The organism is Spirosoma fluminis (assembly GCF_054778895.1).
Map to the genome: position 1 here is coordinate 57,672 of NZ_BAAGZD010000045.1, position 205,543 is coordinate 263,214.

173 protein-coding genes, 2 tRNA genes and 2 pseudogenes (1 of these 177 running past the window's edge) are annotated in these 205,543 nt (G+C 50.4%); 87 read left to right on the forward strand and 90 right to left on the reverse strand.

Annotated elements, in window-relative coordinates; genetic code table 11:
* Window positions 1–819 carry the 3' portion of a methionine adenosyltransferase gene (gene metK, locus ACYVBJ_RS27400; protein WP_460985649.1) on the forward strand. Its footprint begins 459 nt before the window's first position, so 819 of the gene's 1,278 nt are visible here — the last part of the coding sequence; its start codon lies beyond the left edge, outside the window; the stop codon is at window positions 817–819.
* Window positions 820–888: 69 nt separating this feature from the next.
* Here the strand turns inward: metK and ACYVBJ_RS27405 are convergent, their stop codons facing one another.
* The 4 genes from ACYVBJ_RS27405 to ACYVBJ_RS27420 form a co-directional block, all read right to left on the reverse strand.
* Entirely contained in the window at window positions 889–1,263 is a 375-nt protein-coding gene (locus ACYVBJ_RS27405; protein WP_460976372.1) for an HPF/RaiA family ribosome-associated protein, read from the reverse strand.
* A gap of 208 nt (window positions 1,264–1,471) precedes the next feature.
* Window positions 1,472–2,827, reverse strand: a complete 1,356-nt coding sequence (locus tag ACYVBJ_RS27410; RefSeq protein WP_460985485.1) for a cytochrome P450 — start codon at window positions 2,825–2,827, stop codon at window positions 1,472–1,474.
* An 82-nt stretch (window positions 2,828–2,909) separates the two neighbouring features.
* A complete protein-coding gene (locus tag ACYVBJ_RS27415; RefSeq protein WP_460985486.1) occupies window positions 2,910–3,776 on the reverse strand; it encodes an SDR family oxidoreductase in 867 nt (288 codons plus the stop codon).
* An 84-nt stretch (window positions 3,777–3,860) separates the two neighbouring features.
* Complete coding sequence (locus tag ACYVBJ_RS27420) at window positions 3,861–4,715, reverse strand: SDR family oxidoreductase (RefSeq protein WP_460985487.1); 855 nt, start codon at window positions 4,713–4,715, stop codon at window positions 3,861–3,863.
* 133 nt (window positions 4,716–4,848) lie between these two features.
* On the opposite strand from ACYVBJ_RS27420, the gene ACYVBJ_RS27425 reads away from it, so the two are divergent.
* Both ACYVBJ_RS27425 and ACYVBJ_RS27430 read left to right on the forward strand, forming a co-directional pair.
* On the forward strand, window positions 4,849–6,576 hold the full coding sequence (locus ACYVBJ_RS27425) for a GMC oxidoreductase (RefSeq protein ID WP_460985488.1): 1,728 nt from the start codon (window positions 4,849–4,851) through the stop codon (window positions 6,574–6,576).
* Window position 6,577: 1 nt separating this feature from the next.
* On the forward strand, window positions 6,578–7,042 hold the full coding sequence (locus ACYVBJ_RS27430) for a GreA/GreB family elongation factor (RefSeq protein ID WP_460985489.1): 465 nt from the start codon (window positions 6,578–6,580) through the stop codon (window positions 7,040–7,042).
* 66 nt (window positions 7,043–7,108) lie between these two features.
* Here ACYVBJ_RS27430 and ACYVBJ_RS27435 read toward each other — a convergent pair whose 3' ends face one another.
* A complete protein-coding gene (locus ACYVBJ_RS27435) occupies window positions 7,109–8,740 on the reverse strand; it encodes an amidohydrolase (protein ID WP_460985490.1) in 1,632 nt (543 codons plus the stop codon).
* Window positions 8,741–8,847: 107 nt separating this feature from the next.
* Here ACYVBJ_RS27435 and ACYVBJ_RS27440 point away from each other — a divergent pair, with 107 nt between their 5' ends.
* The 3 genes from ACYVBJ_RS27440 (at window position 8,848) to ACYVBJ_RS27450 (ending at window position 11,281) form a co-directional block, all read left to right on the forward strand.
* Window positions 8,848–10,236 (forward strand): TolC family protein, encoded by a 1,389-nt coding sequence (locus ACYVBJ_RS27440; RefSeq protein ID WP_460985491.1) that lies wholly within the window; start codon window positions 8,848–8,850, stop codon window positions 10,234–10,236.
* An 88-nt stretch (window positions 10,237–10,324) separates the two neighbouring features.
* Window positions 10,325–10,534 carry a DUF2188 domain-containing protein gene (locus ACYVBJ_RS27445; RefSeq protein WP_460976364.1) on the forward strand — a complete coding sequence of 70 codons (210 nt, stop codon included), beginning with the start codon at window positions 10,325–10,327 and terminating at the stop codon, window positions 10,532–10,534.
* Window positions 10,535–10,591: 57 nt separating this feature from the next.
* Window positions 10,592–11,281 (forward strand): DUF421 domain-containing protein, encoded by a 690-nt coding sequence (locus ACYVBJ_RS27450; protein ID WP_460985492.1) that lies wholly within the window; start codon window positions 10,592–10,594, stop codon window positions 11,279–11,281.
* On the opposite strand, the gene ACYVBJ_RS27455 is transcribed toward ACYVBJ_RS27450, so the two are convergent.
* Together ACYVBJ_RS27455 and ACYVBJ_RS27460 are read right to left on the reverse strand one after the other, a co-directional pair.
* Entirely contained in the window at window positions 11,278–12,375 is a 1,098-nt protein-coding gene (locus tag ACYVBJ_RS27455) for a DNA topoisomerase IB (RefSeq protein ID WP_460985493.1), read from the reverse strand. The two genes, ACYVBJ_RS27450 and ACYVBJ_RS27455, sit on opposite strands and share 4 nt — an antisense overlap.
* Window positions 12,376–12,465: 90 nt before the next feature.
* The gene (locus ACYVBJ_RS27460) at window positions 12,466–13,041 is read right to left on the reverse strand and encodes a DUF6962 family protein (protein ID WP_460985494.1); all 576 of its coding nucleotides are present in this window, start codon (window positions 13,039–13,041) and stop codon (window positions 12,466–12,468) included.
* A gap of 159 nt (window positions 13,042–13,200) precedes the next feature.
* On the opposite strand from ACYVBJ_RS27460, the gene sucD reads away from it, so the two are divergent.
* The 8 genes from sucD to ACYVBJ_RS27500 all read left to right on the forward strand — a co-directional run bounded on the left by sucD (window position 13,201) and on the right by ACYVBJ_RS27500 (window position 22,484).
* Entirely contained in the window at window positions 13,201–14,076 is an 876-nt protein-coding gene (gene sucD, locus ACYVBJ_RS27465) for a succinate--CoA ligase subunit alpha (protein WP_460985495.1), read from the forward strand.
* Window positions 14,077–14,103: 27 nt separating this feature from the next.
* The gene (locus ACYVBJ_RS27470; RefSeq protein ID WP_460985496.1) at window positions 14,104–15,318 is read left to right on the forward strand and encodes a DUF4271 domain-containing protein; all 1,215 of its coding nucleotides are present in this window, start codon (window positions 14,104–14,106) and stop codon (window positions 15,316–15,318) included.
* A 99-nt stretch (window positions 15,319–15,417) separates the two neighbouring features.
* Window positions 15,418–16,203, forward strand: a complete 786-nt coding sequence (locus ACYVBJ_RS27475; protein ID WP_460985497.1) for a uroporphyrinogen-III synthase — start codon at window positions 15,418–15,420, stop codon at window positions 16,201–16,203.
* 182 nt (window positions 16,204–16,385) lie between these two features.
* The gene (locus ACYVBJ_RS27480; RefSeq protein WP_460985498.1) at window positions 16,386–17,360 is read left to right on the forward strand and encodes a PorP/SprF family type IX secretion system membrane protein; all 975 of its coding nucleotides are present in this window, start codon (window positions 16,386–16,388) and stop codon (window positions 17,358–17,360) included.
* 266 nt (window positions 17,361–17,626) lie between these two features.
* Window positions 17,627–18,760, forward strand: a complete 1,134-nt coding sequence (porK, locus tag ACYVBJ_RS27485; protein WP_460985499.1) for a T9SS ring complex lipoprotein PorK/GldK — start codon at window positions 17,627–17,629, stop codon at window positions 18,758–18,760.
* An 89-nt stretch (window positions 18,761–18,849) separates the two neighbouring features.
* Window positions 18,850–19,662: a type IX secretion system motor protein PorL/GldL gene (gene porL / locus ACYVBJ_RS27490; RefSeq protein WP_460985500.1), complete on the forward strand. Its 813-nt coding sequence runs from the start codon at window positions 18,850–18,852 to the stop codon at window positions 19,660–19,662.
* A gap of 112 nt (window positions 19,663–19,774) precedes the next feature.
* Window positions 19,775–21,367 carry a type IX secretion system motor protein PorM/GldM gene (gene porM / locus ACYVBJ_RS27495; protein ID WP_460985501.1) on the forward strand — a complete coding sequence of 531 codons (1,593 nt, stop codon included), beginning with the start codon at window positions 19,775–19,777 and terminating at the stop codon, window positions 21,365–21,367.
* A 61-nt stretch (window positions 21,368–21,428) separates the two neighbouring features.
* Window positions 21,429–22,484 carry a gliding motility protein GldN gene (locus tag ACYVBJ_RS27500; RefSeq protein WP_460985502.1) on the forward strand — a complete coding sequence of 352 codons (1,056 nt, stop codon included), beginning with the start codon at window positions 21,429–21,431 and terminating at the stop codon, window positions 22,482–22,484.
* A 75-nt stretch (window positions 22,485–22,559) separates the two neighbouring features.
* Here the strand turns inward: ACYVBJ_RS27500 and uvrC are convergent, their stop codons facing one another.
* From uvrC to porW, 4 genes are all read right to left on the reverse strand, one after another.
* Entirely contained in the window at window positions 22,560–24,368 is a 1,809-nt protein-coding gene (gene uvrC, locus ACYVBJ_RS27505; protein ID WP_460985503.1) for an excinuclease ABC subunit UvrC, read from the reverse strand.
* Between the two features lie 20 nt (window positions 24,369–24,388).
* On the reverse strand, window positions 24,389–25,534 hold the full coding sequence (locus ACYVBJ_RS27510) for a glycerate kinase (RefSeq protein WP_460985504.1): 1,146 nt from the start codon (window positions 25,532–25,534) through the stop codon (window positions 24,389–24,391).
* 50 nt (window positions 25,535–25,584) lie between these two features.
* Entirely contained in the window at window positions 25,585–27,942 is a 2,358-nt protein-coding gene (locus ACYVBJ_RS27515) for a penicillin-binding protein 1A (RefSeq protein WP_460985505.1), read from the reverse strand.
* Window positions 27,943–28,042: 100 nt separating this feature from the next.
* Window positions 28,043–30,295 carry a type IX secretion system periplasmic lipoprotein PorW/SprE gene (gene porW / locus ACYVBJ_RS27520; protein ID WP_460985506.1) on the reverse strand — a complete coding sequence of 751 codons (2,253 nt, stop codon included), beginning with the start codon at window positions 30,293–30,295 and terminating at the stop codon, window positions 28,043–28,045.
* 116 nt (window positions 30,296–30,411) lie between these two features.
* On the opposite strand from porW, the gene ACYVBJ_RS27525 reads away from it, so the two are divergent.
* The 6 genes from ACYVBJ_RS27525 (at window position 30,412) to atpH (ending at window position 33,829) form a co-directional block, all read left to right on the forward strand.
* Window positions 30,412–30,687, forward strand: coding sequence for an AtpZ/AtpI family protein (locus ACYVBJ_RS27525; protein WP_460985507.1), 276 nt, complete (start codon window positions 30,412–30,414; stop codon window positions 30,685–30,687).
* Between the two features lie 51 nt (window positions 30,688–30,738).
* Complete coding sequence (locus ACYVBJ_RS27530; protein ID WP_460985508.1) at window positions 30,739–31,101, forward strand: hypothetical protein; 363 nt, start codon at window positions 30,739–30,741, stop codon at window positions 31,099–31,101.
* An 18-nt stretch (window positions 31,102–31,119) separates the two neighbouring features.
* Window positions 31,120–32,214, forward strand: a complete 1,095-nt coding sequence (gene atpB / locus ACYVBJ_RS27535; RefSeq protein ID WP_460985509.1) for a F0F1 ATP synthase subunit A — start codon at window positions 31,120–31,122, stop codon at window positions 32,212–32,214.
* Window positions 32,215–32,339: 125 nt separating this feature from the next.
* Entirely contained in the window at window positions 32,340–32,588 is a 249-nt protein-coding gene (gene atpE / locus ACYVBJ_RS27540) for an ATP synthase F0 subunit C (protein WP_394355941.1), read from the forward strand.
* Between the two features lie 200 nt (window positions 32,589–32,788).
* On the forward strand, window positions 32,789–33,283 hold the full coding sequence (gene atpF, locus ACYVBJ_RS27545; RefSeq protein WP_460985510.1) for a F0F1 ATP synthase subunit B: 495 nt from the start codon (window positions 32,789–32,791) through the stop codon (window positions 33,281–33,283).
* Window positions 33,284–33,289: 6 nt separating this feature from the next.
* Window positions 33,290–33,829 carry an ATP synthase F1 subunit delta gene (gene atpH, locus ACYVBJ_RS27550; RefSeq protein ID WP_460985511.1) on the forward strand — a complete coding sequence of 180 codons (540 nt, stop codon included), beginning with the start codon at window positions 33,290–33,292 and terminating at the stop codon, window positions 33,827–33,829.
* Window positions 33,830–33,904: 75 nt separating this feature from the next.
* Here atpH and ACYVBJ_RS27555 read toward each other — a convergent pair whose 3' ends face one another.
* A complete protein-coding gene (locus ACYVBJ_RS27555; RefSeq protein ID WP_460985512.1) occupies window positions 33,905–34,825 on the reverse strand; it encodes a serine hydrolase in 921 nt (306 codons plus the stop codon).
* Window positions 34,825–35,283, reverse strand: a complete 459-nt coding sequence (locus tag ACYVBJ_RS27560) for a GNAT family N-acetyltransferase (RefSeq protein WP_460985513.1) — start codon at window positions 35,281–35,283, stop codon at window positions 34,825–34,827. The genes ACYVBJ_RS27555 and ACYVBJ_RS27560 overlap by 1 nt, the downstream gene beginning before the upstream one ends.
* A gap of 460 nt (window positions 35,284–35,743) precedes the next feature.
* On the opposite strand from ACYVBJ_RS27560, the gene ACYVBJ_RS27565 reads away from it, so the two are divergent.
* On the forward strand, window positions 35,744–38,218 hold the full coding sequence (locus tag ACYVBJ_RS27565; RefSeq protein ID WP_460985514.1) for a glutaminase family protein: 2,475 nt from the start codon (window positions 35,744–35,746) through the stop codon (window positions 38,216–38,218).
* 99 nt (window positions 38,219–38,317) lie between these two features.
* Here the strand turns inward: ACYVBJ_RS27565 and ACYVBJ_RS27570 are convergent, their stop codons facing one another.
* The 3 genes from ACYVBJ_RS27570 to ACYVBJ_RS27580 form a co-directional block, all read right to left on the reverse strand.
* Window positions 38,318–38,968 (reverse strand): oxidoreductase, encoded by a 651-nt coding sequence (locus ACYVBJ_RS27570; protein ID WP_460985515.1) that lies wholly within the window; start codon window positions 38,966–38,968, stop codon window positions 38,318–38,320.
* A gap of 292 nt (window positions 38,969–39,260) precedes the next feature.
* Entirely contained in the window at window positions 39,261–41,303 is a 2,043-nt protein-coding gene (locus ACYVBJ_RS27575; protein WP_460985516.1) for a beta strand repeat-containing protein, read from the reverse strand.
* A 230-nt stretch (window positions 41,304–41,533) separates the two neighbouring features.
* Complete coding sequence (locus ACYVBJ_RS27580) at window positions 41,534–45,334, reverse strand: T9SS type A sorting domain-containing protein (RefSeq protein WP_460985517.1); 3,801 nt, start codon at window positions 45,332–45,334, stop codon at window positions 41,534–41,536.
* 466 nt (window positions 45,335–45,800) lie between these two features.
* Between ACYVBJ_RS27580 and ACYVBJ_RS27585 the strand changes: the two genes are divergently transcribed.
* The 4 genes from ACYVBJ_RS27585 to ACYVBJ_RS27600 all read left to right on the forward strand — a co-directional run bounded on the left by ACYVBJ_RS27585 (window position 45,801) and on the right by ACYVBJ_RS27600 (window position 51,322).
* A complete protein-coding gene (locus ACYVBJ_RS27585; protein ID WP_460985518.1) occupies window positions 45,801–46,826 on the forward strand; it encodes an SMP-30/gluconolactonase/LRE family protein in 1,026 nt (341 codons plus the stop codon).
* Window positions 46,827–46,969: 143 nt separating this feature from the next.
* On the forward strand, window positions 46,970–48,940 hold the full coding sequence (locus tag ACYVBJ_RS27590; RefSeq protein WP_460985519.1) for a penicillin-binding transpeptidase domain-containing protein: 1,971 nt from the start codon (window positions 46,970–46,972) through the stop codon (window positions 48,938–48,940).
* A gap of 77 nt (window positions 48,941–49,017) precedes the next feature.
* Entirely contained in the window at window positions 49,018–50,298 is a 1,281-nt protein-coding gene (rodA, locus tag ACYVBJ_RS27595; RefSeq protein WP_460985520.1) for a rod shape-determining protein RodA, read from the forward strand.
* Window positions 50,299–50,608: 310 nt separating this feature from the next.
* A complete protein-coding gene (locus ACYVBJ_RS27600) occupies window positions 50,609–51,322 on the forward strand; it encodes an outer membrane beta-barrel protein (RefSeq protein WP_460985521.1) in 714 nt (237 codons plus the stop codon).
* 209 nt (window positions 51,323–51,531) lie between these two features.
* Here ACYVBJ_RS27600 and ACYVBJ_RS27605 read toward each other — a convergent pair whose 3' ends face one another.
* Window positions 51,532–51,942, reverse strand: coding sequence for a hypothetical protein (locus tag ACYVBJ_RS27605; RefSeq protein ID WP_460985522.1), 411 nt, complete (start codon window positions 51,940–51,942; stop codon window positions 51,532–51,534).
* Window positions 51,943–52,185: 243 nt separating this feature from the next.
* Here ACYVBJ_RS27605 and ACYVBJ_RS27610 point away from each other — a divergent pair, with 243 nt between their 5' ends.
* Both ACYVBJ_RS27610 and ACYVBJ_RS27615 read left to right on the forward strand, forming a co-directional pair.
* The gene (locus tag ACYVBJ_RS27610) at window positions 52,186–54,675 is read left to right on the forward strand and encodes an outer membrane beta-barrel protein (protein WP_460985523.1); all 2,490 of its coding nucleotides are present in this window, start codon (window positions 52,186–52,188) and stop codon (window positions 54,673–54,675) included.
* A 141-nt stretch (window positions 54,676–54,816) separates the two neighbouring features.
* Window positions 54,817–55,677, forward strand: coding sequence for a M23 family metallopeptidase (locus ACYVBJ_RS27615; RefSeq protein ID WP_460985524.1), 861 nt, complete (start codon window positions 54,817–54,819; stop codon window positions 55,675–55,677).
* Between the two features lie 197 nt (window positions 55,678–55,874).
* On the opposite strand, the gene ACYVBJ_RS27620 is transcribed toward ACYVBJ_RS27615, so the two are convergent.
* Both ACYVBJ_RS27620 and pth read right to left on the reverse strand, forming a co-directional pair.
* Window positions 55,875–56,315, reverse strand: coding sequence for a hypothetical protein (locus tag ACYVBJ_RS27620; RefSeq protein WP_460985525.1), 441 nt, complete (start codon window positions 56,313–56,315; stop codon window positions 55,875–55,877).
* 240 nt (window positions 56,316–56,555) lie between these two features.
* Window positions 56,556–57,116: an aminoacyl-tRNA hydrolase gene (gene pth / locus ACYVBJ_RS27625; protein ID WP_460985526.1), complete on the reverse strand. Its 561-nt coding sequence runs from the start codon at window positions 57,114–57,116 to the stop codon at window positions 56,556–56,558.
* A 110-nt stretch (window positions 57,117–57,226) separates the two neighbouring features.
* Here pth and pyrR point away from each other — a divergent pair, with 110 nt between their 5' ends.
* The 3 genes from pyrR to fdhD all read left to right on the forward strand — a co-directional run bounded on the left by pyrR (window position 57,227) and on the right by fdhD (window position 61,381).
* Window positions 57,227–57,766, forward strand: a complete 540-nt coding sequence (pyrR, locus tag ACYVBJ_RS27630) for a bifunctional pyr operon transcriptional regulator/uracil phosphoribosyltransferase PyrR (RefSeq protein ID WP_460985527.1) — start codon at window positions 57,227–57,229, stop codon at window positions 57,764–57,766.
* A gap of 122 nt (window positions 57,767–57,888) precedes the next feature.
* Window positions 57,889–60,465: a DUF5686 and carboxypeptidase-like regulatory domain-containing protein gene (locus tag ACYVBJ_RS27635; protein WP_460985528.1), complete on the forward strand. Its 2,577-nt coding sequence runs from the start codon at window positions 57,889–57,891 to the stop codon at window positions 60,463–60,465.
* Between the two features lie 70 nt (window positions 60,466–60,535).
* Window positions 60,536–61,381, forward strand: coding sequence for a formate dehydrogenase accessory sulfurtransferase FdhD (gene fdhD / locus ACYVBJ_RS27640; RefSeq protein WP_460985529.1), 846 nt, complete (start codon window positions 60,536–60,538; stop codon window positions 61,379–61,381).
* Here fdhD and ACYVBJ_RS27645 read toward each other — a convergent pair.
* The gene (locus tag ACYVBJ_RS27645; RefSeq protein ID WP_460985530.1) at window positions 61,378–62,256 is read right to left on the reverse strand and encodes a diacylglycerol/lipid kinase family protein; all 879 of its coding nucleotides are present in this window, start codon (window positions 62,254–62,256) and stop codon (window positions 61,378–61,380) included. The two genes, fdhD and ACYVBJ_RS27645, sit on opposite strands and share 4 nt — an antisense overlap.
* Window positions 62,257–62,304: 48 nt before the next feature.
* On the opposite strand from ACYVBJ_RS27645, the gene ACYVBJ_RS27650 reads away from it, so the two are divergent.
* Entirely contained in the window at window positions 62,305–63,378 is a 1,074-nt protein-coding gene (locus ACYVBJ_RS27650) for an App1 family protein (RefSeq protein ID WP_460985531.1), read from the forward strand.
* A 60-nt stretch (window positions 63,379–63,438) separates the two neighbouring features.
* Here the strand turns inward: ACYVBJ_RS27650 and ACYVBJ_RS27655 are convergent, their stop codons facing one another.
* Window positions 63,439–64,206, reverse strand: coding sequence for a class I SAM-dependent methyltransferase (locus tag ACYVBJ_RS27655; protein WP_460985532.1), 768 nt, complete (start codon window positions 64,204–64,206; stop codon window positions 63,439–63,441).
* Between the two features lie 203 nt (window positions 64,207–64,409).
* Between ACYVBJ_RS27655 and ACYVBJ_RS27660 the strand changes: the two genes are divergently transcribed.
* Both ACYVBJ_RS27660 and rlmB read left to right on the forward strand, forming a co-directional pair.
* Complete coding sequence (locus tag ACYVBJ_RS27660) at window positions 64,410–65,798, forward strand: GWxTD domain-containing protein (RefSeq protein WP_460985533.1); 1,389 nt, start codon at window positions 64,410–64,412, stop codon at window positions 65,796–65,798.
* Complete coding sequence (rlmB, locus tag ACYVBJ_RS27665; protein ID WP_460985534.1) at window positions 65,771–66,610, forward strand: 23S rRNA (guanosine(2251)-2'-O)-methyltransferase RlmB; 840 nt, start codon at window positions 65,771–65,773, stop codon at window positions 66,608–66,610. The genes ACYVBJ_RS27660 and rlmB overlap by 28 nt, the downstream gene beginning before the upstream one ends.
* A gap of 86 nt (window positions 66,611–66,696) precedes the next feature.
* On the opposite strand, the gene ACYVBJ_RS27670 is transcribed toward rlmB, so the two are convergent.
* From ACYVBJ_RS27670 to ACYVBJ_RS27705, 8 genes are all read right to left on the reverse strand, one after another.
* Window positions 66,697–67,251 (reverse strand): hypothetical protein, encoded by a 555-nt coding sequence (locus ACYVBJ_RS27670; RefSeq protein ID WP_460985535.1) that lies wholly within the window; start codon window positions 67,249–67,251, stop codon window positions 66,697–66,699.
* Window positions 67,248–67,868: a hypothetical protein gene (locus ACYVBJ_RS27675; protein ID WP_460985536.1), complete on the reverse strand. Its 621-nt coding sequence runs from the start codon at window positions 67,866–67,868 to the stop codon at window positions 67,248–67,250. The genes ACYVBJ_RS27670 and ACYVBJ_RS27675 overlap by 4 nt, the downstream gene beginning before the upstream one ends.
* Complete coding sequence (locus ACYVBJ_RS27680) at window positions 67,865–68,302, reverse strand: hypothetical protein (protein WP_460985537.1); 438 nt, start codon at window positions 68,300–68,302, stop codon at window positions 67,865–67,867. The genes ACYVBJ_RS27675 and ACYVBJ_RS27680 overlap by 4 nt, the downstream gene beginning before the upstream one ends.
* 133 nt (window positions 68,303–68,435) lie before the next feature.
* The gene (locus tag ACYVBJ_RS27685; protein WP_460985538.1) at window positions 68,436–69,071 is read right to left on the reverse strand and encodes a response regulator transcription factor; all 636 of its coding nucleotides are present in this window, start codon (window positions 69,069–69,071) and stop codon (window positions 68,436–68,438) included.
* Window positions 69,072–69,108: 37 nt separating this feature from the next.
* Window positions 69,109–71,067, reverse strand: a complete 1,959-nt coding sequence (locus ACYVBJ_RS27690) for a tetratricopeptide repeat-containing sensor histidine kinase (protein ID WP_460985539.1) — start codon at window positions 71,065–71,067, stop codon at window positions 69,109–69,111.
* Between the two features lie 372 nt (window positions 71,068–71,439).
* Entirely contained in the window at window positions 71,440–71,571 is a 132-nt protein-coding gene (locus ACYVBJ_RS27695; protein WP_460985540.1) for a DUF7660 family protein, read from the reverse strand.
* Window positions 71,572–71,712: 141 nt separating this feature from the next.
* Window positions 71,713–72,189 carry a hypothetical protein gene (locus ACYVBJ_RS27700; RefSeq protein WP_460985541.1) on the reverse strand — a complete coding sequence of 159 codons (477 nt, stop codon included), beginning with the start codon at window positions 72,187–72,189 and terminating at the stop codon, window positions 71,713–71,715.
* Window positions 72,190–72,396: 207 nt separating this feature from the next.
* Window positions 72,397–72,783: a c-type cytochrome gene (locus ACYVBJ_RS27705; RefSeq protein WP_460985542.1), complete on the reverse strand. Its 387-nt coding sequence runs from the start codon at window positions 72,781–72,783 to the stop codon at window positions 72,397–72,399.
* 330 nt (window positions 72,784–73,113) lie between these two features.
* Here ACYVBJ_RS27705 and ACYVBJ_RS27710 point away from each other — a divergent pair, with 330 nt between their 5' ends.
* Entirely contained in the window at window positions 73,114–73,860 is a 747-nt protein-coding gene (locus ACYVBJ_RS27710; protein ID WP_460985543.1) for a class I SAM-dependent methyltransferase, read from the forward strand.
* A gap of 136 nt (window positions 73,861–73,996) precedes the next feature.
* On the opposite strand, the gene ACYVBJ_RS27715 is transcribed toward ACYVBJ_RS27710, so the two are convergent.
* A complete protein-coding gene (locus tag ACYVBJ_RS27715; protein ID WP_460985544.1) occupies window positions 73,997–75,685 on the reverse strand; it encodes a VRR-NUC domain-containing protein in 1,689 nt (562 codons plus the stop codon).
* Between the two features lie 81 nt (window positions 75,686–75,766).
* On the opposite strand from ACYVBJ_RS27715, the gene ACYVBJ_RS27720 reads away from it, so the two are divergent.
* The 5 genes from ACYVBJ_RS27720 (at window position 75,767) to ACYVBJ_RS27740 (ending at window position 79,855) form a co-directional block, all read left to right on the forward strand.
* Window positions 75,767–76,774: a DUF2157 domain-containing protein gene (locus ACYVBJ_RS27720; RefSeq protein WP_460985545.1), complete on the forward strand. Its 1,008-nt coding sequence runs from the start codon at window positions 75,767–75,769 to the stop codon at window positions 76,772–76,774.
* Entirely contained in the window at window positions 76,761–77,936 is a 1,176-nt protein-coding gene (locus tag ACYVBJ_RS27725) for a hypothetical protein (RefSeq protein WP_460985546.1), read from the forward strand. The genes ACYVBJ_RS27720 and ACYVBJ_RS27725 overlap by 14 nt, the downstream gene beginning before the upstream one ends.
* 44 nt (window positions 77,937–77,980) lie before the next feature.
* Window positions 77,981–78,196 (forward strand): type II toxin-antitoxin system VapB family antitoxin, encoded by a 216-nt coding sequence (locus ACYVBJ_RS27730; protein WP_460985547.1) that lies wholly within the window; start codon window positions 77,981–77,983, stop codon window positions 78,194–78,196.
* A 16-nt stretch (window positions 78,197–78,212) separates the two neighbouring features.
* On the forward strand, window positions 78,213–78,584 hold the full coding sequence (gene vapC, locus ACYVBJ_RS27735) for a type II toxin-antitoxin system VapC family toxin (RefSeq protein ID WP_460985548.1): 372 nt from the start codon (window positions 78,213–78,215) through the stop codon (window positions 78,582–78,584).
* An 83-nt stretch (window positions 78,585–78,667) separates the two neighbouring features.
* On the forward strand, window positions 78,668–79,855 hold the full coding sequence (locus ACYVBJ_RS27740; RefSeq protein ID WP_460985549.1) for a phosphoglycerate kinase: 1,188 nt from the start codon (window positions 78,668–78,670) through the stop codon (window positions 79,853–79,855).
* 33 nt (window positions 79,856–79,888) lie between these two features.
* Here ACYVBJ_RS27740 and ACYVBJ_RS27745 read toward each other — a convergent pair whose 3' ends face one another.
* From ACYVBJ_RS27745 to ACYVBJ_RS27760, 4 genes are all read right to left on the reverse strand, one after another.
* Window positions 79,889–81,349, reverse strand: a complete 1,461-nt coding sequence (locus tag ACYVBJ_RS27745; protein ID WP_460985550.1) for a tetratricopeptide repeat protein — start codon at window positions 81,347–81,349, stop codon at window positions 79,889–79,891.
* Between the two features lie 91 nt (window positions 81,350–81,440).
* The gene (locus ACYVBJ_RS27750) at window positions 81,441–82,196 is read right to left on the reverse strand and encodes a zinc ribbon domain-containing protein (RefSeq protein ID WP_460979976.1); all 756 of its coding nucleotides are present in this window, start codon (window positions 82,194–82,196) and stop codon (window positions 81,441–81,443) included.
* 129 nt (window positions 82,197–82,325) lie between these two features.
* Window positions 82,326–83,423, reverse strand: a complete 1,098-nt coding sequence (locus ACYVBJ_RS27755; RefSeq protein ID WP_460985551.1) for a Nif3-like dinuclear metal center hexameric protein — start codon at window positions 83,421–83,423, stop codon at window positions 82,326–82,328.
* Window positions 83,424–83,475: 52 nt separating this feature from the next.
* Window positions 83,476–83,552, reverse strand: a tRNA-Asp gene (locus ACYVBJ_RS27760).
* Between the two features lie 245 nt (window positions 83,553–83,797).
* Between ACYVBJ_RS27760 and ACYVBJ_RS27765 the strand changes: the two genes are divergently transcribed.
* Complete coding sequence (locus tag ACYVBJ_RS27765; protein ID WP_460985552.1) at window positions 83,798–84,340, forward strand: PAS domain-containing protein; 543 nt, start codon at window positions 83,798–83,800, stop codon at window positions 84,338–84,340.
* A gap of 55 nt (window positions 84,341–84,395) precedes the next feature.
* Here the strand turns inward: ACYVBJ_RS27765 and ACYVBJ_RS27770 are convergent, their stop codons facing one another.
* On the reverse strand, window positions 84,396–84,596 hold the full coding sequence (locus ACYVBJ_RS27770; RefSeq protein WP_460985553.1) for a hypothetical protein: 201 nt from the start codon (window positions 84,594–84,596) through the stop codon (window positions 84,396–84,398).
* Between the two features lie 129 nt (window positions 84,597–84,725).
* Here ACYVBJ_RS27770 and ACYVBJ_RS27775 point away from each other — a divergent pair, with 129 nt between their 5' ends.
* A complete protein-coding gene (locus ACYVBJ_RS27775; RefSeq protein ID WP_460985554.1) occupies window positions 84,726–85,676 on the forward strand; it encodes an alpha/beta fold hydrolase in 951 nt (316 codons plus the stop codon).
* Window positions 85,677–85,692: 16 nt separating this feature from the next.
* Here the strand turns inward: ACYVBJ_RS27775 and ACYVBJ_RS27780 are convergent, their stop codons facing one another.
* The 4 genes from ACYVBJ_RS27780 to tsaD form a co-directional block, all read right to left on the reverse strand.
* Window positions 85,693–86,085 (reverse strand): VOC family protein, encoded by a 393-nt coding sequence (locus ACYVBJ_RS27780; RefSeq protein ID WP_460985555.1) that lies wholly within the window; start codon window positions 86,083–86,085, stop codon window positions 85,693–85,695.
* 80 nt (window positions 86,086–86,165) lie between these two features.
* A complete protein-coding gene (locus tag ACYVBJ_RS27785) occupies window positions 86,166–86,960 on the reverse strand; it encodes a hypothetical protein (RefSeq protein ID WP_460985556.1) in 795 nt (264 codons plus the stop codon).
* A gap of 74 nt (window positions 86,961–87,034) precedes the next feature.
* Complete coding sequence (locus ACYVBJ_RS27790) at window positions 87,035–87,943, reverse strand: MOSC domain-containing protein (RefSeq protein WP_460985557.1); 909 nt, start codon at window positions 87,941–87,943, stop codon at window positions 87,035–87,037.
* 39 nt (window positions 87,944–87,982) lie between these two features.
* Window positions 87,983–88,981 carry a tRNA (adenosine(37)-N6)-threonylcarbamoyltransferase complex transferase subunit TsaD gene (tsaD, locus tag ACYVBJ_RS27795; RefSeq protein ID WP_460985558.1) on the reverse strand — a complete coding sequence of 333 codons (999 nt, stop codon included), beginning with the start codon at window positions 88,979–88,981 and terminating at the stop codon, window positions 87,983–87,985.
* A gap of 132 nt (window positions 88,982–89,113) precedes the next feature.
* On the opposite strand from tsaD, the gene ACYVBJ_RS27800 reads away from it, so the two are divergent.
* The 5 genes from ACYVBJ_RS27800 (at window position 89,114) to ACYVBJ_RS27820 (ending at window position 97,883) form a co-directional block, all read left to right on the forward strand.
* A complete protein-coding gene (locus tag ACYVBJ_RS27800; protein WP_460985559.1) occupies window positions 89,114–93,769 on the forward strand; it encodes a translocation/assembly module TamB domain-containing protein in 4,656 nt (1,551 codons plus the stop codon).
* Window positions 93,770–93,942: 173 nt separating this feature from the next.
* Entirely contained in the window at window positions 93,943–94,119 is a 177-nt protein-coding gene (locus ACYVBJ_RS27805) for a hypothetical protein (RefSeq protein ID WP_460985560.1), read from the forward strand.
* Between the two features lie 84 nt (window positions 94,120–94,203).
* On the forward strand, window positions 94,204–95,250 hold the full coding sequence (locus tag ACYVBJ_RS27810; RefSeq protein ID WP_460985561.1) for a glycoside hydrolase family 43 protein: 1,047 nt from the start codon (window positions 94,204–94,206) through the stop codon (window positions 95,248–95,250).
* Window positions 95,251–95,334: 84 nt separating this feature from the next.
* Entirely contained in the window at window positions 95,335–96,528 is a 1,194-nt protein-coding gene (locus ACYVBJ_RS27815) for an aldose epimerase family protein (RefSeq protein ID WP_460985562.1), read from the forward strand.
* 182 nt (window positions 96,529–96,710) lie between these two features.
* Window positions 96,711–97,883, forward strand: a complete 1,173-nt coding sequence (locus tag ACYVBJ_RS27820) for a glycoside hydrolase 5 family protein (protein ID WP_460985563.1) — start codon at window positions 96,711–96,713, stop codon at window positions 97,881–97,883.
* Between the two features lie 56 nt (window positions 97,884–97,939).
* On the opposite strand, the gene ACYVBJ_RS27825 is transcribed toward ACYVBJ_RS27820, so the two are convergent.
* The 5 genes from ACYVBJ_RS27825 to ACYVBJ_RS27845 all read right to left on the reverse strand — a co-directional run bounded on the left by ACYVBJ_RS27825 (window position 97,940) and on the right by ACYVBJ_RS27845 (window position 104,085).
* Window positions 97,940–100,528, reverse strand: coding sequence for a penicillin-binding protein 1A (locus ACYVBJ_RS27825; RefSeq protein WP_460985564.1), 2,589 nt, complete (start codon window positions 100,526–100,528; stop codon window positions 97,940–97,942).
* A 291-nt stretch (window positions 100,529–100,819) separates the two neighbouring features.
* Window positions 100,820–101,344 carry a peptide-methionine (R)-S-oxide reductase MsrB gene (gene msrB / locus ACYVBJ_RS27830; RefSeq protein WP_460985565.1) on the reverse strand — a complete coding sequence of 175 codons (525 nt, stop codon included), beginning with the start codon at window positions 101,342–101,344 and terminating at the stop codon, window positions 100,820–100,822.
* Window positions 101,345–101,482: 138 nt separating this feature from the next.
* Window positions 101,483–102,295 carry an anti-sigma factor gene (locus ACYVBJ_RS27835; protein ID WP_460985566.1) on the reverse strand — a complete coding sequence of 271 codons (813 nt, stop codon included), beginning with the start codon at window positions 102,293–102,295 and terminating at the stop codon, window positions 101,483–101,485.
* Window positions 102,292–102,846, reverse strand: coding sequence for an RNA polymerase sigma factor (locus ACYVBJ_RS27840; protein ID WP_460979996.1), 555 nt, complete (start codon window positions 102,844–102,846; stop codon window positions 102,292–102,294). The genes ACYVBJ_RS27835 and ACYVBJ_RS27840 overlap by 4 nt, the downstream gene beginning before the upstream one ends.
* Before the next feature lie 237 nt (window positions 102,847–103,083).
* Window positions 103,084–104,085, reverse strand: coding sequence for a fasciclin domain-containing protein (locus ACYVBJ_RS27845; protein ID WP_460985567.1), 1,002 nt, complete (start codon window positions 104,083–104,085; stop codon window positions 103,084–103,086).
* Window positions 104,086–104,220: 135 nt separating this feature from the next.
* Here ACYVBJ_RS27845 and amaB point away from each other — a divergent pair, with 135 nt between their 5' ends.
* The 4 genes from amaB to ACYVBJ_RS27865 all read left to right on the forward strand — a co-directional run bounded on the left by amaB (window position 104,221) and on the right by ACYVBJ_RS27865 (window position 109,148).
* Window positions 104,221–105,756, forward strand: a complete 1,536-nt coding sequence (gene amaB / locus ACYVBJ_RS27850; RefSeq protein ID WP_460985568.1) for an L-piperidine-6-carboxylate dehydrogenase — start codon at window positions 104,221–104,223, stop codon at window positions 105,754–105,756.
* A 190-nt stretch (window positions 105,757–105,946) separates the two neighbouring features.
* Window positions 105,947–107,136 (forward strand): IS3 family transposase gene (locus ACYVBJ_RS27855; RefSeq protein ID WP_460985569.1). Its coding sequence is split into 2 segments (ribosomal slippage): window positions 105,947–106,256 and window positions 106,256–107,136, totalling 1,191 coding nucleotides; the frame shifts between segments, so codons are not numbered across the junction.
* A gap of 474 nt (window positions 107,137–107,610) precedes the next feature.
* Window positions 107,611–108,738 carry a hypothetical protein gene (locus tag ACYVBJ_RS27860; protein WP_460985570.1) on the forward strand — a complete coding sequence of 376 codons (1,128 nt, stop codon included), beginning with the start codon at window positions 107,611–107,613 and terminating at the stop codon, window positions 108,736–108,738.
* Window positions 108,738–109,148, forward strand: coding sequence for a hypothetical protein (locus ACYVBJ_RS27865; protein WP_460985571.1), 411 nt, complete (start codon window positions 108,738–108,740; stop codon window positions 109,146–109,148). Before ACYVBJ_RS27860 ends, ACYVBJ_RS27865 begins: the two co-directional genes overlap by 1 nt.
* Window positions 109,149–109,167: 19 nt before the next feature.
* On the opposite strand, the gene ACYVBJ_RS27870 is transcribed toward ACYVBJ_RS27865, so the two are convergent.
* Both ACYVBJ_RS27870 and ACYVBJ_RS27875 read right to left on the reverse strand, forming a co-directional pair.
* On the reverse strand, window positions 109,168–109,302 hold the full coding sequence (locus ACYVBJ_RS27870; RefSeq protein WP_460985572.1) for a hypothetical protein: 135 nt from the start codon (window positions 109,300–109,302) through the stop codon (window positions 109,168–109,170).
* Window positions 109,303–109,756: 454 nt separating this feature from the next.
* Window positions 109,757–110,734 carry a BT4734/BF3469 family protein gene (locus ACYVBJ_RS27875; protein WP_460985573.1) on the reverse strand — a complete coding sequence of 326 codons (978 nt, stop codon included), beginning with the start codon at window positions 110,732–110,734 and terminating at the stop codon, window positions 109,757–109,759.
* A gap of 194 nt (window positions 110,735–110,928) precedes the next feature.
* On the opposite strand from ACYVBJ_RS27875, the gene ACYVBJ_RS27880 reads away from it, so the two are divergent.
* The 11 genes from ACYVBJ_RS27880 to ACYVBJ_RS27930 all read left to right on the forward strand — a co-directional run bounded on the left by ACYVBJ_RS27880 (window position 110,929) and on the right by ACYVBJ_RS27930 (window position 117,912).
* A complete protein-coding gene (locus ACYVBJ_RS27880) occupies window positions 110,929–112,677 on the forward strand; it encodes a reverse transcriptase/maturase family protein (protein ID WP_460985574.1) in 1,749 nt (582 codons plus the stop codon).
* Between the two features lie 173 nt (window positions 112,678–112,850).
* Window positions 112,851–113,003, forward strand: a complete 153-nt coding sequence (locus tag ACYVBJ_RS27885) for a hypothetical protein (RefSeq protein WP_460985575.1) — start codon at window positions 112,851–112,853, stop codon at window positions 113,001–113,003.
* A 107-nt stretch (window positions 113,004–113,110) separates the two neighbouring features.
* Window positions 113,111–113,575: an IS110 family transposase gene (locus tag ACYVBJ_RS27890; RefSeq protein ID WP_460985576.1), complete on the forward strand. Its 465-nt coding sequence runs from the start codon at window positions 113,111–113,113 to the stop codon at window positions 113,573–113,575.
* Entirely contained in the window at window positions 113,523–114,239 is a 717-nt protein-coding gene (locus ACYVBJ_RS27895) for a transposase (RefSeq protein ID WP_460985577.1), read from the forward strand. The genes ACYVBJ_RS27890 and ACYVBJ_RS27895 overlap by 53 nt, the downstream gene beginning before the upstream one ends.
* 13 nt (window positions 114,240–114,252) lie before the next feature.
* Window positions 114,253–114,519: a hypothetical protein gene (locus ACYVBJ_RS27900; RefSeq protein ID WP_460985578.1), complete on the forward strand. Its 267-nt coding sequence runs from the start codon at window positions 114,253–114,255 to the stop codon at window positions 114,517–114,519.
* 208 nt (window positions 114,520–114,727) lie between these two features.
* Window positions 114,728–114,988: a hypothetical protein gene (locus ACYVBJ_RS27905; protein ID WP_460985579.1), complete on the forward strand. Its 261-nt coding sequence runs from the start codon at window positions 114,728–114,730 to the stop codon at window positions 114,986–114,988.
* A gap of 174 nt (window positions 114,989–115,162) precedes the next feature.
* Complete coding sequence (locus ACYVBJ_RS27910) at window positions 115,163–115,666, forward strand: hypothetical protein (protein ID WP_460985580.1); 504 nt, start codon at window positions 115,163–115,165, stop codon at window positions 115,664–115,666.
* A 271-nt stretch (window positions 115,667–115,937) separates the two neighbouring features.
* Window positions 115,938–116,204 (forward strand): hypothetical protein, encoded by a 267-nt coding sequence (locus ACYVBJ_RS27915; RefSeq protein WP_460985581.1) that lies wholly within the window; start codon window positions 115,938–115,940, stop codon window positions 116,202–116,204.
* A 191-nt stretch (window positions 116,205–116,395) separates the two neighbouring features.
* The gene (locus tag ACYVBJ_RS27920; protein WP_460985582.1) at window positions 116,396–116,698 is read left to right on the forward strand and encodes a DUF1330 domain-containing protein; all 303 of its coding nucleotides are present in this window, start codon (window positions 116,396–116,398) and stop codon (window positions 116,696–116,698) included.
* 156 nt (window positions 116,699–116,854) lie between these two features.
* On the forward strand, window positions 116,855–117,307 hold the full coding sequence (locus ACYVBJ_RS27925) for a hypothetical protein (RefSeq protein WP_460985583.1): 453 nt from the start codon (window positions 116,855–116,857) through the stop codon (window positions 117,305–117,307).
* Between the two features lie 38 nt (window positions 117,308–117,345).
* A complete protein-coding gene (locus ACYVBJ_RS27930) occupies window positions 117,346–117,912 on the forward strand; it encodes a pentapeptide repeat-containing protein (protein ID WP_460985584.1) in 567 nt (188 codons plus the stop codon).
* Between the two features lie 66 nt (window positions 117,913–117,978).
* Here the strand turns inward: ACYVBJ_RS27930 and ACYVBJ_RS27935 are convergent, their stop codons facing one another.
* The gene (locus tag ACYVBJ_RS27935) at window positions 117,979–119,319 is read right to left on the reverse strand and encodes a tetratricopeptide repeat protein (RefSeq protein WP_460985585.1); all 1,341 of its coding nucleotides are present in this window, start codon (window positions 119,317–119,319) and stop codon (window positions 117,979–117,981) included.
* 334 nt (window positions 119,320–119,653) lie between these two features.
* Here ACYVBJ_RS27935 and ACYVBJ_RS27940 point away from each other — a divergent pair, with 334 nt between their 5' ends.
* Window positions 119,654–120,091: an Hsp20/alpha crystallin family protein gene (locus ACYVBJ_RS27940; protein WP_460985586.1), complete on the forward strand. Its 438-nt coding sequence runs from the start codon at window positions 119,654–119,656 to the stop codon at window positions 120,089–120,091.
* A 69-nt stretch (window positions 120,092–120,160) separates the two neighbouring features.
* On the opposite strand, the gene ACYVBJ_RS27945 is transcribed toward ACYVBJ_RS27940, so the two are convergent.
* A complete protein-coding gene (locus tag ACYVBJ_RS27945; RefSeq protein WP_460985587.1) occupies window positions 120,161–120,823 on the reverse strand; it encodes a phosphoribosylanthranilate isomerase in 663 nt (220 codons plus the stop codon).
* Between the two features lie 63 nt (window positions 120,824–120,886).
* Here ACYVBJ_RS27945 and ACYVBJ_RS27950 point away from each other — a divergent pair, with 63 nt between their 5' ends.
* Window positions 120,887–122,137: an MFS transporter gene (locus ACYVBJ_RS27950; protein WP_460985588.1), complete on the forward strand. Its 1,251-nt coding sequence runs from the start codon at window positions 120,887–120,889 to the stop codon at window positions 122,135–122,137.
* 73 nt (window positions 122,138–122,210) lie between these two features.
* Here the strand turns inward: ACYVBJ_RS27950 and ACYVBJ_RS27955 are convergent, their stop codons facing one another.
* Window positions 122,211–122,420, reverse strand: coding sequence for a hypothetical protein (locus tag ACYVBJ_RS27955; RefSeq protein WP_460985589.1), 210 nt, complete (start codon window positions 122,418–122,420; stop codon window positions 122,211–122,213).
* A gap of 263 nt (window positions 122,421–122,683) precedes the next feature.
* Here ACYVBJ_RS27955 and ACYVBJ_RS27960 point away from each other — a divergent pair, with 263 nt between their 5' ends.
* Window positions 122,684–123,493, forward strand: coding sequence for an SMP-30/gluconolactonase/LRE family protein (locus ACYVBJ_RS27960; protein ID WP_460985650.1), 810 nt, complete (start codon window positions 122,684–122,686; stop codon window positions 123,491–123,493).
* A gap of 37 nt (window positions 123,494–123,530) precedes the next feature.
* Here the strand turns inward: ACYVBJ_RS27960 and ACYVBJ_RS27965 are convergent, their stop codons facing one another.
* From ACYVBJ_RS27965 to ACYVBJ_RS27990, 6 genes are all read right to left on the reverse strand, one after another.
* Window positions 123,531–124,130 (reverse strand): Uma2 family endonuclease, encoded by a 600-nt coding sequence (locus ACYVBJ_RS27965; RefSeq protein ID WP_460985590.1) that lies wholly within the window; start codon window positions 124,128–124,130, stop codon window positions 123,531–123,533.
* Between the two features lie 32 nt (window positions 124,131–124,162).
* Entirely contained in the window at window positions 124,163–125,506 is a 1,344-nt protein-coding gene (gene argH, locus ACYVBJ_RS27970) for an argininosuccinate lyase (protein WP_460985591.1), read from the reverse strand.
* A gap of 110 nt (window positions 125,507–125,616) precedes the next feature.
* A complete protein-coding gene (locus ACYVBJ_RS27975) occupies window positions 125,617–126,327 on the reverse strand; it encodes a carboxylesterase family protein (protein WP_460985592.1) in 711 nt (236 codons plus the stop codon).
* Between the two features lie 57 nt (window positions 126,328–126,384).
* Window positions 126,385–127,626 carry an MFS transporter gene (locus tag ACYVBJ_RS27980; protein ID WP_460985593.1) on the reverse strand — a complete coding sequence of 414 codons (1,242 nt, stop codon included), beginning with the start codon at window positions 127,624–127,626 and terminating at the stop codon, window positions 126,385–126,387.
* A gap of 9 nt (window positions 127,627–127,635) precedes the next feature.
* A complete protein-coding gene (locus ACYVBJ_RS27985) occupies window positions 127,636–128,241 on the reverse strand; it encodes a PD-(D/E)XK nuclease family protein (protein WP_460985594.1) in 606 nt (201 codons plus the stop codon).
* Between the two features lie 60 nt (window positions 128,242–128,301).
* Window positions 128,302–128,745 (reverse strand): DMT family transporter, encoded by a 444-nt coding sequence (locus ACYVBJ_RS27990; protein ID WP_460985595.1) that lies wholly within the window; start codon window positions 128,743–128,745, stop codon window positions 128,302–128,304.
* A 130-nt stretch (window positions 128,746–128,875) separates the two neighbouring features.
* Between ACYVBJ_RS27990 and ACYVBJ_RS27995 the strand changes: the two genes are divergently transcribed.
* Window positions 128,876–129,868: a GRP family sugar transporter gene (locus ACYVBJ_RS27995; protein WP_460985596.1), complete on the forward strand. Its 993-nt coding sequence runs from the start codon at window positions 128,876–128,878 to the stop codon at window positions 129,866–129,868.
* Between the two features lie 16 nt (window positions 129,869–129,884).
* On the opposite strand, the gene ACYVBJ_RS28000 is transcribed toward ACYVBJ_RS27995, so the two are convergent.
* The 7 genes from ACYVBJ_RS28000 to ACYVBJ_RS28030 all read right to left on the reverse strand — a co-directional run bounded on the left by ACYVBJ_RS28000 (window position 129,885) and on the right by ACYVBJ_RS28030 (window position 138,535).
* The gene (locus ACYVBJ_RS28000) at window positions 129,885–131,081 is read right to left on the reverse strand and encodes a hypothetical protein (RefSeq protein WP_460985597.1); all 1,197 of its coding nucleotides are present in this window, start codon (window positions 131,079–131,081) and stop codon (window positions 129,885–129,887) included.
* 32 nt (window positions 131,082–131,113) lie between these two features.
* A complete protein-coding gene (locus ACYVBJ_RS28005) occupies window positions 131,114–132,670 on the reverse strand; it encodes an ADP-ribosylglycohydrolase family protein (protein WP_460985598.1) in 1,557 nt (518 codons plus the stop codon).
* A gap of 67 nt (window positions 132,671–132,737) precedes the next feature.
* The gene (rbsK, locus tag ACYVBJ_RS28010) at window positions 132,738–133,649 is read right to left on the reverse strand and encodes a ribokinase (protein ID WP_460985599.1); all 912 of its coding nucleotides are present in this window, start codon (window positions 133,647–133,649) and stop codon (window positions 132,738–132,740) included.
* Between the two features lie 161 nt (window positions 133,650–133,810).
* Window positions 133,811–135,316, reverse strand: coding sequence for a tagaturonate reductase (locus ACYVBJ_RS28015; RefSeq protein WP_460985600.1), 1,506 nt, complete (start codon window positions 135,314–135,316; stop codon window positions 133,811–133,813).
* Window positions 135,317–135,389: 73 nt separating this feature from the next.
* A complete protein-coding gene (locus tag ACYVBJ_RS28020) occupies window positions 135,390–136,052 on the reverse strand; it encodes a bifunctional 4-hydroxy-2-oxoglutarate aldolase/2-dehydro-3-deoxy-phosphogluconate aldolase (protein WP_460985601.1) in 663 nt (220 codons plus the stop codon).
* Between the two features lie 87 nt (window positions 136,053–136,139).
* On the reverse strand, window positions 136,140–137,132 hold the full coding sequence (locus ACYVBJ_RS28025) for a PfkB family carbohydrate kinase (protein ID WP_460985602.1): 993 nt from the start codon (window positions 137,130–137,132) through the stop codon (window positions 136,140–136,142).
* Between the two features lie 50 nt (window positions 137,133–137,182).
* Window positions 137,183–138,535, reverse strand: coding sequence for an MFS transporter (locus ACYVBJ_RS28030; protein WP_460985603.1), 1,353 nt, complete (start codon window positions 138,533–138,535; stop codon window positions 137,183–137,185).
* A 106-nt stretch (window positions 138,536–138,641) separates the two neighbouring features.
* Between ACYVBJ_RS28030 and uxuA the strand changes: the two genes are divergently transcribed.
* From uxuA to ACYVBJ_RS28060, 6 genes are all read left to right on the forward strand, one after another.
* Window positions 138,642–139,847 (forward strand): mannonate dehydratase, encoded by a 1,206-nt coding sequence (gene uxuA / locus ACYVBJ_RS28035; protein ID WP_460985604.1) that lies wholly within the window; start codon window positions 138,642–138,644, stop codon window positions 139,845–139,847.
* A 99-nt stretch (window positions 139,848–139,946) separates the two neighbouring features.
* Complete coding sequence (gene uxaC / locus ACYVBJ_RS28040; RefSeq protein ID WP_460985605.1) at window positions 139,947–141,374, forward strand: glucuronate isomerase; 1,428 nt, start codon at window positions 139,947–139,949, stop codon at window positions 141,372–141,374.
* A gap of 9 nt (window positions 141,375–141,383) precedes the next feature.
* A complete protein-coding gene (locus ACYVBJ_RS28045) occupies window positions 141,384–142,235 on the forward strand; it encodes an alpha/beta fold hydrolase (RefSeq protein ID WP_460985606.1) in 852 nt (283 codons plus the stop codon).
* A 256-nt stretch (window positions 142,236–142,491) separates the two neighbouring features.
* On the forward strand, window positions 142,492–142,710 hold the full coding sequence (locus ACYVBJ_RS28050; RefSeq protein WP_460985607.1) for a globin family protein: 219 nt from the start codon (window positions 142,492–142,494) through the stop codon (window positions 142,708–142,710).
* Between the two features lie 165 nt (window positions 142,711–142,875).
* Window positions 142,876–143,184, forward strand: a complete 309-nt coding sequence (locus tag ACYVBJ_RS28055) for a hypothetical protein (protein ID WP_460985608.1) — start codon at window positions 142,876–142,878, stop codon at window positions 143,182–143,184.
* A gap of 426 nt (window positions 143,185–143,610) precedes the next feature.
* Complete coding sequence (locus ACYVBJ_RS28060) at window positions 143,611–143,820, forward strand: DUF3592 domain-containing protein (protein WP_460985609.1); 210 nt, start codon at window positions 143,611–143,613, stop codon at window positions 143,818–143,820.
* A gap of 186 nt (window positions 143,821–144,006) precedes the next feature.
* On the opposite strand, the gene ACYVBJ_RS28065 is transcribed toward ACYVBJ_RS28060, so the two are convergent.
* Window positions 144,007–145,284 carry a metal-dependent hydrolase family protein gene (locus ACYVBJ_RS28065; protein ID WP_460985610.1) on the reverse strand — a complete coding sequence of 426 codons (1,278 nt, stop codon included), beginning with the start codon at window positions 145,282–145,284 and terminating at the stop codon, window positions 144,007–144,009.
* 156 nt (window positions 145,285–145,440) lie between these two features.
* The gene (locus ACYVBJ_RS28070) at window positions 145,441–145,896 is read right to left on the reverse strand and encodes a DUF4920 domain-containing protein (protein ID WP_460985611.1); all 456 of its coding nucleotides are present in this window, start codon (window positions 145,894–145,896) and stop codon (window positions 145,441–145,443) included.
* Window positions 145,897–146,024: 128 nt separating this feature from the next.
* On the opposite strand from ACYVBJ_RS28070, the gene ACYVBJ_RS28075 reads away from it, so the two are divergent.
* Window positions 146,025–148,064: a M13 family metallopeptidase gene (locus ACYVBJ_RS28075; RefSeq protein WP_460985612.1), complete on the forward strand. Its 2,040-nt coding sequence runs from the start codon at window positions 146,025–146,027 to the stop codon at window positions 148,062–148,064.
* A gap of 41 nt (window positions 148,065–148,105) precedes the next feature.
* Here ACYVBJ_RS28075 and ACYVBJ_RS28080 read toward each other — a convergent pair whose 3' ends face one another.
* Complete coding sequence (locus ACYVBJ_RS28080; protein WP_460985651.1) at window positions 148,106–149,164, reverse strand: spore photoproduct lyase family protein; 1,059 nt, start codon at window positions 149,162–149,164, stop codon at window positions 148,106–148,108.
* Window positions 149,165–149,461: 297 nt separating this feature from the next.
* Between ACYVBJ_RS28080 and ACYVBJ_RS28085 the strand changes: the two genes are divergently transcribed.
* Complete coding sequence (locus ACYVBJ_RS28085; protein ID WP_460985613.1) at window positions 149,462–149,983, forward strand: DinB family protein; 522 nt, start codon at window positions 149,462–149,464, stop codon at window positions 149,981–149,983.
* Window positions 149,984–150,052: 69 nt separating this feature from the next.
* Here ACYVBJ_RS28085 and ACYVBJ_RS28090 read toward each other — a convergent pair whose 3' ends face one another.
* The 8 genes from ACYVBJ_RS28090 to ACYVBJ_RS28125 form a co-directional block, all read right to left on the reverse strand.
* Window positions 150,053–150,748, reverse strand: coding sequence for a hypothetical protein (locus ACYVBJ_RS28090; protein WP_460985614.1), 696 nt, complete (start codon window positions 150,746–150,748; stop codon window positions 150,053–150,055).
* A 139-nt stretch (window positions 150,749–150,887) separates the two neighbouring features.
* Window positions 150,888–151,964, reverse strand: a complete 1,077-nt coding sequence (locus ACYVBJ_RS28095) for an aminotransferase class V-fold PLP-dependent enzyme (protein WP_460985615.1) — start codon at window positions 151,962–151,964, stop codon at window positions 150,888–150,890.
* 93 nt (window positions 151,965–152,057) lie between these two features.
* Window positions 152,058–153,977: a phosphoglycerate dehydrogenase gene (serA, locus tag ACYVBJ_RS28100; protein WP_460985616.1), complete on the reverse strand. Its 1,920-nt coding sequence runs from the start codon at window positions 153,975–153,977 to the stop codon at window positions 152,058–152,060.
* 65 nt (window positions 153,978–154,042) lie between these two features.
* Window positions 154,043–155,071, reverse strand: a complete 1,029-nt coding sequence (locus ACYVBJ_RS28105) for a YheT family hydrolase (RefSeq protein WP_460985617.1) — start codon at window positions 155,069–155,071, stop codon at window positions 154,043–154,045.
* 185 nt (window positions 155,072–155,256) lie between these two features.
* Window positions 155,257–155,952 carry a DUF4097 family beta strand repeat-containing protein gene (locus ACYVBJ_RS28110; protein ID WP_460985618.1) on the reverse strand — a complete coding sequence of 232 codons (696 nt, stop codon included), beginning with the start codon at window positions 155,950–155,952 and terminating at the stop codon, window positions 155,257–155,259.
* Between the two features lie 24 nt (window positions 155,953–155,976).
* Window positions 155,977–156,759, reverse strand: coding sequence for a DUF4097 family beta strand repeat-containing protein (locus tag ACYVBJ_RS28115; protein ID WP_460985619.1), 783 nt, complete (start codon window positions 156,757–156,759; stop codon window positions 155,977–155,979).
* 151 nt (window positions 156,760–156,910) lie between these two features.
* Window positions 156,911–157,702: a HEAT repeat domain-containing protein gene (locus ACYVBJ_RS28120; protein WP_460985620.1), complete on the reverse strand. Its 792-nt coding sequence runs from the start codon at window positions 157,700–157,702 to the stop codon at window positions 156,911–156,913.
* Complete coding sequence (locus ACYVBJ_RS28125) at window positions 157,686–158,204, reverse strand: RNA polymerase sigma factor (protein ID WP_460985621.1); 519 nt, start codon at window positions 158,202–158,204, stop codon at window positions 157,686–157,688. Before ACYVBJ_RS28125 ends, ACYVBJ_RS28120 begins: the two co-directional genes overlap by 17 nt.
* 267 nt (window positions 158,205–158,471) lie before the next feature.
* Between ACYVBJ_RS28125 and ACYVBJ_RS28130 the strand changes: the two genes are divergently transcribed.
* Entirely contained in the window at window positions 158,472–158,876 is a 405-nt protein-coding gene (locus ACYVBJ_RS28130; protein WP_460985622.1) for an antitoxin YezG family protein, read from the forward strand.
* Between the two features lie 18 nt (window positions 158,877–158,894).
* Here ACYVBJ_RS28130 and ACYVBJ_RS28135 read toward each other — a convergent pair whose 3' ends face one another.
* From ACYVBJ_RS28135 to pdxH, 7 genes are all read right to left on the reverse strand, one after another.
* On the reverse strand, window positions 158,895–159,131 hold the full coding sequence (locus ACYVBJ_RS28135; protein ID WP_460985623.1) for a DUF3820 family protein: 237 nt from the start codon (window positions 159,129–159,131) through the stop codon (window positions 158,895–158,897).
* Window positions 159,132–159,190: 59 nt separating this feature from the next.
* Entirely contained in the window at window positions 159,191–160,216 is a 1,026-nt protein-coding gene (locus ACYVBJ_RS28140) for an endonuclease/exonuclease/phosphatase family protein (RefSeq protein WP_460985624.1), read from the reverse strand.
* A gap of 133 nt (window positions 160,217–160,349) precedes the next feature.
* A complete protein-coding gene (locus tag ACYVBJ_RS28145; RefSeq protein WP_460985625.1) occupies window positions 160,350–161,078 on the reverse strand; it encodes a 3-keto-disaccharide hydrolase in 729 nt (242 codons plus the stop codon).
* 136 nt (window positions 161,079–161,214) lie between these two features.
* Window positions 161,215–163,110 (reverse strand): acetate--CoA ligase, encoded by a 1,896-nt coding sequence (gene acs, locus ACYVBJ_RS28150; RefSeq protein WP_460985626.1) that lies wholly within the window; start codon window positions 163,108–163,110, stop codon window positions 161,215–161,217.
* 100 nt (window positions 163,111–163,210) lie between these two features.
* Complete coding sequence (locus ACYVBJ_RS28155) at window positions 163,211–163,432, reverse strand: DUF6814 family protein (protein ID WP_460985627.1); 222 nt, start codon at window positions 163,430–163,432, stop codon at window positions 163,211–163,213.
* Window positions 163,433–163,471: 39 nt separating this feature from the next.
* Window positions 163,472–165,028: an MFS transporter gene (locus ACYVBJ_RS28160; protein ID WP_460985628.1), complete on the reverse strand. Its 1,557-nt coding sequence runs from the start codon at window positions 165,026–165,028 to the stop codon at window positions 163,472–163,474.
* Between the two features lie 95 nt (window positions 165,029–165,123).
* A complete protein-coding gene (gene pdxH, locus ACYVBJ_RS28165; protein ID WP_460985629.1) occupies window positions 165,124–165,765 on the reverse strand; it encodes a pyridoxamine 5'-phosphate oxidase in 642 nt (213 codons plus the stop codon).
* Window positions 165,766–165,859: 94 nt separating this feature from the next.
* Here pdxH and ACYVBJ_RS28170 point away from each other — a divergent pair, with 94 nt between their 5' ends.
* Both ACYVBJ_RS28170 and ACYVBJ_RS28175 read left to right on the forward strand, forming a co-directional pair.
* Window positions 165,860–168,178 (forward strand): DUF349 domain-containing protein, encoded by a 2,319-nt coding sequence (locus ACYVBJ_RS28170; RefSeq protein ID WP_460985630.1) that lies wholly within the window; start codon window positions 165,860–165,862, stop codon window positions 168,176–168,178.
* Window positions 168,179–168,300: 122 nt separating this feature from the next.
* Window positions 168,301–168,384, forward strand: a tRNA-Thr gene (locus ACYVBJ_RS28175).
* Between the two features lie 615 nt (window positions 168,385–168,999).
* On the opposite strand, the gene ACYVBJ_RS28180 is transcribed toward ACYVBJ_RS28175, so the two are convergent.
* Together ACYVBJ_RS28180 and ACYVBJ_RS28185 are read right to left on the reverse strand one after the other, a co-directional pair.
* Window positions 169,000–169,692 carry a M48 family metallopeptidase gene (locus ACYVBJ_RS28180; protein ID WP_460985631.1) on the reverse strand — a complete coding sequence of 231 codons (693 nt, stop codon included), beginning with the start codon at window positions 169,690–169,692 and terminating at the stop codon, window positions 169,000–169,002.
* A gap of 873 nt (window positions 169,693–170,565) precedes the next feature.
* Window positions 170,566–177,744 (reverse strand): ExeM/NucH family extracellular endonuclease, encoded by a 7,179-nt coding sequence (locus ACYVBJ_RS28185; RefSeq protein WP_460985632.1) that lies wholly within the window; start codon window positions 177,742–177,744, stop codon window positions 170,566–170,568.
* Between the two features lie 1,119 nt (window positions 177,745–178,863).
* Between ACYVBJ_RS28185 and ACYVBJ_RS28190 the strand changes: the two genes are divergently transcribed.
* From ACYVBJ_RS28190 to ACYVBJ_RS28205, 4 genes are all read left to right on the forward strand, one after another.
* Window positions 178,864–180,714 (forward strand): alkaline phosphatase, encoded by a 1,851-nt coding sequence (locus ACYVBJ_RS28190; RefSeq protein WP_460985633.1) that lies wholly within the window; start codon window positions 178,864–178,866, stop codon window positions 180,712–180,714.
* 13 nt (window positions 180,715–180,727) lie between these two features.
* A complete protein-coding gene (locus tag ACYVBJ_RS28195) occupies window positions 180,728–182,116 on the forward strand; it encodes a purple acid phosphatase family protein (RefSeq protein WP_460985634.1) in 1,389 nt (462 codons plus the stop codon).
* A 313-nt stretch (window positions 182,117–182,429) separates the two neighbouring features.
* Window positions 182,430–183,371 carry a CHAD domain-containing protein gene (locus ACYVBJ_RS28200; protein ID WP_460985635.1) on the forward strand — a complete coding sequence of 314 codons (942 nt, stop codon included), beginning with the start codon at window positions 182,430–182,432 and terminating at the stop codon, window positions 183,369–183,371.
* Window positions 183,372–183,381: 10 nt separating this feature from the next.
* Window positions 183,382–183,861 carry a CYTH domain-containing protein gene (locus tag ACYVBJ_RS28205; protein WP_460985636.1) on the forward strand — a complete coding sequence of 160 codons (480 nt, stop codon included), beginning with the start codon at window positions 183,382–183,384 and terminating at the stop codon, window positions 183,859–183,861.
* Between the two features lie 92 nt (window positions 183,862–183,953).
* On the opposite strand, the gene ACYVBJ_RS28210 is transcribed toward ACYVBJ_RS28205, so the two are convergent.
* The 5 genes from ACYVBJ_RS28210 to ACYVBJ_RS28230 are packed head-to-tail and all read right to left on the reverse strand — an operon-like array spanning window position 183,954 to window position 192,120.
* Complete coding sequence (locus ACYVBJ_RS28210) at window positions 183,954–184,919, reverse strand: Na/Pi cotransporter family protein (RefSeq protein WP_460985637.1); 966 nt, start codon at window positions 184,917–184,919, stop codon at window positions 183,954–183,956.
* A gap of 35 nt (window positions 184,920–184,954) precedes the next feature.
* The gene (locus ACYVBJ_RS28215; RefSeq protein ID WP_460985638.1) at window positions 184,955–186,217 is read right to left on the reverse strand and encodes a YdcF family protein; all 1,263 of its coding nucleotides are present in this window, start codon (window positions 186,215–186,217) and stop codon (window positions 184,955–184,957) included.
* Window positions 186,218–186,272: 55 nt separating this feature from the next.
* Window positions 186,273–187,808: a RagB/SusD family nutrient uptake outer membrane protein gene (locus ACYVBJ_RS28220; protein WP_460985639.1), complete on the reverse strand. Its 1,536-nt coding sequence runs from the start codon at window positions 187,806–187,808 to the stop codon at window positions 186,273–186,275.
* 9 nt (window positions 187,809–187,817) lie between these two features.
* The gene (locus tag ACYVBJ_RS28225; protein ID WP_460985640.1) at window positions 187,818–191,192 is read right to left on the reverse strand and encodes a SusC/RagA family TonB-linked outer membrane protein; all 3,375 of its coding nucleotides are present in this window, start codon (window positions 191,190–191,192) and stop codon (window positions 187,818–187,820) included.
* A gap of 55 nt (window positions 191,193–191,247) precedes the next feature.
* Window positions 191,248–192,120, reverse strand: a complete 873-nt coding sequence (locus ACYVBJ_RS28230) for a hypothetical protein (RefSeq protein WP_460985641.1) — start codon at window positions 192,118–192,120, stop codon at window positions 191,248–191,250.
* A gap of 461 nt (window positions 192,121–192,581) precedes the next feature.
* Between ACYVBJ_RS28230 and ACYVBJ_RS28235 the strand changes: the two genes are divergently transcribed.
* From ACYVBJ_RS28235 to ACYVBJ_RS28250, 4 genes are all read left to right on the forward strand, one after another.
* Entirely contained in the window at window positions 192,582–194,141 is a 1,560-nt protein-coding gene (locus ACYVBJ_RS28235; RefSeq protein WP_460985642.1) for a tetratricopeptide repeat protein, read from the forward strand.
* A gap of 215 nt (window positions 194,142–194,356) precedes the next feature.
* Window positions 194,357–197,107, forward strand: coding sequence for a TonB-dependent receptor (locus ACYVBJ_RS28240; protein ID WP_460985643.1), 2,751 nt, complete (start codon window positions 194,357–194,359; stop codon window positions 197,105–197,107).
* Window positions 197,108–197,139: 32 nt separating this feature from the next.
* Window positions 197,140–198,399, forward strand: a complete 1,260-nt coding sequence (locus ACYVBJ_RS28245; protein WP_460985644.1) for a right-handed parallel beta-helix repeat-containing protein — start codon at window positions 197,140–197,142, stop codon at window positions 198,397–198,399.
* 62 nt (window positions 198,400–198,461) lie between these two features.
* Window positions 198,462–199,520 carry a phytase gene (locus ACYVBJ_RS28250; RefSeq protein ID WP_460985645.1) on the forward strand — a complete coding sequence of 353 codons (1,059 nt, stop codon included), beginning with the start codon at window positions 198,462–198,464 and terminating at the stop codon, window positions 199,518–199,520.
* Window positions 199,521–199,695: 175 nt separating this feature from the next.
* Here the strand turns inward: ACYVBJ_RS28250 and ACYVBJ_RS28255 are convergent, their stop codons facing one another.
* Complete coding sequence (locus ACYVBJ_RS28255; RefSeq protein ID WP_460985646.1) at window positions 199,696–201,009, reverse strand: esterase-like activity of phytase family protein; 1,314 nt, start codon at window positions 201,007–201,009, stop codon at window positions 199,696–199,698.
* Between the two features lie 276 nt (window positions 201,010–201,285).
* Between ACYVBJ_RS28255 and ACYVBJ_RS28260 the strand changes: the two genes are divergently transcribed.
* Window positions 201,286–201,660, forward strand: coding sequence for a DMT family transporter (locus tag ACYVBJ_RS28260; protein WP_460985647.1), 375 nt, complete (start codon window positions 201,286–201,288; stop codon window positions 201,658–201,660).
* Window positions 201,661–201,687: 27 nt separating this feature from the next.
* Here the strand turns inward: ACYVBJ_RS28260 and ACYVBJ_RS28265 are convergent, their stop codons facing one another.
* Window positions 201,688–201,948, reverse strand: a complete 261-nt coding sequence (locus ACYVBJ_RS28265; RefSeq protein ID WP_460985648.1) for a hypothetical protein — start codon at window positions 201,946–201,948, stop codon at window positions 201,688–201,690.
* 458 nt (window positions 201,949–202,406) lie between these two features.
* Here ACYVBJ_RS28265 and ACYVBJ_RS28270 point away from each other — a divergent pair.
* Window positions 202,407–202,643, forward strand: a pseudogene (locus ACYVBJ_RS28270) (IS982 family transposase); the annotation flags it as partial.
* A 20-nt stretch (window positions 202,644–202,663) separates the two neighbouring features.
* Here ACYVBJ_RS28270 and ACYVBJ_RS28275 read toward each other — a convergent pair.
* Window positions 202,664–203,668 carry an IS110 family RNA-guided transposase gene (locus ACYVBJ_RS28275; protein WP_460980090.1) on the reverse strand — a complete coding sequence of 335 codons (1,005 nt, stop codon included), beginning with the start codon at window positions 203,666–203,668 and terminating at the stop codon, window positions 202,664–202,666.
* A 275-nt stretch (window positions 203,669–203,943) separates the two neighbouring features.
* Here ACYVBJ_RS28275 and ACYVBJ_RS28280 point away from each other — a divergent pair.
* Window positions 203,944–204,561: pseudogene (locus ACYVBJ_RS28280) on the forward strand (IS982 family transposase); the annotation flags it as partial.
* Between the last annotated feature and the right edge of the window lie 982 nt (window positions 204,562–205,543).

Genomic DNA, 205,543 nt, shown 5'->3' on the forward strand with positions numbered 1-205,543 from the left:
CGCGAGATGTCGCATATCCGGAATCACGAGAACGATCTGATGCCTTATCTGCGGCCCGACGCGAAGTCGCAGGTAACGATCGAATACTCCGACGACCATCAGCCGATCCGGATTGATACGATTGTTGTATCGACCCAGCACGATGAGTTTGCCGATGATAAAACGATGCTCGACAAGATCAAATCGGACGTCATCAACATCGTTATTCCGCGGGTTAAAGCTGCGCAGAAAACGGAGTTGCACACCCTCTTTACCAACGACATTACGTATTACATCAACCCAACGGGTAAGTTTGTGATTGGCGGTCCGCACGGCGATACGGGCTTAACCGGGCGTAAAATCATCGTCGATACGTACGGCGGCAAAGGAGCGCACGGTGGTGGAGCTTTTTCAGGTAAAGATCCCTCGAAAGTGGACCGCTCGGCAGCCTATGCAACCCGTCATATTGCCAAAAACATGGTAGCCGCTGGCCTTTGCGATCAGGTACTTGTGCAGGTATCCTACGCTATTGGCGTCGCTCAGCCCTGCGGTCTTTACATCAATACGTATGGCACTGCTAAGGTTGACGTGAACGATGGCGAGATTGCCCGTATGATCGAGCAGATATTCGATATGCGCCCTTACGCTATCGAGCAGCGCCTGAAGCTCCGCAATCCGATCTACTCAGAAACGGCTGCGTATGGACACATGGGCCGCAAGAACGAGATTGTGAAGAAAACCTTTGGCTCCAATGGCCACTCGAAGGAAGTTGAGGTAGAGCTGTTTACCTGGGAGAAACTCGATTTTGTTGATAAAGTCAAAGAGGCCTTCGGATTATAGTTTGTAGAGTATCACAAACGAAGAAAGCCAGCCCGATCGGGCTGGCTTTCTTCGTTTGTGATACTCTGGTTATAACTCATCGGGTTCGAAAACCTCATCTTCTTTCATTCGGGACTTTGCTTCAACAATTTCCGAGCTGGAGAAGTCGTTGCGTTTCTGCTTACAGCGAACGAGTTTGTCTTTCAGTACATCGAGCAGACGGTCCGTTGCGCTCTCGAAGCTTTTGTCAGACTCTTTAACGAACAACTCCTTGCCAGGAATCATCAGCCGAATCTCAACGATTTTCTCTTTAATCCGGTTAGAATCAGCTCCTTCCAGCCTTAAGAATACTTCTCCGCCGATGATTCGGTCGTGGAAGGTGTCTAACTTGTTGAGCTTAGCCTGGATGAAATCTAACAGGCTCTGATCGGCCGTAAAGTGGACGGCATTAATTTTTAGTCTCATTGTGTCGCTTTTTAAGTGAATTGAAACAGAACATCAATGGACTACCTAAGTTTGGCTATCTGGACCATAAAGTCAAGAGGAGCTACGAAAGATGCAACTAGGTTTCACGTTTTTTTACGTAATGGCCGATTCAGGGTCTGTTAACGCGCCACTTACAACCTTCCGTGAAACAATGTTAAAGTAAATTCCTTCGTAAAGTGCAATTTGGCTAGTTTACGAACAACTGAATTGGTCGCTTAGGACGTAACGTAATTAAAGGTTGCGTTGCTATACGTTGATTTTTTATGGCTTGTATGTCGAACTCGCGGATGAACATAGCCAGCAGAATTTGCATTTCCATCAGCGCAAACTGATTGCCAATGCAAAGGCGTGGGCCACCGCCAAAGGGGAGGTAAGCGTACGAATGGCGGTCTTTGTCAGCACCAGCTGCAAAGCGGTCCGGATCGAAACGGTCGGGGTCTGGCCAGGTGGCCGGATCTCGGTGGAGTAGGTAAGGACATACCAGGGCCGTATCGCCTGCTGGTATTACGTACGGCCCAATGTGATCGTCGTTATGCGCCAGACGGCTCATAATCCAGGCGGGTGGGTAAAGTCGCAACGACTCCTGAATGACCTGCATAGTATACGTCAATGCCCGAAACCGCTCGGCCGGGGGAGCCGGGTCGTTGCCCAGGACACTGGTTACTTCTGCTTTCAGGCGGGCCAATATAGCTGGATTGTCAACGAGCAGCAGAAGGGTCCAGGCCATAGAAACAGCCGTGGTTTCGTGACCAGCGGCAAAGAGCGTTACGCATTCATCGCGCAGTTGCTGGTCCGACATGCGTTCGCCGGTCTCTTCGTCTTCGGCGTTCAGCAGCATATCCAAGAGATCGTCGTGCTGAGTAGGCTGGTTTTGCCGACGTTGACCAATTACGCCGTAAATAAACGAGTCGACTAAAGCCCCAGCTTTGCGAAAACGCTGATGGGCGGGCGTTGGCCAGCTCATCGGAACCCGAATTGGCGACAGCATCCGCTGGTTCGCGTAGTATTGTAATGTATCCAGTGCCGAGGATAAGCCGTCGAGTTTGCCGACCACGTCAGAGCCGAACAGTGTCTTGCAGACAATCCGCATCGTTACGTCCATAAAGGCCTGCGATACGTTGACGGGTTGCCGCCGGTCGTGCCGTTTTAACTCGGTAATCCAGTCGGCTGTCTCCTGCACCATTGTCTGCGCCAGGGCCGCTAACTTCTGCCGGTGAAAGGCGGGTTGCGCCAAACGCCGTTGCCGACGCCAGAAGTCGCCGTCGCTGGTCAGCAGACCGTTGCCCAGAAAGATTTTGAGTACGTTAAAGGCGGGTGAGCGGCCGTAGTTACGGTGATTCTCCTGCATTACGTGCTTGGCATCTTCCGGACGAAGCACTAAGTACTGATGCCGACCACCAATGCGAAGGTGCACCACGCGGTCGTACCGCTGCAGAATGCGCAAGATCGCTAACGGGTCACGCAAAAACGAAAGCGTATTCCCCAGAATAGGTAAGCCAGGATGAAGTGGAACCGGACGCGTGGCTGATGAAATCGTTTCCATAAAAAAGGTCGTTCTGACTAGCTCAGAACGACCTTAAAGTTAACGTACAAACCCGCCTGAAATGCGGAAAAATGACAACTTTTTATGAGTTGATAATTTCGCCACCATTTACGTGCATGACCTGCCCCGTTACGTACGATGCGTCTTCGGAAGCCAGAAACACGTAGGCAGGCGCTACTTCCGCCGGTTGGCCGGGCCGTTCCATCGGGGTATTCTTACCGAAACTGGCAATTTTCTCTTCGTCAAACGACGATACAATCAGGGGTGTCCAGATCGGACCCGGAGCGACGGCATTGACCCGAATGTTACGTTCAACCAGATGTTGCGAAAGCGATCGGGTAAAGGCCGTGATCGCGCCTTTAGTCGAGGAGTAGTCAAGCAAGGTTTCGCTGCCCCGGTACGACGTAATGGACGTTGTATTAATGATGCAGTCGTATTCAGCCATGTGCGGTAAAGCCGCTTTGGTGAGCCGGAACATGGCCAGAATATTCGTCTCGAACGTAGCCTGCATATCTTCGTCCTTTATGTCAGTCAACTCTTTCTGCGGAAACTGAACAGCCGCGTTGTTCACCAGGATATTGATCCGATTGAACGTACTAAGCACCTTGCCAACGGCCTCCCGAATAAACGACAATTTACGTAAATCACCCGGTATGAGCAGGCTACGACGCCCTTCTGCTTCAATGAGTTGCTTTGTCTTTTGCGCATCTTCTTCTTCACGAGGGTGGTATATAATAGCTACATCGGCCCCTTCACGGGCGAAATGCACCGCAACGGCCCGACCAATACCGCTGTCGCCACCGGTGATGAGCGCAATTTTTTCTTTGAGCTTGTCTGAGCCCTCATACCCATCGCGAATATAAATTGGTTGAGGGTTCATCTGTGCTTCAATTCCGGGTTGTGTCTCCTGCGTTTGCACCGGAATATCCATTTCCATCTGTTCGTCCATGACGTTGAATTTGTTAAGCCTTATGCCTTAGTAGTGCTAGGCGTGAGAACCCACTACTGAGAAATGAAGGTGTTAGATATGGTGTTAACCGTTTACGACGGTACCGCCGTTGGGGTGAATAATTTGTCCTGTTACGTAAGACGCATCCTGCGAGGCCAGATATACGTAAGCCGGTGCCACTTCGCTGGGCTGCCCAGGCCGTTTCATGGGCACATCTTTACCAAACATGGCCACTTCCGCTGCCGACACTGATGCCGGGTTGAGGGGTGTCCAGATTGGACCCGGAGCTACGCCATTTACCCGGATTTTCTTCTGCGCCAGATTACCGGCTAGGGCACGCGTAAACGCCATAATTGCCCCTTTTGTCGATGAATATTCGGGGAGATCAGCGCGGCCCTGATAGGCTGTCACCGACGTAGTGTTGATAATAGAGTCACCTTCATGCAGGTGTTTAAGCGCTGCCTTTGTCACTCGAAAGATGGAATAGATGTTTGTCTGGAAAGTGCTGACCAAGTCCTCATCCTGCATTTCTTCAAACTTCTTGTGCTGAAGCTGAAGAGCCGCATTGTTCACTAATATGTTGAGTTTACCAAATCGTTTCACCGTTTCTTCGACGACTCGCTCACAAAAGTCCAGTTGCTTCAGGTCGCCGGGGAGCAGCAATACCTGTCGACCTTCGGCTTCAACCAGTTCTTTGGTTTTTTGTGCATCTACCTCTTCGCGATCGGTATACACGATGGCGACATCGGCCCCCTCGCGGGCAAAGTGAACGGCCACGGCCTGGCCGATACCACTGTCGCCACCCGTAATGAGCGCGACTTTGTCTTTGAGTTTATTCGTTCCCCGATACGTATATCGAATTACCTTAGGCTGAGGAGTTAATTCAGCCTGTATCCCCGGCTGCACATCCTGGTGCTGGGGTGGAATCTGGGTTTCCATAACGTTGCTTTTGGTTGTACTTTTTAAGTAATAAGCCAAAAGCCGTGGCTGATGTTTCGAGAAACCTACTGAAATAGTAGTTTTTGCGTAACGGCAATTAATAGCTAATATAGTGGTTTAAAATACCTTGTTTATGAACATCAACGGAGATGCTAAAGCTACTCGAATCGTAACGACGAACCGCTACGACGCTATTGTCATTGGCTCGGGTATTAGCGGAGGCTGGGCAGCGAAAGAACTCTGTGAAAAAGGCTTACGGACGCTCGTTTTAGAGCGGGGACGTGACGTTCGCCACATTGTTGATTACCCGACTGCTACGCTAAACCCCTGGGATTTTCCCCACCGAAACCGAATGCCGGATGCATTCGATCAGGACAATCCGATTGCTACGAAGTGTTATGCGCTCGATGAAGCGACCCAGCAGTTTTTTGTCAAAGACGCCGAACATCCTTACGTGCAGGAGAAGCCTTTCGACTGGATTCGTGGGTATCAGGTAGGGGGAAAGTCGTTGATTTGGGCGCGCCAGACCCAGCGCTGGAGCCGCTTCGATTTTGAAGCAAACGCCCGCGATGGAGCGGCTGTCGATTGGCCGATCCGTTACGCAGATATTGCCCCCTGGTACAGTCACGTTGAAAAATTTGTGGGCATAAGTGGTAATAAAGATGGACTCGAAACTCTGCCCGATGGTGAGTTCTTAAAACCCTGGGAGCTGAATTGTGTAGAGAAGCATATTCAAAAACGGGTTGCTGAAAGCTACAAAGACCGGCACGTAATCATTGGGCGTTGCGCTCACCTGACCGAGCCCAAGCAGATTCATTACGATCAGGGGCGGGCGCAGTGTCAGGCGCGGCATCTGTGTTATAGAGGATGCCCTTACGGCGGTTATTTCAGCAGTAATTCGTCGACTATACCCTGGGCGGCAAAGACTGGCAAACTCACACTACGTCCTGATTCGGTTGTACACTCCATTATCTACGACGAGGCAAAAGGCAAAGCTACGGGCGTTCGCGTGATCGATACGCACACGAAGCAGATGACGGAGTACTACGCACGTATCATTTTTGTAAATGCAGCCTGCCTGAACACAAATCTGATCCTGCTCAACTCTACGTCAAGGCGCTTTCCGAAAGGCTTAGGCAACGATAGTGGCGTATTGGGTCATTACGTAGCGTTCCACAATTACCGGGGCAATATTGTTGCCGACTACGAGGGCTTTGAAGACGGGTATTACTACGGTCGTCGGCCAACTACCGCCTTCATGCCTAATTTCCGAAATGTTGATAAGCAGGAAACGGATTTCCAGCGTGGCTATATGGTGGCGTTCAGTGCGTCAAGGGGAGCTTGGCAACGCGGTGCCGGGCAGGAGGGGTTTGGAGCCGAGTTCAAAGATAAGCTGAGTGATCCCGGAGCCTGGCATGTGTTTATGATGATGCAGGCTGAAACGGTACCGCGTTATGAAAACCACGTTCGATTGAGCACCGATCAGAAAGATCCCTGGGGGATTCCGCAACTGGTAACGGCCATCGATTATACGGATAACGACGTAAAAGTGATGAAGGACTTCTTACAGCAAGGTGCCGAAATGCTGGAAAAGTCGGGTTGTAAAAACATCAATCCATACGACGATCACCGCAATCCAGGCCTGGATATTCACGAGATGGGTGGCGTTCGAATGGGTCGAGATCCGAAGACGTCATTACTAAACGCGCATAACCAACTCCACTCGGTGAAAAACGTATTTGTCACGGATGGAGCGGCTATGACATCGACCGGCAGTCAGAACCCATCCATTACGTTTATGGCCTTAACGGCCCGGGCGGCTAATTACGCGGTAGGAGAAATGAAAAAAGGACATTTGTAGCGTGACGGATACCGAACATAAAGTTAAGGCAAGCCTGTTCGCCTTATGCGAAAGCTACGTTGAGCAACGTATCAACACGGCCAAAGAAGCCATGGAAGCGGCTCAGGAATCGGCTAATACAGAAGAAAAAAGTAGTGCTGGCGACAAATACGAAACCGGTCGGGCGATGGCACAGCTCGAACGGGACCGGCACGCCCAATTATTGGCTGAAGCCATGAAGTTAGGGCAGGAACTCGGCCGAATAAACGTTGATAAAGTCTATGAGAGCGTTCAGCCAGGGAGTCTGGTCATCACAAACCGGGGCCAATTCTTCATTAGCATCAGCGCAGGTAAGCTTACACTGAACAACGTACTGTATTTCGCTATTTCGCCTGCTTCTCCTATTGGAACCGCTCTAACCGGCAAAAAAGCAGGCGATACCGTAACGTTTAACAATCTCTCTTACCAGATTGCGAAGGTGCTGTAACGTTTGCACTTGAGAAAAAAGGCTGACGCTAAGCTCTTCGACTAGTAATGAATAGCTCATACAAGCTTAAAATACCCGCTCTCCACCAATCCACGTCTGTTTCACCTGTGTCTGGCGTAACTGTGCGTTAGGAGTCGTCATAATATCCCGATCGAGTACGACAAAGTCCGCTTGTCTGCCCGGCGAAATGCTACCCCGAAGCTGATCTTCAAAATTGGCATAGGCTGCCCAGCGGGTCATCGCTAATAAAGCCGATTTACGGTCAACAGCGTTTTCCATCTGGTAGCCACCTGCCGGGAAGTTCTTCGCGTCCTGACGCGCCACAGCGGCATGGAAACCGAATAAAGGGTTCTCCGCTTCAACGGGGAAGTCGCTGCCGAACGTAATCAGCCCATTCTGTTTCATGAGGTCGTTGAACGCGTAAGCTCCTTTAACCCGAATTGATCCCAGTCGGTCAGTAGCCCAGTACATATCCGACGTAGCGTGCGTAGGCTGTACGGAGGGAATAATCGAATAGCGGCCAAACTTGTAAACGTCTTCCGGCGAAACGACCTGAGCGTGTTCAATCCGCCACCGGCGATCATTCTGTTTTTTCAGCAGGTTGCCGTACAGCGTCAACATCAGGTGGTTGGCTGAGTCGCCAATGCAGTGCGTATTAGCCTGAAAACCTGATGCGTACAGGAGTTTCGTTACGCGCTCTAGTTCGGCTGGGCTTAACAGCAGGAATCCACCGGTTTCGGGCCGGTCGCTATACGGCTTCCGCAAACAGGCTCCCCGCGAACCTAAGGCACCATCGGCATACAGCTTGAACGAGCGAACCGTTAGTCGGTCCGTCTGAAAAGGACCTCGTTTCAAAAAGTAATTCAGGTTCGGCTCACCCAGGCTAACCATGGCGTAATCGCGAATTTTGAGCTTACCTACCTTTTGCAGACTGTCGATCAGGTTGATCTCGTCGGGACTGATGCCTGCGTCGGAAACCGTAGTTAATCCCAGCTTAACGCAGGTGGCCTGGGCGGCCAGCAGCATACGGGCTTTGTCGGCGTTATCAGGTCGGGGCAGCACTCGCTGAATAAGTTGCATGGCGTTATCTACCAATACGCCTGTGGGTTCACCGTTCGCGAGCACAATTTCGCCACCAGACAGTTTCGAACCCGCCGTAATTTGAGCCAGACGTAGTGCTTTTGAGTTAACTAAGAGGGCATGACCATCGACTCGGATTAAGGCAACGGGTACGTTTGGAAAAGCCGCATCGAGCTTTTCTTTGGTTGGAAAAGTCTTCTCCGGCCAGTCGTTCTGATCCCATCCGCGACCGGTGAGCCAGAGCTCCTGCGGATTTTTCTGATAAAATGCTTTTAACCGTTCAATTACCTCATCATACGATTCCGCACCAACCAGATTGGCTTGAGACAAAACCTGCCCCAGTCCCAGGAAATGCGCGTGAGGATCGTAGAAGCCGGGATAAACAGGCTGCCCGTTGAGGTCTGCAGTGCTGTCGGCGTCGTATTGTTGCGCGAGTTCTTTGGCAGAACCAACAGCTAAGAATTTACCGTCTTTTACAACGAACGCTTCCGCCGTCGAAAAGCTTGAGTCGGCGGTGTAGATATGGGCGTTGGTGACAAGTAGATCGGCTTTTTTCTTGAATGAACAGCTCGATAATAGAGCAACAAACGCCAGTGCTGGCAATGGCAAACGATTCATAGTTGATGATTGGGCCAAGCGCAAATTACGCGAAAATTAATAAGCTCTTCGGCTAATCGTAGATTCTTGTAATTTTGGCTTTTAATCTTGTTGTTAATATTAAGTCAATGAAGCTCTACGGCTGGATTTTACTTGTTTCCTTACCCTCTACGGTTTTTGCTCAACAACCCCAAAATGCCATCCAACGTGCTCAGCAGCGAACCTTCACGGTTGCTACCATCCCACAGCCGGGAGAACTGCTCACTTTTCAACAAGCGATTGCCCAGGCGGTTGAAAAGAACTACCAGGTTCAGATTTATCGGCAGCAGGAACAGATTGCCCGCAATAATTACACAAAGGGCAACGCCGGATACCTGCCTTCCCTGACTGGTAACCTTAGCTCAACCGGTGGACTTCAGAATTTTCGGCAGACGTATCTGGATGGACTCCGGCCTCCGCAGGAAGCGCGTGGCGTTTTCAACCGGACCAGTAACCTAGGTTTCAATATAAACTATACCGTATTCAATGGCTATGCCCGAAGTGCGCTGTACACACAGCTAAGGCAGTTACTACAAATCAGTAGCGTTACTACCCGAGCGAATGTAGAAGCAACCATTGCCAGCGTTGCCACCAGTTATTATGATGTCGTTCGGCAGCTTCAGCGGTTAATTGCCTTTAGCCAGGCCCTTGATATTTCACGTGAACGACTCGAACTGGCTCGCGCCAATTACGAAGTAGGTACTCGCTCCAAAGTTGATTTCCTGAGTGCTCAGGTAGATTATAATACCGACAGTGCCGCTTTGCTATCGCAGGAGCAAGCCTTACGAAATGCAAAAATTTTGTTGAATACGCAGTTGATACGTGACCCACAAGCAGAATTCTCCGTTCGGGATACCATCGTTGCCCGAACAGACCTTCAGTTAGCCACTTTACAGGAATCATTGACGACAAACAACCCTTTGTTAACTACGGCGGTTCTTAACCGAACATTGGCGGACATTAACCTGCGTCTGGCAAATGCTCAGCAACTGCCTGTATTGACCGCACAAACCGGCTATAACTATCAGTTGGTTGATAATCAGGGCGGGTTTGGTATACGTACGGGCCGTACTGGCGCGTTGACCTATAACCTGCAAGCTACGATTCCCATATTCAACGGATTCAACCTGAAGCGTCAAATTCAGAACGCCCGTGTTAATACGTTGATTGCTCAGAGTCAGGAGAGTGACCAGCGGTTGCAGCTTCAATCGGCATTAGCTCAGACGTACCAGACCTATCGCAATAGCCTGTCGCTGCTAAACCTGGAGGTCCAGAATAATCAGTTGGCTAATCAGAACGTCGATATTGCCTACGACCGCTACCGAATCGGTAATTCAACATTTGTCGAGTTCAGAGACGTACAGCGTAATGCGATAAATGCGCAGACTCGTTTGATTGAAGCCGAGTTTAATGCCAAAGCCGCCGAAATCGAACTGTTGCGGTTAAGCAGTACCATCACCCAGGAACTGGCGCAGTAGAGTTAAGGCCCGTTCGTTGAACAGTCTGTCCGTTAAGCGGTTATCCTGCTAAGTTTACAAGGCAGGTACTGACCATCAACGATCGATTATGCCCTATACGAACAAAGAGTACCCGGATTCGTTGAAAAACTTTATGGCACCGGTTCGCAACAAAGCCATTGCCATCGCGAACGCACTGCTGGCTGAGGGTAGCGACGATCAGAAAGCGCTGGCTATTGCTACGGCGAAAGCCGAAGAGTGGGCGCTGAAACGAAGCATTAAAGTGCGAAAGGACAACGCACCTGAGAATAAGAAGTAAGGGGGAAGCCTGGCAATCCAGGCTTCTTTTTTATTGATTCACTTCACTACGTAAACGATGAAACAGCCGATTGAGCCCTTCGATTGGGAGCGCGTGCTAACGAATGAGCTTCCCTGGACCTATTTAGGTGAGGTGGCGTTTCGTACGCTGGTGATGTTCCTGGTCATATTGATGGCCTTAAAGATTTCGGGCAAACGCCAGATCAAGCAATTATCTGTGTTCGAACTGGTTCTTGTCATTGGATTAGGTTCAGCCGCTGGCGATCCAATGTTTTATGAAGACGTACCGCTGCTTTCTGTCATGGTCGTGTTTATAGTAATGATGGTTTGCTACAAACTCATTACCAAGCTTTCTGACTCCAATCGAGTCGTCCGGGAATTTTTAGAGGGTAAACCCGTATACGTAGTGGAGAACGGTTGTATTCTGATTAATAACTTTGAGCGGGAGGACCTGACGCAGGAAGAACTTTTTATTGAACTTCGGTTAGCGGGAATAAAACAATTAGGCGAAGTACAGACCGCTATTCTTGAGCCAACCGGCGAAGTAAGCGTATTTCCGTACCCCAAAAATGATGTAAAAGCCGGTTTGCCGATCATGCCGAAGGCTTTGCGAAAGGCCAGTGAACTAATTGCCGAGACCGGGATATACGCCTGTATAACCTGCGGTAATATTCAAACGTTTGCCGTAAGCAGCCAGCCTGTTTGCCCTAACTGCCAACATAATCAGTGGATCAAGGCTACGCATTAAGCGACTGCTTTTTTAGCCGCAGGGCTTTTTACTACCGTTTTGACCTGATCCTTCAGAAATTTTAAGAGCAGTTTTTCAACACCGTCGAGGCCGTGGGGACTCGTTTGCCGAAAGCGATTTTTATGTTCAATATACGGGTTTAGATCGCGGCACTCGTAGGCTTCCAGAATTTGCGGGTGAACGTAATGTTTGCGGCAAACCGTGCGTGTATTGCCCAGTTGATGCGAGACTTCATCCAGTACCGTATTCACGTTTTTCTTCAGTTCTTTTTCAGTTTCGCAAGGTTCCAGTTCTACCAGAAGCCGAAGCGCGTTTACGGTTCCGGCCCACGTGCGGAAATCTTTGGCCGAAAAGTCGCTCCCCATTGTTTCGTGCAAATAGTCGTTGACCATGCCGGAGTCGATCGAGTGTCGGTCGCCGTTTTCGTCGAAATATTGAAACAGCTCTTTACCGGGTATGTCGCGACACGCTTTGACCAGACGGGACAAGCGCCGGTCGTGCAACGTAATGTCGTGATAAATGCCTTTTTTGCCTTTAAAGCTGAATCGAACCTCGCTACCTTCCAGCTTTACGTGCCGATCTTTCAGCGTGGTTAAGCCGTAAGAACCGTACTCTTTCTCATAAGCTGCATTACCTACGCGAATCAGCGTTTGCTCCATTACGCTCAACGCAACGGCAATAACTTTCTCGCGGGTGAGGTCGCGTTGTTTTAAGTCTTTATCCAAACGGGCCCGTAAGAGCGGCAGCGCTTCCCCAAAAGCCACCATCCGAAAAAACTTAGTTTCACTACGTATCGCGTTCCAGTTGGCGTGGTAGCGGTATTGCTTCCGGTTTTTGGTATCAATACCGGTTGCCTGCAGGTGTCCATTGGCCTTGGGGCTAATCCAGACGTTCTCCCAGGCTGGTGGCAACGCCATACTGCGAATACGAGCTAATGCTTCTTCGTCATCGACTTCATCGCCACCGGAGGTGAGGTAAACAAACCGGTCGCCGTTGCGCTGACGGGTAATGCCAGGCATTGTATCGCTCACGTAAAGAAGTTTGGCCGCTTTGGCCGTTTTTTTCGGGTCCTGAGCCAGTTCTAAAAGATCCAACGCTATTAAGTTTATAATTGCAGTACGGGTATAGTGATCGTTCAGGCCACTAACACCTGTCAAACTATAAACTACCGCTAAAGTTATCGCTTAGCGTTCGGCTGCCTTTCCGAAAAACCACAGCGCCAGCGCATTAGCGTAATGAAAGAAATCGGTGGGATGAATAATACCATCGAACGCATCCGCTTTTGTAGCCAGGCCCATCATCATAGCAGCCAGTACCACCCACAAGCCACGTTTGTTACGTTGCAGCAGCGAGAAAACGGCCAGCAGCATTAAGGCCAGGATGCCCAGCGACGGCACAATCGGCGTAAACACGCGTACGTCGGGTAGAAGCAAGCCGATGAACAGGAAGAGACCAAATAAGACCGCAGCGACGAAGGTGAGCAGGGTAAGCGTACGGCGATTAAGGAGGGCATAGACGGCCGTTACCACGCAAACGACACCCAAGGTATCCGACAACACAATCATCGAGCTATGCAGCTGCTTCAGCCCATCATTGCCAGCGTACAGGACCACGCCAATCAGGGCCGCCAGCGAGGTTGTTAAGAGAAAGAAACCCCAGAGTAACCGGTTGAACAGGGAAATGCGGCCGAAGAAGTGCCAAAACACGCCAAAGCCCGCTCCGGCTAAGATTGAACCCGAGAGAATGTGCGAAAAAATCATCACGTAATTTACGAAGTTTCGGCTACTTTTGCCCAACTTTTATGAGATGAAAAGAGGAAGGAAAAAGGTAAAGACCAAATTAATAGTAGTCAGTCTTTACTGTTTATTCTGTCAGGCTAGCTTCTCCTTAACTGCATCGCCAACGATTTACAAACCGTCATGAGTGTTTTAGTTAACAAAGACTCCAGAGTTATCGTCCAGGGCTTTACCGGCTCGGAAGGCAGTTTTCACGCCCAGCAAATGATTGAATATGGGACTAACGTAGTTGGGGGCGTAACGCCGGGTAAAGGCGGGCAAACTCACCTCAACCGGCCCGTGTTCAATACCGTTCAGCAGGCGGTAAACGAGGCTGGGGCCGACGTATCGATCATTTTTGTGCCGCCTGCTTTCGCGGCTGATGCCATTATGGAAGCGGCCGATGCGGGTATAAAGGTCATCATCTGCATTACCGAAGGCATTCCGACCGAAGATATGGTAGCCGTGAAAAACTACCTGACCGATAAAGAAGTGCGGTTAATCGGACCAAACTGCCCGGGCGTTATGACGGCCGAAGAATGTAAGGTTGGCATCATGCCGGGCTTTATTTTCAAAAAAGGTACGGTCGGTATCGTTTCTAAATCCGGTACGTTAACCTATGAAGCGGTTGATCAGCTGACCAAAGCCGGGCTGGGCCAATCTACGGCTATTGGCATCGGGGGCGACCCAATTATTGGGACTACAACCAAGCAAGCGGTTGAACTGCTCATGAACGACCCCGAAACCGAAGCGATCGTAATGATTGGTGAAATCGGTGGTGGTATGGAAGCCGAAGCCGCACGCTGGATCAAAGCCGACGGCAATCGCAAGCCCGTTGTTGGATTCATCGCTGGTCAGACAGCTCCCAAAGGTCGTCGGATGGGCCATGCTGGTGCTATTGTCGGTGGAGCTGACGACACGGCCGCGGCAAAAATGGCCATCATGCGGGAGTGCGGCATTCACGTCGTTGAATCACCTGCCTTAATTGGCGACACCATGCTGAAAGCACTGGGCAAATAAAGAAGCGAATCGGAACGCCGAATCGGAATGGAAGAGCGAATGAGCGAACGAGTTAAGGTGAAGAGGAGACGTATACTGGCTATCTGTATTATAACGCTCTTTCACTCGTTCGCCCTTTCGCTCTTTACATTTGGTCAGCCCCGTACGAGCGGCATTGGCCCAAACGGAAGATTTTATCCGATCCATAATTTCCGGGAAGATTTTCAGGTATACGACGAACGCACGAAAGCGTACGTACCGTATATCCTGGAACAACATGCCGACGAAACGGCACTTAGCGTTTACGTTGACCTGGAGAGTAACCGTCACTATAATTTGCTGATTTCTACGCAGCAGGACGGCTACCTCTTCATAAATGCTGCCCTGAAACGTAAACTGCGGGCCAATCAATGGCAGGTGCTCAGTATTGACAGCCTATACCGGGTCTACCGGCAGCCCGAAGTATTTCTGACGCTCTATGGAGCCCCTGGGCTGGCGGATAAGCAGTTGTTTATCGGCTACCCGAAATCGGCCACCCAGAAACCGGTTATTCTACGCGACGACAACCTGAGTGTACGTCCCCGCCCACAAGCCGTTTACGAAAACTTTCTGAATATCGGGCTGTTATTCCTGCTGGCCGCGCATGCTTTTTTGTACACAGCTTATCCACGAGCTTTTCAACGATTCTACAGCCTTCGGGATCTTCTGTCACTACGTGCTCAGGAAGAGTCATTTTTGATCAACCGGCCTTTAAGCATCACGAACATCTGGTTCATGTTGAATTTAAGCTTTGTAGTTGCTTACCTGATCATTTTCGTTCAAAGCCGAAATCTTGAGGTTTTCGAATCCCGGACCTTATTGCTGCGGGAGCAGCAATTTGGGTGGTTGATCGGCGAATTCCTGGTACTGACGGGGTTAGCCTTTTTAAGCTTAATGGGGAAATACCTTGCGCTGGAAGTACTGGGCGGGCTTTATAAGTTGCAGAGTATCATCAACGTCCATTATTTCAAGATCCTGCAGTCATCGTTGTTATTCTTTTCGGGCTCAACGGTTGTACTAGCCGTTATTTCGTACAATACAGCGGCAACGTCCTGGCCGGAGGGCGCGTTGTTTTTGCCCATGATCGCTTTTTACATTGCGCGTTTAGCCTTACTTTACTTTGTCATACGCACGATGGAGCCTATCAAAAATCTTTATTTATTTTCGTACCTTTGTATCGTTGAATTGATTCCACTCATCATTGGTTTGCGCTTCGCACTATGATGAATGAGTTTTCAGTAAAAGTGAGCGATGAACAGTTGGCAGTTGCGTCGCTGAGGCACTAAAAACTGATAACTGACTGTCGAAACGAGTAGAGATTCAATGAACGAGACCAGCATGCAATCCACCGAAGACCGGCTCACGAAAGTTAACCGGCTGTTAGTAACCCAATCCCGCCCCGCCGACGAAAAATCTCCTTACTTTGATTTAGTTAGCAAGTACAACCTCCATATTGATTTTCGGCCGTTTATTCAGATTCAGGGCGAATCGTTTAAAGATTTTCGGCGTCAGAAAATCAATATTCTGGCGCACACCGCCATTATCTTCACCAGTCGGAACGCGATTGATCATTTCTTCCGGATTTGTCAGGAAGGCCGGATCGAAGTACCTGCCGATATGAAATACTTCTGTATTTCGGAGCAGACAGCTAACTACCTTCAGAAGTACATCGTGATTCGGAAACGGAAGATTTTCAACGGTACAAAAACCGCTACGGAGCTGTTTGATCTGATCAAAAAGCATAAGAACGAGAAATTCCTGTTTCCGTGTTCCAATATCCGCCGGAACGATATTCCGGAGTTTATGGATACCAGCAGCCTGCATTTTACGGAAGCCGTGATGTACGATACCGTACCAACGGATCTGTCGGATCTGGATATTCATAGCTACGACATTATTGCCTTTTTCAGTCCCTCGGGCGTAAGCTCTCTGCTGAGCAATTTCCCGGACTATAAGCAAAATGGAACCCGGATGGCTGCCTTTGGTCCTACAACGGCCAAAGCGATTACCGATGCCGGTTTGCTGCTTGATATTGAAGCTCCTTTGCCTAATGCTCCCTCCATGACCGGAGCGCTGGACTTATACATCAAAAAGGTCAACAATCAGTAAAAGGTGGTGTTATACAAACGTCGAATGCCGGAGATTGAGATCACTAGCTCATTTCCGGCATTCAGCCTTTATTTCGGTTCAATAATTTGCCTCGAAAGGCGTTTAGTTGTAAAGGTAATTCGTGTATACTGAACGTTGCTGTAAAGGAAGACTTTAGCTGTTCAACATTTCACTTTGGTTGTATGATTCGCACATTTTACGTTCTTGCTTTGTTGATACTACTTGGGGTTAGTCAGACTGCCAGGGCACAACAAGATCCGCAGTTCAGCATGTATATGTACAATCCGCTTTACTACAATCCGGCAGCCGCAGGCTCGGAGGGCGTATCGCGACTGCAGATTACGCAACGAACGCAGTACCTGGGCTACCAGACAGTCGGCAACAATGATCCGGGTGGTGCTCAGAGTTCCCAATTGTTGTCGTTTAATATGCCGTTGGCTAAGATCAGGGGAGGAATCGGTATTTACGCACTGAACGATAAATTCGGACCTACCATCAATCAGGCCGTGCAAATCGCGTATGCATATCGGATGACACTGAAAAGTGGTACGTTGGCATTGGGCATACAGGCTGGGTTGTTCAACCGGGGCATTGACTTTGGCCAGCTGCGCCCCGGAGAGCCGGGCGATCCGCTGATTCCAACCGGCCGGATCAGTCAGTTCAAGCCCGATTTGTCGGCTGGGGTGTATTACAACACGACCGATTACTGGGTTGGCTTAAGTATGACTCACCTTAATCGCGCTACGTACAATTTCATTACCGACCGATCAATTGAACCTTCCAACAGCAAGGCGTATCTGACAGCTGGCTATCGATTAGGAATAGGATACGACATCGACGTACAGCCTTCGATACTGATTCAATACAGCACCGTTGAAGGTCTCAAAGGATCAGCCGCTACGTTAAATCTGGTCGCTACGTACGACAACCGTATATGGGGCGGGGTAGGGTATCGGCTGAAAGATGCAGTGATGGCAACCGCGGGTATCAACCTGATGCGTAACAACGCATTACGTGTCGGCTATTCGCTGGATATCACGGCTGGGGGAGCACAGGTAAAAAGTCCGACTTCGCACGAGATTTTGCTGGCATACGCCTTTCCCGCACCCGATGCCCGCAAGAAGCCAATTGTACGTACTCCGCGGTTTCGGTATTAATAGAATAGAAAGTTGTACGGTTTCACGATGCTATAGGGCTTAGCCAACATTTTGGCAACATTCTTGTTAGGCAGTTTGCATTCAACGTTTTATTTTTGTTGAATTGGCTATTGTGGCAACCTAATCCGTTACATGAAGTAGAATAGTTTGAGGTGAAGCGTGAACAGAAAATAAATCTGAACCCTACAGCCTTACATACAATAACCAAACAGATTTTCGTTTTTAGTCTGGTCTCGCACAAGAAGAAGGTAAAATAGCCTACAAAGATGAAGTATAACTGGTTTACAATCAATGCAACCCGGATGGTGATGGTCGCAGCAGTGTTCCTGCTAATGCAAGGTTGCGGATTCGTTAAGTCAAAATTTGGTGGTAAGGGTGGAAGAGGGGGCGATGTAGGCGTCACGAACGGGGAAATCACAGCAACCGGTCGCAAAGGCTACAAGCAAACTACACCCTACGGCATGGTGCTGGTTCCATCCGGTTCGTTTATTATGGGTCAGGCTGACGAAGACGTAGCTGCGACGCAAATCAACATGAACCGTCAGGTAACCATCAGCTCATTCTACATGGATGATGCTGAGATCTCGAACCACGAGTACCGCCAATACGTCAATGCACTGCTGGCTGACTCCGTATCGACCCTGGGTGAAGAGGAAATCATGTCGAAGTTTTATCCCGACACGACGGTGTGGAAAAACGACTTCACCTACCACAACGGGGACCCAATGTTAGAATACTACTTTGCCCATCCAGCGTTTGATACGTATCCGGTTGTAGGCGTAAGCTGGAAAGCTGCGCAGCACTTCAGCCAATGGCGTACAAATATGTATAACGATTACCGCACGAAGGAAGGGCAATTTAATTCGCCACGGTTCCGGCTTCCATCAGAAGCGGAGTGGGAGTGGGCGGCCCGCGGTGGTAAGCAGGGAGCCAAGTACCCCTGGGGTAACCCATACGTAGCGAATGGTAAAGGCTGTTATCTGGCAAACTTTAAACCACAGCGGGGTAATTTTGATGCAGATGGATATCCCTATACGGCTCCGGCGACTGCATACAGCCCCAATGATTATGGCCTTTATAACATGGCTGGTAACGTAGCCGAGTGGTGCCGTGATGCTTACGCCGATAACTCCAACGCCATTGTTTGGGATATGAACCCTGATAACCAGAATGCTGATGAGCCTCGGAAAGTTGTGCGGGGCGGTTCCTGGAAAGACATTGCGTACTATTTGGAAACGGGTACACGCTATTACGAATACGAAGACCAGAAACGCTCGTTCATCGGTTTTCGATGCGTAATGGATAACCTCGAAGGACGTACGGCGTCGGCGCGGGGTGGTCGAGTAGGGGGGAGCAGTAAGCCCAAAAGCAGCAAAAAAGCGTCAAAAGATAAAGTTTAGCACACAATAGAATATTGAGTACATAACGTTAATCGTTACAGTAAAGAAACCCGCACACAGTCAGTTCTAATAAACAATAATCGCTCGTCATGGCAGCAGCAAAGTCAGTAAATTTCTTCTGGGATCGTTTAGTACCAACCATTTATAGTGCCGGTGCCGCCGTTGTTGTCTTAGGGGCAATGGCTAAAATTCAACATATTACCTCACTTAGCTGGCTACTAACTGTGGGTCTGATTATTGAAGCCGTAATTTTTGCACTTTACGCAATGCAAAGCTTCCTTTTCCCCGCTACGTCGGGTGATGGCTACGCCTGGGAGCGGGTTTATCCGGAGCTAGCCGACGATTTCAGAGGGGAAGCGCGTAAGCCGGTTGCACAGCCTAACGGCCTTACCGCCAACATGGATCAGATGTTGGCACAGGCAAAAGTAACGCCTGACGTATTCGAGAAATTAGGAACGGGTTTCCGCAGCCTGAACGACACCGTTTCGAAACTGACGGATCTTACTGATGCAACGGTGGCTACGAATGACTACGCACGCAACGTGAAAACAGCGTCGCAGTCATTGTCAGAAATGAATAAGTCATACAATACAGCTATTACAGCGGTTAGCTCGATGGCCGATGCTACGAATGACACGAAAGAACTTCGTGATCAGACGCAGAAAGTAACGAAAAATATGGGTGCCCTGAATGCGGTTTACGAACTGGAGCTACAGGACACTAACAAGCATCTGAAAGCGATGAACGCTTTTTACGGTAGCTTGACTTCTGCTATGGAAAATATGACGGATGCGAGCCGTGATACGCAGCAGTTCAAAAATGAACTGGCTAAACTAACAGGCAATCTGGCGTCGCTCAACAACGTATACGGCAGCATGCTGACCGCAATGCGCGGCAATTAAAAAAGTTATAAGGTTAGGTGGTTACAGAGTTTCAAAAACTTGATAACTCTGTAACTGTATAACTGTACGACTTTGTAACTCTCCAACTTTTTTTCATTACTACCATACATAAATGGCAGGCGCAAAAGAGACACCCCGTCAGAAGATGATCGGGATGATGTATCTGGTTTTGACCGCGTTGCTGGCTTTACAAGTCACCTCGGCGATTCTGGAGAAATTTGTATTATTAAATAATAGCCTTGAGCAGTCTACTATGTCGGCTAGCCGGGTCAACCAGTCTACCGTTGATAACATTCGGGCTACCGTTGAAAAATCAGGTAACCGTGCGGCTGATCTCGCGATTGTGAAGCAGGCCGATGACGTTCGTAAAATGACGGGTGATGTGATCGGACAGATCGACGCGTTGAAGGAACGGATCATCAGCGAAGCGGGCGGAGGAACCGACGAGGCTGGAAATATTAAGAATCTGAGTGAGGAAGAGAAAGTTGCTCAAATCATGGTTGGCGGTAACCATAATGGTGAAGCGTACAAACTGAAAAAGCAGCTTGATGATTACTTAGAGAGCTTAGGTAAGTATAGTACTGCTAAATATACTTCGTTGGCGCTGAATGGTAAAGACGATCCTATTTCGAGCCGTTCGCCGGAGCAGCGTCTTAAAGATTTTGGTGAATTGAACTTTGCGCAAACACCGGTTCCTGCCGCTTTAGCTGTATTGACCCAGCGTCAGACAGACGTACGTCGGATTGAGGGTGAAGTCTTGAATGTACTGGCTAGCAAAGTAGGCGCACAGGATGTTAAATTCGATAAGATTCTGGCGATGTTGAGCATGGAATCTAAAGTGGTTGTTGCGGGTACGAAGTTTAAAGGTCAGATGTTTTTGGCTGCATCTTCGTCAGGTATCCAGCCGCGTATGAGCTTGAATGGCGGTCCGGTACGTATGCAGGACGGACAAGGTATTGTTGAGTTTACAGCTCAGGGTGGAGCATATGACAAGAATGGTTTAGCACGTCGAGTTTTATCGGGAGCTATCTCGTACCAGACGGCCGCCGGTACGAAAACAGTGCCTTTACAGGCTGAATACTTTGTCGCGAAGCCTTCGTATCAGATTGAAACCGGTACGATGCCCCCGCTGTATTTGGGTTGTGCTAACAAACTGAGCATTCAAAGTCCACAGTTAGGGGCTTTGTGGAGTCCAAACTTTTCGGCTGATGGAGCGCAGGTTATTCCGTCTGGCGAGAAGGGTAAGATTACAGTAGTTCCAAGCTCAGCTCAGGTGAGTCTGAATATTAGCAATAGTGGTAGTTTGTTAGGAACCGAGCGTTTCCGAGTAAACAAGGTGCCTCGTCCTACGTTAGAATACTTAATTGGGGGACAACGAATTACTGACCCTAGAGGTTTGCCAGTATCATCGGCACGTAGCGTTCGAGTATCTGCTGTAGCGGATGAAAGTTTCCGTAACTATTCTCCTGATGATGCTAATTTCCGGGTGACTGGCGTTACAGTTTCATTAGGACGTGGAACGCGTCGTGTCGGAAGCCCCATAAGCCTTGGACCCAACGGTGGTTCAATCGGCTCCTTAGCCTCCGAAGCTCAGCCTGGCGACCGATTGGTGATTGAAGTTGATGGTGTACAGCGTCGGAACTTCCAAGGTAATATCAGTGATGTTCCCATGGGTAAGCCCATTACTTCGGTTAACTTGTATTAAGTGCACGAATTAAGAACTTACGTCGTTACTAAGTTGCAGTAAGCACAAACTAGGTCAGCAAATGAAACAAGTAAGAACGATGGCAGTAGCTGCTACTCTGTTAGCAGTAGCCAGTAGTGGAGCGATAGCACAGGAGAAAGCGAGCACTGGCACCAATGATCTGTCAGTTCGTGCTATCAATGAGAACGACATCATGATGAAGAAAACCCTTTGGCGTCGGATCGACCTAAGGGAGAAACAGAATCAGTCGATGTTCTCAAAAAACAACGAAATCTCTAAGTATTTGATCGAAGCCGCTAAAGCGGGTTTGATTGATGCTTACGCGAATGATTCGGTAGCGACAAAACTAAATCCGCAAAAATTCCAGGAACGGTTGCTAGTGCCCAACTCTGCTCCTCAACTGTCTGCCGAAGAAATTGCGGCTGGTTTTGGAAATGAAGCCGCAGGAAGCACCTCATCAGATGGTTGGGGGAATCCAACCAAGCCAGATCCTAAAAAGCCTGCTGCAAAGAAGCCGGCTGATGATGGCTGGGGAGCGCCTAAAGCGGCTGCTACACAACCCGCTGATGATGGCTGGGGAGCACCTGCTAAAAAGAAAACAACGGCTAAAAACGCTAAGGGCAAAAAAGGCGCGAAAGCTCCTGTTATCGAACAGCCTAAAGTAGATACTACGGCTCAGGTTGCTTCGACTGTTCCGGCCGGAGATGAATACTTTGCGAAGGAATTCAACGTAATGGAGATCAAGGAAGACTGGATCTTCGACCGGAAACGTTCGCGGTTGTATTACGATATTCAAACGGTAACGATTTATCTACCATCGGACAAGAACGCAGCAGGTCTGGAAGTACCGCTCGCCACGTTCAAGTACAAGGACTTAGACAAACTGTTCCGGAGCGATCCGAAAAAGTTTATCTGGTATAACCCACAGAACCAGGCTCAGCACAAAAATCTGGCTGATGCGTTTGATCTACGGTTGTTTTACGGTCGCATCACGAAAGTGGCAAATCCAAACGATACCGATTTGATTGGTATGTACGGCGATCGCGAAGGCTTGCTGAAGTCGTATCAAACGGAATACGAACTGATGGAAACCGAACACAGCCTGTGGGAGTATTAAGCCATCTATTTATAACAGAAAAGGAGCCTGATGGCTCCTTTTCTGTTTCTAGAGAAAACTAATGTCACGTTACACTTATTGCTCAATTGTTTCAAAGTAAATTTTGAGCTTATTAGCTCGATCTTTACCCACGACTTCGGCTACCTCATCAAATGACGCTTCTCTGATTTTTTTGACGCCTTTGAAGTGTTTCAACAGTTTTGCGGCCGTTTTCTTTCCTATGCCTTCTACGTTTTCCAACTCGCTGATCAGGCTATTACGGCTCCGTTTGTCGCGATGGTACGTAATGGCAAAGCGGTGAGCTTCGTCCCGAATACGCTGAATCAATTTCAGCGATTCCGACTTCTTATCGATGTATAAGGGTAAGTTATCTTCAGGAAAGTAAATTTCTTCGAGTCGTTTGGCGATACCGATAATGGGCACTTTTCCGTATAGGTCCAATGCCTTTAGAGCATCACAGGCAGCGCTAAGTTGTCCTTTGCCACCATCAATCACAATCAGGTCCGGTAGGCCTGTTTCTTCTTCCAGCACGCGCGTATAACGGCGCGTAACGACTTCGTGCATACTGGCGAAATCGTTGGGGCCGATAACCGTCTTTATAGAGAAGTGCCGATATTCTTTATTGGCCGGCTTACCACCTATAAAGCAGACCATTGCCGAAACTGGATTTGTGCCCTGAATATTTGAGTTATCGAAACACTCGATTCGGTTTGGAACTGTTTTAAGCTGCAGATCCTGCTTCAGCCGAAGCAGAACCCGATCTTTCTTGCTGGCGTTAGCGGTCGCTTCGGCAGTGGCACGCTCCTGGCGTTCACGTCGAAAATACAGTACGTTCTTGAGCGACATGTCCAGCAGCTTTTTCTTATCGCCAATTTGCGGAACGGTCACCTCGGCGTTCAGGTCAACATCGAGCGTTATGTTCGAGATGATTTCCTTCGCCTGACTACCGTACTGTTCGCGGAATTCGATGATCATCATCGCGAGCAGGTCGGGGTCAGTTTCATCTAATTTCTTTTTAACCTCAACGGTATGCGTTTGAACAATCGTGCCATTGACAACCTTCATGAAGTTGATGTAGGCGCAGGATTCATCGGAAGCAATCGTGAACACATCTGCATCGGCGATTTTCGGATTTACTACAGTCGACTTGCTTTGAAAACGCTGTAGTACATCCAGTTTCTCTTTGTGTTGCTGGGCCTGTTCGAACGCCAGATCGCCAGCCGCCTGGACCATCCGGTTCTTAAAATACTCTTGCGCTGGTTTTAAATTGCCCTTCAGGATGTGATGAACCTGCTCAATATCTTTATCGTAATCCGCTTCGGCCTGTTTGCCTTCGCAGGGGCCTTTGCAATTACCGATATGGTATTCCAGACACACCTTATACTTACCAGCTTCGATATTTTCCGGGGCAAGATTATAGTTACAGGTGCGGATAGTAAACAGCTGGCTGAACATATCGAGCACCGTATACATTGGCTTTAGATTCGCAAATGGGCCGTAGAAGGTACCCAATTTGCGATCAATTCGCCGGGTTGTGATTACACGGGGAAAATGCTCATTGGTGACACAAACGAATGGATACGTTTTGTCATCCCGCAGAAGAATATTGAACTTGGGCTGGTAGCGCTTGATCAGCTGATTTTCCAGCAACAGCGCATCGAACTCCGTGTTAACAATCGTAAACTCAATCTTACGGATCTGACTGACCAGACGTAACGTTTTACGATCGTGTTGTTTCGAGTTGGTAAAATAGCTGCTAACGCGATTCTTTAAATCTTTCGCCTTTCCTACGTAAATTACTTCACCCGACGCATCAAAATAGCGATATACCCCCGGTTCATGAGGGACTTTAGCTAACTCCTTTCTGTAATCAAATTCGGGCATAGTGTCGACGGTTGATCACCTCATTTCTTGTCGGCGCTGAGGTATGAAAGAAACAAGCGACATACGTTAAAGGTTGCCTGCCGTACGTCACTGTAAGCAGTAAGTACCGCTTCGTTAAGCCGTTCAGGGCGATTCAGCACAGAAAATGCAGCGGTAAGCCCCAGCGAGTCGATCTCTTCTGGCGTCAGTTCAAGCGTACCGCATAAAGCCACTACTGGGACGCCCGCTGCAGCTGAACGATCCGTAACGCCTTTCAACAGCTTACCCTGTAACGTCTGCTGATCGAGCTTACCTTCGCCCGTTAAGATAAGATCAGCATGGGCTGCCCTTTGGTCGAAGCAAACCGCTTCTAATACTACGTCGACGCCAGGTCGAAGGGCTGCGTTCAGGAAAAATAAAGCGCCAGCGCCTAATCCGCCCGCGGCACCCGATCCCGGAATCGTTGCTACGTCGACCCCGAACTGCTCATTGATTACATGGGCAAATTGCTGAAGCCCTGAATCCAGTTCTTCAACCATCTCCGGCGTTGCCCCTTTTTGAGGACCATATACATAAGCGGCTCCACTAGGGCCGAATAAAGGAGCCGTTACGTCGCAGGCTACTGATGCAGAGAAAGGCTGTTGGGCAGGGGAGGCCGGAGGAAGAATCTGACGAATTTTTGATAACGACGCTCCGTTCGGAGGTAATTCAAACCCGTTTTCAGCTAAAAACCTCCATCCGAGGGCGGCCGCCATACCAATACCGGCGTCGGTTGTAGCACTGCCGCCAATGCCCAGCACTATATGTTCAACACCAATCGCCAAGGCATGGCGAATGAGCTGGCCCGTTCCATACGTACTGGTCAGCAGCGGATTTCGTTCGGTTGCTTCAAGAAGTTGCAGGCCAGAGGCTAAGGCCATTTCAATAAAAGCCGTTTTGCCATCAGCCGATATGCCAAAACCTGCTTCGATTGATCGGCCAATCGGATCGTTGACCATGACCGTATGCCAGCTTCCGTCAGTAGCCTTCGTCAGAATTTCGGCGGTTCCTTCACCGCCGTCGGCTAAGGGAACCAGAGCGACTTCGGCGCTTGCATCGGCGAGCCGAACGCCTTCTTCCATTGCCTGAGCTACCGCCTGAGCCGTGAGCGAACCACGAAATTTATCGGGAGCAAGCAGGATGCGCATAGCTGGCGTGTTGATGTCGAGCTAATGAGTGAATCGGCAGGCATACGTATCTATTGCAGTATTTCCTCTTCATCTTCCGCAACAACCTTAGGCGGAATGTACCGTTGTGAGGAATCGATGTGGTAACCACCGCAATCGATCTTGAAATTATTGGGCTTCCGGAATGGCTCCGGCCGGTATTGGGTTAGCGTCGGGTCTTTATATACTTTTTGCATATACATAGCCCAGGCTGGCATGGCTAAACGGCCACCTTGCCCTAACTCGATGGTACGGAAGTGAATCGGCCGGTCGTCGCCACCTACCCATAAGCCTGATACCAGATGCTGAGTCATGCCCATGAACCAGGCATCCGAATAATTAGAGGTTGTTCCGGTCTTAGCCGCGATTTCATTCCCACCTTCCATGAGTTTGTATTGCGTCCGCAAACGCTGTGCCGTACCATTCGGTTCTTCTACGGCTCCCCGCATCAGGTGCAGCATTTCGTAGGCTCGGTTTGCACTAATCACCTGATTCGCATCCGGCGTAAAGACCTTCAGTACGTTACCATTCTTATCGGTAATACGTAGAATCATCATGGGACGTACCCGGATGCCGCCATTGGCAAACGCGCAGTAAGCCGCCACCATCTCGTACACGGAAACATCGCCGGTACCCAGGCATAGCGTTGGATTTTCCGGGAGATCTTTGCTTTCGATACCCATCTCGTGGGCGTATTTAATGACGGCTGCCGCCCGCGTTTTTTTGATAAGCTGCGCACTGACGGTATTGATCGACTGCCCCAATGCTTCACGTAACGATAAACTACGACCGCTATAGCGGCCTGTCGAGTTCTTGGGCATCCAGGGCGGTCCTCCGTTGTTGTCTTCGCCATGCGCAAATACAGTGGGGCGATCGACCAGATGACTACAGGGTGTTACAAATCCCTGATCCATGGCAGTTAGGTACACAAACGGCTTGAAGGTTGATCCTGGCTGGCGTCGGCTCTGGCGGACGTGGTCGAACTTCATGTGCTTGAAACTAACGCCACCTACCCAGGCTTTCACATGCCCATACCGAGGGTCCATTGACATGAATCCTGTGTTGAGCAGGCGTTTATAATACTTGATCGAGTCCAGCGGACTCATGGTTGTATCTTTCTCATTGCGTCGACCGCCATACACGAAAACTTTCATTTTGGTAGGCTTCCGCATTTCCTGCCAGATCGTCTTTACGTCGTCGCCGTAAGCCGCCTTCAGCTGTTTGTAGCGAGTGGTTCGACGCGCCACTGTTTCGATAAAGCCGGGAATTTCGACGTATTTTTTCGAGCGTGAGTCTTTTTGTACCCAGGGATTCCGACCGCGCCAGTGTTCATAAAACTTTTTCTGCTGATCGCGCATATTAGTCATCACGGCCTCTTCGGCGTAGGCCTGCATACGCGAATCAATAGTTGTATAAATCTTTAATCCACTCGTGTACAGGTCTAACTCAGCTCCTGGGTTCTCTTCGTTATAAGCTTTAATCCAGCGTTTGATGTCGCCACTGATAACCGACCGGAAATAAGCAGCCATTCCCGTGTTCTGGTTCTCGACGCTGAAGTCAAGCTTCAGCGGCTTAAGCTTGTAGGTGTAATACTGTTCGTCGGTCAGGAATTTGTATTTCCGCATCTGGCTCAGGACTACGTTCCGACGCTCCCGGGTGCGGTTTTCGAATAGGCGGGGGTTATACAAGGTGGGGTTTTTAAGCAAACCCACCAGCATAGCTGCTTCTTCGACATTCAGATTCCACGGCTCTTTCCCAAAATACGTCTTTGCCGCCGTTTTAATGCCATACGTATTGTTACCGAAAGAAACCGTGTTGAGGTACATCATCATGACCTCTTGTTTGGTGTAATTCCGTTCCAGGCGGACGGCCAGAATCCACTCTTTGGTCTTGGCGATGATGAGACCGATAATGGGTATGTTTCCCAAAACGCCACGCAGTTCTTCCTGCCGGGTATCGAACAGGTTTTTGGCGGTCTGTTGAGTCAGCGTACTGCCACCACCCGAACTCGATGCGTCGCGGAACGTAACAAAGCCGCTTACCGCCCGGAAAAGCGAGCGTGGATCAATACCAGAGTGCTTGGCGAAGCGGGCATCTTCGGTGGCTAACAGGGCCGAAATAACATTCGGCGATACCTGCGAGATTTCAATCGGAGTACGGTTTTCGACGTAGTATTTCCCCAGGAGCTGATTGTCGGCGGTGTACACTTCCGATGCTTCTTCACTCTTCGGATTTTCGAGTGCTTTCAAACTAGGCATCCCACCGAAAAGCCACAGGAAATTGTAACTGACAGCCAGAATATACAGTATCAATAAAATAACACCTAACAGGGAGTACCGCCAGAGCCTTCGAATAGTAGTCCGGTAGGTACCGGGAGCGAGTTGAAGCATTCTATAGATTTACGTTTTTCCGTCGCAAGTTTTACAGGTCCGATACGGATAGTCAGTTTGCGCTCGTTCGAACGGCAAACTATGCATTAAAACAATATACTTATTTTCTTTTTGCCGTTTGCTGATCGGCTAAGGCCTGCATTTCTTTTACGCGGGGCAGCAATTGACTGGCTGGATAATCGCGCACAAATTCGTTCAGGGCCTGTCGATAGGGGTCTGCTCCCTGTACTTTACCCACTAAAATAACCCGTAGAAGCGCTAGTTTGTCTTCCAGTTGCGTACCAGCCAGCGTACTCAGCGCCGTTTCAGCTCTGGCTAGTGCTTCCGTCGTATTGTTGGCTTTGTACAGTTCATAAATCTCGGCATAAAGTTTCTGAGCCTGCGCTTCGCTATTGCTGCTTTGGGTGGCGGTACGGCCTGTTAACCGGGCGTACGATGTATTGGGGTATTCAGCCAGTAGTTTCTCCTTCCAGTTCGACGTTTTACCCAACTGTTCGTTCGAGAGGTGCAGGAGGTAATAGACTTCAGGTTTCTGGAGCGTAGCCGGGTACCGGGTCAGGAGCTGCTCAAACGTCGGAATCGCATCGGCTGGTTGATTTAGCTGAAACTTGTACAGCTTGCCTAACTTGTACAGCGCATTTTCGATACGTTGGTTAGCTCGTGCCTGCTCTTCTTTGGAGAACGGAATTTTGGCCAGCAGCGCGTCTTTCTGCGTCTTTCGATTGTCAGCTGGCCCATTGGTTCCAGGAACAGCGTTTACGGGTCCCTGTGGCAGTAATGGAGCGTTTGGATTAATGCTATTCGCTGCGGATCCACCATTAAGCGGACTGTTTACGTTTGCTACAGCATCGGACGCTTCTTTGTTGCTACGTCGCCAATTATCCTCCAGCGGCCGATTCCCCCAGCGAACCGTAAACTCCTGACGTCCCTGGCTTAGGGCCGTTGGGTTGTATAACACCCAGCGTTCATTGGGCGCCAGGTTCGAGTTTGTGGCCCCAGCCATGGCGTTGAAATTACCATTGGATGCCCGTTCAACAATCTGTTGAGCCAGAGCTGCCTGAGCTTTGTCTTCTTTTTCACGCTGTTCAATAACTTTGTCGAGGGCTTTATCGAGCGCAGCCGGATTCATCTGGGCCAGTGTGAGCAAACTGTCGTCGGTACGGATGGTCGTTTTGTAGTTGACAAACTCATCCAGCGTTTTTTTTCGGGTCAGCAGCGACGCGTATTCGGGTGATTGCTGAGGCAGTAAGGCCAGCGCGCTGTCGTAATAGACTTTTGCCTTGGCGTAATCGGTTTTCTTCTCGAAATACAGCCGACCAATTTCCAGATACGTATACGGAACCTGGGTTGTATTTGAACCAGCCGCCCGAATCGACTGACTATAGTATTCGATGGCTTTGTCAGTACGTCCGCTGCGGGCTTCGAGCAGACCCATCGTGAAATATACCTTATCTTTTAAGTCAACATTCTTCCGGTCGTTCAGCAGGTTTTCGAACGTCTCCGCCGACTGAGCGATCCGTTTCTGGTCGCCGGTGAGGCCGTTGCTCTGAATCGCAAACAGGTTAGCGTAGAACGTCTGATCGTACGTAGGATTCGATTTCAATACTTGCCGATACTGGTCTACTGCTTTTGTCGGCTGACCGATCAGGTCGTAAAGCTGACCGGCAATAAGATGCAGGCGGGCTGTAGTTTCGCCTTTTTTCAGCAACGGAAAGGTCGCTTCCAGGATACCAACGGCCACTACGTACTCACCTTTCCGCTCGTGCAGATACGCTTTCGTCAGGTAATAATCGCGGGTATTCGCTTTGTTGAGCGGCTGGGTACGTAGGTACTCCGCTACGTTCAGGGCATTGGTGTAGTCGCTCGCTTCCACATACGCACGCATCAGACCCACCAGGGCTGTATGTTTATCATGGTCATCCGTGCCTTTTGTGTTTACGTACTTAAACACTTCGATGGCATTGGGCAGATCCTGCTTCAGCAAACGGGCTTTACCAATCAGGTTGTACGCGTTGTCGAGCCATTTGCTGTTCTGGTGTCGTTCGGGAATAAGCGATGCTTTTTTTATGGCATCGTCCAGTTGAGGTTTAACCGGTTGAGCAAGCAGGGAATCTACCGGCAACAGTATAGGCAGTAATTGGTTATAATTTTCCTGTCTCGTTGTAAACAGAACCTGCTCGGCCCCTTCAACCTGGTCACGGGCAATGATGTAGGCGTTGAAGTGGGCGGTAAGATTATGATACCCTTTGCTGATGGGCCTGGTGCTGTATTGCGAACACGAAACCAGCCCGCTGGTCAGTGCAGCAAAGACCGCTAGGAAACAAAACGGGCAGTAACGGAAATAACGGGACATTCTAATTGCACACGTGTTCACTCGTATTAAAACGTTCCGGGCCGAGGCAGTTATATAGAACGTTAGGCCAAATTAACGAATTTTGCCTTGTATATTTTACTGACTCTCCTAATTCTATGGAAAACAACCCCGATTCTTCACCTAGTAACCGTCCGGAAAAACCGACCGGAGACAGGCCGCTGAAACAGGTAACCGAAAAAACAACGTCGTTTGCTCAATACAGCGGTATCGCGTTTCAGATGCTGGGTACGATTGGATTAGGCGTGTACGTCGGCCTGAAATTAGACGAATGGCAGCAGAACCGTCGGCCAATCTGGACGATTATCCTGTCACTCACTGCCATTGGCGCGTCGTTGTATCTCTTCATTCGCCAGCTTACCCGAAAAGGCTGATTGTAAAAGGACTCAGTACAAAAATCGAACCAGGCGTTCCGCCTTGCTTTTATGCTTCGAATGATTCTGTTTACGATCGCTCTGGCGATTGTATTTTTTATAGCCGAACGGTATACGGTAACGCCCTGGTTACATCCCCAATGGAAAGTGCTTTTATTGTTTTTTGCCACGATCTCGTTTCTGACGCATCGGTTGATCGGAACTGGTTTACAGGGCAATCGCGAACGTTTTGTGCCCCTGGCGCTGGCAGCGACCATTGCCCGGCTCGTACTGGGTCTGGTCTTTGTCGGCTTCTTTTTATTTCAGGGCATTGACCAGCGCCGGACCTTCGTTTTGGATTTTCTTGTTCTGTATATATTCTACACGGGCTTTGAGATGTGGGGGCTTACTCGTAAATTGCGCCAAAATTCGTAAAACGATCAGTAACGTCAGATGATGCGTTCGATTATTAATAAATTTATTTTGGCTTTAGCGCTCGTAATGGGCTCATTGTCATTAGGATTGGCCCAGGAGCATGGGCATGAGGGCGAAGCGCCCGAGAAGAAAGAAGGCTTTAATGTGGGGGAGATGATCATGCACCACATTAAGGATGAACACGGCTGGGAGCTAGCCCACGGTGTTACGATTCCTCTTTCTGTAATTTTGTATTCGCAGGATCGCGGCCTTGAAGTCTTTTCGTCGTCGCGGCTGGCTCATGAGCAGGTTTACAACGGCTACAAGCAGGAACACGGCAAAATCCACCGGGTAGATGAAGCTGGTAAGGAGGATCATGAAGCCAAGTTCTACAACTTCTCGATCACAAAGAATGTGGCGTCGTTGCTATTGAGCGCCATCATTCTGCTTTCAATATTTCCAGCGGTTAGCCGTAGCTACGCAAAAAACAAAGGGAAAGCTCCCAAAGGGCTACAGTCATTCCTTGAGCCGATTATTCTGTTTGTGCGTGACGAGATTGCCAAGCCGAGCATCGGTCCTAAATACGGCCGATACCTGCCGTATCTGCTTACCTTGTTTTTCTTTATCCTGGTCAACAACCTGCTGGGACTACTGCCTGGAGCCGCTAACCTGACGGGTAACATTGCCGTTACGCTGGTACTGGCCGTTATTACGTTCCTTATCGTTACGTTCAGCGGCAACAAGCACTATTGGATGCACATCATCAAGCCAACGGGTGTTCCCTGGTTCGTGTTACCGATTATGATTCCCGTTGAGATCGTAGGTGTGTTCATGAAACCGATCTCGCTGATGGTCCGGTTGTTCGCCAATATCACAGCCGGTCACATTATCATTCTGAGCTTACTGGGGCTGATCTTTATGGCTAATGCATTAGGTGGTACAACCACAAGTATCGCCATCAGTCCAGTTGTGTTGTTCTTTACGTTGTTCTTAAACCTGATCGAATTGCTGGTAGCTTTCCTTCAGGCGTTCATCTTCACCTTGCTGACGGCCATGTACATTGGCAGTGCAGTTGAAGACCACCATGAGGCTGATCATGGAATCGGCTACGAAACAACCTCTGAACTGGGGTAATTAAGTAGATCAGCCGATCAGTTTAGAGATACCGGGTGTTTGACTGGTATCTGTTGAAAACTGGTCCTTTACGTTGCAATCTTTTGTTGTTTCACTAATAAATCTGTTTGAATCTCATGTTCGCAATGTTGTTTGCTCTGCTGTTGGAGGCTACTGGTAGTGTATCGGTAATGGGTGCTGCTGTTGGCGCTGGTTTAGCAGCTATCGGTGCTGGTTTAGGTATTGGTCGGATTGGTGGCAGTGCTATGGAAGGTATTGCTCGTCAGCCAGAAGCGGCTGGTCGTATCCAAACCGCCATGCTGATCATCGCGGCTCTGATCGAGGCCGTGGCTCTGTTCGCAGCTGTTATTTGTCTGCTGGTTGCAACGGCCTAATTTAGCTGGCCAGCAGTAACTGATTTTGAGTAGGCTGGTTCATTAGGAACTGGCATCCCTGCTCCGCTAATTTCCAGAAAACGTTCGCTTGTTTGGGGTTGCCGACAAGCGAACGTTTCCTAACAAAAGATTGACGCGGTTTATGACAGTTTCATGAACCTCACTTAGAAAAATCCGAAATCACAAATCATACATTTACAATGGATCTGCTTACTCCCGATCTTGGTTTATTGTTCTGGCAGGCAATCGTATTCCTCGGTCTGTTTCTGATTCTCCGCACCTTCGCCTGGAAACCCATTACCGAAAGCTTAAATGAGCGTGAGAACAACATTCAGAGCGCCCTTGACCTTGCTGAAAAGACCCGCGCTGAAATGACGGCTCTGAAAGCTGATAACGAAAAACTGCTGGCCCAGGCTCGCAGTGAGCGCGAAGCGATTCTGCGCGGAGCTAAAGAAACCGCCGATAAGATGGTGGCTGATTCCCGCGAAAAAGCGGCCGCTGAAGGCCAGCGTATGCTGGAGCAGGCGCGTGAATCCATGCAAAACGAACGTCAGGCCCTGGTTATGCAGATGAAGAAAGAAGTTGTTACTCTTTCGCTCGATATTGCTGAGAAAGTTCTGCGTAAAGAACTGGCCGATAAGGCTGCTCAGGAGAAACTGGTAACGGATCTGGTCGCTAACTCACGTTTAAACTAACCCGCTATGGCCGTTGCTACAGTTGCAGCCCGATACGCTAAATCGCTTTTGGATTTGGCCCAGGAGCAGGGCATCACGGAGACGATGTACAAAGACATGCTGTTCTTCAAAAACACAGTGGCGCAGAGTCGGCCGCTGATGTTGATGCTGAAGAACCCCATCGTTCGGGCCGAAAAGAAAAGCGCGGTGATTAAGGCTGTCTTCTCTAACCGGGTCAATCCGGTGACGATGGCATTCTTCCAAATCATCGCCAAGAAAAATCGTGAGGGCATCATGGATGCTATTGCTGATGAATTCATCAATCAATATGATCGCTTGAAAGGCGTTGAACGGGCAACTGTGATTACGACCGTTCCGTTGAGTGATGCGTTGCGCGAAAAATTCAGGGCGATTGTTATGCAGACGACCGGGGGAAAACTGGTTGAACTGGAAGAAAAAATTGATCAAAAACTGATTGGAGGCTACGTACTTCGGGTCGGTGATCGGCAGATTGATGGGTCTATCCGCAATCAGTTGAACGAGCTTCGCCTGCAGTTTCTTAACTAAGCATACTCGTTATAAAGCAAAAGCGCACGGACTGCAAAGTTGGTGCGCTTTTACTTTGCGGGAGGCTTGAAGTGCTTACCACCACTTCTCATAACCGGCCGCTGGTTTCCAGGTTGATCTTGGCTCAAAATGCTGCCACAGAATAGCCGCTACGTTACGTAATAAAGCAAAGCCTTCGTTCGAGCGCTCCCAACTTTCGTCCTGTTGATTTTTTGTCATTACGCAGTACACATATTCGCCGTGTGGCGCGTGAACGAGTACCACTTCCGAACGAGCCTGATTTACGGCTCCATTTTTGCAGGCTGTTTTTATAGCAGGCGGTATTTGTGCTAACCCATCATTATCCCAGTATTGCCGTCCTAGATTACGGTACATTTCCTCACTGGCGTCAGGACTTACAGCACGGCCCTGGCGAATATAGGTTAACAGTTCAGCCATTTCACGGGGAGTTGTCTGGCCCCATCCGTATTGCTTGCGATTCGTTTCACGACCCGGCGTGCGGGAGTTAACGCGGGTCTGGTGAAACCCATTCGCGTCAAGCCATTGGTTTATCGTAATTCCCCCGCCTGCCAGCGCCTGACACCATAAGCTGCCGGTGTTATCGCTCACAGTTTCCATGAGCATAACTACCTCGCTAAGCGGAATTTTGGCCCCGTCCTTCAACGATCCGACAATGCCGTCGTCGTAATGCAGCGAATCCTTATAAACTAGTTCCTGGCCGTACTTCAGAGCCCCCTGATGAATTTTGTCGAACAGGCCACACTGAATTGGAATCTTGATCGTACTTGCCGTTGGAAAGAGCGTATCAGCGTTAATAGCCACAGTACGTCCGGTCTTGAGATTATGCACATAAATGCCGACGTCGCCCCTGAAGCCGGTTATTGCAGCTCGTAATTTGCGGTCCAGAGTTGCATCGGTTCGGCGAGAAACGGTCGACTGGCCGAGTGCCAAGGCAAAGTTTGCTAAAACGAAAAGGCAGAGAAACGTAAAACGCATCAGTATTGAATGGGCTTGACTAGTTTAAAATGAGTTTGATTGAACAACGCCTGTTCATAAAAGCGAACGGTATCCTGACGCTTCTGATTGGTGGTAACCTCAAGGTTAACAAAGCCTTCCTGATGGGCCAGCGCGTCGAGAGCAGTCAGAAGTTGACGCCCTATTTTCTGGTTGCGGTATTCTTCTTTGACAAAGCATTCCTGAATTTCGCCTACTTTGCCACAGTGATGCAAAAGATATTGAACGTGGCAACTCACAAAAGCAATCACTTCTCCAGCTTGCTCCGCCACCAGATAATGAACTGATGGGTTTGTTAGGTTGTGGCGAAAAATCGCTCGGAACCTGGTCAGATCCAGCGTCATTTCTTCCAATTCGCACAGAAACGTGTAAATGACGGATGCATCCTGCCAGCGTGCAGCCCGGATTATAAGCGTGTTAAGAGTAGATTGGGTAGACACGTTAGATGATAAGCTTACATTTGAGGTGATTACGAAGTAGCTAAGATCGACATTAGTTTGGTTCTACTCTCTTTCCGTATGGCTAAACTATTTCCAATCACTCGTAAAGCGTCAGACGTCATTCGTAAAGCGTCAGACGTCATTCGTAAAGCGTCAGACGTCATTGTTGATTTAATATTTTTAAAGCAGAATACGGTTAATTGCATTTACAAGCGACAACTGTTATTAATTTATCTTTAGCATGAGCCCTTGAGCTATAAGTCAGTTAGCCATAGGCCTATCACACAGCAGGTAATATATAGTGTTTTTGTCAGTGCAACTCACCCTATTCTGCACACACAAAATAAATCCGTAGCTTGTCGTATAAAAATACTTCTAAAATATGTTCTATAGATGCAATTGGTATATATGTTGTATTACCTTTACTAATACGTATCTAACCGTAATTTTTGTTCTTAGCATGAACGCACTCTCCGGATTTGCGCAATCACGTAATGCGAACAAATCCACTCTTAACCCGCCAGCAATACCGTTGCTGACAATTGACCCCTACACAAGTATTTGGTCATTTGGAGAACAGCTCAACGGCGGACCCACCCGGCACTGGACGGGGCAGCCCCAGCAGCTTAACGGTCTGATTCGCGTCGATGGGAAAACCTTCCGATTTATGGGTAATCCCTCTTTCGCAGGCGAAACCATCGTACCTTCTGCCCAAAAACAGGCTTATCAAGCTCGCTACGTAACAGATACACCTGCTTCAGGCGATTGGGCAAGCGCCGAATTTGACGATAGCCATTGGGCCGTTGGGCAAGGGTCGTTTGGTAGTCGGGATATAGACCATACGAAGTGGACAACCTCAGACATATATATCCGTCGGACGATCGTACTTGACAAAGTACCCGACGGGCCGCTCCTGGTTAATGCGATCCAGAACGACAATTACGAGTTGTTTATCAATGGTCAGCGCATTACGAAAGCGAGCGGAGTCACATCCGAATACCGCTTAATGCCCACGAATCGTAAGGCATCGGAGGTGTTACGTCCTGGTAAAAACGTAATCGCCTTTCATAGTCAGAACTTTGCCGGACCGGGTTTTGTCGATATAGAGCTGCTGGAAGAGCGCCTGCTGAACTACAAAGCCGCTACGCAAACGAGTCGGCGCATGACGGCTACCCAATCCGAGTTTGTTTTCACGGCCGCCGGTGTTGAGCTAACCGTTACGTTCATGGCTCCGCTGCTGATGAATAATCTGGATGTCCTATCGCGGCCCGTGCAGTACGTAACGTATCGTGTTCGGTCGACAGATGGTAAGACGCATGATGTGCAACTGTATACTGATGCTTCTGCCGAGCTGGCTGTAAATACGCCTAACCAGCTTGTGACCTGGAAACGAGGTCGGGTAGGCCAGCCTAAAGGATCTAAACTGGATTATATGCGGGTTGGTACCGTCGAGCAGAAAGTGTTAGGTCAGAAGGGGGACGATGTCCGCATTGACTGGGGCCACTTTTACGTTGCCTCCGCTGTTGAACCGGGTACCAGTCGCCGAATCGGGACATTGGCTAGCTCGTTGAACCAGTTTGAGCGGGAAGGTCGCGTTACCGATATGCATGAGCGAATGCCCCGTCTGGTAAACGACAGTACTCCGGTATTAGCAACGAGTATGGCGCTCGGGCCTGTAGACGCGAAAGGGACTGAGCGGTACCTGTTACTGGGTTACGATGATGTTAAGTCCGTTGAGTATTTTGGACAGCCGCTGAACGCCTGGTGGCGTCGGTATAACAACGCAACGATTGAGCAGGCTCTGTTGGATGCGGCAGCTGACTATAGTCAATTAAAAACGCAATGCAATACATTCGACGAGCAACTGTATTCCGATGCGCTTCGGGCAGGTGGGCCGACCTACGCCAATTTATGCGTACTGGCGTATCGGCAGGCCATCGCGGCTCATAAACTAGTGGCAGGACCACAGGGCGAAGCGTTCTTTTTCTCGAAAGAAAATTTCTCGAATGGTTCTATTGGTACCGTCGACGTTACGTATCCATCGGCCCCCTTGTTTTTGCTTTACAACCCCCTGCTGCTGAAGGGCATGATGGAGCCGATTTTTCAGTATTCTGAAAGTGGACGATGGACTAAGCCCTTTGCTGCCCACGATGTCGGTACGTATCCACTGGCCAACGGGCAAACCTATGGCGAGGATATGCCCGTAGAAGAGTGTGGAAATATGCTCATCCTGACGGCGGCCATTGCGGCCGTAGAAGGAAACCCGAACTACGCCCGAAAGCATTGGCAAACTTTAACGACATGGACTGATTACCTGATCCAGAATGGATTTGATCCAACGAATCAGCTCTGTACGGATGACTTTGCAGGGCACATTGCCCGAAATGCGAACCTGTCCGTTAAAGCCATCATGGGAATTGCTAGTTACGGGTATCTGGCGGGGCGAATGGGCGATAACGCTCGCGAGCAGGAGTACACTGATCTGGCTCGCGATCTGGCTCGTAAGTGGATGAAACTGGCTAGCGACGGAACGGGCGATCATTATTTCCTGACATTCGAGAACCCAGGCACCTGGAGCCAGAAGTATAACCTGGTTTGGGATAAACTACTCGGTTTAGACATTTTCCCGAAAGAGGTTGCGCAGAAAGAAATAGCGTATTACCTCACCAAACAGCAATCATTTGGATTGCCCCTTGACAGTCGGAAAACGTATACGAAGTCCGACTGGATCATCTGGACGGCCACACTGGCTGATGGGCAGGAAGAATTCGAGGCCTTAATCGCACCCGTACTGAAGTTTGCCAACGAAAGCCCCGACCGCGTGCCCCTCAACGATTGGCACGAGACGACGGATGGTACAAAAGTTGGTTTTCAGGCTCGGTCAGTGGTCGGCGGCTATTTTATAAAAATGCTTCAGAAAAAAATGCATAAATAACGTAGAAAGCGTCCAATAGAAAGGGCGTGTACGTAATGTACATGCCCTTTCTATTAGGGGTACTGGTCAAGTGCATTTGACGCTGTGACACGAACTCAATTAATAATCCTGTAGTCTGTCGGATTCAACTATATGTTTACCGATCAGATTCTGCTGAGCGGTTTGTAGCATCGCATTAGCTACTTTGTCGGCATCGATCCCCTTATATTCGGCAGGAATTAATGGATTTAATATCCGCATAGCCCCTTCGGCCAACCGTTCGCCCAAGCGCGGTTCCTTACGGTTTCCGAGCAGGAGAGAAGGCCTGAAAATGAGTAGAGTAGGATAATTTAAAGCCGCAAGATCTCTCTCGACTTGCCCTTTTACTTGGTTGTAGAAGAAAGCCGATTTTGGGTCGGCGCCCATAGCCGTTACAATCGAAAATTGTGAAGCACCATTAGCCAGCCCCAGCCGAGCAATATCCAGCGGATATTGATAATCTACTTTCTGAAAAGCCTGTTTCGAACCTGCTTTCCGCATGGTGGTTCCCAGACAGCAAAAAATGTCATCGGCTTGCGTTAACAATCCATTTGGTTGATCAAAATCGAACTGAACTTCCTGTAGGCGCGGGTGTTGCCAATTCAACGACTTGCGAACCAGAACTTTAACTTTTTCATAAATAGGCGAATCGACCAGTCGATGGGTCAGCAGATTGCCAATTAACCCCGTTGCACCAAGTACCAAGGCTGTCTTATAGGTAGGAGTATTCATGCCAAAAAGCGTATTTGCGCTAATTTAGTCGCTTACCCCACAAACCAAGCTGCTCAACTGCGAAATCTATTCTACGCCTTTTTAGTCTGCTTTCTTTACTTAGGATGCTGAAACAACATTACATATACGAACAGAGGCAGTTAGCGTATGAAGTAATGAAACAATGTATATTTATAAATCAGGCGTAATTCAGTTGATACTATACTGTTTATAAACACAGAAGCCGAATGAATTCATTGGTAATGAACCCATTCGGACTTCCGTACTCCCGACTTTCCAATCAGTAACTTACTTAGTTGGCATTTTGTATCACCACTTGGGTGTTGTTGTTACCCACTTGAGTGTACGAGAACACCAGGTTAGACGACGAGTTGCCGTTCTGAATCAGCGTCAGACGGTTGTTGTAGCCGTTCTGGGAGGCAATGTCGTTACCACCACCTTGACCCTTAACGACGTTGTTGTTACCGTTCTGGGTGATGTCAGCAAAGTTGTTGTTGCCTTGTTGGAGGAACCGCGTTACGTTGCCTGTGCCGTTCTGAGTCAACGTAATGAAGTTGTCGTTGGACGAGGCTATATCCGTTGCCCGGCCTTGTTGGAGGAAGGCGATGTTGTTCGACCCATTAATTTGATTGATGATAGCCTGGTTACCGAAGGCACTCACCCCGTCAGCATTAGAACCAGTGAACTGTAGGATAGTCGCTGCGTTACCGCTACCCGTTGAGCTTTGGTTGATTTCTGCCCGAGCCCGGATCGAACCCGATGACTGGATGATTAAGCCAAATGAACCGGAACCGGCTGATTGATTGATAGTACCGGTATTAAAGCGGCCTTGCTGAGCAACAACTGCATTATGGCCTACTCCTCCTGACTGAGTGATGCTACCGGTGTTATCGTTGGATAACTGACCGATTGTGAAGGCTTGTCCGCCGATGTCAGTGAGGGCAATGATGTTACCAGCCGCATCGGCAACCTCGGTTTGACCCTGGCTGATGCGTGCATTGAGAGCGTTACCAACAGTCTGATTGATGGTAGCCGTATTCCGGTTAGTCTGCAATATCTGCCCTGTATTGGTGCTGGTATAACCCTGATCGATACGAGCATTGCTATTGGTAACAGTAGTGGCCTGAGTAATAGTAGCTGTGTTAGATCGGCCATTGCTCTCTCCATTCAGGCCAACATCTACCGAATTTTGTAGGATGAAGGCGAAGTTGTTAGGCCCACCCTGAGAAATAGTAGCGCGATCTCCGCTTGAGTAAGAACCAGCGCCAACACCTTGATTGATAAAGGCTTGTGAAGCCTGGCTAGTCGAGATTTGGGTAATGCTAGCTTGTCCTAGATCGCTAGCTCCGTTATAGCCCTGCTGAATAAAAGCCAGACTACTCTTCCCTGCCTGGCTAACGCTGGCAGCACTTCCATTGTCCGACCCTGTAATTCCATAAGCCTGAGTGATGGTAGCCTGGTTCTCAATGTTGGATTGAGTAATGGTGGCCGAACTACCTATTGCTTCGCCCGATGCTACACCTTGAAAAATATTAGCCGTGTTAGCAACTGCCGACTGGTTGATGCTGGCTATAGCCCCGTCTGCGCGTCCAACTGATCCATCTACTGTAGCTCCCTGTAGTATGGTAGCGTCTACATTACTGGCTAGTTGGGTTATAGTGGCGATGCTATTGACTGATTCGCCGACGGTCGAACCCAGACTGATATCGCCAGCGGTAGTAGGTCCCTGGGTGATGTTAGCGAAGACGTTTGTAACGGCAGTGCCTACTATATTCTGGCCTGAGTAACCCTGAAAGATGTAACCCCGGTTATTAACTGAGCCATTGCTTTGGCTGAGCGAGGCTTCATTGCCCGTGCCATTCTGATAAATCTCAGAGCCGTTTCGACGGCTATTGTTATCCTGAGTTAACAAAGCGATATTGGCGTTACCTGCTTGTAGGATACCGGCAAAGTTGCCATCAGCGGCCGACGAGCCGATGGTGGCCGATCCTGATACGCCACCACCACTCAAGCCTAGTGAACCACCGGTCTGGCTGATGTTAGCCAGGTTGTCAGGACCGCCAATCTGGCTGATACCCGCCCGGTTGCCTTGAGAACCTCTGTTTTGAGTAATGTTTGCTTCGTTTGGACCGGCGTTGGTTGGCACACCCTGAAAGGTGATAGCATAGTTACCATAGTTAGTATCACCTTGCTGTTGCTGCCGAATGACACCAGTTTGGTTCTCGCCATTCCGGACCTGCTCAGCATATTGCTGCACGCCGTTCTGAAAAATCTGGGCGTAGGATGCGGCTGCAAAGGCCATCAACGCTACGCTGGTTAGGATTACTTTTTTCATGAAAGTAAATTAATTGACAGAGTAAACAAGAAAAGTAAAACGCTACTTGATTCTAACTTAACTGAGCAAAGTAAGATTTGAAATGTGAGTAAGGCATACTGCCGACCTACTAAGCAGTTGTTAGGTCGACAGTATGTCTGCAAGGTTACTCACAGTTAAGGAGTTAAGCAACTTAAAATAGTTATTAGTTAACAAGTAACTTTATAATTTATTTAGTGGCCTAATATAAGCTATTGCTTGATGAGCTTGTGTTGCAGAGTGTGCTGTGCAGTCTGGGCTTGCAGCAGGTACAGACCCGCTGGCTGCTGACTCAGGTCCCACTCCACCACCTGCTCACCCTCGGCCTGCTGCCACTGCTGACTCCGCACCGGGCGACCCTGGCTGTCCCGCAGATCAAGCTGTAAGCGTTGGCCGGCGGCTCCCTTCACCACTGCTTTCAGATGCCCATCAACTAAGGGGTTACCCAGCAGGGTCAGGCCTAATCCTGCTTCGGCTAGGGTTTCCACAGCCAGTTCTCGAGCCCGGCAGCTGGCATCCACCGTCAGCCGGTAAGGACCATAGATGGTGATGGTACCCGATCGCTCAGTCACCTTCAGATAGAAGTTACCCTGGGTGTTGCTCTGGGCGTTGATCAAGGTCAGGCTGGAGGTGGCTGTGCCCCGGAAAAGCTGGGGGGTTTCCATGAGCTTGGGAGTAGTCAGGCTGTTCTTGTACCACTCATACTTGACTGGATCACCGCTTACAGCCACACTAATGACGGCGGTTCCACCCCGGCAGACGGTGGGGTTGTTACCTCCGGTAACGGTGGTGGAGGCAGTGCCTGAGCAGCCGTTGAGAGTAGCGGTAACAGAGTAGATGCCGGGGGTAGTGACCGTAGCGATCGGGCCATTGCCCTGCTGGTTAGCCCCAGTGCTGAAGCTGTAGCTAGTGCCTCCGGTAGCCGTGAGAGTCACAGGAGTATTGGTGAACGAGAGCGGACCACTGTTCATGAGAGTAGGAGAAACTACTTGCTTAATCTCCACGCTCTGCTCGGTGAAACCCGAACAGCCGTTGGTGGTCACCATGTAGCGGACCGTGTGAGTACCCACGCTCAAACTGGCCGGCGTAAAGCTGGTCGCCGTCTGACCATCAACGGTGAAGACCCCGCCCTCGGTGGGTGTGCCTGCTAGGGTGACGGCCTGGGCATCCTTGCAGTAAGCACTGACCAGGCCGGTGATGGTGGGAGTAGGCAGGGCCTTGATCTCGACCGTCTGCTCAGTAAATCCTGAGCAGCCGTTTGTGGTCACCGTGTAGCGGACCGTGTGAGTACCCACGCTCAAACTGGCCGGCGTAAGGCTGGTCGCTGTCTGACCATCGATGGTGAACACACCGACTTCCGAAGGGGTACCCGTTAAGGTGACTGCCTGAGCATCCTTACAATAGGCATTGGCTAGGCCAGCGGTGATAGTCGGAGTAGGTAGTGCCTTGATCTCGACCGTCTGCCGGGCGGTGGCCGAACAACCGTTAGTCGTCACCCGGTAACGGACTGTGTGGTTACCCACACTTAAACTGACAGGGCTAAACAGCGTAGCTGTCTCTCCGTCAATAGTGAACACCCCGCCTTCGGTGGGCGTGCCCGTTAGGGTTACCGCCTGAGCATCCTTGCAGTAAGCACTGGCCAGCCCCGTAATCTCTGGGGTGGGCAGTGCTTTGATCTCGACTGTCTGCTCGGCAAAGCCCGTACAGCCACTGTTGTTGGTGACGGTGTAGCGCACGGTGTGATTGCCCACGCTTAAGCTGGCGGGGTCAAGCTGAGTGGCCGTCTGGCCGTCGATGGTGAACGTTCCCCCGGTCGGTGCCCCTGTCAGGCTAACGGGTTGGGCATCCTGACAGTAGGCAGCGGCCAGCCTCCTGATCTCAGGCGTAGGCAGTGCCTTGACCTCGACCGTCTGCCGGGCGGTGGCCGAACAACCGTTAGTCGTCACCCGGTAACGGACTGTGTGGTTACCCACACTTAAACTGACAGGGCTAAACAGCGTAGCTGGCTCACCATCAATAGTGAACACCCCGCCTTCGGTGGGCGTGCCCGTTAGGGTGACTGCCTGAGCATCCTTACAGTAAGCACTGGCCAGCCCCGTAATCTCTGGGGTGGGCAGTGCTTTGATCTCGACTGTCTGCTCGGCAAAGCCCGTACAGCCACTGTTGTTGGTGACGGTGTAGCGCACGGTGTGATTGCCCACGCTTAAGCTGGCGGGGTCAAGCTGGGTGGCTGTCTGACCATCGATGGTGAACGTTCCTCCGGTCGGTGCCCCTGTCAGGCTAACGGGTTGGGCATCCTGACAGTAGGCAGCGGCCAGCCTCCTAATTTCGGGAGTAGGCAGGGCCTTGATCTCGACCGTCTGCTCAGTGAAGCCTATGCAGCCGTTGGTGGTCACCGTGTAGCGGACCGTGTGAGTACCCACGCTTAAGCTGGTGGGGCTAAACAGTGTAGCCGTCTCCTCATCGACGGTGAACACACCACCTTCTGAAGGGCTACCCATCAGGGTAACGGCCTGAGCGTCCTTACAATAGCTACTGGCCAGCCCCGTGATCTCTGGGGTGGGCAGTGCCTTGATCTCGACTGTCTGCTCGGCAAAATCTATACAGCCACTGTTGTTGGTGACAGTGTAGCGCACCGTGTGGTTACCCACGCTTAAGCTGGCGGGGTCAAGCTGAGTGGCGTTGTTACCATCGACGGTGAACGTTCCCCCAGTCGGTACTCCTATCAGGCTAACGGGTTGGGCATCCTGACAGTAGGCGCTGGCCAGGTTGGTGATGGTGGGGGTGGGCAGGGCGTTAACCGTGACTCCTACGGTGCCTGAAGCTGAACCAGCAGTCGTCGCAACAGTTAACGTGAACGTCTGCAACCCCGAGCCGCTGGCGGTCAAATTTTGATTAAAATTAGTGCCTGACGAACTGCTGATGGTTTGACTCGTGCCTGCTGCGTTAGTAAGTGTATAATTATACGTACCAGTTGTATTGCCAACGGTGGCAGTAAAGGTAATAGACTGACCCGCACAGATAGGGTTGGGACTAGCCGAAAGACCGCTTAGAGTAGGGGCAACTACTAAAGGAAGAAACTTTTGGACGCGATTATTTTGCGTATCGGCTACATAAACGTTACCTGCTGCATCTACATATACTCCATTCGGGTTATTTAGTTGATTAGCTCCAGAACCACTTTGAGTGCCAGTGCTACCGCCCCCCGCTACGGTGGTTCCCGAAGTGGCCGAAGTCGAGTTGGGACCGAAGTTCTGAATGCGGTTATTATTTGCATCGGCAACGTAAAGATTACCTGTTGCATCTATATATACTCCTCTAGGATTATTTAGTCGATTGGCTGCAGCTCCACTCTGATTGGTACTACTCCCGGCTACAGTAGTGCCGGAAGTGCCCGAAGTCGAGTTAGCAGAAAATTTCTGGATGCGGTTGTTATTTGCATCAGCAACATAAACGTTCCCTCCGTACCCATATAACCCACTTGGATAAGATAATTGATTGGCTGCACTGCCGCTGCTGCCTGTAATCCCTGCTATGGTTGTGGCCGAAGTGCCAACAGTCGAGTTGGGTGGGAATTTTTGTATACGATGGTTGTTATAATCAGCTACATAAATATTGCCTGCTGCATCTACATATACTCCTCTTGGGCCATTTAGCCGATTGGCTGCGTTACCGTTCTGATTAGTATTGCTTCCCGCAACAGTAGTACCAGAAGTGGCACCTGATGCCCATTTCTGAATTCGATTGTTAGCGTAATCGGCTACATATATGTTACCCGATCCATCTACATACACACCTGTAGGAGCTGCAAGCCGTTCAGCTTCAAAGCCATAATTGGAGTTTCCAGCTACAATAGTGCCAGTAGTGGCTGCCGTAGAATTTGAAGGGAACTTCCGAATGCGGTTATTGTACTGATCAACCACAAAAATGTTACCTGATGCATCCACAGATACGCCTGTCGGTTGATTAAGCTGATTAGCTGCCACCGTTACTCCGTTGGGTGCTTGAGCCATTATATTTACTGATAGTGTCATGCACAGCAACCATGCAAGAAGGAGCTGCCAGTGTTTGTGGATAGTCCGTAGGCGACTAAGTAAGCGTAAGAACGAACCAAGTTTATCAGTTAGATTGGACTCTGATAGAAATCGGTCATCGCCAGGAACAAGCTGGCGACGTAGCGAAGAAAGAGGTGCGGAGTAAACGTTTGAATGCATTAAATTGAAGTTTAATTATGAAACTAAATAATAAAATAGGTAACAAAATAATAGGTAATTACTGAAATTTACTGTTTTTGAAAATTTGACTAACCATTTACTAAACAAGTCTTTATCTTATTGAGGAACAAGTGCAAGGTAAGTACAATGTAACAAGCGTCCTATATGTAATTCAAGGTATTTTTATAAATTTTTGCTGATAAATTATATTGATTTCGACTGTAACTCTATCTTTAAATCAACTCATACTTTCGTTTTTACACCCATGCTTCGTTTTCTTCTCATAGCAGGTTGGCTGCTCAATGTCTCCGGTTCTATTCAGGCTCAGTCCACGCCGTACCCAACTATCGGTCAGGTTATACGGCTTGATCCACGACTTGATCAGCTTATTCCTGAAGATGCCAAAATTGAGGTGCTGGCCAGCGGGTTCGTCTGGTCCGAAGGGCCAGTATGGGTTAAGAATGGTCGATACCTTTTGTTTTCGGACGTACCGCAGAACACCATTTATAAATGGACCGAAAAAGAAGGCGTTACTCCTTTTTTGAAGCCCTCGGGCTACACGGGTCTAGGAGCGTATGGGGGCGAACCAGGTTCCAATGGCCTGACCCTCGACCAGCAAGGGCGGCTCATTGCCTGCGAACACGGTGACCGGCGGGTATCAGCTATGCCTTTAGACGGTAGTGGCGGCAAGCGCACCCTGGCGGATCGTTATAATGGCAAGCGTTTTAACAGCCCGAATGACGTAGTGGCTCATTCTGATGGCAGTTTTTTCTTCACCGATCCGCCCTACGGGATGCAGAAAGGCGAAAACGATACCAACCGAGAGGTGGAAGCCTACGGCGTGTACCGGATTGCGCCCGAACGGGAGGGCAGACCCGGACAGGTGTCGCTTGCCGTAAGTGATCTGACCCGCCCGAACGGCGTAGCACTTTCGCCCGACGAACGCACCCTTTACGTAGCGCAGTCCGACCCGAAGCGGCCCGTTGTGATGGCGTATCCGCTACAAACAGATGGCTCATTAGGTACAGGCCGGGTGGTGTTTGGATCGGATGGCTTGAAGAAGCAGGGCCTCGAAGGTGGCTTCGACGGCATGAAAGTAGATCGGTCCGGCAACTTGTGGGTGACGGGGCCAGGTGGGGTGCTGGTCTTATCGGCAGCAGGTGAGTTTCTGGGACATATCAAAACCGGCGTCGCCACGGCGAACTGCGCCTGGGGTGATGACGGATCTACGCTTTATATCACCGCTGATATGTACCTATGCCGGATCAAAACAAACGCAAAAGGTTGGTGAAAGCCAACGAATAATACGTATTGTACAATGCAGAATTTCTCCGGCATTAGCTGATTTATTATTCATTCGGCATTGTTCATTATCCAGCACTAATGCTCTAACTTTGTAGAGAATACGTAGCTTGTTTATAAGAGTCAGGTCGCATGTTGGAGAATCGGAAGTATGTTATTATCGGTGTTTTTTGCTTGGTTGGGTTAGCCTATCTGGCCCGACTGTTCTACCTGCAGGTGCTGGATGATACGTACTCATTAGGGGCTTCCAAGAACTCGATCAAGCGGGTCGTTGAGATACCGTACCGAGGCCAGATCTACGACCGGAACAACAAATTAATCGTTTACAATACGCCTGTTTACGATTTATACGTAACGCCCAAACAGGTGCGAATTCCGGATACAACCGCGTTTTGCAATATGATGCAGATCACTCGCACCGAGTTCGACAGCATCATGGGGCTGGCTAAAAACTATTCTCCTCTTAAACCATCGTTGTTTCTGCGGCAGCTTTCTAAGGAAGAATTCGCCAGAATTCAGGATGCCCTAGTCGATTACCGTGGGTTTGAGCCGGTGATCAGCTCCATGCGTACGTATCCGGCGCATACGATGTCAAATGCGCTGGGATACGTCAGCGAAATCAGCAAAAAACAGCTCGAAGAACAGGAGATTTCCTACTACCGGCAGGGCGATTACATCGGTCACAATGGCCTGGAAGAGCAGTACGAAGAGCAGTTGCGTGGTAGGCGGGGAGTCAAGTTCATGATGCAGAACGTGCGGGGGGTTAACAAAGGCTCCTGGAAAAACGGGGCTTATGATACGGCGGCTGTAGCCGGACAGAACCTGATTACGGGCATCGACGTAGAGGTGCAGCGGTATGCCGATAGCCTGATGATGAATAAGGTTGGTGCCGTAGTCGCTGTGGAACCGGCAACGGGCGAAATTCTGGTGTCGGTGTCGGCACCCACGTATGACCCAAACCAGCTATCGAGCCGCTTCTTCTCCAAGAACTACCGGGACCTGGTCAAGAATCCCTACAAGCCGCTCATCAACCGGCCGATTATGGCGAGTTACCGCCCCGGTTCAACGTTTAAACTGATTCAGGCGCTGATTGCCCAGCAGCAGGGATCGCTGTTTCCAAATACGGTATACGGTCACGGCGGGTCGCCTATGCGCTGCCACTGCCACGGAGGCAACAACCTGCGGGGAGCGGTGCAATACTCCTGCAATCCTTATTTCTACAACGTATTTCGCAAATTCATTTACCATAACGGAATTTCCAATACGTTCCGGGCGTCGGCTGTAGGCTTACAGCAGTGGCACGATATGGTTGAGAAGTTTGGCATTGGCCAGAAACTCGGTGTTGATCTGCCGAGTGAATTGAAAGGGAACCTGCCCACGGTGAATTATTACGACAAAGTATACAAAGGCGAACTGCGGTGGAAGTTTTCCAACGTCTATTCATTAAGCATCGGCGAAGGTGAATTACTGATCAGTCCGCTCAAACTGGTAAATCTGGCGGCTACCATCGCCAACCGGGGCTGGTACATACCGCCCCATTACATTAGAGGCTTTGGTAAGCCCGGAGCTGGCCTTCCGGCCGAATACCGCGAACGCCATGATACCGGTATTGATTACAAATATTACCTGCCCATTATCGACGGGATGCGGGGAGCGGTGGCGCATGGTACTGTAACGGCTCTGGCGAATATTCCGGGAATTGATCTATGCGGCAAAACCGGTACGTCGCAGAACGCCAAATTTGGTCATAAGTTTGACCACTCGATCTTTATTGGCTTCGCGCCGATGAATAACCCTAAAATTGCCGTGGCTGTATTTGTCGAAAATGCGGGCTGGGGCGGGGTAGCTGCGGCATCGGTAGCTGCTCTGGTGGCCGAACGCTATCTGAAACGAAAAACAGAGGCAAAGAAACTGGAAGAAAAAGTGCTGGCGTCAAACTACATGCCACCGCTCAGTCAGCTAGCAAAACCTAAACCGGCCCCGGCACCCAAGAAAGATTCGACCCGCAAACCCGTTGCGCCGAAGCCGGAAGCCGCCAAACCGCTGATGACAGCAACGAAACCCAGGTCTGTTTCAACACCGTCGGGCGTAAGCGGAAACTAGGGCAGTCAAGTTTGCTGATTTCGTATACACGAATTATTCCGGGAAAATCAGCAGTTCAATAACATCAACACAAGTCAGTGTCTCACAATAACGATCCTTTCTCGCAAAACATCGACTGGCTAACGCTGGTGCTGTACCTGGGCTGCGTAACCATGGGCTGGCTCAACGTCTATGCCGCCGTGTACAGTCCCGAAGATCATACCAGCCTGTTTGATTTTTCTTCCAATGCTGGTAAGCAAATGATGTGGATTGGTACAACGGTAATTCTAATCATCTGCATTCTGGTTATAAACCATAAGTTTTTCGACTCGTTTGCCTATGTCTTCTACGCGTTTATGATCCTGATGCTTTTGTTGGTGCTGGTCGCCGGAAGCAATATAAACGGGTCGCGGTCGTGGTTCAAGTTTGGGTCGTTTTCTATCCAACCGGCCGAGTTCGCCAAAGTAGCAACCGCGCTGGCGCTGGCCAAGTACCTGGACAACCCCGGTATCAACCTGTCCAAGCAAAAAGACCTGATGTACATCGGGGGAATCATTGTGCTGCCCTGTATTCTGATTCTGGCTTCTAACGAAACCGGTTCTACGCTCGTGTTCGCTTCCTTCGTGATCATGCTTTACCGCGAGGGCTTGCCCAGCTGGATTCCCGGCCTGGGAATAACGATGGCGGCTTTGTTCGTGCTGGCCCTGGTATTTGCCAAGCTCTACATTTTCGCCGGTATCGTTGTCTTGCTGCTGATCATTATTTTGCTGATGCCACGCTATAACCGCACTCGCAGCACCATCATAGCTATGGGTTTAGTTGGCCTAGGCATGATGGTTTTCGTAACCGGTGTTGACTTTTTTGTGAACAATGTACTCCAGAAACACCAGCGTAACCGGATCAAAGTTCTGGTAGACCCAACCATTGATCCGCTCGGGGTAGGCTGGAACGTAACGCAGGCGAAAATTGCCATCGGGTCCGGTCGACTGGAGGGCAAAGGTTTTCTGGAAGGTACACAGACCAAGTTTGATTTCGTACCGGAACAAAGCACAGATTTTATCTTTTGTACAATTGGGGAGGAGCACGGCTTTATTGGCAGTGCCCTGGTCATTGCCTTGTTTATCGGATTGTTATCCCGTATTGTGCTCCTGGCCGAAAAGCAACGTAGCAAGTTTGCGCGTGTGTACGGCTATTGCGTGGCTGGTATCATCTTTTTCCACGTAATGGTGAACATTGGGATGACTATTGGCCTGATGCCCGTTATTGGTATCCCGCTGCCGTTTTTCAGTTACGGCGGTTCGTCGCTATGGTCGTTCTCCATCCTGTTGTTTATCTTCCTGAAGCTGGACTCTCGTCGTACGGCCCTCATGCGTAGATAACTTCAGAAACAAACCCCGACTTTCCGTAGAGGTCTCTGCCTAGGCTTGAATATGATTATTAACAAGGTTGAGCGTCAGCAAAAGGGTGAAATTCAAAGGTTTGTCAATAGGTTTTATGAATAAAAATACAGCATTAGCCCTCACTCCTGAGGGCTTTTTTTGTGGCCGCAAAAAATCTTCACAAATTTTTTAGCTCTCGTGCAACCTCCGCGACTTATTCATTCATCTACTGGTCAAACAGCACAACAAAGACTGATTCGAACGTAAAGACAACGTCAATTTCACGAAATATTAAAATTCGACTACTGCCATGAACGCCTTCAAACACATCATCGCCACAGCCCTTTTCGCCACGTCAACCGCTTCGTTTGCTCAAATCACCGTTGTAACGGTCACTACCGACTCGACATCAACCACTACGCACAAGCGCTGGAGAGCCGCCGAACGCGTAACCAGCGATTTCAGCATTTACATTGGCGTTAATAACTTTAGTGGATCGCTTCCCGCGGGTTATGAGCTTCGGCCGATAGGCTCACGGTTCATCGCGCTGGGATGGCAGAAACGAATTCCGCTTATCGCAAAAGGCCCAACGAAGCTTCGTTTGGTAGCCGGTCCCGAAATCGCCTGGAACAATTTCATGTTTGAGGGAAACAACACCCTCGTGGAACGTAACGACCAGCTCATTGTTGAGCCTGTTACGACCGAACTGCACAAATCTAAACTGGTAACAACCCAGCTTAACTTACCGGTGATGCTAAGCCTGCGCTTCAAGTCAGGATTAACGTTTGCCGCCGGTGGATACGTCGGTACACGCCTGGATAGCTATACAAAAGTGAAGCCCGTTGGGGGATCATCGGTACGGACACACGGTTCATTTAACCTGAATCCGGTTCGTTGGGGAGTAACAAGCGAAATTGGCTTTCGCAACGAGTTGAAGCTGTTTGGCCGCTATGAGCCAAATAGTCCCTTCAAAGCCGGACAAGGTCCAGACGCCAGCGTCTGGGTGGTGGGCTTAAAATTATAAAGTGTCTGGCTAGGAAGCTCTGCAACCGGCTGATTCGCTGAATGCGTGATTGAATGGCTAATCGTATTCTGCAATCAGTCGGTGCCCTGGAACCTGGATTCGGTTAAAGTAAGACGGCCTTTAAAATGCTCAGCTTGACCGTAAACCGGAAAATTAAGGAGCCGCCACTCAAATACACCACTGGTCGAAAAAGCGACGAGGTCTTTCGATCAAACCGTAGCCGTCGTATACGCCGGAAGCCAGTAAACCCCGGAAACAAAACCGCTTAAACCGACAGTGCTGCTAACCTGAACCGAGTCGCACTGCCCTTTGGGCGACATAATGACCGACTGAGTTAAAGTAAAAGTAGGTAGATCAATCAGTTTTGCATTGCCAGATCGGTACCAACTAATAGACGTATTAGGCAATCGAACGGTTTGTTGAAACAGGCCTTTATTCTCCTGATTGGCGTTAGGCCTGTTCGAGACTTGGCACATGGAAACCGTTAAGAGGAAAAGTATACCACTGGGCAGATAGCCATTGTGTTTCGTGAACGCGACGAAGTTTCGGTACGAAATATAAAAAAGACCGGTTACTAAAGCGATGTTGAGCAAGGCCCAGCCTATATGGAGAAACGCCATACTTTTGCGGTTGTCATGATGAAGACAAAGTAGTTAAAAAAGTTGCAGCGCTATGCAACGTCCGGCTCCGTTCGCCTGTCTTTTGTCGGAAACTGCCCCTCCAATACACCCATCAACTCTTTAAATCCGCTTATCCTGCCGTTCAGACCGCTTGTGTAAGAACAGGTACTTTGTGATACATACTACCTACCTTTGCCATGTACTTGATGACAGATACAAGCGACTTTGTAAAAAGTAATCCATATGAAAACGACCTTCTCCTTACTGGTAATCACGCTGACAATGCTGACAACAGCGTTTGGGCAGGCTTTAACGCGGGGGACTGTAAACGGTCAGGTAGGAACAACTGCCGGAAAACCCCTTGAATTTACAACCATGATGCTCCTGAAAGCCAAAGACTCTACGTTGGTAAAGGGAGCAATTAGTGACCCCGATGGTAAGTATGCGTTCGAGAATGTAGGTGCTGGCCAGTATCTGGTGGCCGCCCAGCAGATCGGGTACCGCAAAACGTATAGCGCTCCGTTCGCTGTCGATGAAACCCATCCAGCCGTTGAGTTACCCGCGCTGGCGATGACTGATGAAACGAAAAATCTGACTGAAGTTAAAGTTGTGGCTCAGAAGCCCTTCATCGAACAGCAGGTCGACCGCACGGTCGTAAACGTTGAAAACAGCATCGTAGCGAGTGGCAACACCGCCCTCGAAGTACTGGAAAAAGCGCCCGGCGTAACCATTGACCGCCAGAACGATCAGATTCAGCTAAAAGGGAAGGCAGGCGTAATCGTTTACATCGATGGTAAACAGACGTACCTGTCTCAGCAGGAAGTATCGAATCTGTTGAAAAATACGCCTAGTGATAACATTGCCTCTATTGAGATCATCACGAATCCGGGTTCCAAATACGATGCGGCTGGTAATTCCGGAATCATCAATATCAAGATGAAAAAGAACAAAAACTTCGGCACCAACGGTATGTTTATCGTCGGCACGGGCTACGGCTGGGCCAACAACATAAACGGAGCCCGCGAAGATCTGCCTAAGTTTAATACGTCACTGAACCTGAACCACCGCGATGGCAAGGTTAACCTGTTCGGAAACTATAGCTACACGAACCGGCAGAGCTTCAACTCGAACGAAATCAACCGCGAGATTCCCTACAACGGCCGCGTAACGTATTTCGACCAGCTGTCAGCCCGCCCGAGTCAGTTCGTCGGCCATTCGTACAAAGCCGGTTTAGATTATTTCCTGAGCAAAAAGAGCACAATTGGCGTATTGGTTAATGGATTCTCCAACGACTGGCAGTCGAGTGGAATCAACAACACGATGATCCGTAACGAAAACCGTCAGCTCACCAGCATGCCGTCGACCAAAACGGATGCGCAACGGTTTCTGTCGAACGTAACGGGCAACGTCAACTATAAATATGAATTCGATGGAAAAGGTCGTGAACTGACCGTCGATGCCGACTATGTCCACTACGGCGGGACCAACAACAACAACCTGAGCACGGTTTATTATGGCCCTGTCACCAGTGAAATAATTCGCCCCAATCAGGATGTACGAAACAACATGCCATCGATAATCAACATTATGGCGTTCAAAACGGATTACGTACACCCGATGAAAAATGGCAGTAAGCTGGAAGCTGGTCTGAAAAGCAGCTTCGTGAAGGCCGATAACAACACCATTTACGATACGTTGCAGCAGGAAACCCGCCAGTGGTTGTTCGACGCGAGCCGGTCGAATCAGTTCAAATACGATGAGAATATCAACGCGGCTTATCTGAACTACGCGGGCAAGCTGGGGCGTAAGCTGAAAGTACAGGCGGGTTTACGGGCCGAATATACTCACTCGATCGGAACCTCTGTTACGTTGAATCAGCAGGTCGATCGGAACTATCTGAATCTGTTTCCAACGCTGTTCTTGTCGCGGCAGCTCGACACCAACAATGTCCTGAATTTCTCGTACAGCCGCCGTATCGACCGGCCCGATTACCAGAATCTGAACCCGTTTGTGTTCTACCTCGACCCGTATACGTACCAGAAGGGGAACCCGTTCCTGCGGCCCCAGTACACAAATTCGGTCGAACTGACGCACGTCTATAAAGGAGCATTCACAACGACGCTGGGTTTTAGCCGCACGAGCGATTTCATTAACCAGGAAACGCCCCGCCAGATCCCTGCCGAAAACATTACGTATGTTACGCCCGAAAACCTGGGAAACCTGGACAACGTAAACCTGAATGTCAGCTTTCCCGTAACCATTGCAAAGTGGTGGAGAATGCAGAATAACTTCAGTGTATACTACACGCACTACAAGACATTTTATTCGGGAACACCGTATGAAGTAAAGCTGGCGGCCTACAACCTGTACACGTCGCAGAACTTTACGCTGAGCAAATCGGTGACTGCCGAAGTATCGGGTTGGTATAACTCGGCCTCACAATACGGGTTCTACCGGGCGCAGCCAATGGGTGCTTTCAGCCTCGGCTTACAGAAGAAAGTGATGGACGGCAAAGGAAGTCTGAAACTGAACGTGAGTGATCCATTCTGGCTCAACCAGTTCAGAGGACGGGCCGTGGTTCAGGACATCAACTTCCGGGTCGCGTCGCGCTGGGAAAGCCGCCGGGCCATGCTCACCTTCAGCTATCGGTTTGGCAATCAGAACGTAAAGAGTGCCCGCCAACGGAATTCAGCTACTTCAGCCGAGCAGGAACGGGTGAAAGCCGGAAATTAAAGATTAGTTTAGGTTAAGAAAACGTGAAAGCCAGTCCCATTTTGAGGGCTGGCTTTTTTGTGAGCTGATTTTCGGCAAACCGGATAAGGACTATTGCAGTTAAGTCTTAACGGTTTAACTAACATCTAGCCTCAACTTACCATGAAAACCTTATTCTTATCGGTTATTCTGTGCTTTGCTACGTCCTTGACTACATTTGCGCAGTCGGCAAAGACCGATGGTACTACGTCGTCGAAATCTGTGAGTGCTGCGCAGGGCGAAATAGCCCGCTGGGCCGGAAACTGCCTGCGGTGCAGCTTCGAGAAACGCGCCTGGGCGGCAGTTAACGGCACCTGCTATTATCCCGTCGATATGGATATGAAAGCGGGAACGTATACAATCTCGCGCCGGACGACGGGTGGTAAGCTCGAAAGCGCAAAGCTAACTGTCACAGAGAAGCCCTGTAAACAAGAGGATATTAAAAATTTCCCTAAGAAAGAGTACGTAAACGTATCGGCGCAGAATCAGGCCAGGGCTGCTAAGGAAGCCGCTGTCGTGAATCCAATTATTACGTATAAAGCGGATGTGCGGCCTGCTGTGTTTGATTTGCCCGTTGGAAAACCCGCCGATCCATTACCCAAAGGTGAGGGGAACTTTGGAGCCTGCCGCACCTTCGATGGGCAACCCCGCGATCGGCATACGGGGCAGGACTATCCGGTAACGGCCGGAAAATCGGTTCTCAGTGCGGGCAATGGGCGGGTGGTGCTGGCTGCGAATCTGTTTTATAGTGGTAATGCCGTTTTTATAGACCACGGTAACGGCCTGATCACCGAATACTTTCACCTCAAAAGTTATACAGTAAAGCCGAATCAAACGGTCAAAAAAGGAGAGAAAATCGGTGTTGTCGGAGAAACGGGGCGGGTGACCGGCCCCCACTTACACTTCGGCGTCCGCTGGCACGGAGCCTGTATAAATCCCGGTTATTTGCTGGTCGATCCGTCGGAGCTTCCCGACGTTAAATGACGGCCAGGCAATTCAGTTTGGCGGTTCGCTGACTTACGTTATTACGTATGAAATAGGTCTAAAAAAGATAAGGTTCCCCGATCTGAGCGGAGAACCTTATACTGACTATTCCTAAACCCTTAACCTTTTCTACATGAAAAACTAACTTTTACCCTTTTCTGTTCCAAATACCTGACTAAATCAGTATTTATTTTAAACTACTGGTTGTCAAGCGATTCGTTGTTTGACCGATCAATATCCCAGAGGAAGTTAATCATGCGGGCCGTGTGATTGGCCTGCGTCATCCAACGGTTGGCTTCGGCTGATTTCTGCTTTGCCAGTACGTTATTTACCTGGACAGTCGCTTCGTTGAATTTGGCCCGGTCGGTGGCGCTGAGTTGCAGCAAATTCGCCGGGTTCTGGTTGTACAACGAAACAACACTCATAAAGTTTTGCCAGTTGGTGTTGTGTTTCGACTTGATAACGTATTGCTCAACGTAAGCAGCGAACTGCTTTTCTGAACCGTTAACAAGCATAGCACTTGCCGGCTTGTTGGCTGCCGGGCTATCATCAGTGTTGGTGGTGGTAGCCGCGGTTGCTCCGAATGTCACTAATCCTAATCCAAGAATCAACGACGCAAAGATAACACGCGATTTCATTGTTTTGTTCTATTTTGTTTGCAATTATTGAACGCACAAATGTACTGCGAAGTTTGCAGAGTGCAAGTGCGTCTATTAAGTGAAACAAAATATTATTCTGAATAAAATCCGGTTAAATTGATAATTAAGTTTAAAATTAGATATAAAAATGAAGTATACAGAATATTATTTGTACTAATTGACTTCTAATATCTGTAATTGTTTGTTGTGATAGATTGTAAAATTCTTTAAAAAATTATATCATTGGTTGTAATTATTCATAGCCGTTTGTATGCCCATAGTGCAAAAACTAAGGGCAGCGTCACCAGCGCGGTCCAGATAGTCCGGTAATTGAATCAATTCATCCTCTGGAAACTGCCCCAAAACGAAATCAACCTGTCTTCCTTTGGAAAAATTATTGCCGATTCCGACCCGGAGTCGGGCATATTCCTGCGTGTTTAGCACTTCGTCGATGTTGCGTAATCCGTTGTGACCACCCGGTGAGCCTTTGGGTTTTAGGCGAAGCTTCCCGAAGGGTAAATCTTTATCGTCGGTAATCACGAGCAAATTCTCGACCGGAATGTTTTCCTGCTTCATATAATACAGAACCGCCCGGCCGCTCAGGTTCATATAGGTCGTTGGTTTCACCAGAAAAATCTGCTTGCCTTTGTGCTGCCATTTTGCCGTGTAGGCTAAGCGAGTCATGATGAAGTCGAATCCGTATTGTGCGGCCAGCCGATCGAGTACCATAAAGCCAGCATTGTGTCGGGTAAGTGCGTACTCGGGGCCGATATTGCCGAGACCAACCAGTAAAAATTTCACAGTTCGTTAATTTTCGTTTTTATACGTAACGGCAAAGTTCAGTGAAAGTATTCAGCCAAAAAAGTAAGCCCGCAGCGCAAAACTGAAAACCGAAAACGTACTTTTACCTTATGAATCAACAACGCCTGATTTTAGCCAGCCCGCTGCTTGAAATCGTTATCAGTCGGCTGGCCCAGCAACTTATTGAAGAGCATCAGAATTTCTCGGATACCGTTATCCTGGGCATGCAGCCCCGGGGCATCTATTTTGCCGAGCGGGTGGGGCGAGAATTGAACCGTGCGCTGGGGTATGCTGTCCCTCTGGGGTATCTGGATGCTACCTTTTACCGTGATGATTTCAAACGGCGGAATACCCCCCTACGGCCGAATACAACCCACGTACCGTTCATCATTGAAGATAAGCGGGTGATTCTGGTCGATGATGTGCTGGCTACGGGACGTATGGTTCGGGCCGCGCTCGATGCCATGACCGCTTTTGGTCGCCCCCGCAAGGTTGAACTCCTGGTGTTAATTGATCGCCGGTATAACCGCGATCTGCCAATCAAGCCTGATTACACAGGTAAACGCGTGAATACCCTGCAATCGCAGCGGGTGCTGGTGGAGTGGACGGAACAAGGGGCCGATGCCGATCGGATCTGGCTTGTTGAGTAGAAAGCACTATACAGTTGAGTTTCAATTTATTGCAATTCAGGATTAAATCCGCACAAGTCAGCCGATATAGATGGTTACAAATCACGCAGGATTACGTAATTTCGCCAACCATCTGATTTGGCATGAAGACATTTTTACATCGAGTAGCGTTCGGGTTATTATGGGTAGTTTTAGCAACTACTAGTACCACAGTTCGGGCGCAAACTGTTTATACGGTAACCGGAATGGTGACGGACGCCCAAACTGGCGAACCTGTGCCGTTTGCCAGTGTTGCGCTCACCGGTCGTCGAGTAGGAACGTTAACCGACGAAAAAGGCCGTTATTCTCTGACGACAAAAAATTTGTCGGACTCGCTGGCGGTTAGTTCGCTGGGCTACGCAACGTTACGCCGATCCATCGACCGCGAACGGATTTCGCAGGCAATCGACTTTAAGCTGGTTGCCACCGGGAATTCTCTACAGGAAGTGGTAGTTCGAGCGGGCGAAAATCCAGCGTTTAAGGTGTTACGTCAGGTGCGCAAAAACCGGCTGCTCAACGACCGCAACCGGTTGTCGGCCTACGAGTGCGACAGCTACGTAAAAACAGAGATCGCTTTAAGTCACGTATCGGATAAAGTTCGTCGGAACCCGCTGATCAAACGGATCAACGAAGCCATGAGCCGATACGATTCGCTGGTCGACGATCAGGGACATCGGCTGGTGCCCATGCTGGCGTCTGAATCGGTGTCCCGGTACTACTTCCGCGATAATCCACAGCGCCGACGGGAAGAGGTTAAGAAGACACGGATTAAAGGCGTGGCCGTAGACGATGCTGGCCTGAGTTCTCAATTGCTGGGTGGCACAAGCCTGGTCAGTCAGAATTTTTACGATAATTACATCCCTATTCTGGGGAAAGATTTTGCGTCGCCAATCGGCGACAACTGGAAAAACTGGTACGAATTTTTTCTGGCCGATACCACGCAGATTGGCGATCGAATCTGTTACGAGATTCAGTTTGAGCCGAAGCGACCTGAAGACCTGGCGTTCACAGGTAAGGCCTGGATTGATACGACTTCGTTTGCCCTGTGCCAGATTGAGGCCAACATTGGTAGTGGAGCTAACCTCAACTACGTCCGGCGGCTGGTGATTGAACAGGAGCTGGAGCCGACACTCGATACCGCTTCGGGTTCGGGAGCGACTACCGGTTGGCTGCCAACGAGTCTACGCCTAACTGCCGACTTAACGGGTGTAGGAAAGCAGTCGCTGGGCATGCGCGCCAAGGTGACGTTGCATAACAGTAACGTAATAGTCAATCGGCCCAAACCAGTCGGCTTCTACGACCAGCCCATTGAGCAACACGATACGGTTGCCACCGCAAACGACGCGTATTGGCAGACTGTGCAGCAAACATTGGCCGGAACAGACTCCCTCAGCAAAGAAGATAAAAAGGCACGTACGTTAATTGACTCCCTACGGAAGGTGCCTGTGGTGCGGGCGGCTGAGGCCATTGGTCAGATCGCCGTTACGGGTTTCTACAAAGTCGGTGGTTTTGACATTGGCCCTTACCCATACCTGTTTGCCTATAATACCGTAGAAGGGTTACGGACGCGCATCGGTTTCCGCACGAACGAGCAACTGAGCCGAACCTGGGTGCTACGTGGCTATGTAGCGTACGGTACGATGGACCAGCAGTTTAAATACGGTGCTGAGATCGATTATATCGTCTCGCGTCGGCGCTGGACCATGATTGGGGTACGGATGGCGAACGATCTGGAGCGGCTGGGCCTCACGCCCGAGCTGATCGGAGGAAACCGGATGTTTTACGCCCTAAGCCGTTTCGGTAAGTACCGTGGTGCCTATCGTAACCTGCAGAAAGAAGCGTTCTTCCGGACCGAGCCGATAAAAGGAGTGCTGATAACCGCTACGTTGGGAAGCCGCAGTTTCGATCCGCTGTTTCCGTTTCACTACCGGGTTCATCCGGAGATGGAGGATCAGTCGCCTTTAAAATCCAAGATACTGGATGCCTACTGGTCGGTTGAAGCCCGGCTGTCGCGCAAAGAAAAATACATCATAGATGGTAACGAGCGCATTACGCTCGGCACCAAGCGAGCCCCTGTACTAACGATCCGGTACACGCACGGCTCCCGTTCGATTGGTAGTGATTATAACTACGATCGGATTACGGCACGAGCCCAGCAAACCTTCCGGCTTGGTCCACTCGGGCGGATGTCATACCTGTTGTCGGCCGGATTTACCCCATCGACGTTACCGGCTCCGCTGCTGTTTCCGCACATCGGTAACCCAACGCCCTTGCTGACCACCAATACGTTCAACCGGATGCAGTTTTACGAGTTTGTCAGTGATCGGTTTGTCGCGGTTCACATTCAGCACAAATTCGAAGGGTTGCTCTTCAACCGGCTCCCCGGTATTCGTAAGCTGAACTGGCGGCTGGTCGCCAATGCAGACGTACTCTGGGGAAGTATGTCGCGCGAGAACAAAGCCGTCGAAACGTTCAAGCCGCTGCCCGATGGGTTTAAGCCGATTCATTTTGGCTCGCTCAACGGCGCTACACCTTACGTTGAACTTGGTTACGGTATCGACAATATTTTTAAAATCTTCCGCATCCAGGGCATTCACCGCTTAACGTATCTGGATACGGGCCGTAACGGCATACCGGTCGATCGGTTCGTTGTCAAGGCGGCAGCTTCCATTAGTTTTTAATCAGAACCGTAATCTTTTTGGCGTTCACAATGGTTGATAAGTGATCCAGCTTATCAACCATTGTGTTCGTATGGCCCTTGTTGCTCCTGTCGTTGTTCAGAAAGTAATCGGCGAAAACCTGACCGAAACGCCCGACCTGCTGGCCGTTGAAGAACCGCTGGAAATTCGGCTGGGCTACGGACCCGTCGGCGACCGCCAGCAACGCTCGGTGTCCGTTACGATGCGCACGCCGGGTCACGACGAGGAACTGGCTATGGGCTTTTTGTTCGCCGAAGGCATCATTCAGTCGCCGTCCAACATCGTCTCCTGTCGGCATTGCGTGCAGGAATCGGCCAAAGAGGGCAATGTCATTCGGGTGGAACTTCAGCCTGACGTAATGGTCGATTGGAGTCGGCTGGAACGTAACGGTGTTACGTCGGCGAGTTGTGGACTATGCGGCAAAACTACCATTGAAGCCGCTATGGCGCACGCAGAAGGACCCATACACTCTGAGTTTACGCTTGAACCAGCCGTGCTGCACCGGCTGCCCGAGCGCGTTCGGGAAACCCAGCGTGCCTTTTCCTATACCGGCGGTATTCACGCGGCTGCTTTATTCGACGCAGGCGGCAATTTACTGCTCGTTCGGGAAGACATCGGTCGGCACAACGCGCTGGACAAGCTGATAGGAGCAGCTTTCTGGCAAAACTGGTTACCGCTCCACAATGCAGGTATCTTGCTGAGTGGCCGGATTGGCGTCGAACTGGTGCAGAAAAGCTGGCGGGCTGGTATTCCGTTCCTGGCTGCGGTTGGAGCGCCGTCGAGTCTGGCCGTACAGATGGCACTCGAAGCCCAGATTACCCTGGCTGGTTTCGTGCGGAATGAGCGGTTTAATCTGTATTCGAAACCCGAGCGCGTGCGGCTTGGGCAACTGGCTTAAGGCGTTACGTTCTGGGGTACCATGATCGTTAATGCTCTGGACTGAATTCGGGCCTCAAGTTTTGTAATGCGGCCCCGGTATTCGCCATCGACCTGAAAGTAAGCCTTCCGGTGGGTTTCGATCGTAACCGATGTTGCGGGCAAAATTTCAATCTTTTTTGGATCGAACGGCTTGTAGCGCCAGAACAATTTCAGAATTTCCCAGAACACTAACCGCCGAAAAATAACGACCTCGAACTGACCGTCCGACAGGTCACCATCCGGATTTATAATGGCTCCGGTACCGTACATACGCGCATTCGCCAGGACAATCATCAGGGCAGCCCGCTGCACGCACGTATCACCGATTTGTATCTCCACACGGAGTAAACGCCGTTTTTGCAATACATTGATCACACTGCGCAGGTAACCGAACTTGCCCCTGAAATTATTTTGCGCGTAATACTTCACCAGGTGGGCGTTAAGGCCAATGTCGCTCAGATGGAGGCAGATGTCGCCGTCGTTCACCTGAATTACATCAACGGGTTTGGGCGTGCCGTTGACCAGGACGTCCAAACTCTCCGTTACGTCGGCCGGAATACTCAATTCGCGGGCCATGCCATTCGCTGAACCAGCGGGCAGTACGCCCAGAATAAGGTCAGTGCCCAGGAGTTGAGTTGCTACGTCTTTAATGGTTCCGTCGCCACCTACCGCCACCACACAGTCTGGCCGATGACGATCGATGCGTTCCCGAATGAGCGCATCGTCCGTTTTGCCGTTGAGATAAAATAGATGGGCAGTATGCGGCTGGTTCGCGAAATACGTTTGGATACTTTCTTCCCAAACGGACTTGTCCCGGCCACCAGACACAGGATTGATAGCAAATAAAAAGATCAACTTACCAGCGATTTATGTGTTATTAAGAGCACGAACCGAGCATTGGCTATGGATACGCTGCAACCTACATCAACCGCTACACAAAACCTAAGCCTGAAAGCCAGACTGAGTCGTCAGCTCCGGCATTGGCTGCGCCTGACCGATGAACCTACCGTAAAGCTGTATCGAGGCTACGGGAATGATGCGCGGCTGACGGTGCAGGGGACGGTGTTCAGGCGGTCGGCGCTGCCCCGCAAAAACTACCGCGATAGCGCAATCATTAATCTGCTGGGCGTTCTGCGGCTTTTTCTGGTCGCTCCTCATCCGCATGCTACCGTCCGGGTCGACGTAGCGGGGTACGTAGCCGATACGCAGGCCGATGCCGATGGCTACTTTCGCGTGGAGGTGCCGGTCACGAATCCACTGGAGCCCGGCTGGCATTCGGTAACGGCATCGTTGATCAGCCAGACACTGGCCACGGAAACCGTACTGGCGCGGGGGGAGGGGCAAGTTCTGGTGCCCGACCCGACTCAGTTCATCTGTATCTCCGATATTGACGATACGTTCCTGGTGTCGCACTCGGCCACCATTGCGAAACGATTGTCCGTTCTGTTAACGCAGAATGCGCACAGCCGCCAACCGTTCGAAGGCGTGGTGGACCACTATCAACTGCTCGCCCAGGCCGACAGCGGCCCTATAATGATGAACCCGTTCTTCTACGTATCGAGCAGTGAATGGAATCTCTACGATTATATACTGGACTTTTCGCTGAAGAATAAGCTGCCGGATGGAGTGTTCATGCTCAGTCAGCTGAAACGACTGGGACAGGTTTTAAAAACGGGTCAGAATAAACACATGACCAAGTTTTCGCGCATTGTGCGTATTGTCGAAGCGTTTCCGGATCAGCGGGTTATTTTACTCGGCGACGATACGCAGGAAGATCCGACCATCTATGCGTCGGTCGTGGAGCATTTCCCGAAGCAGATTCACTGCGTGTACATCCGTCAGGTGCACCGGCAAAACCAACCCAAAACGCGCGAGATTCTCCAGCGCATAGAAGCTGCGGGTGTACACTGTTGCTATTTTGCCCATAGCGAAGAAGCTAAAGATCACTCCGTAGCCATTGGCTTAGTTCCTTCCTAACGAACCGTGGCCTGAAGCGAGCTTCAGGCCACGGTGAATAATCGAATCGCAACCAGATGCCTATTTGGTAGCAATGTAAAAAAAGTCCAGACTGCCAGCCGGGTTGTTGCTGACGAGGTAATCCGTGTAATTGATCTGGGCCGCGAGCCCATCGGCCTGAAGCAGGCGGTTCCGGTTCAGCCGATTCATCAGGTCATACGGTACTTGCAGCAGTCGACGGGGCAGACGGTACTGCAGATTGAAAATGTCAAAGCGGGTCAGCTTGCGAACTGACTCTTTGTTCTGCTCATAATACGTCATCACCTTGTCGTTGCCGTGAATACCCCGCGTCTCGATAGTCGAGAAATACTTGGTAATCAGCGATTTCAGGCCATCGGCATAATATTCGCGAACGTGCCAGGGATTACGAGTAAGCGAGAACTGCTTATTTACGGTCGTCAGCAGCAACTTACCACCGGGCTTCAGAACGCGGTGGGCTTCCTGAATGAATAAATCGTCGTTCTCGATGTGTTCAATCACCTGGAACGTAACAATGTAATCGAACGTATTGTCAGCCAGACCCGCCAGAGGGGGGATGTTGGCGGCTATGAACGTCGATTTGGGATACTCAGCCTGTAAAGCGGCAATCAGTTCCTGGTTTTTATCGATGCCCGTGTATTGGTCAGCGGCTTTGGTCAGCAGCTCTAAACCACGGCCCCAGCCGCAGCCTATTTCGAGTACGTTGCCGTTGACGAGGGTAGCCGCTTCGACGTAGGGAAACAAAAGCCGTTGATGAACGGGATTGTCGGACGCGATTTCGGCTGAGGTGATTTCAGTGGTTTTGTACATACGCTTGCAATTCGTACCGTAAAATTACTCTTTTGCGGAGGCAAAGAAAAATGAACCGCCCGGATAACTCGAACGTTGTTGTTTTTTCGTTATAAACGAACAGTGATTCATTGCGGGTAAAACAAGCCACCGAGCTTACCAGTAATGTATCGAAACTTGTTCAGAATAGGTTATCGTAAAAACGCCTGAGATTGCCGTTGTTTATGCGTATACTGACTGCTTTACTAATTATTGTTTTCCTATCGGCCTGTTCGTCCAGTAAAAAAGCGCAGCAGGCCCGCATCAATGCGGCTTATGATGCCCGCACGGAAGCGCAGCGTAACCAGGTTCAGAAACCCGAAACCCGCAACGATACGCGGTCAGCTGCGTCTGCCAAAGCGTCGGAGGGACCAGTAGCGACGTCGACGGTAACCACCTCGTCGAAGGCAGCCAGCGAATGGACTGTTACGTCCATCAAAGGAAAATTTCTGGCAACTGATACCAGTAATGTTCGCGTGTACATGAATCTGACGGCCCGCACGCCCACCGGCGACCCGCTGCTCGATCCGGCTCAGTTCAGCGAACACTTTCAGATTGCCTACGTCATGTATCCCGACTACAACAACCGAGAGCGGCTTGGGTACGGAACTGTGCCCTTATCTGCGCAGAACGTACGGCGCGATGGCGATCAGTTGACCCTTACCTTCGACGTAAAGCGTCCTAAAGATGCAGTGAATGCGGTTCTCCTGACCGAGATTACCGAAATCAGTACTGGCACAAAGGCACGTAACGATTTGTCACTGCGGTTCAGAGCGCCGAAGTTGAGCGATCGGTTTACCCTGTTTGACAAGACCGGCCAGCAGCCACAGCTCCGTAATTACGTAAACGCGGGCGATACGGTGATGATCCGCGATGTGAACGGCACCAGCAAGCCGTTGTACGGGTTTCACTATAAGCACGATTTCGACGCGGCTTCGTCGCCGATGAACACCTCGTCCCGGCCAACGCCCAAGTCGCTGAGCGTCGATACTACGCTAACCATCAGCACTAACAAACCCTTTGTGCTGCCTAAGGAAGGTCTGTACTATTTTATGGAAGATACCGCCGATGCTGCTGGTATCGGGCTGGTGGTCGCGGATAAGCGGTTCCCAAAGCTGACGCGCCCCGAAAAGCTGATCAGGCCGGTGCTGTACATGAGCACAAGCAGCGAGATCAATGAACTGAATCAGGCGCAGGATACGAAAAAGGCGTTTGACCGCTACTGGCTCAGCCTGATGTCAGGTAATGAAGAAGTCGCCCGTAAGACATTGAAGGCGTATTTCGACCGCGTGGAAGAAGCAAACCGGCTGTTTACGTCGTATAAAGAAGGCTGGAAAACCGATAAGGGTATGATTTACATCGTGCTCGGCCCGCCCGACCGGGTGCAGCGCAACCGCGAACGGGAAGTGTGGGTGTATAACCGCCGGGCGAATGTCTCAGAGATTAATTTTACGTTTACCAAAAAACCAAATCAATTTGTCGAGGATCACTACGAACTGGTACGCTACATTGAGTATCAGCCAATTTGGTACCCGATAGTCGAAGCATGGAGAACCGGCGCAATTCGCGAGTAAATCGCCCCAGTCATCAACGCAATCAGTCCAGATCGGGTGGCGCACGCCCGCAATTTCGGCCCCAGCCCGACGAAATGGTGTTTGGCATTCAGTCCGTTATCGAGACCCTGCGGTCCGATCAGCAGATTGACAAGCTGTACATGGAGAAAGGGTTAAGTAACCCCGACATTCAGAATCTTGCTTTTCAGAACCGGGTAACCATTCAGCGCGTACCGGTCGAGAAACTAGACCGGCTGACCCGCAAGAACCACCAGGGCGTTGTTTGTCTGGTATCGGCCATTCAGTACGTGAAGCTGTCGAATGTGGTAGCTGATGTGTTTGAACGGGGCGAAACACCGTTTTTTCTGTTGCTGGACCGGATTACGGACGTCCGAAATTTTGGGGCCATTGCCCGTACGGCCGAATGTACCGGTGTGCAATGCATTGTGATCCCGGGTCGGGGGGCGGCTGCCATTAACTCCGATGCCATGAAAACATCGTCGGGGGCGCTGAACCACATATCCGTTTGCCGGGAGCCGGATCTGACAGAAACCATAAAATACTTGCAGGACTCGGGCATTACGGTCGTTGCCTGTACCGAAAAATCCAACCGTGACCTCTACGAGCGCACGACCGACTTATCGGGACCGATTGCCGTTGTGATGGGATCGGAAGAGGACGGAATCTCGCCGGAGTTGTTACGTATGGCGGACAATCACGTTAAGATTCCGCTACTGGGTGCGGTGGGCTCACTCAACGTATCGGTGGCTACCGGCGTTGTACTTTATGAAGTCGTCCGCCAGCGGGCGCTGCGTACTCCGCAAGAATCGTAACGTACAGATACAGAACCATAAAAAACCCACGCTACGTTCAGCGTGGGTTTTTTATGGGCTTTAGGGGCCGTATATGTTAGAAACGGTTAATGCAGGAGTAAGCCGTAAGCGAATGTAAAAGCGTAAATACCGCTGCCGCGTTCAAAGCTCGTGGTTACACTCGAACCAATATCGAGGTAACCGCCTGTCGGGAGTGAAATCATCATGCCAACCATCGGCTCGAACCGAAAGGCCGTTACGGTGATGGCACTGATGCCGACATCGACCCCGACGTTCAGGTCGGTATGTATTCCTTTCAGCCAATACCGCCGGACGCCTACGGTGGCGGGTATACTTAACCCGGTGCTGGTTTGGTACGTTTTTCGGAACTGCTCGGCGTAACGGCCTTTAATCAGAAGCACTTCCAGGCCCGTTTTGGCCGTAAATGCCCACGTATTGCGCCACGGGCGCTGATACCGTATGTCCAGACCACCACTTAGTCCGACCCCATTATAAAGACCAATGCCTAAGCCGGGCGTAATGCCAGCGAGCAGTAACGGCTGATTGGCCTGCGCGAGACAATAATCCGAAAAAAGCGTGCTCAGGCTGAGCAGTAACCCGGCGAACAGGTTACAAAGCCGACGATTATACAATTGGGTCATGGTCGTACTTCGTTGTTTTTTAAGGATAAACCCAACGCTGCGCCAACGGTAAACACTCCGCTGCCCCTGGCAAAACTGGTGAAATACCCGGCGTTCAGATCCAGTTTACCTCCGTTTGGTAATGGAAGCAGGTACCCCGCACCCGGCTCGACGTGCAACGAAGACACCATATTGGCGTTGGCGGCAATGTCCACCCCGACGTTCAGATCTACGTGAACCCGGTCGTTCAGGTAGATCCGTGGCCCAAAACACACCGGTATGTTGAGGCCCATGGCTATGGATTCGTACGAATAAAAGTTGTAATACAACGTATTGAAGCCAAAGCCTGAAATGGGACTATAGCCATAACCCAAGTACGAGTTCGGAACCAGAAACGCGCTGCTGACCCGGTACACCTCCAGACCCACTTTAGCGGTCAGGGCTACGTTGGTCGTAAGTGGGTAGTGAAACCGGCCGCTTACCCCGGCTCCGTACTTGATACCATTGTAGCGACCGACACCCGCCAGCAGATTAGCGCCCAGGTAGACTAGCTTATCGTTGGGCTGACCAACGGCTGGGGTTAGCTGGCCCAGTACCAGCAGGCCAGTCAGTACCCAAACGAGTTGATACGTTCTCATCGGCTCGCCGTAAATGCCATTCGGGCTTCCTGCGTCTGCACGTCAAATTTGAGCGTGTTGCCGCTGATGGTGGCGAGGGTTTCGCCATCGTATACCAGTTCATACCGTGACCCGTTTTTCTCTACGTCAATCTCTTCAAAGTCAATAGCGTCAAGGGCCTTGCTATCAAAGGTCAACTGTAGCGTCATCTGGGCTTTGTTAGGGTCCGTCGATTCGGTTAGTTTAACCGTACCGTAATACGTCTTTTTGCCATTCTGGACGACGGGGAGGGTAGGAATATTCAACTCGTCGTCCTGGGTCTGGTACCGGAAGGAACTTAGCGTATACGTACCAATAACTGCCCCCGCCGTGCCCTGGGGTTTAACATTGTCGGCATCTTTCTTACAGGCTGTGCTAGCGAGCGTTACAACGAGAAGGAGAAAAAGCGTTTTCATGGATCAGCGTTGGTTTGCAGGCGATTACCGTCAATCGCTGAGGCAAAACTACCGGCCTGTGTTCCGCTCATCAATACGTCATTTGTATGATTTTTGGCGGCCGTTGGCGATATGATCTCGCTGTAGTATCTATCTACCGGCGGCCTAAATACTTATTCACCGCTTCGATTTTGGAATGCACCTGTAACTTTTCGTAGATATTGAAAATGTGCTTACGTACCGTGGTCGGGCTAACGAAGAGTTCTTCGGCTACTTCCTTATGGCTGAATCCCTTGGCCAGCCGATCCAGAATTTCCCGTTCGCGGGGCGTTAAAGCCGTCAGTTCATCCGGCTGCGACGAGCGTACGTGAAACGAACTGGCGATCTTACGGGCGATGGTACTGCTCATAGGCGATCCCCCTTCGTGAAGTTCGGTAATGGCCTCCAGCAGCTTATGGGGAGGGCTCCGCTTAAGAATATAGGCGTTAGCGCCTGCTTTCAGGGCATCGAAAACGGTTTCGTCTTCGTCGTACATGGTACACATCATGAACTGCGTCTGAGGACACAGGGACTTGAGCTGGCGAACGCATTCGATCCCGTTCATACCGGGTAAGTTGATGTCCATCAGTACTACGTTGACGCAGTGGCTGGGCAGCCCGGCCAGCGCAGCTTCGGCCGTTTCGAAGGTGGCCTGACAGGAAAAGCCCTCCGCTCCGTCAATCAGAATGGCCAGTGACTGCCGGATCGCTTCCTGATCCTCAACGATGGCAACGGTTATGGGGAGTTTCATCAGGCAATATTCAGCGAATTTTCTGGGTTACGCCATACTACATTTGCGGTATTTTACGCACGGGTACCGACGGGTACGGGTACACAATTTTGACGCAGGTACCATCTGGCGTTGAGCTGATCTGACAACGTCCGCCCGACTCGGCCATCCGATTCTGCATGTTAGTAAGACCGTTGCGATTGCCAGACTGTTCACTGGGTTCGAAACCGCGACCGTTGTCGCATACCTGAATGGTCAACTGCTCCGCGTCGGGCTGGATACGTAGCATCACCTGCGTAGCCTGCGCGTGCTTCACTACGTTATTCAAAGCTTCTTTAACCGTCAGAAACACATTCCGGCGGTCAGCGCCCCGCACATTGATCTCGTAAGGAGATTCGGCCACTTCAGTCCGCAGATTAAGCGAGGTATTTTCGATAAACTCACTGGCGTAGGCCCGGGTATAGGCAATCAGCCCATTCAGACTATCGTTCCGGGTATTGAGTGACCAGATAATCTCGTTCATACTGCTCACCATTTCCGCCGAGATCGCCGAAATTTTCTCTACCTCCGGCGAGGTTGCTAAACCCATCCGGGTTTTCACCACTTCGCTGAGCAGGCCAATGGCTGTCAGCGATGCTCCCAGATCATCGTGCATTTCTTTCGAGATCCGCAAGCGCTCCTTTTGCTGCCCATGTAGCTCCGACTGAAGGACGGCAAGTTCGCGTTCGCGTTCAGCCGCTAACAGCGAATTGGCGGCTGATCGTTGCCGTTGCTGATAGTAGAGGTAACCTAGTCCGGCTCCCAGGGCTACCAGTCCGGTTGTTAGTACTGCCACCAGGAGCCACAGATTCTGCCGTTTCCGACCGGCTTCGAGCTGGTCGATCCGACGTTGTTTTTCGAGCAGCTTTTGTCGGGACTCCGTTCGCTTAAGTTGGAGTTCGTAATCCTGCAACAAGGCCTTTGTTTCCTGATTATCCAGCGAATCGTCCACGCCAATATACTTATCGAGCCACTGTGCCGCGGCTCGGTAGTCGCGCAGCGCGTTCGTCGCTACGGCGTATTCCCGGTAGATGTTACGTAGTTCGGTCAACCCCGCCTGGCTCGTTACCGCCAGCTTATACGATTGATCCAACAGGGCTTTAGCCTCCCGAAACCGTTTCATGCGGCTGTTGGTCTGCGCCAGCGCCATAAGCATGTGGAGCTCGTGGCGCGGGTTGCCTACCTGTCGGCTTAGTTGCAGGGCGTGACGCTGGTAATACAGCGCCGAATCATAACAGGCTTCGGCGCTGTAGTCGTAGCCAATATTGTTGTATAGGTTAATGACAAAATCAAGGTCGTTTTTGGCGTCAATCCAGTGTTCGGCCTTCTGGTAGTACCGCCGGGATTCGCTGGCTTTGTTTTGCTTGCTGAGCACATTAGCAATGCTAAAGTAGTCGATGGCAATAGACCGCCGGTCGGCCGGATCGGTGAGGTTAAAGGCCAGCGACCGTTGGTAATAGACCAGCGACTGAGGAAACAATCGCTGCTGCTCGTAGATATATCCCAGATTTTGATTGATGACGGCTACGTTTTTCAGCTTGCCAATCTGCTTCATGTAATAGGCCGCTTGCTGGTAGTAGGGAACGGCCTGTTTCAGCTGGCCCGCGTGCAGACTCGTGTTAGCCAGGGCAAAGTAGCTGATGCTCAGGTTACGCCGGGAGGTGTCTTTCCTGGCAAGCTGGAGAGCCTTTTGAGCGATGGTGTGCGCTTCGGTATGCCGACCGAGGTTATTGAGCAGATAGGCCAGGAGCCGAACGCTGTCGAAATAGCCTTTTGTATAGCCGATTTTTTCGGCAAGTTGGTGGGCTTTTTGATACGTTGCCAGCGCGGTCTGGCTCTGCCGGGTTTCGATCGCTTCGGCCTTTCGCAGTAGTTCGTTTACGTAACTAGTGTCGGTTGGATTAGGGGGCGACTGGCCGTAACTGAACAGGCCGTCCAGCAGCAACAGCAAAACCAGGCAGGAACGTTGAACAACCATAGCGAGACAAGCAGAGTGGCGTAATAACCATGTTATCAGTACGCTTTAATCCACCATAAATTTTGTGGTCGACGAAGAGAACGTTGGATGCAGCCCCATAATTGCGTCATTACATTTGGTACAAACCAGCCCCAATTCCGTTCCAGACTTCAAATCCGTGTTTTCGTGCGTCGTCACAAAAGAAGGAAGCTGAAGTCTTGTTTTCAAACGTTCCGTTTTCAATACGCAATCGAAGTAGACCCACTCTCTACAGTGGTCAGACCATGCTTTTCCTCGAAAGGTTTCCGGAATGCCCTTAGCTTTTAGATAGTTCTCCAATGGTTGTAAATGCTCACACATAATGCTTGTCAGTTTACATCATTATCTACGGGTTTATTCATAGGTTTTTGCACCTTGTAGCAGATCCGCAAAAACCTGCCACGATGCGGTGTCAGCGTTGGCATTTTGCTTTGTATTATTGTAGTAGCCCTGTATGTCGTCAGCGCAACGGGTTAAAGCCTCCAAAAATCCTCAAGCGTTTTATTTTCCTAATCCTGCTTATTGTCCAGTAAGTCCTGATGAAACTTCTCGAGAAAGTTTATGAAAGATGGCCTGTCTGTCACTTCATAGCCCAATGAATGTTTGCTCGTAAGCTTGTTGTTCCATTCACTCATTCACAATTTTTTTGTCGTCCCGAAAAATCAGTTCGTCCATTGATGGTGGGTCGAAGTCGTCAGCCATTATAAAAAACTTCGCTGTCACCGTGTTGTCAATACCATAGTCTTTGTCAATGTTAAACGTTTGTCCTGGTTGCGCTTTATTGAGCTTATCAGCAATGACGTTTCTCAATTTCTTCAAATCTTGTATTGTCCCCGCAATATAACTTTCAGTGATTGTAGGCTTGTCCCACGTCATGACTTTTAAGTAACTATACGGTCCATAATGGTCGTGCTCTGATAATGTATCGTTGTTGGGATTGTCGGTGTACTTGTCAAGAAGAGAAATAAAGTTTTGAAGTCCCTGCTTGCTTCCGTAAAATTTCCACTGGATCACATCCATTCTGTCGTCTTGGTCATAATAAAAGCCAAGTTCTCGCCACTCGTCAATCATTAGCTGGTCAAGGTCAATCGGTTTGTCTCTCATAAATTTTCTACTAAAAATTTGAAAGCAGTTTTGTCAGGCATGACACACAACTACTAAACATACGTGATTACCTGTATTCACGTGGAGCTACCGTAGTCTGATTCCGGCTTTCAGTTGGTTGTCCGGTAATTTGTTACAAGCAAAAACGCTCCAGCCGCGAAGGGTTGGAGCGTTTTTGCTTGTAAACTATCGAGCCAGAAGAGCAGATTACGATTTTTTAGATTTCGCTTTGCTGGTGCTCGCTTTTTTCGCCGGGGTTTTGTCCAGCGAGTTAATCCAGACCGCCAGTTTCATAGCGTCTTCTTTCGGCACCTGCTTCATTGGTGCCATTGGCGGATAACCCGGCCAGTGGCTAGGCACCGGATTATAAATCAGGTTAACGATCTCTTCGTTCGAATACTTCTTCTTAGCTACATCTGCATAGGCCGGGCCAACTAAGCGCTGGTTAGGGCGGTGGCAGGCAATGCATGTGTATTTGCTCATTAAAGCATTCATGTCCGCCGGAATGTCGGCCGTTGGAGCCTGTGCGTTAGCGTTGAAAGAAGCCAGGACTAACGATGCCGCAGCGATTAAAAAGCCAAACGGTTTTTTCATGTGAATTAGGTAAGCAATTGTTTAGTAAAACTGAACCACAGGTTGTAGTGAACCTTACAAAAATAGACGTTTCGGGCGATAAGCCAATTTCGACTTTGCTTTTTCTTATTCTAGACTTTCGTCCCCGTCAATTGAAGTGACTACCGCCTGCATTTACACGATAGCCTGTGATTATCACTATAACAATCATTCGACAATTCTTTCCCTAAATAGTTTAATACGCAGGAATAATTTTGTCAGGCTAGTACGCACTCAAACAGCTTATTAGTTCTGAATCGTCCAGCAAAGGCCCTTTTACTGATTTTTTGACTTTCCTGTAATTGCAGACCGATGACACCAATTGACCGTTTTTCCGGACACGCTGATCTGTACGCGCAGTACCGTATTGACTACCCCACGGAGTTATATGAATTTATCCTGGCCAATGTTTCTGAGCGGCAACGGGCCTGGGACTGCGCAACGGGTAACGGACAGGTTGCCCGGTCGCTGACCGATTACTTTCCGGTTGTCGAGGCTACCGACATCAGCGAGACCCAACTGGCCCGCGCTACGCCACATGACCATATACATTATCAGATCAGTCCCGCGGAACAAACGCCCTTTGCGGATCATACGTTTGACCTGATTACCGTTGCACAGGCCCTCCACTGGTTCGATGTCCGGGCGTTCCATCGGGAAGTGCGTCGGGTGGCTAAGCCGGGAGCGGTCATTGCCGAATGGGGGTACGGACTGGCGCAGATCGGAACTGACCTTGATCCGGTCCTGCTCGATTTTTACCGCAACCGGGTGGGGCCGTATTGGGACCCCCAGCGCAAATACATCGACGATGGCTATAAGACACTGCCCTTTCCGTTCGCCGACGTACGCTGGGGTGAGTTTACGGTACAGCGTACCTGGCCGCTTGATCGGTTTCTGAATTACCTGCGAACGTGGTCGGCCGTACGGCAATACGTCCATGAAAACGAAGATGATCCGGTAAAGGCCCTGCACGAGCAATTGGCTGTCAGCTGGTCCAATGACGAGCGGATTGTGCGGTTCCCGGTGTTCCTGCGTGTGGGCAAAGTCATTGCCGGGTAAGTCACCAGTGGGATACCTGGCATTTTTCCGGGTAACAATTAGCTTATTTTTTTTCGCAGTAGAAGGTCGTAGAGCCTGGCCTCAGCAATAACTAAATAGGAATCGACTAATTTGAGCAATCCCTAATTGACTTCGGTTACAACTCCCAAATTACCCGAACGACCTTGCCGTGCACGCCGATCGTCTGGAAAAATTCCAGCCAGTGTAACTGTTGCGGGCCCAGGTGGTCGGTTGGGGACTTGACTTCGACGAACTCGTAGTACCCTTGCTCGTTCCAGACCAGGAGGTCAGGAAAACCACGGGTGTGTTCGCGGACGTTACGTGCCATCTCCAGCAGAATCAGGCGCAACTGCTCCGTATCCAGCAGCTCAATCATCCGTTGCACCAGCGTCAATAGCTCGTCCGACCAGTCGACCAGAACGTTGGTGATTCCGTATTTAGCGTTGAACATCCGGCCGGTATGGCGTCGCCAGTCGTCTTTTGTTTCGAGTTCGGTCAGACGTTTCTTCAGCAACTCTTCCCGCTTATGATAAAAATCAGGTAAGTAAAAGTCAGACGGAGCACGCTGCAGGGGGTGGTGGATTGCCGATACGTTCGCGTCATAGATAATATCCCAGAATACCAGTCCGAACAGCCCCCGCCAGGGGTAGTTTTCGGTAAATGCCGCGTCGTAGCCCTGCTCCAGGTAGTGATTCATGACCCCGGCTTCAACATGGTGGCGGTAGGCTGCCGGAATGTTAAGGCTTTCGGCATCCGACAAAAAACGAGTCGTGGCTTTTCGTGATCGCTTTTTAGCCCCGGCACTCAGAATCTTCTCCCGAAAGTCGTTGGCGAAGTACCGTTCCTCAGCGTTCAACGGGTTTACGGCAATCTCGTCGCAGAGGGCGAGAGCTTCGTCTACCGACCCATTTTTGTACAACAGCCGAACGCGCCGTTCACGGGCGGGCACCCGGTCCGACAGTTCATAAACGGCAAGAGCCTGTTCAGGTAATTTCTGTCGTTCCAGATAAGCTCCGACCTTACAAACCAGCCGCTGGTATCCCGGAATCGCAATTTCGGTCAGTTCGGGCCGGGTTTCGTTCCAGTTGAGAAACCAGTTATAAATGTCTTCGGCGGGTGTTTCAGCTTCTTTAAGTTCATAAAACTCCTCGTTCGTGAGCGAAATCAGCAGCTTGTCTTCGACTTCTTTACGGGACCGGAACCGAGCGGTCAGTTTGCTTTCATCGTAGCGCTCAAAGTTGACCATCCCCAGATCACGTACCACAAACTCGGTCATGCTGCTGCCCCGGTTGCCGAAGAACAGATACTTGATCATCATGCCTTCAGCCTCAAAGTTCATCTTGACGACCGTCTCGCGCGTGGTCAGACTCGTCACCACTTCGGCAAAATTCAACTCCTGCAACGCGTACCGAACGACGCCTTCTTTCTTTTCTTTGTTCAATGGGCGAACCTCTTCGGGCTCCAGGGGTAACAATTCCAAAAGCTCGGGCTTCGTAAAGATGCCCAGCGCTTCTTCGCCTATAACTTCATGATGGGCCGAGAGTCGTTCGATAAATCCGGCCAGCAATAACTCACCAACCGCGGCCGGAAGGTCATTAATTTCGTTATACTGTAGCTTATTGATGCGAAAGAAGAAGCCCTTCCGGTTGCTGAACCGCACGTATAGGCACTGAGCGTCGAGGCTGAGCGCTTCAAACTGCCGGATGAACGTCCATTCGGCGTCGTTCAACAGGCTGCCATACAAGCGTTTGACAAAATCGAGCACGTAGCGAAAGTTGTCGAGGTAGTAGCGCGGGGTAAGTAAAGCCTTTTGACGTCCAATCATGGGTAAGGCGGAATAAAACCGCAATATTGTACAACTTTTTGTTGATTTCTCTGCATAAATAGAACACCAAAATTGCCGTTTATGTCCCCAACCGACATCCTGAACGAGTTAAGCAAGCAAGGTATTTTACCGGCCGACCAACAGAGTCGAATTGCTCAGGTGGAGCAGCAGAGGCTGTTTTCGTTACACTGGGAGCTGCGTTCAATGCTGTACATCGGCATCCTGCTGCTGAGTGCCGGGCTGGGGCTGCTGGTTTACGATAACTTCGATCAGATCGGCCACGGCGCGCTGCTGATGGCAATGGCCGTGGGCTGCGGAGCCTGCTTCGTCTTCGCCTGGCGAAACCGACCAGCCTGGACGCCTGAGCAGACAAGGAGCCGGTCGACCTTCGGCGATTATGCCCTGATTATGGCCTGCCTGCTGTTCCTGACGCTGGAAGGATACGCGCAGTATGCATATAATGTATTCGGGACGCGGTACGGGCTGGTAACTCTCCTGCCTGCATTGCTTTTTCTGCCGTTAGCGTATCGATTTGATCACCGGGGCATACTCGGTATGGCATTGACGGCGCTGATTTCCTGGGTTGGCGTAACGGTTCGGCCGCTGGAGTTGTATTTTAAAACGAATTTCTTTGATCAGCGAACGGTTCTTTCGGCCATTCTGCTCGCTTTCGTGCTGATCGGAGTGGGACTTGGTTTAGAGCAGCGACGTATTAAAGCCCACTTCACGTTTACCTATATCTCCATTGCTGGAAACCTCCTGTTAGTGGCCTTATTGGGTGGTCTGTTCAACTTTGAAGAGTCAGTACTGTGGTTTGCCATAGGGCTGGGGGGAGCTTGTTTTGCCCTCGATCGGTACGCCCGGCGCGAACGGAAAGCGAACCGGTCCAGCGAAGGATCGTTTCTATTCCTGCTGATGAGCGCAATCTATGGCTACATCGGCGTTACGTACGTATTTTTTCATTACCTGCGCGCAGCCCAGTGGGATGACGGTGCTTACTACTGGTATTTTATCTTGACGGGCATTGGCCTGGTCGTTTACTTAATGAGACAATTGCCCAAAGGTAACGTAGCGAATGAAAGCCTATAACGAACAGTGGATTCACAACCGGGCGGTATTGGCCCAGGCGGAACGGTGGTACCGGCAGCAACTGCTGACCGATGAACAAATTTCGGTTGTCCGAAAGACGTATCCGGTTGAGTTTCGCCGGACCAACGGCTTCATCGAGATTGGCCTCTTCCTGTTTACGACAGTAGCAATTCTGGGTACGTATCTGCTGATGACAACCATTGTATCGAGTGGGCTCGACGACCGGTATACGTATGGATTATTCAATCTCCTATTTGGATTGGCATTGGTTGTTGGTAGCCATCTGATCATCAATCGGGGATCACTCTACCGCAACGGCGTTGATAATGCGTTTGTAGTTACGCTCACCGGCTTTTTAGCCATGGGGTTCAATCAGTTTCTGCCTGCTACGTCACCTTTTTGGGCCTATTGTCTGTTCACCCTGCCGTTGCTGCTCCTGGTGCTGTGGTACTATGGCGATACGTTGATTGCATTTCTGACTTTAGCTACGTTCTACACGTTTATTTTTGACGGCCTGCTGAACTTTAGTTGGGGAAAAGATGCGCTGCCATTCGTGATGATGGGTGTGTCGGGAATCTTGTATGCTATCACCCGACAATCTGTCAATAGGCTCGTAGTGTCACCCTATTACGCCGATCCAGTAAACCTCATTCAATGGATTACCCTGATCGTGTTAGCTGCTGGTGGAAACTATTACGTAGTTCGGGAAATGAACGGGGTATTATTGAGTTCTGGCTTGCCCGATACACCTGAGATCACCCTGCCCTGGCTGTTCTGGCTGCTGACGTTTCTAATCCCGACGATTTACCTCTGGCAGGGCTTTACGAAGAAGAACCGGATGCTGATCATTCTGGGTGGTGTTGGAATCATGGCGGCCGTAGCGACAGTGCACGAATATAGAGGCTGGCTCTCGCTTAATGTGTTTGTGGCCGTTTCCGGACTGGTTTTAATTGGTATAGCCGTAGCTGGTATCCGGTATTTCCATGAACCGCGGAACGGTTTTACCGACGCTGCCGATGAGGAATCGCCGGACAATTTTTTTGTCAACGCCGAAACAATAGGCGCAATTCAGGCAACTGCCGGAGCCCAGCATACACCAAAAGATAATCTACGGTTTGGCGGAGGCAACTTCGGCGGGGGCGGCAGCGAAGGAAATTATTAATGTGTATAGAATTAACTAAATTTATGTATACAGATGCGTGAACCATGCGAACTAATATCGATATAAATGACCAGTTACTTCAAAAAGCCTTGAAAATCAGCCATTTAAAAACAAAGAAGGCTGTAGTGGAACTTACCCTCAAACAATACATAAATCGGCAAGCTCGTCACAATTTAGTGTCTTTGTTTGGAAAGGTTGATTGGGATGGTGATCTGGAACAGATAAGAACCGATTCAATTCCAAACGAATGGGATCAATGATCGTTGGTCTGTATGAGTGGATGGTTTCCGTGCCGTTAAAAACGCATATACTAAGCTGGTCGTAGAATATACCTTTGCCGATCAACCTATTTGGTTGACACCAACTATTTTGCAGGAAGTATTGCAGGGCATAAAAGATGACTGTCGGTACAACCAGATAAAAGAAGGACTGCTGACCCATACCATGCTTTCAATAGACCCAGTTGAAGCGGCCATTGGCGCTGCTGAGCTGTATCGTTTCCTCCGTAAAAAAGGCGTGACGATCCGTAAACCGAACAACTGTCTGATTGCACATTACGCTATTCTTCATAACATACCCATCCTGCATAACGACGCTGACTTTAATCAGATCGCTCGTTTTACAGCACTGCGCCCGGTTACACCGTAAGTAGTAAAGGCAAACTTGACCAACCGCGTCTGCCGAAAAACTGCTAAGTTTGGCCTCGCAAACCAACGACCATACGCAGTCGCATGAAAACCGTAGATTCCTACAACTTCGCTGGTAAAAAGGCCCTCGTACGGGTGGACTTCAACGTACCACTCGACAAGCAGTACAATATCACCGACGATACTCGCATTAAAGCCACCATCCCGACCGTCATGAAAATTGTCAACGACGGTGGCTCGGCTATTCTTATGTCGCACCTGGGTCGGCCAAAGGGCGGACCCGAAGAGAAATATTCGCTCAAGCATATCATCCCGGCCCTGAAGGAAGCGTTCGGTCGGGACGTGAAATTCGCTGATGACTGCATCGGTCAGTCGGCTACCGACTTAGCCGCGGGTCTGCAGCCCGGCGAAATCCTGTTGCTCGAAAACCTGCGTTTTTATAAGGAGGAAGAGAAAGGAGACGTAGCGTTTGCCGAAAAGCTATCGAAACTTGGCGATGTATGGGTAAACGACGCCTTCGGTACGGCTCACCGTGCACACGCCAGTACGGCCGTTATGGGTCAGTTTTTTACGGATCGCGTAGCGGGTTACGTCATGCAGGCCGAATTAGACAACGCCAAAAAAGTGCTTGATGAGGCCGAACGGCCATTCACCGCCATTATGGGCGGAGCTAAAATCTCCGATAAAATTCTGATCATCGAGAAACTGCTCGATAACGTGGATAACCTGATCATTGGGGGCGGGATGACATATACGTTCACCAAGGCGCAGGGTGGTCAGATTGGTAAGTCGCTGCTCGAAGCCGATAAGCAGGATTTAGCGCTGGAGCTGCTGAAGAAAGCCGAAGAAAAAGGCGTAAAAATCTACATGCCCGTTGACAATGTCTGCGCGGACGATTTTTCGAACGACGCCAATCGCCAGACCGTGAACAAAGGTGAAATTCCTGACGGTTGGGAAGGACTGGATATTGGCCCAGAAACGATCAAGCTGTTTACGGACGTAGTGTTACGGTCAAAAACGATTCTGTGGAACGGTCCGATGGGCGTGTTCGAGTTCCCCAATTTTGCGACTGGCACGAACGCGATTGCGGAAGCCGTTGTAAAAGCTACTGAGGAAAACGGTGCTTTCTCGCTTATCGGCGGTGGCGATTCGGCTTCGGCCGTCAATCAGGCAGGCTACGGCGACCGGGTTAGTTACGTATCAACCGGTGGCGGTGCTCTGCTGGAATATATGGAAGGTAAAGTCCTTCCCGGAGTAGCCGCTCTTGACTAACTGATTTGACTGGTTATAGAGTGTTTGTCTGCTCTACAACTGGCTCATTGCAGCTTTGGCTTTATTGTCCACGCTGTTTTTATACTCGTGGTGCTTAAAGCTGAGTGCTTTTTGAAAGAACGACCGTGCTTCTGTGCGGTCGTTCTTTTGTTTGTAAATGTAGCCAAGTTGCAAAGCTGCCGTAGCGCCAAATGACAATTGCTCCGCTTCACTAATGACTAACGCACGATTCAGGTAAGGAATGGCCGCATCAGCCTCGTTCCGGCGCTGGTAGATCCGGCCCAGGCGGTAGTTGTATTCCGCTTTTTCAGTTGTAAGCGAAAATCTAGTTTCGGGGTAGGGTCGGAGGTAAGCGAGTGCGCTGTCGGTGAACCCCCCATCCGATGCGAGTCGGGCTCGCATCAATACCTTCTGATTAGGCGATACACCCCGCTTCAAATACGCTTCAGCAAACTTCTGTGCCGTCTTGTCTGACTCTACAGTCGTTCGACCGAGGGAAACGACTTTTTCCAGATAAGAACGGAATTGCCCCTCTGGCTCATTGGCTAACCAGTGACACAGGAATACTTTGTAGTACGAATCTTTTATGAAATTCTGTCCTTTGTAAGCGGCCAGGAATTTCTGAAAATGAACTGTAGCAGTGGTATACTGGCCTTTCTGAAGGTAAATATCACCCAGAATATTCTCGATAATCGGTAACGATTGGTAAGCAGGGCTGATTGGGCGGGTCATTAGGTACATAAGTGCCTGTTGGCTGTGGCCACTTTTCTGCTCTATAGTTGCTCCGAAAAAATGAAGCAACAAGTTGTCCGGATTATCCGCTACCAAGCGCTCAAGCGATCGTCCATCAGCGTCAGTAAAACTAAGCACATAAGCACGAACCATCAGGTCGATCAGTCGTGCTTCCAGACCGAAGATCGAATCCTGCTGGGCGCGCTGTAACTCCTGCTGGCCTTGCCGAACGCTGCCGCGCATACCAAGCAGATTTGCCACCCAAGTATAATTCTCGGGTACCGAGCCAATCATAATGTGCAGGGTGCCGAGCGATTTATAAGTGGGTAGAAAGTCCGGGAATCGCTTCTGGTTTTCTACCAGGAGTTTATACGCCCGAATCACGTCCCAACTGGCACTGATTTCCTTCCCGAACTTTAGCTTCGCAAAGGCCCAGTGCAGCCGGACCTCCGCCATTAGAACCCGTTGCCAGGGCGAGTTTGCATCTAATTTCCTGATTGCGTCGAGCCGTTCGTCTTCCCGGTCGCTTAGCCTGGTAAAGGCCCGGTCATCATCCGACGTAACGAGCGTTAGCATATCGGCGTAATCATCCAGAAAAATACGAACGCCGTTCGTAGGTTCGGTTGTCAGTGCCTGACGGGCGGGCTGTACCTTAAGTTTCTGGAGGTCGGCATAAACGCGTTGCAACCCCGGTGTCCAGGTGAAATCCTGCGCCAGCGCCAGCTGAGTGGTGAACAGAACTAAGATTAAGCAACGTATCATGATCTCCGGGCAATTTTGGGCACTGATAAACGCATAAAAGGTCGCCTATTCGACGACCTTTTATAAAATGTGTTTGTTTGAAAGCGCTGGATTACCGGCCCCGGCCAACTGGAGCAGGTTCGGGGACGCCTTCAACATCGGCGAAGATTCGGCCACAGTGTTCGCAGACAATGATTTTCTTTTTGTCTTTAATGTCGGCCTGACGCTGAGGAGGGACTACGTTGAAGCAGCCACCACAAGCACCCCGTTTTACCATTACGACGGCTAAACCGTTGAGTGCATTGCTCCGGATCTTATTGTACGAGTTTAGCAGACGAGATTCGATGGTCGTTGCCTGTTCATCACGCTGGTCAATGATCGCTTTTTCCTCTTCCTGGCTCTCCGCCGTGATCTGGTCGAGTTCCTGTTTCTTTGCCTTAAGATCTTCCTTACGCTCGTTCAGGGCGTTCTGCGTTGTTTTGATCTCTTCTTCTTTACCACGTACCCGGAATTGGGCTTCGTTGATACGTTTATCCGCCAGTTCGATTTCGAGCGATTGCAGTTCAATCTCTTTCGATATAGCGTCGAATTCGCGGTTGTTACGAACGTTCATTTGCTGATCCTTATATTTGGTAATCAGCTTTTCGGCGTCCTTCTTCGCCACGCGATTGCGTTCGATTTCTTCCTCAAGCGTCTTGATTTCGGCTTGAAACTTACCAATCCGCGTTTCGAAGCCGGCGATGTCGTCTTCCAGGTCGCGCACCTCTTCAGGCAGACCACCGCGAATTTTGATGAGTTCGTCTAATTGAGAATCAAGAGATTGCAGTTTCAGAAGAGCGTCTAATTTTTGCGCAATCGTTAGTTCCATTCGGAAGTTAGTTAATGTATAATAATGTATGGAGACCGCCTGTGCGGTTGAATGTATCTGAACAGATAAACAAGTTGATCGGCTTAAAAGCTCCTCAGAAATTGTATATTATTCACTATACATTGACTATTAAAAATACCGAACCGGATTAGTGTTCGTTTCAGACAAAATTACCGCAAAAGTAGTGAATTTTTTCGCCAAATACTGACTAATCAACTCTTTCGTAAAGACTTCACTCTCATAATGGCCAATATCGCAGATGCCGATACGTCCGTCTGCGTCGAAAAACTCGTGGTACTTATAATCGGCCGTCACGAACACGTCGGCTCCGGCCCGAATGGCGTCGGGCAGCAGAAAACTACCAACTCCCCCACAAACGGCCACGCGCTGGACGGGTCGATTGGGCAGGGGGGTATAGCGAATCAGGTTCAGATTCATGGCTTGTTTGAGGTACGATAACCAGGTCTGGCCGTCCAGAGGCTCCGGTAGTTCGCCTACGGCTCCCGAACCAACTTCTTGGTTCTGATTAGTTAAAGTAGTCAGATAATAGGCTACTTCTTCGTAGGGATGCGCTCGTCTGAGGGCGTTGAGTAACTGATCCTGCTGGTGAGTGGGGATGATCACTTCAAGGCGGTTCTCGGGTTCTTCGTGGTACTCGCCTACCTCGCCCAGCGTAGGATTGGCACCCTCTCCAGCCTGATACGTACCTGTACCGCCCACGCGGAAGCTGCAATCTTTGTAGTTACCGATCTGCCCCGCTCCGGCCGCGTACAAAGCGTCAAGTACCTGTTGGGTATGGCTACCCGGCACGAACGTAACGAGCTTACTGAGTACCTGCGATTTAGGTGCCAGGATCCGAACGTTCTGGAGCCCGATTTTCGCGGCAATGGTAAAATTTACTCCACCCGCTACGTTGTCAAGGTTGGTATGGGCGGTATACAGCGCTACGTCGTTTTTGATCGCTTTGATCACCGCCCGTTCTACGTAATTTTTCCCGTTGAACTTCTTCAATCCTTTAAAGACAATAGGATGGTGAGCGACAACCACGTTACAGCCTTTGGTAATAGCTTCGTCAATTACGGCTTCGGTGGCATCGAGCGTAACCAGAACACCCGTAATATCGGTTGAAGGGTCGCCGACCAGTAAGCCAGCGTTATCGTAGGATTCCTGATACGTTAAGGGAGCCAACGCTTCGAGATACGTGGTCAGTTCGCGGATTTGGGGCATATCCGGGGCAGGTTTAATGCAAAAAGCCCCGCTAAATGCGAGGCTTTTTTGTTGGCGGTCCGGACGGGGCTCGAACCCGCGACCCCCTGCGTGACAGGCAGGTATTCTAACCAACTGAACTACCGAACCATTTTTGATCTTCGGTCAACCGTTCTTGTTTTCCTTGATCGTGGCACAAAAGTAGGCGCTTTTGGTGTTACACACAAGAGACCTGCTAAAAAAAGTTTGTAATCTTCCTTTAACGGCAAAGCTTTTCTTTGGAAATCAACTGGTTCGAGGAGCAAATTTTTTCGTCTCTGAGTCTATTTGCTGATACTACGCGGTTAGGTTTTGTGAATCATGAGCAGTACCTTTCCTCTTTAACGCCCTAAATTATGGTTACGTCGGAGTCATACGTTGAACTGGTGAACCGGGTCTATAGCCGGTCCCAACAGGATGGCTGCCGACCATACCCTGTTGCCTGTTATGAAATATTTATGCTTCGGCAGGCGCAGGAACGGGCGCAGCGGAAAGAAGCGAATCTGTTCCGCCAGCTTGGCGATATTTTCGACTGGAACCTGTCGCGCCGACAACGGAACCACTACGTTAAAAAATTAAATACCGGCTTTACGCTTGTTCTGACCGACTTGTCCAAAACGATTCTGTGGACCAGCCGCAGCTTCATGACCATGACGGGGTATTCGCACGTTGAAGCGGTTGGACAGACGCCTGCTATACTGCAAGGTCCTGCCACTGACCTGTCGACCGTGAGGCTGGTTCGGGAATCGCTCAGCCGAGCTGATTCGGTCAAGGCAGATCTGCTCAACTACCGCAAGAGTGGAGAACCTTATATCTGCCGGGTGCAAATCGACCCACTTTATAATAACCAGGGCGAACTGACGCATTTTCTCGCGGTCGAAAACGAAGTCTTACTGTAAACATAGCCTCCGATCAGTAGCCAGTGTAATACGGTTACTGATCGGAAGTTTGTCTTTATTCCTGCTTTCCTTCGTCAGTACTCAACTCATTCGCTTCGTCGGGCGTCATCTTCTCGGCATCGTTGGCCTGGAGGGCCTGTAACGTCTCTTCGCGCGTAGCAGATGAACTAATGCCTGTATCGCCGGGAGCATCCGGATTAGGGCGATCGAGATCAATTTCGCTGATTTGAGCGGGGGCTTCGGCTTTTTCTTTCATAACATATTGCGATTTTGTTCTTCTCAACCAAACGGGGCGACTGGCTAAATGTTTGCCACTTACACAGCTTTCCAGATTTTCAAAACCTTTGGCCGCAGATTTGCAGTTATATTAATACATGACACTGCTATGAAACGGTTTTTACATGTCCTTCGCTGGGCATTTTTTTCGCTGCTTGTGCTGGCTACGGGAACGCTACTCGTAGCCTGGTTCGTTGATTCCCGGCAAACGGATGAGGAACTGGCCGAAGAATTCAAAAATCAGGCGATTCGTCCGGCGGTTCACTACTATCAGGTTAAGGATCGTGATGGAGCCATGCGCACCATTCGATTTATGGAAACTCCGGCCCGTGGGGATACTCTGTCTGCCGGAGACGAAAAACCGGTCGTGTTATTTGTTCACGGTGCTCCCAGCTCATTATCTTTCTTTAATGAGTTTTTTAAGGATACGATGCTGCTAAATCGGGCTCGGTTGGTAGCCGTCGATCGTCCTGGTTATGGGTATTCAGATTTTGGGCGGGTGGAAACATCCGTAGTCCGGCAGGCTGAACTGCTTCAGCCGCTGATCAACCGCTATCGGAACGCACCGTATCTAATGGTTGTCGGCTCGTCGTATGGCGGGTCTGTCTCGGCCCGGCTGGCTATGAACAATCCAGGCCGGGTTAATCACGTCGTGTTTGTCTCATCGGCCCTGGGGCCAGGTTTAGAGCGGACGTATCCAATCAGCCATTGGGTCGATACGCCTTTGTTACGTTGGGGAATACCAACCTTATTACGTCTGGCTAACGATGAGAAGCTGGCGCACCGACAAGCTTTAGAGGCTATCTTACCCGACTGGCCAAAAATCCGTGCCAGCATCACTATGCTTCATGGCCAGCGTGACGAGCTGGTGTATCCAACTAATGTTTCGTTTGCGCAGAAACATCTGGTCAATGCCCGTGTAAAGCAATTCCTGCTCCCCGAGAATCGGCACGATATTGTGTTTAATAAGCGGGAGTACATGACGGAGATCATCCTCGACATATTGAACCGGCGAGACGTACAGGAAAATGGCCAAACCAAAGCAATGGCCGTGAAGTAATAAAGTTTAGCTCCTGTTAGGCGACTAACTCAATTCGATTCTCCTCCGGGTCAAGAATTACGCTTTCGTAATAGCCATCACCCGTCCGGCGGGGTTCACCAACGATCGAATAGCCATCCGCTCGCAACCGCTCGGTCAAGGCGTCAACAGCGGCTTCACTGCCCACCGAAACGGCAAAATGAATCAGGCCCGTGAACTGGGCAAGGGCATCGTTCTGTGAGTCGGGGATAGCGTCCATTTGCATCAGTTCCAGCCGGGCGCCTTTTTGAGGGAACGTCAGGAAATACGAGGAAAAACTTTTGCTGACATTGACGTATTTATCGATAGCGGTTGCGCCAAAGTACGTTTCGTAAAATATACGCATCTGTTCCAGATCACGTACCCAAATCGCAATATGTTCAATATACATAGCACAAAAATCGGTACTCGGAGCCCATTATTGCTACGGCTGTATTAACAGAAACTACCAGGGTATGCGCCGATTGCCGCTTACAGCACTAAGGCGGGCATCCAGAATACGCTGTCGCCCAGCCAGCGATAGCGCTCATGCTTGATAAAATAAGCCGGATACCGTTGAATGCCGTACAGGGTCAGGCTCATCAGTCCCAGCATAATGGCCGATCGCTGCGCGAAACGATCTTCGGTAAAGAAACAAAGCGCAAACCCCGTTGCAACGATGACAAACGTCAATCCGCGCAGCACAACATCGGCTCGTTCCTGCCCCCAGGCTACGGCCAGTGATGGCTCTGTCCGCGTAGGAGCTTCCTGTTGTTCCATAACCGCAAACAGAAGCAGGTTCTGGAAGGCGATTCCGGTAAACATTAGAAATTCGGCAATCTCAATGCCCTGTATCGAAGGCCGCTGTACCCAAACGCTACCCCATACCCCCGCTGAATACAACGTAGCGACCAGCGGCTCTTTCAGCAGCAGGGCCGGATGGCGGGCCGGGAGCCTGAACACGGCTCCCACATAAGCCGTACAGACTCCGCCCAGCAGTATACCAAATTTGGCCACGCTGCCCGGCAGGAAAAACGCCAGGATCACAGCCAGTACACCGGCAACGGCCACAACTTGCCAGAGTAATGCTGCATGCTGGCGGTGAAATGTGTGCCGGGCGGTACGTACTAAACCCTTCCGAACATCCAGCAGACGATCGACCGTATAAATGATAAAGACAACCAGGGCCAGTACGATAGGCGTAGCCCAGTGAATGGGTTCAACGTCCGACAAGCGCGCGGCCATCCGGTTCGACAGTACGGCACCCATCACGACGGGGAAACTCAAATAATATGCGGTACGTAGCGGTGTAAGCAAAATAGATCGTGAGCAAAATTGTAGCCAGATAACCGTATACAGCCTTATTGGTTTTGGGCATCAGCCAGAATCGCGTCAAGCGGTGCAGGAGCCGTTAGCCAGGGTTGCTGGCGACTGATAACCTCGATCGGCTGACCGACCCGTAAAACACCACGCGCATTAGTGGCAGGTAATACGTTCTGACCAAACAGGATCTTGTGTTTCCATTGGCGATACGTAGCCAGGGTCTTCAGTGGCTCACTACCTTTCTTACCAGTGGCGGGGTCGATGGTGGTCAGCACACAACGGGCGCAGGGTTTTACGCCGTAGAAATTCATATCCTCCACGCGAAACTGATCCCAGGCGTCTTCGTCATAGGGTGAGGTACCACTGACAATAATATTGGGCCGGAACCGGGTCATGCTCATCCGCGGACTATCGACGGGTAAGCGCTGATTCAGGTAATCCAGCGAAGCCTGGCCGATAAGCAGGAAGGGGTAGCCATCGGCAAAGCTAACGACGTCATGTTGGCGGGCGTAAGCTAAATCAACTTCCCGGCGGGTCGTAGAGGGCATAAACACCAGCCGGCAGTCAATACCGAGCGTTTTTGTAAACCAGCGATCGACCGCCGAACTGACGCTCACCGCTGGCACGCCCTTACTGTCCCAGATCGTTACCCGCAATACGTCGTCGTTGTCGGTAGTCGGCCCGGTAAGTGGAAGTTCCAGCACATCATCTGGCGTATCCCGGTGCCATACCCGTAACGTATCACCCTCAATCGCTACGTCGATCAGGGCCATGTGGTGATTGGTACGTTGGGTAATAAACGTCCATGAGTCATCACCTTCGGCGCTGGGCTGTACCAGCATAAACCGCCGGTCATATTGCAGCCCCTTTTCTTCCACTACGGCTTCGGTAACCGAAATGCCGCCAAGTGATTTGATGGGGTAGATGCGTAGCTCGGAAATTGTCATTGTTGTTCAGGGAAATGGTGAGCGATCGGGGCAACAGGGTTAAAACGCCATTCTGGGCAAAGGACTGACCCGCTGATCGGTAAAGTCGGCCTGCTCGTATTTGAACTGAGCGGCCATGGCAATCATCGCTGCGTTGTCGGTACAATACTCAAACCGGGGGATATACACATTCCAGCTAAGGGCTTCGCCAAGCTGGGTTAGGGCAGTACGCAGGCCACTGTTGGCCGAGACACCCCCCGCAACGGCGATCTCCCGAATGCCTGACTCGCGAGCCGCCCGTTTGAGCTTCGTTAAGAGTATCTGAACCAGCGTATGCTGAATACTGGCGCATATATCGGGCAGATTCTGGGCGATAAAATCCGGGTTTGTCTTTGTGTTGTCGCGCAGGAAATACATAATCGCCGTTTTGATGCCACTGAACGAGAAGTTCAGTTCCGGCATTTCACCCATCGGAAACCGAAACGCCAGCGGATTGCCTTCTCTGGCGTACTTGTCGATAAGCGGGCCACCGGGATACGGTAGCCCCAGCAGTTTAGCCGATTTATCGAATGCTTCGCCTACGGCATCGTCCTGCGTTTGGCCAATCACGGTCATATCGAGCGGACCATCAACGCGCACGATCTGCGTATGACCTCCGCTAACGGTCAGGCACAGAAACGGAAAGGCAGGTTTCCGATTGTCGATGAAGTGAGCCAACACGTGCGCCTGCATGTGATTGACTTCAATGAGCGGAATGCCGAGCCCCAGGGCCAGCGCTTTGGCAAACGACGTACCGACCAGCAATGACCCAAGCAAACCGGGGCCGCGCGTAAACGCAATGGCTGATAATTCATTTTTGGCTAAATTTGCGTCCGTCAACGCACGCTCCACGACGGGTAAAATATGCTGTTGATGCGCCCGTGAGGCCAATTCCGGCACAACGCCCCCGTATTTTTCGTGAATTAATTGGGTCGCAATCACGTTCGATACGATATGACCGTTGGCTAAAACAGCGGCCGACGTCTCATCGCAGGAAGACTCAATAGCTAATATATTCACCGTACAAAACTAATGGATAATGATTCTTGTAAAATGTATAATGGAAGTTGCTCTTAAACCGTTCCCTCTTTTAGAACTCTAACGTGCACTAGTTTTCCGTTATTCATTGTACATTAGGCATTTCCGCCCCGGATGCGTCAGTTTTTTGCAATATTCCTTAAAACGCTGCTCTACCTGTGTCTCACGGTAGTCGGTCTGACGCTGGGCATTCTGCTGAGTCTGCAACTTCCGGAAGTGCAGACGCGCCTGGCTCAGGAAGGCGCTAAATGGCTCTCCGATAAGCTTTTATTCCCCGTTACGCTCAAAGGCGTTTCCATCAAATGGTTTGATTCGCTGACCCTCGAAGGCATAACCATTAAAGATCGTCAGGGTCGCCCCATGATTACGGTAGGGCGCCTGGATGCGGATTATAACCTGCGCAACCTGATCGATTCGTCGGCGCATAACATCCATCTCGACGAGGTTGTGCTGTACAAGCCCAATGTTCAGATGGTTAAAAATCCCGCGAATGGCGATACCAATCTGGACGACTTCATTGCCCGTATCGAAGAGCTGACCGCCGATCCAACCAAACCCAGCATCCCTAATCAGAACGTTCCGTTTACGGTGACCCGCGTTACGTTGGCCGATGGCTCCTATACGCTCTACGATCCGCGTGAGCCCCTGATGAAGGATCGGAAGCGGTTCGACTACGATCACTTTACGTTGCAGCACCTGAACGCCGATGTAAGTAATCTGCTCATTCTGGGCGATACCATTGCCCTGAACATCAAAGGGCTGACAGGTGTCGACAGGGATTCGCGCATTAAGATTCGGCAGCTCGATACGCGGTTTCTGTACTGCAATACCAAGATGGAGCTGGCGAATCTATACGCGCACATTGGCAACTCCATCATTCGAAACGAACTGACGTTCTATTACGACAAGCCGTCGGCATTCGGCGACTTTAACAGCCGGGTGCGGATGGTCGCTCGTTTCCGCGACAGCGAAGTTCGCTCAAAAGATTTGGGGTATTTTTCGGAATACCTGCGCGGTTTAAACGAAACCTGGTTGCTCACGGGTCTCTTTGCCGGTACGGTGAACGATTTCAAGTTAAGCAACACGGATCTGCACTTTGGGGCAAACGGGCGCAGTCAGTTGAAAGGCGACATTGCCTGGAAAGGGTTGCCCGATATGGACAAAACGACGGTCGACTTTGCCTTTACGCCCTCCGTGGTGAACATGGCCGATATTCGTCAGTACTATCCCGATACGTCGTTTAACCAAACCATTCAGAAACTTGGAACCGTCGCGTTCGATGCCACCTTTGCCGGCGCTTTCGACAACTTCAAGACCAAAGGAACGTTCCGGACGGGCATCGGGAACGTAACGGGTGATCTGGCCTTGAAATTAGCTGATAACTCCGACCAAACCACCTACACCGCTACGTTGCAGGCCGAAAACCTTGACCTGGGTCAGTTAATTGATCAGGCAGATCAGTTCGGTAAAGTAGACGGGCAGGGACGTATCACCGGGCAGGGGACGAATGTAGAACGGGCCAATATCGATCTGGACGGACAGTTTGGGCGCTTTGGCTGGCAGGGCTACGACTACCGGAATATTACAGCCCGTGGAAACTTACAGAAAGCTTTTTTTCACGGGCAGGTCGACATTCGGGACCCAAACCTGGCGTTTGCCCTCGATGGCGAATTTGACCTGACCGGCCCCCGCGACCGCTACGATCTGCGGGGTACTGTACAGCACGCCGATTTCCGGGCGCTGGGCTACCTGCCTGACTCGCTGGTGGTCAAAACGAAGCTGAATGTCAGGCTGGAGGGTAGCAAACTCGACGATATTGTTGGCAACGCGGCTTTTAACAACGCTACCCTTACGCTAAATCGCCGTAGCCTGGATATTGACCAGCTCACGGTTGTGTCGTCGGTAGAACAACGGGATTCGGGAGGTAGCCAGCGCTATTTCGACCTCGAATCTGATTTCCTGACTACTCGGCTCCAGGGTAATTTTCAGCCCCAGCGCACGATTGATGACCTGACGCAGCTCGCCCGCGAATACCAGCTTTATTTTGCCAGTGATGCCGCCGGTATGCGTGCGTACTACGATCGGAAACGCCAACTGGCAAATCGGTCCGCAAAGCAATATGCGGGGACTGGTCAGCGCTATAGCATCGACTATCAACTGATCAGTAAGCATATCAGCCCGCTCCTGAATTTCCTGAGTCCCAGCGTTTATATCGCCCCGGCTTCCCGAATAGAAGGTCGGTTCACGGTCGATAATACGTCTTTTCTGACGGCTAATGCCAAAACCGATTCGTTACGTATCGGCACCCTGGGGTTTGGCCCGAGTGATCTGGATGTGACTACATCTAAGTTCACGTATGGTGAAGAGGTGCTGGCTTCGGCGATTGTTACGTCGCAACGGCAGGCATTCAGCGCCCAGTTTCCAACCCGGAATTTGCAGGCCGAAGCGTCGTGGGACGTCGATCACATCGATTTTACCGGAAGCATCGACCAGGCTGGCAGCCCGAATCACGCGAATCTGACGGGCGAACTCCGCTTCAAAGGCGACGCAATCGATTTAACCTTCCGCGAATCGAAACTGCGGGTACTTGACGGTGACTGGATCCTGAATCCGCAGAGTCTGATCCGGAAAGTCGGCGATGATTACACAATCCGAAATTTATCAGTACGGAATCAGGATCAGTTGATTCGTGCGTCGGGCAAGCTGTCGCCCGATTCATTGGAAAGGCTGTCGATTGGAGCCAATAACTTTCTGCTCGCTTCGCTGAATCCCGTTCTGAATACAACGCTTGGCGGTACATTAAATGGCACGCTCGCCGTCCGGAATGTCTACCAAACGCCAATTGTAGAGAGCACCCTCTCGCTCAGTGCGTTGTCGTACCAGAACGCGCTCATTGGGGACGTGCGGGGCCAGGTAGAATGGGACCAATTGGCTCAACAGCTCAATGCTAAGGCCAGTATCAATCGGCAGGGGGTCGATGTATTAAGGCTACTGGGCAATTACGTACCCACGAAGCCGAAAAGTCCCCTGACGCTGGCTGCCGATCTCAACGGCGCCGACCTGAAGATTCTGGAGCCTTTTACAACCGGTTTATTTTCCAATCTGGGCGGGGTTACCAGTGGTACAGTGGCCATCACCGGGACACCCTCTGCGCCCGTTCTGAAAGGCGAAGTGGCGGTAAAAGGCGGCCGGGGTCGATTCGATTACCTGAAAGCTGACTTTACATTCGATGATAACATCTATTTCGGCGAAAACGAAATTATCACCCGTCGGTTGACCCTGCGCGATCCGGAAGGCAATACCGCCTTGTTACGTGGGGGCGTGTATCACAATGGATTCCGCGATCTGACGTTTGGCTTCGACGCCGACTTTAAGAACTTCCGAATCCTCAATACGACCGTAAAAGACAACGATCTGTTCTATGGTCAGGCGTTTGTGACGGGCAAAGCCGAACTGACCGGCCCAATCGATAACCTGATTATTCGGGCGAACGTAGCCAGCAATAAAGGAACACGCATCTATATTCCGCTCGACGGGGCCACGACGGTAGCCTCCGATGATCAGATTCGATTCGTAAACCGGACTGATGTGGCCACGGGTAAACCGACCAGTCAGACTGGTAATCAGGCCAACGATCATACGCTGGGTGAAATTGATCTGTCGCGTATTCAGATGGATTTCAACTTTAACATCACCCCCGATGCTTACTGCGAGATTCAGCTTGACCGCCAGACTGGGGATATTATCAAAGCCTACGGGCAGGGGCGTCTGGCCATGAAAGTCGATACTAAAGGCGACTTTACCATGACGGGTAACTACGAAATCGACAAGGGCGATTACACCTTTACGTTCCAGAATATTATTAACAAACGCTTCCAGATTCGTCCTAACAGCCGAATCACCTGGACCGGCGATCCGTATGGAGCCCTGCTGGACGTAACGGCGGCTTATACGCAGTACACTTCATTGGCTCCTTTGCTTTCGCTGAATGGCTCCACCACAAACACGCGGGCCGATCAGTCGCGCCGGTACCCGGTTGATCTGCTGATCAAGCTGAATGGCGATCTGGCGTCACCCGCAATCAGCTACGATCTGGACGTAAAAGAGTACCCGGCTTCGTCGGATTTCCGGCAGGCGGTAACCGCGTTTGAGTCGCGTATCCAAAGTAATGAGCAGGAGCTGACCCGGCAGGTAAGCAGCGTACTGCTGTTCAACCAACTGCTTTCCGAAGGAACGAGCTTCTTCGATCAGAATCAGGTTAACTCGGGCGTGTTCAACAGCGTAAGTGAGTTGCTGTCGAATCAGATCAGCCGGGTCGCTTCTAATCTGGACGAAAAACTAGACGTTGGCGTTTCGTTCGGTGGGTTTACCAGCGGCACGCAAAACGAAAATCTGCTTAATAACTTGCAGCTCCGTTTCTCTTATCGACTGCTGAACGACCGGCTCCGGATCAGCCGCGACGGCGGGTTCACGTACGGACAAAGTCAGTACAACGCGGCTAGTTTGCTGGGAGAGTGGACACTCGAATACTTCATTACGTCCGACGGTCGGTTCCGGGCCAAGGTGTATAACCGGAACCAGCAAAGTATCCTGAGCCAGTACAGCGTCAACAGTACCATTGCAACCGGTGGAGGACTCAGCTTCCTCTACACACGTTCGTTCAACCGGCTTTTTGGCGGCAAACGAATTACCCCTGGCTTAACGCCAGTCAAATCGGCGGATGAGCCCGCGCCCAACACCAGCTCTACGTTCACAACAAGCAGCCGATAGTGGGTTGCAATTGAGTATTCGCCGGTTCCGGTAGGTGTTCCGGAGAGGTGCATGTGGGTGTTTAACGGATTCGTGAGGGCCGTTGCCTAGCAAACAAGGGGTGTGCCTATACGTTCTAGTAACGAGTGGGTTCACAGAACGTAAGCGCTTACCAATCAGGCGCTATCAGTGCTATGGCCTTCCTTCTTAATGTCACAACGTTTTGTTTAACGCTATCCGGGCTTTTCTTTGCCCACGCATTCCTGCAATCAGAAACCCTGATCCGGCATAGGATGCGAATAAAAGCAGGCTTCCTGTTGTTGCTTGTGGCCGTAACAGCCGCGCTGCTGAATCGGCTGATGGGCCGGTAGCCAGTAAGCAAGGGTAAAATCGGCAGGTTCAGTCTTTACGTTTTAATCGCTGTTGATCCGTTGCCGTTCTCAATCCCGTTCAGTATGCCGTATCGAATGATCCGTTTTTTGTTTTTCTTCTGGCTCATTGCAAGCCAATCTTTATGGGCACAACGCACATTTACAAACCCCATCAAGCAATCAGGACCTGATCCGTGGGTGTTGCAGAAAGATGGCTGGTACTATTACATGAACACGACGGGGAGCAACCTGACGCTCTGGCGAACCCGGAACATGGCCGATCTGGCTACCGCCGAGCAAAAGGTTATCTACACGCCACCGTCCGGCAAGCCCTATTCAAGAGAGTTGTGGGCACCCGAAATCCATTCGTTCAGCGGAAAATGGTACGTGTATTTTTCTGCCGACTCGCTTAATAATCTGTCGCATCGCGTGTGGGTGATCGAAAACGAATCGCCGGACCCCATGCAGGGGGAGTGGACCGTAAAAGGAAAAGTCGCGGACAAAGCCGATCGCTGGGAAATTGATATGTCAGTGATGGAGTATAACGGGCAGTTGTACGCGGCCTGGTCGGGGTGGGAGGGGACGACGAACGGGCGGCAGGATATTTATCTGGCCCGGTTGAAGAATCCCTGGACCCTGGACGGCGATCGCGTACGAATCTCGAAGCCTGACCTGCCCTGGGAGATGCACGGCGACGTACCGCAGGCCTGGCAACGTAACGGCGAAGTTCCTAAAATCTACGTGAATGAAGGCCCCCAATTCCTGCAGCATAACGGTAAACTGTTTATTGTCTATTCCGCCAATGCCTGCTGGCTGGACTACTGCCTGGGTTTGCTTACGTACAATGGACAGGGCGATTTACTTGATCCTCAAAGCTGGACAAAGAGCCCGCAGCCGGTGTTTGTGCAGGCACCGGAAAACAACGTATGGGCCCCTGGTCATGGCGGTTTTTTTCGCTCTGCCGACGGTCGAGAGGACTGGATGATTTATCACGCTAACCCGTCCGCTACGGATGGATGCGGCAACAAACGGGCACCCCACATTCAGCCGTTTACATGGAATGCTGATGGATCACCCAATTTCGGTAAGCCAATGCCTAAATCGCCGATGCCCGTTCCCGGCGAAGAATAACAGAAGCGACTGCTACGTAGTTAATCAGTCGCTGATCAGAAGGTCAGCATTACTTTTGCCAGTCTATTAACCACCATCATACTAATGCAAAAAATTGTTGTTTTTTCGGTCGTACTAGCTACTCTGATTAGTCTCAATGGCTGCAAGCAAGCCAATAAAACCGAACAAAAGGCCGCTGACTCCATAGCCGTAGCAACCGGTGATACGACGGCCATGTTAACCGCGAAATTACCTGATCCGACCGCCTTTGAAGGGACGGTTAAAGGCAGGAAGACCGGGCTGTACATCCTGAAAAACAAGACTATTCAGGTGGCTGTCACAAACTACGGCGCTCGCCTTGTTGGCCTGCTGGTCCCCGACAAAACTGGTAAAGTAACCGACGTTGTGCCTGGATTCACCTCACTCAAAGCCTATGAACAGGCGAATGAGCCATTTTACGGACCCATCGTTGGTCGATTCGGAAATCGGATTGCGCAGGGAAAGTTTATGCTCGATGGCAGGTCATTTCAACTTGAACTGAATAACAATGGCAATACGCTCCACAGCGGCCCAACGGGTTTTCATACGCAGGTCTGGGACGCTAACCAGACGAACGACCAGACGCTTGAATTAACGTATGTGGCCAAAGATGGCGAAGGTGGATTCCCCGGTACCGTGACAACAAAAGTGACGTATACGCTAACCGATGACAACGGCTTAAAAATTGATTATACCGCAACGACGGATAAAGCCACGCCCTACAATCCGACCAGTCATGGTTTCTTCAACCTCAATGGTGAAGCGAGTGGTACCATTAACGACCATGTGTTGATGATAAATGCTGATCGGTATTCGGTTGTCGACAAAGGGCTGATTCCGCAGGGAGAGCCGGCCTCCGTTGCGGGCACGCCATTCGATTTCCGGAAGTCCACAGCGATTGGCGCACGGGTCGATGAGAAGAACGAACAGTTAACCTTTGGTGGTGGCTACGACCACAACTGGGTCCTGAATAAGAGCGGAAATGGACTGGCGAAGGTGGCCGAAATAACGGGCGACAAGTCGGGTATCAAGATGGAAATTCTGACCACCGAACCAGCTTTGCAGTTTTACGGCGGTAATTTTTTCAAAGGAAATGACATGGGAAAATACGGCAAAGCCACTAATTTCCGCGAAGCTTTCGCTCTGGAAGCCCAGCACTATCCTGATGCGCCTAACCACCCAACCTATCCCAACACAATCCTGAAACCGGGGCAAACGTATCGTCAGACTACAGAATACCGTTTTTCGGTCGTCAAGTAAGACCTCAGCCACCAACCTGAACGGATTAAACCGTTTTTGGCATTTTGACGCCAGTAGGAATGACAAAAAAGAAGTCAAAATCGCCTTTACATATAGCTAGAAATGTCGCTGGCTGAATTTCATTGACGTCCGGTTGCGCTACGGCACATCAGGCATTTTAATTGTATCTTACAAGGTTAACTATGGTTTCTAAACCCCAACTCAGTATACCCCGATTGTGCGTAGCGCTATGCGTACTCGTCATTACGTTCATTGTTCCAAATGCCTACGCTCAGAGTGGACGTTGGTCAGCCGATAAAGCCAATGCCTGGTACGCCAAAGAGCCATTCCTGATTGGGGCAAATTACGCGCCTGCATACGCCATCAATGAACTGGAAATGTTCCAGGCCGATACGTTCGACCCGGAGGCCATCGATAAGGAACTGGCGTTGGCCGAAAGCATTGGCATGAACACCATGCGCGTGTTTCTGCACGATCTGCTCTGGCAGGATGCCACCGGTTTCACCAAACGACTCGACCAGTTTCTGGCAATCTGTGCAAAACACAGGATTCGGCCAATGCTCGTTCTGTTCGACTCCTGCTGGGACCCTCTGCCGAAGCTGGGCAAACAGCACGAGCCCGTTCCGGGAATTCATAATTCCGGCTGGCTGCAAAGCCCCGGTGCTGATGCCCTGTCGGACGTATCGCAGTACCCACGGCTGGAGGCCTACGTAAAGGGTGTGGTGAGTGCGTTTAAAAACGATCGACGGATTCTGGCCTGGGATGTCTGGAACGAACCCGACAACGCGAATGACAATAGCTATGGACAGAACCATACGATTAAAACGGAATTGCCCAAGGAGCGGAAAATTGCCATTATAACGAATCTGTTGCCACAGGTTTTCCAGTGGGTAAGGGCAGCCGGGGCCAGTCAGCCGCTGACGTGTGGCGTCTGGATCTATCGGGGACCAGAAGACTGGGGCAACCCGGCTAAGTGGACACCGATGGAAAAGGCACAGTTTGAGAACTCCGACATTATTACGTTTCATCAGTACTCGAAGCCGGCTGATTTGGAAGCGGTTATTCCAGTATTGCAGCAGATGGGACGTCCTGTAATCTGCACGGAATACATGGCCAGGGGCGTCAACAGCAAGTTTCAGACGCACTTGCCCATCGCGAAAAAAGCAAAAGTAGGTATGATCAACTGGGGCTTTGTAGCGGGGAAAACGCAGACCTTTCTGCCCTGGGATAGTTGGCAGAAGCCGTATATCAACGGCCGTGAGCCATCCGTCTGGTTCCACGAAGTGTTTAAGCAGAATCTGACGCCCGTTGATCCGGCTGAAGTCGCGGCCGTTAAACAGGCCGCTGGCAAATAGACAAAAAATAACTCCCTCGTCTAATAAACGAGGGAGTTATTTTTTGTACCCGTTTCTTACTGGGTATTTGTTGTATCGGGGGGCGTTGTAGGGTCCGGAGCCGGTGCCGTGGGGACGAAGGTTGAATCACCTACTTCCGTGGTTACCTCCGTTGAATCTGACTCGCTGCTACTTTCTTCGTCGCCTGAATAACCACAGTTCAGATACTCCTTGCTGATCGGAATGGTCGGTTTCGGAAATGGTCCCTGCAGGTTCTTGAATTTAGCGTCGGCATATACTTTTTCCAGGAACGTACCGACAATCGGCAGGGCTGTTTTAGCCCCTTCGCCGAGGTCCGTTGAGCGGAAGTGAATACTTCGATCGTCGCCACCGACCCAGGCCCCAACCACCAGGTTGTTCGACACGCCCACAAACCAGCCGTCGGAGTTATTCGAAGTTGTTCCTGTTTTGCCCCCCATTTCATGCCGGTTCTTGAACAGGTTGAACGACCATAAATTTTGTGAGGTACCACCGGATTCCTGCAAGCCGCCCTGCAGCATGTACCGCATTAGAAACGCGGTTTCTGCGCTGATAGCCCGCTTGCGCTGCGTTGTAAACGTTTCGATTACGTTGCCGTCGCGGTCTTCGATACGTTGTACAATGAGCGGTTCAATCGCTTCCCCGTCGTTAACAAAGGTGCAGTACGACGCCACCAGTTCATAAAGCGATACGTCTGATGACCCTAAGCCAATGGATGGAACTGCATCCAGGCGACTTTTGATGCCCAGCCGGTGGGCGTATTCGACTACACGTTCCGGCGTAACACGGTCGGTCAATTGGGCGGTAATGGAGTTAACCGACCGCGCCAGCGCCCGGCGCAGGGTCATGTTTGAGTAGGAGTAGTATCCGGTTGAATTACGGGGCTCCCAAACTTTATCTTCGCCGTTCTCGCGGTATTCTTTGCGGAATGGCCGATCCTGAATCCGATCGCAGGGGCTGAGGTTCACTAACGTATCGTCGATGGCCGCGGTGTATACGAAGGGTTTGAACGTTGATCCCGGCTGGCGCTTGCCCTGTTTAACGTGATCGTATTTAAAGTAGTCGTAGTTGAGACCGCCGACCCAGGCCCTGATGTAGCCGGTATGGGGATCCATGGCCACCATACCCGATTGCAGAAAGTGTTTGTAATAAGCGATCGAGTCGTAGGGCGTCATGCGTGTAGAGTCGTAGCCGCGTTTATTCGACCAGCTAAACACCCGCATCTTGTACTTGACATTTTTCATGTAGTACATGATCGAATCCGGGTACAGCGGTAAGAACCGGCGACTCAGGGTTTTATAGCGTTCGGTACGACGGGCGACCGAATCAATGAAACCAGGGAGTTCGTTGCCATCCTCGTCGGTCCAGGGGTTGCGCCCGCGCCAGTGATTATCAAACGTCCGCTGGAGTTGCTTCATTTTCTCGCTGGTAGCCTGCTCAGCGTAGGTTTGCATCCGGGAGTCAATGGTCGTTACAATCCGCAAACCATCTGTATAGAGGTCATAGCCGTTTTCTTCACCCCATTTTTTAACGTAGTCCTGTACTACGTTCTTCAGGTAACTGGCCGGACCTGAATAGGGGTTTTCGGGCGTGTATTCGGTAACTAACGGTAAGGCACTGAGCGAATCGGCCTGGGTCGCCGTCAAAAATTTATACTTGGCCATCTGACTCAGCACCACATTCCGCCGTTCTTTCGAGCGCTTGGGGTTTTTCAACGGATTGTAGTTCGTTGTTGCCTTTTGCAGGCCTACAAGCACAGCGCCCTCCTGAATGTTCAGGCTATCGGGTAGTTTATTGAAGAACGTCCGGGCCGCAGTTTTTAAGCCGAACGCATTACTGCCGAAGTCAACGGTATTGAAGTAATACGTAATGATTTCTTCCTTCGAGAAGTTGCGCTCCAGCTTAATAGCCATGAGCCACTCCTTCGATTTGTAAATGATTTTCCGAACAAACGGGATCCGGTTCAACAGGCCGGAATTATTCTTGCGACGAGTTTTGAACAGGTTTTTGGCGAGCTGCTGCGTGATGGTTGAGCCGCCCCCTTCGCTGCCGAGGTTAATGACCGCCCGGCCGATGGCGCGCGGATCAACCCCATTGTGTTCGTAGAAACGGGCATCTTCCGTAGCAACCAAGGCATTGATAAGCTGCTTTGGGATGTTCTCGTACTTTATGGGTGTTCGGTTTTCCGCGTAGAACTTGCCGATCATTATCCCGTCCTGTGAATAAATTTCTGAAGACTGATTGAGTTTCGGATTGCGGAGTTCCTCAACGCTGGGCATTTCGCCCGTCAGGTACAAAAAGTTGTAATTCAGAATAAAGACATAAGCGCCCAGGGCTAAGGCACTGTACAGCAGTCCCTTGGTTCCATTTTTCAGGTACGGGTAATACCAGGAGTCAGGGTCTATATACTGATGAACAAACGATCGAAGACGGTTGCGATACTGGTGGTACGTCTGTGCCCAGGAACTGACGCGTTCCTCACCGGCGATTCGAGCGGTTTGCCGATAGATTTGTCGGCCAACTCCGCGCCGAACGCTGCCGAGTTGCGTTCGGCGTTGTCGGATTCGTTGCCGAAACGCTCCAAAAGCGTGCCGGACAGCGCGGAATCGCTCCCTGTATTGACTCATGCGTTTTTAGTCGAAGAAGATCTTAGTCGTTACGTCTGGTACTGCTCAGCGGGGTTACCTGTCAGCGAAGACAACGCTAACCCCGTGGCATCAGCCTGGTAGACCTGGCCCCCTGGCTGACTGACCGGGCGAATATGCGCCGGGCGTCAAATATAACGTATTTTCGGCCGATCTGATATACAAAAGCCGGACAGTGTATACTGTCCGGCTTTTAAATTATACCGATTAGGTCAATAGAGAATAAGCAAAAACTGCTTACGATCAGGGGGCACCGCGAACGTATACGCGTTGTTATTTTTTCTCGAAGGACATTGCTACGCCATTCATGCAGTAGCGCAGTCCCGTTGGTTTTGGGCCGTCATCAAATACGTGACCAAGGTGGCCTCCGCAAACACTACAAACCACTTCGGTACGCACCATACCGTACGATTTGTCGGTTGTTTCCCGAACAGCACTCTTCGCGATCGGCGCGTAGAAACTTGGCCAGCCGGTGCCCGAGTTAAATTTAGTATCCGAGGAGAAAAGCGGGTTACGACAGCCAGCGCAGTAAAACACGCCATGTTCATGAATATCGTTCAGTGGACTGGTAAACGCCCGTTCGGTGCCATGTTCGCGAAGTACAGCGTATTGATCGGCGGTCAAAATCTTCTTCCACTCGGCATTGGTTTTAACCACGCGCCGACCCTGCGAGGGGGTATCGTCGGTGATCCGTTCCGATGGAGCAACGGCGTGATCTGGCACTGAAGGCCACGCACCAAGCAAAGCAATCCCAGAAATCAGCCAGACAGGCAATAGCAAAAACAGGGTATGTTTCATAGTTCGGTATCAGAAAATTCAATGAATGTTAATGACGTCTGTCCGGCAATTCATATTTGCCAGCGTATGCAGAAGACTTGACCAGCTTTATTTAGTGATCAGCCGACGTAATGAAAACAAGGAAAATTGAGCTTACGTTCAGGCGTCTACCGAAGCCATTGCGAGCAGGGTCGAGAGTGTAGGGGTGGGGCTTCCACCGCGTTTTTCGATGGTTACCGCAAACGCATCCGCGTGGTCGATCGGCCGGTTCAATCGCTGGATCAAGGCATTCGCAGCGCTGGCTTCGAACACGCCTGCATCTACCGGTTTGCCACCCACCAGCGACCAGAGCTGGTACTGCTGATTGGCGGGCAGCGGGGGCAGCGATTTAACCTCAACGGCTACCTCGTGCGTACGGGCGTTCCAGAAAACCAGCATGTTTCCCTGCGGAGCTTTTTCATTGCCGCGCAACTCCAGGGTTCGGGTGCCGGGCTGACTCAACAGCGCCAGGGACTGGTCTGTCTGGGTTTGACGGTCACGCAACTGACGAAGCTCCGATTGCATGGAACCGTTGGCCGTTCGAAGCGTGGCCAGCGTTTCCTGGCTGGTGCGTAGTCGGGAGAGCAGGAAAAACGAGAAGATCAATAATAATAACCCCACTGAAGCGGCCACCATCCAGGTGGTGCGAAACGTTGAGGATGAAGGACGGCTAACTGGCATGGGCCGAACAACAGTCTGCTCAGGCTCGTGAAAATCAAGTTGCTTCATCAGCTTTTCTTTCACGGATGCGGGTGGCTCAACGCTATACAGCTGGGTATATGATTCGAGCGCTACTGCTAACTGATCGAGTTCGTGCCGTATGTCAGGATAGATAGACGACAGGCACTCGACCTCCCGCCGTTCCTGGTCGCTCACCGCTCCCATAACGTAGGACTCTAAGATACCAGACGCTATATATTCTGTTACGTTCATGATTTAAATAATTGCTTTAACTCCTGCAACGCGGCCCGAATCCGGGTTTTTACGGTTCCCAGCGGCAGATTCAGCTCTTCGGCGGCCTCTTCGTGGGTGTATCCTCCGAAATAAACCAGATCAATTAGCTGTTTCCGTTCGGGCCTCAACTGCCCAACCACTTCCTGAATGCCAATATGGTCAGGGTTAGGTTGCTCAGTGTGATGCTGGCGGTCAACTATATGTACGTTATCTTCGTCGGTTCGGATTGCGCCGGAGGGTTGCGTTTTGCGGGCGCGTAAAGCATCGATAGCCGTGTTCCGGGCTACATTGAGCATCCAGGTAAACAAACGGCCTTTTGAGGAGTCATAAGCATCCAGATTCTTCCAGATTTTAACAAAAATATCCTGTAGCAGATCCTGAGCCTGTTCTTCATCGCGGACGATGCGCAGAACAACCCCGTAGAGGGCAGGCGAATATTGGTCGTAGAGCCACTGAAAAGCCTGCTGATCGCGCCGATGAAGCTTTTCGATCAAAACACTTTCCGAAACTAAAGAAGACTGGCGTTTCACGCAAACAGCGGTGTTAAGTGAGCCAAATATACTAGAAATTCAAAGAAGTAAAAGCCGACCCCAATGTCTGCCCAGTTTGGATAGAAAATGAAGATCCGATACTACACATAACTTCGTAAAATTCATAAACTAGTTCGGAGTGACCGTAATGTGCGACTAACGCGCAATCGGTCACTCCGGTCAGAATAAAGGGCTGTATATGCGAAAGAAACAGCGTCGAAGCGTCAGTTTAGTTGGTTAACGAAAAGCGGACGTACCACCTTTGGGCATCAGCACACTGCTTATGCCGTGTACTACGCCGTTCATCTGTTTCTGGTCGGTATCTTCAACGGTGGCGGTGTTGCCCTGTTCATCCGTTAACGTAACGCGGTCGTTAGAGCCGATCTGGGCCGTTAAAGTTGCGCCCGCGAGTGTTTTTAACTGCGCTTTGCCGTTGCCGGCTTTAATCTGCTGAGTCAATTCCGCTGCGCTCACCGACCCACTTACGACGTGATACGACAGCAACTGTTTCAGCGCATCGCGGTTGCGGCCTTCCAGCAGACTTCCCTGCACAGTAGTCGGCAGCTTTTTGAACGCGCTGTTCGACGGCGCAAATAGTGTATAGGGTCCGCTTCCCTTTAACGTCTGATCCATCTCCGCCGACTGTAGGGCGTTTTGCAGCGTTACGTAATTCGGCGACGACGCAATGAAGTCGCCGATGCTGGTGTTCCGTACGGTGCTGCCCGCTTTAACGGCGGGTTCTTCGGTCATGCGGGCACCCGTAACGGCCGCAGCAGTACCCGTTTTAGGGGCTCCGCTGTTTATGTCGCTCCGGGTGGTAGTGCCCGAGGTGCTGACGCTCGTACCCGATCCGCTACCGCCCGGCGTTGCTGTGGCGTTCGGGTTGCTGCCCGCTCCTGTTGGGGCATTGGTGACGTTGTTGCTGTTATAATTCGTTGTATTACTGTTATTAACGGCCGTACCGTTGCTGGTTGCGCTTTCGCGGTACTGACCATCGGATGGAGACGTACTGGAAGCACTTGTACCCCGTGCGTTCTGCTTCATCCGGTTCTGTTCGCGCTTCATCGCTCGTTTCTGACTCCGGGATGCCTTTGCGCCGGACGCAGAATCCGGAGCTACGGCACCAATTGGGTAACTCGATGGCGTTGCCGTGCCGGGTGGCGTTGTCTGCGCCCAGCTGACTGTCGTAAACAAGCCAACCTGTAGCGCTAGTGGGACAATAATTTGCTTGATTTTCATAACGTTGTCTTGTTTATGGCCTACTGAATTGTTCTCGTTTAACCGCATTTTATCTAAAAAGTTTAGTATAAGAAGCGCAGAGTTTCGACTGAGCCGGTAGATTTGTTGCTTCTCAACAAACCCTATTTTGGTGATATGCAGTCCATTCTTCCGTTACCCACGCAACCTGTAAAACCTGGTACCAGCACCGGTCAGCAATTCTGGCCGCTTGAATCGGCCGGTGATAAAAAAACAATTGACTCTTACTCACCCGCCGATGGGCAGCTTATTGCCCGTGTTCACGTATCGACGCGGGCCGATTATGACCGCGTTGTGGAAACGGCACAAGCCGCGTTTGCCGAATGGCGGCAGGTTCCGGCTCCGCGACGGGGTGAAATTGTGCGGCAGATGGGCGATCAGTTCCGACGCTACAAACGCGAACTAGGCACACTCGTGAGCTACGAAATGGGCAAGTCGCTGCAGGAGGGCCTGGGCGAAGTGCAGGAAATTATCGACATCTGCGATTTTGCCGTAGGGCAGTCGCGTCAGTTATATGGCTTGTCGATGCACTCCGAACGTCCCGCCCACCGTATGCTCGAGCAGTGGCACCCGCTGGGAATCGTCGGCATCATTTCGGCCTTTAACTTTCCCGTAGCGGTCTGGTCCTGGAACGCCATGCTTGCCTGGGTGTGTGGGGATGTCTGCATCTGGAAGCCGTCGGAAAAAACGCCACTGACCGCCCTGGCCTGCCAGCAGATTATCGGCGACGTACTACGTAATAATGACATTCCCGAAGGAGTATCGTGCCTCGTTACGGGCGGGCGCGACGCGGGCGAATGGCTCGCTCGTGACCCACGTATCGCGCTGGTATCGGCGACCGGCAGTACGCGGATGGGGAAGGCGGTTGCCGAAACGGTGGCTGGCCGAATGGGAAAGAGTCTGCTGGAATTAGGCGGCAACAACGCCATTATCGTTTCGGAACATGCCGACCTGGAGCTGGCTATTCCGGCGATTGTATTCGGGGCGGTGGGTACAGCCGGGCAGCGCTGCACCACAACCCGCCGACTGATTGTGCAGGAACGTATTTATGACGACGTAAAGAATCGACTTACGAAAGCCTACGCCCAGCTACGTATTGGCAATCCGCTGGATGAATCCTTCCACGTTGGTCCGCTGATCGATCAGGCTGCCGTCAGGAACTACCAGCAGGCCGTTGACGAGATCAGGCAGGCGGGTGGTCGGTTTGTGGTTGAGCCGGGCGTGCTGGATGGGCTGGGGTTTGAGTCGGGCTGTTACGTAAAGCCCTGCATTGCCGAAGCCGAGAACCAATGGCCGGTAGTGCAACGGGAGACGTTCGCGCCAATTCTGTATTTGTTGAAGTATACTACGTTGGAGGACGCCATTGCGCAGCAGAATGCCGTACCCCAGGGTTTATCGTCCGCTATTTTTACCCTCAACCTGCGGGAGGCTGAGCGTTTCCTGTCGATGACCGGTTCGGACTGCGGCATTGCCAACGTCAATATCGGTACGTCGGGGGCTGAAATAGGCGGTGCATTTGGGGGCGAAAAAGAAACGGGTGGTGGCCGCGAATCGGGTTCCGATGCCTGGAAAGCCTACATGCGCCGACAAACCAACACCATTAACTACGGCAACACGATGCCCCTGGCGCAGGGCATTACGTTTGAGCTATGAGCATACATAAGCAGCAAAAGATAGAAAGCAGACGCCCGGTACAACATATCGGGGCGTCTTGCTGAAAGAGTAATGTAGGCTAATTCAGTCACTATTTTCTCATACCACTACCGCTTTGTAGTGCTCCCCTAAACTTGGACAGTAGTGATAAGTGTAAAACCAATAACTTAGACCTACAAAATGTCCAACCATGGCCAAAATAACTCGGCGTGCTCACGACGCCCAATTCAAGACCAAACGGGGCCGCCCGGCGGTGGTCTTGGAAACATTAAAGGGGCACAGAACACTGGCTCAACTCAGCAGCGAATTTGGCATTCATCCCACCCAAATTACCCAGTGGAAACAACAAGCCTTAGAGGGATTACCCACTCTGTTCAATGGGCCGGCAAATCCGTCAATTCCCGACCACGAACGGGAGCAGATCGAAGCCCCTTTGTTTCAACAAATCGGGCAACTCAAAGTCGAGAACGATTACCTCAAAAAAAAATTACGAACCAGTTAGTCGGTGATCGAAGACAATTGATCGATCCTACTCATGATCGGTTAAGTATTAGCCAACAGTGTGACTTACTGGACATCGCTCGCGCCAGCTACTACTATCAGCCCTTGGGTGAGTCAATAGCGAACCTGGCGTTAATGGCACGGATCGACAAACTCTTCACTGACCGGCCAGAGCTGGGCGTTCGCCGAATGCAGCAAGAACTAACCACAGCAGAATTTCCCGTAAATCTCAAACGTGTACGGCGGTTGATGCGGCTTATGAGCCTGGAAGCGATCTATCCTAAACCAAATTTATCAAAGCCTGCTGAAGGGCATCAAATTTACCCTTATCTATTAAAGGATGTGGCTATTGAAGGGGCTAACCATGTTTGGTCAACGGATATAACATACATTCCCATGGCCAACGGCTTCTTGTATTTATGTGTAGTCATTGACTGGTATACCCGATTTGTGCTGAGTTGGCGTTTATCGAATACTTTATTAGTTGATTTTTGCCTTGATGCTTTACAGGACGCGCTGAAGCAATGGGGTAAGCCTCAGATTTTTAATACTGATCAAGGTAGCCAATTTACCAGTCCACTTTTTTTAGCCCCCTTGCAAGCGGCTGGAATACAAATCAGTATGGATGGCAAAGGACGAGCTATCGACAATATTTTTATCGAGCGACTGTGGCGAACAGTCAAATACGAACATATCTATTTACATGCTTACCCAGACGGTTTAGCTTTGGAACGCGGTTTAGCGAAGTACTTCCATTTTTACAATTATGGTCGTAAACACCAGTCTCTGGCTTACCAAACCCCAGCCCAATGGTATATTGAGGGTGGAAAGGGGAAGAAAAATACAATTTCTCAGACGGCTGGTATCATCTTAAATTGACCCGCTAACTGTCCAACAGTTGGGGAGCACCATCCTTAGTCAGTTTGGAATGAATTCATTTGCAGGAAGCAATCTAAACAAATTTCTTTACGAGTCAGTAAGCCATAATTCTTAATTAAAAGGCAGCTTACGAGACCGTACTGAATCAAAAGTAGTTGGTAATCAAGAAAATATAGTTCCGCGATTTTGCGTACATTAATATGTTGGGCGGGATGCTGTTCTGGCTACGCGCTCCCCTTCCTGTTCTGGCACGGCTTGCAGTAGCGGTACGGGTCGGCCTGGTGCTGGCGCTAGTTGTAGACACGGTAGGGACAAGCCCGTAGGGTGCTGGGCACGGTCGGCACGAGTGGGTGGTGGGAGGAGGGGTTATAAACTTTTCCTAGAAAACTAATGATATATAATAACAAGTGGTTCGCATTAAACACAACTGCAAAGTAGGTAAATTTATATATTGCGCGGACCTTGTCAGTGAATATGGAACAAAGTAAAGACTTTTTGTCACCTAAATTAGAGGGCGAGCGATTCGAGGATCATGCTCTTCCTCTAAATATACTTGAGGACTTCTCTGCGTTGGAGGAATTAATCGTTGAGGTGGCTAAAAAGATATATCTAGAAGAAAACCCCGGCAGGAAGCGCGTGCCTAAAGGATTCACAGACAATGTGAGCCTAAAGCTAACAGGCATTGATCCAGGTAGTGCCATACCTAAGTTTGCGATGGTGACCTTTATTGCATCCGCATTACTAATCGATGCCAATCCCGAGTCTATGACTTACTTTGAAAAGGCAAGGGACAGAGTCGTCGAAGTAGTTAGCGATGCTAATAAGGGCACCTTTAATCCTAATTTATTGGATGTAAAGCACCTGAGTCTATTTAACAGGATTGGCAAAAACTTGTTAGATGGAGAATCTATGGACTTGTCTCCTAATCACGATAAATCTGCAATCCTAAATAAATCTGTCAGAAAACGCATACTGTTGTCTAGGAATGAAAAGTATGAATATTCTGATACTATTTCGGTCAATGCCTCTGTTACTGCTTTAGACAAAAAGCATAATACTTTTACGTTAGATATTGAAGGAAACGCCGTTACGTGTAACCTGGAAAATGCGCTTGATTTTTATGAAACAATAGCGTTAGGTATTCAAGAATATGAAAGTAATACCTTGCTTTCTATCAAGGCAACAGGTATATTTAATGAGCAGGATAAGTTAATTAGAATTGAAGGAATTGAGTCAATGGATATACTAGATCCATACGACGTGAACGTAAGACTTAGCCAGTTGTCGAAGATAGAAGACAACTGGTATGAGGGCTTTGGCAAGGCTCCAGGTTCCGCTTTTTTAAGACAGTTTGGAGAGTATTTTTCTTCGTATTACAACACAAAACTCCCACTGCCGGCAATATTTCCTACTCTTGAAGGCAACATTCAATTAGAATGGAGCCTTTCTAAGGCTTCAATAATGCTTGAAGTAAGCAAGGAAGAGTTCTCTTCTGAGCTTATTATTTCAAAGCCTGATGATACTATTGAAGAGTTGACTTTCGCCCTGAATAGTCAAGTTGGCTGGGTAATTCTAAATGACAATATTAATGCCGTAATTTAATGCAAGACAACACTTTACTACACAGACAAGTCCACCCGAATTTTGTACAAAACAAAACAGTTTCTACACAAGCCTTTTTACAGCAAGAAGATGTTTCGTCCCTGTCCTTTACTCCAAAAAGGGACGACAATAATTTGCTGTCTGTGTACAATGGAGATAAGTTTACCCCGGAGCAGTCTTACAGCCATTATACACAAAAATTTATATCATACGGCGTTCTTTCTATTAGTAAATCTGAATGCGAATCTATTGAGCCGCTGACCGCGAATGAGGACAACGATCCTTTTGATGGGCACTCTCACATTGATTTTTCAAAGGTTGAAAGTAAAGGAAAAATAAAAGTCAAAGCGCAAAACCTTAGAGATATTGCAATAAAGCGGGGATGGGCTTATTTAGGAAATAATACGTAGCGTCCCAGCCTAATTCGCTTTACAACACCCCACCAACCACCTTATCCAGCACCGCCCGTTGCTTGTTCTCATCCATCGGCGGCATAGCCTGAATCTGCTTCATCATCTGCCGTTCTTGCTTGGTTGGCGGCTTTTGTACTCGTTTACGTTTCATATTGATTGTTTACCCACGTTGGGCACGGGGTAGCCATAGAGTTGCTTGAGATAAGTGAGTCATTCAGGCACGGTCAGCAGTTGCCTTGGTCGTGCTCTTTGCGAAGGCACCCAACATGCGAAGTGTGTCAAGGCTCGCTGTCGCTCACCAGCACACTTCGGGGCGTTGGGTGGACACAACAGTGAAAACAACGTAGTGGTCAGGTTCCGGTTGACAGGCCGCACGGCTCGACAGGTTGGCTTTAGATCTCCATTTCGGGCTCTCCAGCGACAGAGGGAACGCCCCGGATGGGTAGGCTTCGGCTCGTTAGGCGGTTTCGGTTGACACAAGAAACGTAGCCTTCGACACGAGAAACGTAGTAAAAAGGAAACTTTACAGCCGCTCAGACCGTAACAAGGAGTTTCGTGCTCGGCATAAATCGGCTCTGTACGTTGTCCAATGTCTAGTTTTTCACTTAGTTATCTGGTTTTTTGAAACCTTGTAATCTAGCCAAATATATAATTGTAGCAAATTTGACTACTGATTGACGTCGATGACGGTAGCAATACTCTAACAAGCTTCTGCTCTTATATTCATCATGTAATTCCCCGTCTAGCTCACATAATGATAAATAATACTTAGAACCTATATCTAGCGTAAAAGTATCTGCTATAGCTAATGCAACTCGATACCAATTTTCATAACTAGTTGTAATAGAGAGATTTTTTAACCTTAAGTACCTAATTATAGAACTGATAGTATGCCTATCACGTGGATTATTTCTATTTAGAGTATCATGATAAGCGCGTTTTTCGCTGATTTTGTATTCTATATTGGCTGAATTTAATCGACTCACAGTTGAGCTAAGAATATTCTGACAGGGGTAAACATTATAGTCAAATGCTTCACAAGTTTCTTTGATCAAAATATTGTTATCATGGGAATAGAAACATAATCTACAAATGTCGCTGCCACTTTTATCTATAGAAATTTGATAAAAATTTTGAAAATAGGCAGCTAAAGAATCAAAACACATCTTGTGTTCTTTAAAGGTGGAGCATACAGGTAATAAAATTTTCAAACCTTTCCCAGAAGGTGATTCCCATAATGCATAAATATGTTTGTCTCTTGATATGTTAGATTTGGCAATTTCCAGTTCAGCTGTGTTAAGGCTGTCTATATCTAGTACCATCATACTAGAGTAATTTAGTAACTCTGCATTTTTACGCTTATCACCAAATGTGCCACTAAAAGTTATAGCGGGTAGAAGTGATTTTAGTCTTTTGTAAGATTGCAAGTCATTATCGGCTAAGGCTTTTCTGCAAGATTTTATCATGTCACCATAATTGCCGTTTTTTATTCTTTCTAGTGCTTCTCCGACTGTAATTTGCTTACTTTCAGAGCCATACATGGATTCATATTGAGAAATGATGGTTTCTGATAAATTTTTCATCTGATGCTATTGGATTTAAAGTAGCAGATGGTAGTTTTGAATGTGGAGTAGTGAAGGGGGCTTTATGCACCAAGTATAGGCGGGTTTAATCATTTGGTTTTGTAGGGCCACCGTCCGTTAATCTCTACAGCTGAAAAATGTCAGAATTTTCGTATCCAACAATTTAGTTCCACTACTCCACATTTTATCTTAATATGTTGCTAGAAGACTACTTTAATAGGGAAAACATAATTCATCTTCTTTGTAAATATAGGGTTAAAGCAGCCAAAAATAGCCATAAAGCTCATCTACTAAGAGAAATAAGTTCCTCTCAATATGCGAAAGATAAAGTAGAAAGGGGTATAATTAATAATCAGGAGATTATATCACTATTACCTCCTAGGCGCCAATGGATAAGACCTGACAAAAATTCAAGAAACAAGAATGATTCACAAAATATAGTAATAAAATCAATAAAGAAAAAAATATCAAAAACACAAAAAATTCACCTAAACGATCCTAATAAGATTAAACCAGTATGGTTTACAAGCTTAATAGAGTTTGTGGATGAAATTTTACAGTGCATTAATAATCCTACTATATTTTCGATTAATGAGCCAACCATAAGGCCAATAAAAAAAGACGAAAAGAAAAGGATTTCTGAATGTAGAGCTCTATCATTATATAGTTTAAGAGATAGAATTATAATTAGTTTAACAGCAAAATATTTAACAGATTTATTTGATCCTTTTTTCCTAGACTGTTCATATGCTTTCAGATCAACTAAAGAGAGAACTGTTTCGCATCATGATGCTATAACAAAAATATTAGAGTATAGAAATGAAAGCGCAGTTCACTTATGGGCGTCGGAATGTGATATAATGAAATTTTTTGATTGTGTAAATCATGAAGTAGTGTTGGAGAGTTTAGATTTTTTAGTGAAAGAAAATAATATTAAGTTAGACAATAGAGTTTTAACGCTTTTCAAAAGTTATCTTAATTCTTATTCTTTCAACGAAAACGTATATAAAAAGAATAACACTAGATATTTTATTGATTTTGGACTTCAAGGGTGTTGTTTCCCGTGGCCAGTAGAAGACTTAAAAATTGATTTTTATGAGAATATAGATATATACAGCCAGAGAATAGGGGTGCCACAAGGGGGAGCAATATCTTGTTTTATTGCTAATCTAGTGATGGATAGTGTAGACCAATTAGTCATTAATGAAAATAGCGATAGCAAGTTATTGTACGTACGTTTCTGCGATGATATGATTATATTACATCCAGAAAAAGAAAAGTGTGAGAAAGCATTAGATAGATATGAAAAAGCCGTTTTTAACCAAAAACTTTTAGTTCATCCAGCTAAGCCTATTACCAATTACTCAAAAGAATTTTGGGATAAGAAGATCAAGTCAAAAAAGCCTTACAAGTGGGGAAATAGTCGTAATACTGATAACATACCTTGGATATCTTTTGTTGGTTATCAAATTCGATATGACAATAAAGTAAGAATTCGTAAACATTCTTTAGATAAAGAAATAAATAAGCAAAGGAAAGAAATTAATGAGATTTTAAAAGTCTTAGAACAGAAGATAAACAATTACTATCCCGAGAATGAAAGCGTTGATGTTAATAGTATATCTCGTAAATCTATTCATCAGCAAGTACATGCTGCGCGGAGTAGATTAATTAGTATGTCTGTAGGTAGAGTTAAGTTGCATAATAAGGATCAAAAATTCGGATTATGTTGGACAAATGGTTTCAAATCATTGAATGATAATTCTATTGTCAAAAGTCAGTTAAAGAAGCTAGATAGGAGTAGAAGTAAACACCTGTTCTTATTAAAGAAAAGATTGAGTAAACTAACACAGAAACCGTCAAATGTTAAAAGTAAAAATTCTTTAAGATATTATGGGGCCCCTTTTAGTTATCATTACTTTCTTTATCGGCTTAACAAATAAATTTTGATTTATACAGGCGGACTATGGCTCTATCAAATTAATTGACATGAATGCAGTAAATTATTAATTCGCTTCGCGTGGGGTAGCTCTCCGTCGACAGGGAGCCCGTCCCGCAGGCGAGTTGGCAGCCCAACCTCCGCTGACTGCGCCCACGCAGACACGCACAAGAACGCATGAGGCCAGCAAACCGCCCCTGGCCCTATATTCACAAAGCTATCAGTAGCCCCTTCGGGGGAAGATCGTCCCTTTTTCTGGTGCTAAACAACCCGGCCAACCTCCCGATCCGGCTATCGGCCATCTACTTCCCCCAGAAGTGGATGCCCTGAACACGTCACTGGTGGAACGGCCCTGCCGTTACCCCGTACATCCTACTTATGTCTCGAGAGGATAGCCCGCTGATAGCCTTTTGTAAACCTGCTAACCCGTTTCGACTATGAACCAGCAGACCCAAGACTATCGCAAAATGCCTATCGTCCACCAGCAGGTAGCGGGCGTGGACATCGGCTCCCAGTTTCACGTAGTCGCCATCGGAGACGATCCAACACAGCACGTTCAGCAGTTTGGCGTATCGACCAAAGAACTCTTCCGATTAGCCGACTGGCTGCGGGGACACGAAGTCAGGCACGTAGCCATGGAAGCCACCGGGGGCTATGAACGACCACTGGTGAACGTCTTGCAGGAGGCCGGTTTCGACGTTCTGGTGACGGCCGGGGCCAACACCAAGAACTACCGCCGGTTCAACGGGGCCGCCCGCGCGGTCCGACACCTCGGATGCCATCCACATCCGTACCCTCCACAGTTTGGGTCTGTTGCCGCCCATCTTTCTGCCCGACGAGTTTTCGACATTGATTCGTCCCTTAGTACGGTTGCGGAGAAGTCTGGTCGAAGATGCTGCTGATTACATTCGGCGTATTCAGAAGGCTCTACGGGCGGGTAATGTGCGCCTGGATGCAGTTCTGACCGACACCAATTCGGTCTCCGGTCTGCGGATCATTGCCGCCATCTGTCAGGGCCAGGAGGACCCGGTTGAATTGACGGCTTTGGTGGATGGTCACTGCAAGAAGAAGCCCACCGAAATCATTGAACTGCTACGGGGTAACTGGAACGGGGCCATGCGTTTTGAAGTCCGCAGCAACTATCGGCTCTATCTGAATCTACAGACCGAAATCGCCGAATTGGACAAAGAACTCGATCAGCATTTTACTGACCATACGACGGGATTGGAGCAGCCTCAAGCCGTGGCCGACCCGACAGTAGGCCGTCAGAAACTGCGTCAGTCGCGCAACACGCCCCGGTTGTCCATCGAGCAGTATGCTCATAAACTGCTGGGCGTTGATTTAAGCAACATACCGGGCTTTGGGCGGGATGCGCTGCTGACGTTCATGGCTGAAGTGGGCGAGTCGATCAGCAAGTTCCACTCGGCCAACGCCTTTGCCAAGTGGTTAGGCTTTACGCCCAATAATAAAGCGTCTGGTGGCAAGGTACTGTCCCGCAAGACGTTGAAGAACAAATCAACGTTGCCTAACACGTTCGCTTCGGCGATCCGATCGGATGGTGGCTAATTCGTTAGGTAACATGAAAAAACCGAATCCGATGACAGCGTTTTTTCAGCGGATTGCATACCGGGCTGGCCGAATTAAGGCCATCACGGCCACGGCGCGGAAGTTGGCGGTCGTGGTTTACAAAATGCTCACGACGGGTGAGGCCTATGAGCCAACCAAATTGATGCGGGATGCGGCTCAGGTGAAGCAGCAACAGATTCGGCAGATGAAGAAAAAGCTGGTTAAGTTTGGCATCACAGGCACAGATTTGGGTCTTTTTACTAACTTAGGGGTAGCTTGATAATGAGCAAGTTAGGAGGCATGCGTACATCCAAACGGGTGTGTAAAGGTTGGTAGTTGTTGCAGTTTAGGGACGTAGCGCCCTCATCCATCAGCCCCTGTGGGTGTTGTACGAGATGCTCCCTACCTCCCCTTGCTTTTGTCCTATTTTTTGGGTTGCTTGCCACAGCTGCTAAGCGAGCTTCCCGCTGTGGCAAGCAACCCAAAAAATGCACGGTCAACCGCTTCAGCCCATCCCCCGGACTGGATGGATGAAAACGGCCACCAAGCTGTCGGTCGAGCCGGTCGACCATCGATACAACATGGCAAGGGTGTACACTCCCTGTCGGTCGCGTCAGCCCTTGCCGATGTTAGGTGCTCACCTAAGCAGTGCGTTTTCGGCGGCTCTGGTCGACAGATCACATTTGATTGTCAAACAGTTTTTTATGGTTGCATCAGTCTGGCTCCGGTCGACAGGCCAAACCCGGTGACAGGACAGCATGAAAAGCCCTCTTGACAGTTCAATCCACAACACCCTACATCTAACAAGCCAGCCGATCAATAAAACCGCTTGACTGGAAGTGGATTAGTGGCGTAGTTAGACGTCGCATTCAGCACCACGTGGGTGTTGTGCGTCGCGGTGAATCCAACCTAAAAACAAAAAAATGATCAACAGACAATTTTTGAAGAGACTACGATCGATTTCGGTCATCCTTGGGTTGCTTGTTGCCCTAAAAGCGTACAGTCAAGTTCCACCCGTAAACAAGTATGATACGTCGTCTTATCCCGAAGAACGAAAGGCAATTGAATTAGTAAGCCGAAAAAATGACAGTACCAGGTTTAAGAACGATGACTACATTGCTGTCGGGCCAGAGGGACGTATATCATATGGCTTTGAAGAGTGGAAAAAGGGATTTGTTGAGGAAGGAGCCACATTTAAATCGGCTAAACCGGTACCGGGTGCCACGATACTTCGCATTTATAATGGAGATGCGGCCGTAAAAACCTTTGTCCTAGATGTTGTTTTTGCTACAACCAAAGGCGACTTCCCCCTACAAGTTGTTCGAACCGAGACGTATATTAAACAAAATGGCACCTGGTACTTTGTCGCCGGGCAAGGCACAAGGGTTCTGTCCAAAGCTGAGTACGATGAGCGAATGAAACGATAAAGCTCAGCCATCTAATCAGTTTGTTGTCGGCTCCACATAGGGTACTGTCGGTTGACAGGCAACGCGTCCCAAAAGACAATTTTTAGTCAAACCAAATGAGTGTGTAAAGGTTCAGGTACGTTTGTATTGTTATCTTTTGCGCTCACCATCAACCCCTTGGAGGGCGTCGGGTGGAATGAACGGTGAAAACAATGTAGTAGTCGGGCTGTGCGCGACAGGCATACATTGAGTGCGAAGAACCTAACTACAGTTTCTTACCCTAAACATCAGAATGTTTTCAAATAAAGACTACTCTGCAATGACACGTGACGAATTAGTGTCAGAAGAGAAAAAAATGAAATCAAAACCAGCTACAATTACAACGGCTTTATTCATAGGTTTTTTGGTCGGCTGTGCTGTCTGGTCGGCAACACACAAAGGTGGGTTTTTCCTTACTGCTTGTTTGTTAGGTTTTGCTTTGTTTATAAGCTCCCGGTATACAAAAAAGCTGAAGAGTATCCAGGCAGAAATCAGCCGCAGAGATACTGTCGATAGTTAGCTGCACAGTAATACGTTACGGTGGTTACATAATCCTCAAAAGTGTTACGTCCGGATAGCCAGGTAAGGTGGTGGGTGAAGTTAGGCGATCATGTCAAGTTCGACTAACAATTGTATCGTACTGGCCTGGTCGTGGCCGATTGTAGTTCCAAGATTCCGTTGATAAGCTAACCAATAAAAACAGCCTGTTATATGATTTATTTAACCCAGTTGATTTACGTTAAAGAAGGCCAGGAAGAAGTGTTCCATCAGTTTGAGGATGTGGCCATTCCGTTGATTGAGAAATACAATGGGCAGTTGTTACTACGTATCCGGCCAACGGATGAGTCGTTCGTAGAAAACCAGATTGATAAGCCCTACGAAGTTCACTTTGTGAAATTTGACTCTGAGGACGACCTGGCGGCTTTCAATCAGGATGAAAGCCGTAAACAGTTTTTGCACCTCAAAGAGCAATCGGTTCAAACCGCACTTCTGGTTAAGGGGGTAAAACTATGAGCCGAGTCTTAACCGGCCGAGGCTTATAGAAGGAATGACCCGTGACTGATTATAGCCAAAAAGGTCGTTCATCACTGGTGTTGTAAAGGCGATCGACCAAAAAAAGCCTTACTTTGCTTCGCTTTTGAAAGCGTTACACTACACAAATTGATCTATATGAAAGTTAAGCATCTACTTGGTTTAGCCGTGGCCGTTTCTCTGTTGGCGGGGTGTAATTCGAAACCGGCGAACGTCCCGCTCAATGGAACCTGGGAATTGGTTTCGGCGACAACGACCGAAAAGGATTCGACGTTCTCTACGTTCGATCCGAGCCACAAGATGATTAAGATTATCAACGATACTCACTTCGCTTTTCTCAATCACAGCCTGGACCGCTCGAAAGATTCTTCGGCTACTGCCTTTACAGCCGGTGGCGGAAAATACACCTTAGCGGACAGTACATACACCGAGAACCTTGAGTACTTCACTGATAAAAACTGGGAGAACAATACGTTCAAGTTCACCGTAAACGTGGTCGGTGATACGTTGGTACAGAAAGGCGTTGAAAAAGTTGAGAAGCTGGGCGTCGACCGGATTATTATTGAGAAGTATAAGCGGGTCAGCGAGTAACTCGGTAAATGGGTTCGGTTGACATCGCAACAGCGTACATGGAGTATTATAAGCACGTATTTGAACCGTCTGGTGAGCTGCCCGACAACTGGACGAATCATGAGTTTGAGCAGTGCACATTCCGAAAACTGGACCTGTCGCAGACTACACTTGCCCGTTCGAACTTTATTGGCTGCTCGTTCGAAGATTGTAACTTAACGAATGTCAGCCTGAAGGAGGCTAAGCTGTACGATGTCAACTTTTCGGGCTGTAAGCTGATGCACGTCGATTTCGGGCATTGCAATCCGTTCGGCTTTCATACCAATTTCCGGGACTGCCGATTAGATTATACCGTGTTCATCAGTCGCAGACTTAAGAAAGCCCGCTTTGTAAACTGCTCGCTGAAGGAAGCGTATTTCCTGAAATGTGAGTTAACCGGATCGGTTTTCGATACCTGTGACCTTGAGTTGACCCGGTTTGAAAACAACGACCTGAGCCAGGTAGATTTTTCGAGTTCGTTCAATCTAAAGCTGGATCCTGACCTCAATAAAGTGAAGAAAGCCAAGTTTTCATTGTACAACCTGCCGGGTCTGCTCAGTAAATATGAACTGGTCATCAAAGGGTAAACGGTACGTACTAAGACAAAAATGGCTGACGCCCGGCGTCAGCCATTTTTGTCTCCAGTCCGCCTGTCAGTTACAATAGTCGCTGATCACTTTGTAGGAGGGGTTATAGCCCAGTTCACCCGCTTTCGACAGATCAAGGCAGCCACCGTTTTCGTCGCCGAGACTGTGTTTGATAATCCCCCGTACGTAGTAGGCTTCCGCGTAACGAGGGTTTAGCTTGATAGCACTGTTGCAATCCATGATAGCCCCCTTCTGGTCGCCCTGCGCTGATTTAATCATGCCGCGTGTGAAATAGGCTTCGGCATAGGTCGGGCTCAGCTCAATCGACTTGTTCAGGTCGGCGATGGCGGTTTTGGGGTCGCCCTGCTTGTTTTTGCTGATCGCCCGGCTGAAATACGCTTCGGCCCGTTCGGTGCCCAGTTCGTTGATTTTGTTACGTTCCTGTACGACGTTACGTAGGTTGTCGAGGATGGCGTGAGTGATGCGGCCGTTATAAACCACTTTCGACTCTGCATTTACGTTGTTTATTTCGATAGCCTGGTTGAAATCCTGAACGGCCCCTTTCTGATCGCCGAGCTTGCTGCGGCAGAAACCCCGACCGTAATAGGCTCTGAAATTGTCGCCCTTGAGCGCAATCGCCCGATCATAATCGGGCAACGAACCTTTGTAATCGTCTAACTTACTTTTGGCATAGCCCCGGTAAAAATACGATTCGCCGTCTTCCGGACTTAACTCAATTGCTTTATTCAGGTCGGTGATGGCTCCGGTGAAATCGTTCAGTTCAACTTTCGACAAACCCCGGCCAGCATACGCCTGCGCGCGTTTGGGACTCATTTCAATGACCTTCGAGAAGTCAGCGAGGCTGCCGGAGAAATCTTCCAGTTTTTGTTTGGTGACACCCCGGACGTAGTACGTCTGCACATTGACGGGTTCGAGTTCGATGGCTTTGTTAAAATCGGCGAGCGCACCCCGGTACTGATCGATGCGGCTGCGGCTAACACCGCGGTTGTAGTAAGCCTGGGGATCGTCGGGGTTGAGTTCAATGGAACGGCTAAAATCGAGCAATGCACCGCGATGATCTTCCTGTTTGCTTTTGCTGACGCCCCGGCTCAGGTACGCCAAGGCATCTTTCGCATTCAGTTCAATGGCCCGGTCATAATCCAGCACCGCGCCCCGGTGATCTTTCAGATTGGCTTTGGCCAGGCCCCGATTGTAGTAACTGGCTGAGTTTTCAGGGTTCATGGTAATGGCCATGCTGAAGGCCTGCAGGGCACCCGTATAATCGCCGGTTTTACTTCTGCTAAGGCCATTGTCGAAAAAATCAGCGGCTGTTTGCTGTGCCTCTGCTGTAACTGATATCAGGGCCAATAAGCCTACTGCAAGCAACGGTGTTAAACGTTGTTTCATAAACGTAAATACAAAGTACGTGGTGAGTAATCAATTAACTGGTGAAATTAACCATTTGACCAGAATAGCCCAAACTGGCCTGTGTTAAATTTCGTCTGAGTATCAACACATTTAGCCGAACGATTTACCAGACAAAGCCCTGGCAAATGACAGTTATGCTTTTATTAGCCTACTAGTTTTTGGGGAAATACGACATTTTGTCATTATAAAGACGGCCATCTGTTCAAAATCAAGACATTTTGTCGTGATACGAGATTGCAAGTCGATTGGTACAGAGTTTGTCTATAAGAGCGTGTAACACTTGATTGATAATTAACTAACACATACTAAGACAATGGCAACGCTAGTTCGGTATAACAACGCTCCGTCCTTTTTCAACCCATTCTTTGGTTCTCATGCTTACGGCCGTCCGGTTGTGACCCGTTTCCAAAACACGAACCTGAATGTTCCTGCCGTAAATGTTAAAGAAACCGAGACCGCTTTCCAACTGGAATTAGCCGCTCCCGGTTTGAAGAAAGAAGACGTGAAAGTCAACGTAGAACACAACAAGTTGACGATCGCCTACAAACACGAAGAAAAAGCCGACGAGACGACGGAGAAATACACCCGTCATGAGTTCAGCTATAACGCGTTCGAACGCAGCTTCCGCCTGCCCAAGAACGTAAACGCCGATCAGATCACTGCCGCTTATGTCGACGGTATCCTGACGGTTGAACTACCAAAAATTGAAGTGAAAGAAGAGAAACTGGTGAAAGAAATCACCGTTGCTTAATCAGTCGCAGCGGATTACCCACCATCTGATAAATGAAACCCGTGCCATTGATGTGGCACGGGTTTTTTGTTAATACAGGGCGTTCACGAAGGCCGCCAGCTTTTGCTCATCTAGCTGGCCATTCGTGCGGACTCCGCTGCATATATCCAGACCGTAGGGCCCCACGCTATCAATGGCTTGGCGTACATTCTGCAAGCTGAGACCACCGGCCAGGAAAACCGGTATGGGTGACTGGTCAACAATTTGCCGGCTAATCAGCCAGTTATGCACCCGGCCGGTGCCGCCTAGCTCTTTTACGGCCAGAGTTGGGTTGCCTGAGTCGAGCAGTAGGGTATCGGCTCCATTCTGCACGGCCTGGAGTGCTTCGTCGACGTTACGTTCGTCGATAACATGAATAACCTGTACCAGCTTTACCGCCGGAAGGGCATCTCGAAGCTGGCTATACGTCTGCGCAGGAATCGCGTCGACCAACTGAATGGTGTTGGCACCCACGCGCTGCTGATGGGCGATGATGTCCGCAACAGTGGTTTCACTGGTCAGCATAAACGTAGCAACGGGCGGGGGCGTTGCCCGAACGACCTGCGCGGCCAGGTCATCGGCAATAACACCGGGGCCGCTGGGCATCCGACCCACTAACCCGAGGGCATCGGCCCCGTAACGAATTGCTAATTTCGCTTCGTCAGTGCTGCTGATGCAGCAAATTTTTAGTCGTGTCCTGAACTGAGTTTGCATTGTTTTGTTGAATATACAAGGAAAGGTCGGCAAAGTTAACTTTCCGTCTGAAACGCTGCGCTCATGGTTCAGGAACACCCCGTTGACACATTCGCTTCTCTACGCATCCCTGATTTCCGCTATTTTGTAATGAACAGTTTCCTGATCACGGCCACGCTGCTGATTCAGGAAGTCGTGCTTGGCTACGAGCTGTATAAGCTTACGCACGACCCGTTGGCATTGGGTCTGGTCGGCCTGGCCGAAGCTCTGCCCTTTATTGCGCTGTCCTTATTTGGTGGGCACCTGGCCGATCGGCGTGACAAGAAACGGATTTTGCAGTGGAGCCTGGGCGTTATTACGTTAAGTTCGGTAATTCTTTATTACGCGTTCCAGCCGACTGTTCTGAAAGGGCTGTCGGAAACGGCTCGGTTAGTGGTTATTTACGGCGTGCTGATGCTGATTGGTACGGCTAAGGGCTTCTATTCTCCGGCCAGTTCGTCGCTCAAGCCGTTTCTTGTTCCTCGGGAACTGTACGCGAATTCCGCTACGTGGAGCAGCTCGTTCTGGCAGGCGGGTGCCATTGTTGGGCCCGGTATGGCAGGTTTTCTGTACAGCGGTCTGGGCTTCGACAATACGTTACTAGTGGTTATTGGTCTGCTGGTCGTCTGCTTCATCCTCATTACGCTGGTTAGTCGAAAGCCCGTAACGGTGAGTGATGCGCCCGTGCTTGGCTTCCGGGAGAGCCTGAAAGAAGGGTTTCAGTTTGTGTTCAAAACTCAGATTGTGCTCTACGCCATTTCGCTCGATCTGTTCTCAGTCCTGTTCGGAGGGGTTGTGGCCATTTTACCCGTTTACGCCGAAGATATTTTGCGGGTAGGAGCCGAAGGGCTAGGGTTTCTACGGGCGGCTCCGTCCGTAGGGGCGGTGCTGACAATGGCCTACATGACCCGGTATCCACCGATTCACAACGCCTGGCGGAATATGCTCCTGGCCGTAGCGGGCTTCGGACTCGCGACCATTGTCTTTTCCCTGTCCACGAACTTTTCCCTGTCACTGCTTATGCTGGCGTTAACCGGAGCTTTTGACAGCGTAAGTGTAATCATCCGGCAGACAATTCTGCAAATCTTTCCGCCCGATCACATGCGCGGGCGTGTCGCGGCCGTAAATGGCATCTTTGTCAGTTCATCCAACGAAATCGGGGCGTTTGAATCGGGGCTGGCGGCCCGGCTGCTGGGTACGGTTCCATCGGTGCTGCTCGGCGGGGTGGTTACAATGGTGGTGGTGGCGTATATATACACCAGATCGAAGGCGTTACTAGCTGTTAAGCTTAGCTGAGTACCCACAAAAATGTGCGCCCGAATAGTGGCCATCTGGCGGATATTCGGGCGCACATCGTCCGTTCAGGCGATTATGCCTGAACGGAAGCACTGTTCATTTCGTTTACAAATTCATTTACATCAATCTGCTCATTCAGCAGGACGCGGGCGTTGAAAACTTCCCAAAACAACTCGTCTGAAAGCTCATAATCTCTTTGCAGGCGGATCATGTCACGGATACTCTCTTTGAGGGGCGCAGTCGTTATGGCCGACCGTGCGGTCATTGGTTGATACGTTTCCATCAGTGTAAAGGGATTTGTTTAGCGTGCGTGGTGTTAAACTGCCTCATTCTTAGAATGTTCATCAAAAAAATTGCCTGATTTAATCATTGGTTAGAATAATACTATCGTTTCTACCATTTTTGGGACCGAATGCCAGATTCGGGTTGCTTAGGTACAACCGAAAAAATTTCAAAAATTTTTTTGTATACAAACTGTTGACAAAACACATGAAAAAAATACTCTATATTATCAGTGGATTTGTGGTTGCTGCCGGGCTCGTTTCCATGACCCTGATTCGAACAACCAAGCCGATGAAACTGGTAAAAGTCTGGGAAACAGACTCTACCTTACGGATTCCTGAGTCAGTACTGTATGATGGAAAAAACACCATCTACGTAGCGAACATCGATGGAAAGCCCGACGGCCTCGATGGCAGTGGGTTTATCTCGAAGGTGTCGCTCGATGGGAAGATCGAAAACCTACGCTGGACATCGGGCCTGAATGCACCCAAAGGTATGGGCCTGCACAAGAATCGGCTGTACGTAACGGATGTGTACCGGCTCGTGGCGATCAACACGCAGACGGGACAGGCTGAAAAGACCTGGGATGCTCCCGATCAGAAAAACGCTTTCCTCAATGACGTAACAGTCGCTGACGATGGTACCGTATACGTATCGGATAGCCGCTTTGATAAGATCTACCGGTTGAAGGATGATAAATGGGAAGTCTGGATGGAAGGTGAGCAACTCGATAAGCCGAATGGGGTGCTGGCGGTTGGCAAAAATCGATTGATGATTGGCTGCACAAAGAAAGGCGAACTGCGGGCTGTGGATACCGGCACAAAGACGATGACAACCATTGCCGATGGTATGGCAGCTACAGACGGCATTGTACGGGAGGGCAAAGGCAACTACTTTGTTTCGGACTGGAACGGCCAGCTTTTCCACGTAAAGGGCAACGGCACCAAAGAAAAGCTTCTCGACACCCGCGATCAGAAGATCAACTCCGCCGACATCGATTACATCAGCAAGAAGAAGCTGTTAATCGTACCTACCTTCTACAAAAACACCTTAGTCGCGTACCGGGTAGAATAAACGCAAAGCGGGTCGGCCAGTAGCCGACCCGATTCGTTTAATAAACAATCTCTTCGTCGTCGAGGAGCTGTCTGATGTTGATCGCGTAGTCATCCAGGATTGTTACGTCGTTGCCCCAGTCCGTGACGATCCAGTCCTTGTCGGGCTGGATGATGACTACCTTCTGAGTTTTGGAAAGTACCCACAGTACCCGTTCAACACCAAAGTTGAACAGCTCCTGCGTTTTCTCGGAGATGTACGCTACGTCGCTGCCAATTTCGGCAAGATCAATCTTGATATCTACTTCGATAACGATTTTGGGAGCTACGTCGAAATACTTTCCTTTTGGCTTCGCAACGTCCGCTTTATTGAAAATGGCAATATCGGCGGAGAGGTTGTCACCCGGACCAATATGAAGCCCCGACTCGTTGGTAGCAAGTTGATATAACTTGCGGTTGACTTTACTCCAAAGCGTTCCTGCCAATATCATGACAAGAATACTTTGTAAGTCGCTGCTTCCCATTACAGACTCTGGTTTAAGGACACTGGCTACCACATCCTGATAGCCTTTGTAATAAAGAGGACGACCGTTGAGTGTTTCGTAAATAAGTAACTCAGGAATGGCTGGTGTCTGAACCGCTTCGTTTGTCGTTGCCATACACGTTCTTACTTTTTCAGGAAGTTACGCAATTAACGGGTCAAACCTACTAAGCGTTCAATAGCTTCCTGCGCCCGGTCAGCGCCGAATCCTTTAACGGCCTGCTGCATCTGTTGCGTGATCAGGTCGTTGCCTAAGTTGCCGATGCTGCCTTCGTGCGTATGCTGCAACGTACGGGGAGGGCTATAGGTGTGTTCCGCGATTTCTTTGCCAACCGTTCGGTAAGCCTCGCGGAACGGAACGCCCTGCAATACCAATTCATTAACCCGCTCCACGCTGAACAGCAAGTCGTACTTTGGATCATCCAGCAGACTGGGTTTTACCTGGATGTGTTCGAGCATGAAGTCGGTAATGCTGAGGCAATCCAGAATCTCGTCGAAGGCCGGCATCAAGACTTCTTTCAAAATCTGCATGTCCCGATGGTAACCCGATGGTAAATTGCTTAGCACCAGCGTCACTTCCATCGGGAGGGCTTTCAGCCGATTCGTTTTCGCCCGGAGCAACTCCGCTACGTCGGGGTTTTTCTTGTGCGGCATGATGCTGGAGCCGGTCGTCAGCGCATCGGGCAAGGTCAGGAAACCGAAGTTCTGGCTGTTATACAGGCAGATATCCATAGCCATTCGCGAAAGGGTTGCTGCAATGGCCGCCAACGCTGTCAACGCCGTCTGTTCGGTTTTGCCCCGGCTCATCTGCGCATATACTACGTTGACGTGCATGCCTTCGAAACCCAGCAGTTCTGTTGTGAGCGAGCGGTTGAGCGGAAAGGACGACCCATACCCAGCGCCTGAACCGAGCGGATTCCGGTTGGCCAGCCGATACGCCGTTTGCAGGGTCAGCATATCATCGGCCAGAGCTTCGGCATACGCGCCAAACCACAGCCCAAACGACGAAGGCATCGCAATCTGTAAGTGCGTATAACCGGGTAACAGATCGTCTTTGTGCTGTTCGGAGCGCTCTATCAGGCGAGTGAAGACCCGCTGAACCGCTTCGGCAACCTGCCACAGCCGGTCGCGCGTAAACAGTTTCAGATCAACCAGAACCTGGTCGTTCCGCGACCGGCCCGAGTGAATTTTCTTACCGACATCACCGAGTGCTCGCGTCAGCATCAGCTCCACTTGCGAGTGGACATCCTCAACGCCATCTTCAATCGCGAACTGACCCGCCCGTATTTGCGTATAAATCTGCTTCAATTCGGCTTGCAGGGCCGTAAGCTCATCGCTGGTGAGCAACCCAATGGTTTCGAGCATCTGCGCGTGCGCAAGGTTGCCCTGTACGTCGAACGGAGCAAGGTAAAGGTCCATCTCCCGGTCGCGGCCGACGGTGAATCGTTCGATTTGTTCGGCTGTTGTAACGCCTTCTTTTTGCCAGAGTTTCAAAGTGAAAGAGCGAAAGAGTGAATGTGTGAAAGAGCGAAGGGTATCAAACCAGGACGCCTTTCACGCGCTTTTACTGCAAAGATCGTAAAATTAGGGGTTGTGTACTCAACCTAACGGGAACGGCGTATTACCGGTTGTCGCTTTTGTTGAAGCATCCAGTTATAAATGGCCTTGTTCTCGTATACATACTGAATGCCGTGTCCTTCGCCGTTCAGACGGGTGAACGTTACGTTGCCATTGCACTTTTCTAATCGGCTAACTAATCGCTCGGTTTCCGAGACCGGAATCTGATCGTCGGCTGTCCCGTGGAAGGTCCAGACGGGAACGTGACTGATTCGGCAAATCTGGGTTGAGTCGTTACACCCTCCGCATAAGGGTACTACAGCCGCAAACGTATCTGGATAGTCCATGGCTACCTGCCAGGCTCCGAAGCCGCCCATGCTGATGCCGGTTACGTAAATTCTGCTGGTATCAATCCGGTACTTCGCGGTGAGGTCTTTATAAAGGTTCTCAAACCAGTTATCCGTTGACCAGTACGTGTTGTCAGGGCACTGAGGAGAAGCGATGATGAACGGGTAATCAGTGCCCTTATCAACCAGCTGAGGCAGGCCGTACACTTTTAACTTATTGAGGTCCTTGCCTTTCTGTGAGCCGCCGTGCAGATAAATGACAAGCGGATACGTAGCGGTTTGTTTCGTATACTCTTTCGGTAGGTACAGTAAGTAGTCATACGTGCTTTTCACCTTAACAGCCGATTGGGCCTGAACGAGTTGGCTCAGGAATAAGAACAGGATTAGGCAGGGGATCTGATGCTTTATCATTGAGTGGTGACTTGCTCGTTCAGTAGCGTAATACCAGGTGAAAACAGATAAGAGAAATTATTGATCAAGAAGCACGTGTTCTTTCGAGCTCTCAAGTTTCTGCCCTAACCACCAAAAGCCGCCAGTGGCGACCAGGCCGATTCCGGCGAGCGTCAACCAGTGCGCAGTGAACCCAAATCGCTCTACCATAACTGAGCCCAGCGCGGGCGCTGATGTTTGGGCGAAGGCCCCGGCCATGGCGTATAGGCCCAGGTACTGCCCACGCGTAGCCGGACTTGAACGCTCAACGGTGAAAGACTGCATGAAGGGCATGGCCAGCATTTCGCTGATCGTGACCAGCAGAATATAGGCCAGGGCCATACTGACTGCACTGCTTAAGCTAAGTGTAAAATACGAGAAGGCAGTTAGTAAGGCACCCCACGTAATGAGCCTGAGTCTGGAGCGTTTCCGTTGCTCAAGATTATGCACGAGCGCCATCTCGACAATAACAATGATGATTCCGTTCAAGGCTAACAGCGAACCAATCACCTGCTCATTCAGGTGCATCACCTCCTTGAAGTACAAAGGCACTATAGTGAACAGTTGAAAAAACACCAGCAAATGCAGGCCCACGCAAATTACAAAAAAGATAAAGTCTGTATCGCGGTAGGGTGATCTGCGGACATCAACGTTATGGAGAGTGTTTTGCTCTAACGTATTGGTGGTTTGCTTATCGGGAGCGGGCAGAAATGTGGCTAAGACTATACCGGCGGCAATGCAGGTTAAGCCATCAGCCCAGAACAGCAGCTTGTAATTGATACCCGCCAATACACCGCCAAGCCCGCCACCTACTGCCCAGCCCAGGTTGATGGCTAACCGGTTGAGTGAAAAAGCGCGGGTTCGGGTCTCAGCCGTAGAATAATACGCAATCGCGGTCTGGTTGGCAGGTCGAAACGAATCGCCCAGGAGCGTGAAAATGAACACGCTGGCACACAGCGCATAGAAATGCGTAACGAACTGAAGGCCTAGCAGGAAGAAACCACCAAAGAGCAGGCTGAATAACTGGGTGTGGTAGAATCCGAACCGGTCGGTCAGGCGTCCGCCGATGAACGTACCGATAAACGCCCCCGCCCCGAAAACGGCCATAACAATCCCTGCTTCACCCACGCTGTAGTGAAGATGCTGGGTCAGATACAGCGTCAGATACGGCAGTACCATCGTGCCGCAGCGGTTAATCAGCATCACCCCGGCCAGTAGCCAGACCGATGGCGATAAGCCCTGATAAGCGTTTTGATACAGGCGAATGGTACGTTGCAGCATGGCCGCAAGTTACGACTTACGTCGGGCATCCAGGTCCTCGTCTTTGCCTGCGAAAATCTTTTTATCGGTAATCAACGCCCGATGTTCGTCCAGGAACGCTTTGAATAACCTGATCTCTTCCAGCTGTTTATCAATGGGATGCGTCAGGGAGTAGCTTTCTACATACACGTCCTGAAAATCGGTAATGACGTACTCCATCAGCTTGATTCCCTTGCGTTTAAGGGCGTGGAGATACAAATTCTGATGATTGAACAGGTAACGGTCTTTCTGGTAGGTAGCGGTTGTTTTCAGGTCGACGGCTTTAAACTTGCCAATCAGGTCGACGTAGCCGTAGAAGAGAACGTCATCGATCTGCCACTGGCAATACACCTGCGTATCGACAATAGGGCGGGGGAGAAGTTTACGAACCTTTTTGATGATCTCGGGGTCGAAGCGGTCCTCGTCGGTGCCTTTCACAATCGCTTCTTCAAACGAAATGCCGCGCTCCTGCGCCTGCGTGGTGGGCGTTGGGACGCGGTTAATGGAGTCGATGAGTTCCTGCGCAGACAGATTCCCACCACGAACGTAACGGGAGAACACATTCAGCAGGGATGGATAAAAGCGGTAGTTAATCACAGTGGCTAGACATCAGTTTTACGTGGTTGGGCAACTACGTAAAAACTCGAAATCGGGCGCTTAGTTTCTAACCACAAGCAGTACGCCCGCCATAATTAAGGCTACCCCGAGCAAACGCCAGCCGTTGGCCGGGTGCAACGTAAATCCTAACAGCCCGTAATGATCGAGGATAACAGCGGCTACCAGCTGCCCGGCCACGCTCAGGCTGACCAGATTGGCGGTGCCGATTTTAGGTACGCTGATGATTACCGTTGTTACGTAGATCGCGCCGATGACGCCCCCGGTCCATTTCCACCAGCTCACCTGCTTAACGGTCTCAAAAGCCGGAAGCGAAGCACCAGTAGCTACTAAGACAATAAACAAGGAGAGGAAACCCGAACCAAAGGAAATGGCGGCTGCCAGCACGGGATTGGCCATCACCTGGCGCAGATTAGCGTTCACTCCCGCCTGAATTGTAACGGCCAGCCCCGTCACGAATGCCAGGAGAATGTAGATGTAATTCATACCCGCAAAGGTAAAGAACAACCGGCTGAAGGGCTGTTTAACTCCCTGATTTTATGCTCATTCCTCAATTGCATTATATGGAGTTGTTTTTGTAGATTGCTACACTATTCCTTAACTAGCCTACGTTAACATGTTCATTATTACGCAGTATCCGCTAGCCGTGGTCGTGTGCTTTCTGACCATGCTTTGTTGGGGTTCCTGGGCCAATACGCAGAAATTAGCCACGCAATCGGTTCCCACTACCATCTTTTACCGCGACTATACCTACGGTATTCTGCTTCTGAGTCTTTTCCTAGCCTTTACACTGGGGAGCCTTGGCTCGGCCGGTCGGTCATTTCTGGTCGATTTCCAGCAGGCCGAAACGCAGAACCTGTTGTTCGCGCTGACTGGCGGCTTTGTGTTCAATATTGCCAACATTCTGATTGTTGTAGGTATCGAGCTGGCAGGTTTGTCGGTTGCCATGCCGGTTGGGATTGGGCTGGCTTTGATTCTGGGTGTTGTGGTCAACTACATCCTGTCGCCGGTGGGCAGCATCGGTCTCTTATCTACCGGTGTGTTTTCTATTTTTCTGGCCGTTGTGTTTAGTGCGTTAGCGTATCGTTCAAAAGGCGCTGCGGACCAGTCGGTGAATACGCGGGGGATTGCCGTGTCGCTGGTGGGTGGGTTGCTGATGAGTTTTTTCTTCTATTTTGTGGCCCGCGCCATGGCCACCGACTTCGCCAATCCGGCGGCAGGGTTGTTGACCCCCTACACGGCTCTGGTGCTGTTCGCGGTGGGCGTCGTGATCAGTACGCCCTTATTCCTGCCGATTCTGCGCCGGTTTACCAGCAAGCCCGCCGATGGGGAAATTAGCTACGAAGACGTCAGCCGACGTAACCACATCATTGGCATGTTGGGGGGTATTGTCTGGTGTCTGGGCATGGCGTCGAGCCTGCTGGCCTCGGGTGAGGCTGGCTATGCCATTAGCTACGGGTTAGGGCAGGGCGCAACCATCATCGCCGTTCTGTGGGGCGTATTTATCTGGTACGAGTTCGAAGGGGCTCCGGCTTCCTCCAGTCGCTATCTGGCGCTGATGGGCATTTGTTACGTACTTGGTCTGGCGCTGATTATCGCGGCAAAATAAGTGCTGGTAGGTTTACTCACCGGCTGATCAAGGCCAGAAACATCTCTGCAGCATGCCAGCTGTGGGGGAAGGCCAGCTTCTGCTTTACCAGGCTTTTATCCAATACCGTGAGGCCGGGGTAATGCGCGTCGCTGGCCTTTTGCTCCCAGCTAAGTGGGTAATCCAAGTTGCCAACCATCCCCTGTTTATCACCCAAAAAGTGATCTTCGGCCCACGCCAGGTACGGATAATTCGCGCTGGAGTTTTCGTCGAGTCTTGGCCCTGGAACATGGCTGTCTGTATACGCCCACCAGCACAGCGATGAATAACTGTCGTACTGCTTTGGAATGACGTAAGGGTCAGGAAGTTTAAGTGCGTTTAAGCCGTACTTGAGCCACTTCGTCTGAAACACCGGATGCTCGGTGTAATTGGTTTTACCAACGATATAATTGTCCTTACGAAACCGCTTTACCGAATCCAGTACCACCGCGACAGCCGGATGACTTTTGTCGGACACCTGCGAAATCAGGAACAGGACCTGCCCTAAGTTGTCAGCCTCCGCCATGCCCCGATTGTTACGGTCAAAAGGCTCTCGTATGGCCATGATCCAGTCGCGAATCAAGGGCAGATTATCGGTTTCGCGCATAACCATAGCCATTAAGGCCGCATCCCGATACCAGGGTTTGAGATAAACCAGAAAGTTGGGTACCGGGCGGCCGTTGATCACGTTGATAAGGATTTCGTGGTGCAATACACGGAGTACCGGGCCAAATGGTTTGCCGGCGAATTGGGGCAGGTTGACCCGGCTGCGCGTTCCCGGAATCAGCTTAGGCCGCTTACTGGGCTGTAAGAGCCATACGCCGGTTTCATCTTCGCGGATCTGCACAACCTGTGGTCGTCCGTCGAGACTGTCGACTAACGTGAGTTGAACTAAATATTCGGAAGGAACGATCAGTTCCTGCTTTACGTCCCACTGCTCTTCGATATTTCCCGTCAGGGCATTCAACAGCCGACCGTTACGGTAAATAAGCTTGAGCCGATCGCCCATGCCGAACAAAAAGAATCTCAGGTCGGGTAGGTCCCGGTGGCGGGTGTGCTCCTGGCGCAGCCGCGTTACGTTCTCCCGGTACGTTTGCAAAGCACGGGCCGGGTCCGGATGAATGATGGGCGGGACTGGCTTTTGCGCGTACCCAAGCGAAGAAATGGCCAGTAAGAAAACAACCCGGATAAACATACGCGAACCAGTTACTTTTATTACGCTGAAACTCACAACTTAGCCTTCGTCGGTTGGTCGCTGTAGACCAGTAGGTCCCCCAAGCGAACCACGTGGTCCGGGTCTGGATTGAGGAGCTTGATATGTACTGTATGTTTTCCCTTCGGCAGCTTATATTTCCAGAACAGATCATAACGACGCTGGGTGAAGTTTGCCGGTAATTTAGCCGTTTCAATCTTTTGACCGTCCAGGTAGAACTCAGCGTTGAACGCAAACGGATTTTCATAACCCACCGACGACTTGCTCTTCGGCTTTGCTTCACCTTTGAGCACAAAACCGATGCCTTCGAAGTCAAAGGTGTATTCGGTTTCCAGGTCTTTGTGGATGCTTTTGACGAGCGTAGGGTAATGCCCCGGAAACGCCTGTTCCAGTCGGGCAACTTTGGGCGTCTGTACCGCAATGGTCACCTGATCGCCGTGTACGTTACCGCCGTTCCGTTCAACAACTTGCAGGGCGTGCTTCATGCCCATCGCATAGACGTCGTTCAGCGACATGGTCGTGTATTTGAAATCAAGATCTTCGGCTTCTTTCAGCCCTTGCTTCCAGTAAGCAGGAATCTTGTCGTAGCCGAGCATAGTACCCAGAATGCCACCCGCCGAAGCCGGATTGCAATCGGAATCCTGACCTGCGCGGGTGCTAATCTCCATCGTTTTGGTGAAGTCGCCACCGCCGTAGAGCAGACCCAGCACGATATAGGCCGAATTGATTTTAGCGTCGATGTTAAATGCGTGAAAAACACCATCCGGGCAGCCTACTTCATCCGACCATTTCCGCTGAATCTCGAACCAGTTGCGTTTCCAGTCGGTTGGGTACTGTTCGTGCCACTTGATTACGTCGGCAATGCACTGATAGAACGTGCTCTGCTGCGGGATGGTCTTGAGAGCCTCTTTAACGATGTACTTGATATCGTTGGAAACAAAAGCCAGCGAATACATCGCACCTACGTACGCACCACCGTACCAGCCGTCGCCGTAATTCATGAGGTGCCCGATAGGATCGCCGATCTGCACGGCCGTATTAGGCATACCGGGGGCCATCAAGCCCGAAAAGTCGGCCTCAATCTGAAAATCGATGTCATCGGCGTGGGGGTTGTTTAGCCAGTGACCGGCGTCGGCCGGTTTCATGCCGTTCAGGATGTTATACCGTCCGACCTGGTTAGCGTGCCAGAGCATATAGCCCGCCGTCGCGTAGGCTTTGGCGTGTTCTTCGACCGGAGCATCCAACCCTTTATCGTCAAAAACCTGCACGAAGGTAAGATCCATGTATACGTCGTCGTACAGGCCAGAGTTTTCGGTCATGGTCTTCTTGATGTAGCCGTCGTACCAGGGAATCGGCTGGTAGTCGTTAATCATGGTGCCATTGAAGCGGAACTCGGTGGGCCCGCCAAAGGTGCAGCCGATAACCTGCCCCGCCCAGCCCCCTTTGATTTTGTTCTGTAACGTAGCTTTAGACACCTTGACGAGTTGGGGCGCGGGTTTAATGAACGGCTTGGGGGGCGTAGCAGCCGTAAGGCAGGCAATCGTAAAGACGAATAGGAACGGCTTTTTCATGCGTATAAATTAAGGGTAAGGATCGGGAAGAACACAGCAATGAATTCAGCGAGACCATAACGGCAGGCTAAACAACCTGCTCAAGATCAGTACGTTTGGGCATACTGGCCTGGGCTCCCATTCGGGTTACTGACATTGACGCGGCCTGACAGGCGAAGGCAACCGCTTCGGCGAGTGGTTGTCCTTCTGACAAGGCGACAGCCAGGGCTCCGTTGAAGCAGTCGCCGGCAGCTGTCGTGTCAACCGCCGTTACGGTTGGACTTGATACTAACTGGGCACCCGCGCTGGTGTGCAGATAAGCGCCTTTAGCGCCAAGAGTAATCACGACGTTTGGTACTCCCATCCGGTGAAGTCGCTGAGCCGCCTGTTCGGCCGTGATCAGGTCCGTAACCCGAATGCCGGTTAATAGCTCGGCTTCGCTCTCGTTTGGCGTAATCAGAAATAAGTTCGGAAACACATCCGCTGATAACGTAATGGCGGGTGCTGGATTTAAGATGATTCGTAACCCACGAGCGGCCGCTTGTTTGATTGCCTGCTCAACCGTTACGAGTGGAATTTCGAGTTGGAGCAAGAGCAGCGTCTCTGGCTCCGCCTGCTGGATAGCCTGTTCTGTTTCAGTAGGTTGTAGGTTAGCATTGGCACCCGGTGCGACGGTGATGCAGTTTTCGCCCCTGGCGTCGACGTTAATCAACGCAACTCCCGAAGGGTTATCAGAATCCGTTACGACGTAGCTGGTATCAATACCTTCCCGCTCAAATCCTCTAAGCGCTTCCTGACCGAACAGGTCATTACCTACTTTGGCAACAAACGTTACGTGTCCGCCTAAGCGCGCGGCTGCAACCGCCTGATTTGCACCTTTGCCACCTGGATTCATCAGGAACGTACCCCCAATAACGGTTTCGCCGGGGGCTGGCAGCTTATCCGATTTGACCACCATGTCGGTGTTGGAACTGCCAATAACCAAAATCTGGCCAGTCATAGAGGTAAGGGTTAGGTTTAAAGGCAAATTTATCGGGTAATACGTCTGGTGCAAGCGCAGTACGGGCGAACCCGCAAACCAATTCGCCCGGAGAAGACAAACAAAAGCTCTCACAAACGGGTGTCTGTGAGAGCTTAACTGGATTCGATTGTATATACCGCCTAGGCTAGTGACTTCTCAAGAACGCTGGCGGCACCTTCGGTTAACAAAGCCGTTAAGTCAGTCGCAACCGCATCGGCAAAACCGGGGAGCGCCGTCAGGTCGGTTAACCAGAGTGCCTGATCGGCCAGTACGTCGTTCACAAACGCCTGAACGGAAGCTGGCTCTTCGGGTTTCACAGTTTGCCACTTTTCGAAGAAGTAACCGGCCCGCTCGTCGCGAATGGGGTACGTAATGATGCCGCCGTTTGCGGGCACTTCGCCGAGGTATTGGCCTTCTTCCTGCCGAACGCTTTTCATGAACAGCAGGTAAGCCGCGAAACCAAGGGCCATTCGTTTCGGAACCGCGTTGGACTGCTCTACGTAGCGTTGGATGGTCGCTACGTTCCGGGCCTGCATTTTGGCCGTCTGCTGAAGCGAAATGTTCAGCAGCAGGTGGTCGAGATGCGGATTCCGGAACCGGTCGAGAACATCCTGGGCAAACTGAGTTACGGCGGCTTTATCCATACCCGGCGTACCGTAGTGAGGCACCGTCGGCACGATCTCATCCAGCATCAGCGACTCGACAAACCGGCTCATGGCTGGATGCTGCATCTCATCGGCCACCGTTTCCAGGCCCAGCAAATAGCCAAGCGGCATGGTGAGCGTATGCGTACCGTTCAGAACCCGAAGCTTACGTTCGCGGTAAAAATTAATGTCTTCGTCGATGATGATCTGGGGGGTCGAGGCATCAGCGAACGACAACGTTTGCCGGACGCGATCGTCACCTTCGATCGCCCAGAGGTGATACGGCTCCGTAAAGGTCAGTAAGCTATCTTCGTAGCCCAGTTCGCGCTGTAGCGCTTCCTGCGCTTCTGCGGTCGGGCGCGTAACAATACGGTCTACGAGTGAATTGCAGAACCGGACGTGAAACTTAAGCCATTTGGTGAACAGCTTGCCCAGTTCATTGAACTGAGCGAGATTCTCCACCGCTTCGCGAAGTTTCAGCCCGTTATCCGTCACCAGTTCCGTGGGAATGACCACCAGCCCCTTCGCCTTTGAGCCACCGACGCTGCGAAAGCGCTCGTACAGAAAGGCCGTCAGCTTGGCCGGAAACGACTGGGGAGGCCGCTGAAAAATGCTTTCTTCAACGTAGTTCAAACCGACTTCGGTCGTATTGGAAATAATGATTTGCAGACTTGGATTACGGGCCAGTCGGAGCACATCGTCCCACTGCGTCTGGGCGGCCAGCACCCGGCTAATGGCCGAAACCACCGTAGTCTCTGCTACGTCCTGGCCCTGCTGAACTCCCCGAACGGCTACCGTATATAAATTATCCTGGTCGGTAAATTCATCCGTTCGGGTATCTGTCGACTTGACGACCACGATTGAGCCGTTGAACCGGCCCTCGGCATTCGCTTTTTGGACTAAATAATCGGGCAGGCCCCGCAAGAGAACACCCGTACCGAATTGCAAAATTCGCTCGGGGAAGGTAGGGGCAGGATGTATCGAACGGCTTAGTTGAGGCATAATCAATCAGAGAGCGGGCTGCGGTGGGCAGTTCTTACAGGTTAATCTAAAACTAAATGTTAGCGGGGATTGGTCACAATTCAGCAATAATACGAACTACATCGCGAACGGTAGCCTCTATCTTATCAAATGCGCGTTCGGCCAGAACATTTTTAGGGAAAAGCTGCGAACCCATCCCCACGGCCACTACGCCCGCTCCGAACCACTTCGCCAGACTTTCCTGAGTTGGCTCAACGCCCCCCGTTACCATCGCGCTCGCAAATGGCAATGGGCCGCTTAAACTTTTTACAAAATTGGGTCCTACTACGTCGCCCGGAAATATCTTCACAACTTCGACGCCCCATTCGTGGGCGGTGGTGATTTCGGTTAACGTAGCGCAGCCCGGCATGTAGGCAACTTTCCGGCGGTTGCAGACGCGGGCAACTTCTTCACTGAAGGTCGGTCCAACGATGAAATCGGCGCCCAACTGAAGGTAAAGAGCGGCCGTAGGTGCGTCCAGAATCGTGCCCGCACCCAGGGCCATATCCGGAAACTCGCGGGCACACAGACGGCTAAGCTCGGCAAAGCGTTCGTGCGCAAAATCACCCCGGTTCGTAAATTCAAAAGCGCGAACACCTCCCCGGTAACACGCAGCGACGACCTCGGCGCAGATGTCTGTGTCGGGGTGATAGAAAACAGGTACCAGCGGCACCTGCCGGATGGTCTGATAAACCGTTAATCGGGCTGTTTTAGCCATTTGATTCGTAGTATAAAGCTGTTACGTATCATTCATTATCAATTAGTCATCCGCTAATGATAATGAATGACACGTAATGACTATAGATTATCGTCTTAATTTACCGGAGCTGTCGCCACTCGCCAGCGTTTCTACTTCGGCTACTGTCGCCAGATTGACGTCTCCGGGGATGGTGTGCTTCAGCGCCGAGGCTGCCGTTCCAAACTCAACAGCACGCTGCGGATCGTTGAACATCAGCAACCCGTAGATCAGACCAGCGATGTAGGCGTCTCCCGTGCCGATCCGGTCGACAATGGGCTGTATATCATACGCTCTGGACTTGTGCACCGTTGTGCCGTCGAATAACTTGGCTGACAGCTGGTTATGCGAAGCGCTGATTGAGTTGCGTTTCGTATCGGTAACGTAACTGACTTTGGGAAAACGTTCCATCAGGGCCCGTCCGGACTCCTGGAACGTACTGCCTACAACGCCATAAATCTCGGAGAACAACGCTTTGCTGCCCAGCACTAACGTACAGCCTTCGGTAAGGGCAGGCATGATCTCCTGGGGTGTTCGGCCATACTGCCACAAGTTACTGCGGTAAACAATGTCGCCCGATACGGGAACGCCCAGCCGATTTGCCGTTTGGATACCCGCCAGCAAACAGTCGGCCGCTCCCTGCGACAACGCAGGTGTAATACCCGTCCAGTGAAACCAGTCGGCTCCCTGTAGTACCGTGTCCCAGTCGATCTCGTCGGCCTGAATGCGCGCGAACGCGGAGTCGACACGGTCATACACAATCTGGCTGGCGCGGCTACCGGCCCCCGTTTCCAGGAAGTAAAGGCCTAAGCGACCGTCTCCGTAGCGGATGTACTGAGTATCGACATTGTATCGGCGCAGGTATCCGGCCGCGGCCTGACCGAGTGCATGGTCTGGAAAGCGGGTGACGTGCGCGGCCTGAATGCCAAACTGGGCGAGCGAAACCGCTACGTTCGCTTCGGTACCGCCGAAGTGCATGGCCAGCGTATCGGTCTGAGCGAACCGCTCAACACCCGGCGGACTTAGGCGCAGCATGACTTCGCCGAAGGTAATTAGTTTCATACGTAACAGGGGTAATCTCCAACTGGTCTGAGCGGTAAACTCCGACTCAACTAGTTATTATCGACAGCAAACTCATTGATCAGCTCCTCGGGTTTGACCGGTTCCAGTTTCGGTAGTACCAAATGAATGATGGCCAGGGCAATCAGATAAGCGCAGCTGGCAATGATAAACATAGGCAGATAGCCAAACGCCGTGATGATGCGGCCCGCCAACAGCGCGAGTAAGATGCCACCAACTGCGCCAAACATACCACCAATCCCGGTTACCGACGCCACTACATTCTTTGGGAACAAGTCGGACGCAAAGGTATACATATTTGCCGACCAACCCTGATGGGCTGCGGTGGCTAACGAGATTAACGCGATAGCGACCGTCAGGCTGCTGGTTTGGGCGGCAAAGAAGATGGGAACAACACACAGGGCGCAGATGAGCATGGTTGTTTTACGAGCCCGGTTTGCCGACCAGCCCCGATTCATAAACTGGGTGCTGAGCCAGCCAAAAAAAACGCTGCCTGCGTCGGATACGACATAAATGATCAGGAAAGGAACGCCGAAGCTTTTCAGATCGAGTTTCTCGTCGAGGGCGTCGTTAGAATTGAAAAAGTCGGGTAGCCACGACATGTAAAACCACCAGATCGGATCGGCCATGAACTTGCCCACCGCAAAAGCCCAGGTTTGTTTATAGCCCAGCAGGCGACCCCAGGACACGTTCAACGGCGTTACTTTCTCTTCGTCGCTGCGAATGTAAGCTAGTTCATCGGCCGAGACTTTCTTGTTACGTTCGGGTTTGCTGTAGGTGAACCACCAGACCGCCAGCAGAAAAAAGCCTAATATGCCGGTGATAAAAAACGAGCTCCGCCAGCCGTATTGCAGAATGAGGTAAGGAACGGAAATGGCAGTCAGGATGATACCCACGTTGGTGCCCGCGTTGAACAGGCCATTGGCGAACGAACGCTCCCGCCTTGGAAACCACTCCGCCACGGTTTTGATGGATGACGGGAAGTTGGCCGACTCGCCCAGGCCCAGCAGCGCCCGCGCCCACCGGAGCCCGGCCATGCTCTGCACGAACGTAGTGAGCACCGCGGCAATACTCCAGACCAGAATGCCCAGCGAAAATCCGCGTCGGGTGCCGATCCGGTCGATCAGCCAGCCCGCCAGCAGGAAGCCAATGGCATAGGCAAATTTAAAGGCAGCATCGACATCGCTGTACAGGATCTTGAACCGATCGGTTGCTTCTTTTGTCAGAACCGCGTCGGGCGCTACGTCGAGCATTTCTTTGCGGAATACCTCATCGGTCATGGTAAACGATAACACCTGCCGATCTACGTAGTTGATGGTTGTTGCCAGAAAAAGCAGCGCCACAATGCGCCAGCGAAAGCGGCCGGAGGTAGAAGAGGTTTGCAAAACAAATCAGGTCTTTTGGGGAGAAAAGCAGCTCCAACGGCTTTTTTACCTAACATAGCCGCCCTAAACTCCCTCAACCTGCGGCTGGCTGCTGTTGACTACTGATATGCTTGAACAAACCTGGCGGTGGTTCGGACCCAACGACCCCGTATCCCTGAACGACATCCGGCAAGCCGGTGCTACTGGTATTGTGACCGCCTTGCATCACCTCAAAAATGGTGTGGTATGGACCCTGGATGAGGTTCTTCAGCGCAAGGCGCAGATCGAAAGCACCGGGCTAACCTGGTCCGTGGTGGAAAGTATTCCGGTCCACGAAGGCATTAAAACGCATACCGGCGACTACAAACAGTATATCGAGAATTATAAGGAGTCCATCGTCAATCTGGCGCAGGCGGGTATTGATACGGTCTGTTATAATTTTATGCCGGTTCTCGACTGGACACGTACTGATTTGGATTACCCAATGCCCGACGGATCGACCGGGCTCCGGTTTGATGCTACCGAATTTGCCGCTTTTGAGCTGTATATTCTGCAACGTCCGGGCGCAAATTACCTCTATACCGACATCCAGAAGCGTCAGGCGCGGGCGTATCTGGATACTATGACCGAAGCGCAGGTGAAACGCCTGACCCGTACGATCATAGCCGGGCTGCCCGGTTCGGAAGAAAGTTACACCATTGAGCAATTTCGCGAAGCACTCGATACGTATAAGGACGTCAGTGACTATGATCTGCGGCAGCATCTGTACAGTTTTCTGCGGGAGATTACGCCCGTAGCGGAGTCCGTGGGTGTCCGGCTCGCCATCCATCCCGACGATCCGCCGTATCCGATTCTGGGATTGCCCCGCGTGGTCAGTACCGAAGCGGATGCGCGTGCGCTACTGGCGGCTGCCGATTCACCCGCCAATGGCATCTGTTTTTGCACCGGATCCTACGGTGTACGGCCCGACAATGACCTGGTCGGTATAATTGACCGGTTAGGAAACCGCATTCATTTCATTCACCTGCGTAGTACGGAGCGGACAAGCTCAGCCGGTGGTATTGAGGGCAGCTTTCAGGAAGCTAATCACCTGGAGGGTGACGTGCCGATGGCACAGGTCATGCGGGCATTGCTCTTAGAGCAGAAACGTCGACAGGAAGATGGACGTACTGATCTGCGAATGCCGTTTCGCCCGGACCACGGTCATCGGATGCTCGATGACCTGACATCGGGTAAGCGAACCAATCCGGGTTATACCGCTATTGGACGGCTGCGCGGCTTGGCCGAATTGCGGGGTCTGATGCTTGGAATAACGAGTTCCTGGGGGAAATAGCCAGCCATTGCGCTACGGATTTCGTCCTGGCTGGGTCCGTGCCTCGAAAAAAGGAACCAAAAAGCCGGGAGAAACGGCCCGGCTTTTACTTTTGTGCGTATGAATACACTCGCTCCCTCGCCCACGTTTTTGTCCGACGATTTTCTGCTGAAAACAGAAACCGCACGGCGACTCTACCATGAGTACGCCCGTTCGATGCCGATCATCGATTATCACTGTCATCTGCCGCCCGATCAGATCGCGGTCGACAAGCGGTTCGAGAACATGACGCAGATCTGGCTCTATGGGGATCACTACAAATGGCGGGCGATGCGGACGCATGGTGTTTCGGAGCGGTTTTGCACGGGCGATGCGAGCGATTGGGAGAAGTTTGAAAAGTGGGCGGAAACGGTACCGTATACGCTACGTAACCCCCTGTATCACTGGACCCATCTGGAACTCAAAAACCCGTTCGGAGTCACCGATATCCTAAGCCCGTCAACGGCATCCGCCGTTTATAGTACCTGCAATGAGCAGTTGCCACACTTGACGACACGTACGCTGCTTCAACATTTCGATGTTCGCGTCGTGTGTACAACCGATGATCCAACCGATTCGCTTGAATACCACCAGGCCATCGCCAGGAGTAATTTTAAGGTGAACGTATTGCCAACGTTCCGGCCCGACAAAGCTATGGCGGCCGACGAACCGGTGGCCTTTCGGGCGTACGTTCAGAAAGTAGCCGAGGTAACCAATACCGGGATTCGTACGCTGGCGCAGTATTTAGATGCCCTGAAGTCTCGGCATGATTATTTCGCCCAGATGGGATGCCGCCTGTCGGATCATGGCCTCGAAATGGTGTACGCAGAGCCTTACCTGGAAAGCGAGCTTAACTCGATTTTTATTAAGCTGCTCGGAAATGAGAACGGAGAAGCCGCAGTCATCAGCCCAACCGACATATTGAAATTTAAATCGTTCATGCTGGTTCAGTTTGCCGAGTGGGACCATGAAAAAGGCTGGACGCAGCAGTTCCACCTGGGCGCACTACGTAACAACAACCGGCGTCGCCTACGTGACCTCGGCCCGGATACGGGTTGGGACAGCATTGGTGATTTTCCGCAGGCACAGGCGCTGTCTCGCTTTTTAGGTGGTTTAGACGATCGTGATAAGCTGGCTAAAACGATTATATACAACCTGAACCCCGCCGATAATGAGGTTATCGCCACTATGATCGGCAATTTCAACGATGGTTCGGTACGGGGTAAAGTGCAGTTTGGGTCGGGATGGTGGTTCCTCGATCAGAAAGACGGCATGGAGAAGCAGATCAACGCTCTCTCGAACATGGGGCTGTTGAGCGCCTTTGTCGGGATGCTGACGGATTCGCGGAGTTTTCTGTCCTACAGCCGCCACGAGTACTTCCGGCGGATTCTGTGCAATATGTTCGGCAACGACGTTGAAAATGGTGAGCTGCCGAATGATGTTGATTGGATTGGGCAGATTATACAGGACATCTGCTACCGAAATGCCGAACGGTACTTCGGCTTTTAACCGGGCCGTATGGAGCATCAGATTGTTGAGACAAACGGCATTCGGCTACACGTAGTGCAGGCCGGTCCTGCTGATGGTCCGCTGGTCATTCTGCTGCACGGCTTTCCGGAATTCTGGTACGGCTGGAAGCGCCAGATCGACGACTTAGCCAGGGCGGGTTACCGGGTTTGGGTGCCCGATCAGCGGGGGTATAACCTTAGCGACAAACCGGCCGGGATTAAATCGTACACCATTGATACGCTGGCGGCTGATGCCGTTGGCTTAATGGATGCCGCTGGGACACAAAAAGCCCGGCTGGTGGGCCACGACTGGGGCGCGGCCGTCGCCTGGTGGACGGCTGCTACGTATCCCGAACGGGTTGAACGGCTCGTCGTCCTGAATGTACCGCATCCGGCCGTTATGAAGCAGTTTGTTAGTCATGACTTCGGACAGATGCGCCGGAGCTGGTACATCGGCTTCTTTCAACTGCCCCTATTGCCTGAGCTATTCTCTCGGATCGGCCGTTGGCGGCTGCTTACCCGCACCCTCACCAGCAGCAGCCGACGCGGTACGTTTACCGAAGCTGACCTCGACCAATACCGGAAAGCCTGGTCGCAGCCCGGTGCGTTCACCGCTATGGTGAACTGGTACCGAGCCACTGTTCAGCAACCGCCCAAACGCCGTACCCGAATTCGGATTACCGTGCCGACGCTGCTGATCTGGGGCGTCAGGGATACGTTTTTGAAGCGCGATATGGCGCAGCCCAGCATCGACCTCTGCGATAAGGGACGTATCGTTTTCTTCGAAAAAGCAACGCATTGGGTCCAGCACGAAGAAAGCAACGACGTAAATCAGCTACTGATCGGCTTTCTGGCCGAGTAAGCTTAACAAAGTCTGGCGGGGGGCTCAACGACTCATCTCCTTTTCTGCGTCGCCTGTTATCCATAAACAGCGTCTCAAATTATCTTCTTTGATCTGAGCTGGGTAACTGCTCTAGTTTTGAGTCGTAAACAACACAACGACTCATGACTTTTGAACAAGCCCGGTTGGCCCGAAAGACCTATCATCGCGTTGCTGACATAGCCCCCGAAGCGGTTAAACAGGTATTCGTTGATCGGTTAGTTGAATCGCGCCTGAGTTGCAAACTCTCTTTGGCCGCGTGGCTTTACCCAATCAATCCATTCAGCTTATGGCCATGCTGACCTACGTAGTCAGCCGACTCAATACTGTCGATAGCCTGGTTGCGGATGTAATGGTGTTGGCCCGTGACCACAAACAGTGTGGTATTACTGAACGGCACTACACGTATGTAGGGCAGGCACTACACGTATGTAGGGCAGGCACTACACGTATGTAGGGCAGGCACTACTATGGACGCTTGAGCGAGCGCTTGACGCTGACTGCACACCAGATGTGAAAAAAGTTTGCACGGCCTGCTACACGTTGTTGGCTGAAACGATGATTAGCGCAACGCAACCGGCTCTTGCCACTCTTATGCCATCAGCACCTTATCCGCTTAGCTATGCACCCGGTCATTAAGATCATATTCTGCATTCCTCTAATCGTCAATGGGCTGGTTACTGCCTTTTACTTTGTCATGACCCTTGACTCCCTGGTTAATCCTCCCGGACCATCCTACACAAGACAGGAAGGGGTATCGTTCCTGCTAATTACAATGACGGTGTTGGGACTGCTAGGATGGGCTTATTATCTGGCTATGATACGAGAAAAAGCCGGAGCTGGCTTCGGTGTGCTGGTACTATCGTATCTGGCCTGGCCGATTTTGTTGCTCATACTTTTTCTCTTTACGGACATAAAGAACTGGCATTAAGAAATGGTGTAATACGAACTGCTATTGACACCAGGTCGGGTTTGGAGCCCGGTTTATCCCCTTTACTCGCTGATTCGGTACCGGCTGCATTCATATACCATACTACAACTATGCTTCGCCTTTGTCTGCTTATCAATGCCCTAGCCCTGCTTGGTGTGCTTTCCTGAAGGGGTGGCTACCAGCCAGAACTTTGGTCATACTCGCAGTTATAGTTAGCTTCATTGGTATAAATATGATGCTGGGCAGTCTATCCGGCTACCATACCGCCCGAACGTGGCTGGGCCGTTCCGCTGTAGCCTCCGGTGAGGGTATTGGTTTTGAAAAACGGAGGTCACACGACAGTGCCAGGAACCGAACGACTACGTATTACCACCCAACGGTCCGGTTCCAGACCCCGGCAGGAAAACCGTTACGTTCATAGCTTCGGTGGGGTCATCCCAGCGCAGTCATCGCGTTGGACAGCGACCAGACGTTCGATACCTGCCCGCTGATCCGAAGGACGCTCAGGTGGATGAGTTCATGAGCCTTTGGCTGACAACCGTTATCCTGACCTTTATTGGCCTGCCCATGCTACTCGCGTCGCTAGGAGCAACCTTATTCTGTATGAAGTCTTATCGTAACCTGAATTACGGATAAGCACCTGACTCATAATAGTCAGTTTTGCCATCCCGATGCCGGGAGAAATGTTATAGTTAAACTGCTTATTCGTGATTCACATTAGTGTAATCAGGGTAAACGACTGAGGCCCGGCTCCCCTCAGGATAAGAGCCGGGCCTCAGTCGTTTATAGGCTTATATCGACCAGCTACTGTTTTGCAAGGAGCTACTGCTTGTACACCTTTCCCTCTTTCATCACAAACCGCACAGCTTGCAGCGTTTTAATATTCTGGATCGGGTTTTCGTCGACGGCAATAATATCCGCGAATTTGCCCGCTTCAACGGAGCCAATTTGCGTGTCCAGACCTAACAACTTTGCGTTCGTCATTAACGCCGACTTAATGGCTTCTACTGGTGGCATACCGGCTTCAACCATGTATTCAAACTCTTTGGCGTTGTAGCCGTGGATGTAAACGCCGGCATCGGTACCAAACGCGATCTTAACTCCTGCTTTATATGCTTTGCCGAAGGTTGCCTGAATCTTCGGGCCAACGGCTAGCGCTTTCGGCGTAACCAGGGCAGGGTAGTACCCAAACATCCGGGCCGAATCTGCTACGGTCTTGCCCGCAATGATGGTCGGTACGTAATAAGTACCATGCTTTTTGAAAAGCTCAATAGCCTCATCGTCCATGTACGTGCCATGCTCAATGGTTTGTACACCGGCCCGAACCGCGCGCTTTATTCCTTCGGCACCGTGCGCGTGAGCGGCTACCGCAAAGCCGTAATCTTTGGCTGTTTCAACAATCGCTTTCAGTTCTTCGTCCGAAAATTGAGGCCCGGAACCATCTTTGGCGTTACTAAGCACCCCGCCCGTGGCTGTAATCTTGATGAGGTCGGAGCCGTCTTTGTAGCGCTGCCGTACGGCCTTGCGAGCCTCATCCGGTCCGTTGATGACGCCCTCTTCCGGCCCTGGGTCACCCATCAAATCTTTGCGGAAGCCGTTGGTCGGGTCAGCGTGGCCACCCGTTGTCGCAATTGATTTACCAACCGTCAGAATGCGCGGCCCATCGACCATGCCTCGGTTGACCGCGTTACGTAACGCTACGTTGATCCCGGTGCCGCCCAGATCACGTACCGTAGTGAAACCAGCCAGTAGGGTCTTTTTGGCGTAGTTAGCCGCCTGGAATGCTACGTCTGGTACGTTCTGCGTGAAGCGGTCGATCAGGCCCCCGCGCCGGGTTTCACTTTCCAGGTGAACGTGCATGTCGATCAGGCCGGGCAGCACGGTTCTGGCTTTCATATCCACAACGCGGTCCTGACCAACGGGAAGAGTAAACCCCTTTTGTACTGCCGTGATCTTATTGCCTTCGACTACAATGGTCATTTCCCGCTGCATGTCGTTCCGGACACCGTCGAAGAGATTGCCGCAGTGAATTAGGGTACGTTGGGCGAATAGGGGCGAAGCCAGTAGCGAGAGCCCCGCCAGCAGGTATATTTTTCTCATGACCGGTTGGTTACGTACAAAAAAGCCGCAACACCAAGTTGCGGCCCTGAAAATACAGAAGCAGACGAATTAATTCGTCTGCTTAGGAAAATTTAGCGGTTGCGATACCTAATCCAACACTGGAATCCGTAATCCCGACCTGCAAACAACTCCGCATTATCGTTTTACAATCACGCCATCGGCCATAAACGTAAGGGCCTTTTCGGGTTCGGTTATTTTGGCGATTTCTTCTTTCGACTTACCTGCGTCCTCGGCGTAATGGCGGAGTTCATCGACTGGCGTCGTGGTTGATTCAGCGACGCCTTCGACAACGACCGTTTTGCCAACGATATCTTTAGGGACAAAGAAAGCGTAATCCTTAAACATCACGCGCATGGTTTGACCATCGCCGGTTTTGACTTTCATCCAGCAGCCTTTCACTTTGCAGACCGACTCAACGGTGCCTTCAACCCTGGCGGGCATCTTTTTCTTGTCGCCCATTTTAGCCGTCAGCTGGGTAGCCGGAATGGCGTTCGTTTCGGAAATCTTTTTGCCGTGATAGCTTACCTCATGCTGAGCGAAAGCGCTGAGTGACAAGACTAATACTAAGCAGAGAGACAGAAGATATTTCATGCGAATGATTTAGTTTTAATTACGATTCTTATCCAAACTCTATACGATAGCGGACCGCAATTCATTCCATTGCTAATCTGCTATATTTACCCAAAAGTACCACATTGACTGCATTCCCAAAACCCTTTATGGATCGCTCAAAACAAATTTTAACGATCGGCCTGGGCGCCCTACTCGTCACCGCCTGCCAGAAAGAACAAGAGACTCCAACGCGCACTTCATTCTTCGATAAGTCGGGTATGGACACGACGGTTAACCCCGGCGACGATTTTTTTACCTACGCCAATGGCAACTGGATTAAGAAAACCCAGATTCCGGGTGACCAAACTGGCTGGGGTGCTTTCTACCAGCTTTACGAGGATAACCAGCGCAAGACCAGATCGATTCTGGAGGAAGCGGCCAAAGCCGATGCGAAAACGGGCACCGTGGAGCAACAGGTGGGGGATTTCTACGCCAGCGGTATGGATACGACCGCCATCGATAAACTTGGCTACGAGCCGATCAAGGCGGAGTTAGCCAAGATTGATGCGTTGACTGATTATAAACAGGTACTGAGTTATCTGGCCGCGGATGAATCAAACCGGGGGGGCGAATTTATCGGATTATACGTGGGAGCCGACGATCGGCAAAGCTCGATCAACCGAATCAGTTTTAGCCAGGCGGGTTTGTCGTTACCCGAAAAAGAGTACTACACCAAAACCGACGAAGCGACCAAAAAAATACGGACTGCCTTTGTGGCTTACGTAGCCAGGCTGTTCACCCTCACGGGCGTAGACTCTGTCTCGGCCAAAACAAAAGCGGACGCGATTCTGGCGTTCGAAACGGCCCTGTCCAAGTCGCACAAGTCACCCGCGGATCTGCGTGATCCGGTGGCTAATTACAACAAGTTTGCCGTCGCTGATTTAACGAAGCAGATGCCGAGCCTGAATTGGCGAAGTGTGTTGAACGCCATGGGCTTAAGCCGGATCGACACCATTCTGGTAGGGCAACCGGGTTATTATCAGGCCCTGGAAAAAGCACTGACTACCACACCCATCAACGTAGTAAAAGACCGGTTGAAGTTTGACGTACTAAACAACAACGCCAACTTCCTCAGTCGCGATTTTGAGCGGGCAAGTTTTGAATTTAACAACAAAACGCTGTACGGCCAACCGCAGCAGCCCGAGCGCTGGAAGCGTATTGCCAGCCGGGTCGATCGTTCACTGGGTGAAGCGCTGGGGCAGTTATGGGTCAAAAAATACTTTCCCGCTGAAGCGAAAGATCGAATGCTAACGCTGGTGAACAACCTGCAGAAAGTGTATCGGGAACGCATCGAAAAGCTCGACTGGATGGCTCCTGAAACGAAAAAGGTAGCTTTGGTGAAACTGGATCGGTTCGTTAAAAAGATTGGCTATCCGGATAAATGGAAAGACTACTCCGACGTAGCGGTTAAACGGGATGATTACTTTGGCAATGTGCAGCGGGCGCGCAGGCACTATTTCAACGAAGAGTTTGCCAAGATCAACCAGCCTGTCGACCGCGCCGAATGGGGCATGACCCCGCCAACGGTTAATGCTTATGCCAACCCCACCAATAATGAAATTGTGTTTCCGGCCGGTATTCTTCAGTTCCCGTTCTTCGATAAAGACGCGGATGATGCGATCAATTACGGCGGTATTGGTATGGTGATTGGCCACGAGATGACGCACCTGTTCGACGACCAGGGACGCCAGTACGACGCTAACGGCAACCTGCGCGATTGGTGGACAAAGCAGGATGCCGAGCGGTTCAAGAAAAAGATTCAGCCGGTTGTTAATCAGTACGGAGCCTACACGGTCTTGGATAATCTGCACTTAAACGGCAGCCTGACGCTTGGCGAAAATCTGGCTGATTTGGGCGGTATTACGTTGGCGTATCAGGCGTTTAAGCTGACGAAACAGGGGCAGAGCACTGAAAAGATCGACGGGTTCACGCCCGACCAACGGTTCTTTCTGGGATTCGCTCAGGTTTGGCGCGAGAAAATTCGTCCCGAAGCGGAGCGCGTTGGCGTTTCAACCGACCCACATTCTCCCGCTAAATTCAGGGTAAATGGGCCTTTAACGAACTTCGAACCCTTTTACCGGGCGTTTAACGTAAAAGAAGGCCAGCGGCTGTATAAGCCGGAAGTGCAACAGGCACGGGTTTGGTAAATGTTCCTGCCCCTCTCCCGCAGAGAGAGGGGCAGGGCACACTATGTCCAGTACAGGATAGGTGCGTTAGGGAAACGCTTCGTCCATTCGCTGAAGAAAAACGCTTTCATTGCCTTCATCTCTTCGGGGCGGTACACGTATTTGGTGCCGCCAAATTTGTTACGTTTCTCCGCCCGCACGGCTTCATCCATTTCCAGCGATGTATTGGGGTACCACTGCAGAAGTACATCTTTTGACCCCGGCGTGAAGCGGTGACTAATAAACTCAACGGTCAGGTCGCAGGGAAAGTCCAGCGTCGCCTGAATCCGGTCGAGCAGATCGGTATAGTGTTCGCGCCAGTCGGGTATCGGCATAATTGGAGCCAGCACAACGCCGATCGGATAGCCACCACCGCCCAGCTCCTGAGGAAGCGCCATCTGGCGCATGGCCTGTAAACGGGCTTCGACGGATGCTGTACCCCCCTCCAGTCGCCGGGCTACCGTCTCGGCGTTCAGGCTAAAGCGGGCGCGGGTCTGACCGTTATGAGGCAGATCAAGCAAGCTATTTACCTGGTTGTACTTGGAAACAAACCGCAACTGTGCGTTCTCCCGAGTGCCATAGTGCCGGATGCATTCGGCTAAGCTGCCCGTGAGGTGTTCGATGCCCAATACGTCGGTATAACAGCTCACTTCGAATGTTGTGGGACGGTCAGCTGCGTTACCCTGCCAGCTCTTATTCGGCGGATACGTACCTTCGTAGGTGACCGTATGGGCAAGCATCTTGGGCAGGTTGGCATACGCTCGCACCACCGGAGGACCGGCCAAACTACCCGCCAGGTAACAATAGTGACAGTGGGCCGGACACCCTTCGGCCAGGTTCATCTGCCAGTCGGCCGAGGGGGGAATGGGCTGTAGGCGAAAAGCACTCGGGGGGGCGTTCACAATGGCCAGCGTGTTTTTGGCAATGCGATACGTTTCGCGCTCATCGGCTCCGCGCAGACCGGTAATGCGGTTGTTCTTGGCGATTTCAATGGGAAGGTCAAAGGCCGAAATACGTTCGTACATGGCCTGGCCGAACGGCTCCTTCAGGGCATCAGCTGTAAAGACAACGCGCTTTGGCATCCACACGCGGGCCGATTTTACAAGGGGTGATGACGATGACGAAGTTTGAGGCAATACAGATGGTTGAGCGGTCATAACGAGAGTCAGTAGACGTAGCTAAAAACGGAAGAGACCCGTTACTACTACAAATACATAACACATTTTGAAGCCGGATGAATCCCCGCAGTAGTAAATAGTTTGCTTAATAAAGTACTGATAATAAACCAATTAGAAGTGAATTTTTGCTCCTGGATTACTTAGTTTCAGGATTCAGGAAGTGTCCGAAAAAATCTGTAATCTTGGAGAAAACTAGTTGCTATGAATGACCTGAACCCACAAATTCAAGACCAGCTGATAACTGACTGTCAAGCCTTTCTGACTGTAGCGAATCAGTTCGCAGATGAGCAGTTCAAAGCTCGGCCGGATGGAAAATGGTCAGTTGCTGATACTATGCAGCACCTGTACCTGTCGGCGCGTCCGGTAGCCCGGCTGATGGCGGGGCCACGCGAGATACTGCTGCAATGGGGGGAAGCCCGACAGGCCTCCCGGCCGTATGACGTGATTGCGGAAACGTATCGACAGGTACTGGCTACCGGTGTGAAAGCTCCCGAATCTATGTCGCCCCGCCCGGAGGATATGGCCGACAGCCGAACCGTGATCACTGAACGGTTTCAACAGATTTACGAAGCGCTGGTTGAGGCTGCACATACCTGGACCGATGAGGAACTAGATCGTTACGTTATGCCGCATCCCGCCCTGGGTAAACTAACGGTTCGGGAAATGCTCGACTTTACCAGTATCCACACGCAGCATCACCTCGCGCTGCTGCCGGTCGAATAAAAAAGCGATCAGGCCAGCTTCAACCTGATCGCTTTTCGTAAATGTACTCTTGTCCTAAACGCTGTATACTTACCGGTTCAGACGAACGCCCCGATTGCTGACCTGTCCGAAATAATAGTTTACGCCGAACTTAAGCCGTCCGCCTTTGCCGCGACTGGCTGTAGGGTCAATTTTATTATAGAAGTTGCCTTCGTAGGTTACCTCAGCGCCCAGCCGACGGAGGATCCAGGCCATAGCGCCAATTTCCAGACCCACACTCGTGTAATTGGCTTTTGTACCGGCTGGTATGTTCTCCGAAAATTCCCGGCCTGAATTAAGACTCGCACCCACAAAGCTGCTTACCCGCGTACGGAAGGGGTAATACCGGGCAAACACGCCAACCTGACGGGAGCGGTATTTATTGCCAACCAGCCGATCGTAGTCATACCGCAGACCCGCAGCAAAGCCGGGCTGGAAAAAATAGCCAAGCCGCGTATTAAAAGCGGTATAGACTTGCTTGTTGGCCAAGCCAAATCCGATGCCACCGCCTAAAAACAGGTTACCGGGCTGAAACCAGGTCAACTGATTGCGTTCCTGATAGCTGAGCGACTTTTCCACTTCTTCGTCGATTCGGCCTTCAACCTCGGCTGCTTTCTGACGGGCTTCCTGTTTCGTATTTTCATCGAGGAGCGGCCGCGAATTTCGGGTCGAATCTGACCGGCTCTGGCTATATCCAGCCGTTGTTACACAAGCCAGTACAGCAATCGTTGTAAGTAGTTTTTTCATCGTCGTTGAGTTGAGTAACGTGTTTATAGAAACCCTGTTTTGTTAACCATATCTACCTGATAAGGTTGCAGGCACGGCGACAAAAAACGCCTTTCCACAAGTGAAAAGGCGTTCGATCAGTACTCGACAGCTAGCAAATTTATCGTTTCAACTGCTCAATCAGGGCGTTCACCTGCTCAGCCGATGTAGCCGGAAAGTTGGCGATACGTATCTGCGACTCTTTGAATTTGCCGTAACCACTTCCGATCACCATATTGGCTTTCTTGCCGTCGGCGATTACGTCGACCGATGGTTTTTGGGTGGTGGCGACAACAACCGTTTGCGACCGATGCCGCTCCTGCTTCACAAACGGCTCGAACTGCTCCGAACTATCCAGAAACTTATACAGCATCCGGGCTTTTTCTTCGGTCTGTTTCCGGATGGTGTCAATGCCGATCCTGTTGAAATCCTCGGCGATTTTACCCAATACGTAGATGTACAGGACGTTCGGCGTCGCGGGCGTCTCGAAGGTTTGGTAATGCTTCCAAAGTGTCGGCAGGGTATGGTGGGCACCAATGGTCAACGAGTCATACTGTTGCAGCCGTTCTGCCTTTTGCAGGCAGGTCTCATTGGCGATCCAGACACCCAGGCCGGCGGGCATACCAAACGCTTTTTGTACCGAGAAGAAGGCCGAATCAACCAGGCTGAAATCTAGGTCAGGATACGGAGCCGAAGAGACCATATCCACGCACAGCAAGGTTTTTGGGTATTTACGCTTGAGCTTGTGCAGCTCGGTCGGGCGCATCTGTACACCCGACGAGGTTTCGTTATGGGTGGTACAAATCAACTCGGCGTATTCTGGTACGTCGATCTCCGCAGCGTCAAATCCCTCGCCGAATGGCTTTTCGAGAATGTGTGCAAACTTGTGCAATGAATGTGCATAGTCGAAGAATTTCCTGGAGAACGAGCCGTTGACGAGGTGAAAGCTTTCGTGCTCAACGCAGTTAAAGAGCAGCCGTTCCCACACTTCAGAGGCTGATCCGGTAAAAAATATGCCGTGCGTAGCGGGAATATTCAACAGCGTTCGCAACTGCTCGTCGGCGAATTTATAGATATCCCGAAACTTCTGACTCCGGTGCGAGATCGAGCCGATCTGCTCATCCATCGCTGTTTGCAGATGCTGGTAAATCGTCGGATACAACTCTGCCGGACCCGGCGTGAAGTAAACTTGTTTCATAGAGAACCAAAGAGTGAAAGGGTGAAAGGGTGAAAGAGCGAATGTACCATCGGTAGCTTAATACACTCTTTCACTCTTTCGCTCTTTCGCTCATTAATATAATAGTCTGAATTTGATCGTTTGATCGATACCTTTTAACTCTTCCACGACCTCTTCACCGTATTCTTTAGCAACGTCTGTAATTACGTAGCCAATCTGCTCATTCGTCTTCAGGTACTGACCCTGGATGTTGATATGGTATTTGGCGAAGATGTTGTTCATTTTTGCCAAGATACCCGGTACGTTCGAGTGGATGTGCAGTAACCGATGCGAGTTCTTCAGCAGGGGCAACTGGAGCTCGGGAAAATTTACACTGCCATACGTACTGCCATTATTGATGTATTCGAGCAGTTTGCTGGGTACGAAATTGCCGATGTTTTCCTGCGCTTCTTCGGTGCTGCCGCCAATGTGTGGGGTCAGAATGACGTTGGGCAGGTTTCGGAGGGCATTTATAAATTCCTCGTTGTTTGTTTTGGGCTCCTGCGGGAAAACGTCGACGCCCGCACCGGCAACCTTGCCCCGCTCGATAGCATCGACCAGCGCCGGAATATCGACGATATGACCCCGGGAGAGGTTCAGGAAGATGACGCCGTTTTTCATGAGCGCAAACTCCCGGTAGCTGATCAGATTCTTGTTTTCCTTGCGGCCGTCGGTGTGCAGGCTGATGATGTCGGCGATGGCCAGCAGTTCATCCAGGCTCTTGCATTTGCGGGCGTTGCCAAGGGCCAGTTTATCGACCGCGTCGTAGAAGTACACTTCCATGCCCAGGGCTTCGGCTACTACGGACAGTTGGGTGCCGATGTTGCCGTAGCCGACCAGTCCCAGTTTTTTACCCCGTACTTCAAAGCTGTTCTTTGCCGACTTGTCCCAGATGCCTTTGTGCATGGCATTGCTTTTCGGAACAATATTGCGGATAAGCATAATAATCTCGCCGATGGCCAGTTCGACTACCGAACGCGTGTTGCTGTAGGGAGCGTTGAAAACGGCAATGCCCCGTTCGGTGCAGGTGGTGAGGTCAATCTGGTTGGTGCCAATGCAGAAAGCGCCGACCGTCATCAGCTTGTTGGCGTTCTCCAGCACCCGGCGCGTAACATTCGTTTTTGAGCGAATACCCAAGATTGATACGTCGCGGATGGCTTCGATCAACTCGTCTTCATCCAGCGCGCCCTTCCGAATTTCTACATTAAAACCTTCCTGCTCGAATAACTGAACGGCCACTGGGTGTACGTTTTCAAGCAGCAGCACTTTGATGCGGCTTTTGGGGTACGACTGACTGCGGCTTAAATGATTGTGATAGAGAAACTCATCCAGCGATGGGGCTACGTGATCGGCTTTCTCGACAACGCGCGGACGTAATACGTTCTCGGTGAAAGCATAAAACCGGTTGGCGAGGCCAGCCGCCCGGATTTCGTAGTCGGTGTAGCCATCCCCAATGACGTACACTTCGCCGTCGAGGTTGAGCGCGCGAATTACCTGCGATTTCCCCCCGTTGGCCGATAGGGGGTTCTCCCGATCAAACCCGATGATGTTTCCGGATTCATCGAACACAAACGTATTGGCAAAGACGTTATCAGCCCGTACGCCCAATGACGTAACGATTGGCACAATGAACTCTTTAAATCCATTGGAGACCACGTAGATATGATCCGCGTTTTCGCTCAGAAACTGCTGATTGCGCTGGAATGAGTCTGATATTTTACCCATCAGCGTTTCGATGAGCGCAGGCAGTTGCTCGCGGTGGGCCTTCAGCAGATTCAGCCGAAGCTCCAGCGATTCGGTAAACGAGATTTCGCCCGACATACCGCGGTCCGTAATGGCCTTGATCTGGTCCAGCGTATCATCCCGGTCAGGTCGGCCAATGAGTGAGATTTCGCCCAGTACGTCCAGCGCTTCAACCTTGGTGAAGGTGCTGTCGAAATCGATGATGTAATACGTGTGTTCGGCCGGGCCGACAGTCATTGGTTTGGTGAGCATTGGGCTATAAGAAAACCCCCGGAATTCATTCCGGGGCAATTGACAACTCATATATCGACCCAGCCCTACGACTGGGGTGTACTGGTTTGCTGCAAAAATTCAAGTGCCCGCTTCTCTGACCAGGATGGGGCGTTAAGGCCGCCCTCTTTTGCCGGAAAGCCACAATGTCCACCTTGTTCGGGAAACTCCATCCAAACGGTTGGGAGTTCCTGAGCTAGTGTTATCGGGAAACATTCCGGTGACAGAAACGGATCGTTTTTAGCGTTGATGAGTAGGGTCGGAATACGAATAGCCGGAATAAACTGGAGCGAACTGCTGCGGGTGTAGTAGTCCGTTACGTCCCGGAAGCCATTTTGCGGGGCCGTGAACAAATTGTCGAACTCGCGGATGCTGCGGGCTTTCTGAACGGTTGCGGTCGAAAATACACCGGGCATCGCTTCGGCTTTCTGCAATACTTTTCGCTTAAGGGTGCGGTTAAACCGGTAGTTGTAGACCAGGCTGTCCCAGCGCTCCAGCCGCTCCGCTGAACCCATCAGATCGACGGGTACCGAGAAAACGACCGCGCGTTGAATGGCCGGAGGCAAGGAGGTCCCCCGTTCGCCCAGATATTTCAGCGTTACGTTACCGCCCGCGCTAAACCCCATCAGGTAAATGGTCTGGTAGCCTTTTGCGAGCGCGTATTGAATGACGAAGTGTAGATCACCCGTTTCGCCGATGTGATAGAAGCGCTGCTGCCGGTTCAGTTCGCCACTGCACGACCGGTAATGCCAGGCCAGACAGTCGAACCCATGTTGCGTTAAGTGCCGGGCCATACCGGCCAGATACTGACTCGTTGAACTGCCTTCCAGGCCGTGCGATAAAACGACGAGCGGCCGGGAAAGAGTGGCTGAAACAAGAGCTGCTTCCGGCGTTACGTTCCCGGTTGCCGACCCGTATGCCCAATCCAGGTCCAGAAAGTCATCATCCGGCGTGTCGACACGTTCGCGGACGTAAGGAACCGTAACCTTGCGAAACAACGAAGGAATGATGGTTTGCAGATGCCCGTTCCATAAGCGAGCGGGCGGTTGATAACTGGATGGAGCAATCAGCGGCATTACAAGACGCGGGTGATTGAAGCCCCAAAGGTAACACAAAGCAAAACGTGTTTCCTGCTTTATTTTAAAATTACCCTTTTTCGACGTCAGGGCATCCCGTCGATTTCCGAAACCGTTGGTATGCAGCAAAAGCCACCCATAAGAGCAGCTTTTGTCTTGCATTAAGAATATACAATACGTAACGCTTACTTTCGGCGGAGATAGATGTTGTTACTGATCGATTCGAGTCGTACGCTCGGGCCTCCGCCGTTGGTAGTGCCTTCCAGCTGGTAGCCTACGATTGGGTTCTTTTGTTTTTTGCCCTTAAACTCAATGTCTAAATCGGAATACACTTCGCCAGTTATGGTTTTCATGGCCAGATTCGCGCCCTTGGCCTTGGGCCAGCTCATATCGACGTAGCCACTGATAGTTTTAGCGAATACGGCTTCGGAGGCCCCCTGAATGTCGATGTTGCCGCTGATGGTCTCCAGCTTAAGCTTGGCTTGCCGGGGCAGGAACACCTGGTAGTTGATGTCACTGCACAGGTAATATCGGGTTCCGCTGCGATCACTGCTCCAGGAGTAGCGTTGATCGGGGCAGTCTTCGGCTTTACCTTGTTTGGTCATTTCCTGATCAAAATCGGTTTTCAGAATGACTTCCTCGTCCGTTGCATTGGTTGTGACAACCAGCGCGTCGTTGAGTCGGCCGCCGTTGATCGTAACGGCAATGCGAACGGACACTTCTGCCTTATCCCAGTAGCGAACCTGAATACTATCAGCAAATTTCAGGTTAAGGTTTACGGTTTGATTCGTTTTGTAAGACAGTTTCTTGTCAATGATCTTCTGAGCAAAGGCTGGACTGACCAACCCGATGAGTAAGAGAAAGGAGACGTATTTTTTCATGGGAGTAGGAGGAAGAGATAAGGCTTATTTTTGCTTGCGGATATAAATGTTGCTGCTGATCGTGTTCAGCTGTAGCTCAACGCCCCCGCCGTTTGTGGAGCCTTCAATGTTGTTGCCCCCGCCAACTTTCGACATCCCATCTTTGGTGTTTTTCAGACCCAGTTCGAAGTCCGTGTACATCTCCCCGTTAATTGACCGCAGCCGTAGGTTCGACTTGGCAGTAGCCGGTAACGTAATGTCAATCGCTCCGCTGACGGTTGAAATGGCCGAAGGCTTCTCCTGACTCAGGGTTGAATAAACGACTTTCACTTCGCCACTGGTACTGTTGGCCACAACCGGTCCCGTTACGTTGGTCAGATCAATGTTGGCGTTGTGCGTACGGACTTCCAGGTCACCGTCCATATTGCTGATGACAACGTCGGACCCGCCTTGCCAGTTGGCTTGCTGGTAGAGAACGGCTACTTTGCGCGGGAGCCGAATGGTGTATTTAACCTGTTTACGGGTGGCTTTCTCGATCCGAAAGCCCCCGTTTTCGGGCGTTACGGCCAGGCCAATCCCCGAGTTATCTACGGCATTGTTGTACAACGGTTTCAGGCCTTTGGCCCGTTCTGGTGGAGCTTCGTAGCCGGAAGAGGCCTGGATAACGACTTCGTCGCTGTTGTGACCCTCAATCCGGATGTCAGCAGCGGCCATCTCGATGGTCACCTTTCGGTCTTTCGAGTTGGATAGTTTAGTCTTGTATTCCTGAGCCTGGGCGTTTGCTACGTAGCATAATACACTGGCCGTTACGATAAGGAGCTTTTTCATTGGTTTAAGGCAAACAGATTGATAATTAATGATTTATATAGTTTGATAAACGTTTTCACGGGAATGTACGTCTCCTGTCTCCTGCCTGAGGAGGTAATTGCAACGCTGCTGCCAGTATTGTCCAGACGCTACCGAGAAGAAGATTGATACGTTACGAAGGCGAGTTGCTGTTATGCGCCAGCCGGTTGATGCCTTCCTGTGCTTTCAGGCGTACTACATCCAGCACTTGCTGATTCTTCGCCAGTTGCTGAATCGGCTCTACGGCTCTTCTTTCCTTAATCGACACCAACGCTTCGATCAGAAATATCTGAATATTGGGATCGGTTTGAATGGAAAGCGACTGCATGAGTGCTTCGCGGACGCCGGGTTCATTTTCGAACCTGAGCAAAGCCTGACATGCCGCGAGTCGAACGTTCACATTGGCGTCGAAATTCAGGGTGTTAACCAGCAGCTGCGTAATGTTCTGGTCGGCCTGATCCAGGTCATAACTTTGGTTAACGGCCTGAATCCGTTCGCTGGCCGATGTTTTCGGATTATGTTCATAGGCCAGCACTTTCTTCATCTCCTGGGCCGGAAGGGCATCGTTGGCGGAAGTTCGCGTTTGCCCTTGGGTTTCGCCGGAGCGCCATTGGTTATAGAACGTACCCCCCGCAAACCCGGCAATAATCAGAATTAAACTGGCGGCAATCCTGACAATCCAGTTGGCCAGTTTGCGGACCGGACCGGGCTCAGGTGGATTCAGTTTCTCGGCGAGTCGGTTACTAAAGGCCAAAGATGGATGTTCTGTCCGGGCTTCGGCAAAGTACCGGAACTGAGCCGCATGACCCTGCAAATGCGTGGGAACGGGTTCATTCTGAAAGAACTGACGGAGTTGTTTTTCTTCGTCCAGCGTTGATTCTCCGTCGTAGTATCGTTCCAGCAGCGTTTCAATATCTGGCTTCATAGTCGTTGGCTTTTGCGTAACTGTCGCGAAGGCGTTGACGCGCCCGCGACAAAATCACTCGAATGTTGTTGACATTAAGGCCGGTTACCTGTTCAATTTCTTCGAACGTGTAGTCCTCAACGTCGCGCAAATGAAGAACAAGTTTCTGCTGATCCGGCAATTCGTCCATCAACTGACGCATCAGGCCCGCACTGTCGGCCAGTTCCGTCTGGCGATAGGGGGTAAGGCTTTCGGCCTGGATGTCCAGCAGATCGGCATCGTTCGTCACGTTCTGACGCTTGTGCGCTTTCAGTTTATCCAGACACAGGTTTTTGGTGATCTGTACCGCCAGAGCTTCAACGCTGTGGTACTCTTCCAGCTGCTGCCGATTCGTCCATAGCCGGAGCAATACGTCCTGCAGGGCGTCTTCGGCTTCTTCGCGATTGCGGAGAAACAGCTTCGCGAGCCGAAAGAGTCGGCCCTGAACCGGAAGAATGCGTTGTTTGAAGGCGTGTAGATCCATTTCAATGACAAAGACGCCCTGGAGAGCAAAACATTACAGCTTTGCTCGGAAAATTTTTAAATAATCTGCTATAACTGGAATACTGTAAAGATAAATAATTGATCGTCAATGCATTGTCTATTGAAAAAGAGTTTATGAAAAGAGAATTATTACGTTGTAAAGCAGACGTAACGCCAGATATTGCAGGCGGATTGGACAAATCAGCCCTGGATTTCGTTAACCAGTATGCAACAAGCTGTCACAGGAAATTCCAAATTGCTCTTCCAGATGACCCAAGATGATATTTATAACGTACTGACCGACGCCATCAGCTCGGTTATTCCGAACGAGTGGACAATCGCCCGGCTGAATGTTCAAATGCTATCGGATGGGCAGGACATCGAATTTGACGGTACGTACCTGACGCCGGAGGGAGAAGCCGAGCCCTTGTCAACCGAATTTCCGGATGAGGTAACCGAAGCCATTCAGGCGCTCTACGTTTTGCGGAAAAACGAAGGTCATCCGGCCGCCAATCGGCTACAAATTGATCTGACCGTGCAGGGTAAGTTTACCACCGACTTTAGATGGGATCAGGAATTACAGGATGAAGACGATCACTTTTCGGCGGGTGGTACGGCCCGCGAATGGATGGCCATTCGGGAGGCTAAATACGGCCCAATTGAAGAAAAATAAAGAAGTTGAGGTATAACCTTACCGCTTTCGTTCTAACTCGGTAAGCAGATAGTCCAGCCCGTTCAGCCGAATCTCATACAGCGTTTGCAGCAGCATGCCAAGTTTACCCGGCGGAAAACCGGTTTGGGCAAACCACTCCAGATACGAAACAGGCAGTTCCCTCAGCAAACGGCCCTTGTATTTGCCAAACGGCATGGGATAGCGTAACAACTCGATCAGCAAAGCGGGATTACCCAAGGGAAGTTCTTCAGCCATGTAGCCTGGAGGAAAAGTCAATACGTACCGGCAAAGATAGGCCAGCTTAACCGACCGAACTACTCCGCAAAGCGCAAATCAACGACGAGCGCCTTATGATCTGAGCCGGGGTGTTCCAGTGTTCGCAGCAACTGCGGATAGAACCCCCCATTGACGAAGGCATGATCAATCGGAATCATCATGGGCGGAAAAAACCGGGGCCAGGTCGGCTGCGTCCGCACTCTTCGGGCGGATAGTAACGTAACGGGTTGCGTAGGTGATTCGAACAGATCGGTGTAGATGGGCGAAAAAACGCTGATGTTAAAGTCCCCGATCAGGACGGTAGGTGTCGCATTCTGACGGGCCGCATTAGCTACGTAGGTCAGTTGATCGTTACGTTCGCGGAACCACGAAGGCAGGATGGGCGTACGTGGGTGCACCGTAAGCAACGCCACATCCCGTCTCTGCACCTGCGTTTTAAGTGAAATAACCCGCCATTTTCTGGCCAGCGCCTGATCTACACGAATGGGTTTCCGGCTGCCTGCTAATACCCAGCACGGGCCCTTCGACCAGCAGGCAAACCAGTACGGAAATTCGCGTTTTAATACAGACGTAACGAGCCGGATGCTCTGGGGCGTCATCTCCTGCAACACGTATACGTCAGGCCGTTGCTGGCGGATCAGCGCGATTGTGGTGTCATACGTATTACGCGTGTAGAGAACATTCGCGTGAAAAACCCGAACATCCGGGCGCGAATTAGCAGGCTTTATGTCTTGTTCGCCGGGTGCCCAGCGGCTATCCTTGAAATAAAGAATAGCCCCCAATAAGGCGAACGGAATCAGAACCGCTCCCGACTCAAACCGCCTGCTGTGCACAAGCCGGTAGAGAAGCTGAAGCGTCATCAACGCATACGCCAGCCAGACGTACTGAACCTGAAAGTGACTGAACAACTCAAAAAAGTAGAAACGCCCCAGAACCCGCCCCAACAGCCAGCAAACGGATAGGCCGACGGATAACCAGTTTAACCAACGGCCAACCTGAGGTAAGAAAAACTGAACGTTATGCCGGCGCGAGAACGATTTCTGTGAGGGAGAACGAGCAGTCATGAATTGTACTATAAGCCTCGATAACTGGATAGTCAGGTATTAATTCTGGTTAGAAACCCAAATATAAACCGAAAACGCCGGACGAAGTGGCCCGGCGTTAAAGTCAATCAAGGGTTAACGGGCGTTTGAAAAGCTACAGCTTGCGAATTTTGATGTTCCGGAACCATACGGAGCTACCCCAATCCTGTAGGCCAATCCGGCCTGTAAACTGGCCTTTGCTGATCGGCGCATTGTTTAGTTTGCTGGCGGTAATTCGCTTCTTCCAGTCGGCACTGTTCAGGTCGTGCTCCTGAATGGAAAATCCATTTAACGTAACCGTTAACTTATTGTTTTTAAGTTTAAAATGCACCTGGTTCCACGATCCCACTGGGTTTAACTCCCGAACACGAGCGTTGGCTACGCTGAAAAAGTCGCCTGCCCGGTGCGTGTTTTCGTTCGCTCCTTCGTAGATCGCGTCGTCGAGAACCTGAAGTTCCAAGCCGGTATTGAAAATGTTTTTATACTCGGGCGCTTCCTGCACAAAGAAGAAGATACCGCTGTTGGTCAAACGCTCGACTTTCCACTCGACTTTAAATTCAAAATCGCCGGAGAAGGCGGCATCGGTAACCAGATCGCCCCCATTGACCGCCTTGTTACCGGCTCGCTGAGGAACGTATAATTGCAGCGCTCCCTGATCGATACGCCAGGCTGCGCCCACGCCTTTGTTGCCGTACGTGTGCCAGCCCGCTGTATTACGGCCGTTGAACAGAAGTGTCCATCCTTCTTTCTTCTCCTGGGCCGATAACGTATTCAGGGCCTGTGCCAACAAGGTTGTGCCACTGGCGCAGGCTACCAACACTGCTAGAGTAATGTGTTTTAACATAAATGTACAATGGGTTTATCGACGTATAAAGTCACTAGTTGGGCTTGTGCTACTGATTGGCGAATGACGTAACAGAAACGCCGGACGTAGAGGCCCGGCGTTTTACACACTGTCAGAAGCTATAGTTGTTGCTCATTCAGATGGCTCCAGCCTTAATCTCATCTACTACACCTGGGTCGAGTAGGGTAGTGGTATCACCCAGATTCGACGTATCACCTTCGGCAATTTTACGCAGAATCCGGCGCATGATCTTGCCCGAGCGGGTTTTCGGTAAGCCACTGACGAATTGAATCTTGTCGGGTTTGGCAATGGGGCCGATCACCCGGCTGACCGTCGCCAGAATATCCCGCTTGGTCAGATCGGCATCGTGGTCGGCGGGCATCTGGTCGGCAATCACGTAGGCGTAAATGCCCTGCCCTTTGATGTCGTGGGGGTAGCCTACAACCGCGCTTTCGACAACACCTGTGTGCATGTTGATAGCGTTTTCAACTTCGGCAGTGCCAATGCGGTGGCCGGATACGTTCAGGACGTCATCGACCCGGCCCGTGATGCGATAGTAGCCGTCTTCGTCACGCAGGCAGCCGTCGCCGGTGAAATATAAGCCAGGGTAAGCGCTGAAATACGTTTGCCGGCAGCGCTCGTGGTCTCCGTACGTAGTGCGCAGGATGCCCGGCCAGGGAAACTTCAGGCACAGGTTGCCGCTGACCCCATTGCCTTCAATCTCTTTCCCGGTTTCGTCAACCAGAATGGGCTGTACACCGGGCAAAGGCAACGTCGCATAGGTCGGTTTGGTTTTGGTGATACCGGCCAGGGGTGAAATCAGGATGCCGCCCGTTTCGGTCTGCCACCACGTATCAACAATCGGACAACGATTTTTGCCGATGTGATCATCGTACCAGTGCCAGGCTTCCTCGTTTATAGGCTCCCCAACTGAACCCAATACTTGTAAGCTGCTGAGGTCGTGGCTTTCAACTTTCTCTAAACCAAATCCCATCAGCGACCGGATGGCCGTAGGGGCGGTGTACAGAATATTGACCTGATGTTTGTCGACAATGTCCCAGAAGCGGCCGTAATCCGGGTAAGTGGGAACGCCTTCGAAAATCATTGAGGTAGCCCCACAGGCCAGCGGCCCATACACGATGTAACTGTGACCCGTAATCCAGCCGATATCAGCCGTGCAGAAATGAACCTGGTTCTCTTCGTACTGGAAGACATTCTGGAAGGTATACGCCGTATAAACCATGTACCCACCACAGGTGTGTACTACCCCTTTCGGCTTGCCGGTAGAGCCGGAGGTATAGAGAATGAACAGCATGTCTTCGGCGTCCATCTCTTCGGCGGGGCAGTCGGCGGTGACCTGTTTCAGTTCCTGCTCCATCCATACATCCCGTCCTTTAAGCATGGATACGGGGGTGCGGGTGCGCGTCATCACGATCACTTTCTGCACACTCGGGCAGCCAATGAGCGCGTCGTCTACGACACTTTTAAGCGGAATTTCTTTGTTGCCCCGATAAGCGCCATCCGCCGTAATCACCAGCTTGCACTGCGCATCGTTGATGCGGTCGGCGATGCTCTGGGCCGAGAATCCGCCGAACACTACCGAGTGAACGGCTCCGATACGGGCACAGGCCAGCACCGCAATCGCCAGTTCGGGCACCATCGGCAGGTAAATACAAACCCGGTCGCCTTTCATCACGCCATTACGTTTCAGCACGTTCGCCATTCGGCAAACCTGGTCGTGAAGCATCCGGTACGTTAACGTAACACTCGCTTCCGATGGGTCATTCGGTTCCCAGATAATGGCCGGCTGATCGCCCCGCGTCGCCAGATGGCGATCGAGACAGTTTTCGGTAATGTTGAGTTTTCCACCGATAAACCACTTTATGTTGGGTTCGTCGAAGTTCCATTGCAGCGTTTTGGTCCAGGGTTTGCGCCACTGAAATTCCTGAGCAATTTCAGCCCAGAAGCTTTCGGGGTCGTCGACACTTTTCTGGTAAGCTGCCTGATATTCGTCAAAGGTTCGGATACGCATAATTAATTAAACAACGAATGAGTGAAGGAGCAAATGATTAGTCGCTTAAAAGGCGCACAAATCTATTCACTCTTTCACTCATTTCCTTGGGCGAGCCGATTCATTCCTTGGAGCCATATTCGCCGTCGAGCGCATACTTCCCGAACAGGATCAGGCCGCTCACGACAATGGGAGTCAATACCAGCAGAACGACCCACCCGAATACCCGATCTTCAAGCTTATCGCTGGCGATTTTGGTCAGGCTATCCGTGATCTGGTCGTAGCCGACGTAGATGCCCAGCAAGATCCAGACAATACCTAAATATTTTTTTACTGCTTCCATAATGTACTTCTGTTACATGTCAGGGGAGTCCACAGTCCGTTAATCTTCGGCTGTGGTGTAGCTTTTATTATTCAAATACAACAGGCCGATTACGAAACAAACCCCCGCTACCAGAATCGGATACCAAAGTCCTTCGAGGTACGGCTTGGCTACTGAACCGGGTGCGGCTTCGTTTGCTTTTGTTGCTGTTGCCACAAGCGCCGTAGCGATAAACGGAGTCAATCCGCCGAATACGCCATTGCCAATGTGGTAGGGCAGCGACATGGATGTGTAGCGGATACGGGTTGGAAATAATTCAACCAGAAATGCGGCAATCGGCCCGTATACCATAGTTACGTACAACACCTGCACAAACACAAGGAGAATCATAATCACCAAATCGCCCGTGGTTAGCAGAACCGACTTGGTTACTTCTTTAGGGGCGGTACTGGTCGCGCTTTTCTCGCTTTCTTTCAGCAACGTACCGTCCAGATAGTAATGAGTTGTGGTAATGGTTGCCACCAGCGGGGTATTATCTTCCTGCTTCACCAGCTTCCGTTCGATGCTCCGGGCGTCGGTGACTTCCTGTTTCTGGCTCAGGTCGGTCAGGTTGTACATCTTGTCGTAAATCGGCCGGTAGGTAAGAAGCCCCAGCGCCATACCGGCCAGCATGATCGGCTTACGCCCGATGCGATCCGACAAACCCCCGAAAATCACGAAGAAAGGCGTAGCGGCCAGCAGGGCCACGGCGACAATGATGTTCGACTGGACAAACTCGACGTTGCAGGCTTTCTGAATGAATGACAAGGCGTAGAACTGGCCCGTATACCAGATTACCCCCTGACCGGCAGTTGCTCCAAAAAGCGCCAGCAGAACCATTTTCAGGTTTTGCTTTTTCCCGAAACTCTCAGCCAGCGGGTTCTTCGACAGGTTACCTTCCGACTTCAGCTTGGCAAACAAGGGGGACTCGGCCATGCGCATCCGAATCACGATAGAAACGGCTACCAGTAAGATGGATAACAAAAACGGCACCCGCCAGCCCCATTCAGAGAAGGTTTCCACGCCCAGTGTCTGCCGCGTGAGCAAAATAACCCCAAGCGATACAAACAGGCCCAGCGTAGCCGTTGTCTGAATGAAACTGGTGTAGAAACCACGGCGACCTTCGGGCGCGTATTCCGCTACGTACGTAGCCGCTCCGCCGTATTCACCCCCCAGCGCCAGTCCCTGAATCAGCCGAAGGAGCAGCACCAGCAGGGGAGCCCAGAAGCCAATGGTCGCGTAGCCCGGAATCAGCCCGATGGCGAAGGTCGATCCGCCCATCAGAACCAGCGTCACCAGGAACGTATATTTGCGACCGACCAGATCGCCCAGTCGTCCGAATACCAGCGCCCCGAACGGGCGGACAATAAACCCGGCGGCAAAGGTGGCCAGGGTTGACAGAAGGGCAGCCGTGGGGTTGTCTTTTGGGAAAAATTGGGAGGACAGAATGGCAGCCAGACTACCGAAAATATAAAAATCATACCACTCAATGAGTGTCCCGACAGAAGAAGCCGAGATGACACTGAAGAGCGTACGTTTGTCGACAGCCTGTTTGGCTGAGGCTTTTTTAGCGAGCATTGGTAAGGAGAGTAGGTAAATCCGGTAGTACAGGACTGCTTTTCCAGTATAAGCACCGCTAACCGGCTTTTTACCTACCCGCCGTTCAGACAACTTTAAGGAGACAGGCGCTCGATAATCCAGTTTTCGCCGTCCTGACGATACCGAATCCGATCGTGTAAGCGACTCGGGCGACCCTGCCAGAACTCTACCGCATCGGGTACAACCCGAAAACCGCCCCAGTAGGGCGGGCGGGGTACGGGCTGATCGGCGAATTGGGCTTCCAGCTCCTGTTGCCGTTTTTCCAGTACCTCGCGGCTGTCAATCACCCTGCTTTGGTGCGATACCCAGGCTCCAATTTGACTGCCGCGCGGGCGACTGTTAAAATAGTGATCGGACTCAGCCGGGCTGACTTTCTCGACGGTGCCCTCGATCCGAATCTGGCGTTCGAGTTCGGGATAAAAGAACGTAAGGGTGGCAAATGGGTAATCGGTCAGTTCGCGACCTTTCCGGCTCTCGTAGTTTGTATAGAACACAAAACCGGCCTCCGATACGCCTTTAAGCAGCACGATACGTCCATCAGGCCGCCCGTTTACCCCTACCGTGCTCACGTACATCGCGTTTGGTTCGGGGACACCTGCCTGTAAGGCCGCATCGAACCATTGCCGGAATTGAGCGATCGGATGTGGTGAAACATCGGCTGCGTCCAAACCGTTAAGGGTGTATTCCTTACGTAAATCGCTGATTGTGGATGACATTCTGAGGGGATGTTTAACGGCTTTTCAACGAGTGTACTACAAGAAAATCCGCTTTTTGTCGTAATTTTGCAAAAGTAATCGGTACGTTCCCAACATGGCAAACGAAGAACAGGAAATTAACCAGCAGCCGGAAGCACCAACCCAGGCCGCCGACGAGCTGGAAGTGAATACTCCCGAAGATACCACCCCTTCGGTTGCAGCAACGCAATCTGAAGAAGCGGTAGCGGGTACGGAGGCTACGCCACCATTGGCGGAAGCACCGGCCGTTGCTGCTTCTGCGGACGAAACCCAGCCTGCTGAAACGGCCGGGACGACGCCGGAAGGTGCTGCCGAAGACTTAGATACAACCGCATCGGAAAGTTCAACAGAAGCAGTTTCACCCGTGACGACTGAACCGGAAAACGCAGAAGCCGCCGTTGATCAGCCTGCGGCCGAAACCACACCGGATGCACAGGAAGCCACCCTGCAATCCATCGCAGATACAACTCCCGCGCCGGAAAGTTCATCGGATGAAGATACATCGGAACCTGCCGCCGAAGCGACGCCCGCCGAATCAGCAGCCGGTGAAGAAATTTCAGCGCAGTATGCCGATGTTAGTGACACCGACGAAACTGAAGACGCGACTCAGCCAGCGGTAGATTATAGCCAGTTCTCGAAACAGGACTTCGTTACGTTGCTGGAATCGCAGATGGCGACGATCAGTACGCCTGCTGTAACGCCCGGTGACTTTAAGAAAGCAGATCAGACGCTGAAAGAGGTTAAGCCCCTGTTCGACCAGATGAAGCGGGCAGAGCGGGAAGCTGCGATGCAGGTATACGTTGCTGAAGCGGGTTCTGAAGAAGGATTCGAGTATAAGCACGATGATCTGGTGCAGCGCTTCGACGAACTGTACAAGCAGATCAAGAGCCAGAAGAACACGTATTTCCAGAATCTGGACAAAGCCAAAGACGGCAACTTCGCGGCTAAAACTGAATTGCTAACCCGTCTGCGTGAACTGGTCGAAACCGACGAGAACAACGCGGGTGATCCAAAAACGAGCTGGAACGAATTCAAGAAGATTCAGGACGAGTGGAAAGCGGCCGGTAACATGAATTCGCCCCACAATGCTACGTTATGGGCTACGTATCATGCACTCGTTGATCGGTATTACAGCAATCGGAATATCTATTTTGAGTTAAAAGAACTCGATCGGAAACGTAACGCCAGCCTGAAAGCAGACGTTATCGATAAGGTCGAAGCGATGGCCAAGGCTACGGAAGAAACGCCCGTAACGCGTCAGGTAATCGACGAAGCCAATGCCTTGTTCGAAGAATATAAGCACATCGGGCCCGCGCCGAAAGCCGAACAGGAAGTCTTGTGGGGCCGGATGAAAGCCGCTCTGGACGTTTTATATGACAAACGCCGGGATCAGACGAACGAACAACGGAAAGAGTCGGCGCAGTTGTACGAAGAAAAATCGGCGATCTACGAAGAGCTGGTGCCGATGACCTCGTTCACCTCGAACAGTATTAATGACTGGAACGACAGAACGAAGGCGGTGATGGCGCTGCAGGATCGTTGGAACGCCATTAAAGGGCCAATGCCGCGCGAGGAGGGCAAAGAGCTGAGCAAGAAGTTTTGGGCCGCGTTGAAAACCTTCTTCCACAACAAAGGTGAGTTTTTCAAGCAGCTTGAAACAAAGCGTGAAGAAAACCTTCGGGCTAAAACGGAACTTTGCGAACAGGTCGAAGCGATTCTGGCTTCGGGCGAAGAATCACCTGAGATTACTCAGACGGTGATCGAGCTGCAGCGCCAGTGGAAAAACATTGGTCAGGTGCCCGAAAAGCAGAAGAACTCAATTTTCGACCGGTTTAAAGCCGCCTGTGATGCGTTCTTCAACAAGAAACGCTCGAAGAATCAGGAGACGGAACGCGAGTTTGAAGGCAATCTGGCTAAGAAAATCGCGCTGATCGAGCGGATTGAAGCCGCAGCGAACGAAAATGCAGACCTCTCTCAACTCAATGAGTTCAAGAAAGAGTGGAACAGCATTGGTTTCGTGCCCAAAAAAGACATGCAGTCCACGCAGAAACGGTACATCAATGCCGTAAATGCATTAGTAGGCGCAACGGGTAAGATTCCCGCTAAGGATAAAGAACGGGTGATGCTTCAGAACGAAGCCGAAGTTACGCGTGGTCGCGACCGAGACGCGGGCCGTAGTGGTGATCGTGACGGCGGTGGTAACAAGCGCGAAAGCGACATTCGTCGACGGATCACGGCTATCGAAAATGATATTGCTACGTACCGGAACAATATTGAGTTCTTCGCGCGGTCGAAGAATGCCGATAAACTCCGGGCGGATATTGACAAGAAAATCGCTGATGCTGAGAAGCAACTCGACGATTTACGGCATCAATTAAGAGTAGCACAAGCATAGCAGTACGTATGAATGGCGAGCTAAATTTCTGATTAGCTCGCCATTTTTTTTACCCTTTCTTGCATAGAAACCTCAAAAGAACTACTTTTGCACCACGATTCGGAAACGAAACGTTGTTTTTGGCCAGTGTCGGATAGCGGTCGATTCCGCCTGATTTGTAATCAGGATGCGCAAGCGCGTCGGGGGTTCGAATCCCTCCACTGGCTCGCTGATAAACAGCCACTTAGCAAATTTGTTAAGTGGCTGTTTTATTTCGTGTGCAATGCAATGTGCAATGCATTTCGTTCGATTGATGCTTGCGAACTTTTGTTTCCCTTTTGGTAATTATCCAGCCAACCCCTCATTATTTCCTCATCCAATTGTGGGAGATGAAAGAATAATTCTCGTTTTATCATCGTACTAATATCGTCTATCATCTCATCGGTAGCAGGATAAATAAGTTTAGTAGTGGCCCCAAATAAATCTTGCTCGTAATTATCGGCCTGTTCTTAGTATTCGACGGCTTGATTGGTAAGCAACCACAACCCACTAAAATGGCGATGATAGGGGCTTTTCCAGAGTACACGCAATACGGCCGTCGATTATCTGCTCATACAGGTGCCGTTGGAAGAACTCGCCACTATTCTTCTAAATGATGACGTCGCACCATGCATTAGCATATTCGTCACTATGGTAACTGGGGTGACTTTTCAGGTAGAGCCGAACGCTATATACGAGACCGTCTCGTAACCCGTACATTTTGACGTAGGTCATTGTCGTTGGTGGCTTAATTGAATTTCCTTTCTGCTGTCGACAACTGCTAGATGGAGACTTTATCTCACTTACTGTTTATACCGGCTTATTCGATCGTCTAGCTCCTTCCAATTTGGAAGATGCCGGGATAGCTCGGCCCAGAAGGCTTTGGAGTGACTCTTCTCTTTGACATGACACAGCTCGTGTACAATCACGTAGTTAATGAGGGTGTAGGGGAGTTTAACGACTTCAGGGTTGAGAATAATGACGTTACTATCTGTGCAACTACCCCACCGTTTGCTCATTTGGCGGAACTTGAGGTCCTGATAAGGCAATCCGGTTATGATGGCCCACTGCCTGACGCGGCTCGTTAGCTTCTCATGAGCCTTCGCCCGAAAGAACGCGTCTAAAGCCTCCTGAATTGCGATCTGGCTATCTGTTGTGCGATTTACCTGGATGCGGAAACGAGAGTGGTTGAAATCAACATGCGCTTTGTATAGCGTAGGGTCGAAGACAACCTCGGTATAATAGTGCTTGCCCAGATAGGAGATACGGGAGCCGGTTACAACCGCATCCGGATCGATAGCCCGCGCGATTTCCAGCTTATACAGAATCCAGTGGGCTTTCTTCAGCACCAGACGATCGGCCTGGGCGGATAGCAATCGGGGGCCCTTTAACACAACATCCTCATCACGTGACACACTGATGTAATGGGCCTGGCTGTGGGGGCAGTCCTGCACGATATAACTGATGATCTGATTGCTGTAGATTACGTCAGGCATGCTAGTCTTTGCGGAGTAGGTCGATTAGTTCTCTAGCCTTTTTTTGCCGGTCGGCAAGAAAGGGTATCTTCTCTCTTAACAAGCGAATAATTCTTTGCTCCATTGAGTGGCTTACCTCGGGCTTACCTTCCCAGCCTACCACCCATGACTCATAATCAGTAAGCCCCAGGTTCGAGCCCTGGCTGGCCCACTCTACTAATCAGCCACTTAGCAGAAATGTTGAGTGGCTTTTTTCATGCATTTGCTATACATTTTTTCTAATTGTTACATTAAAGAATGAGTATCCTCATTCACTAATATTGAACATAGAGTTTAAGCTCAACTCATAGGCGAGCTTAAATACAATAATTAACAGCTTAACTTCTCAAAATAAGGTCTACCTTAATTTATGTAAAAATTAGACCTTATTTGATGCTCAATGAGCATTTCGTCTTAAAGACACCTTGATTACCAGTTCTTTTACGGTACAACACTTAGGTCATCAATTGCTAGCCAAAGAATCATCTTTATTGCTTTCTTTTCAGTTGGTAATCGTTCGAAAAATCGTCAATATATCCAAGACAAGGCACAATAGCTCTGCGCTATTAGTACCGGAGATCTTTGTGTGACGGAGCCGTGACCAGCTGGTCCAACGGGTGAAAAGAACTATTGAGTAATATTTTAGAAAGCCTTGATTGGGTTATACAGGGCTTCTTTTGTGCCGCAAACCAAGAGAAACAAGCATGTTTCCCATACATTATCTTTCTACAGAAAAATAACTTCCTTGTCGGTTCTGGCGTTGGTACCTTGAACACCATAGGTTGTAAATTAGCATCAAAAAGCCCGAACGGTTAAGTCCGGGCTTTTTTGTTCGTTAGCTGCAATTAGTTAGGCTTACGGCTTGACCACCTTAATGCTCAGCCGCTGAGCAGGAACATCATCCCCCGCTTCACTCACTACCAGTAAATGGTAGATACCACTAGTTTGAGCCTGCATATCCCAGTCAAGTAGCTGTTGAGCCTCGGCTTGCTGCCAGTGTTGTTGTCGAACCAAATGGCCTCGTAGATCAAGGAGCTTCACCTGTAACGAGCGGCCTTCGGCACCGCGTACCACTGCCCGCAGTTGATCCAACTGGATCGGGTTAGGCGCTATCTCCACCTGCAATGGCGTTTCTAACTGAGCCACTTCCCGAGCCCGGCAACTCGCGTCCACTGTTAAGCGGTAAGGGCCGTAGATAATCACAGTACCCGACTGATCAGTCACTTTGAGATAAAAATTTCCCTGAGTGTTCGATTGGGCGTTGATCAGGGTCAGACTGCTGGTCGCTGTACCCCGGAAGAGCTGGGGCGTCTCCATGATCTTGGGACTGGTGAGACTGTTTTTGAACCATTCGTACCGAACCGGCATACCTGTTACCACCACATTAATAACGGCCGACGCACTACGGCAAACGGTTGGGCTGTTGCCGCCGGTAACCGTCGTAGAGGCACTTGCTGTACAGCCATTGGCGTCACGTGCCGTCACGGAAAAGACCCCCGCCGTGGTAACCGTTGCTGTAGCACCATTGACTCCGCCCTGCTGAGCGGCTCCTGTACTGAAGGTGTACGAACTGCCCCCACTGGCGGTGAGCGTAACAGTGGCGTTAGTAAACGATAAGGGGCTGGTGTTACTTAAACTGACCGCTGATGAGAGGGCACTGCTGACCGTTGCGGTTGCCGTAGTCGTGCATCCACTTCCATTGCTAATCGTTGCCGTATACGTCCCCGGTGTACTCACCACGAACTGCCCTGTTGTGTTCACTTGACTGCTCTGGCCATTACTCAGTGTATAGGACGTACCACCCGTTGCGCTAGCGGTTAAATTGACTGTAGCCACCGAGCAAGTCAGCGTACCGCTGGTCAGGCTGGCATTCGTTGGTGCCGAAGTATTACTCGAAACTGTTGCAACGGCTGTAGTCGTACATCCGCTGGCGTTGGCGATGACGGCAGTGTAGCTGCCCTCCCTGCTGATGGTAAACATACCTGTGGTATTCGTCTGACTAGAAGCTCCCCCCCCTAACAAGGTGTAACTGGTTCCGCCCGTTGCGCTGGCTGTCAGCGTAGCCGAAGGGGTGGTGCAGGTTAAGGTGCCGCTGGTCAGGCTAGCATTGGTCGGCAGGGTGTTAATCGTTACATTACCGCTGGCGACCGTTGTGCTGATATTCGCCGAGGTCAATACCGTTGCTGTAAATGCGCCCGGTTCCGTTACCACCACACTGGTTACTACCGCCGTTGCCGATACGCCCGATGCCGTGGTACTGTTCGTACCATTGCTGATCGTATAGCTGTAGGTCTGGCCCGTGTTCAGGCCGGCTACGGTCAGCGACAAGTTAGCTGGGCTACCGGTGCAAACCGATGTGCTGGCAACAAGTGTGGCCGAAAGCAACGAGGTTAGGTTCAACCCTACTACGACCGGATCGTGGTCTGATGCTTTGAACGGATCAGGTGCATACAGCCCAGACTGGCTTTGCTTAAAGTTCGTATTGTAATCTAGTACGATTGGCTCATCGGAGTTAATGTGCCAGTCGGCTGATCCAGTTACCTGAGAAAGCATACTGGCGTTTGCGAACGCATAATCCAGGAAGCCAAACTGCCCATCGAAACTATACGAGTAATCAGAAGCCGGGCGAAGGCTGGTATAACCAGCTGCTGTCAGGCTGCGGATAGGGTCTTCCTGAGCATACGAGTTGAAATCCCCCAGCATCAGTACATCCGGATCGCCAGCCGTTGCTGTTACCGACGGTACGAAAGCGATTAAGGCATTGGCCTGTTGTACCCGACGGTTGTTAGAAGCCCCCTGACCATCATTCTGATCGGCATCAGCGCCCGAGCCACTTCCTTTCGACTTAAAGTGATTGACAATTACGCTAAACTTTGCGCCGTTACCGTTTTGCTGGAATGACTGCGCGACCGGTGGCCGGTCGAACACCGGGTCACTCGAGCTGATCGGCAAGCCAAGTGGCGTAACCGAAGCGGGTTTATAAATAAGCGCTACTTTAATGGCATCGGTACCCACCGCGTTCGGTGCTGGGTTAGGATCGTTCACCAGGTTAGCATCATTTACGAACGTAAAGCTACCAGCGCCCGATACGGCGTTGAGGCCGTCGACTAAGTTCTGAATGGCAGTTGTTCCGTTGTTTTCCATCTCAATCACGCCCAGAACATCCGGGTTAATGGCGGTAATGGCTGTAATGATCTTATCCCGCTGGCGCGTAAACTCTTCCGCTGTTTCGGCTCCCCTTGGCTCAAACGATACGCTACCTCCATTCGGAACGGTGACAATCGGGTTGTTGCTGGCTGGATTACTGTCTAAGTCAGTGAAGTAGTTCAAGACGTTAAATCCGGCAACTCGTAACGACCCCCCTACAGCTGGTGGTGTCGTCAAACGAGGACTGGTCGGGTTAAAGTTGACCGGCGTATTGGTTTGTATCCGGTACCCGTCAAACCGCTCATCGAGGACCCCCGTAATGCTGGCAACATCATCACCGGCGCGCAATGTGTTTGATGCGCTTAACGGGTTACCCCCACGTGCATGGATGATCGTTGGCGGGTTTTGCAAGCCGGATGCATCGTCAAGGATGATGAGCCGTCGGGCTACTGCGGCCAGGTAAGCGGCATTACCTGAAGCGCTGGGCGCATTGAACTGGGTGTACTGCTCAATGCGTGGATCGGTACCTGGTTGGTTCGTAGTAGGGTCAGTAGCTGCCAGCGTGACCTGGCCAAAACGCCCCAAATAGAAGTTATCCGTTACCGTCAGATTGCCCGTTGCAGCTTGTAGCTGCACCAGCATACTTTCGTACCGCTCCAGGTCTGACCGGCTGGCTACCGGCAAAGTGATGGTCGTGATGGTCGGCAGAGAGCTGGTTCCTAAATTGGTCAGGCTCGCGGCTGCTGTCAGCGTCAGTTGCGTCAGGCTGCTGTTCACGCCGTCGAAGTTGCTGGCAAACTCACCTACTGAACCCGTTACCCGAACTTTAGTACCGACACTTCCCATGAAGAACCCGCTTGGGTCATAAACCGTTATCGCTTCTGAAGTCGCCGGGTTTCCGTCGCTGTCGGCGTCTTCTTCCTGAACGTAGAAGCTATTCAGGCCGGTCGAGCCGGGGAATACCCGCGTGACAACACCCTCGATTGTACGTGTTCCCGTCAGCGCTGCGCTGGTGCCGGTGCCCTGGATGGCGCTAATGAGCGTAATACCGGCGGCAGAGGTCGTGTTGCTCACCGTACCCGTTACCGCTACCGTGGCTGTTGCACCACCGCCCGTGAACGTGATGGTACCGGCGTATGAACCGACTGACAACTCGCTCACTAAGCTAACGGAGAACAAAGTATTGGCTAGTGATGAAGCACTGTAGGCAACCGAAGCCGGAGAAACAGCGAAGGCTGTCGAAGAAGCGGTGGCTGTAATAAGACCTGCTGCGGGACTGAGATTACCTGCGCTCACTGTTACTATTTCCGATGCCGGACCACTGCCGACCGTATAGCTCAGGCTAACCGGGTTGGGGAGGGCAGCAATAAATGGCGTTGTGTTTGGGACAACTGAGCCAGTAATGCTAACGTTGTCAAATCGCCAGGTTCCGCCTGTTGCTTCAGACGCATAACCATAAATTCGGAACGTCACCGGGGAGATGATGTTACTCAGTGATGTAGCCGCCGTTTGGCTCCGGGGATTGGTGTCATCAGGAATAGAAATTTCTGAACCAGCATCGAAAAACGTGTTGCCGTCAATGCTATAACGTACTTGAGCATTGCGCACCCCCGTTCCTGAACGTCGTTCGGTGAAACCGATTCCAGTGACGTTGAGCGCATACCCTGAATTCGGAGTAATCGTAAATTGAATGTATTTGCCTGGGTCGAGGCCTCCCGTTGACCAGCCTTCCGCCGAGTAAGCAGCACCTGGAGTGGGATTATATCCAGCCGGGAACGTAATGTTTGTAACACCAGTAAAAGTCGCATTGCCAGCCGTTGCATTAGCCGAAACGCTGGCAGGGGTGTTTACTGACCCTTCGAAAGTCCATGTCGCCAGATTCCCGGATGGGATTACCAACGCATTGACCGTGCCGCTTACCGCCACATCCGTGCTTGCCGAACCGCTGATGTTCGTAACCGTACCGTTTACTACACCTAGTGCCGCCGTGGCAGACAGCCGGGTTGTAATGGTGGCATTAACGGATCCGGCGGTGCGCGTTAAAGTCAGGCTGTTCGCGAAGGTAGTACCATCCTGGCTGATTTCGTAACCTGCCGGTGCTGCCACGCTAACATCGGCGGTCAGATCGGAACCCGTCAGGCTGTAGGTCTGCAAAGTTGATGCAGTTCCCTGGGTAGCGGTGAAATTACTTAGTGTTGTCGGATTGGCCGTCAGCGTTGGGGTGCTGAACGCCGCGCCGAGCGTAGCAAAATCGCTGCGTGATTTCTTCCAGTTGTTTTGCGAGAGGTCTTTAGCAATCGTTCCGTCATTGTAGTACACACGGTCGCCGTTGTCCAGCACGAACTGAATTGAACTGGTGGGCGTCAGCGGAGAAGGCAGCTCCACAATCGACTCAATACTGCTGTCATTACCGCCCAGGCTGCTAAGGTCAGCACTCCGCAGCCCAGGTTTATCCGTTGGGTTTCCTGTCCAGGTGTAAAGCCGGAAGTCATTGGGAGCTGCGCCGAAAGCACCGAACGACCCCGCTACAATGACGTATTCGTTGCTGCTGTTCTTTTTGATTTCGCGGATGCCGCGACCACCCAGATCAAGCAAAATCGGAGCACCAAACGTAGCCGGACCGGTAGTTGGATTCGTCGTTACCAGTGAGGCAAAATTCGTCACCGGAACAATCAAGGCTTTGGTGCGATCGCTGACCGGTTCGATTGGCGCGCGGAACGCTACGTAAGCGGCTGAGTTATCGGGCGACGTAGTCAGCCCTTCAATGTTCAAGCCATTACTATTTTCACCGGGTACGCCTGTAGCCGTGCTCGCTGCCAGACCTAGATAATCAGCGCCCAGACCGTGCCCGTTCGACTGATCCCAGGCAATCATGTCGGTTTTAAGATTGTCGTACCGACCGACATACGACAACGTAGTGAAAGCCCCACTGCCTGTTACGTCCGTCGCGAATAAACGACTACGGTTCGGGCGATTATTGCCGTTATCTGATTTGTTGCTGTGCGAGCCAATCCAGTAAATCCGGTTGTCGACGCGCACTGACCCTTCGATATCGACCTCACGGGGCAAACCGTTGTCGAGCTGGGTCAGGCCGAGTGAGGACGTAAAGTCGAATGAATTGACCGGAAGCCCCGATTGCGAGCGGTTGTAAAGCTGCAGTCGCTGGCTTTCGTCATCAGCGACCAGCATATAATCTGCTCCGACGGCCTGCGCCGTCGATGCATCACTGGCACCCGTATGGAAGCGGCTGCTGGGCGTTGAAGCCGCTGAGGCCGCGTAGCTTATAGTGTAACTAGTTGCATTGCTGCCGTCCGTAACCGTGACCAATACATCTGAATAACCTACGCCGGTAGGTATAATCTTCAGATTACGACCAGCACCCGAGCCGGTCAGGTTCAGATTGGCTGTGGGAACTACCGCTTGGTTGCTGCTACTGGTTGTTAGAGTCAGGCTGTTCACGTCGGTGTCCGTATCGGCTAGTGTAAAGTCGATACCTAGGGTGCTAGCCGGATCAGTAGGGTCATTAATAACGCCACTAAGGTAGCCCGTTCCTGTGGTGGGCAGATTTATGTACGGTGAAGCCGTATTTTCGGCGATAGTTGGGGATGCCGTCAACTGTGGATCATTATCGATAACCGTAACTGATACCGGGACTGCGGCAAAACCGTTGTACGTCGCATCACTACTCGTAACTGCGTGTGTTATCTGCGCTGGGGTAGTGCCCTGATAAGCATTGTCATTAACTGCCGTAACCGTTACGGTTTGCGCCACGCTGTAGTTCGTTGGCGTAAACGTCAGCGGATTTGGCGAAACCGATAACCGCGAACCCGCCGATAAAGTAACCGTTACGTCAGCAGTTGGTTGGCTTGTTAGTTGTAGGGTATATGTATCATTGGCACCGCCTTCTGTCACCGTCGTGTTGTTTTCCAACTGAACTACCCGCACATTAACAAGGCTTGAGTTGTAGGTGCCAGGGTTACCGACATTATTAGTCGCCGAAGCGTAGGAACGCTGTGCATCCCCAGCGACAGAAAGTTGCCAGGCCGTAGCTGTAGTAGCCGACAAGTTAGCCGGTGTAGTCCAGGCACTGGCATTCTGTGTCCTGGGACCATTGCCCGCCTGGTCGTTGAAGGTTAACTGATCGACCGGTGTACCGTTTGCATTGTAAATATTGATGGCATCATTACGACCAAGATTATCGGTATTTCCGCCTAAAATTTTTACACTAGCAGGCAAAAACCACTCTGTGCGGAAAGCCTCAGCCGAACTCTGGGCAATAATGACACTTTCCCCGGGTTGTACCAGACCAAAACCGCTGAGACTAAGTCGAGGGTCACTTGGTGAACTATCGTCAAAACTCCAGCCAGTCATGTCAACTGCTGCATTACCAACGTTCGTTAGTTCGATAAATTCGCCACCAGGGTCCGCTCCATCATAGGCAAATTCTGTTATTTCGATTTTACCTGCCGGTGCTGCGTTGACTGCCACTGTTACGGTTGTCGCCGAGTTGTTACCTTCGTTACTTTCGGCAATGGCTCCGGATGGATCAACCAAGGCCGTACCACTGGTGAGGTTGCCCGTTACAATTGGTGTTACATTTACCGTGAGTGTAGTACTGGCTCCAGCCGTTAGTGAACCACCCGAAAAGGTAACCAAATTACCCGACTGGCTGTCCGTGAAACCGCTCGCACCCGCAGATGAATTATACGTAGCATTAACCGATGCGGGCAATTCAAATTGAGTGGTAATACCTGACGCATCTGCATTGCCCAGATTACTGACAACTAATGAATAGGCAAAGGGCTGATTAAGTAGGGTTGATGCAGGAGCTGACAAAGAAACGGTCAAGTCAGGTTGGGCAGCCGCCTGTGCTGATTGTGAAGTCACGTTGATCTCGTCAAGACGGATTTCAGGCCGGGTACCTCCATTGTTAGAAGCTATCTCGTAATAAACCCAGCGTAATTGGACCACTGGTAGGTTTTCTAAATCAACTGGTAGTGTAATCGGACCAAATGTCTGCGAATTTCCCGTCGTTGAAGAGGTATATAAACCACCCGAAACATTTGTGAAAGATCCAGATGTACCGATGCGATACTGAAGTTGTAACCCCCATGATCGAGGTGAGGGAGTACCATCGCCTGCCGTTATCGTTCCAGCTGTCCAGGAGACTTGAATCGTTGAGCGACCAATCGTCTTTAGGCCCAACACAGCATCGCCTAAAAATCGTGTGTTTGTAGCATTGCCTGAACTACAGTTATCATATTGAGCCGATCCGGTATTAATGAATCCAAGCCCATTGGCATCCCGTCCATTAATTCTAGGTCTGGCAGCGATGTTATATCCGCAGTTATAATCAGAAATTGGCAGTGAAGCGGCGGCCGGGCTGGCGGCACCAACAAAATGAAATACCATGTTGGCTGGGTAAGAACCAGCGGATGAGGTAGCGGGCCAGTTGGTGAAACTATAGGACCCCACCGAAAGGTCAAAGGGGTCGGGATTAGTCTGCGCCCGGGAGTACGAGGCTAGTCCAGCGTTTAATAGCATTCCTACAAACACAAACAGCCACTTCAGTGGCTGCGTTCGTATACTTCGTCTCATAAAGTTTATTGGATGATTATTTGCCCACAAAGCTACTCGAGCACTGAGGGTTTGACTGTTAATAGATTATTATGTTTAAGGGCTTGGACCGCTAAGCAGCGTAAAGGTATTTAGTCAAGGTAACCCCAGTCTTGATCACCTGTCCGGAAAGCGTCTGATTCGAATTTAGGGCCGGAGCGCAGATTTTACCCTCAATCAGCTACAAGTACTCGCCTACGGTCATACCGGAACCCTAAATCATTGAAAAGCATAAGTTGTTTGCTCTATTATCAATCTGTTAAGAATACTCAGCCCGTCCTACTTTACCCAAGACTGCTTTCTATATTTAGGTCAGCGACCAAATTAATCTGCACGCCCTTACTCGCATCATGAATTACCCAGTTGGGTTGAATAATCGCTGATTTAGGAATGAATAAACAAGGTTTAACGGCTCTGTTGTGGCTCAGCCTGATCACCATAGCCAAGTCGCAGCTGATCTACGCCCCGGCTCAAGCTCATTCACACAATGATTACGAGCAAACCATTCCATTCTGGCAGGCGTATGACCAGCAGTTTGGCTCCATCGAAGCAGACATCTACGCCCGCGACGGCCAGCTCTACGTGGCTCATACCCCAACTGATATTACGCCCACCCGCACCTTGGAGGCTCTGTACATCAACCCGATCGTTGAAAAAGTACGGGCGAATAGAGGGAAGGTATACGCCGATACGCCGTATGGGCTACAATGGCTGATCGACTTAAAAACGACCGCTCAGGTATCGTTGCCTTTGCTGGTACGTTCGTTGAGTGCCTATCCCGATATTTTTGGGATGAGTGGCCCGGTACGGGTTGTCGTGAGTGGTAATGTGCCGCCCCCTGACCAGTTTGCCATGTATCCCAACTGGATTCAGTTCGACGGTCGACCCGACGTTGCCTATACACCAGAACAATTAGCGCATGTTGGCCTTATCAGTCAGGACTTCACCAAGTATACGCGCTGGAACGGAAAAGGACTCATCGTTAAAAACGAGCGGGCGAAAATTCAGCAGGTTGTCGAGCAGGTGCATAAACAAGGCAAAAAGATTCGGTTCTGGGCAACCCCTGACAATGTGAATACCTGGAAAGCGCTGATGAACTTGGGCGTTGACTACATCAATACCGATCAGATTGCCGGGCTTGGGCAGTTTCTGCGGCAGCGCCAAACGGCCGAGTACCAGAACCCTAGCCCGCATGCCCTGTACCAGCCCACGTATCGTAATAACGACAACCGTAGCCGCGTCCGAAACGTAATTCTGCTGATTGGCGACGGTATGGGTCTGGCTCAGATTTACGCGGGCCTGACCGCCAATCGGGGCGATTTGAACCTGGCTATGCTCCTGAACATCGGTTTTTCGAAAACCAGCGCGGCCGATACTTACATCACCGATTCAGCGGCCGGAGGAACCGCCATGGCTACGGGGTACAAAACGAACAACCGCGCCATCGGCGTTGACTCGACGGGTAAATCGGTATCGGCAATCCCGATGCTGATCAAGCGATGGAACATGGCGAGTGGGCTTATATCGGCGGGATCAATTACTGACGCTACCCCGGCTGCTTTCTACGCGCACCAACCCGACCGCATGTTCGAACGGGAAATTGCTCATGATTTTCTACGTGAACCGGTTGACATACTTATTGGCGGTGGTTATCGATATTTTAACGAAGAGAACGTGTTGGATACACTTCGCCAGCGGGGTTATAAAATCGGTACCGCGTTCGGGCAACTAGATGGTTTGAAGCGTCCGTTTGTGCTTCTGGACGATCAGTCTGTCGTTGCGGTCAATAAAGGCCGGAAAGACTTTTTGCCCAAAAGCTTGCATAAAACACTAAACGAACTGCAAGCCAACAAAGCAGGCTTTTTTGTAATGGCGGAGGGCGCTCAGATTGACTACGGTGGCCACGCGAATGATGTACGCTACGTCGTGCAGGAGATGCTGGATTTCGACCAAGCCATTGGCGAGGCCATTCGATTTGCTGACTCGAACGGTGAAACCCTGGTGATCATCACGGCTGACCACGAAACGGGCGGGCTAAGCCTGCTGGACGGCGATCTAAAGCGTGGGTACGTCGATGGAAACTTTAGTACCAACGACCATTCGGGCATTATGGTGCCGGTATTTGCCTATGGTCCTCACTCGCTAGATTTCCGGGGCGTTTATGAAAACACTGAGATCCAGCGTAAGATCATGACCATTCTGCAGCAGTACCAGTCCACCAACCAGCCAGCTTCTCATTAACACCCAGCCCGCAATGAAACGTATTTTATCCACCCTACTTATTACGTCTGGTCTGGTTTCGGCTCAGGCCCAAACTCACAAAGATTATCCCCCCTCTGTTTACCCGGATCGAATCATCCTGGGCTGGCAGGCCAGTCCGGTCACATCGCAATCGGTCAACTGGCGAACCGATTCGACCGTGACCAATGCGGTTGGGGCCATTATAGAAGCAGATCCTTCGCCCGATCTAGCCAGTAAGGCAACAGTTGTACCAGCCGCTACCCAACGCGTCGTGATGGATGGAAAAACAGTGCTCTACCATTCTGTTCACTTCAACAACCTCAAACCCGCTACCCAGTATAGCTACCGAGTGGGCGATGGTTCACACTGGACGGAGTGGTTTCAGTTTAAAACCGCTCAAGACAAACCCGCTCCGTTTTCGTTTCTTTATTTTGGCGACGCGCAGAACGACATTCGGTCGCTTTGGTCGCGGGCCATTCGGGGCGCGTATTCCAAGCTGCCGACCGTAAGTTTGATGATTCATGCCGGCGATTTGATAAATAGCTCGAATGTTGACTGGCAGTGGGGCGAATGGTTTGAAGCTGGTGGCTGGATCAATAGTATGGTTCCCACGCTGGCTACCCCCGGCAACCATGAGTACTTCCGGGACGAGCAGGGCAAGCCAGTTGTGTCAAGACACTGGCGGCCTTCGTTTATACTTCCCACCAACGGACCGGCTGGCTTCGAAGAGACTGCGTATTATTTTGACTACCAAGGTACACGCTTTATTTCTCTAAACTCACAACTCGCCATAGCTGACTCATCGGCGATGACCACCCAGGCGAACTGGCTCGTAAAGGTTTTAACCGATAACCCCAATCGCTGGACCGTTGTCACGCATCATCATCCCATCTATTCAACGGCGAAAGGGCGCGACAACAGCAAATGGCGCGAACGAATGGAGCCGATCTACAGGCGACATAAAGTTGACCTAGTGTTGCAGGGCCACGATCATACCTATGGCCGAGGGCTAAACATGCCGTTGGGAAAGAGCCGAAAACATCCTGACGGACCGATTTACGTCGTATCGGTAAGTGGCCCTAAAATGTACGACATCGGCCTGCAGGACTGGATGGACCGGGCGGCTTCGAATACCCAACTATACCAGACCGTTTCAATCAATGGCGACAAGCTAACGTATCAGGCCTACACCGTAACGGGCGAACCCTACGATTCCTTTGAGATTGTCAAGAACGGCAAAGGGCAGAATACGCTCAACGATCAGGCTCCTATTCTGCCCCTCGAGCGGCTTGAATTACCCCTAGAGTATCAAAAAAAGTATAAGCCCGAGCAATTGGAGGAGTATCGGAACCGATTTCAGGAATACAAAGCGCGTAAACGCAAAGCGTCCAAAGGCCAGTAAACTGAATCAGGAAAAGAGGCTTAACAAGCAATCTAGGTAGTGGTCAGCCTCTTTTGTTTGGGCTTCGCCACAACCGTCATTTATTCCTGTATTCGGCTGTATACGCCCTGTTTTCTTCATCGTTCGCGGGTTCATCCACTAATGTAAATCCAATCGTATCAAATGTCGAGTGGTATAAATCAGCTTTAGAAATAGGTCTAAGCTTTCACCAACCGTCCAGTTAATTTTATAGCTCACGACCTCACTTGGTTAAATAAATCCATTTTGCCTTTTACTTGGTTATCTCAGTTAAGCGTATCAAGTAATAAAGAACATGGCCTATACCTTTAAGCCAGAAGGCTCGATTGCTCAGAACATTAATCGAATCCTTAGTGAAGAAGTTAAGGCAGCCTTTGAGGCCTTAACCAAACCGGGCCAGGCATCCGGCGAAACGATTCATAGTGTTCGAAAACGGATCAAAAAGATTAGAGCGCTTTTTCGCTTAGTTCGTAGTGAGCAGAAAGAAAAAGACTTCCAGCGCTTGAACCGTTATTACCGCGACATTGGTCATCAGCTATCCCAGCTAAGGGATGCCACCGTCATGATCAAAACACTGGACAAGCTTCGGGAAGCTCAGTCGGCTAGTATACCTACTCAGGTGTTCACCAGGCTTCATAAAGTGTTGGTCGATCAGCAAGACCAGGCAACTAAGGCGTTTTTTAAAGATCCGACTAAGATTGGGCAACTGGCCAAGGCCTTTACGCAAGCATCTCAGCGGGTGGAAGGCCTTGGTAAACGCCACAATGGCTTCCAAGTAGTGGCCCCTAATCTGAAAGAGATATACCGCCGGGCGCGTAAGGCGCTGAAAGTGTCTATGCATAATCCCAGTATTGACCATCTGCATGAGTTACGGAAGGAAGTAAAAACGCTTTGGTATCATACCCGGTTGCTGCAGCCCAGTTGGCCTGATCTGTTAAAAGCCTATGCGCATGAATTCGGTCGCCTGGGCGAACTGTTAGGCGAGGACCATGATTTTGGGGTGTTAGCACAACTGATTGAATCAGACCAGCTTTGGTTACGCAACCAACAAACAAAAAAAAGGGTGTTGCAAGGGTTGCACGAGCAACGTACCCGGTTGCAGGAGCAAATCTTTCCTTTAGCCAACCGATTACTGGCCGAGAAGCCAGGTGAGTTTGTGAAACGGATTCGCCTACCTTGGAAATTATGGCAACAGGAAGTCAGCCGGAAAAGACCGGACCAGCTTCAACCTGCTTAACACTTGTAGTATGGGTATTGAGATCGAACGAAAATACTTGGTCAAAGGCAACGACTGGAAGAAACTGGGGGAGGGACAGTTCTACCAGCAGGGCTATTTGAGTGATCATCCAGACCGAACCGTGCGGGTACGTACTGCAGGAGACAAGGGCTATATAACGATCAAAGGAAGAAGCACAGGGGCAAGCCGGGCGGAATATGAGTACTCCATTCCTTTTTCCGAGGCTCAGGCAATGCTTGAGCAATTATGCCAGCAGCCCCTCATTGAGAAGATACGGTATAAGATTTCCTACGAAGGGTTAGTTTGGGAAGTTGATGAATTTTTAGGAGAAAATGAGGGGTTGGTGGTCGCGGAGGTCGAGTTAGCCCATGAACAGCAAATCATCGTGCTTCCTGCCTGGGTAGATCGGGAAGTTACGGGTGATGTTACGTATTATAACGCAAATCTGTTTAAACATCCTTTTTCAACCTGGAACCAGTCAGATCGGTAAGCGTTCGGTTAAAACTTCTTTTCAATAGCAAGGATTAAACTAACAGTTAAACCTGTTTTAGCCCTTACGTCTTTTTTATACCGATTTTGAGATTAACTCTCTGACCGTGCAGTGGCAGGTGGTAGATCAGGTAACCACCGCTCTAACCAGTTGGAAAGAACAGGGACGAAGCCAGCCACTAGGCAAACGCCAATCACATTGAACAGTACGTGGGCATTAGCCAATTGTCGAGCGACCGGTGCTTTTCCTGAAATCCATAGCGTTAACTCCGTGAACGGCCCGATCAAAGCCAACCCTAATGCAAGAGACAACAGATTAAATGTCAGATGAAACAATCCAGTACGTAAAGCCGCCCGACTCCTGCCAACCGAGGCTAGTAATGTATCAGCACAGGTGCCTAACTCAGCTCCCATCATCAAAGCGATACCTGCGGGCAGTGTAAGCAATTTTTCTCCCGCTAGGACAACGGCCATACCGACCGTGGCAGAGGACGATTGCAATACAACGGTAGCGCCAGCCCCCACTAACGCTCCCCGAAGCGGATTAGCTAAGTTGATCATCCATTCCTTAACGTTAGGCATCTTTTTGAGCGGCTCTACGGCTTCCTCCATCAGATAAAGGCCAAGAAATAACAGCCCCAAACCAAATAGCACCTGTCCCCACTGTTTGATCAGTTCCCGTTTGCTAATCACCATCAGTCCAAAACCAACGGCCATCGGTAGGCCTGCCCACTGACCAATATCAAACGCTATGAGCTGACTGGAGAACGTGGTGCCAATGTTAGCCCCTAATACAACGCCCAAAGCTTGGCGGGAGGTTAGTGTCTGGGCATTTACCAGAGCAATGGTCATGATAATAACCGCCGATGACGAATCCAGCAGCGTCGTTACGACCATGCCTGTAATGATGCCTGTCACTACGTTACGAGTAAACCTACTCAACCAGGTCTGCAACTGCTCACCCGTGACGGCCTGTAAACCGTCGGACAGGTAATTAAGCGCAAACAGAAACAAAATCAGTCCTGCCAACATAGGCAGTGCAACCGGTAAGTAGTTCATCAGACAGATAGTTTTAACGCTTACTCCTGAAACCTCTATGGATCAAGCGGATCGAAGGGGTCCATGTGCAGGCTTTCCAGCGTTGGATAAAACTCAATATCGTGGGGCGATATACGATGCTTGTTACGGTAAGGCAAGTAACCTAACTCACGTTGATTACGCCTATCGAAAGCCGGGTTGTTCGCGTAATCCGTCTGGCTTTGCGTAGTGACAAACACACACAACTTATCCGTCGGGAAACCGTACCGGATCATTAATCGATTAGCATTACGTAAGTTAGTCGTCGTATGTCGGGCGTGCGGGTCGATGATTATAGCCGACTCAGGAAGTGCCTGTTTCTCCATCAGATACCGCTTCATCTCGACCGCTTCGGCATAAGGCCCTCGGAATGGATAACAATACCCCCCGCTTACTAGGATGAACGGCGCCCAGCCTTTTCGATATCGTTCCGCCACCAGATTAAGCCGCATTTTATTGAGCGGGCTCAGGGGGGTGCTGGTTAGTTCCGGACCGTTGCCCGGCACGACAATCGCTGCATACCGGTAGTTTTTCCAGGTCGTTTGTTTAGCTTGATTAAAGGCTGCTTTATTATCCCGCTGTTCCATCGGTTCATGGCGAGCCGGTTCGTCGCGGTCATTGGCATCCATCAATTGCATGGCTATGGCCAGCGGAGGCTGATAAAAAAGCGACATTGTATCGGCCTGTTCCGCCACATAAGCACACAAATCTTTCAGTACCGTTCGGTAATAGCGGCCGTTCACGGGATAATTCGCAGAATCAATTCGTGGATAACGCATCTTTTTACCCAACCCGTACTGATCGATAATATAGTTGATACCTAGGACGTACTGCCCCCAGGCTCGTGCGAAAAATTCATCATTCGGCAACGTAACAAAGCGCTGGTAACAACCGGAAGGACGGAGGTGGTTATTGATCAGTTGATCAAATACGCTTTTATTCTGGGCGTAAAGCGTTTGGACAGACGTAATGAGTCGCAAGGAATCGGTAGCAGACCATCGAAATCCGCCTACCAGTGAAACCGGCGTAGAGCACGTATCCTGAGCATGTGCTTTCAGCAGATCTACCCGTTGGCGTAGAACCGTTTGTAATGTAACATCCTGTTTGAGCAAATGCTGAACAGCTGGAGTGTGTTGAATAACCGTGAGCAGATAGAAGTTTTTATCCGCCACGCGGTTCGTTGTCCTTAACAGGCGATACGTTGGTTGAAAGCCAGTCGGCTGAGCCTGCAGCGGATAAAATGTGATTAGTAATAAAACAAGGATATGTGATCTAACCATTTTAGTGTAAAAAAAGAGGGATGCTCCCCGCAACCCTCTATGTGTTAGCCCTGATTTAATAGCCAGGGTTCTGGTACATTCCCGCTGGATTTAATTTAAATTCATTAAACGGGATTGGATAGTAATAATCCTTTGTGCCAACGTTGGTGAGCTGTGCTGCGCCAAAATCGGCCTGGCTTTTTGCTTTAAAATAGGTAACCAGCTCAGCCGGGGTGAAGAAACGTAATAAATCAAACCAGCGCTGGTTCTCGAACGCTAGTTCAACACGTCGTTCGTGCAAAATAGCGAGTTTGAGCGTTGGGTATTTGGCGCTGTAGGTCGGATTTGCTTTCGCTACGTTGTAAAGTGGCAGCTTCGCTCGTTCACGAACCTGGTCCAGAAAACCAATGGCCGTAGCCTCGTCGCCCAGATACAGATTCACCTCGGCCAGCATCAGGACCACATCGGCATACCGAATTAGTAGCCAGTCATTGCCCCCGAATCCGGTGGTACCAGCCGATGAACTGGCATCCCGATATTTGGTGATGAAATAATCCTTCACAACGGCTGCATTCGCATATTTGATCGAAAAGTCTTTTCGAACGTCGCCCTCTTCGTAATCTTTCACCAGATCAGGCGTTACGTTGCCACCTGGCCCGGTTGTGGTACGCAACGAATTAATTGTCTCGCCCTGAGCCTGGTTATTATAGGCAATGCTCGACGAATAGTTAATGTCGCCCTGCCGATAAACGATTTGAAAAATTGCTTCCGGATTCGTGGTCTTTTTCGCTACGTCGAATACGTCGGCATACGGAATTTCCTTCAACGTCCCAAACGTCCGTTTTGTGTACGCATTGGTCAGATACGTTTTGGCCTGATTCAGGTTAGCTGTACGGTTGGCCTGATCAAGCGTTGTTGCCATCGTTAGATAAACCTGCCCCAGCAGTGCATTCCCGGCTACTTTTGACACCCGCCCTTTGTCGGCATTAGCCCGAACATCGGGTAGCGAACTGTTCACTACGTCGGTTAAGTCGGCAACAATCTGAGCATAGACCGTTTCTTTTTTCTCGCGGAATGTGTTGGCAAGGACTTCATCGGTAGTAGCCAGCGGCTTCGTGACGAGCGGAACATCACCCCACTTCCGAACCAGATGAAAGTAAGTCAGCGCCCGAATAAATTTGGCTTCTGCCTGATACTGACTTTTGGTAGCAGCATTTGCATACGTTACGTTCTCCGAACCAGCCAGTACGTCGTTGGCGCGGGTAATGATCTGATAAAGCGCAGTCCAGTGCGATTGCAGATACGAATTACTGGGCAGGATCGAGAAATCGTTAAACTGAAACGGCTCCCCCGCGTTCGACTGGTTGTCATTACGTCCGGTATTATCCGAGCGTTCTTCTGAGTAAAGTCCGCTTCCTTCGGCAATCCCGTTGTTGTTACGTAAGGCATTGTAAACGCCATTCAGTGCCAGTAATACGTCGTTTTCGGTTTTATAATAATCAGCCGTCGCGACTGCGTTGGGGTTGGTTTCAACCAGAAAATCCTGACTACATGACCCCAGTGTCAGCAGAGCCAGCAAGAATATAGTTCGAAATGATGATGTATAAGTCATGATGATCAATTAAAAAGTGATACGTGCACCGACGTTATAGCCGCGAGCCAGCGGATATTTTCCGTAGTCAACGCCTGGAGCCAGGTTGTTACCGTTGTTAAAATCTACTTCGGGATTATAGCCTTTGTACTTGGTAAGGGTGAAGGCGTTGTTGACATTCACGTACAAACGCAATCCGCTTACCCGAACTTTGGTCAGCAACGTAGCAGGCAGGTTATATCCCAGCGTGATGTTTGCACAGCGGAAGTAAGAGCCATTTTGCAGATAGAAAGTCGACAGGCGCGTGCTGTTGCTTTGCGTGCCTCCCCGCGATGCCCGGAACACCTGTCCGTTGCCTGGCTCCGCTTCGGAGCGATACCGATTGGCCACGACCGAATACTGGTTACCCGAACCTTCCATGTTGTATACGTAATAATCCTGACCGTCGAGCACCTGATTTCCGTAGGTTCCATTGAATGACGCATTTGCATCGAAAGCTTTGTAGCTGGCATTAACCGAGAAGCCGTACGTAAATTTTGGATATGGGGTACCAATTACCTGTTTATCCGCATCGTTGACTACGCCGTTGCCATCCACATCCTGAAAAATCAGGTCGCCAGGACGTAGCGGATTCGTTGATGCCGTTGAGCGAGCGGGTCCTTTCAGCACATACCCCGCCGGGAACGATTGAGTAGCTGCGTTATACACCGCATTATCAGCTGCCAGATTGTCGACATCCGACTGACGTACCATGCCAATCACCTTGAAGCCATAAAACGATCCAACGGGCTGACCTTCCTGGGTAATGTGCGTGATATATGACCGCTCGGCTCCAGCGGACAGAATCGTGTTGGCGCCACCCATATTCAGTACTTTGTTCTTATTCAACGCGATGTTACCACTCAGGTTCAGCTTGAAATCCCGGTTCGATATGACCCGGCCATCGACTTGCAACTCAATTCCTTTGTTCTGAATGTTTGAATTGCGCAGATTGGTTAGAATGCTGGTTGTGCCCGAAATGGCCGAAATAGGCTGGTTGAACAGCAAATTATAGGAGTTACTCAGATACCCGTTGGCGATAAACAGCAACCGGTTGTTAAACAGGCCAACATCCAATCCCAGATTAAACTGGGAAGTCGATTCCCAACCCAGCCGCTGATCTTTTATTGGTCCGGAATAAAACGCGGTCTGTACGGTACCCGGTCCGAAAACGGCTCCGGTTGGATTGGCTATGGTTTGCAGATAGTTATAGTTACCGACGTTGTAATTACCGGTCAATCCCCAGCTAGCCCGAAGTTTCAGTGTGGAAGCGGCACCCAGCCAGTCTGTATAAAACGGTTCGTTTGAAATCGTCCAGCCCGCCGACACAGACGGGAAATTCCCCCAACGATTCAACGGACCAAAACGTGATGAACCATCGGTCCGGAAAGCAGCCGTCAGGAAATACCGTTCATCGTAATTATACTCTGCACGGGCCAGATACGACAGCAGCGTTTCCTCCTGTTTACCCGTTCCGGTAAAGCCAACGCTGCTAGTACTAAGGCTTGTTCCGGTTAAACCTGCAGCAGTGGCACCAGTATTCAGATAAAAATTGGTGGCGTCGGCCCCTTTCGCGGTAATTTCCTGAACGGCATCACTCTGAAATCCCTGCGCTGATACGCTGATCTGATCGAGGTTTGTTTTCTGAGCGGTGTAACCGACTAACCCATTGATACGGTGTTTATCAAACTGTTTCGTATACGTAGCCGTAAATTCAGCCAGTAGATTTTGTGTATTAAGTGTCAGGGCTGACGCCGTTGCTGCGGCAATCGCTTGTGGCGAATAAGGCGGATTATTTCCGCTGCTTAGGCTCGTCGGCAGGTAATACTCAAACTTTTCATTATACGTCTGGAAACCCAGATTCGCCCGCGCTATCAGTCCCGGAATAATCTCGTAGCTGGCTGTACCGTTATACGTACCGCGTAGCCCTTTACGGGTAATGTTGGTTTCTTCAGCCAGCGCAACTGGGTTCTCTATCGTCTGATACCCAAAAGCCGATTGCTGAGCCGCCATCTCGTTTTTGATCAGATTGCCGTTATCATCCCGCGCCCGGAACGTAGGCGCGTAAATCAGCGCCCCCAGAATCGGCCCCTGGTTAAATCGGCCTTCCTGTACTTCACGGCTGTTGGTCGACGTAATGAAAATGCTTGTTCCTACTTTAAACTTCTTGCTGATATCGGCGTCGATATTTGCCCGGACGTTCAATCGATCCTGTTTCGTCGCGACGATAATTCCCTGCTGATTCTGGTAACCACCGCTGATTAGATAGCGCACGCCATTGTTTCCACCTGAGAAGGTCAGATTATGGCGGCTAAACGGCGCATTGCGGTACAGTTCGTCCTGCCAGTCGGTATTGTATTTGGGCGTAATGAGTTTTTGGCTGGCGAAATCATAAAACTCCGTCGGAATACTCACGGAACCCGCGTTACCCACGTTGGCAATTCGGGTCGCGTTATTATCCGAGAACATCGCATCGGTCCAGGGCTTACCGCTGTTCTGCACCAGATCACGATACGTATTGTTACGGCCATCAATCATCAGTTGCGCAAAGCCGCTGGCATCCAGCATATCTACTTTTTTTGCCAGTTGATTGATGCCGTACTGATATTCGTAATCAAATTTACCTTTTCCTTCTTTGCCTCGCTTTGTTGTGATCAATACGACGCCACCCGACGCCCTGGAACCGTAAATAGCTGCCGAAGCCGCATCTTTGAGAATATCAATGCTTTCGATGTCGTTCGGATTGATAAACACATCATTACCCGCTGGAAAGCCATCAATAACGTAAAGTGGATCGGAGTTGGCGTTGATCGAACCGATACCGCGTACCCGAATTTTCGTGCTGACATAAGGCGCACCGCTTACCTGCGAGACCTGTACACCAGCCAGTTTACCTACCAGTGCCTGACCCAGTGTTGGGGCCACCAAGTTCAATTCGCGCGCTTTTACGTTCGAAATAGCGCCTGTTACGTCACTTTTACGTAACGTCTGGTAGCCCACGGCCACGACTTCACTCAACTGATTGACGTCTTCCTTCAGCCGTACATTGAGCGTGAGTTGTAAACCAACGACAACCTCTTGCGTAGCAAAACCAACTGACGAAAAGACCAGTGCCGCACCGGCATTTACATCAATCGAAAATTGGCCATTGGCATCCGTTACAGTGCCTTTGCGCGTCTGTTTTTCGACAATATTGGTGCCCGGTACGGGTTGATTCTGTTCATCCGTAACCGTACCGCTTATTCGAACAAGACGCCCGGCATGGCTATTGACAAGCGGAACCGCCCCAGCCGTTCGATAAGCCAGTGGGTTGATGAGCAGCAGCAAAAGCAATGCTCTGCTCAAGTGAATTGAGTAGTAATTCATGTCAAGTTGTATAATTATTGGATTAGATTAGTTGTACAGATACATTTAGAAAGCCCTACCAGGAAAGGCGCATAAAATTCGCGTTGTTACTACGCGACGACGTAACGGCAAGACCTGTTTTCAGATCGCCCAGGAGTGCAAAGCCTTCCAGTTCATCGGCTTTGTCTATATCAATTGTTCTCAGTACATGCTCCCGACCTGATTCGATAGACTTTTTCAGGTCGAGAAACGTAAACCGCCATTTTCGCCCTTCAATCTGATTCTGAATCAGAACCAGTATCCCTTTGGCCGGTATCCAATGCAGATTCTGCACCCAGGGCGAGCACGAAAATTTCTTCACCACCACCCCCGGTTCGCTTGTCTTTTTTGCTTTTGCCAGTAATAGCGGATCGTAGAGTCGCACCTCATTCGCTTTGTCGCCGTAATCGGCTGTCGCTACGTACCATTTATTCTGATACTGGATGTACTCGGGCCGTGTCCCCTGAATACAGGCGTCGTCTTCAACGGTATTCAGCAGATTTTCGTCAAGCGTACCGGTACGTAGCAGCCCCGCCCAGTTCACGAAGTAGATGACCGCCCGCCACTTTGTTCCTTCGGGATTTAACCGAATACTGTTGCCAATGAAGGTCGGCCCCGTTTGATTGTAAGCGATACCAGTCGGATGGTTGATGACGTCTTTGCCGTCGACGGTTAGTCTGATTTCCTGACCGGAATACGTAAGCGCGTCTTTACCCAACGTGTAGGTCCGTATCATGCCTACTTCGCGATCACCATACAAAAAGACTTTATCCTGCTGATAACTGACGCCTTGACAGGCCCCTAGTGAATCGATGGTTTTGGAGGAGGTAACCTCAAAGGTTATATCCCATCTTAAAAAAGAAACTATTCCTGCCAGGCAAGCCGCGAAGAAGAGTAAAGCATTCAGCATTAGTCTGTTACGTTGATAAGTGCAAACAGGCTGACTTTGGATTGATAAGCAAAGCCGGAGGGCGCTGTTAAAAAGTGCAAAGGACGTAGTCAGCCGTTACCCGAATTTTAATCAAGTGTTTCTAAACTGTTAAGATTTACTCGATCAGAAAATATACCTGGTCAAATTGCTTTTATGCATGAACAATTTGGGTGACATTGCACTTCATTCTAAGTCGTTGGGCAACCTAAATTGTATGGTTATTAAAGAGCAATTAATCTCAGAAGAGACGATTTCTTCATAATAATTTTACAATTGTGTAAAGGCTATAGCCGTATCTTCACTGTTTACGTGTACTTGCTTACCAACTAACTGTGAACCAGGTGTATTTGCCTTTATTGTATTCATTTTTAATACTAACGAGCTGGTCATGGGCCGGACTACCGGGAATTTGCCAAGTTTATGCACAACACCTGACTAGCTTGCCCGCACAAACGCCCAATTCCGCGTTCCGACATCTCAAACAGACGTTAGATAACGCCGTTGCACAGCAGGATAAACTTCATGAGTACGAGGTGCGGCAAAAACTCGGGCTGCTATTCTACCGCCAAGGCCATTTCGCTCAAGCTATTCGTTTCCTGTTGCAGGCCCAGCGGGGTTATCGTTCTGTTAAGGCCGCTGATTTGCTGGCCGGCAATTTGAATGAATTGGGTACGGTTTATTATTACAACCGACAACCCCGTCTGGCCCGAAAGCAATTTGATGAGGCTCTGCTCCTGTATAATCGAATAAATAACCGATCTGGCCTTGCCCGGACCTATGGTAATCTAGGGCACCTTTACGAGAAAACCGGCAATCTTAGTCAGGCGTTTGACTACCAAAAGCGCGCTCTGGCGACGTATCAGACCACTAACGACCAGTTGGGGTTAGCCAAAATTCACGAGAACATCGGTAGTATATTTGAAGATCGCGGCCAGTTAGACTCTGCCCAGCAGTATTACCAGAATGCACTCCAGCTAACGCAAAAACGCGGGGATAAACTGGCACAACTCGAGATTGTAAACAACCTCGGTGACATTTATCGCAAAACGGGAAACTACAAAGCGGCCCTGACAATTTACCGGGATGTGTTGCAGCGGGCCAGCCAGCATGGGGAAAGCTATCAGTTGAACAGCGTGTATCGTGATTTGGGCAAAACGTTTCAATCATTGCACCAGCATGACAGTGCGTACTATTACTTCGAGCAAAGCCATGAGCTGATGGACCAAATCTATGCTACCGAAAACAATAAGCAGATTGCGCTCTTACAAACCTTGTTTGAGGTTGAGCAGAAAGACGGACAGATTGCCCGGCTTAACGCCGAGCAACGCATCAACACCTTGCTCATGGTGGCGGGCGGGTTATTATTGTTACTGGTCGGCACAATAGCAGTTGTTGTGATTGGACGGCAACGGCTCCGCATTAGTAACGAACGCTCCTTGCACGCGCAAAATCGGCAGATCCTACAAACACAGAACGAATTAATTCAGGTGGAACTGCAAAACAAGCAGTTAGCTGAAGAAAATCTCCGTTACCAACTCGAATTAAAAGGCCAGGAACTATCAACTCACACCTTGCACCTGATTCAAAAAAATCAGGCGATGGAAGAATTAAAAAAAGACCTGACGGATATCCTTAATGACGACAAACGCGACCAGCGAAAGCAGTTAAAACAGCTGGTGCAGAAAATTGGAACCAGCTTCAGTCAGGATAAAAGTTGGGAAGATTTCCGGGCCACTTTCGACCAAGTTCACCCAACTTTTCTGCCCGAGCTTATGCGCCAATATCCCGATCTCTCCCCCGCTGAACTGCGACTAACGGCCCTACTTCGCATCAACATGAACTCCGCCGACATCGCTACTCTGTTATCTATTTCGCCCGATAGTCTGCGGGTGGCTCGCTACCGGCTCCGCAAAAAACTAAATCTTTCTGAAGGCGATTCACTGACGGGTTTTATCCAGCGGTTTTCGCAACAAACGGTTACTGCACTCACTTCATATTGACGTAATAGTATGATAACAAATTGATAATGGCGTATTTGATCAAAAGAAAATCGTTGATTATCAATTAATTATTGTAAAATTAAGGTCTTTGTTGCTTTCTCGTTAACGCTTGCAATAGGCCTTGTTGCTTTTTTGTTTACGGGCCAAGTTTGCCCTGACCCACCTATTCGCTCAACCTTTGTGCCATCAATGTCGTAGCCTGTTGGCCGGTTGTCATGCTCACATTTTATCGTCTGTTTTTTGCGTATTGGTTTCTGATCGTATCGGCTTCGGCGGGAAGCATCCGGGGACGAATCTTGGATGGCACCACGGGCGAACAAGTGACCGGGGCCATTATCCTAATTGAGAATACCAACATCAACGCGGTGTCTGGTTTAGACGGGTCATTTGTACTCAAGAGCGTTCCGGTCGGCAAACACCAAATGCGGGTTAGTTTTCTAACCTATAGAACGGTAGTACAGGAAGTGGTCGTGAACGGCGAGCAAATCGTAGCCATTGACATTCGGCTCGACAATGCCGAACGGAATCTGAGCGAAGTAATTGTAACGGGAAAGCGCGACGGCAGTACAGACAACATGGCCCGCACGCTCGAACGAACCGCCCCACAACTGATGAACATCGTATCCGGGCGGTCGATTCAACTCTCGCCTGACCTGACCGTTGCCAACGTCGTACAACGAATATCGGGCGTATCCATCGAGCGAAACAGCAATGGCGATGGGCAGTACGCCATTTTGCGGGGTATGGATAAACGCTATAACTATACCTTAGTCAACGGAGTAAAAATTCCCTCACCTGATAATCGCTACCGCTACGTTCCGCTTGATATTTTTCCGGCCGAACTTCTCGACCGGCTGGAGGTTTATAAAGCCCTTACGCCCAATCTGGAAGGGGATGCCATTGGTGGGGCCGTGAACTTGGTCATGAAGGATGCGCCCAATCAGTTGGCCATAACGATTAACGTATCAGCCGGATACAATGAACTGTTTCTAAATCGTGATTTTTCCCGTTTCGATGCCAAAGGCGTCAAAGCTCAATCGCCCTACGAACTATCGGGAAGTCAATACAGCGCAAAACCCACTGATTTCTCACGGGCAACGGCCACTTATACCAATGGCCGACCCGCCCCAAATTTGCTCGGGGGATTCTCGATTGGCAATCGGTTTTTAAACGGGCGACTGGGGGTAGTGGTGGCGGGCAGTTACCAAAATACGTACCGAGGCAGCAATAGTTTGTTCTTTGATTTTGACACTGTCGACACGCTCCGCAGCGTGACTCTGACTGAGCAAAACGAGCGGTACTATTCTGAGCAGCAAATCCGATATGGCCTACATACTAAACTTGATTACCGTTTTTCGGGCAACCACAAACTTCAGGGCTACTTTGCGCTGATGAACCTGACCAACGTTCAGATTCGCGATACCAAGTCCACGCAACTAACCATCGGTGGCTACGACCTCGAACTTGGCAACGCCACGCTGAATTACGCCACCCGCTCCCGCCTGACCCGTCAGCGAATTTACACAAGTACCCTTCAGGGCGACCACCACTGGAACCGGCTCCGACTCAGCTGGTCGGCGGTTTATTCACAGGCGACGAATGCCGTTCCTGACCAGACCAACATTCCGCTTGTAGGCGAACGGCGGGCTAACATCGAACGACGAACAACCATTGGCAACGGCTACCGTAGGTGGGAGCATAACACTGATGGAGACGCGGCTCTGTATTTGAACTTAAGCTATGCTGGTAAGCTGGCCGGAGCAACGATTGATTGGTCGGCGGGAGGATTGTACCGAACGAAGGAACGCACTAATTTTTACAATAATTACCAGCTACGTCCTGCGAACCTACTGGCGGTATATGGCACCGACTTTACGAGTTACGACCAGATTCGCTGGACTATCCAGAACCCGATGGGTGCAGTAGCCACGGCCCTGAGCTACGATGCCGACGAAACGACTACCGCAGGCTATGGACAGTTCAAAGCGCAGAGCGATCGGCTCGAACTGGTAGGAGGTGCGCGGGTGGAGGTTACGAATCAGGGCTACGCGATGCGGTTTCCCATCGGCGAAGACCGGCCTACTGACCAACAAATTTACACCGATGTGTTGCCTAGCCTGCACTTGCGGTTGATGCCCAACGAGCGCACTAACTGGCGGGCTTCGTACTTCCGGTCCCTCAACCGCCCCGGCTTTTTCGAGATTGTTCCCTACCGGATTGTGCAGGAGGAGTATCAAGAGCGGGGCAATCCCGATTTAAAACGGGCCATTGCCGATAATCTCGATCTACGCTACGAATTTTTTCCTCGTCCAACGGAGCAATTTATGCTTGGTGGGTTCTACAAACAAATCAAAGATCCTATTGAATACACGCTACAGCGCGATGCCGTACGAGGCCAGGACACTTATTACGCACCAGGCAACTTCGGCACCGCCCGCAATTACGGTCTAGAAATCGATCTTATTAAATACCTACATGACTGGGGAGTAAAAGCAAATTATACCTACACCCACTCCCGTATCACAACGGCTAAATCGAAGCGAATCCGCAATACCAACGGGGATTTAGAAACGATTGTAGTGCAACAGACTCGGCCCCTGTATGGCCAGTCGGCACACGTGGCTAACCTGACGCTATTTTACAAGAATATAGCAACCGGCTGGGATGCTCAGTTGGCAGCCAACTATACCGGCGAGCGCATCAACACCGTCTCGCAATTTGTGGATAATGATCTGTGGCAGAAAGGCTTTTTGCAGATGGATGCTTCCATTGAGAAGGTGTTCAAAAACGGCCTGAGTTTGTTTGCCAAAGCCAATAACCTGCTCGATACACCTTTAGAAGTGTACACCAAAAACATCAGTCCGAAAAACGAGGGAGTGTCAGATCAGACCCTTCCGGGCAAAACGCTCATCCGGCGGGATTTTTACCAGCGCTCGTATTTGCTCGGCGTTCGGTACAAACTTTAAATCACAACGTAAATCGTATTAACAGCTTGACCATGAAACAAGTAATCACGCTGGCAGTCCTGACTGCCGTTATCCTTACGGGATGTAAAGAGGAAAGCAGCACGACCACACCGGTGGAGCAGCCAGTCGTTAAAGAAGCTGTAGCAGGCGATGTGTCGGGTGTCTGGAAGAAAGGTAGTACTTACAAGATAACCGGCCATCTGCAGATCCCTACCGGCCAATCTTTGACCATTGAAGAAGGAGTACAGATCATTCTGAGTGACTCGACGGTTAAGCCGGAGATTGTAGTGCGGGGAAACTTGTACAGCCTCGGTACGGCCCAAAATCCAGTAAAATTCACCGTACCGGATGGTTGGAAAACTACTAAGAACGAATTTGGTGGCTTGTGGGGCGGTTTAGTGGCTGGTCCTACAAGTGCTGAAATTGTACTGCAAAATACCATTCTGGAATATGGAGGAGCCGTAACGACTGAAACGTCCCCCTCCGTAAAGGCGGGTCTTTACAAAGCCGCTGCCGGTGAACGTCTTCCTGCGCTGTACTACCCTAACGTGAACGGTCAGCTGGTGGTGCAGAACAGCACCGTACGGAATTTTTACGAAGATGGTTTCTATCTAGAAGGAGGCAAGGTGATTGTTTCGAATAACACGTTCCAGACGACAGGAATTGCTAATGGCGACGCTGTTAACATCAAATCCGGAGTGGTGGCTGATGTGGCATTCAATGTGATCTATAGCCCCAACACCAACGGCCTGAAGCTCTCGAACTCGGGTGACCGTACACCACAGGCTTACGTTATTGGTTATAACAACACGATTGTAAACGCTGGATGGCGCAGACCGACCACCAAGGGAGGCTCTATTTGGCTTGAAAAAACGGTTCGCGCCGACCTCTTCAATAATCTGCTGGTAAATGATCGATTTGGCATTAAGCGCGACAAAGGCGCACCCGAAGACAACCGTTCGAAGGTAAGCAATAACTTGTATTACGGTTTTACTGCTGAGGCAGTCAATCAGTTTCAACCTTCTGCTGAAGTTTTGGCCGGTACATCCGACATCATTAGTAAAACCGCTGGCGACAATGATCCTAAGTTTGTCAATTATCCTTTGAACATGGCTATGACAAATGCGACGGTGAATACCGCCTGGGATTTTAGCCTACAAGCTAGTTCACCTGCCATCGGCAAAGGCACTACCACATTTACCCGGAATTATGCCAACGGCTTGACCATTAATGGTACTACTTACAAATCACCCGAACCTGCTACGTATATCGGCGCGAAAGGAACGAAGTAAATCTTGCACCCACATCCCCCGGTCAATAAAACAATTGGCCGGGGTTTTTCTACGCTTACTAGATGAAATCATTAGTTTTCACGCTTCTCGGCTTTACCATAGTCCTACAAGGATGCCGCACGGAAGCTCAGCAAACGCTTGGCGAAAACCAGGCCGTTAAACCCGCTGTAGTTACCGATTCAGTAGCCCATGACTCCGATGATCCGGCGGTCTGGATAAACCCTACCGACCCGGCCCAAAGCCTCATTATTGGTACCGATAAAGAACAGGATGGCGGCTTGTATGTCTTTGATCTGAACGGTAAACTTCAGGGCGACAAAGTAGTACATGGATTAAAGCGCCCCGATAACGTAGACGTGGAATACGGCCTGATGCTGAACGGTAAATTCACCGATATCGCCGTGGCCACAGAGCGTTATACCCACAAACTCCGGGTATTTTCGCTGCCTAACATGAAGCCCATTGACGGGGGTGGGTTAGATATGTTCGTGGGTGAAACAGGGGAACTCTATCGTGATTTAATGGGCATCTCCTTATATAAGAATCCTAAGGGTGTCATCTATGCGATTGTAGGTCGCAAGAATGGCCCAATGGACGGTTCGTATCTGTGGCAGTATCGACTGGACGATGGGGGCCATGGTTCGGTGCGGGCTACGCTCGTTCGGAAATTTGGCCAGTATAGCGGCTTAAAAGAAATTGAATCCATTGCTGTGGACGACAAGTTGGGTTACGTCTATTGTTCGGACGAAGGAAAAGGCGTTCGGCAATACTACGCTGATCCCGAAAAAGGCAATCAAGAGCTTGCCTTGTTTGCCACGACTGGTTTTACCGAAGATCATGAAGGTATTTCCATTTATGAACAAACGGATAGTACAGGGTATATCTTAGTTTCTGATCAGGGAGCAAATAAGTTTCATATTTTTCGGCGAGAAGGCCAGCCTGGCAATCCTCATCAGCATAAACTCGTGAAGGTCGTTACGGTCAGCGCGAACCAGAGCGACGGCTCAGAAACGATTTCGATACCGCTCAACAAGCAGTTTAAGCACGGCTTGTTCGTTGCCATGAGCGACGACCGAACGTTTCAATTGTACCGCTGGGAAGACCTTATCGGTAAGAACTAAGCGGGGAATATTCGGCGGGCTGAGTATCGGTCGCAAGCGTATACCAGCCATCATTAGAAACAGTATCCCAGCAAAGCTATCTCTACTAGAAATGGCTTGGCTGGGATACGAACTCTATTTCCTGGTAAATTCGTATGACTTAGTGGCTGACTCCGCAACGGATCAACGACCAGAATTAACGCAATGGGGACGGCAGGGTTACAAAATAGAGTCGGTTGAGATCTACTTTACCAGTAGCTGGTAGAATCTTCTGGGTGAATCCATTCTGACCATTGTCAACAACCCCAAAATCATCGTCATTCGAAATGACCAACGTGTGACTGCCCAGTAGCGCAATGCCTTCCGCTTTATCGTGGGGATAGACCGGCGAGATGCCCGTAAGCAGGTCTAACACCAATGATTTAGTAACGGGATTCACACCTGCGGTCTGCAGGCCAGCCTTGTCTTTCAATTGTTCTACAGTCAGGCCATTGTAGAGTTTACCGCCCTCCCCGTTGGCGGGGTCCGAAATGTCGGTTGCCCCCGCCAAATCAAATTTGTAAACCCGTTTAAACGTGGCAGGTTTGGCAGGATTCCCGCCGTAGTCGCCATCTCGCTCCAAGGCTAGAAACGTGGTGTTACTGATGGCTGCAATTTCACTGCAACCCGTCAGGCTCGCGTTCTCCATCAGATAGACGTATTGCCGGGTGAGACCCGTCGCCATCTCAAAGGTAACAATCCGCAGCACAGTGGAACCCGATACAGCTGCCGAGGAAGGATTATACAGGGGCGACTGCATCAGCCCCACCAACGTTTTCCCATCGGGGGTAATCGTTAGCCCTTCCATACCCCGGTTGGGCCGACGCCGGGCCAGCACTTTGGGTAGGGTACGTCCGCCGGTACCGGTTCCGAAGGGGTTAATCCGCTCAATCGTTTTGCCGGTAGCATCAACATGAACGATGTGAGGGCCGTATTCATCACTGATCCAAAACGTACCATCTGATGCCAGCACCAGGCCCTCTGAGTCGAGACCGTCGGCGTTTGGGGCGATGGACTGGCCGTTCAGATTAAGGGCTAGCTCGCCTGTATTTCCCTGACCTACGGGATTAGGCAGGCCCGTCAACAACTGCCCGGCCGCATTTTTAAGCAGAATCATTTGCTCTAACACCAATTGATTGCCAACAAGGCGAAACCGGCCAATTTGGGGCGTAAAATCCGCTTTGCCGAAAATAATGGAATTGGCAGCTGAACCGGCAGCATTAGGCCCCCGGTCGGTCAATAGGTAAAAAACGGTTGGGTCGGTGGGATCGGCCGCAACGGCCGATCCAAAGCCCCCATTGTAGATCGTAGTTCCATTGGGAGATACGGCCAGCACCGCAGGATTGGCCGCTTCCGAATACACGGGATACTGGAACGTGGGGGGGCGGTGATCCATGCAGGAGGCAACGAATAATCCCCCGGCTAGTATACAGCCAGTGGCTATTGACGAGGAAGGTAGTTGTAAGGGCATACATCAGAATTGTTTGATAAGGTAAAGCTATCGTATCCCATGTTGCCTGATTGTGAAATATAACCCGCCAATATTAAGCTATTATAAAGAAGAGGAGTCATCCGAAGCGACGGCAGGAACTCCATTTGGATTTGGCTAAAAATCAGCGAATTGTAACCCGAGCGAAAATAATACTTTCGACTTTCTGTTCAAGAACGGAATAGACTAGATGTCATCAGGCTAGCCGATATTGCGTCGATTGATCAACCCAAACGTTCATAAAATTCCTTAAAGTCAATGCATGCTTGGTTTTTTCTCCTCATAGCCGCCTGCCTCCAGACAGGTTGGATCTACACCCTTAAATACCTGTCGTTTGATGCCCTGAAAACGCTGGGTTGGAATATGCTTTACTCGCTTAGTACTGGCCTTCCCGTTCTGTTGCCCCTACTGGGAAACATCGTCTTCGGACTGGGAAACATGTATTTTTTTTCTTTGGCGCTCAAGCAAATGCCAACAGCGGTAGCCTTTGCGGTCTGGACGGCGCTTGTATTAGCATTTGTTAAACTAGTAGACGTATTAGTATTTAAAGCCAGCTGGTCGTTTACAGAACTGCTATTTCTGACATTAATTGGTCTAGGTATCGTTGGTCTGCGGCTGTATCCCGCCACTTGATCGACTCACGAGACGGACCTCTTTGGCTCATAAAACAACCTCAGGATTCGCTGTCTTTCGCCGTGCGTCTATTTCTTTTAGAACCAGACGAACAAAGGCCACTTTATCCCGTCTGGTATAATCCATCAGTCGTTGTGCTCCGGAAGGCGGTGCAAAACCCTTTTCTACTCGCGTGCAGGCATCCCATAAACGCGGATTCATCTTAATACGAAACTGCCGAAGTGGCGTATCGGTACTAAACCAAAGCCGGTGGATATTTGCCGGTGTCACCTTCATGACAAGTCCCATTGTGCGGATCGAAAATTAGTTGAGTAAATATTATAGACCAGTTTACCTGAAATCCATACGCATCCATTCATAATGACCAATATAGCTAATGTAGGAAAGGGCGAACGTATAGATGGTTTCCTCCTCCGCATAGCTCCTAGACTGCCTATGGCAGTCATGAAGACTTACTTGATCAGTCAATTCATTATACTCGTTACAAGGTGCTACCCCATTGACTTTGATTCCCCAATACAAAAATTTCTGGCGTCAACAGGCGTTTCGAAGCCAGTATCATTTAGCGTCTGCAACTGCTTATAGACAGCAGTAAAACGAATCGATCAATCTTTCAGGACACTCAAAATTAGTGCTTATAAACCGCTGATTTATTAGTTAATTAACCCAAGTTGTGTGGTAGTAGGTAGTTGTACAAAAAAGCATGGTCTGTGTAGTTTTAAGTCGCCAAACTTCCACTACTAACCATGCTCCACTTCGACACCGATGACTTACGCGATGTGTTCGTGTATGCAATGATAGAGGACTATCTCAAAACTTGCAACCACTCCAGCTCCACCGGCCCTTCAGCCAGCGGAGAACCGCCCAAACTGACCGATGCTGAGGTTTTGTTTGTCTTTGTGGTGGCCTGCATGGACTTTGGAGCCAACTGTCAACAAGCTATGCGCTCCATGAAACGAGCCCGCAACATCACTCACAAGCTTATCGGACCGATTTCTATGATTTAAACAAAGGGGAAAGAAAAGTTTTCGTCATAATTGCGGTCTTCCCGAACACAGGCGAAAATGCGCAAGACAATCTTGTTGCGGACATTATTAAGAACCAACATTTTATTCTTGCCTTCAGTCACTTTTCGTTCGTAATAGGCTTTCAGTTGCGCACAATGTTGTACCGCTGACATGGCGCCCATATGAAGCAACGATTTCACTTTCTTGTTGGCTCGGTGACTTAACTGAGAACGACCTTTACGTTGACCAGAACTGCGCTCAAAGGGAACAACGCCAGCGTAGCAGGCAAACTTTTTAGGATCACTAATCGCTTTGAACTCATTAGTGGTGACGATGATCTCAGCGGCTGTAGTCTGGCTAATACCGACCACGGAGGTGACTCGCTCGAAAAGTCGGCTTAGTTCAGGGTCTTGCTTGGCCAATTCTGCAATTGATTTGTCGACTGATTTAAGATCAACTTTGAGCGATTTTAAAGAGGCTGCACAGGCTTGCTGATTAGCTTTTCGATCAGCCTTGTCAATAAAGCCCTCCGAATCGGTTAAGGGGGTCTGCAATATTTTAATCACTTTTACTAGGCGAGCTCGTTGGGCTGTTAACCGATCTAGTTGGGCAATGACAGGGCGCAGTGGCGTCCATAAACGAACTTCATCGCGGTTTTTGTAGGCAAACAAAGCAATTCGTTTAGCATCGATCTGATCGGTTTTTCCCCGAGTGAGTCCTACACTTTCCTGGATATGGACTGCCCGCTCAATCCAGATGGAGGCTGAGTGCTGGTGGAGAGTTTTTAGCAATGGGTTGTTATAGATGCCCGTAAATTCCAGACAAAACAGACACTGCCCAAGAGTTGCTTTGGTTTGCTGGCGCAAGAGTTTAAGGAAAGCAGTAATACCTTTCTGATCATTGCTGACCTGCTGATGAAATAAGATCTGATTGGTCTTAGCCACGGCGAAATCCAAGGTTGCTTTGGACACATCAACGCCAATGAAATAATCGAATTGCATAACTTTACAGAGTAAGATTAAACGAGTTGGCCAACATTAGACACCTTCATACGCCACGGGGCGCCCCGCTTGCTCATGGGCCGCGAACCCGCATTTCTATCTGAAGTCACTGTCTAAAAGTCCCGGCAGGATCTTGAATCGATCCATAGGTTTTGCCTTGCCGAAGCGTTAAGGTAGTCCTGCCGGGGTTGGTCGCTCACATTCTGTGAGTATCTCTAAGTTACACGACGCATCTTAGAATCGTACAACGGCCTAAATCTAAAGGCCGAAGCGGTCGTTCTCAGTTCAACCGCCGGTTGTACGGCCTACAGGATCGTCTATATGAACTGCTGGGATTGCTGAGTCAATGGGCTAAGGCTGAAAATACGCGCTTTTCAGTGGACTCGTGTCCCTTGCCAGTTTGCAAAAACATCCGCATCAGCCGCTGCCGATTGGTTAAAGGCAAAGCCTTCCGGGGCTACAACGCCAGCAAGCGCGAGTACTTTTACGGCTACAAAGTGCATCTGAGGACGGCGGCTGATGGTCGGATCATCGAGTTCGACTTCACACCTGGCAGCGCTCATGACCAGATTGGCTTTGAGTTGCTGGGCTTCGATTTACCGGCTGGCAGTGAGGTTTATGCTGACAAAGCCTATAATCACTACGCTCAGGAGGTTTTATTGGCGCAAGCCGGTGCCATCGCCTTTCAACCAATTCGGCGCAGCAATTGTCGGCGGGTCGACAACGACTACTGCACCAACTGGCTGCGCCAGCAAGCCCGACGTCATGTAGAGACTGACATTAGCCAGTTGGTCAGCCGATGGCCCCGGCGCATCCATGCGGTAACGGCGAAAGGCTATTTGTTGAAAGTGGTAGGCTTCATCCTGGCTCACAACATCTTGTTCTATTTGTAACCACACAACTTAAGTTAATTATTAAACCTTCACTATACATGTGGCAGGTAGTAGTTTAATTAAGCCGTTCATACTTGGCTATTTCTGATTGTATCTAGGAAGACACTCATTGCCAATAGATTTCTACGATTAGTATCGAATAGTTGTATTTAACATTTTGATAATCTGACTAGAGTGCATTTAGCCCGTCTTAATTGTTCAGCAGAAAAAACCAGTTTAAATGAATGTATGCTACATCATATAATTAATGAGCTTATGAATTTATTTGCGGGTAATAGTCGATACATCTACTATAGCCGTCGAGCGCAAATCCTGTTTACGTTGGCCATCTTGCTTTTCGTATTTTTCACCATTGGAATATGGTATTACATTTAATATAGACGACATACAGATTGTTCTAAACGATATAAAAACTCTTTCAAGGAAACCTCAATCAGACTAATAATTCGAAAAAATGTTAATGCTGTCTAAATAGAGATCAGCCAAAACTCTTCTGTACACTCATGTCAATTAGTAAAGCGGTTTACATTAGGCATAATAAGACCGTTTAAGTAAGTTTTGACGACTGATTAACCGGTATATCAGTAAGCTATATATATTGATATTAAGGAAGTAATAAAATAAGTTAACCAGCGTGTATAACAGATGCATAGTGGTATTTGCCAATCTACAAGGCACCAATAAGTACCCCAATGTATAAGCAATTTACACTGCTATAGACCTGGTCAACTGGATGAATACAACCGCTTATAGCCGCCTTTGCGCACAAAATTTTCTATTATTATTTGTTAAAGTTTCCGCTGCCTCTGGACACTTTCCTAATCGCACCTATGGGCTTCTTTGCTGCATCACCTCATTATTGATGCGTGAATTAACCTGTAAAGAAGCCAATCTCCTTTTTGTAGAAGAAGGCTTGTACTAATCTCCGATCTTTTCCCAAAGTGTCGATTTGCTCTAAAACAGCTTCTGTCAGGGCTTCCAA

Coding starts and splice junctions, on each gene's coding strand:
- ACYVBJ_RS27405 (WP_460976372.1), bottom strand. CDS start 1,263: ATGAGACTAAAAATTAATGCCGTCCACTTTACGGCCGATCAGAGCCTG.
- ACYVBJ_RS27410 (WP_460985485.1), bottom strand. CDS start 2,827: ATGGAAACGATTTCATCAGCCACGCGTCCGGTTCCACTTCATCCTGGC.
- ACYVBJ_RS27415 (WP_460985486.1), bottom strand. CDS start 3,776: ATGGACGAACAGATGGAAATGGATATTCCGGTGCAAACGCAGGAGACA.
- ACYVBJ_RS27420 (WP_460985487.1), bottom strand. CDS start 4,715: ATGGAAACCCAGATTCCACCCCAGCACCAGGATGTGCAGCCGGGGATA.
- ACYVBJ_RS27425 (WP_460985488.1), top strand. CDS start 4,849: ATGAACATCAACGGAGATGCTAAAGCTACTCGAATCGTAACGACGAAC.
- ACYVBJ_RS27435 (WP_460985490.1), bottom strand. CDS start 8,740: ATGAATCGTTTGCCATTGCCAGCACTGGCGTTTGTTGCTCTATTATCG.
- ACYVBJ_RS27440 (WP_460985491.1), top strand. CDS start 8,848: ATGAAGCTCTACGGCTGGATTTTACTTGTTTCCTTACCCTCTACGGTT.
- ACYVBJ_RS27445 (WP_460976364.1), top strand. CDS start 10,325: ATGCCCTATACGAACAAAGAGTACCCGGATTCGTTGAAAAACTTTATG.
- ACYVBJ_RS27450 (WP_460985492.1), top strand. CDS start 10,592: ATGAAACAGCCGATTGAGCCCTTCGATTGGGAGCGCGTGCTAACGAAT.
- ACYVBJ_RS27460 (WP_460985494.1), bottom strand. CDS start 13,041: ATGATTTTTTCGCACATTCTCTCGGGTTCAATCTTAGCCGGAGCGGGC.
- sucD (WP_460985495.1), top strand. CDS start 13,201: ATGAGTGTTTTAGTTAACAAAGACTCCAGAGTTATCGTCCAGGGCTTT.
- ACYVBJ_RS27470 (WP_460985496.1), top strand. CDS start 14,104: ATGGAAGAGCGAATGAGCGAACGAGTTAAGGTGAAGAGGAGACGTATA.
- ACYVBJ_RS27475 (WP_460985497.1), top strand. CDS start 15,418: ATGAACGAGACCAGCATGCAATCCACCGAAGACCGGCTCACGAAAGTT.
- ACYVBJ_RS27480 (WP_460985498.1), top strand. CDS start 16,386: ATGATTCGCACATTTTACGTTCTTGCTTTGTTGATACTACTTGGGGTT.
- porK (WP_460985499.1), top strand. CDS start 17,627: ATGAAGTATAACTGGTTTACAATCAATGCAACCCGGATGGTGATGGTC.
- porL (WP_460985500.1), top strand. CDS start 18,850: ATGGCAGCAGCAAAGTCAGTAAATTTCTTCTGGGATCGTTTAGTACCA.
- porM (WP_460985501.1), top strand. CDS start 19,775: ATGGCAGGCGCAAAAGAGACACCCCGTCAGAAGATGATCGGGATGATG.
- ACYVBJ_RS27500 (WP_460985502.1), top strand. CDS start 21,429: ATGAAACAAGTAAGAACGATGGCAGTAGCTGCTACTCTGTTAGCAGTA.
- uvrC (WP_460985503.1), bottom strand. CDS start 24,368: ATGCCCGAATTTGATTACAGAAAGGAGTTAGCTAAAGTCCCTCATGAA.
- ACYVBJ_RS27510 (WP_460985504.1), bottom strand. CDS start 25,534: ATGCGCATCCTGCTTGCTCCCGATAAATTTCGTGGTTCGCTCACGGCT.
- ACYVBJ_RS27515 (WP_460985505.1), bottom strand. CDS start 27,942: ATGCTTCAACTCGCTCCCGGTACCTACCGGACTACTATTCGAAGGCTC.
- porW (WP_460985506.1), bottom strand. CDS start 30,295: ATGTCCCGTTATTTCCGTTACTGCCCGTTTTGTTTCCTAGCGGTCTTT.
- ACYVBJ_RS27525 (WP_460985507.1), top strand. CDS start 30,412: ATGGAAAACAACCCCGATTCTTCACCTAGTAACCGTCCGGAAAAACCG.
- ACYVBJ_RS27530 (WP_460985508.1), top strand. CDS start 30,739: ATGCTTCGAATGATTCTGTTTACGATCGCTCTGGCGATTGTATTTTTT.
- atpB (WP_460985509.1), top strand. CDS start 31,120: ATGATGCGTTCGATTATTAATAAATTTATTTTGGCTTTAGCGCTCGTA.
- atpE (WP_394355941.1), top strand. CDS start 32,340: ATGTTGTTTGCTCTGCTGTTGGAGGCTACTGGTAGTGTATCGGTAATG.
- atpF (WP_460985510.1), top strand. CDS start 32,789: ATGGATCTGCTTACTCCCGATCTTGGTTTATTGTTCTGGCAGGCAATC.
- atpH (WP_460985511.1), top strand. CDS start 33,290: ATGGCCGTTGCTACAGTTGCAGCCCGATACGCTAAATCGCTTTTGGAT.
- ACYVBJ_RS27555 (WP_460985512.1), bottom strand. CDS start 34,825: ATGCGTTTTACGTTTCTCTGCCTTTTCGTTTTAGCAAACTTTGCCTTG.
- ACYVBJ_RS27565 (WP_460985514.1), top strand. CDS start 35,744: ATGAACGCACTCTCCGGATTTGCGCAATCACGTAATGCGAACAAATCC.
- ACYVBJ_RS27570 (WP_460985515.1), bottom strand. CDS start 38,968: ATGAATACTCCTACCTATAAGACAGCCTTGGTACTTGGTGCAACGGGG.
- ACYVBJ_RS27575 (WP_460985516.1), bottom strand. CDS start 41,303: ATGAAAAAAGTAATCCTAACCAGCGTAGCGTTGATGGCCTTTGCAGCC.
- ACYVBJ_RS27580 (WP_460985517.1), bottom strand. CDS start 45,334: ATGGCTCAAGCACCCAACGGAGTAACGGTGGCAGCTAATCAGCTTAAT.
- ACYVBJ_RS27585 (WP_460985518.1), top strand. CDS start 45,801: ATGCTTCGTTTTCTTCTCATAGCAGGTTGGCTGCTCAATGTCTCCGGT.
- ACYVBJ_RS27590 (WP_460985519.1), top strand. CDS start 46,970: ATGTTGGAGAATCGGAAGTATGTTATTATCGGTGTTTTTTGCTTGGTT.
- ACYVBJ_RS27600 (WP_460985521.1), top strand. CDS start 50,609: ATGAACGCCTTCAAACACATCATCGCCACAGCCCTTTTCGCCACGTCA.
- ACYVBJ_RS27605 (WP_460985522.1), bottom strand. CDS start 51,942: ATGGCGTTTCTCCATATAGGCTGGGCCTTGCTCAACATCGCTTTAGTA.
- ACYVBJ_RS27610 (WP_460985523.1), top strand. CDS start 52,186: ATGAAAACGACCTTCTCCTTACTGGTAATCACGCTGACAATGCTGACA.
- ACYVBJ_RS27615 (WP_460985524.1), top strand. CDS start 54,817: ATGAAAACCTTATTCTTATCGGTTATTCTGTGCTTTGCTACGTCCTTG.
- ACYVBJ_RS27620 (WP_460985525.1), bottom strand. CDS start 56,315: ATGAAATCGCGTGTTATCTTTGCGTCGTTGATTCTTGGATTAGGATTA.
- pyrR (WP_460985527.1), top strand. CDS start 57,227: ATGAATCAACAACGCCTGATTTTAGCCAGCCCGCTGCTTGAAATCGTT.
- ACYVBJ_RS27635 (WP_460985528.1), top strand. CDS start 57,889: ATGAAGACATTTTTACATCGAGTAGCGTTCGGGTTATTATGGGTAGTT.
- fdhD (WP_460985529.1), top strand. CDS start 60,536: ATGGCCCTTGTTGCTCCTGTCGTTGTTCAGAAAGTAATCGGCGAAAAC.
- ACYVBJ_RS27650 (WP_460985531.1), top strand. CDS start 62,305: ATGGATACGCTGCAACCTACATCAACCGCTACACAAAACCTAAGCCTG.
- ACYVBJ_RS27655 (WP_460985532.1), bottom strand. CDS start 64,206: ATGTACAAAACCACTGAAATCACCTCAGCCGAAATCGCGTCCGACAAT.
- ACYVBJ_RS27660 (WP_460985533.1), top strand. CDS start 64,410: ATGCGTATACTGACTGCTTTACTAATTATTGTTTTCCTATCGGCCTGT.
- rlmB (WP_460985534.1), top strand. CDS start 65,771: ATGGAGAACCGGCGCAATTCGCGAGTAAATCGCCCCAGTCATCAACGC.
- ACYVBJ_RS27670 (WP_460985535.1), bottom strand. CDS start 67,251: ATGACCCAATTGTATAATCGTCGGCTTTGTAACCTGTTCGCCGGGTTA.
- ACYVBJ_RS27675 (WP_460985536.1), bottom strand. CDS start 67,868: ATGAGAACGTATCAACTCGTTTGGGTACTGACTGGCCTGCTGGTACTG.
- ACYVBJ_RS27680 (WP_460985537.1), bottom strand. CDS start 68,302: ATGAAAACGCTTTTTCTCCTTCTCGTTGTAACGCTCGCTAGCACAGCC.
- ACYVBJ_RS27685 (WP_460985538.1), bottom strand. CDS start 69,071: ATGAAACTCCCCATAACCGTTGCCATCGTTGAGGATCAGGAAGCGATC.
- ACYVBJ_RS27690 (WP_460985539.1), bottom strand. CDS start 71,067: ATGGTTGTTCAACGTTCCTGCCTGGTTTTGCTGTTGCTGCTGGACGGC.
- ACYVBJ_RS27700 (WP_460985541.1), bottom strand. CDS start 72,189: ATGAGAGACAAACCGATTGACCTTGACCAGCTAATGATTGACGAGTGG.
- ACYVBJ_RS27705 (WP_460985542.1), bottom strand. CDS start 72,783: ATGAAAAAACCGTTTGGCTTTTTAATCGCTGCGGCATCGTTAGTCCTG.
- ACYVBJ_RS27710 (WP_460985543.1), top strand. CDS start 73,114: ATGACACCAATTGACCGTTTTTCCGGACACGCTGATCTGTACGCGCAG.
- ACYVBJ_RS27715 (WP_460985544.1), bottom strand. CDS start 75,685: ATGATTGGACGTCAAAAGGCTTTACTTACCCCGCGCTACTACCTCGAC.
- ACYVBJ_RS27720 (WP_460985545.1), top strand. CDS start 75,767: ATGTCCCCAACCGACATCCTGAACGAGTTAAGCAAGCAAGGTATTTTA.
- ACYVBJ_RS27725 (WP_460985546.1), top strand. CDS start 76,761: ATGAAAGCCTATAACGAACAGTGGATTCACAACCGGGCGGTATTGGCC.
- ACYVBJ_RS27730 (WP_460985547.1), top strand. CDS start 77,981: ATGCGAACTAATATCGATATAAATGACCAGTTACTTCAAAAAGCCTTG.
- ACYVBJ_RS27740 (WP_460985549.1), top strand. CDS start 78,668: ATGAAAACCGTAGATTCCTACAACTTCGCTGGTAAAAAGGCCCTCGTA.
- ACYVBJ_RS27745 (WP_460985550.1), bottom strand. CDS start 81,349: ATGATACGTTGCTTAATCTTAGTTCTGTTCACCACTCAGCTGGCGCTG.
- ACYVBJ_RS27750 (WP_460979976.1), bottom strand. CDS start 82,196: ATGGAACTAACGATTGCGCAAAAATTAGACGCTCTTCTGAAACTGCAA.
- ACYVBJ_RS27755 (WP_460985551.1), bottom strand. CDS start 83,423: ATGCCCCAAATCCGCGAACTGACCACGTATCTCGAAGCGTTGGCTCCC.
- ACYVBJ_RS27765 (WP_460985552.1), top strand. CDS start 83,798: ATGGTTACGTCGGAGTCATACGTTGAACTGGTGAACCGGGTCTATAGC.
- ACYVBJ_RS27770 (WP_460985553.1), bottom strand. CDS start 84,596: ATGAAAGAAAAAGCCGAAGCCCCCGCTCAAATCAGCGAAATTGATCTC.
- ACYVBJ_RS27775 (WP_460985554.1), top strand. CDS start 84,726: ATGAAACGGTTTTTACATGTCCTTCGCTGGGCATTTTTTTCGCTGCTT.
- ACYVBJ_RS27780 (WP_460985555.1), bottom strand. CDS start 86,085: ATGTATATTGAACATATTGCGATTTGGGTACGTGATCTGGAACAGATG.
- ACYVBJ_RS27790 (WP_460985557.1), bottom strand. CDS start 87,943: ATGACAATTTCCGAGCTACGCATCTACCCCATCAAATCACTTGGCGGC.
- ACYVBJ_RS27800 (WP_460985559.1), top strand. CDS start 89,114: ATGCGTCAGTTTTTTGCAATATTCCTTAAAACGCTGCTCTACCTGTGT.
- ACYVBJ_RS27805 (WP_460985560.1), top strand. CDS start 93,943: ATGGCCTTCCTTCTTAATGTCACAACGTTTTGTTTAACGCTATCCGGG.
- ACYVBJ_RS27810 (WP_460985561.1), top strand. CDS start 94,204: ATGCCGTATCGAATGATCCGTTTTTTGTTTTTCTTCTGGCTCATTGCA.
- ACYVBJ_RS27815 (WP_460985562.1), top strand. CDS start 95,335: ATGCAAAAAATTGTTGTTTTTTCGGTCGTACTAGCTACTCTGATTAGT.
- ACYVBJ_RS27820 (WP_460985563.1), top strand. CDS start 96,711: ATGGTTTCTAAACCCCAACTCAGTATACCCCGATTGTGCGTAGCGCTA.
- ACYVBJ_RS27825 (WP_460985564.1), bottom strand. CDS start 100,528: ATGAGTCAATACAGGGAGCGATTCCGCGCTGTCCGGCACGCTTTTGGA.
- msrB (WP_460985565.1), bottom strand. CDS start 101,344: ATGAAACATACCCTGTTTTTGCTATTGCCTGTCTGGCTGATTTCTGGG.
- ACYVBJ_RS27835 (WP_460985566.1), bottom strand. CDS start 102,295: ATGAACGTAACAGAATATATAGCGTCTGGTATCTTAGAGTCCTACGTT.
- ACYVBJ_RS27845 (WP_460985567.1), bottom strand. CDS start 104,085: ATGAAAATCAAGCAAATTATTGTCCCACTAGCGCTACAGGTTGGCTTG.
- amaB (WP_460985568.1), top strand. CDS start 104,221: ATGCAGTCCATTCTTCCGTTACCCACGCAACCTGTAAAACCTGGTACC.
- ACYVBJ_RS27860 (WP_460985570.1), top strand. CDS start 107,611: ATGGAACAAAGTAAAGACTTTTTGTCACCTAAATTAGAGGGCGAGCGA.
- ACYVBJ_RS27865 (WP_460985571.1), top strand. CDS start 108,738: ATGCAAGACAACACTTTACTACACAGACAAGTCCACCCGAATTTTGTA.
- ACYVBJ_RS27870 (WP_460985572.1), bottom strand. CDS start 109,302: ATGAAACGTAAACGAGTACAAAAGCCGCCAACCAAGCAAGAACGGCAG.
- ACYVBJ_RS27875 (WP_460985573.1), bottom strand. CDS start 110,734: ATGAAAAATTTATCAGAAACCATCATTTCTCAATATGAATCCATGTAT.
- ACYVBJ_RS27880 (WP_460985574.1), top strand. CDS start 110,929: ATGTTGCTAGAAGACTACTTTAATAGGGAAAACATAATTCATCTTCTT.
- ACYVBJ_RS27885 (WP_460985575.1), top strand. CDS start 112,851: ATGAGGCCAGCAAACCGCCCCTGGCCCTATATTCACAAAGCTATCAGT.
- ACYVBJ_RS27890 (WP_460985576.1), top strand. CDS start 113,111: ATGAACCAGCAGACCCAAGACTATCGCAAAATGCCTATCGTCCACCAG.
- ACYVBJ_RS27900 (WP_460985578.1), top strand. CDS start 114,253: ATGAAAAAACCGAATCCGATGACAGCGTTTTTTCAGCGGATTGCATAC.
- ACYVBJ_RS27905 (WP_460985579.1), top strand. CDS start 114,728: ATGCACGGTCAACCGCTTCAGCCCATCCCCCGGACTGGATGGATGAAA.
- ACYVBJ_RS27910 (WP_460985580.1), top strand. CDS start 115,163: ATGATCAACAGACAATTTTTGAAGAGACTACGATCGATTTCGGTCATC.
- ACYVBJ_RS27915 (WP_460985581.1), top strand. CDS start 115,938: ATGTTTTCAAATAAAGACTACTCTGCAATGACACGTGACGAATTAGTG.
- ACYVBJ_RS27920 (WP_460985582.1), top strand. CDS start 116,396: ATGATTTATTTAACCCAGTTGATTTACGTTAAAGAAGGCCAGGAAGAA.
- ACYVBJ_RS27925 (WP_460985583.1), top strand. CDS start 116,855: ATGAAAGTTAAGCATCTACTTGGTTTAGCCGTGGCCGTTTCTCTGTTG.
- ACYVBJ_RS27930 (WP_460985584.1), top strand. CDS start 117,346: ATGGAGTATTATAAGCACGTATTTGAACCGTCTGGTGAGCTGCCCGAC.
- ACYVBJ_RS27935 (WP_460985585.1), bottom strand. CDS start 119,319: ATGAAACAACGTTTAACACCGTTGCTTGCAGTAGGCTTATTGGCCCTG.
- ACYVBJ_RS27940 (WP_460985586.1), top strand. CDS start 119,654: ATGGCAACGCTAGTTCGGTATAACAACGCTCCGTCCTTTTTCAACCCA.
- ACYVBJ_RS27945 (WP_460985587.1), bottom strand. CDS start 120,823: ATGCAAACTCAGTTCAGGACACGACTAAAAATTTGCTGCATCAGCAGC.
- ACYVBJ_RS27950 (WP_460985588.1), top strand. CDS start 120,887: ATGGTTCAGGAACACCCCGTTGACACATTCGCTTCTCTACGCATCCCT.
- ACYVBJ_RS27955 (WP_460985589.1), bottom strand. CDS start 122,420: ATGGAAACGTATCAACCAATGACCGCACGGTCGGCCATAACGACTGCG.
- ACYVBJ_RS27960 (WP_460985650.1), top strand. CDS start 122,684: ATGACCCTGATTCGAACAACCAAGCCGATGAAACTGGTAAAAGTCTGG.
- ACYVBJ_RS27965 (WP_460985590.1), bottom strand. CDS start 124,130: ATGGCAACGACAAACGAAGCGGTTCAGACACCAGCCATTCCTGAGTTA.
- ACYVBJ_RS27975 (WP_460985592.1), bottom strand. CDS start 126,327: ATGATAAAGCATCAGATCCCCTGCCTAATCCTGTTCTTATTCCTGAGC.
- ACYVBJ_RS27980 (WP_460985593.1), bottom strand. CDS start 127,626: ATGCTGCAACGTACCATTCGCCTGTATCAAAACGCTTATCAGGGCTTA.
- ACYVBJ_RS27990 (WP_460985595.1), bottom strand. CDS start 128,745: ATGAATTACATCTACATTCTCCTGGCATTCGTGACGGGGCTGGCCGTT.
- ACYVBJ_RS27995 (WP_460985596.1), top strand. CDS start 128,876: ATGTTCATTATTACGCAGTATCCGCTAGCCGTGGTCGTGTGCTTTCTG.
- ACYVBJ_RS28000 (WP_460985597.1), bottom strand. CDS start 131,081: ATGTTTATCCGGGTTGTTTTCTTACTGGCCATTTCTTCGCTTGGGTAC.
- ACYVBJ_RS28005 (WP_460985598.1), bottom strand. CDS start 132,670: ATGAAAAAGCCGTTCCTATTCGTCTTTACGATTGCCTGCCTTACGGCT.
- rbsK (WP_460985599.1), bottom strand. CDS start 133,649: ATGACTGGCCAGATTTTGGTTATTGGCAGTTCCAACACCGACATGGTG.
- ACYVBJ_RS28015 (WP_460985600.1), bottom strand. CDS start 135,316: ATGCCTCAACTAAGCCGTTCGATACATCCTGCCCCTACCTTCCCCGAG.
- ACYVBJ_RS28020 (WP_460985601.1), bottom strand. CDS start 136,052: ATGGCTAAAACAGCCCGATTAACGGTTTATCAGACCATCCGGCAGGTG.
- ACYVBJ_RS28025 (WP_460985602.1), bottom strand. CDS start 137,132: ATGAAACTAATTACCTTCGGCGAAGTCATGCTGCGCCTAAGTCCGCCG.
- uxuA (WP_460985604.1), top strand. CDS start 138,642: ATGCTTGAACAAACCTGGCGGTGGTTCGGACCCAACGACCCCGTATCC.
- uxaC (WP_460985605.1), top strand. CDS start 139,947: ATGAATACACTCGCTCCCTCGCCCACGTTTTTGTCCGACGATTTTCTG.
- ACYVBJ_RS28045 (WP_460985606.1), top strand. CDS start 141,384: ATGGAGCATCAGATTGTTGAGACAAACGGCATTCGGCTACACGTAGTG.
- ACYVBJ_RS28055 (WP_460985608.1), top strand. CDS start 142,876: ATGCACCCGGTCATTAAGATCATATTCTGCATTCCTCTAATCGTCAAT.
- ACYVBJ_RS28065 (WP_460985610.1), bottom strand. CDS start 145,284: ATGAGAAAAATATACCTGCTGGCGGGGCTCTCGCTACTGGCTTCGCCC.
- ACYVBJ_RS28070 (WP_460985611.1), bottom strand. CDS start 145,896: ATGAAATATCTTCTGTCTCTCTGCTTAGTATTAGTCTTGTCACTCAGC.
- ACYVBJ_RS28075 (WP_460985612.1), top strand. CDS start 146,025: ATGGATCGCTCAAAACAAATTTTAACGATCGGCCTGGGCGCCCTACTC.
- ACYVBJ_RS28080 (WP_460985651.1), bottom strand. CDS start 149,164: ATGCCAAAGCGCGTTGTCTTTACAGCTGATGCCCTGAAGGAGCCGTTC.
- ACYVBJ_RS28085 (WP_460985613.1), top strand. CDS start 149,462: ATGAATGACCTGAACCCACAAATTCAAGACCAGCTGATAACTGACTGT.
- ACYVBJ_RS28090 (WP_460985614.1), bottom strand. CDS start 150,748: ATGAAAAAACTACTTACAACGATTGCTGTACTGGCTTGTGTAACAACG.
- ACYVBJ_RS28095 (WP_460985615.1), bottom strand. CDS start 151,964: ATGAAACAAGTTTACTTCACGCCGGGTCCGGCAGAGTTGTATCCGACG.
- serA (WP_460985616.1), bottom strand. CDS start 153,977: ATGCTCACCAAACCAATGACTGTCGGCCCGGCCGAACACACGTATTAC.
- ACYVBJ_RS28105 (WP_460985617.1), bottom strand. CDS start 155,071: ATGCCGCTGATTGCTCCATCCAGTTATCAACCGCCCGCTCGCTTATGG.
- ACYVBJ_RS28110 (WP_460985618.1), bottom strand. CDS start 155,952: ATGAAAAAATACGTCTCCTTTCTCTTACTCATCGGGTTGGTCAGTCCA.
- ACYVBJ_RS28115 (WP_460985619.1), bottom strand. CDS start 156,759: ATGAAAAAGCTCCTTATCGTAACGGCCAGTGTATTATGCTACGTAGCA.
- ACYVBJ_RS28120 (WP_460985620.1), bottom strand. CDS start 157,702: ATGAAGCCAGATATTGAAACGCTGCTGGAACGATACTACGACGGAGAA.
- ACYVBJ_RS28125 (WP_460985621.1), bottom strand. CDS start 158,204: ATGGATCTACACGCCTTCAAACAACGCATTCTTCCGGTTCAGGGCCGA.
- ACYVBJ_RS28130 (WP_460985622.1), top strand. CDS start 158,472: ATGACCCAAGATGATATTTATAACGTACTGACCGACGCCATCAGCTCG.
- ACYVBJ_RS28135 (WP_460985623.1), bottom strand. CDS start 159,131: ATGGCTGAAGAACTTCCCTTGGGTAATCCCGCTTTGCTGATCGAGTTG.
- ACYVBJ_RS28140 (WP_460985624.1), bottom strand. CDS start 160,216: ATGACTGCTCGTTCTCCCTCACAGAAATCGTTCTCGCGCCGGCATAAC.
- ACYVBJ_RS28145 (WP_460985625.1), bottom strand. CDS start 161,078: ATGTTAAAACACATTACTCTAGCAGTGTTGGTAGCCTGCGCCAGTGGC.
- acs (WP_460985626.1), bottom strand. CDS start 163,110: ATGCGTATCCGAACCTTTGACGAATATCAGGCAGCTTACCAGAAAAGT.
- ACYVBJ_RS28155 (WP_460985627.1), bottom strand. CDS start 163,432: ATGGAAGCAGTAAAAAAATATTTAGGTATTGTCTGGATCTTGCTGGGC.
- ACYVBJ_RS28160 (WP_460985628.1), bottom strand. CDS start 165,028: ATGCTCGCTAAAAAAGCCTCAGCCAAACAGGCTGTCGACAAACGTACG.
- pdxH (WP_460985629.1), bottom strand. CDS start 165,765: ATGTCATCCACAATCAGCGATTTACGTAAGGAATACACCCTTAACGGT.
- ACYVBJ_RS28170 (WP_460985630.1), top strand. CDS start 165,860: ATGGCAAACGAAGAACAGGAAATTAACCAGCAGCCGGAAGCACCAACC.
- ACYVBJ_RS28180 (WP_460985631.1), bottom strand. CDS start 169,692: ATGCCTGACGTAATCTACAGCAATCAGATCATCAGTTATATCGTGCAG.
- ACYVBJ_RS28190 (WP_460985633.1), top strand. CDS start 178,864: ATGAATAAACAAGGTTTAACGGCTCTGTTGTGGCTCAGCCTGATCACC.
- ACYVBJ_RS28195 (WP_460985634.1), top strand. CDS start 180,728: ATGAAACGTATTTTATCCACCCTACTTATTACGTCTGGTCTGGTTTCG.
- ACYVBJ_RS28200 (WP_460985635.1), top strand. CDS start 182,430: ATGGCCTATACCTTTAAGCCAGAAGGCTCGATTGCTCAGAACATTAAT.
- ACYVBJ_RS28205 (WP_460985636.1), top strand. CDS start 183,382: ATGGGTATTGAGATCGAACGAAAATACTTGGTCAAAGGCAACGACTGG.
- ACYVBJ_RS28210 (WP_460985637.1), bottom strand. CDS start 184,919: ATGAACTACTTACCGGTTGCACTGCCTATGTTGGCAGGACTGATTTTG.
- ACYVBJ_RS28215 (WP_460985638.1), bottom strand. CDS start 186,217: ATGGTTAGATCACATATCCTTGTTTTATTACTAATCACATTTTATCCG.
- ACYVBJ_RS28220 (WP_460985639.1), bottom strand. CDS start 187,808: ATGACTTATACATCATCATTTCGAACTATATTCTTGCTGGCTCTGCTG.
- ACYVBJ_RS28225 (WP_460985640.1), bottom strand. CDS start 191,192: ATGAATTACTACTCAATTCACTTGAGCAGAGCATTGCTTTTGCTGCTG.
- ACYVBJ_RS28230 (WP_460985641.1), bottom strand. CDS start 192,120: ATGCTGAATGCTTTACTCTTCTTCGCGGCTTGCCTGGCAGGAATAGTT.
- ACYVBJ_RS28240 (WP_460985643.1), top strand. CDS start 194,357: ATGCTCACATTTTATCGTCTGTTTTTTGCGTATTGGTTTCTGATCGTA.
- ACYVBJ_RS28245 (WP_460985644.1), top strand. CDS start 197,140: ATGAAACAAGTAATCACGCTGGCAGTCCTGACTGCCGTTATCCTTACG.
- ACYVBJ_RS28250 (WP_460985645.1), top strand. CDS start 198,462: ATGAAATCATTAGTTTTCACGCTTCTCGGCTTTACCATAGTCCTACAA.
- ACYVBJ_RS28255 (WP_460985646.1), bottom strand. CDS start 201,009: ATGCCCTTACAACTACCTTCCTCGTCAATAGCCACTGGCTGTATACTA.
- ACYVBJ_RS28260 (WP_460985647.1), top strand. CDS start 201,286: ATGCATGCTTGGTTTTTTCTCCTCATAGCCGCCTGCCTCCAGACAGGT.
- ACYVBJ_RS28265 (WP_460985648.1), bottom strand. CDS start 201,948: ATGGGACTTGTCATGAAGGTGACACCGGCAAATATCCACCGGCTTTGG.
- ACYVBJ_RS28275 (WP_460980090.1), bottom strand. CDS start 203,668: ATGCAATTCGATTATTTCATTGGCGTTGATGTGTCCAAAGCAACCTTG.